225 protein-coding genes, 1 tRNA gene and 3 pseudogenes (2 of these 229 cut by a window edge) are annotated in these 222,043 nt (G+C 63.4%); 144 read left to right on the top strand and 85 right to left on the bottom strand.

The annotated features are described in order from the left end of the window. Positions 1–675, top strand: the final stretch of a protein-coding gene (locus tag ACP2YP_RS32615; protein ID WP_426420301.1) for a glucan biosynthesis protein G. 837 nt of this gene lie to the left of the window's left edge; only the last 675 of its 1,512 coding nucleotides appear in the window; the start codon falls outside the window, past its left edge; its stop codon occupies positions 673–675. After that, positions 663–2,789: a glucans biosynthesis glucosyltransferase MdoH gene (mdoH, locus tag ACP2YP_RS32610; RefSeq protein ID WP_426420300.1), complete on the top strand. Its 2,127-nt coding sequence runs from the start codon at positions 663–665 to the stop codon at positions 2,787–2,789. The genes ACP2YP_RS32615 and mdoH overlap by 13 nt, the downstream gene beginning before the upstream one ends. Positions 2,790–2,877: 88 nt before the next feature. Here the strand turns inward: mdoH and ACP2YP_RS32605 are convergent. After that, a pseudogene (locus ACP2YP_RS32605) lies at positions 2,878–3,039 on the bottom strand (TRAP transporter substrate-binding protein); the annotation flags it as partial. A 19-nt stretch (positions 3,040–3,058) separates the two neighbouring features. On the opposite strand from ACP2YP_RS32605, the gene ACP2YP_RS32600 reads away from it, so the two are divergent. After that, a complete protein-coding gene (locus ACP2YP_RS32600; protein WP_426420299.1) occupies positions 3,059–3,229 on the top strand; it encodes a hypothetical protein in 171 nt (56 codons plus the stop codon). 874 nt (positions 3,230–4,103) lie between these two features. Then, positions 4,104–4,337 carry a hypothetical protein gene (locus ACP2YP_RS32595; protein ID WP_234683491.1) on the top strand — a complete coding sequence of 78 codons (234 nt, stop codon included), beginning with the start codon at positions 4,104–4,106 and terminating at the stop codon, positions 4,335–4,337. 12 nt (positions 4,338–4,349) lie between these two features. On the opposite strand, the gene ACP2YP_RS32590 is transcribed toward ACP2YP_RS32595, so the two are convergent. After that, positions 4,350–4,595 (bottom strand): hypothetical protein, encoded by a 246-nt coding sequence (locus ACP2YP_RS32590; RefSeq protein WP_426420298.1) that lies wholly within the window; start codon positions 4,593–4,595, stop codon positions 4,350–4,352. Between the two features lie 153 nt (positions 4,596–4,748). Then, complete coding sequence (locus ACP2YP_RS32585; RefSeq protein ID WP_426420297.1) at positions 4,749–5,138, bottom strand: hypothetical protein; 390 nt, start codon at positions 5,136–5,138, stop codon at positions 4,749–4,751. Positions 5,139–5,345: 207 nt separating this feature from the next. Here ACP2YP_RS32585 and ACP2YP_RS32580 point away from each other — a divergent pair. Further along, positions 5,346–5,582 (top strand): annotated as a pseudogene (locus ACP2YP_RS32580) (IS66 family transposase); the annotation flags it as partial. A gap of 463 nt (positions 5,583–6,045) precedes the next feature. On the opposite strand, the gene ACP2YP_RS32575 reads toward ACP2YP_RS32580, so the two are convergent. Next, complete coding sequence (locus tag ACP2YP_RS32575) at positions 6,046–7,275, bottom strand: aspartate transaminase (RefSeq protein WP_426420296.1); 1,230 nt, start codon at positions 7,273–7,275, stop codon at positions 6,046–6,048. Positions 7,276–7,443: 168 nt separating this feature from the next. Here ACP2YP_RS32575 and nac point away from each other — a divergent pair, with 168 nt between their 5' ends. The 13 genes from nac (at position 7,444) to ACP2YP_RS32510 (ending at position 17,823) form a co-directional block, all read left to right on the top strand. Continuing rightward, on the top strand, positions 7,444–8,340 hold the full coding sequence (nac, locus tag ACP2YP_RS32570) for a nitrogen assimilation transcriptional regulator NAC (RefSeq protein WP_426420295.1): 897 nt from the start codon (positions 7,444–7,446) through the stop codon (positions 8,338–8,340). A gap of 147 nt (positions 8,341–8,487) precedes the next feature. Beyond that, a complete protein-coding gene (locus ACP2YP_RS32565; protein WP_426420294.1) occupies positions 8,488–8,913 on the top strand; it encodes an acetyl-CoA carboxylase biotin carboxyl carrier protein in 426 nt (141 codons plus the stop codon). Between the two features lie 6 nt (positions 8,914–8,919). Then, a complete protein-coding gene (gene accC / locus ACP2YP_RS32560; RefSeq protein WP_426420293.1) occupies positions 8,920–10,275 on the top strand; it encodes an acetyl-CoA carboxylase biotin carboxylase subunit in 1,356 nt (451 codons plus the stop codon). Next, positions 10,272–10,931, top strand: a complete 660-nt coding sequence (gene pxpB, locus ACP2YP_RS32555; protein ID WP_426420292.1) for a 5-oxoprolinase subunit PxpB — start codon at positions 10,272–10,274, stop codon at positions 10,929–10,931. Before accC ends, pxpB begins: the two co-directional genes overlap by 4 nt. After that, a complete protein-coding gene (locus tag ACP2YP_RS32550) occupies positions 10,928–11,911 on the top strand; it encodes a biotin-dependent carboxyltransferase family protein (protein ID WP_426420291.1) in 984 nt (327 codons plus the stop codon). Before pxpB ends, ACP2YP_RS32550 begins: the two co-directional genes overlap by 4 nt. Then, entirely contained in the window at positions 11,911–12,315 is a 405-nt protein-coding gene (locus ACP2YP_RS32545) for a biotin/lipoyl-containing protein (RefSeq protein WP_426420290.1), read from the top strand. Before ACP2YP_RS32550 ends, ACP2YP_RS32545 begins: the two co-directional genes overlap by 1 nt. A gap of 2 nt (positions 12,316–12,317) precedes the next feature. After that, positions 12,318–13,088: a LamB/YcsF family protein gene (locus ACP2YP_RS32540; RefSeq protein WP_426420289.1), complete on the top strand. Its 771-nt coding sequence runs from the start codon at positions 12,318–12,320 to the stop codon at positions 13,086–13,088. A gap of 107 nt (positions 13,089–13,195) precedes the next feature. Beyond that, a complete protein-coding gene (locus tag ACP2YP_RS32535; protein ID WP_426420288.1) occupies positions 13,196–13,960 on the top strand; it encodes an SDR family oxidoreductase in 765 nt (254 codons plus the stop codon). 9 nt (positions 13,961–13,969) lie between these two features. Then, the gene (locus ACP2YP_RS32530) at positions 13,970–14,671 is read left to right on the top strand and encodes an amino acid ABC transporter permease (RefSeq protein WP_426420287.1); all 702 of its coding nucleotides are present in this window, start codon (positions 13,970–13,972) and stop codon (positions 14,669–14,671) included. A 3-nt stretch (positions 14,672–14,674) separates the two neighbouring features. Next, complete coding sequence (locus tag ACP2YP_RS32525) at positions 14,675–15,448, top strand: amino acid ABC transporter permease (protein ID WP_426420286.1); 774 nt, start codon at positions 14,675–14,677, stop codon at positions 15,446–15,448. Next, positions 15,445–16,182 carry an amino acid ABC transporter ATP-binding protein gene (locus tag ACP2YP_RS32520; protein ID WP_426420285.1) on the top strand — a complete coding sequence of 246 codons (738 nt, stop codon included), beginning with the start codon at positions 15,445–15,447 and terminating at the stop codon, positions 16,180–16,182. Before ACP2YP_RS32525 ends, ACP2YP_RS32520 begins: the two co-directional genes overlap by 4 nt. A 31-nt stretch (positions 16,183–16,213) precedes the next feature. Next, entirely contained in the window at positions 16,214–17,059 is an 846-nt protein-coding gene (locus tag ACP2YP_RS32515) for an ABC transporter substrate-binding protein (protein ID WP_426420284.1), read from the top strand. A 92-nt stretch (positions 17,060–17,151) separates the two neighbouring features. After that, positions 17,152–17,823, top strand: coding sequence for a 4-carboxy-4-hydroxy-2-oxoadipate aldolase/oxaloacetate decarboxylase (locus ACP2YP_RS32510; RefSeq protein ID WP_426420283.1), 672 nt, complete (start codon positions 17,152–17,154; stop codon positions 17,821–17,823). Positions 17,824–18,018: 195 nt separating this feature from the next. Here ACP2YP_RS32510 and ACP2YP_RS32505 read toward each other — a convergent pair whose 3' ends face one another. Continuing rightward, entirely contained in the window at positions 18,019–19,302 is a 1,284-nt protein-coding gene (locus tag ACP2YP_RS32505) for a tyrosine-type recombinase/integrase (RefSeq protein WP_426420282.1), read from the bottom strand. 1,128 nt (positions 19,303–20,430) lie between these two features. Then, positions 20,431–21,408 (bottom strand): hypothetical protein, encoded by a 978-nt coding sequence (locus ACP2YP_RS32500; RefSeq protein ID WP_426420281.1) that lies wholly within the window; start codon positions 21,406–21,408, stop codon positions 20,431–20,433. Between the two features lie 282 nt (positions 21,409–21,690). Between ACP2YP_RS32500 and ACP2YP_RS32495 the strand changes: the two genes are divergently transcribed. Continuing rightward, on the top strand, positions 21,691–22,386 hold the full coding sequence (locus tag ACP2YP_RS32495; protein ID WP_426420280.1) for a response regulator: 696 nt from the start codon (positions 21,691–21,693) through the stop codon (positions 22,384–22,386). Here the strand turns inward: ACP2YP_RS32495 and ACP2YP_RS32490 are convergent, their stop codons facing one another. The 3 genes from ACP2YP_RS32490 to ACP2YP_RS32480 all read right to left on the bottom strand — a co-directional run bounded on the left by ACP2YP_RS32490 (position 22,387) and on the right by ACP2YP_RS32480 (position 26,284). Further along, a complete protein-coding gene (locus ACP2YP_RS32490; RefSeq protein WP_426420279.1) occupies positions 22,387–24,576 on the bottom strand; it encodes a hybrid sensor histidine kinase/response regulator in 2,190 nt (729 codons plus the stop codon). It abuts the gene before it with no gap. Positions 24,577–24,668: 92 nt separating this feature from the next. Continuing rightward, a complete protein-coding gene (locus ACP2YP_RS32485) occupies positions 24,669–25,649 on the bottom strand; it encodes an ABC transporter substrate-binding protein (RefSeq protein WP_426420278.1) in 981 nt (326 codons plus the stop codon). Positions 25,650–25,786: 137 nt separating this feature from the next. Continuing rightward, positions 25,787–26,284, bottom strand: coding sequence for a hypothetical protein (locus tag ACP2YP_RS32480; protein ID WP_426420277.1), 498 nt, complete (start codon positions 26,282–26,284; stop codon positions 25,787–25,789). 34 nt (positions 26,285–26,318) lie between these two features. Here ACP2YP_RS32480 and ACP2YP_RS32475 point away from each other — a divergent pair, with 34 nt between their 5' ends. From ACP2YP_RS32475 to ACP2YP_RS32465, 3 genes are all read left to right on the top strand, one after another. Continuing rightward, positions 26,319–27,377: an Ig-like domain-containing protein gene (locus tag ACP2YP_RS32475; protein ID WP_426420276.1), complete on the top strand. Its 1,059-nt coding sequence runs from the start codon at positions 26,319–26,321 to the stop codon at positions 27,375–27,377. Positions 27,378–27,548: 171 nt separating this feature from the next. After that, the gene (locus tag ACP2YP_RS32470) at positions 27,549–30,437 is read left to right on the top strand and encodes an autotransporter outer membrane beta-barrel domain-containing protein (protein ID WP_426420275.1); all 2,889 of its coding nucleotides are present in this window, start codon (positions 27,549–27,551) and stop codon (positions 30,435–30,437) included. Between the two features lie 4 nt (positions 30,438–30,441). Continuing rightward, positions 30,442–30,579 (top strand): hypothetical protein, encoded by a 138-nt coding sequence (locus ACP2YP_RS32465; protein ID WP_426420274.1) that lies wholly within the window; start codon positions 30,442–30,444, stop codon positions 30,577–30,579. Between the two features lie 23 nt (positions 30,580–30,602). Here the strand turns inward: ACP2YP_RS32465 and ACP2YP_RS32460 are convergent, their stop codons facing one another. Beyond that, a complete protein-coding gene (locus ACP2YP_RS32460) occupies positions 30,603–31,847 on the bottom strand; it encodes a cytochrome-c peroxidase (RefSeq protein ID WP_426420273.1) in 1,245 nt (414 codons plus the stop codon). Positions 31,848–32,119: 272 nt separating this feature from the next. On the opposite strand from ACP2YP_RS32460, the gene ACP2YP_RS32455 reads away from it, so the two are divergent. Next, positions 32,120–33,616, top strand: a complete 1,497-nt coding sequence (locus ACP2YP_RS32455; RefSeq protein ID WP_426426332.1) for an acid phosphatase — start codon at positions 32,120–32,122, stop codon at positions 33,614–33,616. 60 nt (positions 33,617–33,676) lie between these two features. Here ACP2YP_RS32455 and ACP2YP_RS32450 read toward each other — a convergent pair whose 3' ends face one another. The 6 genes from ACP2YP_RS32450 to ACP2YP_RS32425 form a co-directional block, all read right to left on the bottom strand. Next, positions 33,677–34,447 (bottom strand): hypothetical protein, encoded by a 771-nt coding sequence (locus tag ACP2YP_RS32450; protein WP_426420272.1) that lies wholly within the window; start codon positions 34,445–34,447, stop codon positions 33,677–33,679. Further along, a complete protein-coding gene (locus ACP2YP_RS32445; protein WP_426420271.1) occupies positions 34,444–35,307 on the bottom strand; it encodes a HupE/UreJ family protein in 864 nt (287 codons plus the stop codon). The genes ACP2YP_RS32450 and ACP2YP_RS32445 overlap by 4 nt, the downstream gene beginning before the upstream one ends. Positions 35,308–35,521: 214 nt before the next feature. Continuing rightward, a complete protein-coding gene (locus ACP2YP_RS32440) occupies positions 35,522–35,827 on the bottom strand; it encodes a hypothetical protein (protein ID WP_426420270.1) in 306 nt (101 codons plus the stop codon). Positions 35,828–36,000: 173 nt separating this feature from the next. Then, positions 36,001–36,276 (bottom strand): hypothetical protein, encoded by a 276-nt coding sequence (locus ACP2YP_RS32435; RefSeq protein WP_426420269.1) that lies wholly within the window; start codon positions 36,274–36,276, stop codon positions 36,001–36,003. An 830-nt stretch (positions 36,277–37,106) separates the two neighbouring features. Further along, positions 37,107–38,024: an SHOCT domain-containing protein gene (locus ACP2YP_RS32430; protein WP_426420268.1), complete on the bottom strand. Its 918-nt coding sequence runs from the start codon at positions 38,022–38,024 to the stop codon at positions 37,107–37,109. Positions 38,025–38,172: 148 nt separating this feature from the next. Next, entirely contained in the window at positions 38,173–39,117 is a 945-nt protein-coding gene (locus ACP2YP_RS32425; protein ID WP_426420267.1) for an AEC family transporter, read from the bottom strand. 457 nt (positions 39,118–39,574) lie between these two features. Here ACP2YP_RS32425 and ACP2YP_RS32420 point away from each other — a divergent pair, with 457 nt between their 5' ends. Then, the gene (locus tag ACP2YP_RS32420) at positions 39,575–39,916 is read left to right on the top strand and encodes a hypothetical protein (RefSeq protein ID WP_426420266.1); all 342 of its coding nucleotides are present in this window, start codon (positions 39,575–39,577) and stop codon (positions 39,914–39,916) included. A 409-nt stretch (positions 39,917–40,325) separates the two neighbouring features. Beyond that, positions 40,326–41,003 carry a ParA family protein gene (locus ACP2YP_RS32415; protein WP_094972989.1) on the top strand — a complete coding sequence of 226 codons (678 nt, stop codon included), beginning with the start codon at positions 40,326–40,328 and terminating at the stop codon, positions 41,001–41,003. Between the two features lie 75 nt (positions 41,004–41,078). On the opposite strand, the gene ACP2YP_RS32410 is transcribed toward ACP2YP_RS32415, so the two are convergent. The 5 genes from ACP2YP_RS32410 to trxB all read right to left on the bottom strand — a co-directional run bounded on the left by ACP2YP_RS32410 (position 41,079) and on the right by trxB (position 44,963). Beyond that, on the bottom strand, positions 41,079–41,225 hold the full coding sequence (locus tag ACP2YP_RS32410) for a hypothetical protein (RefSeq protein WP_426420265.1): 147 nt from the start codon (positions 41,223–41,225) through the stop codon (positions 41,079–41,081). 132 nt (positions 41,226–41,357) lie between these two features. Then, complete coding sequence (locus ACP2YP_RS32405) at positions 41,358–41,504, bottom strand: hypothetical protein (RefSeq protein WP_426420264.1); 147 nt, start codon at positions 41,502–41,504, stop codon at positions 41,358–41,360. Positions 41,505–41,712: 208 nt separating this feature from the next. Continuing rightward, positions 41,713–42,621 (bottom strand): 4-hydroxy-tetrahydrodipicolinate synthase family protein, encoded by a 909-nt coding sequence (locus ACP2YP_RS32400; protein WP_426420263.1) that lies wholly within the window; start codon positions 42,619–42,621, stop codon positions 41,713–41,715. 447 nt (positions 42,622–43,068) lie between these two features. Next, complete coding sequence (locus tag ACP2YP_RS32395) at positions 43,069–43,992, bottom strand: LysR family transcriptional regulator (protein WP_027534296.1); 924 nt, start codon at positions 43,990–43,992, stop codon at positions 43,069–43,071. Between the two features lie 5 nt (positions 43,993–43,997). Continuing rightward, the gene (gene trxB, locus ACP2YP_RS32390; RefSeq protein WP_426420262.1) at positions 43,998–44,963 is read right to left on the bottom strand and encodes a thioredoxin-disulfide reductase; all 966 of its coding nucleotides are present in this window, start codon (positions 44,961–44,963) and stop codon (positions 43,998–44,000) included. Between the two features lie 267 nt (positions 44,964–45,230). Between trxB and ACP2YP_RS32385 the strand changes: the two genes are divergently transcribed. Then, positions 45,231–45,710, top strand: a complete 480-nt coding sequence (locus tag ACP2YP_RS32385; RefSeq protein WP_027547667.1) for an Lrp/AsnC family transcriptional regulator — start codon at positions 45,231–45,233, stop codon at positions 45,708–45,710. A gap of 105 nt (positions 45,711–45,815) precedes the next feature. On the opposite strand, the gene greA is transcribed toward ACP2YP_RS32385, so the two are convergent. The 3 genes from greA to ACP2YP_RS32370 all read right to left on the bottom strand — a co-directional run bounded on the left by greA (position 45,816) and on the right by ACP2YP_RS32370 (position 51,277). Then, positions 45,816–46,289 (bottom strand): transcription elongation factor GreA, encoded by a 474-nt coding sequence (gene greA / locus ACP2YP_RS32380; RefSeq protein ID WP_027534300.1) that lies wholly within the window; start codon positions 46,287–46,289, stop codon positions 45,816–45,818. A 210-nt stretch (positions 46,290–46,499) separates the two neighbouring features. Further along, positions 46,500–49,964: a carbamoyl-phosphate synthase large subunit gene (carB, locus tag ACP2YP_RS32375; RefSeq protein ID WP_426420261.1), complete on the bottom strand. Its 3,465-nt coding sequence runs from the start codon at positions 49,962–49,964 to the stop codon at positions 46,500–46,502. 143 nt (positions 49,965–50,107) lie between these two features. Further along, positions 50,108–51,277, bottom strand: coding sequence for an MFS transporter (locus ACP2YP_RS32370; RefSeq protein ID WP_426420260.1), 1,170 nt, complete (start codon positions 51,275–51,277; stop codon positions 50,108–50,110). Between the two features lie 113 nt (positions 51,278–51,390). Between ACP2YP_RS32370 and ACP2YP_RS32365 the strand changes: the two genes are divergently transcribed. Next, entirely contained in the window at positions 51,391–51,762 is a 372-nt protein-coding gene (locus ACP2YP_RS32365) for an ArsR/SmtB family transcription factor (protein WP_426420259.1), read from the top strand. A 260-nt stretch (positions 51,763–52,022) separates the two neighbouring features. Here ACP2YP_RS32365 and ACP2YP_RS32360 read toward each other — a convergent pair whose 3' ends face one another. After that, a complete protein-coding gene (locus tag ACP2YP_RS32360) occupies positions 52,023–52,724 on the bottom strand; it encodes a class I SAM-dependent methyltransferase (protein WP_426420258.1) in 702 nt (233 codons plus the stop codon). A gap of 104 nt (positions 52,725–52,828) precedes the next feature. Between ACP2YP_RS32360 and ACP2YP_RS32355 the strand changes: the two genes are divergently transcribed. After that, entirely contained in the window at positions 52,829–53,353 is a 525-nt protein-coding gene (locus ACP2YP_RS32355; RefSeq protein WP_426420257.1) for a Dps family protein, read from the top strand. Between the two features lie 117 nt (positions 53,354–53,470). On the opposite strand, the gene ACP2YP_RS32350 is transcribed toward ACP2YP_RS32355, so the two are convergent. Beyond that, positions 53,471–53,992, bottom strand: coding sequence for a cupin domain-containing protein (locus tag ACP2YP_RS32350; protein WP_426420256.1), 522 nt, complete (start codon positions 53,990–53,992; stop codon positions 53,471–53,473). Positions 53,993–54,201: 209 nt separating this feature from the next. Continuing rightward, positions 54,202–55,392, bottom strand: a complete 1,191-nt coding sequence (carA, locus tag ACP2YP_RS32345; RefSeq protein ID WP_426420255.1) for a glutamine-hydrolyzing carbamoyl-phosphate synthase small subunit — start codon at positions 55,390–55,392, stop codon at positions 54,202–54,204. 229 nt (positions 55,393–55,621) lie between these two features. Between carA and ACP2YP_RS32340 the strand changes: the two genes are divergently transcribed. The 4 genes from ACP2YP_RS32340 (at position 55,622) to ACP2YP_RS32325 (ending at position 59,601) form a co-directional block, all read left to right on the top strand. Next, on the top strand, positions 55,622–56,077 hold the full coding sequence (locus ACP2YP_RS32340; RefSeq protein WP_426420254.1) for a GatB/YqeY domain-containing protein: 456 nt from the start codon (positions 55,622–55,624) through the stop codon (positions 56,075–56,077). 94 nt (positions 56,078–56,171) lie between these two features. Continuing rightward, entirely contained in the window at positions 56,172–57,311 is a 1,140-nt protein-coding gene (locus tag ACP2YP_RS32335; RefSeq protein ID WP_426420253.1) for an epoxide hydrolase family protein, read from the top strand. A gap of 3 nt (positions 57,312–57,314) precedes the next feature. Further along, a complete protein-coding gene (locus tag ACP2YP_RS32330; RefSeq protein ID WP_426420252.1) occupies positions 57,315–58,925 on the top strand; it encodes an acyl-CoA synthetase in 1,611 nt (536 codons plus the stop codon). A gap of 145 nt (positions 58,926–59,070) precedes the next feature. Further along, positions 59,071–59,601 carry a DUF2189 domain-containing protein gene (locus ACP2YP_RS32325; protein ID WP_426420251.1) on the top strand — a complete coding sequence of 177 codons (531 nt, stop codon included), beginning with the start codon at positions 59,071–59,073 and terminating at the stop codon, positions 59,599–59,601. 102 nt (positions 59,602–59,703) lie between these two features. Here the strand turns inward: ACP2YP_RS32325 and ACP2YP_RS32320 are convergent, their stop codons facing one another. Continuing rightward, positions 59,704–60,510, bottom strand: coding sequence for a transglutaminase-like domain-containing protein (locus ACP2YP_RS32320; RefSeq protein ID WP_426420250.1), 807 nt, complete (start codon positions 60,508–60,510; stop codon positions 59,704–59,706). Positions 60,511–60,911: 401 nt separating this feature from the next. On the opposite strand from ACP2YP_RS32320, the gene ACP2YP_RS32315 reads away from it, so the two are divergent. After that, positions 60,912–61,091 carry a hypothetical protein gene (locus ACP2YP_RS32315; RefSeq protein ID WP_426420249.1) on the top strand — a complete coding sequence of 60 codons (180 nt, stop codon included), beginning with the start codon at positions 60,912–60,914 and terminating at the stop codon, positions 61,089–61,091. 18 nt (positions 61,092–61,109) lie between these two features. Here ACP2YP_RS32315 and ACP2YP_RS32310 read toward each other — a convergent pair whose 3' ends face one another. Genes ACP2YP_RS32310 through ACP2YP_RS32300 form a run of 3 tightly spaced genes read right to left on the bottom strand, consistent with a single transcriptional unit; the run spans position 61,110 to position 62,396 of the window. Then, positions 61,110–61,622: an SRPBCC family protein gene (locus ACP2YP_RS32310; protein ID WP_426420248.1), complete on the bottom strand. Its 513-nt coding sequence runs from the start codon at positions 61,620–61,622 to the stop codon at positions 61,110–61,112. Then, complete coding sequence (locus ACP2YP_RS32305) at positions 61,619–62,089, bottom strand: SRPBCC family protein (protein WP_426420247.1); 471 nt, start codon at positions 62,087–62,089, stop codon at positions 61,619–61,621. Before ACP2YP_RS32305 ends, ACP2YP_RS32310 begins: the two co-directional genes overlap by 4 nt. Further along, a complete protein-coding gene (locus ACP2YP_RS32300; protein WP_426426331.1) occupies positions 62,082–62,396 on the bottom strand; it encodes an ArsR/SmtB family transcription factor in 315 nt (104 codons plus the stop codon). Before ACP2YP_RS32300 ends, ACP2YP_RS32305 begins: the two co-directional genes overlap by 8 nt. A 60-nt stretch (positions 62,397–62,456) precedes the next feature. Between ACP2YP_RS32300 and ACP2YP_RS32295 the strand changes: the two genes are divergently transcribed. Further along, entirely contained in the window at positions 62,457–62,861 is a 405-nt protein-coding gene (locus tag ACP2YP_RS32295) for a hypothetical protein (RefSeq protein WP_426420246.1), read from the top strand. A gap of 50 nt (positions 62,862–62,911) precedes the next feature. Continuing rightward, positions 62,912–63,529: a LysE family translocator gene (locus ACP2YP_RS32290; protein WP_200474315.1), complete on the top strand. Its 618-nt coding sequence runs from the start codon at positions 62,912–62,914 to the stop codon at positions 63,527–63,529. Between the two features lie 24 nt (positions 63,530–63,553). Here ACP2YP_RS32290 and ACP2YP_RS32285 read toward each other — a convergent pair whose 3' ends face one another. Next, the gene (locus tag ACP2YP_RS32285) at positions 63,554–64,375 is read right to left on the bottom strand and encodes an N-formylglutamate amidohydrolase (protein WP_426420245.1); all 822 of its coding nucleotides are present in this window, start codon (positions 64,373–64,375) and stop codon (positions 63,554–63,556) included. A 92-nt stretch (positions 64,376–64,467) separates the two neighbouring features. On the opposite strand from ACP2YP_RS32285, the gene ACP2YP_RS32280 reads away from it, so the two are divergent. Both ACP2YP_RS32280 and ACP2YP_RS32275 read left to right on the top strand, forming a co-directional pair. Beyond that, the gene (locus tag ACP2YP_RS32280) at positions 64,468–65,379 is read left to right on the top strand and encodes a transglutaminase family protein (protein ID WP_426420244.1); all 912 of its coding nucleotides are present in this window, start codon (positions 64,468–64,470) and stop codon (positions 65,377–65,379) included. A gap of 45 nt (positions 65,380–65,424) precedes the next feature. Next, entirely contained in the window at positions 65,425–65,823 is a 399-nt protein-coding gene (locus tag ACP2YP_RS32275; RefSeq protein WP_426420243.1) for a gamma-glutamylcyclotransferase family protein, read from the top strand. On the opposite strand, the gene ACP2YP_RS32270 is transcribed toward ACP2YP_RS32275, so the two are convergent. Continuing rightward, positions 65,820–66,383, bottom strand: coding sequence for a chlorite dismutase family protein (locus ACP2YP_RS32270; RefSeq protein WP_426420242.1), 564 nt, complete (start codon positions 66,381–66,383; stop codon positions 65,820–65,822). The genes ACP2YP_RS32275 and ACP2YP_RS32270 overlap by 4 nt on opposite strands. 280 nt (positions 66,384–66,663) lie before the next feature. Between ACP2YP_RS32270 and dnaG the strand changes: the two genes are divergently transcribed. Together dnaG and rpoD are read left to right on the top strand one after the other, a co-directional pair. Beyond that, a complete protein-coding gene (gene dnaG / locus ACP2YP_RS32265) occupies positions 66,664–68,691 on the top strand; it encodes a DNA primase (RefSeq protein ID WP_426420241.1) in 2,028 nt (675 codons plus the stop codon). Positions 68,692–69,064: 373 nt separating this feature from the next. Beyond that, positions 69,065–71,209 carry an RNA polymerase sigma factor RpoD gene (gene rpoD / locus ACP2YP_RS32260; protein ID WP_426420240.1) on the top strand — a complete coding sequence of 715 codons (2,145 nt, stop codon included), beginning with the start codon at positions 69,065–69,067 and terminating at the stop codon, positions 71,207–71,209. Between the two features lie 87 nt (positions 71,210–71,296). Here rpoD and ACP2YP_RS32255 read toward each other — a convergent pair whose 3' ends face one another. Then, positions 71,297–71,533, bottom strand: coding sequence for a hypothetical protein (locus ACP2YP_RS32255; RefSeq protein ID WP_027534326.1), 237 nt, complete (start codon positions 71,531–71,533; stop codon positions 71,297–71,299). 769 nt (positions 71,534–72,302) lie between these two features. Between ACP2YP_RS32255 and ACP2YP_RS32250 the strand changes: the two genes are divergently transcribed. Continuing rightward, entirely contained in the window at positions 72,303–73,109 is an 807-nt protein-coding gene (locus ACP2YP_RS32250) for a lytic murein transglycosylase (RefSeq protein ID WP_426420239.1), read from the top strand. A gap of 362 nt (positions 73,110–73,471) precedes the next feature. Here the strand turns inward: ACP2YP_RS32250 and ACP2YP_RS32245 are convergent, their stop codons facing one another. Continuing rightward, positions 73,472–74,338: an SDR family NAD(P)-dependent oxidoreductase gene (locus ACP2YP_RS32245; protein ID WP_426420238.1), complete on the bottom strand. Its 867-nt coding sequence runs from the start codon at positions 74,336–74,338 to the stop codon at positions 73,472–73,474. 127 nt (positions 74,339–74,465) lie between these two features. On the opposite strand from ACP2YP_RS32245, the gene ACP2YP_RS32240 reads away from it, so the two are divergent. The 5 genes from ACP2YP_RS32240 to ACP2YP_RS32220 all read left to right on the top strand — a co-directional run bounded on the left by ACP2YP_RS32240 (position 74,466) and on the right by ACP2YP_RS32220 (position 79,140). Beyond that, positions 74,466–74,840 carry a response regulator gene (locus ACP2YP_RS32240; protein ID WP_426420237.1) on the top strand — a complete coding sequence of 125 codons (375 nt, stop codon included), beginning with the start codon at positions 74,466–74,468 and terminating at the stop codon, positions 74,838–74,840. A 90-nt stretch (positions 74,841–74,930) separates the two neighbouring features. Next, complete coding sequence (locus tag ACP2YP_RS32235) at positions 74,931–75,542, top strand: LysE family translocator (protein ID WP_426420236.1); 612 nt, start codon at positions 74,931–74,933, stop codon at positions 75,540–75,542. Positions 75,543–76,119: 577 nt separating this feature from the next. Then, positions 76,120–77,322, top strand: coding sequence for a GGDEF domain-containing protein (locus ACP2YP_RS32230; RefSeq protein WP_426420235.1), 1,203 nt, complete (start codon positions 76,120–76,122; stop codon positions 77,320–77,322). A 34-nt stretch (positions 77,323–77,356) separates the two neighbouring features. Next, the gene (locus ACP2YP_RS32225; protein ID WP_426420234.1) at positions 77,357–77,980 is read left to right on the top strand and encodes a peptidoglycan recognition protein family protein; all 624 of its coding nucleotides are present in this window, start codon (positions 77,357–77,359) and stop codon (positions 77,978–77,980) included. 167 nt (positions 77,981–78,147) lie between these two features. Next, positions 78,148–79,140, top strand: a complete 993-nt coding sequence (locus tag ACP2YP_RS32220) for an SPOR domain-containing protein (RefSeq protein ID WP_426420233.1) — start codon at positions 78,148–78,150, stop codon at positions 79,138–79,140. An 848-nt stretch (positions 79,141–79,988) separates the two neighbouring features. On the opposite strand, the gene ACP2YP_RS32215 is transcribed toward ACP2YP_RS32220, so the two are convergent. The 3 genes from ACP2YP_RS32215 to ACP2YP_RS32205 all read right to left on the bottom strand — a co-directional run bounded on the left by ACP2YP_RS32215 (position 79,989) and on the right by ACP2YP_RS32205 (position 82,749). After that, complete coding sequence (locus tag ACP2YP_RS32215; RefSeq protein ID WP_426420232.1) at positions 79,989–80,330, bottom strand: hypothetical protein; 342 nt, start codon at positions 80,328–80,330, stop codon at positions 79,989–79,991. 291 nt (positions 80,331–80,621) lie between these two features. Continuing rightward, positions 80,622–81,521, bottom strand: coding sequence for an RNA polymerase sigma factor RpoH (gene rpoH / locus ACP2YP_RS32210; protein ID WP_018318222.1), 900 nt, complete (start codon positions 81,519–81,521; stop codon positions 80,622–80,624). Between the two features lie 220 nt (positions 81,522–81,741). Then, positions 81,742–82,749 (bottom strand): RluA family pseudouridine synthase, encoded by a 1,008-nt coding sequence (locus ACP2YP_RS32205; RefSeq protein WP_426420231.1) that lies wholly within the window; start codon positions 82,747–82,749, stop codon positions 81,742–81,744. On the opposite strand from ACP2YP_RS32205, the gene ACP2YP_RS32200 reads away from it, so the two are divergent. Both ACP2YP_RS32200 and ACP2YP_RS32195 read left to right on the top strand, forming a co-directional pair. Continuing rightward, positions 82,748–83,092, top strand: a complete 345-nt coding sequence (locus ACP2YP_RS32200; protein WP_426420230.1) for a hypothetical protein — start codon at positions 82,748–82,750, stop codon at positions 83,090–83,092. The two genes, ACP2YP_RS32205 and ACP2YP_RS32200, sit on opposite strands and share 2 nt — an antisense overlap. 56 nt (positions 83,093–83,148) lie before the next feature. After that, a tRNA-Glu gene (locus ACP2YP_RS32195) sits at positions 83,149–83,223 on the top strand. A 202-nt stretch (positions 83,224–83,425) separates the two neighbouring features. On the opposite strand, the gene ACP2YP_RS32190 is transcribed toward ACP2YP_RS32195, so the two are convergent. The 6 genes from ACP2YP_RS32190 to ACP2YP_RS32165 all read right to left on the bottom strand — a co-directional run bounded on the left by ACP2YP_RS32190 (position 83,426) and on the right by ACP2YP_RS32165 (position 89,194). After that, on the bottom strand, positions 83,426–84,022 hold the full coding sequence (locus ACP2YP_RS32190) for a hypothetical protein (protein ID WP_426420229.1): 597 nt from the start codon (positions 84,020–84,022) through the stop codon (positions 83,426–83,428). Positions 84,023–84,054: 32 nt separating this feature from the next. After that, positions 84,055–86,067, bottom strand: a complete 2,013-nt coding sequence (locus tag ACP2YP_RS32185) for a hypothetical protein (RefSeq protein WP_426420228.1) — start codon at positions 86,065–86,067, stop codon at positions 84,055–84,057. A gap of 306 nt (positions 86,068–86,373) precedes the next feature. Further along, a complete protein-coding gene (locus ACP2YP_RS32180) occupies positions 86,374–86,640 on the bottom strand; it encodes a hypothetical protein (RefSeq protein WP_426420227.1) in 267 nt (88 codons plus the stop codon). Between the two features lie 67 nt (positions 86,641–86,707). After that, entirely contained in the window at positions 86,708–87,460 is a 753-nt protein-coding gene (locus ACP2YP_RS32175) for a hypothetical protein (RefSeq protein WP_426420226.1), read from the bottom strand. A 23-nt stretch (positions 87,461–87,483) separates the two neighbouring features. Beyond that, the gene (locus tag ACP2YP_RS32170) at positions 87,484–88,257 is read right to left on the bottom strand and encodes a hypothetical protein (protein ID WP_426420225.1); all 774 of its coding nucleotides are present in this window, start codon (positions 88,255–88,257) and stop codon (positions 87,484–87,486) included. A 58-nt stretch (positions 88,258–88,315) separates the two neighbouring features. Beyond that, on the bottom strand, positions 88,316–89,194 hold the full coding sequence (locus ACP2YP_RS32165) for a MurR/RpiR family transcriptional regulator (protein WP_426420224.1): 879 nt from the start codon (positions 89,192–89,194) through the stop codon (positions 88,316–88,318). A gap of 97 nt (positions 89,195–89,291) precedes the next feature. Here ACP2YP_RS32165 and ACP2YP_RS32160 point away from each other — a divergent pair, with 97 nt between their 5' ends. The 10 genes from ACP2YP_RS32160 (at position 89,292) to ACP2YP_RS32115 (ending at position 102,835) form a co-directional block, all read left to right on the top strand. Then, positions 89,292–90,047, top strand: coding sequence for a transporter (locus ACP2YP_RS32160; RefSeq protein ID WP_426420223.1), 756 nt, complete (start codon positions 89,292–89,294; stop codon positions 90,045–90,047). Positions 90,048–90,989: 942 nt separating this feature from the next. Further along, positions 90,990–91,727 carry a COG4280 domain-containing protein gene (locus ACP2YP_RS32155; RefSeq protein ID WP_426420222.1) on the top strand — a complete coding sequence of 246 codons (738 nt, stop codon included), beginning with the start codon at positions 90,990–90,992 and terminating at the stop codon, positions 91,725–91,727. Between the two features lie 26 nt (positions 91,728–91,753). Next, positions 91,754–91,954 carry a hypothetical protein gene (locus tag ACP2YP_RS32150; protein WP_426420221.1) on the top strand — a complete coding sequence of 67 codons (201 nt, stop codon included), beginning with the start codon at positions 91,754–91,756 and terminating at the stop codon, positions 91,952–91,954. Beyond that, positions 91,951–92,322: a MarR family transcriptional regulator gene (locus ACP2YP_RS32145; protein ID WP_426420220.1), complete on the top strand. Its 372-nt coding sequence runs from the start codon at positions 91,951–91,953 to the stop codon at positions 92,320–92,322. Before ACP2YP_RS32150 ends, ACP2YP_RS32145 begins: the two co-directional genes overlap by 4 nt. Positions 92,323–92,962: 640 nt before the next feature. Beyond that, on the top strand, positions 92,963–97,792 hold the full coding sequence (locus ACP2YP_RS32140; protein WP_426420219.1) for an NAD-glutamate dehydrogenase: 4,830 nt from the start codon (positions 92,963–92,965) through the stop codon (positions 97,790–97,792). A 31-nt stretch (positions 97,793–97,823) separates the two neighbouring features. Next, a complete protein-coding gene (locus tag ACP2YP_RS32135; protein ID WP_426420218.1) occupies positions 97,824–98,147 on the top strand; it encodes a hypothetical protein in 324 nt (107 codons plus the stop codon). 173 nt (positions 98,148–98,320) lie between these two features. Continuing rightward, positions 98,321–99,343, top strand: coding sequence for an alpha/beta hydrolase (locus ACP2YP_RS32130; RefSeq protein ID WP_426420217.1), 1,023 nt, complete (start codon positions 98,321–98,323; stop codon positions 99,341–99,343). A 351-nt stretch (positions 99,344–99,694) separates the two neighbouring features. Beyond that, positions 99,695–99,946, top strand: coding sequence for a DUF3311 domain-containing protein (locus tag ACP2YP_RS32125; RefSeq protein ID WP_426420216.1), 252 nt, complete (start codon positions 99,695–99,697; stop codon positions 99,944–99,946). Positions 99,947–100,014: 68 nt separating this feature from the next. Further along, on the top strand, positions 100,015–101,574 hold the full coding sequence (gene mctP, locus ACP2YP_RS32120; RefSeq protein WP_426420215.1) for a monocarboxylate uptake permease MctP: 1,560 nt from the start codon (positions 100,015–100,017) through the stop codon (positions 101,572–101,574). A gap of 91 nt (positions 101,575–101,665) precedes the next feature. After that, positions 101,666–102,835, top strand: a complete 1,170-nt coding sequence (locus tag ACP2YP_RS32115) for a hypothetical protein (RefSeq protein WP_426420214.1) — start codon at positions 101,666–101,668, stop codon at positions 102,833–102,835. A gap of 83 nt (positions 102,836–102,918) precedes the next feature. Here the strand turns inward: ACP2YP_RS32115 and ACP2YP_RS32110 are convergent, their stop codons facing one another. The 3 genes from ACP2YP_RS32110 to ACP2YP_RS32100 form a co-directional block, all read right to left on the bottom strand. Beyond that, complete coding sequence (locus tag ACP2YP_RS32110) at positions 102,919–103,218, bottom strand: hypothetical protein (RefSeq protein WP_426420213.1); 300 nt, start codon at positions 103,216–103,218, stop codon at positions 102,919–102,921. 1 nt (position 103,219) lies between these two features. Further along, the gene (locus tag ACP2YP_RS32105) at positions 103,220–104,143 is read right to left on the bottom strand and encodes an aminotransferase class I/II-fold pyridoxal phosphate-dependent enzyme (RefSeq protein WP_426420212.1); all 924 of its coding nucleotides are present in this window, start codon (positions 104,141–104,143) and stop codon (positions 103,220–103,222) included. A 392-nt stretch (positions 104,144–104,535) separates the two neighbouring features. Continuing rightward, positions 104,536–104,952, bottom strand: coding sequence for a helix-turn-helix domain-containing protein (locus ACP2YP_RS32100; RefSeq protein WP_426420211.1), 417 nt, complete (start codon positions 104,950–104,952; stop codon positions 104,536–104,538). 8 nt (positions 104,953–104,960) lie between these two features. Here ACP2YP_RS32100 and ACP2YP_RS32095 point away from each other — a divergent pair, with 8 nt between their 5' ends. Genes ACP2YP_RS32095 through ACP2YP_RS32080 form a run of 4 tightly spaced genes read left to right on the top strand, consistent with a single transcriptional unit; the run spans position 104,961 to position 105,795 of the window. Further along, complete coding sequence (locus ACP2YP_RS32095) at positions 104,961–105,161, top strand: 4Fe-4S dicluster domain-containing protein (RefSeq protein WP_426420210.1); 201 nt, start codon at positions 104,961–104,963, stop codon at positions 105,159–105,161. A gap of 2 nt (positions 105,162–105,163) precedes the next feature. Beyond that, entirely contained in the window at positions 105,164–105,322 is a 159-nt protein-coding gene (locus ACP2YP_RS32090; protein ID WP_426426478.1) for a hypothetical protein, read from the top strand. A 25-nt stretch (positions 105,323–105,347) separates the two neighbouring features. Next, complete coding sequence (locus tag ACP2YP_RS32085; protein ID WP_426420209.1) at positions 105,348–105,629, top strand: tetratricopeptide repeat protein; 282 nt, start codon at positions 105,348–105,350, stop codon at positions 105,627–105,629. A gap of 16 nt (positions 105,630–105,645) precedes the next feature. After that, positions 105,646–105,795, top strand: a complete 150-nt coding sequence (locus ACP2YP_RS32080; protein WP_426420208.1) for a tetratricopeptide repeat protein — start codon at positions 105,646–105,648, stop codon at positions 105,793–105,795. Positions 105,796–105,825: 30 nt separating this feature from the next. Here ACP2YP_RS32080 and ACP2YP_RS32075 read toward each other — a convergent pair whose 3' ends face one another. The 3 genes from ACP2YP_RS32075 to ACP2YP_RS32065 form a co-directional block, all read right to left on the bottom strand. Next, positions 105,826–106,650, bottom strand: coding sequence for a hypothetical protein (locus ACP2YP_RS32075; RefSeq protein ID WP_426420207.1), 825 nt, complete (start codon positions 106,648–106,650; stop codon positions 105,826–105,828). Between the two features lie 311 nt (positions 106,651–106,961). Further along, a complete protein-coding gene (locus ACP2YP_RS32070) occupies positions 106,962–107,351 on the bottom strand; it encodes a hypothetical protein (RefSeq protein WP_426420206.1) in 390 nt (129 codons plus the stop codon). Between the two features lie 184 nt (positions 107,352–107,535). Next, a complete protein-coding gene (locus tag ACP2YP_RS32065) occupies positions 107,536–107,700 on the bottom strand; it encodes a hypothetical protein (RefSeq protein ID WP_426420205.1) in 165 nt (54 codons plus the stop codon). 297 nt (positions 107,701–107,997) lie between these two features. Between ACP2YP_RS32065 and ACP2YP_RS32060 the strand changes: the two genes are divergently transcribed. The 5 genes from ACP2YP_RS32060 (at position 107,998) to ACP2YP_RS32040 (ending at position 112,387) form a co-directional block, all read left to right on the top strand. After that, positions 107,998–108,399: a VOC family protein gene (locus ACP2YP_RS32060; RefSeq protein ID WP_426420204.1), complete on the top strand. Its 402-nt coding sequence runs from the start codon at positions 107,998–108,000 to the stop codon at positions 108,397–108,399. Between the two features lie 321 nt (positions 108,400–108,720). After that, the gene (locus ACP2YP_RS32055) at positions 108,721–109,479 is read left to right on the top strand and encodes a hypothetical protein (RefSeq protein WP_426420203.1); all 759 of its coding nucleotides are present in this window, start codon (positions 108,721–108,723) and stop codon (positions 109,477–109,479) included. Between the two features lie 367 nt (positions 109,480–109,846). Next, a complete protein-coding gene (locus tag ACP2YP_RS32050) occupies positions 109,847–110,548 on the top strand; it encodes a DUF1223 domain-containing protein (RefSeq protein ID WP_426420202.1) in 702 nt (233 codons plus the stop codon). 189 nt (positions 110,549–110,737) lie between these two features. Continuing rightward, positions 110,738–111,238, top strand: a complete 501-nt coding sequence (locus ACP2YP_RS32045) for a DUF302 domain-containing protein (RefSeq protein ID WP_426420201.1) — start codon at positions 110,738–110,740, stop codon at positions 111,236–111,238. A gap of 507 nt (positions 111,239–111,745) precedes the next feature. Next, positions 111,746–112,387, top strand: coding sequence for an NrsF family protein (locus tag ACP2YP_RS32040; protein WP_426420200.1), 642 nt, complete (start codon positions 111,746–111,748; stop codon positions 112,385–112,387). 110 nt (positions 112,388–112,497) lie between these two features. Here ACP2YP_RS32040 and ACP2YP_RS32035 read toward each other — a convergent pair whose 3' ends face one another. Beyond that, positions 112,498–112,710 (bottom strand): hypothetical protein, encoded by a 213-nt coding sequence (locus tag ACP2YP_RS32035; protein ID WP_426426330.1) that lies wholly within the window; start codon positions 112,708–112,710, stop codon positions 112,498–112,500. Between the two features lie 1,356 nt (positions 112,711–114,066). Here ACP2YP_RS32035 and ACP2YP_RS32030 point away from each other — a divergent pair. Together ACP2YP_RS32030 and ACP2YP_RS32025 are read left to right on the top strand one after the other, a co-directional pair. Then, entirely contained in the window at positions 114,067–114,234 is a 168-nt protein-coding gene (locus tag ACP2YP_RS32030) for a DUF2934 domain-containing protein (protein ID WP_426420199.1), read from the top strand. A gap of 139 nt (positions 114,235–114,373) precedes the next feature. Beyond that, positions 114,374–114,658 carry a DUF2934 domain-containing protein gene (locus ACP2YP_RS32025; protein ID WP_426420198.1) on the top strand — a complete coding sequence of 95 codons (285 nt, stop codon included), beginning with the start codon at positions 114,374–114,376 and terminating at the stop codon, positions 114,656–114,658. 155 nt (positions 114,659–114,813) lie between these two features. Here the strand turns inward: ACP2YP_RS32025 and ACP2YP_RS32020 are convergent, their stop codons facing one another. The 6 genes from ACP2YP_RS32020 to ACP2YP_RS31995 all read right to left on the bottom strand — a co-directional run bounded on the left by ACP2YP_RS32020 (position 114,814) and on the right by ACP2YP_RS31995 (position 118,756). Then, positions 114,814–115,311, bottom strand: coding sequence for an arsenate reductase ArsC (locus ACP2YP_RS32020; protein ID WP_426420197.1), 498 nt, complete (start codon positions 115,309–115,311; stop codon positions 114,814–114,816). A gap of 463 nt (positions 115,312–115,774) precedes the next feature. Further along, positions 115,775–115,960 carry a hypothetical protein gene (locus ACP2YP_RS32015; RefSeq protein WP_426420196.1) on the bottom strand — a complete coding sequence of 62 codons (186 nt, stop codon included), beginning with the start codon at positions 115,958–115,960 and terminating at the stop codon, positions 115,775–115,777. 34 nt (positions 115,961–115,994) lie between these two features. Beyond that, a complete protein-coding gene (locus ACP2YP_RS32010; protein WP_426420195.1) occupies positions 115,995–116,465 on the bottom strand; it encodes a DUF302 domain-containing protein in 471 nt (156 codons plus the stop codon). 10 nt (positions 116,466–116,475) lie between these two features. Continuing rightward, on the bottom strand, positions 116,476–117,021 hold the full coding sequence (locus ACP2YP_RS32005; RefSeq protein WP_426420194.1) for a c-type cytochrome: 546 nt from the start codon (positions 117,019–117,021) through the stop codon (positions 116,476–116,478). Continuing rightward, the gene (gene soxC, locus ACP2YP_RS32000; protein ID WP_426420193.1) at positions 117,008–118,279 is read right to left on the bottom strand and encodes a sulfite dehydrogenase; all 1,272 of its coding nucleotides are present in this window, start codon (positions 118,277–118,279) and stop codon (positions 117,008–117,010) included. The genes ACP2YP_RS32005 and soxC overlap by 14 nt, the downstream gene beginning before the upstream one ends. A gap of 138 nt (positions 118,280–118,417) precedes the next feature. Further along, positions 118,418–118,756 (bottom strand): carboxymuconolactone decarboxylase family protein, encoded by a 339-nt coding sequence (locus tag ACP2YP_RS31995; RefSeq protein ID WP_426420192.1) that lies wholly within the window; start codon positions 118,754–118,756, stop codon positions 118,418–118,420. 104 nt (positions 118,757–118,860) lie between these two features. Between ACP2YP_RS31995 and ACP2YP_RS31990 the strand changes: the two genes are divergently transcribed. Then, positions 118,861–119,844, top strand: a complete 984-nt coding sequence (locus ACP2YP_RS31990) for a cupin domain-containing protein (protein ID WP_426420191.1) — start codon at positions 118,861–118,863, stop codon at positions 119,842–119,844. Here ACP2YP_RS31990 and ACP2YP_RS31985 read toward each other — a convergent pair. After that, positions 119,807–121,594: a peptide ABC transporter substrate-binding protein gene (locus tag ACP2YP_RS31985; protein ID WP_426420190.1), complete on the bottom strand. Its 1,788-nt coding sequence runs from the start codon at positions 121,592–121,594 to the stop codon at positions 119,807–119,809. The two genes, ACP2YP_RS31990 and ACP2YP_RS31985, sit on opposite strands and share 38 nt — an antisense overlap. Positions 121,595–121,790: 196 nt before the next feature. Here ACP2YP_RS31985 and ACP2YP_RS31980 point away from each other — a divergent pair, with 196 nt between their 5' ends. Then, positions 121,791–124,112 carry a molybdopterin guanine dinucleotide-containing S/N-oxide reductase gene (locus ACP2YP_RS31980; RefSeq protein ID WP_426420189.1) on the top strand — a complete coding sequence of 774 codons (2,322 nt, stop codon included), beginning with the start codon at positions 121,791–121,793 and terminating at the stop codon, positions 124,110–124,112. Positions 124,113–124,114: 2 nt separating this feature from the next. Here the strand turns inward: ACP2YP_RS31980 and ACP2YP_RS31975 are convergent, their stop codons facing one another. After that, positions 124,115–124,693, bottom strand: coding sequence for a TetR/AcrR family transcriptional regulator (locus ACP2YP_RS31975; RefSeq protein WP_426420188.1), 579 nt, complete (start codon positions 124,691–124,693; stop codon positions 124,115–124,117). A gap of 147 nt (positions 124,694–124,840) precedes the next feature. Here ACP2YP_RS31975 and ACP2YP_RS31970 point away from each other — a divergent pair, with 147 nt between their 5' ends. The 10 genes from ACP2YP_RS31970 to ACP2YP_RS31925 all read left to right on the top strand — a co-directional run bounded on the left by ACP2YP_RS31970 (position 124,841) and on the right by ACP2YP_RS31925 (position 135,603). Further along, entirely contained in the window at positions 124,841–126,292 is a 1,452-nt protein-coding gene (locus ACP2YP_RS31970; RefSeq protein WP_426420187.1) for an MATE family efflux transporter, read from the top strand. Between the two features lie 176 nt (positions 126,293–126,468). Continuing rightward, positions 126,469–127,251: a MetQ/NlpA family ABC transporter substrate-binding protein gene (locus ACP2YP_RS31965; RefSeq protein WP_426420186.1), complete on the top strand. Its 783-nt coding sequence runs from the start codon at positions 126,469–126,471 to the stop codon at positions 127,249–127,251. Positions 127,252–127,381: 130 nt separating this feature from the next. Further along, a complete protein-coding gene (locus ACP2YP_RS31960; protein WP_426420185.1) occupies positions 127,382–128,416 on the top strand; it encodes a putative FMN-dependent luciferase-like monooxygenase in 1,035 nt (344 codons plus the stop codon). A 32-nt stretch (positions 128,417–128,448) separates the two neighbouring features. Next, a complete protein-coding gene (locus ACP2YP_RS31955) occupies positions 128,449–129,048 on the top strand; it encodes a CMD domain protein (RefSeq protein ID WP_426420184.1) in 600 nt (199 codons plus the stop codon). Between the two features lie 14 nt (positions 129,049–129,062). After that, on the top strand, positions 129,063–129,641 hold the full coding sequence (locus ACP2YP_RS31950) for an alkylhydroperoxidase domain protein (protein ID WP_426420183.1): 579 nt from the start codon (positions 129,063–129,065) through the stop codon (positions 129,639–129,641). A gap of 61 nt (positions 129,642–129,702) precedes the next feature. Then, complete coding sequence (locus ACP2YP_RS31945) at positions 129,703–130,860, top strand: ABC transporter substrate-binding protein (RefSeq protein WP_426420182.1); 1,158 nt, start codon at positions 129,703–129,705, stop codon at positions 130,858–130,860. Positions 130,861–130,913: 53 nt separating this feature from the next. Next, positions 130,914–132,737 (top strand): ABC transporter permease, encoded by a 1,824-nt coding sequence (locus tag ACP2YP_RS31940; protein ID WP_426420181.1) that lies wholly within the window; start codon positions 130,914–130,916, stop codon positions 132,735–132,737. Then, complete coding sequence (locus ACP2YP_RS31935) at positions 132,737–133,585, top strand: ABC transporter ATP-binding protein (RefSeq protein WP_426420180.1); 849 nt, start codon at positions 132,737–132,739, stop codon at positions 133,583–133,585. Before ACP2YP_RS31940 ends, ACP2YP_RS31935 begins: the two co-directional genes overlap by 1 nt. Further along, positions 133,582–134,316 carry an ABC transporter ATP-binding protein gene (locus tag ACP2YP_RS31930; protein WP_426420179.1) on the top strand — a complete coding sequence of 245 codons (735 nt, stop codon included), beginning with the start codon at positions 133,582–133,584 and terminating at the stop codon, positions 134,314–134,316. The genes ACP2YP_RS31935 and ACP2YP_RS31930 overlap by 4 nt, the downstream gene beginning before the upstream one ends. 228 nt (positions 134,317–134,544) lie before the next feature. Beyond that, a complete protein-coding gene (locus ACP2YP_RS31925; protein WP_426420178.1) occupies positions 134,545–135,603 on the top strand; it encodes a HoxN/HupN/NixA family nickel/cobalt transporter in 1,059 nt (352 codons plus the stop codon). 29 nt (positions 135,604–135,632) lie between these two features. Here ACP2YP_RS31925 and ACP2YP_RS31920 read toward each other — a convergent pair whose 3' ends face one another. From ACP2YP_RS31920 to ACP2YP_RS31900, 5 genes are all read right to left on the bottom strand, one after another. Continuing rightward, complete coding sequence (locus ACP2YP_RS31920) at positions 135,633–137,144, bottom strand: helicase HerA domain-containing protein (protein WP_426420177.1); 1,512 nt, start codon at positions 137,142–137,144, stop codon at positions 135,633–135,635. A gap of 579 nt (positions 137,145–137,723) precedes the next feature. Then, positions 137,724–138,359 carry a MarR family winged helix-turn-helix transcriptional regulator gene (locus ACP2YP_RS31915; protein WP_426420176.1) on the bottom strand — a complete coding sequence of 212 codons (636 nt, stop codon included), beginning with the start codon at positions 138,357–138,359 and terminating at the stop codon, positions 137,724–137,726. Positions 138,360–139,215: 856 nt separating this feature from the next. Next, positions 139,216–140,541, bottom strand: a complete 1,326-nt coding sequence (gene fliI / locus ACP2YP_RS31910; RefSeq protein ID WP_426420175.1) for a flagellar protein export ATPase FliI — start codon at positions 140,539–140,541, stop codon at positions 139,216–139,218. Positions 140,542–140,577: 36 nt separating this feature from the next. Beyond that, positions 140,578–141,306, bottom strand: a complete 729-nt coding sequence (gene flgF / locus ACP2YP_RS31905) for a flagellar basal-body rod protein FlgF (RefSeq protein ID WP_426420174.1) — start codon at positions 141,304–141,306, stop codon at positions 140,578–140,580. Positions 141,307–141,309: 3 nt separating this feature from the next. Then, on the bottom strand, positions 141,310–142,101 hold the full coding sequence (locus ACP2YP_RS31900) for a DUF1217 domain-containing protein (RefSeq protein WP_426420173.1): 792 nt from the start codon (positions 142,099–142,101) through the stop codon (positions 141,310–141,312). 142 nt (positions 142,102–142,243) lie between these two features. On the opposite strand from ACP2YP_RS31900, the gene motA reads away from it, so the two are divergent. From motA to ACP2YP_RS31710, 38 genes are all read left to right on the top strand, one after another. Beyond that, positions 142,244–143,140 (top strand): flagellar motor stator protein MotA, encoded by an 897-nt coding sequence (motA, locus tag ACP2YP_RS31895; protein ID WP_426420172.1) that lies wholly within the window; start codon positions 142,244–142,246, stop codon positions 143,138–143,140. Then, positions 143,137–144,078, top strand: coding sequence for a flagellar motor switch protein FliM (locus ACP2YP_RS31890; RefSeq protein ID WP_426420171.1), 942 nt, complete (start codon positions 143,137–143,139; stop codon positions 144,076–144,078). Before motA ends, ACP2YP_RS31890 begins: the two co-directional genes overlap by 4 nt. Beyond that, complete coding sequence (locus ACP2YP_RS31885) at positions 144,059–144,373, top strand: hypothetical protein (protein WP_426420170.1); 315 nt, start codon at positions 144,059–144,061, stop codon at positions 144,371–144,373. The genes ACP2YP_RS31890 and ACP2YP_RS31885 overlap by 20 nt, the downstream gene beginning before the upstream one ends. A 75-nt stretch (positions 144,374–144,448) precedes the next feature. Beyond that, positions 144,449–144,823 (top strand): flagellar motor switch protein FliN, encoded by a 375-nt coding sequence (fliN, locus tag ACP2YP_RS31880; protein ID WP_027535981.1) that lies wholly within the window; start codon positions 144,449–144,451, stop codon positions 144,821–144,823. Positions 144,824–144,825: 2 nt separating this feature from the next. After that, positions 144,826–145,866, top strand: coding sequence for a flagellar motor switch protein FliG (locus tag ACP2YP_RS31875; RefSeq protein WP_426420169.1), 1,041 nt, complete (start codon positions 144,826–144,828; stop codon positions 145,864–145,866). Positions 145,867–145,879: 13 nt separating this feature from the next. Continuing rightward, entirely contained in the window at positions 145,880–146,965 is a 1,086-nt protein-coding gene (gene flhB, locus ACP2YP_RS31870) for a flagellar biosynthesis protein FlhB (RefSeq protein WP_426420168.1), read from the top strand. A 64-nt stretch (positions 146,966–147,029) separates the two neighbouring features. Beyond that, positions 147,030–147,431 (top strand): flagellar basal body rod protein FlgB, encoded by a 402-nt coding sequence (gene flgB / locus ACP2YP_RS31865; RefSeq protein ID WP_035973106.1) that lies wholly within the window; start codon positions 147,030–147,032, stop codon positions 147,429–147,431. A gap of 11 nt (positions 147,432–147,442) precedes the next feature. Further along, positions 147,443–147,859: a flagellar basal body rod protein FlgC gene (gene flgC / locus ACP2YP_RS31860; RefSeq protein ID WP_200469622.1), complete on the top strand. Its 417-nt coding sequence runs from the start codon at positions 147,443–147,445 to the stop codon at positions 147,857–147,859. 2 nt (positions 147,860–147,861) lie between these two features. Further along, positions 147,862–148,191 (top strand): flagellar hook-basal body complex protein FliE, encoded by a 330-nt coding sequence (locus tag ACP2YP_RS31855; RefSeq protein WP_426420167.1) that lies wholly within the window; start codon positions 147,862–147,864, stop codon positions 148,189–148,191. 17 nt (positions 148,192–148,208) lie between these two features. Beyond that, positions 148,209–149,000, top strand: coding sequence for a flagellar basal-body rod protein FlgG (gene flgG / locus ACP2YP_RS31850; protein WP_426420166.1), 792 nt, complete (start codon positions 148,209–148,211; stop codon positions 148,998–149,000). Between the two features lie 13 nt (positions 149,001–149,013). After that, positions 149,014–149,490, top strand: a complete 477-nt coding sequence (gene flgA / locus ACP2YP_RS31845; protein WP_426420165.1) for a flagellar basal body P-ring formation chaperone FlgA — start codon at positions 149,014–149,016, stop codon at positions 149,488–149,490. After that, positions 149,487–150,617, top strand: coding sequence for a flagellar basal body P-ring protein FlgI (gene flgI / locus ACP2YP_RS31840; protein WP_426420164.1), 1,131 nt, complete (start codon positions 149,487–149,489; stop codon positions 150,615–150,617). The genes flgA and flgI overlap by 4 nt, the downstream gene beginning before the upstream one ends. Before the next feature lie 67 nt (positions 150,618–150,684). Further along, positions 150,685–151,452 (top strand): MotE family protein, encoded by a 768-nt coding sequence (locus tag ACP2YP_RS31835; protein ID WP_426420163.1) that lies wholly within the window; start codon positions 150,685–150,687, stop codon positions 151,450–151,452. After that, a complete protein-coding gene (gene flgH / locus ACP2YP_RS31830; protein ID WP_426420162.1) occupies positions 151,452–152,147 on the top strand; it encodes a flagellar basal body L-ring protein FlgH in 696 nt (231 codons plus the stop codon). Before ACP2YP_RS31835 ends, flgH begins: the two co-directional genes overlap by 1 nt. Before the next feature lie 30 nt (positions 152,148–152,177). Next, entirely contained in the window at positions 152,178–152,621 is a 444-nt protein-coding gene (locus ACP2YP_RS31825) for a flagellar basal body-associated FliL family protein (protein WP_426420161.1), read from the top strand. Beyond that, on the top strand, positions 152,618–153,358 hold the full coding sequence (gene fliP / locus ACP2YP_RS31820) for a flagellar type III secretion system pore protein FliP (protein WP_426420160.1): 741 nt from the start codon (positions 152,618–152,620) through the stop codon (positions 153,356–153,358). Before ACP2YP_RS31825 ends, fliP begins: the two co-directional genes overlap by 4 nt. Positions 153,359–153,598: 240 nt before the next feature. Beyond that, positions 153,599–154,504 carry a flagellin gene (locus ACP2YP_RS31815; RefSeq protein ID WP_426420159.1) on the top strand — a complete coding sequence of 302 codons (906 nt, stop codon included), beginning with the start codon at positions 153,599–153,601 and terminating at the stop codon, positions 154,502–154,504. 272 nt (positions 154,505–154,776) lie between these two features. Continuing rightward, the gene (locus tag ACP2YP_RS31810; RefSeq protein WP_426420158.1) at positions 154,777–155,685 is read left to right on the top strand and encodes a flagellin; all 909 of its coding nucleotides are present in this window, start codon (positions 154,777–154,779) and stop codon (positions 155,683–155,685) included. Between the two features lie 255 nt (positions 155,686–155,940). Continuing rightward, positions 155,941–156,849 (top strand): flagellin, encoded by a 909-nt coding sequence (locus ACP2YP_RS31805; protein ID WP_426420157.1) that lies wholly within the window; start codon positions 155,941–155,943, stop codon positions 156,847–156,849. A 303-nt stretch (positions 156,850–157,152) separates the two neighbouring features. Then, a complete protein-coding gene (fliF, locus tag ACP2YP_RS31800; RefSeq protein ID WP_426420156.1) occupies positions 157,153–158,778 on the top strand; it encodes a flagellar basal-body MS-ring/collar protein FliF in 1,626 nt (541 codons plus the stop codon). Then, entirely contained in the window at positions 158,775–159,461 is a 687-nt protein-coding gene (locus ACP2YP_RS31795) for a hypothetical protein (RefSeq protein WP_426420155.1), read from the top strand. The genes fliF and ACP2YP_RS31795 overlap by 4 nt, the downstream gene beginning before the upstream one ends. 7 nt (positions 159,462–159,468) lie before the next feature. Next, positions 159,469–160,788 carry a MotB family protein gene (locus ACP2YP_RS31790; RefSeq protein WP_426420154.1) on the top strand — a complete coding sequence of 440 codons (1,320 nt, stop codon included), beginning with the start codon at positions 159,469–159,471 and terminating at the stop codon, positions 160,786–160,788. Further along, positions 160,785–161,969: a chemotaxis protein gene (locus ACP2YP_RS31785; RefSeq protein WP_426420153.1), complete on the top strand. Its 1,185-nt coding sequence runs from the start codon at positions 160,785–160,787 to the stop codon at positions 161,967–161,969. Before ACP2YP_RS31790 ends, ACP2YP_RS31785 begins: the two co-directional genes overlap by 4 nt. Beyond that, positions 161,966–163,303 carry a flagellar hook-length control protein FliK gene (locus tag ACP2YP_RS31780; protein WP_426420152.1) on the top strand — a complete coding sequence of 446 codons (1,338 nt, stop codon included), beginning with the start codon at positions 161,966–161,968 and terminating at the stop codon, positions 163,301–163,303. The genes ACP2YP_RS31785 and ACP2YP_RS31780 overlap by 4 nt, the downstream gene beginning before the upstream one ends. Next, positions 163,254–163,838: a transglycosylase SLT domain-containing protein gene (locus ACP2YP_RS31775; RefSeq protein WP_426420151.1), complete on the top strand. Its 585-nt coding sequence runs from the start codon at positions 163,254–163,256 to the stop codon at positions 163,836–163,838. The genes ACP2YP_RS31780 and ACP2YP_RS31775 overlap by 50 nt, the downstream gene beginning before the upstream one ends. A gap of 115 nt (positions 163,839–163,953) precedes the next feature. Further along, on the top strand, positions 163,954–165,186 hold the full coding sequence (locus ACP2YP_RS31770) for a flagellar hook protein FlgE (RefSeq protein WP_426420150.1): 1,233 nt from the start codon (positions 163,954–163,956) through the stop codon (positions 165,184–165,186). Positions 165,187–165,232: 46 nt separating this feature from the next. Continuing rightward, the gene (gene flgK, locus ACP2YP_RS31765; protein ID WP_426420149.1) at positions 165,233–166,711 is read left to right on the top strand and encodes a flagellar hook-associated protein FlgK; all 1,479 of its coding nucleotides are present in this window, start codon (positions 165,233–165,235) and stop codon (positions 166,709–166,711) included. 2 nt (positions 166,712–166,713) lie between these two features. Next, positions 166,714–167,760 carry a flagellar hook-associated family protein gene (locus ACP2YP_RS31760; protein ID WP_426420148.1) on the top strand — a complete coding sequence of 349 codons (1,047 nt, stop codon included), beginning with the start codon at positions 166,714–166,716 and terminating at the stop codon, positions 167,758–167,760. A gap of 61 nt (positions 167,761–167,821) precedes the next feature. Next, a complete protein-coding gene (gene flaF, locus ACP2YP_RS31755; RefSeq protein ID WP_426420147.1) occupies positions 167,822–168,166 on the top strand; it encodes a flagellar biosynthesis regulator FlaF in 345 nt (114 codons plus the stop codon). Continuing rightward, positions 168,166–168,576 (top strand): flagellar biosynthesis repressor FlbT, encoded by a 411-nt coding sequence (flbT, locus tag ACP2YP_RS31750; RefSeq protein WP_426420146.1) that lies wholly within the window; start codon positions 168,166–168,168, stop codon positions 168,574–168,576. Before flaF ends, flbT begins: the two co-directional genes overlap by 1 nt. A gap of 14 nt (positions 168,577–168,590) precedes the next feature. After that, positions 168,591–169,010, top strand: coding sequence for a flagellar hook assembly protein FlgD (gene flgD / locus ACP2YP_RS31745; RefSeq protein ID WP_426420145.1), 420 nt, complete (start codon positions 168,591–168,593; stop codon positions 169,008–169,010). A 2-nt stretch (positions 169,011–169,012) separates the two neighbouring features. Next, complete coding sequence (fliQ, locus tag ACP2YP_RS31740; RefSeq protein ID WP_200469599.1) at positions 169,013–169,279, top strand: flagellar biosynthesis protein FliQ; 267 nt, start codon at positions 169,013–169,015, stop codon at positions 169,277–169,279. Between the two features lie 79 nt (positions 169,280–169,358). Further along, positions 169,359–171,440 (top strand): flagellar biosynthesis protein FlhA, encoded by a 2,082-nt coding sequence (gene flhA, locus ACP2YP_RS31735; RefSeq protein WP_426420144.1) that lies wholly within the window; start codon positions 169,359–169,361, stop codon positions 171,438–171,440. Beyond that, positions 171,437–172,189, top strand: a complete 753-nt coding sequence (fliR, locus tag ACP2YP_RS31730; protein ID WP_426420143.1) for a flagellar biosynthesis protein FliR — start codon at positions 171,437–171,439, stop codon at positions 172,187–172,189. The genes flhA and fliR overlap by 4 nt, the downstream gene beginning before the upstream one ends. A 6-nt stretch (positions 172,190–172,195) precedes the next feature. Then, the gene (locus tag ACP2YP_RS31725; protein ID WP_426420142.1) at positions 172,196–172,615 is read left to right on the top strand and encodes a hypothetical protein; all 420 of its coding nucleotides are present in this window, start codon (positions 172,196–172,198) and stop codon (positions 172,613–172,615) included. Further along, entirely contained in the window at positions 172,612–173,085 is a 474-nt protein-coding gene (locus ACP2YP_RS31720) for a rod-binding protein (protein WP_426420141.1), read from the top strand. Before ACP2YP_RS31725 ends, ACP2YP_RS31720 begins: the two co-directional genes overlap by 4 nt. A 44-nt stretch (positions 173,086–173,129) precedes the next feature. Next, entirely contained in the window at positions 173,130–173,669 is a 540-nt protein-coding gene (locus tag ACP2YP_RS31715; RefSeq protein ID WP_426420140.1) for a flagellar biosynthesis protein FlgN, read from the top strand. Further along, on the top strand, positions 173,666–174,124 hold the full coding sequence (locus ACP2YP_RS31710) for a hypothetical protein (RefSeq protein ID WP_426420139.1): 459 nt from the start codon (positions 173,666–173,668) through the stop codon (positions 174,122–174,124). The genes ACP2YP_RS31715 and ACP2YP_RS31710 overlap by 4 nt, the downstream gene beginning before the upstream one ends. A 220-nt stretch (positions 174,125–174,344) precedes the next feature. On the opposite strand, the gene ACP2YP_RS31705 is transcribed toward ACP2YP_RS31710, so the two are convergent. Beyond that, positions 174,345–175,115: a response regulator transcription factor gene (locus ACP2YP_RS31705; protein WP_426426329.1), complete on the bottom strand. Its 771-nt coding sequence runs from the start codon at positions 175,113–175,115 to the stop codon at positions 174,345–174,347. Between the two features lie 821 nt (positions 175,116–175,936). Between ACP2YP_RS31705 and ACP2YP_RS31700 the strand changes: the two genes are divergently transcribed. Further along, complete coding sequence (locus ACP2YP_RS31700; RefSeq protein WP_426420138.1) at positions 175,937–176,869, top strand: hypothetical protein; 933 nt, start codon at positions 175,937–175,939, stop codon at positions 176,867–176,869. A 13-nt stretch (positions 176,870–176,882) separates the two neighbouring features. Here ACP2YP_RS31700 and ACP2YP_RS31695 read toward each other — a convergent pair whose 3' ends face one another. Then, positions 176,883–177,461, bottom strand: coding sequence for a MarR family winged helix-turn-helix transcriptional regulator (locus ACP2YP_RS31695; RefSeq protein ID WP_426420137.1), 579 nt, complete (start codon positions 177,459–177,461; stop codon positions 176,883–176,885). Between the two features lie 748 nt (positions 177,462–178,209). Between ACP2YP_RS31695 and ACP2YP_RS31690 the strand changes: the two genes are divergently transcribed. Then, complete coding sequence (locus ACP2YP_RS31690) at positions 178,210–179,097, top strand: dienelactone hydrolase family protein (protein WP_426420136.1); 888 nt, start codon at positions 178,210–178,212, stop codon at positions 179,095–179,097. Positions 179,098–179,137: 40 nt separating this feature from the next. Here ACP2YP_RS31690 and ACP2YP_RS31685 read toward each other — a convergent pair whose 3' ends face one another. Both ACP2YP_RS31685 and ACP2YP_RS31680 read right to left on the bottom strand, forming a co-directional pair. Then, positions 179,138–179,986 carry an SDR family oxidoreductase gene (locus tag ACP2YP_RS31685; RefSeq protein ID WP_426420135.1) on the bottom strand — a complete coding sequence of 283 codons (849 nt, stop codon included), beginning with the start codon at positions 179,984–179,986 and terminating at the stop codon, positions 179,138–179,140. Positions 179,987–180,086: 100 nt separating this feature from the next. Next, positions 180,087–180,494 carry a nuclear transport factor 2 family protein gene (locus ACP2YP_RS31680; RefSeq protein ID WP_426408943.1) on the bottom strand — a complete coding sequence of 136 codons (408 nt, stop codon included), beginning with the start codon at positions 180,492–180,494 and terminating at the stop codon, positions 180,087–180,089. Between the two features lie 138 nt (positions 180,495–180,632). Here ACP2YP_RS31680 and ACP2YP_RS31675 point away from each other — a divergent pair. Next, positions 180,633–181,103 (top strand): annotated as a pseudogene (locus tag ACP2YP_RS31675) (zinc-binding dehydrogenase); the annotation flags it as partial. 14 nt (positions 181,104–181,117) lie between these two features. Continuing rightward, positions 181,118–182,308, top strand: coding sequence for a mannonate dehydratase (gene uxuA / locus ACP2YP_RS31670; protein WP_426420134.1), 1,191 nt, complete (start codon positions 181,118–181,120; stop codon positions 182,306–182,308). A gap of 116 nt (positions 182,309–182,424) precedes the next feature. Here the strand turns inward: uxuA and ACP2YP_RS31665 are convergent, their stop codons facing one another. Beyond that, on the bottom strand, positions 182,425–183,363 hold the full coding sequence (locus tag ACP2YP_RS31665) for a LysR family transcriptional regulator (protein ID WP_426420133.1): 939 nt from the start codon (positions 183,361–183,363) through the stop codon (positions 182,425–182,427). A 213-nt stretch (positions 183,364–183,576) separates the two neighbouring features. On the opposite strand from ACP2YP_RS31665, the gene ACP2YP_RS31660 reads away from it, so the two are divergent. From ACP2YP_RS31660 to ACP2YP_RS31635, 6 genes are all read left to right on the top strand, one after another. Continuing rightward, positions 183,577–184,659: an ABC transporter ATP-binding protein gene (locus tag ACP2YP_RS31660; protein WP_426420132.1), complete on the top strand. Its 1,083-nt coding sequence runs from the start codon at positions 183,577–183,579 to the stop codon at positions 184,657–184,659. Between the two features lie 34 nt (positions 184,660–184,693). Further along, positions 184,694–185,410, top strand: coding sequence for an HAD family hydrolase (locus ACP2YP_RS31655; protein WP_426420131.1), 717 nt, complete (start codon positions 184,694–184,696; stop codon positions 185,408–185,410). A 15-nt stretch (positions 185,411–185,425) separates the two neighbouring features. Beyond that, on the top strand, positions 185,426–186,733 hold the full coding sequence (locus ACP2YP_RS31650; protein ID WP_426426328.1) for an NAD(P)/FAD-dependent oxidoreductase: 1,308 nt from the start codon (positions 185,426–185,428) through the stop codon (positions 186,731–186,733). A gap of 28 nt (positions 186,734–186,761) precedes the next feature. After that, complete coding sequence (locus ACP2YP_RS31645; RefSeq protein ID WP_426420130.1) at positions 186,762–187,808, top strand: ABC transporter substrate-binding protein; 1,047 nt, start codon at positions 186,762–186,764, stop codon at positions 187,806–187,808. Positions 187,809–187,877: 69 nt separating this feature from the next. Continuing rightward, the gene (locus ACP2YP_RS31640; protein ID WP_426426327.1) at positions 187,878–188,690 is read left to right on the top strand and encodes an ABC transporter permease; all 813 of its coding nucleotides are present in this window, start codon (positions 187,878–187,880) and stop codon (positions 188,688–188,690) included. Then, on the top strand, positions 188,687–189,514 hold the full coding sequence (locus ACP2YP_RS31635) for an ABC transporter permease (protein ID WP_426420129.1): 828 nt from the start codon (positions 188,687–188,689) through the stop codon (positions 189,512–189,514). Before ACP2YP_RS31640 ends, ACP2YP_RS31635 begins: the two co-directional genes overlap by 4 nt. Before the next feature lie 140 nt (positions 189,515–189,654). Here ACP2YP_RS31635 and ACP2YP_RS31630 read toward each other — a convergent pair whose 3' ends face one another. Continuing rightward, the gene (locus tag ACP2YP_RS31630) at positions 189,655–190,302 is read right to left on the bottom strand and encodes a TetR/AcrR family transcriptional regulator (protein ID WP_426420128.1); all 648 of its coding nucleotides are present in this window, start codon (positions 190,300–190,302) and stop codon (positions 189,655–189,657) included. Between the two features lie 206 nt (positions 190,303–190,508). Here ACP2YP_RS31630 and ACP2YP_RS31625 point away from each other — a divergent pair, with 206 nt between their 5' ends. Then, positions 190,509–190,667, top strand: coding sequence for a hypothetical protein (locus ACP2YP_RS31625; RefSeq protein ID WP_200469582.1), 159 nt, complete (start codon positions 190,509–190,511; stop codon positions 190,665–190,667). Between the two features lie 15 nt (positions 190,668–190,682). Here ACP2YP_RS31625 and ACP2YP_RS31620 read toward each other — a convergent pair whose 3' ends face one another. From ACP2YP_RS31620 to ACP2YP_RS31605, 4 genes are all read right to left on the bottom strand, one after another. Then, a complete protein-coding gene (locus ACP2YP_RS31620) occupies positions 190,683–191,999 on the bottom strand; it encodes an MFS transporter (protein WP_426420127.1) in 1,317 nt (438 codons plus the stop codon). A gap of 132 nt (positions 192,000–192,131) precedes the next feature. Continuing rightward, positions 192,132–192,923: an amino acid ABC transporter ATP-binding protein gene (locus ACP2YP_RS31615; RefSeq protein ID WP_426420126.1), complete on the bottom strand. Its 792-nt coding sequence runs from the start codon at positions 192,921–192,923 to the stop codon at positions 192,132–192,134. Beyond that, the gene (locus ACP2YP_RS31610) at positions 192,920–193,582 is read right to left on the bottom strand and encodes an amino acid ABC transporter permease (RefSeq protein ID WP_426420125.1); all 663 of its coding nucleotides are present in this window, start codon (positions 193,580–193,582) and stop codon (positions 192,920–192,922) included. The genes ACP2YP_RS31615 and ACP2YP_RS31610 overlap by 4 nt, the downstream gene beginning before the upstream one ends. Before the next feature lie 6 nt (positions 193,583–193,588). Next, complete coding sequence (locus ACP2YP_RS31605) at positions 193,589–194,425, bottom strand: transporter substrate-binding domain-containing protein (RefSeq protein ID WP_426420124.1); 837 nt, start codon at positions 194,423–194,425, stop codon at positions 193,589–193,591. A gap of 237 nt (positions 194,426–194,662) precedes the next feature. Between ACP2YP_RS31605 and ACP2YP_RS31600 the strand changes: the two genes are divergently transcribed. The 10 genes from ACP2YP_RS31600 (at position 194,663) to ACP2YP_RS31555 (ending at position 204,167) form a co-directional block, all read left to right on the top strand. Then, positions 194,663–195,580 carry an NAD(P)-dependent oxidoreductase gene (locus ACP2YP_RS31600; protein ID WP_426420123.1) on the top strand — a complete coding sequence of 306 codons (918 nt, stop codon included), beginning with the start codon at positions 194,663–194,665 and terminating at the stop codon, positions 195,578–195,580. Positions 195,581–195,801: 221 nt separating this feature from the next. After that, positions 195,802–196,155, top strand: a complete 354-nt coding sequence (locus ACP2YP_RS31595; protein ID WP_426420122.1) for a RidA family protein — start codon at positions 195,802–195,804, stop codon at positions 196,153–196,155. Positions 196,156–196,164: 9 nt separating this feature from the next. Beyond that, complete coding sequence (locus ACP2YP_RS31590; RefSeq protein ID WP_426420121.1) at positions 196,165–197,391, top strand: pyridoxal phosphate-dependent aminotransferase; 1,227 nt, start codon at positions 196,165–196,167, stop codon at positions 197,389–197,391. Then, positions 197,388–199,049 (top strand): thiamine pyrophosphate-binding protein, encoded by a 1,662-nt coding sequence (locus ACP2YP_RS31585; protein ID WP_426420120.1) that lies wholly within the window; start codon positions 197,388–197,390, stop codon positions 199,047–199,049. The genes ACP2YP_RS31590 and ACP2YP_RS31585 overlap by 4 nt, the downstream gene beginning before the upstream one ends. 3 nt (positions 199,050–199,052) lie before the next feature. Next, positions 199,053–200,318 carry an NAD(P)/FAD-dependent oxidoreductase gene (locus ACP2YP_RS31580; protein WP_426420119.1) on the top strand — a complete coding sequence of 422 codons (1,266 nt, stop codon included), beginning with the start codon at positions 199,053–199,055 and terminating at the stop codon, positions 200,316–200,318. Between the two features lie 9 nt (positions 200,319–200,327). Further along, a complete protein-coding gene (locus ACP2YP_RS31575; RefSeq protein WP_426420118.1) occupies positions 200,328–201,071 on the top strand; it encodes an aspartate/glutamate racemase family protein in 744 nt (247 codons plus the stop codon). 94 nt (positions 201,072–201,165) lie between these two features. Further along, entirely contained in the window at positions 201,166–201,879 is a 714-nt protein-coding gene (locus ACP2YP_RS31570; protein WP_426420117.1) for a GntR family transcriptional regulator, read from the top strand. A 309-nt stretch (positions 201,880–202,188) separates the two neighbouring features. Then, complete coding sequence (locus ACP2YP_RS31565; RefSeq protein WP_426420116.1) at positions 202,189–202,731, top strand: phosphonopyruvate decarboxylase; 543 nt, start codon at positions 202,189–202,191, stop codon at positions 202,729–202,731. Between the two features lie 5 nt (positions 202,732–202,736). Continuing rightward, entirely contained in the window at positions 202,737–203,327 is a 591-nt protein-coding gene (locus ACP2YP_RS31560; protein ID WP_426420115.1) for a thiamine pyrophosphate-dependent enzyme, read from the top strand. Positions 203,328–203,384: 57 nt separating this feature from the next. Beyond that, entirely contained in the window at positions 203,385–204,167 is a 783-nt protein-coding gene (locus tag ACP2YP_RS31555) for an SDR family NAD(P)-dependent oxidoreductase (protein WP_426420114.1), read from the top strand. A gap of 3 nt (positions 204,168–204,170) precedes the next feature. Here ACP2YP_RS31555 and ACP2YP_RS31550 read toward each other — a convergent pair whose 3' ends face one another. The 3 genes from ACP2YP_RS31550 to ACP2YP_RS31540 are packed head-to-tail and all read right to left on the bottom strand — an operon-like array spanning position 204,171 to position 207,191. Then, complete coding sequence (locus ACP2YP_RS31550; RefSeq protein WP_426420113.1) at positions 204,171–204,998, bottom strand: carbohydrate ABC transporter permease; 828 nt, start codon at positions 204,996–204,998, stop codon at positions 204,171–204,173. Continuing rightward, positions 204,995–205,843, bottom strand: a complete 849-nt coding sequence (locus tag ACP2YP_RS31545) for a carbohydrate ABC transporter permease (protein ID WP_426420112.1) — start codon at positions 205,841–205,843, stop codon at positions 204,995–204,997. The genes ACP2YP_RS31550 and ACP2YP_RS31545 overlap by 4 nt, the downstream gene beginning before the upstream one ends. 7 nt (positions 205,844–205,850) lie before the next feature. Beyond that, positions 205,851–207,191, bottom strand: a complete 1,341-nt coding sequence (locus tag ACP2YP_RS31540) for an ABC transporter substrate-binding protein (protein ID WP_426420111.1) — start codon at positions 207,189–207,191, stop codon at positions 205,851–205,853. 188 nt (positions 207,192–207,379) lie between these two features. Here ACP2YP_RS31540 and ACP2YP_RS31535 point away from each other — a divergent pair, with 188 nt between their 5' ends. Further along, positions 207,380–208,324, top strand: a complete 945-nt coding sequence (locus tag ACP2YP_RS31535; protein ID WP_426420110.1) for a LacI family DNA-binding transcriptional regulator — start codon at positions 207,380–207,382, stop codon at positions 208,322–208,324. A 33-nt stretch (positions 208,325–208,357) separates the two neighbouring features. Further along, positions 208,358–210,508 carry an ADP-ribosylglycohydrolase family protein gene (locus tag ACP2YP_RS31530; RefSeq protein WP_426420109.1) on the top strand — a complete coding sequence of 717 codons (2,151 nt, stop codon included), beginning with the start codon at positions 208,358–208,360 and terminating at the stop codon, positions 210,506–210,508. 173 nt (positions 210,509–210,681) lie between these two features. Here ACP2YP_RS31530 and ACP2YP_RS31525 read toward each other — a convergent pair whose 3' ends face one another. The 3 genes from ACP2YP_RS31525 to ACP2YP_RS31515 are packed head-to-tail and all read right to left on the bottom strand — an operon-like array spanning position 210,682 to position 214,451. Next, positions 210,682–211,476, bottom strand: coding sequence for an IclR family transcriptional regulator (locus ACP2YP_RS31525; protein WP_426420108.1), 795 nt, complete (start codon positions 211,474–211,476; stop codon positions 210,682–210,684). Positions 211,477–211,494: 18 nt separating this feature from the next. Further along, the gene (locus ACP2YP_RS31520; protein ID WP_426420107.1) at positions 211,495–213,228 is read right to left on the bottom strand and encodes an FAD-dependent oxidoreductase; all 1,734 of its coding nucleotides are present in this window, start codon (positions 213,226–213,228) and stop codon (positions 211,495–211,497) included. 8 nt (positions 213,229–213,236) lie between these two features. Continuing rightward, positions 213,237–214,451, bottom strand: coding sequence for an ABC transporter substrate-binding protein (locus ACP2YP_RS31515; protein WP_426420106.1), 1,215 nt, complete (start codon positions 214,449–214,451; stop codon positions 213,237–213,239). 217 nt (positions 214,452–214,668) lie between these two features. On the opposite strand from ACP2YP_RS31515, the gene ACP2YP_RS31510 reads away from it, so the two are divergent. Beyond that, positions 214,669–215,970 (top strand): MFS transporter, encoded by a 1,302-nt coding sequence (locus ACP2YP_RS31510; protein ID WP_426420105.1) that lies wholly within the window; start codon positions 214,669–214,671, stop codon positions 215,968–215,970. 3 nt (positions 215,971–215,973) lie between these two features. On the opposite strand, the gene ACP2YP_RS31505 is transcribed toward ACP2YP_RS31510, so the two are convergent. After that, positions 215,974–217,461, bottom strand: coding sequence for a hypothetical protein (locus ACP2YP_RS31505; RefSeq protein WP_426420104.1), 1,488 nt, complete (start codon positions 217,459–217,461; stop codon positions 215,974–215,976). Between the two features lie 369 nt (positions 217,462–217,830). Between ACP2YP_RS31505 and ACP2YP_RS31500 the strand changes: the two genes are divergently transcribed. Beyond that, positions 217,831–218,238, top strand: a complete 408-nt coding sequence (locus ACP2YP_RS31500; RefSeq protein WP_426420103.1) for a hypothetical protein — start codon at positions 217,831–217,833, stop codon at positions 218,236–218,238. Positions 218,239–218,248: 10 nt separating this feature from the next. On the opposite strand, the gene ACP2YP_RS31495 is transcribed toward ACP2YP_RS31500, so the two are convergent. The 4 genes from ACP2YP_RS31495 to ACP2YP_RS31480 are packed head-to-tail and all read right to left on the bottom strand — an operon-like array spanning position 218,249 to position 221,565. Then, positions 218,249–218,992: an IclR family transcriptional regulator gene (locus tag ACP2YP_RS31495; RefSeq protein ID WP_426420102.1), complete on the bottom strand. Its 744-nt coding sequence runs from the start codon at positions 218,990–218,992 to the stop codon at positions 218,249–218,251. Between the two features lie 21 nt (positions 218,993–219,013). After that, entirely contained in the window at positions 219,014–219,865 is an 852-nt protein-coding gene (locus ACP2YP_RS31490; protein WP_426426326.1) for an HpcH/HpaI aldolase/citrate lyase family protein, read from the bottom strand. Next, positions 219,865–220,317, bottom strand: a complete 453-nt coding sequence (locus ACP2YP_RS31485) for a MaoC family dehydratase (RefSeq protein WP_426420101.1) — start codon at positions 220,315–220,317, stop codon at positions 219,865–219,867. The genes ACP2YP_RS31490 and ACP2YP_RS31485 overlap by 1 nt, the downstream gene beginning before the upstream one ends. A gap of 45 nt (positions 220,318–220,362) precedes the next feature. Further along, a complete protein-coding gene (locus ACP2YP_RS31480) occupies positions 220,363–221,565 on the bottom strand; it encodes a CaiB/BaiF CoA transferase family protein (RefSeq protein WP_426420100.1) in 1,203 nt (400 codons plus the stop codon). 228 nt (positions 221,566–221,793) lie between these two features. Here ACP2YP_RS31480 and dctP point away from each other — a divergent pair, with 228 nt between their 5' ends. Continuing rightward, positions 221,794–222,043: the beginning of a TRAP transporter substrate-binding protein DctP gene (gene dctP / locus ACP2YP_RS31475; protein ID WP_426420099.1), read on the top strand. It continues 776 nt past the right edge of the window; 250 of the gene's 1,026 nt are visible here — the first part of the coding sequence; it begins with the start codon at positions 221,794–221,796; the stop codon falls past the right edge of the window.

Genomic DNA, 222,043 nt, shown 5'->3' with positions numbered 1-222,043 from the left:
TCCGTCCACGATTCCGACGGACTTGCGATCTTCAACGGCAAGGGCGAAAGCCTGTGGCGGCCGCTCAGCAATCCCCGCGACCTCCAGATCAGCACCTTTCAGGATCTCAATCCGCGCGGCTTCGGCTTGATGCAGCGGGAGAGAAACTTCTTCGCCTATCAGGACATCGAATCGAGCTTCGAAAAGCGCCCCAGTCTCTGGATGGAGCCGATCGGGGACTGGGGCGAGGGCGCCGTGGTGCTGTTCGAGATTCCGACCAAGGAGGAGGTTCACGACAACATCGCCGCTTTTTGGCGACCCAAAAGCCCGCTGCAGGCCAAAGGCGAACACAACTTCACCTATCGCCTGCATTGGGGCTCGGATGCTCCCAAACCGTCCTCGCTCGCCAGGTTCACGCGAACCGGAATAGGGGCGAGGGGCGAAGACGCGCGTCTCTTCGTCCTCGATCTGTTCGGCGAGAACCTCAAAGGCGTCGACGCTGCGGGCGTCAAAGGCGTTGTGACGGCGGAGAAGTCCGAGGTGAAGAACATCGTCACACAGCCCAATCCCTATACCGGGGGGTGGCGTCTCAGCTTCCAATGCCAGCTGAAGGGTGAGCCGATCGAGCTGCGGGCGTTTCTCGCCGAAGGCGACAAGCCCTTGTCCGAAGTCTGGGTCTATCGATGGGCACCTTGAGCACGGCACCGCGGTCCGCGGCCGGTGATATCGTGACCCAACCCCTGCTGCCGCGCGAGTCGCCTCTTCCCATGGCTCCTGGCGATTTGGGGCAGAAGCGGGTGTCGGACCGTGTTCCTGCGCCCATCGCAACCACGATGGTATGGAGACGCGGTCTCATCCTCCTCGCGACGGCTCTGCTCACGGGAGCGGGCGGCTACGAGATGTATCGCGTGCTGGAGGTCGGCGGCGTTACCGTCCTCGAAGCCATGGTGCTGACCCTTTTCCTGGTCCTGCTCGCCTGGGTCGCCTTTTCGTTCGCGTCGGCGGCGGCAGGCTTCTTTGTCCTGCTGGCTCATCATCCGGACGGGGACGCGGCGGCGCCCGGCGTGGAACTACGGCCTATCGCAAGCCGCACGGCCATGCTGCTTCCGACATACAACGAAGACCCGCATCGGCTTACGGCACGGCTGCGCGCGATCATCGAATCCTTGGAGGCGACTTCGCACGGAAAGCTGTTCGACTGGTTCATTCTGAGCGACAGCACCGATCCGGATATCTGGGTGGCGGAGGAAAAGGCACTTCTCGCGTTGCGACAGGACGTCGGAACACCACGGCTGTACTATCGCCACCGTGCCGACAACACGGCGCGGAAATCCGGCAACATCTCCGAGTGGATCACGCGTTTCGGCGGCGTTTACGACTTCATGATCGTACTCGACGCCGACAGTCTCATGAGCGGACAGACCATCGTTCGATTGGTCCATGCCATCGAGACCAATCCGACCGCCGGACTCATTCAGACTCTTCCGATGATTGTCAACGCAAGAAGTCTCTTCAGCCGTGTTCAGCAATTCGCGGGGCGCCTATACGGACCGGTGATCGCCGCCGGTGTCGCCTGGTGGCACGGCTCTGAAGGCAACTATTGGGGCCACAACGCGATCATCCGTGTGAGGGCCTTTGCCGAAACGGCCGCGCTGCCGCAGCTGCGCGGGCGCAAGCCGTTCGGTGGGCACATCCTCAGCCACGATTTCGTTGAAGCTGCGCTGATGCGACGGGCCGGCTGGGGCATCTACATGCTGCCCACGCTCGGCGGAAGCTACGAGGAGGTGCCGCCTTCGCTGCTCGATTTCGCCGCGCGCGACCGACGCTGGTGCCAGGGCAATCTCCAGCATCTCGCGGTCGTTCCCGCGCGCGGACTGCATTGGGTGTCGCGTCTGCACTTCATGGTGGGCATCGGAGCATACCTCACGGCCCCGCTCTGGCTCGTGTTCCTGCTGCTGGGAATGTTGATCTCGCTGCAGGCCCGCTTCGTGCGTCCCGAATATTTCCCGAAAGGCTTCTCCTTGTTTCCGACGTGGCCGGCCCAGGATCCGGTACTCGCCATCTGGGTATTCGGCGCCACGATGGGTATGCTTCTGTTGCCGAAACTGCTCAGCCTGATCCTCGTCTGGACACGCAGGTCGGCGAGACAGCAATTCGGCGGTGCATTTCGTGTCTCGGCCGGGGTTTTCGCGGAGATCGTCCTCTCGGCGTTGTTGGCTCCCGTGATGATGATCTTTCAGTCGATCGCGGTCATCGAGATCCTGGTCGGCCGCGATGCAGGGTGGCAGACGCAGAGGCGCGATGACGGCACGGTAGAGCGCCGCGAGCTCTACCGGAAATACGGCATTCCAACCTTGTGCGGCGTCGCGATGGCAGCAAGCGCGTATGCCGTCTCGCTTCCGCTTCTGCTCTGGATGTCGCCCGTAATCATCGGCCTGCTGTTCGCTGTTCCCTTGGGCGCTCTGACCTCCTTGCCCGCGTTCGGCGGGCAATTCGCCACCCCCGAAGAAAGAGAGGCGCCGCCGGTCCTGCGTCGGGCGAACGAACTGAGCACGTCGGCGAATGCGGATATCAAGCCCGCCATGCTGGAGCTGCGCGAAGATCCCGCGCTGTTGGCCTTTCACATTGCCCAGTTGCCGCCTGCTCGGGCCGTTCGGCCCGACATGATCGACGCGCACCTGGCCGTCGGTCGCGCCAAGGTCGAAGCGAGCGATACCTTCGAGCAGGCCGCTGAGCATCTCTCGTCCAGGGAGGTTTTTTCGATTTTGGGCAACAGTGTCGCGCTGTCGGCGGTGTTGCAAAAGCGATGAACTCGCGGTTCGTAGTGCGACGTTCGAGAACAGCCTGACAGCAGCGGCCAACTCAGCAGGCCGATAAGGACCCATTTGCCGGACGCGCCTAGCGGCGAGAGGCAAGAGTTGGACCCTGAGGCTTTGCCTGATCGGCTCCGCCGTTCTGCAACGCCGCTCGTCTTTCAGCGACGGCATGATTGAAAAGTTCGACTACCAGGCCGAATGCGGCCAGGTCCTCTTGTTCGATTGCTCCGTCGTCGTAGCACTTTTATTCACTTGGTGATGAGATGTCTGCTGTTGCGAAGCTCCAGGGCCAGAAGGAGCAATTACTGGCGCGGCTCGAAGCCGATCCCTGCTCGAACGAACGTGCCGAGAGCCAGGCGCTCCTGGCCAAGATCGAGACCGCGTTGAAGCTGCTTGGCGCCCAGGATTCCACCGCTGCAGAAGAAGACGAATAGCTCTTGAAAGCAAGGATCGAGGGGTGTCCTGTCAACACCGTTGATCTGACATATATTTTTTAAAGCCGATCGACACAAACTACGGTCGTTGCAACTCTCATCTTCGCGACCTTACGACCGTAGCTTTTGACCACAATGCTGCTCGGAAGATGTAAATTCGATTTGCCGCATTGAAGTCAAGACAGGGGCATGACGTGGGGGCCCTTTCTCGCGCTACCATGACAAGGCGATAATCTATCGGCCACGCTGATGAAGCGATGAAGCATTCTAAATAGGCCAAGCTGCTGCCCAAGGTGAGCGAGGATACGCCGCTGAAGAAGAGGCCCAAGTATGGAGTCTATTCGTTTCGGCACAGCCTCAAAGATCGCCTAAAGGCCGTGAAGCGCCCAGAGGAGTTAACCGACGAGTTGATCGGCCACGCACAGGCAAGCCGAAGTATGGCGACGGCTACGGGCTGCAGCTTAAGGCGAACTAATCTCAAGGCAATCGCTCTCACGCCAGCCTAGGCCGAGACGCCGCCCGAACGCGGGAGGCCCTGAAAATAGAACGGCCGTTGGCCAGGAACCTTGCGCCTCCCCCCATGTTTTAATCTTCGTTTTGGGCAGGTATCTCATGAGGGAACGAGCAGTATGGGATTAAAAAGGCGCCGCATCAAACACACCCGATCCCTTGAAGAACGCCTGGCCGAAGAGGCAAAGATCTTGCGCGAGGAAGCGAAGAAGCTTCCGCCAGGCGAGAGGCAAGAGAGCCTGTTGGAGAAGGCCCGCCAAGCCGAAACTGGCTCCCATATTAGCGAGTGGCTCCGCTTTCCGGGCCTAAAGCCGCCAGACTGAGACCCAAGCTCCCTTTCGTGTTCGTTGCCGGAGTGGACAACATGGGCGAGTCTTTCGGGGGGGCATTTACCGTTGTTGAAGTGACGATCGACGACAACAAGACGCAGATTTGGGTTGCCGTTGCAAAGCCCAGCCAGGCTCTGACATTGGTCCTCGCTGCCGCACCGGAGGGTTCGACTGCGGAATTAATGAATGTCCCGCTGACGCCCGAACGGCAGCGCCTCTTCGAGGAACTTAGTCTGGAGCCTGGGGATGTCCACAGGTTGGACAAGTGAGTCCTCTCACGCCTAAGTCGATCTGCGCCGCTCGCGCTCAGCACTGTTCGCTGCCTTGAGCCGTTCTCCAATATAGTCAGAGATTTCGCCAATCTCAGCCTGCAAGTCGGCTTCCGAAATGCCCTGTCCCTTGGCAGCCTCGACAAGACGTCGGCGGAGGTCCGCCACATCCTGCGACGCACCCGCAGTCCGATACTGCTCGACGGCGTGAATGCTGTTCTCCGTCCAGAAGTCGATAAACTCGCGAACCTTGCTCACTGTAGTCCCCTGGGGCAGCCAAGAGTTCAGTGTTAAAGCTAGGGGGTAAGTAGAGCAAGCAAAACACCCCGCCATTTCTGACGGGGTGCCTTCAGCGGCGCGGGCTCGTTGGTTACGAAATCTAATGCGATCGGCGCTGAAGGACCCCAAACCCTAATTCCCCACCGCCTTTGTGAACTGTTCAAGGCTCGCGAACTTCACTAGCGCGCCGTGCATGATGGCGTGGATCGATCCACCGTCGATTACACGATAAGGTGCGCCCCCAAGCACGCCGTCAGGCTCGAACGGTTTTGGAGAGCGGTCCACGGTCACGCGCGAAGAGTGGCCGCCAATTCTCCTTAGAGGGCGCTCGGGCTCTCGGTTGGCCAGCTTGGATAGTAATTCTTCATGCCTTAGGTTTGGCAGCGCGAATACAAAAAGAACCGCGATCAACGGCGACGTAATGACTGCGATTACAAACCACCAAGCGCCGTTTCGACTGAGCGATGATGCCGCGACCGAGACGACGGCCGATAGTATCAGCCATCCCATTATGATTGGCATTTAACGGTCCCCACCGCGTCGTCAGTTGCGGCAGTCTTCGCAACGCAATTCTTTACGATTTTTGCCATTCAGCCTATTGGCGCAATACCTGATGGCCGAACAATTATCATTACTCGGCTTACGAACGTAAATTTCATCGATAGTGCCGACGCAATCTGTGCTCGCAAAATGGGAGGTGTAAACCTGCTCTGCCGTGTAGCTGTGCTCGTTCAACCGCCGGCCCCCTCGCACCCGATCGCGCGTGGACGTGCCGGTCCCAGGCTCCTTGCCCATGTCTTGTTCGCCAAGTACGGCCTGCACCTGCCGCTCAATCGTCAGAGCGACGTCTATCAGCGCGAAGGCATCGACGTCGATGTGTCGACGCTCGCAGACTGGGTGGGCGCAGCAGCGGCAACCCTGATGCCACTGGTCGACGCAATCCGGAGCCATGTCTTCGCTGCCGACCCATGCCAAAGGTGTTTGGCTCTGATCTTGATCGCGTCGGCTCGATTTAGAGCAACGCGCCTGTTCCACATTTAACCTTTCGCGGAGACATCAAGCTTAACCAGCGTCTTCGATTGCATCGGAACCGGCGCGCGATAGCTTCCTCGCCACCGGACATTGCCCTTAGTCCGGGTCCCCAGTGGCGAAGCCGCTGCGCCATCATATTCGACGCGGCGGCTTCGCTTAATTGTAGGCTTCTCGCGCGAGTTCAATTTGAAGAGCCCATCAGACCGCGAAACTGTCGATCTCATTGAGATGCGTCGGCAACTTGTAAATCGGCGTGGGGTCCGAGCGCCGATAGGCCATCCTAAGTGCTTGATCAACTTCGTATCGACGGGGTCAATGTTGCGCTCCGATTCACAGACCCTGGCGCAACATGGGCCTCTCGCTGCTTGGCCCGCGTTCCACGACGCACTATCGTCCATCAGATCAGTTTCGATGAGGTGCCTTGGAGTTTTGCGGTGGCGCGCGATATTCGTTCGACCCCTTCCGTCAGAGCTTCCAGCGAGGTCGCGATTGACAGCCTGAAGTAAGGTGAGAGTCCGTAAGCCGCGCCAGCTACCAGCGCCACGCCGGCGGTGTCGAGGAAGTAAAGCACCACATCGTTGTCGGTCTCGATCCGCTTGCCGTCCTCTGTGGTCTTGCCGATCAAGCCGGCGCAATTCACGAACAGATAGAACGCGCCGTCCGGCGCCTGGCAGCTCAGACCGGGAATTGCGTTCAGGAGCGGCAGGATGGCGTCGCGCCGCTGCTTGTAGATGGCGACGCTTTCCGCGATGAAGGATTGATCACCGTTGAGCGCGGCGGTCGCTGCTGCCTGACTCACCGCGCAGCAGGTTCCCGCGGACTGCGACAACAACGTATCAAGCGCGCCGATTAGATCCCGCGGGCCGGCAACCCAGCCGATGCGCCAGCCGGTCATGGCATAGGTCTTGGACACGCCGTTGATGGCGAGGGTACGGTCGCGCAGCTCGGGCGCGGCGTTCAGGAGATGCGGAGTCGGCTTGCCGTCGAATCGAATATGCTCGTAGATGTCGTCAGTCATTACCATGACGTGCGGATGCTTGATGAGCACGTCCGCGAGCGCGCGGTACTCGGCAGCGGTATAGCTGGCGCCGGTCGGATTGCTCGGCGAGTTGATCAGCAGCCAGCGCGTTTTCGGCGTGACAGCATCTTCCAACTGCCCCGGCGACAGCTTGAAGCCATGGTTCTCGCCGCAGGCGATCGTCACCGGCGTTCCGTCGCAAGCCAGCACCATGTCCGGATAGGATACCCAGTAAGGCGCCGGAATGATGACCTCGTCACCTTCGTCGACGGTCGCTAAGAGCGCGCTGTAGACCGCGCTCTTAGCGCCGTTGGTCACGATGATCTCGTCGACGCCGTAGCTCAGCCCGTTTTCGCGCTTGAGCTTGGCTGCGATCGCCTCCCGCAATTCCTGCGTTCCCCGCATCGAGGTGTAGCGGGTCGCGCCATGGTCCATCGCGTATGCGGCCGCCTTGCGGATGTGGGCCGGCGTGTCGAAATCCGGCTCGCCGACCACCAGGCTCACGATCTGCTTGCCCTGAAGCCGTAGCTCATTGGCCCGATCGGCGGCCACGGTGCTGGGTGACGGCTTGATGCGTCTGATACGCCCTGCGAGGTTGTAGGAGTTCACGGTAGGCATCCCTTGATGTCGAGGCTCTAGTCGAAACGTCTAGTCCTCCGCGGAAGCCATAGCCAAGATGACTTCGATCTCCCTCGATAAGAATCTCTTATGGCTGGCGCAGAAATCGACTAGACTTCAGTGTGCGATGGAAGCGGCCAGCGGGGCGGGAGAAACAACGTGAACTTGAGGCGCCTGCAATACTTCGTGAAGATTGTCGATATCGGCAGTCTGACGCAGGCCGCGGACATCCTTCACGTGGCGCAGCCCGCGCTCAGCCAGCAATTGGCGACGTTGGAGGGCGAGGTACGTCAGCAGCTGTTGTTGCGCACCAAGCGTGGCGTGGTGCCCACCGAGGCCGGAAAGGTTCTCTACCGGCATGCCCAGCTCATCCTGCGGCAATGGGACCAGGCTAACGCGGATATGAAGGCAGCGGGGCAAGGCTTGTCCGGCGCGGTGTCGGTCGGGCTCGCGCCGGGAACGGCCGCGGCGCGTTTGTCGGTGCCGCTACTGCGCACTGCGCGGGCGCGTCATCCCGGCATCCTGCTCTATTTGAACGAGACCTATGGCAGCTCGCTGTCAGAGCTCGTGATGAATGGGCGGATGGATATTGCAGTGCTCTATGGCGGCCAGACCACCGTGCATGGATTGACGTTCCTTCCGCTGTTCAAGGAGCAACTGTACTTGGTGGGCCCCGACAGTATGGTCGCGTCTCCCAGCGAGGTCCCGTTGCACACGATCGCCGATCTGGATCTCTACCTCCCGCGGCCCTACAACGTCGTGCGGAGGATGGTGAACGAGGCATTCGCAGGACTCGGGATGACGCCTCGCGTGGTCGCGGAAATCGAATCGGCCGGAACGTTGTCGGCCGTGATTGCCAGCGGTCTTGGCGCAACGATCCTGCCCGAATCCATGGCGCGTGAGGTCGCCCGATCCTCCAATGCCTGGCTGTCTCGCATCGTCGAGCCGACGATCGAGGCGCCCCTGGCGCTCTGCCAGTCGGATCATTTGCCGCTGTCGGAGCCGGCGTCGGCGATCAAGGAAATCCTCCTGGAACTCGTTGCGAACCTGTCGTGACACGAACCACCCATGTGACACGGATGCGGCGCGCCGGGACATAAGTACCCCTTATCGGGTCAAATACATTCCGTCTTGGTGTGGGTCCGCGTCGCACGCTAGCCTTTGCGCATGTTTGCCACTCAAAACTGCGATCGGTAGGCGTCGATGGACCTGGCGCAGATCAAGGCGTTCATTGACGCGATGGCGTCGTCCGATCTCGCCGAGCTCGAGGCGAGCAAGGATGGTTGGACGCTTCGGTTGGTGCGCAATGGTGCGCGAAGCGAATCCGCGTCCTCTGTTGCGGCTCCCGACCGATCGCCGTCTCGTCCAAACGCGCCGATCGAAGCGACCCCGGCAGCGCCGGAGATCTGTGCGCCGCTTTCCGGCATCGTCTATCTGCGCCCCGGACCGGATCAGCCGCCCTATGTCGAGGTCGGTCAGGCGATCAAGGCCGGCATGGCGGTCTGTGTTATCGAGGCGATGAAGACGTTCATCGAAATCCGCGCCGAACGGGACGGGATCGTCGAAGCGATCCTCGTTGCTCCCGGAACCCTTGTCGACGCAGGTCAGCCGCTGATGCGCACCGTCTGAGGCACCATGTTCGAGTCCGTTCTGATCGCAAACCGCGGGGAGATTGCGCTTCGTATCCAGCGAGCGTGCCGGAGTCTCGGCCTGCGCACCATCGTCGTCTATTCCGAGGCCGATCGCGATGCGCCCTATGTCGAACGCGCGGATGTCGCGGTCTGCATCGGTCCGGCTGCGGCGACGCACAGCTATCTCGATCAGGCCGCTATCTTGCTCGCGGCCAAGGCGACGGGTGCTGAAGCCATTCACCCCGGATACGGATTTCTGGCCGAGAACGCCCTGTTCGCCGAGCGCGTCAGCCAGGCTGGGTTGACCTTCATCGGTCCTTCCGCCGCGTGCATTCGGACCATGGGTGACAAGGTCGCCGCCAAGAAGGCGATGCGCGCGACGGGCGTGCCCTGCGTTCCCGGCCCCGATGCAACCTTGCCAGATGATCCCGAGGCCGTTCGTCGTCTCGCTCATGAGATCGGCTATCCCGTCATCGTCAAAGCCGCAGGCGGAGGTGGCGGGCGAGGGATGCGGATCGTCACCGAGGAGGCCGCGCTGCTCGATGCGCTCGCGGTCACGCGTGAGGAAGCGCGACGCGCCTTCGACAACGGCGAAGTCTATATCGAAAAATTCCTGACCCATCCCCGGCACGTCGAAATCCAGGTGCTCGCCGATGGGCATGGTCAGGCGCTTTGGCTCGGCAGCCGGGACTGCTCGCTGCAGCGCCGGCACCAGAAGGTCATCGAAGAGGCGCCCGCGCCGGGAATCGCGGATGCGCTCATTGCCGAGATCGGCGAGCGCTGCGCGCGGGCCTGCCAGCAGATCCAGTACCAGGGGCTCGGCACCTTCGAGTTCCTGTTCGAGGACGGTGCATTCTATTTCATCGAAATGAACACGCGGCTGCAGGTCGAGCATCCCGTCACCGAGATGACGGTCGGGATCGACATCGTCCAGCAGCAGATCCGCGTCGCGCGCGGGGAGCGGCTGGCGTTGACGCAAGCAGATATTCGCTGCCGCGGACATGCCTTCGAGTGCCGGATCAATGCCGAGAATCCGGATAGCTTCGCGCCGTCACCGGGTCGCATCACAGGCTGGGAGCTGCCGGGCGGCTACGGCGTGCGCGTCGACACCCATGCCGGTGCCGGCTACACCGTCTCACCGCACTACGATTCCATGATCGCAAAGCTGATCGTCCATGGCGACGACCGTGCCGATGCGCTGGCGCGCTTGCGGCTCGCGCTCGATGAAATGAACGTGTCGGGGATCTCCACCAATTTGCCGCTGCATCGCCGCATCGCCTCGGACCCGGCATTCAGCTCCGGGGCTGTTGACATCCACTATCTCGAACGCCGCCTGCGCGAGGGAGCACTTCGCGCATGAGCACCGATGAGCCCCGGATCAGCCTGCTTGGTACGAGCGCGTTGCTATTCGATGCTCCCGGTCCGACGGAGCTCGACACGCAGCGGCGGATCTGGGCGCTGGCCGAGGAAGCCGGGCAATGGCCTGAAATTCGCGAGGCTGTGCCGGGGATGAACAACGTCATGCTCAGCTTGGTGCGTCCGCCCAGCTCGCTCAAATCGATTGAAGCGAGGTTACGGTCGGCCTGGGCCAGCGCCCCGGCGCTCGAGCTGGAGGGCCGGCTGATCGAGCTGCCGGTGGTCTATGGCGGCGAGGGCGGGCCGCATGTCGCCGACGTCCTCGCACATACGGGATTGAGCCTCGACGACATCGCCGAAATCCATAGTGCGCCGATCTATCGCGTCTACGCGCTCGGCAGTCATCCCGGCTATTGCTATCTCGGCGGCATGGATCAGCGGATCGCGACGCCGCGCCGCAAGACCCCCACGCTGAGGATTCCGGGAGGCGCCGTCTCGATCGGTGGCGGTCAGACCGGCGTGTCCGCATCGCCCGGGCCGAGCGGCTGGAATACGATCGGCAGCACCGAGATGCGTTTCTTTGACCCGGCTAGCGACCCGCCGGCGCTGCTGCGTCCCGGTGACAGCATCCGCTTTCGCATCGCGGCGGTGATCCGATGATTGAGATCATCGCCACCGGCGGACTCGCGACGATTCAGGATCTTGGCCGCAGGGGCGCGCTCAAATGGGGCGTCGGTACCTCGGGCGCCATGGATGACCTTGCAGTCGCGGCCGGCAACATCCTGCTAGGCAATCCCGACGATGCGGCGGCGATCGAGGTCCAGATTTTTCCGTTTCGGATCCGCTTCCAGGAGGACATAACATTCTCCGTGACCGGAGCAGATTGCGACGCGAGGCTCGATGATCTGGCGATTCTGCCATGGTGCGTGCACCGTGCCGGCGCCGGACAGGTGCTTCAACTCGGACTTCCCAGACGCGACGGTTGGGCGGCGAGCCGCGCCTATCTTTGCGTTGCCGGCGGCATCGATGTGCCCTCGGTGTTGGGGTCGCGCAGCACGCAGTTGCGTGGTGAATTTGGTGGTCTGGAGGGCCGCGCCCTTCGCACAGGCGACAAGATTGCGACCGGACTATTTCGGGCAGCGGGTGCACGCGTGGGCCTCAATCCGCCAGCGTTGGCGATGCCGCTGATGGTGGACGGCCTGCCGGCCGTACGGGTGCTTCGCGCCGCCGAATATGAGGCCTATACGCCGCAGGCTCAGGCCAGCCTGTGGAATGAGCCATGGCGGATTTCGCCGCAAAGCGATCGCTACGGGTTCCGGCTCGAGGGCACCCCGTTGATGCCCAAAGTGCCGCTCGAATTGCGCTCGCACGGAATCGTGCCGGGGGTGATCCAGGTGCCGCATGGCGGTCAGCCTATCGTCCAGATGCGCGATGCCCAGCCATCCGGCGGCTATCCCAAGATTGGAACTGTCATCGAGGCCGACTTGTGGCGTCTCGGGCAGGCGCCGATCGGCAGCCGCATCCGCTTTGTCGAGGCAACCTGGGCTGAGGCCGTCGCGGCTCGGGATGCGAACGAGCGCTGGCTTGCCGAAGCGCGACGTCTGGTCGGTCTTTTCCATGCACGGCGGGGAGGGCGCTGATGCCGTTCCAGCATGTCGATCAGCTCTCGTCCTGGCTCGCCGAAGCAGGCATAGACTACCTCGAACTGAGCGGCCCAGACCGCGAACTGCGTCTCGGGCGCGCTGTCCAGCAGGGGCTTCAAGCAAAGACCACGGATACCGCGTGCGCGGTCACTCACGCCGTGAGGGCGCCGATGGTGGGGACCCTGCTGCATAGCCATCCGATGCGGCGCGTTCCGCTCGCGCCCTGTGGAAGTCTGGTTCGCACCGGCCAGGCAGTCGCGCTATTGCAAGTTGGCGCGCTGCTGGTTCCGATCGATGCGCCCTGTGACGGGGTCGTCGTGGAGGTGGTAGCGGAGGAGGGCGCGCTCGTCGGGTTTGGCGCCGAGATCACCCGACTTTCGGACATCGCGAGCGAGGCTTGACCATGAACATCGACCTCAATGCCGATCTTGCCGAGGGCTATGGGCCCTGGCGCATGGGCGACGACACCGCGCTCCTGGACGTGCTGTCGTCGGCCAACTTGGCTTGTGGATTTCATGCGGGCGATCCGCTGATCATGCAGCGCACCGTCGAGCTCGCCATGGCACGCGGCGTCGACATCGGCGCCCATGTCGGCTTTCCCGATCGCCAGGGCTTTGGCCGCCGCGTCATGCAGATCGATATCACCGAGCTCGCCGCGGTCGTGACCTACCAGCTTGGAGCGCTCGACGGCATCTGCCGCGCGCGCGGCGCGCGCATGACGCATATGAGCTTTCACGGTGCACTCGGCAACATGGTCGCGGCTGATCATGCTCTGGCGACCGCCCTGGTGCGCGCCGTTGCGACCTTTGATCCGAAACTGATCCTGCTCACCTCGGCAAGCCGCGCCATGGAAGCGGCCGCCAGGGATTGCGGCTTGCGGGCCGCGATAACCTTCCTGGCGGATCGCGCCTATGACGACGATGGCCTCTTGGTGTCGCGCAAGCTTGCCGGATCGGTGATCCACGACCGTGCCCAGTTGCTTGAACGGGTCAAGCGCATCCTCCGCCAGGGCGAGGTTGTGACCTACAGCGGCAACACGCTGGCGATGCGCCCTGCGAGCATTCTGTTGCACGGCGATACCGACGGCGCTGTCGATCTGGCGAGAGCCGTCCGCGAGGAGGTCGTGGCCAGCGGCGCCAGCATCGTGCCCATTTCGCGGCAAGGGTGCCGCTGAGTTGGGCATGCCCGGACATAAGGCAGCCTTATCGCGCCAGAGATATTCCGTCTTAGCCGGGGTGGCGGCGAGGGGATAACGTAAACCATCGAGCTTAAGGACAGCCCATGCCGTTCTCCGATTATCGCAAGGCCCTCGTCACCGGCGCCTCTTCCGGTATCGGCGCCGCTGTCGTCGAACGATTGCGCCGCGAGGGCCTGGAAGTGCACGCGCTGGCGCGCGGCGCAAACGCGCTCGAGGAGCTGGCACGACGGACCGGCTGCGTCGCACACGCGCTCGATGTGACGGATCTCGTTGCCGTAACGAAGCTTGCCAAGGAGGTCGAGTTCGACATTCTCGTCAACAATGCCGGCGTCGACCGGCCGAAGCCGTTTCTGAAGGCCGACGCAGAGGACATCGACCTCATCGTCGATGTGAACCTGCGCGCAGTCTTGCATCTTTGTCGCCTGATCGTGCCCGGCATGGCTGCACGCGACCGTGGCCACATCATCAACGTCAGCTCGATTGCCGGCGCCTATAATTTTGGGGGAAACTCCTCGTACCACGCGACCAAGGCCGGCATCAGCATGCTGTCGAGCCAGCTCCGCATCGACGTGTTCGGCCGCCGCGTTCGCGTCACGGAGATCTGCCCCGGCCGCGTCGCCACCGACATCTTTGCGCATGTTCACGGCGCCTCGAAGGAAACATACGAACGCTTCATTGAAGGCTACGAGCTGCCCGAAGCAAAGGACATCGCAGACGCCATCGCGTTTGCGATTGCCGCGCCCGCTGCGGTCAATGTCGGATACATCGAAATCACCCCGACGCTCCAGGTCCCCGGCGGATTGTCGACCGCGAAGGGCGCCGCGTCCGCCGCCGACCCGAGCCGCTGAGGCCCCGCAATGAGCAGCCTCGACCTCTCAGCGATCCTGCTCAAGCCCGAATACAGCCGGATGCTGCTCGACGGCTTCGAGATGACGCTTGTGGTGGCGATCGGCTCCTGGCTGCTCGCGATGAGCCTCGGCCTCCTGCTGCTCATCATTCGACTGGCGCCGAGCCGGATCGCAGACCGCGCGGTGGCCGTCTACGTCTCCTATCACCAGAACGTGCCCACTCTTGTGCAGTTGATGCTGTGGTACTTCGGTATCTCGAGCCTACTTCCGCTTGCGCTTCAGGACTGGATCAGCGTTCACAGCGGTGAAGCGATCTTCGCCGTGATCGGGCTTGGCCTGTGCCAGGCGGCCTATTTCAGCGAGGATTTTCGCTCCGGCCTGCGGTCGGTTGCAGCCGGACAGATGGAGGCGGCAAAGGCGCTCGGGCACGGCTATATCAGCGCGATGCGCTATGTGATGATGCCGCAAGCGGTGCGCAACGCGCTGCCCCCGCTCATCAACCATACGGTTTCGCTGTTCAAGAACAGCAGCCTTGCGGTCGCGATCGGCGTCACCGAACTGATGCATGCGGTGAAGGAGGTCGAAAACCAGAGTTTCCGCACCTTCGAAACCTATCTGATCGCGACGATCATCTACCTCGCGTGTTCGCTGCTGCTGATGGCGGCTGGCGCCTGGCTGAGCCGTCGGTCGCGTACGGTGGGAGCCACCTGACCCATGCTGATCAATATCTACCAGATCGTCACGGACAACTGGCTGCTCTTGCTGATCGGACAGTTTCCGAATGGTCCTCTCGGTGGCATTGCTGCGACGCTGATACTGTCGATCCTCGGCATCGGTCTGGCCTTTCCGCTGAGCATTCTGGTGGCGCTCGCCCGAATATCTCCCTGGCCCATCTTGAGCTGGCCTGCCACAGCGCTCGTCTATGTCATGCGCGGCGTGCCGCTCTTGATGATTATCTTCTGGGTCTACTTTCTGCTGCCGCTGCTGATCGGACGTATCGTGCCCGGATTTGTGGCGATGGTCTGCACACTAGTCGTTTACGAGTCGGCATTTCTGAGCGAGATCGTTCGTGCCGGCATCCAGGCTCTCCCCAGGGGACAGATGGATGCGGCGCGCGCGCTTGGCCATAGTCACATTTCGGCAATGCGCTACGTCATTCTGCCCCAGGCGCTCTACAACATGATCCCGAGCATTCTCAGCCAGTTCGTGGCCACCATCAAGGAAACGACGCTGGCCTACGTCATAAACGTTCCCGAGCTGACGTTCGCGGCCAGCCAGATCAACAACCAGCTTCTGACCAAGCCGTTCGAGGTCTTCTTCGTTCTTGCCGTCATCTATTTCGCGGTCTGTTGGACGTTGACGCAGCTCGCGAACTGGCTGGAGCGCCGCATCGCCGCAAAGCGTGCGGGACATGGCGCCGCTGATCAGGCAACCGCGGTTAGCGCTGCAGCGATTGGGCCCGAGAGCGTTCAGGAGATCATTCAATGATCAAATTCTGCAACGTCAACAAGTGGTACGGCAGCTACCAGGCGCTTGCCGATATCAACGCCGAGGTGAAGCGCGGCGAGGTGGTGGTCGTGTGCGGTCCGTCCGGCTCGGGCAAGTCGACCCTGATCCGGACGGTCAATCGGCTGGAGGAAATTCAATCCGGTGAGATCATGTTCGACGATCAGAACGTCCACGCCCGGATGAGCGGGACGCAGCTCAACCGCCTGCGTAGTCACATCGGCTTCGTGTTCCAGAGCTTCAACCTTTTTCCCCATTTGTCTGTGCTCGACAATATTGTGCTGTCGCCGATGAAGATCAAAGGAGTCGATCGCAGCAAGGCCCGCGACAAGGCGATGTTGCTGCTGGATCGCGTCGGGCTTGCATCGAAGGCGTCAGCGCACCCGGGACAACTGTCCGGCGGTCAGCAGCAGCGCGTCGCGATCGCACGCGCGCTGGCGATGGAGCCCCCGGCGATGCTGTTCGACGAGCCGACCAGTGCGCTCGATCCGGAAATGGTCGGCGAGGTTCTTGCGGTCATGCGCAGCCTTGCGAACGAAGGAATGACCATGATGTGCGTAACCCACGAGATGGGTTTCGCTCGCGAAGTAGCCGACCGCATCTGGTTCATGGATGCCGGCCGCATCGTCGAGACAGCGCAGCCGGAAAAGTTTTTCAGCAATCCAGAGCATCCCCGCGCCAAACGATTCCTGTCGGACTTGCGCACGCGCCATTAGTTTTATCGTCGATTTGTTGGAGGAGGACCACATGCATTCGACTGCCCCCTTACTGACAGCCGCTCTCGTTGCCGCGAGCCTTGCAGGGGCCTGCGCGGCGGCGCGAGCCGATCAGCTCCAGGACATCATGCAGCGCAAGGAGTTGCGTTGTGGGACGTTTGCCGATGTGCCGCCGTTTGCGGCGCCGGATCCCAAGACGCGCGAGATGGTCGGGTTTGACGTCGATCTGTGCGGCGCCATCGCCAAGCGGCTCGGCGTGACCGCCAAGATCACGCCACTATCGGTCGAGGCGCGGGTTCCCGAGGTCAAGCTCGGGCACGTCGACATTGCGGTCGCCAACCTGGCCTACACGCGAAGTCGTGCCGAGCAGATCCAGTTCAGTGATCCCTACTACATCGCCAAGGAAATGCTGGCGGTGAGGGCGACCGATCCCGGCAAGATCAAGGACGATTTCAAGGGCAAGCGGCTGGCCTCGACCAAGGGTTCGACGTCGGAATTGTCGATCAAGCTCAACGGCTCCGATCCCCTCGTGTTTCAGGACACCGGATCCGTCTTCATGGCGGTCCAACAGAACAAGGCGGCTGGGATGGTCGCCAACACGATGACCATCGTGAAGCTGGTTGCTGAATCTAAGAAGGGTGGTGTCGAACTGAAGATGATCGACGACCCCATGCTGCTTGAGCCGATCGGTGTCGGAATGAAGAAGGATGAACCGGCACTACTCGCCAAGATCAATGAGACGCTCGTCGCGATGGACGGCGCCGGCGAGATCAATCAGCTCTGGAACAAGTGGCTGGGACCAGACACCGAATACCGTCTGACGCGGACGGAGAAGGTCGTTCCGTTCAGCCAGCTGAAGTTCACGCCGATACCGTGATGTGCCGCTTACGCCGCGATAGCCAACCTGGGTGGCGGTCTCCGCCATCCGGGCTAACCAATATCCACCAACGAAGCAACGGAAACGACACAATGGTTCACGTCATTCGATCGTTCGAGCGGCCCGATCCGGCTGCAGTCAAGGACATCTCGCAATATGCGCCGTCGACGCTGCATGAAGCGCAGGGGCGCACGGGCGCTTTGACCTCGCGCATCAAGCCGATCTATTCGGGGATGCGCGCCTGCGGGCCGGCACTGACCGTCAGCTGCCATGCGAGCGACAATCTCATGCTCATTACGGCGATCAGCCTTGCCCAGCCCGGTGATGTGCTGGTGGTCAGTGCAGCGGATCATCCGGAGCAGGGAGGATTCGGCGAGGTGTTGACGACGGCCTGCATGGCGAAGGGCATCGCAGGTCTCGTAACGGATGCTGGCGTGCGCGACGGCCTGGCGATCCGCAAGCGTGGCTTCAACGTCTTCTGCTACGGCTTGTCCATGAAGGGCACGGTCAAAGAGACGCTCGGCACGATCAACCAACCGATCGTGATCGGCGGCATTGCCGTCAATCCGGGCGATCTCGTCAGCGCAGACGACGATGGCGTGGTCGTCGTGCCCAAGAACAACATTGCGGCGGTCTCGAAGGCCTCTGCCGAGCGAGAGGCCAAGGAAGCGCGGATGATGGCGGCGCTGGAAGCGAGGGGGAATATTCTCGAACTATCGGGAATGGACAAAGTCCTTGCCGCCAAGAATTGCACCTACGGCTGATTCGAAAAGCAGACATCGAAAAAGGGGCCGCCAGTGTTGCGCGGCTCCTGTTGCGGCTCCGTGCGAGCTGTCGTGGTGCCTCACATTCTGGCGAGAGCTGCTTCCTCATTTGGAAACGGCCGCCAACCCCCTCTCGGACGCCGATATCGCAGCAAGAGGGGCCCTTTGTCTGGCCGACCCGCATCGCCGGCCACTTCAGATCGCCGCTTGATGGCGATCTTTGCTTCCATCGGCAAAGCTAGGTCCTTCGGCTATTGTGCGAAGACTGACGGCCTTGGGCTCTGGGGCAGGCAGGGTCGCGACGTGTTCTGCCCAGCGTCCAAGCGCTTCGCGTACCTCGGCCGCATATCGAGCGCGGTTATATACGCCCGCAACGCCCGCCCGGTGGCCGCTGACGTGGTTTAGGATCGCTTCCACGATGTGTGGCAACACGCCGAGCCGGTCAGCCATCACCGTGGACGCCGATCTCCGAAGATCATGAACTGTCCAATGGGGCAGCGGGGCGCCCAGGGCTTCCGCGATGCGCGCGTCAAGCGCTGCCTTCGACTTTGACCAGCCGGAGAACCCACGATGCGGGTCACCGCCGCGTCGGGGTCCGTCACCAAAGAGGAAGTCTCGACCATTTCGACGGGGTGGGAGTAGGGCGAGGGCGGCGGGAACCAATGGTAGCAAGTGCTCGCGATGGTTCTTGGTCCGGGCGCCCGGCAGCGTCCAGAGCCCCGAAATAGTATCAAGTTCGGCCCATTGCATGCTGCCCACCTCATCGCGGCGTTGGGCCGTGAGCAGCAACAGACGCACAATGCGTCCGTAGTCGTCATCGCCGCTGGCCCGCCAGATGGCTGATAGCTCCGTCTCTGTGAGGACCCGTTCGCGGCTTCCCGGCTGTGCGGGTCGATTAGTGCCGAGAACCGGGTTCGCGGGAATGTCGAGGCCCTCCCGTATTGCCCAGTTGAACATTGAGGACAGGGCTGTACGGGCGCGGGCTGCCGAAACCGCTCCATGAGCTGATGCGATGTCAGCGATACGAGCCGATATATGACGGCGGGTGATCTGGAACACCGAGACCGGATGCAGGGGTTTCCAACTGACCAACAAGTAGCGTTCAATTTCCGAATAGGTGCTCGGCTTCAGCCTTTGTTTGGCGTTCCGGAGATATTGATCCGCAGTTGTCCGGAGTGTGTCGGCCGCCTGCAGGCGCGCCTTGGCTTTTTCGTCCGCCGGGTCTTTTCCATCGGCAACCAGGCCCAAAAGCCGCTTGGCCTCCCTGCGCGCAAGCTCGGGTGTCCAAGGGGCGCCGTGAGGACCGATCGTGACGAAGCGTTGTCGACCAAACACTCGGTACTTAAGGACATAGGTCGCCTGGTCGCGTTGACGCCGAACGCCAAAACCTCGCACTGCTTCGCGGTGGTCGGCGTCCCAAATAGTCTCGCCAGGCTTGAGTGCTTGCACTGCACGGATCGTAACACTCGAAACAGCCATCTGTCGCCTCTGTAGCTACCACGTAGCTACCACCATAACGCCAATTGCAGCGCAGGCAAGGTGGGGTGCGGCGGGCTTATTCATTGATAATACTGCAATTTTCGCACGAACGGCGGGAATGGCGTAGCCCCGGCGAAGCCCTCGCTATGTCTGTGGAACAGGAGGTCGGTGGTTCGAGCCCACCCAACTGTACCAAGAATATCAAAGCCCTGATTTGCAAGATGCGTCGGCGGGAAGGAGAGACGCGGTGCCTCACCTTCGGAAGGATGCCAAGCAGTGCTGGGCATGCCTTGGCGACCGCCTGAATTAGCAATTTGAGACGGTTGCATGTCCCCGTAACCACTTTGGTTATGACTTACTCGCCGTCCCGGTCTAACCGCCGGGACGGCTTCTCGGGAATTGGGCACTCAAATCTAGGGGCAGGAGTTTGAATTTCCTCGGGTGCCGCGCCCGTCTCGATGCGAATTGGGTCAGTCGTTTCTAAGCAAGACCGGCTCCCAGAAAAAACGCGCCGCTTCAGCTTGCGCGTCACACACCCTAATGCCGATGTCACGCAGGAGATGGGGGTCGTTCTTGAGATCCTCTCGCAGCGTTGCCCTGAAACGAGCGCGCTCCACCCAAATCAGCGGGATTCGGAAAATGATGGGAAGCCGTAAGCCACCCGCCGTGAACAGCGATCGCCTGGGATATCCCGCGAGGACAGAATCAAATTGGGTCACTGTGTATCCAATCTTTCCAGATTAATATCAAGCTCGTTCAAATTACGCGTGCGACGATCGGCGCGCGCGTCAGCGTGGATGTCGGTCGATCGGGTCAGCTCACTCGGACCCGAAGCAACGCAATCCGTTGTGTGTCCATCTAGGTAAGTGAGGAGTTCAACCGAACCAACGGAACATTTTGCGTGGATTCGTGAGGCGGAAAAGTTGGTGTAAAATTCCTAACGCGCAAATATGCGCGGTCGAAGAATGAGGCCCGTCAAAATTTGTCGGGCTTACCCAAGGCGCTTCAGCCTGCGCAAATCGGACGTGGCTCGTAATTTCACCGCCGCCGGCAGCCATTCGTCCGATTCATCTCGGCCGACGTCCGTTGTAAGCGCGAAATTAGGTCAGGCTTCACGCCTTCACTTCTTCATGTTGCCCGACAATCAACATTGCGCGATGGTTGGGCGGGATCGGACATTCGCGGCCCCGCTTTAGTGTCCATGTCAACAGGGCGGGCCAGCGTCAGGCTGTAGATGAGGTCATGGCCGGCCATGCTTTCGGCGACGAAACGGTCAAAGGCCTGCACAAGAGCCGGAGTCGGTTCGATGAATTGGCCGGCACCTCGGGTCAAGCGGACCAGCCCTTGCTCTTCCGCGTTCTTCAAGAGCTTGCGCGCATGAGTGCGCGATGCGCCGATACGGGCGCCGATATCGGAAAAAGAAAGCTCAAGCGGTGTTGCCTCGCCGATTGGGCCAACCATCTGCATCAGCTTGAGGAGGATCAACGCGCCGGCATCGCGGCCCAAGAAAGGCATCATGGCAGGATCTTGTGCCATGATGCGCGCGCCGCGCGCGAGCAGGTTTGCCGATACGCGGCGCTGCCTCAGTTGAAGCGCCAGATCGCGTTCCATGATCGGCCGATACCCCGGCTGCGGATAAAGGATCTGCAGCGGCAGATATTGCGAAGTCAGGAAGTCCTGGTCGTGCGCGATCATCTTCGGCGTTGGCGTCAGGATGCGGGTCCGTCGATCCTGGGGAGCGGCCCGTTGTGCAAGATATCCGGTCAAAATGAGCCGCCGCACAAGGTCGTAGACACGACGCGGGCTCGCTACGCCATGCGCTACCGTCTGCTCCGTGATGAGCCTTAGCGTCGGCCAGGTCGCGCGATCGGCCCGATCGTGACGCGCGTGAAGGCACATGATCCCGATGAACAGGACAGTGCGTCCGGTCTCAAGCAGCAACCGGCTCAGGAAGGGATTATGCTCGTAGGTTGCGAGGATGGCGTCGACATACGCCTCACGCGCGAACGGGAAGCGCGGATGGGCCAGGATTTCCTTCGCGCAATGATGAGCTGTGAACGGAATGTCCTCCAGATCGACTTCAGCCAAATGCACGCCGCTCAGCACGGCCTCTCCCAACAGTCATCCTGCCGCGGTGGCAGCTCGGCAGCTCAGGGGAGCCGCGGTTATTCACGGGCGACAATCTGGCCGCCGCACGGCCGCGGGTAAACGATCCTCTGGTATCAACAGACGGCGCTATGCCGCGCCGGCGCGGATCGGAAAAACTGTTTCTCGGCAATGACTTTGGTCTGCCAACGCGGTGCAACAAATGGTAATGCTTTGGTCTGATACTGAGGTATAAGTCTCCCGATCAATCGTCCGCACAGAGTGGGTTCGGATGCGCCTCGCATGAAGATTCTGGTTGTTGACGATCACGTCCTGATCCGCGAGGCACTGCGCGGTGTGTTTATGGAGCTGCAGGTCGATGCGGCCGTTCTGGAAGCCCCGGATTGCAATCTGGCCCTGCGGCTGATCGAGCGGCATGCCGACGTCGATCTCGTGGTGATCGATCTCGGTCTGCCGGATCGCGATGGCTTCAGCTTGCTCGCCGAGTTGCGCGAGCGTGATCCGCTGCTGCCGATCGTCGTGCTGTCGGCCCTCAATGACCGAGCGAGCGTCATGAAGGCCCTTGATCTCGGGGCGCTCGGCTTCATTCCAAAGAACGGCCGGCGCGAAATCATGCTCAATGCCCTTCGGATCGTGCTGGCCGGCGGCATGTATATTCCACCGGAGGCGCTGGCGCTCGGGGATGCTGCTCCGGTGGCTCCGGCACGATCCGCTGCGCAGCGGCCGTCGAGCTTGCCTGCGGAGCTCAACTTGAGCGAACGGCAGATCGAGGTGCTGGGCCTCATGATGCGCGGCAAGAGCAACAAGGCGATCTGCCGGGCGCTCGCGCTGGCCGAGCCAACGGTGAAATACCATGTCACCTCCATCCTCAAGGCGTTGAAGGTGACCAATCGCACAGAAGCCGTGATGACGGTGCTGGAGCGAGGTTGGGAGCCGCCGCAGACCGCAATCGATGGATCGCTGCCGCGTCGCCTATGATTACGCGTCGACGGACGCCGGGCTTCTCAGAAGTCGATTGAGCATCAGGCGAAGCTTCATCGGGGGTACCGGCTTGTGCAGCAGCTGAAAGCCGCTGGCTCTAGCCTCATGCAAAGCTTCCGGCGAGGTATCCCCGCTCATCAGGAACGCTGGCACGGACTGGCCGAAACGATCGCGCAATCGGGCGATCACCTCATAGCCGGTCGCTCCGTTCGCAAGATGATAATCGGAGATGATGATGTCGGGCACCCGTTCGTCGGCGGCAAAGCGAGCCAGTGCCTGTTCGCAGGTGGCTGCGGTCGCGACGCGACAGCCCCAGCTCGCGAGCAGTCCACCGAGGCTCTCCAGGTTCACGGTGTCATCATCGATGACGAGCGCTACTTTGCCACCCAGCAGGTCCGGACCGGCCTGCGGAACGCTGAGCGGCGGCGCGATCTCGGACCGGCGGGGCGCCAGCGGAACGAAGATCGAAAAGCGAGAGCCTTTGCCCGGCGTCGAGGCCAGCTCGACCCTGTGACCAAGCAAGCGGCATAGCCGGTCGACGATGGCAAGGCCGAGGCCGAGCCCTCGCTGCCGATCCTGCTGCGGCCCGTCGAGCTGGGTGAACTCGCCGAAGATATCGCGCTGCCGATCCTTCGGTATCCCGGGTCCGCTGTCGCAGACCTCGATACACAACTCGTCGCCGCGCCGCCGGCAGCCGATGACGACCCTCCCGTCGGCTGCGAAGCGCACCGCATTTGACACCAGGTTTTGCAGGATTCTCTCGAGCAAAATGATATCGCTCCGCACCCAAAGGCTGCTCTTGACCACGCGCAACCACAATCCTTTTGTGCGCGCGGCAGCCGCGAAGGTCGCATCCATTCGCTCGAGCAGATGGCTTGCCGGAAATTCCGTCACATTGGGGACAAGCACACCGGCGTCCAGCTTGGAAATATCGAGCAGTGCTGCAAACAGCTCATTCATATTCACGACCGCGCCATCGATCCGCTCGACGAGCTGGCGCCCCGCGTTCGACGGCACATGCCCGCGCAACTGCCCGACGAACAGGCCCAGGGCGTGCAGGGGTTGCCGCAGGTCGTGGCTCGCCACCGCAATGAAGCGGGATTTGGCCAGGTTGGCGAGCTCCAGCTCGCGCGTGCGCTCGTCGACCTTCCGTTCGAGCGTCGTATAGGACTCCTGGAGCTGCGTTGCCATGCTGTTGAACTGCGCGCCCAGAATTTCGAACTCGTCACCCGAGTTGAGCGCAAGCCGCTGGCTCAGGTCTCCGCTGCCGATCCGCGCTGCGCCTGCGACCAGCGCTCGGATGGGCACGACCATCCTGCGTGCCAGCAACAGGCCGGCGAGCGAGGCGAGAATCAGCGCCGCGACCAGCACAAGGCCCGTTCGCCAGAGCGCCGCATGCAGCGGCGCCAGGGCTTCCTCGACCGGCGTCTCGACGAACACGCGCCAACCCAGCGGCGCAATCAAGGCGTCGGCGGCCAATACGGGCCGGCCGTTGATGTCCACCGTTGTCGTCTGGTCTTGGGGCAGGGCGGTCGATTTCCCGGCGAACGCGGCGCGCACGTGAGGAAGCTGCGAGAAATCGACGCGGCTCAGGACCGGGATCAGGTCCGAGTGCGCAATCAGCCGGCCGCTGGCGTCGACCACATAGGCCCGGCCGCTCGCCCCGAGCTTGAGCCGTGAGATCACGTCTCGAATGAACTTGAGGTTGACTGTGACGACGCTGACCCCGGCATCGCGGCGCACGCCAGCCAGCGCGAGCGTCATGTAAGGTTCGGACCCGACGCGGAAATCGACGGGTCCGTAATAGACCTTGCTCGAAACGGCGCCAACGAAGGGCGTTCCGCCCGAGAGATCGGCGAGGCTGTTGACGACGTCGGGGGCTACCCGCGAAACGCGCAATCGCTCCCGACCCGACGCATCGATCTTGGTGAACTCCATGATCGGCGGTTCCTGGTGCAGCAGCCGCACCAGATCGAAGCGCCACTCGTCGAGCTTGCTGTCGTCCCACGCCAGGTTGGCGACCCACCCGAGCTGGCTTTCGATTTCCGTGACAAATTGGCCGATTTTCGCGGCGGCGGCGTCCGCCTGTTCCTGCTGAACGCGGATGCTCATCGCAGTGTAGTCGCGAATCGAAAACCGAAGCTGGAAGAGATCGTTGCAGACCAGGGCCAGACACACGACGGTCACGAAGAACGCGACATATTTGAGAAGCAGCCTGCCGCGAACCCTTCGCGGTCCGCCTTCCTGTATCGCGGCGGGGCCGCCGCGGTGGAGGAAAGTCACTCGATCACCTCGTCGGCCCGCGAGAGCGTGATCCGGGGCAGCGTCAGGCCGAGGGACTTCACGGTCTTCAGGTTGATGACGAACCGGAATCTCTCAGGCCGCAGCACTGGCAGCTCGGCCGGCTTCTCGCCCTTGAGAATGCGGCCGGTATAGACGCCGACCTGGCGATACTGGTCGAATTCGTCCGGCCCATAGCTCATCAACCCGCCGGCTTCAGCATTTTCGCGCTCGAAGTAGATGGCGGGTAGCGCAAGGCGCGCTGCGTAAGCGGCAAGCTCGACGCGGCGGTTGAGAAACAGGGTGGCGGGCGTGACCAGCAGCGCATCGACGTGCTTTTCGGGAAGGCTCGCAAAGGCCGCGTCGATATCGCCATCGGTCCTCGCATAGAGAACTTCGATCTGCCGCCCGGTCTCGCCGGCTAACCTTTGCGCCTGGCTTACAGTGGATTCGGCAGACGCGCTGTTCGGATTGACGAGCACGGCGATACGCCTGGCCGTTGGCAGGGCCTCGACCAGAAGCTCGAACCGCTTTGCCAGGAGCTCGTGGTTCATCGAGGCGACACCCGTGATGTTGCCGCCGGGCCGGCTGAAGCTAGCGACGATACCAAGTCGAACGGGATCGCCCGCGGTGCTGAACACGATCGGAATGGTCGTGGTTGCGGCCTTTGCGTCGACCGCCGCCGGCACGCTTCCCGGTGTCGCGATCACGGCCACGTGGCGGCTGACGAGGTTAGCCACAAGGTCCGGCAGGCGCGCGCGATCGTTTCGCGCCCAGCGGTATTCAATCGTGACATTTCGTCCCTCGACGAAGCCGATCTCGCCCAACCCTTCGAGGAATGCCTTCACGGCGTTGACGCTCACCTCGGGCGTGCCGGCAGTGAGATAACCAACCACGGGTACAGGCGACTGTTGCGAATGCACGGCAAGCGGCCATGCCAATATGCTGCCGAGCAGAGTGATAAGTTCGCGCCGCCTCATTCGATCATGGTATCCGGTCCGGCCAAAGCGCAGGATACCTCGGCGCAAAGTGTGAGAAAAGGACGATATCACGCTCCGACAATTGCGATCCACTCACGTTCGAGATGGATCAGACGCCAGCGTTCCCATTGCGGGGATTACAGTGACAGTGCACTAAACTCCCGAGCCTGCAGGCGCAGGCTGTCCGCGGGGCTGATGCCGGTTTTCCGAAAGATCATGCACACAAACAAAAGCCTAAAGCGATGGCGTTTCGACTTGATCCCATCGCGCTGTAGGTCGCAGCCGCAAGACGTCTCGCCAAAACTCTGGCTCCCGGCATTGCTATCCTGATCGGAGCGAGCGGCTGTCGCCGCCCTTTCCTTGCCGTCCCAATCGGTCGACATCTCGCCGGAAGATGCCACTTGCCAGCGACAATCGGGGCCGCCACAATCTAAATTGCCGCGACGCCAATTCATCATCCTGGTTGTCGCCGGCTTCTGGTCCTGGGGGCAGTCGAAGTCGATGGTGGGACAGGCAGTCATGAACCGCTGGCGGGCCGTGCGGTCGGTTGGCGCTCGCGCGGCATTGGCCGCGACCTTGATCGTTTCCGCGCAGCCGGTGCTGGCGCTCTCCTTCTCGTGCAACAGCCCGAACATTCAGCAGAGCTTCACGACCAGCGCGCCCCCTGGCATGACCAGCGGCGCGATCCAGTCCTTTGCCGTGCCGTCGAGCCAGGTGACGATCTACGCCGCGGGGGCGCAGGGTGGCGTCGGCGACAATGGCGGCGGCGCCGGCGCTGAGGTCGCGGCGACCTTCCCGATCACCGCGGGCCAGACGTTGTGCGTGGTGGTCGGCGTGCAGGGCGGCTCTTTCCAGAACGGCGCTGGCGGCGGTGGTGGCGGCTCTTTCGTCTATGCGATCACGAGCGGCACCTGCGCGTCCAACCTCGCACAGGTCAGGACCGACATCGCTCCCAACCTGCTGATCGCCGCGGCCGGCGGCGGGGGCAGCGGCACCGGCGACGCCGGGCTCGGCGGCAACGCGCCGACCGGCGCTGGTCCGGCGGGCGCTGCGGCCGGCGGCACGGGCGGTGACAGCGGTGCTGCCGGCGGCACCGGCGGCACCGGCGGCGGCGCCGTGGTCAACAGCGGTGGCGGCGGCGGGCTGTCGACCAACGGCGCCACGGCGAATGGCGTGCCTGGCGGCTTCGCGCTGATCAACGGCGCCGGTGGTGGCCCGAGCGGCAGTTTCGCGAATGGCGGCTTCGGCGGCGGCGGCGCGGCAGCGGCGACCGGCGGCGGCGGCGGCGGATACAATGGTGGGGGTGCCGGCGGCACCAGCGTGCTGATCGGCGGCGGCGCGGGCGGCGGCTCGTTCAGCGCTGCGGCACCGCTCAGCCCCTATACGCAGAGCGGCGTGCAGACGGGCAACGGCGCGGTCAATTTCTGCTTTGCCCCTGGTACACCGACCAAGACCTTCGTGAGCTCCTCGTTCAATCCGAGCACGTTCGGCCAGTCGGTCACCTTCACCGCGGTCGTCACCGGTCGCGGCGGCACGCCGGACGGCACCGTCACCTTCATGGACGGTGCGACGGCGCTCGGCACCGGCACGCTGGCATCGAGCATCGCGACCTTTACCACGGCGGCGCTGGCTGTTGGCAGCCATTCGATCACTGCGGTCTACGGCGGCCACGGCACGTTTGCCGGGAGCACCTCGGCGCTGACGCAGACGGTCCGCTCGGCGCGCTGAATCGATGAGCCGCTCCTTCATGTCCGCCCGGCCGTGTCATGCGCATGGCGCGCGTATCGATGTTGCTGACCCGCAACAGATTGGCTGATTCGGCGATCGCACTCCCAACTCTTCTCGTCAGGCGTGCAGTCAATGCGCTACACGACCAAGGTCCCGCCACGGAGACGCGATATGGCAAATATCGGCGAGCGCCGATCGAGGCCTCGGATCCATACCTCCGGCGCGCTAGCCTCGCGCATCGTGTGCGTGATCGGCCTCGCTGCGGCGGGCGGGCTTATGTCGAACGCGGCGGCTCTTGCCGCCTGCGCGCCGGCGACCGGTGTCGGCACCCCGTCGAACGCCACCGTCACGTGCAGCGGAAGCACGACCAACCAGGATTCCCCTGCAGGCTACGGTACCGGCGACCAGGACAACAACGCGGTCAACGTGCTGGCCAACGCCAGCGTGACCGGCGACATCTGGGGCTTCATGCTGGGCGCCGGCAACACCGTCAATCTGGCGGCCGGCGCGTCGGTCAGCGGCGACTTCATCGGGATGCAGTTCGGCCCCGGCACGACGACGCTGGTCAACAGCGGGACCGTCGCGGGCAATGGCAATATCATCCCGGTGGCCAATGGAATCGTCGTGTCGAGTGGGACGCTGGTCGTCAGCAACGCCGGCGTGATAACCGGCACTTCCGGATCGGTGCCGGGGGACGCGGTGGGGATCAACGCCAGCGGCGCCGATGTGATCGTGAGCGCCAACAGCGGGAGTATCACGGCCAACGCCACCGGATCGTCGGCCATCGCCCTCCAGGCCGATAACGTCACCATTGCCGCCAACAGCGGGAGTATCACGGCGAACGCCAACGGGCAGACGGCGATCGCGATCAACGTCAGCGGCAGTCTCGCGATCATCAGCAATTCGGGAACGATCGCCGCCACCGGCACCAATTCGTTTGAGACGACCGGCATCAATGTGTTGGGCAGCCTGACGATATCCTCCAACACCGGCCTGATTTCCGGCGCCAGCAACGCCATCGTGGCCAACACGGCCACGATCACCAACAATGCGGGCGGCACGATCGCCGGAGGCACCGGCATCTTTTTGTTCCCTGGCCACGGCCCCTCCGACATCTTCAACGCCGGCACCATCACGGGATCCGGCGGTACCGCCATTCAGTTCTCGACCGGCTCGGTGGGGAACTCGCTGACCTTGGCGCCCGGCTTCGCCATCAACGGCAAGGTGCTCGGGGCCGGCGCCGACGTCCTTCAGCTCGCCGGGACCGGCAGCGGCACGTTCGATGTCGGCAGCATCGGCGCCGGCCAGCAGTACCAGGGCTTCTCCACGTTCAACAAGGTCAGCGCCTCGACCTGGACGATAACCGGCACCGGCAATCAGGCATGGACCGTCGCCGGTGGCACCTTCCTGGTCGACGGCACGATCGGCGGCGCCGTGAACGTGACGGCAGGAACGCTCGCCGGCGTCGGCGCGGTCGGTGCGACCACCATCAATAGCGGCGGCGTGCTCGCGCCCGGATCAGGCATCGCCGGTACGTCGCTGACGATTGCTGGAAATCTCGCCTTCGCGTCCGGCGCGATGTATCTCGTGCAGCTCAACCAATCGGGCGCAAGCTTCGCCAATGTCACCGGCACGGCAACGCTCGGTGGAACCGTGCTGCCGGTGTTCACTTCGGCCACCCTCAAAAGGCAGTACGACATTCTGCATTCGGCTGGTTTGGGCGGCACCACCTTCTCGGGCGTGAATCCGACCGGCCTGCCGCCTGGCTTCGCCGCCAGTCTGAGCTACAGCAGTACCGATGCGTTCCTCAACTTGACGGTCAACCTCGGCGCGGGCGGAGGATTGAGCATCAATCAGCAGCATGTCGCAACGAGCATCAATAACTTCTTCAATTCCGGCGGCACGCTGCCGCAGAGCTATCTGCCGTTGTTCGCGCTTTCGGGATCCGCACTCGGTGGTGCGCTGGGCCAGCTCTCCGGCGAAAGTGCCGTTGGCTCACAGCAGACGACGTTCCAGGCCATGACGCAGTTCATGGGCCTCTTGACCGACCCCTTCATGGCCCGGGGGAACGCCATCAACGGCTCAAACTCGCCGACGGGTTATGCCGAAGAGGATGACGCCGCCAGCGCCTATGCGGAGAAGAAGCGGCTTGGGGCCGGGCGCGACGCCTACGCCATGTTCACCAAGGCGCCGCTTGCCAACGTCTACGAGCCGCGCTGGAGCGTGTGGGCATCGGCCTTCGGGGGAACGCAGACCACCGACGGAAATGCAGCCGTTGGCTCGAACAGCACAACTAGCCGCATCGCCGGCACCGCCGTGGGCGCCGACTACCTGTTCTCGCCGAACACGTTGGCCGGCTTCGCGCTCGCCGGCGGCGGGACGAGTTTCAGTGTCAACAATCTCGGCAGCGGCCGTTCCGACCTGTTCCAGGCCGGCGCTTACCTGCGCCATACCAACGGCGCAGCCTACATCACCGCCGCGCTCGCCTATGGATGGCAGGACATCACCACCAACCGCACCGTGACGATCGCGGGCTTTGACCAATTGCGCGCCGAGTTCAACGCGAATGCGTGGTCCGGGCGGCTTGAGGGCGGCTATCGCTTTGTGGCGCCGTTCACCGGCGGCATCGGCTTCACGCCTTACGCCGCCGCGCAGTTCACCACCTTCGATCTGCCGGCCTATGCCGAAAGCGTCGTGACCGGTACGCCGAACTTCGCGCTCAGTTATGGCGCGAGGAGTGTCACCGATGCGCGCAGCGAATTGGGCTTCCGCACCGACAAGTCCTTCGCCATGGCCAATGGTGTGCTGACACTGCGCAGCCGTTTCGCCTGGGCGCATGACTACGATCCCGACCGCTCGATCGCTGCGACCTTCCAGGCGCTGCCGGGGGCGTCCTTTGCCGTCAACGGCCCGGCGCAAGCCAGTGACTCCGCGCTCACCACCGCTTCTGCCGAAATGAAATGGATGAACGGGTGGTCGGCTGCGGCGACGTTCGAAGGCGAGTTTTCGAACGTAACGAGCAGCTACGCCGGAAAGGGTGTGGTCCGATATCAGTGGTGAGCGAATGCTTCCACTGTCGGCCCATGGCGGCGAATTTGCGAGAGGTCCAGACGTAGCAGCCCCGGCCGTCGCAGCCAAACGCGCCACATGGAATTACGGTGACGCTGACACCTATGTCCATCTCGCCAAGACCTTTGCCTAGCACCGTCACCGCAACCCCCAAATTCATCGACCGGTACCATCTGCGTCGCTCAGGGTTTTGAGAAACGCGACGACGTCATCGATCTCGCTCGCCGACAACGCCGGCTGGTCCGCAGGGCGCGCGCCGAAGGGCGGTTCGCTGTTGATGTTGCGGTGGTATTGCACGGGCACGTCGTCGTACTTGCGCACCTTGCCGTTCGCGTCGCGCGGATACCATTTGTCCGGATTGGTGTCGCGTTCGACGTAGAACGCGACAGCCTCGTGCAGGCTGTGCACCCTTCCGTTGTGGAAGAATGTCTTGCGTCGTGCGACGTTGCGCAGCGACGGCGTCCGGAACAGGCCGCAGAATTCGCCGCGACCGGCAAGATCGGAACGCAGCGGCCCGCAGGCGCCGAGATCATAATAGTTCGGGTCGGCATTGGCCGCGATGTTGCGGTTGCGCGGAACGCCGATGGCGATCAGCCCGTAATCGGTGAATTGCGGCGGTGTTCCGTCATTCCCGGGTGCACTGCGATGGCAGCTCGCGCAATTGCCTTTGGCCGGATCGTTGAACAGGGCAAGCCCGCGCATTTCCTGCGGCGATAGTTGCGCGCGGCCGGCAAGGTAGGCGTCGTACCGGCTGCTGTATGGATAGAATTCCGCGGCGTTCTGCTGGTAGACTTCGAGGGCCTCGACCACACCGGCGAAGGCCCGCTCGGAATCATCGAAAATCGCATCGCCGAAAATCCTGCGCATGTCGTCCGAGTAGCCGGCCTTGCGCACCTTCGCGACGACGAAGGCGGCTGCGTCATTTGCCATTTCGAACGGTGACAGCAGCGGCACGCGAGCCTGATCGCGGCGGCGGTCGACCCGGCCGTCCCAGGTCAGTCCGCCGGTCGGGCCATTGTCGACGCTTGCGTCGCCCTCATCGTCGGATTCATAGTAGTGCTCGGCGAATTGCGGCACGGCCTGCAGATATTTCAGCGACGGCACGGCGCGCAGACCAGCCTCGCGCATGGTCTTGCCGCCCAGTTGGACGTCGCGGTCGTCGGGCGGGCCATAGGCAAACTGCGGATCGTGACATGTGGCGCAGGCGAGATGCCCGGATGCGGACAGGGACGGGTCGGCAAACAGCTTGCGGCCGAGCGCGTCAAGCGCCGCTGCCCGGGCATAGGCCTCCGGGCGGCTCAGGCCGGCACTTCCGTTCTGCGCCGCAGTGCGGGCGACGGCGAGGCTGACGGCACCTAACAGGACGAGAAGCAGAGCTCGTCCAACGGCATACGCACTCATTCATCGTTCTCTGGCGCTGTCGCAAGTGCGCGTTGAAAGGACGGGATTGACGCTGGCGAGCTCGGCCTAAGCAGGCTCCAGCGGCGGTACTCCGATGGTTCGTTACCTCAACGCCTCGCGTTCATCCAGCCGCCACATAATCCCGATTTAATGTTGTGTTGCTGGTTGCTTGTGACCTGAGATAAAGATCGCACACCGCCGGTCAAATTGTCCATCGAGGGGATACCGTGAGGACCGCTATTCATTTGGCCTTGCTGGCAGGCGCTTTCATCCTGGCTGATGAGGTGCGCGCGCAGGCGCCAGGGCCGGACATCGCCAAGCCTGACATCGCCAAGATCGAAACCGTCGTGGTGATCTATGCGGAGAACCGCAGCTTCGACAATCTGTACGGATCATTCCCGGGCGCCAACGGGCTGGCGAACGCCACACCTGCCAATTCGACCCAGGTCGATCGCGACGGGTCCGTGTTGAAGGAATTGCCGCCAGTCTGGGATGGGTTGACAGCCAAGGGCGTCACGCCGGTCGTGACGCAGGCGCAGACCGAGCACTTGCCGAACAAGCCGTTTGCGATCGACGATCCAAATGGCTTCAACACGCCGCTTGGCGTCACCACCCACGACCTCTGGCATGTCTTCTACCAAAACCAGATGCAGATCCATGGCGGCAAGAACGACCGTTTCGTGGCCTACGCGGACTCCGGCGCCTTGGTGATGGGTCACTATGACGGCTCAAAGCTGCCGCTTTGGGACGTCGCGAAACGATACGTGCTCGCCGACAACTTCTTCCAGGGGGCGTTCGGCGGCTCGTTCCTCAATCATTTCCAATTGGTGTGCGCGTGCACGCCGGTCTATCCGAATGCCGACAAGAGCCCGGCCCAGAAGCTGATTGCCGCGGTCGATCCTGATGGCGTGTCGCTGACGCTCGCGCCCAATTCGCCGGGATCGGCGATCGACGGTATCCCAAAGTTCGTCAACAACGGCGCCATTTCGCCGGACTTCTACGCCGTGAATACGATGCAGCCGCCCTATCAGCCGAGCAACAACATGCCGGCAAAGAATGGCGACCCGCGCTTTGCCGATCCGGACGCGCCCAACACGCTGCCGCCCCAGCGTGACATCACCATCGGCGATCTATTGAGCCTCAAGGGCGTGAGCTGGGCCTGGTACGCCGGCGCCTGGCAGGATGCGGTTGACGGCGGCCGCGGCAAGCCGGTGCCGAATTTCCAATTCCATCATCAGACGTTCAACTACTTCGCCCAGTTTGCACCGGGCACGCCGGCGCGCGCCGATCACCTCAAGGACGGCGGCATGAACGGGGCCGAATTCATCAAGGCCATTGATGCCGGTACGCTGCCGCAGGTCGCCTTTTACAAGCCACAGGGCAATCTCAATGAGCACGCCGGCTATACCGATGTGATGTCGGGAGATCAGCATATCGCCGATGTGATCGCCCATCTGGAAAAAAGTCCGCAATGGCCGCACATGCTCGTGCTCGTCACCTATGACGAGAATGGCGGGTTCTGGGATCATGTCGCCCCGCCGAAGGCTGATCGCTGGGGCCCTGGATCGCGCGTCCCGGCGCTGATCGTCTCGCCTTTCGCCAAGAAAGCTTATGTCGATCACACCCAGTACGATTCGACGTCCGCTTTGCGCTTCATCACCCGGCGATTCGACCTGCCCGTCCTGCCAGGACTGGTGGCGCGCGATGCCGCGCTCAACGCGAACGGCCGTCCGGCCATGGGCGATCTGACCGCGGCGCTGACGTTCTGACCAGGCGCCCGCGCTCGCCGCGAATCACGGTCCGCTGCGCGGACATAGCCGGCTGTTGATCTAGGGCTGTTGAAGGTCGGCTGGGGGAATGACAGCGCCGGGCCTTTCGTGCGGTTGAAACTCGGGAGACAGACGATCCGGCCCTGGGAACGGAATGATGTTCGGCGTCGATTCAGCGGGCAGCGGAAATGCGGACTTTTGTTTCGGTATCAGCGACGCCCCGCCATAGAGCAGGCCGATGGCAACCAGCCAGCTGCCGAGGATACGCGCTGGAATTGGAAACCAGGTGCGCCAGAACGTCCGCACGGTCAGCGAGATGGCCACGACGATCCAAAACCCGACGACCACTCCCGCCAGAGGGATTGCAACATCGTGGAGGCTCGGGTCCGTCACCGCGATTGCGATCGCCAGCATGCATCCGGCGAGCGCAGCGGCGATGAGCAAAAACCATGAGCGGAGTCGCGCAGTGGGCAGCACAAGTGCGACGCCCACGGTGACACTGGAAATTGGCCCGGTTAGGAAGTGGTGGCTGGTTGCCCGCGGAATTGCCGCCAACACCGAAAGCAACCAATCCTTACCGAAGAAGCCGACAGCTACGCCGCCACCAAACAGCGCAAGTGCTCCGAGGCTGTAACGACGGTCCACCAGTGCGAGGGCAGCGCCGAGTCCGATCAGCGGGAGTACCCGCTCAGGTGCGAGCGCACTCGATAAGATCCACCATATGAGCGTGCTGCGTCCCGCAGCGGGGGTCAGTGCCATCGCCCCCGCCACAAGCAATCCGAGCACGGCCAGAGCCGGGCCACTCCATTTTCCCGCGGTGGAGACGTTCATGCGACGGAGAGTGCTGGGACAAGGAAGTAGACCCCGCCGAGGCCGATCAGCACCCCAAGCCCGCGACCCAGGCGCCCCCCGAGCGGCTTGCTGAGTCCTAATCCAACGACGATACCAAAGATGTGGATCAGGCCCGTCGCGAGGACGAAGCCAATGATGTAGTCGGCAGGATCGGCCGCAAACGGCAACTCGGCTCCGTGCGCGTATCCATGGCAGATTGCAAAAACCGCTATCAAACAAAGCGCCATCCATTCCGCTGGATGCCAGGCAAAAGTGATTGCCAAGCCGAGCGCGAGAATCGAGAGCGCGATGCCGATCTCCACGCCAGGAAGCGGCAGGCCGAACATTCCGGCAGCACCTCCGGCAACCATGATCAGCGGGAACGTCACCGGCAAGGTCCAAACCGGCCGACCGCCCATCTGGGCGCCCCACAGGCCGACGGCGAACATCGCAAGAAAATGATCTGGCCCCGTGAGCGGATGTGCAAACCCGCTTCCGAAGCCGCCTGAGCCTGTCGCGGTGATGTGGGCTGTTGCGGAATTCGGCAGCATGCAGCAACCAACAGCAATTGCTGCAACGGCTCTACATCGATTCAAGTGCACATATTTCAACGATGGTTCCGCTCGCGAAATACCTCGGAGAAAAATACTATCAGCGGGCCATGATTGTCGCAATTGTCGCCGTGCGGACGAGGCACGTGCGACGACGAGTTGATCTGCTTCAGGCCGCCATTTGAACTTTCGGGCGTCAGCCATAGTGCCGCGATCGGACATGACGCACCGGTCAATTCCCTTGAATAGGAACAAATCATCAAGCCGATTGCCGGCTGCGGGGAACGGAATGTTGGCGAACTCGTTCAAGCAGAACACCCCAGGATGGGCACGGTTTCGGCGCGCCTGAAGGTGCTGCTGCAGGTCACATCTGGTCAAACGTCGGCGCGAGGGCAAGAACGCGATTGCTCCGATCGCCGAGGCCCATGTGTTCAACTCGTCAAGAACGCCATCGCCCACGCTGGGGAACACCACTGACTTAAGCAAAGGAGTCGAAATGACCAGCTGCAATCTTCCGCATCACTCAAACCACGATCACGCCCATGGACCCCACTGCGGCCACGTTGCCATCCGACACGGCGACCATCTGGATTACCTCCATGATGGCCATCTTCATCATCCGCATGGCGATCACGTGGACGAACATGCAATCGAAGTGAGCGGCAAGAACCCGGATCGATGCACGCCCGACCATCGATGTGGCGGACATGATGCCGCCCACGTTCATGGACCCGGCTGCGGTCACGAGGCTGTTCCACATGGCGATCATGTCGATTATCTCGTCGCCGGCCATCTGCACCATCCGCACGGCGATCACTGCGATGACCACGGTCCGGTGGAGGTCGTTCGAAATTGAGATTTGACGCCACAACGGCGACCTGAGCATCGATTACGCGATTGCGGTGACACCCATTAGCCGAATCCGCTCGGCGACCGGCGCGCCAATCCTCGCTGCGATCCAGCGAGCACCTGGGGCCGAGCACCTGGGGCAACGCTGCGTTGTCAGGAATCGCTAAGGATGCGGACAAGCTCCACTTCGAGCTTCAGGCCGGGTGATTGTTTTGCGAAGCCCGTGCAGGATGTGGATGAGCCATCGACCGAGCGGCCTGACACGACGATGTCGATCTCATCCAATCCAAAGACACCGGGCGGCCCTGGCGCCACGCGTCGGGCAGAAAGACTGGCTTTGAAGTGCTCGCCCTGCTGCGTCCAGACCCCCGCATAGGCAAACGTGGAATCGCCGCCGCCGAGTTTTCCGTCAGGGCCGAACTCGACCACGCCAGCGCCTTCGCCGACGGGCGTCTTGAACCAAACGGAGTATTTGCCCGGGGTGATCACCAAAGCCCACCATATCGACGGGTATCCAGACAGAGTTGAGCCAGATCAAAATGGCTATCGCGTGGCGGACGCGTGCCCCGCGGCGTATAGAACCTCAGGCCAAACGGACATCCGCTGCGCGGTATCTCCCGAGCTACCCACCCTAAGTGCGGTGACGGTGCACCAAATCTCGATCCCGCAAAGCGCGCTATCGCAATGTCGGTCTAGGACAATTTCGTGCACTGTCACCGAAACGGGGAGCCCGCAGTCACTGCAACTCATGTTCCCCTGAATACGATGTGGAATTGATCCGCAGCGTTCCCGGAAACGCGATTGAAATCCTTTGTTGGCTCGCGCAATCGCGAACAGCGCAGGCGGAACGAATTACGGTGACAGTGCACGAAACTCCCGGGTCACCTTTCGCAGGCCGGAGGCGGGTTGGGCTCGGAAAAGCACGTGTCGTTATTGCCCCACGTTTGGCTCTCGCAGAGCGCCAACAACTGGAGACACATTTTCGGAATATCGGGGGCATTCCCATAGATGGCGATACAGCTCGTGCCGCAGGCGGAGTTTCCCCCGCACCGCCAACCACACTGCCACAGCTTGCTCGCGCTCGACGACCGCACGAACTTGATCGCTGGCAGGTCTGCGGCTCGCGCTGTCGAGCCTGCTTGAAAAACACACAAGATGATAGCAGCGACGATGGCAATGAACCTGAGTCTCAGCATTGTCGGCCTTCTGGCGCCGCATTACGAGACAGTGCACGAAACTCCACGGTCGTTGCAAAGGCCTTAGAGGCGGCTGAGCAACTCGGCCTTTTTTGACTCGTATTCGCTATCCGTAAGGATGGACTTTTTGTGCAATTCGGCGAGCTTTTCGATCAGCGAAACGATCTCGTCGTGCTGGGCGGGCGGCGGGCTCACATGGTTCGGTGGCGAACTCGCCATTGTCGGTGGCGGCGCTGGCATCGGCGCCGGCGCGCTCTGCGCGGCCTGCACCGAAGGATCGGGTTGGCTGGCATAGGGCTGCTGCGGGGCGGCGCCCGTGTTCATGCCCGTATTCACCGGGTTGATCCGCGGCAGGTCCGCGACGCGCACCAGCCCGAACTGACTGGTGAAGGTAATCGACTGATCGCCACTCTGCTGTTGCGAAAAACCGCCGATCTGGTGCTGGCCCGTATCATAAACCGACACCTGACCATTGATGTCGACGGCCAGCCGCCGCGCCGCGGGAAAGTAGGCATAGCGCAGGTTGTTTTGACCGCCGGTCGAACCAGCCATGCCCAGATCGGCCGGCCACCAATTGCTCGATGCATTGGGCACGAAAAGGCTCGAGCCGGTGCCGCCGTAGCCGCTGCCTTGCTGCTGGTGGCTGCCTCCGGTCTGGCCCTGCCAGCCGCCGCCCTGGGATTGGCTCTGGCTTTGGGCGGGCATATGGAACAGCGGCTGTCCCTGGATGTGGCTGGCCAACTCCTGGCACAGCGAATCGACGCGGCCCTTGAGGTAGTTATTGAACATGTCGCCGATCATGATCATCCCGCCCATCGACCATTGGCCCATGCCGCCGAATTCAGGATGATTGAATTGGGCCTGGTTGCCGTATCCGGCCGAAACCGCCAGAAGCATGCACAGCACGGCGTCACTCGAAAAACCGTGCCGACGCGCCACATCATCGACGATCCGCCGACCTTCATCCGTCAACTGTTGCATGAGCTACCCTTACCTGGACGCGCGTTCGTCGCCGAACTGGGAGACCAGCAGGACCTATCACACCCTCGACACCTCCGATAGGAGCATCGGGGCAAACTCGGAAGTCGCCTTCGGTCATGCCCTTCCGTGCAGCACGGTCGCTGCCGAACTATTTGAGCCCTGCCGCTAAAAGCACCACCACCGGCAACGTCACCGCCGCCAGCAGCGTCCCCAGCGCCACCGCGCCCGACACCGGATTCACCAGCCGCTGATACTGAACCGCGAAGATGTACGCGTTGGCGCCGGTCGGCATGGCCGCGAACAGCACGACGACGCCTGTCACCATCGGCGGCAGGTTCAGCAGTTTGGCCAGCACGAACGCCACCGCCGGCATCGCCAGCAGCTTTAACGTGCTCATTGCGACGACGCTCAGCATCTCGCCCTTCACCTCGAAACGGAACAGAGTGATGCCGAGCGCGATCAGGGCGGCCGGCGAGCCCGCCTGCGCGAGCAGCTCGACCGTCTTGTCGACGACGGGATTGAGGCCGAGGCCGGTGAAACGCCAGACCACGCCAAAGCCGATCGCGAGCATCAGCGGATTGCGCGCGAGATCTGCGAGCACAGGCCGCATCACCGCGAGCGGCGAGCCCGTCCGCTTGCGGCTGACCAGCTCCATCTGCAAAATGCCGCAGAGCCAGAGCAGCGGCGTGTTCACCGACAGGATCAGCGACATCGGGCCCGCGGCCTCGTTGCCGAGCGCCGAGAGCACGAGCGGAATGCCGAGCATCACGATGTTGCCGTAGACCGAGCCGATCGCGAACACGACGCCGTCCTCGCGGTCCTCGCGCCGTGCGCGCAACAACGCCGAGATCGCCAGCGCCGCGATCCACATGAGGGCGAGCGCGCCGTAATAGGCGCCCCACATCCGCCACGGGCTGACATCGGGGAATTCCGAGACGACGATAGTGCGGAATAAGAGCGCGGGGATCGCGATGCTGAAGGCGAATTCGGAGATGCCCTTGTGCGCGCCCTCGGAGACGAAGCGAAACAGCACCGACGCATAGCCGGCCGCGATCAGCGCAAACACCGGCGCGACGATCAACATTGTGGCCATGCGGTCCTCCCCTCACGGGGAGATTGGGCCGACCACCCCACGCGCGTCTCGATCCTGCCATCATGCCGGTGTTTTGCCCGACGCGTCAAAGGAAATTCGTAAAATCCGCAAAACGTGCGAAAATTCGCGAGGCGGCCCAAGGCCCTGGCTACTGTGCATGGGGTTGTTTTCGCGGGTTTGGCCAGGGACGCCTCAGATTCGGCCTGCATGGTTCGAGACGCACGCTTTGGCGGGCTCCTCACCATGAGGGTCTGACACCTCGCCGCAAAACGAGACCTCATCCTGAGGGCCCGCCGCAGGCGGGCGTCTCGAAGGATGGCCGCAGGCGTCCGGCCGTTCCGGGCCTGGACCCGCCTGTTGCCGAGAGCGCACAGCTCCCGGTTTTCACCCCTGGCCTCGTTGCCAACGAACGCCCGTTCACCCACTATCTCTCCGACTCGACATTTTGGGGGGATCGATGCCGGTATCTCGCGTCAGGACATCCTTGGCTGCTGCAAGCCTCTCGCTGGCGCTCGCCGTTCTGGTCCAGCCGGGCACAGGCTTCGCCTACACGCCGGAGGAGCAGCAGGCCTGCACGCCGGATGCGATGAATTTGTGCGGCGAGTTCATTCCGAACGTCGATGCCATCACCGCCTGCATGATCCGGAAGAAGGCGCAGCTGTCGCCGCAATGCGCGGTGTTCTTCCGCCGCGGCCCCGAGCCGGGCGAGGTCCGCGCCGGTGCGCCCACCAACATCAAGCCCGTGGTGGCCAAGAAGACCAAGCCGAAGGCCAAGAAGAAAAAGACCGCCGACGGCTAGGCGTTCCATCCCGCGTTCCTCTCGTGAAACTCCGTCACGCCCCCTCGCGACAAAATGACTTAGGGGCCGATCAGCCACGCGACAGCTACCGGACTCGTTTTGTTCGCGCATCTCGCGCGCAGGCATGCTGCAATTGCGGTTACGTTCGATAATTGAAGGCCGCGCGAAGATTTGCTCGGCAGGGTTGTAGTCCGAATTTTCCCGCATGATTGCCTGGAAAGCACGCGATTGCCCGCGTGAACAGCGATTCATGACGGTTTGTGTCTGTCGTCGCATGCAGCAGTGTGACTCAAAAGCCAACACGCTTTGTTATTTCGTGACTATGACACAACTCCAGACAAATTTTTCTTTCACGAATCAGCGCGGTGATTCATTTTCGCGGCCTGGGGTCAATCTGGAGGCCAGAGGTATGAACGTTATTGTTTTTGCATCGCGTAAAGGCGGCTCGGGCAAGAGTACCCTGGCGGCACATCTCGCTGCGCAGATCAAGGCGAGCAAGCAGGTGATGCTTGTGGATGCGGATCCGCAAGGCTCGCTCACGCTGTGGCACAAGCTGCGTGGCACCAACGAGCCGCCGATCAAGTCGGCCGTGAACTCGGTCAGCGGCATCGTCTCCGCTGCCAAGCGCGACGGTTATGAATGGGTGCTGATCGACACGCCGCCGAATCTCTCGGCCGTGGTCGACGACGCCATCAAGAACGCGACCATGGTGGTCATTCCGGCACGTCCCGGCGTGTTCGACGTCAACGCGGTGCAGGAAACCATCCAGATGTGCCGCGCGGCGCGCAAGCCCTATGCGGTCGTGCTCAACGGTGCCCCGGCGCGTCGCGACGAGTCCGAAAGCCCGATCGTCACCATCGCCCGCGAGGCGCTGGCCAAGTTCCGCGCTCCGGTGTGGGGCGGTCAGATCACCAATCGTTCGGACTTGTTGATGGCCCTCAGCCACGGCGAAGGCGCGCGTGAGTATCAGGCCGAGAGCCGTGCAGCTCAGGAAATTGCAAGGCTGTGGGCGGCTATCGAGCGATCAGTGAAAGCTATTCGCGGCACGGCGTCGGCTTCCGGCGCAATGCACAAGCAGGCGGCATAATTTCATCAATCATTTCCCCGGACGACAAACGCGCGGCGCCCCGCGCGTTTTGCGTTTCTCGGACTGATGGTGAAGCTACGCGATCATCAGCATGTAGAACACGATGACCGGCGACAGTGTCAGGATCACCGACCAGATGCCGATGGCCCAGATGATGTCCTCGGTGGAAAAGCCCTGCTGTCCGGCGCCGTAATGCGACGCCGCATCATTCTGATTGTTCAAGATCGCCCCCGCGATTTCTTCGCTTATGGGCTGAACGATACGCCGGATGTTTTAAGATTCCGGGCCGCTGCCACGCTCGCATTTTGAGCGCATTTGCGACCTCGGCTTAACCATGCAAGCGGTCTCTCGCCATCAGGCGAGCCAGACCCGAAACAGCAGCACCGGCATCAGCCCGAGCATCACGGCCCAGAAGCCGAACGACGACACCATCAGAATTCCCTGCAAAAGATCGGCAGGCGCGAAGTTTTCCGCCACGGTCGGGCGAACGTGTTGCCCCATGGTCATTCCCCCTGTTTGAAGATTTTACGGCGGAACGATAGGCGCCATTGCGTAAACGAGCCGTGGATGCGCCGTGCGGCAGGTGCGAACGTGTTCGTGCAGCGTTAACCACGGGCGCGCGCTCTCACTCCCTCTCCCCGTTCTTACGGGGAGAGGGTGGGGTGAGGGGCCGTCTCCGCAGACACACCGAGAGTTGGACTCGTGAGGGCTACGCCGCGACTTTCACCCGTCGCTCGATCTCGCGATCGAGTTGGGCTGCGAGCTCGCTGCTCACCTCCACCATCGGCAGGCGCACCTCGGGGCTGTCGATCAGGCCGCTTCGCCATAACCAATACTTCGCCGGCGCGGGGCTCGGTTCCGTGAAGAGCAGCCGCGTCAGCTCCGCGACCTCCTGCCAGCGCGCCAGCGCCGCATCCTGGTTGCCGCTCTTCAGCTCGGCATGCACGGCGGCGAAGGTTGCGGTCTCGAGATGGGCGGACAGCAAAATGCCGCCGTCGGCGCCGTCGCTGAGCGCCTCGAAATAGTTGGCGTCCTCGCCGGTCAGCACGTGAAAGCCCTTCGGCCTGTCGCGCAAGAGTGCGATCGACTGCTCATGGCTCGCGCCGCAATCCTTCAGCCCGATGATGTTGGGATGCTCGGCGAGCCGCAGCATGGTCTGGTTGGTGATGCCGACGGCGCAGCGATAGGGAATGTTGTAGAGCGCGAGCGGCCAGGCGGCGTGATCGGCCAGCGCCTCGAAATGCGCGAGGATGCCGCGCTGCGACGGCCGCACGTAATAAGGGCTCGCGATCAGATAGAAGTCGATCGGCCAGTCCGCGGTCTCGTCTAACCGATCCTTCATCCTTGAGGTGTCCGCACCCGATAGGCCAAGCCCGATCGGCAACGTACGGCGGCCGGCCGCCATCTCGTCGCGGACGATGGCGACGAGACGCTCGAGCTCGGCGTCGCGCAGCGTCATGCCTTCGCCCGAGGTCGCCCCCAGGATGAAACCGTCGACCGCCTGTGTGCAATAGTGACGCGTCAGCCGCCGCAGCGACACCTCGTCGAGACGGCCGCCGCGAAACGGCGTCACCAGCGGCAGCCAGAGCCCATGCATATGGGTTCGCAAATCAGTCATGTTTTATCTCCTTCTCAAAGATCAACCTGAGACGGAGGGCACATGAAAAAACCCCGTCCAGGCGGCGGGGTTTTCGGGATTTGCTTGCGATGACGAAGCGTTGTTAGCGCGCGCAAAAATCCGCGGTCCCCGGATGGGGGCCTTTTTTCGAGACGATTGCGCACGACTTCGTGATCATTTGGAAATGATGCGGGGTATGCCCGAAACTGTCAATACACGCGGAGGGCGAATGCCGAATTGGACAGAAAAAAAGCCGGACCCAGAGGGCCCGGCTTAGGCATTGGCCACGTGAGGCCGACACAATCACCTTCCAAGAGGGATTACTGAACTCCCGCGCCACTGGAGGAGGGGGACAAATGCGCAACGCGAAGGCTCAGCGTGCAAGCAGTATGGGCTTGACGAGCGGTATGCAGCAACAGCCGAGGCCGCATGTCAGTCATGCGGAAATCAGGACGGCCAGCGCTGCGCCTTGCTCACCACGAAGTCGCGGAACACCTGCACGCGTGCAACCGTCTTCAGCTCCTCCGGATAGACGAAATACGTATCGAGCTGGATCGAATCCGATTCGCCGAACAGTTGTACGAGGCGGCTCTGTTCTTCGATCAGATAATCCGGCAGCGCCGCGATACCGAGGCCCTGCTGACAGGCGCGCACGAGGCCGAGGATGTTGTTCACCCTGAAATAGGCCTCGCGCGGACCACTGCCGTTGCGGCCCGCTTCGACCAGCCAGTTGCGGTTCTGAAGATGCGGCGCGAAGTTGCCGTCGGAGAGCGTGATGATGCGATGCGAGTCGAGCTCCTCCAGCGTCCGCGGCGTGCCGAAGCGCTTGATGTAATCCGGCGAGCAATAGGCGTGGAAGCCCATCGCGAAGAGCTTGCGCTGGATGAGATCCGGCTGCGTCGGCTTGCGGGTGCGGATCGCAACGTCGGCCTCGCGCATCGACAGGTCCAGCTCCTCGTCGGTGACGATCAGCGAGATCCGGATCTCCGGATAGAGCGCGGTGAATTCGCCGAGCCGCGGGATCAGCCAGTTGATGCCGACACCGGGCGTGGTGGTGATCTTGAGATCGCCGCTTGGCCGCTCGCGGCTGTCGGTCAGTTTCGCGCGCGCCGCCTGCAGCTGCATGAACACGTCATGCGCGGTGCGGAACAGCAGGTCGCCCTGCTCGGTGAGGATCAGGCCACGGGCGTGGCGGTGGAACAGCGAGACCGAGAGCTCCTGCTCCAGTGCCGAGACCTGGCGTGACACCGCCGATTGCGACAGGCCGAGCTGCTCTCCCGCATGCGTGAAGCTACCCGCCTCCGCCGCCGCGTGAAACACCTTCAGCTTGTCCCAATCCATGTCCGTAAATCCGTCGCGTGTTCGAGGCATGATCGTTATTCCGCTGCCGCGCGCTCGCTGGCGCGCAGGGCCAAGAAACGTTCGGCCTCAAGGGCTGCCATGCAGCCAAGGCCGGCGGCCGTCACGGCCTGGCGGTAGGTTTCGTCAGCGACGTCGCCGGCGGCGAACAGGCCGGGCACGGAGGTCGCGGTCGAGTTCGGGGCGACCTCGACATAGCCCGACGGTTTCAGCCTGATCTGGCCTTTCACGAGCTCGGTTGCGGGTGCGTGGCCGATGGCGACGAACACGCCGTCGGTCTTCACGTCCGTTAGCGCGCCGGTCTTGACGTTCTTCAGGCGCACATGGGTGACCTTGTTCGGGTTCTCGGTGCCGCAGATCTCGTCAACGGCGGAGTCCCAGACCACCTTGATCTTCGGGTGCTTGAACAGCCGCTCCTGCAGGATACGCTCGGCGCGGAAGTGATCGCGGCGATGCACGATGGTGACCTCGGAGGCATGGTTGGTCAGGTAAAGGGCCTCCTCGACCGCGGTATTGCCGCCGCCGACCACCACGACGTCCTTGTTGCGGTAGAAGAAGCCGTCGCAGGTGGCGCAGGCCGACACGCCGCCGCCCTGGAATTTCGTCTCGGACGGCAGCCCGAGCCAGCGCGCTTGCGCGCCGGTCGCGAGGATCACGGTTTCGGCGAGGTAGACGTCGCCCGAGTCGCAGGTGAGGCGAAACGGCCGCCGCCCGGTCTCCAGCTTGGTGACCAGGTCGGTGACGATCCTGGTGCCGACATGGACTGCCTGCTTCTCCATCTGTTCCATGAGCCAGGGGCCCTGGATCACGTCGGCGAAGCCCGGATAGTTCTCGACATCGGTGGTGATGGTAAGCTGGCCGCCCGCCTGCATGCCCTGGATCAGGATCGGCTCGAGCATCGCGCGCGCGGCGTAGATCGCCGCGGAGTAGCCGGCGGGGCCGGAGCCAATGATGACGACCTTTGCATGAACAGGAGCGGACATATTTGCGGACGCCTTTCACGGGGGATCTGCAGCGCGGGCGCGGAACGTGCCGGGAGGCCTCGCGGTGGCGCTGAAATATCAGAGCTAATCTAAGCGTTCTGGTGAGCTATGCAAGAATTGCATTCCCAATAGGCGGATTTTTCCAACAAGGAACAAAAGTCGGCTGGGGCGAACGCGCAATAAAATTGCGCAAACCTGCGGGACTCGGCTATGAGGATTGCATCAGACCCACCCGATACCGCCATGAAGGCCAGGAGTTCCAATCACGTGTCGCGGAACCTTGACGAGATCGACCTGAAAATCCTCACCGAGATCCAGGCCGACGGTCGAATCACCAATGTCGAGCTTGCCAAACGGGTCGGTATTTCGCCCCCACCCTGCCTGCGCCGGGTCCGGGCGCTGGAGGAGGAGGGCTACATCCACGGCTACCGCGGACTGCTGGATGCGCGAAAGCTCGGCTTCGACGTCACGGTGTTTGCCGCGGTGCACCTCTCCAGCCAGGCGGAGGCTGATTTGCGCGCCTTCGAGGAATTCGTCCGCGCCGAGCCGCTGGTGCGGGAGTGTTGGATGCTGTCCGGCGAGGTCGATTTCATCCTGAAATGCGTCGCGCCCGACATGGCGACCTTCCAGGATTTCGTGACGCACCTGACCGCCGCGCCCCACGTCCGCAACGTGCGGACCTCGCTGGTGCTGCATAATTCGAAGTATGAGGCAGCCGTGCCGCTCGATGTGAAGGGGCGAAGGTAACGCCTCTTCCGTCATTGCGAGCGCGCGGGTTCACCTCAGGCTTAGCAATAAGGCCGCGCTGAGCGCGGCGCTTTCAGAACGTCATCAACTCGCAACGGCAGATGGCTACCGCCACTCCACCTTGGTGATCTCATACGCCTTGGCGCCGCCGGGGGCGTTGACCTCGACGGTCGAGCCCTTTTTCTTGCCGATCAGCGCGCGCGCCAGCGGCGAGGTGATGGAGATGCGGCCTTTCTTGGCGTCGGCCTCGACCTCGCCGACGATCTGCCATACCGCCTTCTTCTCAGTGTCCTCGTCGACCAGCGTCACGGTGGCGCCGAACTTGATGGTGTCGCCGGAGAGTTTTGAGATGTCGATGATGTCGGCGCGCGCGAGCTTGTCCTCGAGCTCGGCGATGCGGCCCTCATTGTGGGACTGCTCTTCCTTCGCGGCATGGTATTCCGCGTTCTCCGAGAGGTCGCCGTGCGAGCGTGCCTCAGCAATGTGCTCGATAATGCGCGGACGGTCCTCGGACTGGCGCTTCTTCAACTCTTCCCCGAGCGCAGCAAAGCCGCCCGCTGTCATCGGAACCTTTTCCATCTCTTCTCTCGTCCTTCGATCGCGCGCCCCACGAAAGTAGAGGGCGCGGCAACCTTGATTCGTCAGTATGTCCCGGGGCTGAACATGCCGCCGCCGGAGCGTTATGTGGGTCTGGCGCCGGAACAGAACAACCGCAATGGCCGGACAGTTCCTCCGGACAATGTGGCTTCATTGCCAATCACTTAGCGGCAGCGGAGCTGCCGCTCGCGATCAGGTTTCCGAAAAGTAGCTCTGCAGGGTCCGAACCTCAAGGTCCCCGCCAAGATAGGCGCGGATGCCCTGCGCGGCCGCCACGGCCCCGGAAAGAGTGGTGTAATACGGCACTTTATGCAAGAGGGCCGCGCGCCGCAGCGATCGGCTGTCGGCAAGCGCTTGCGGGCCTTCCGTGGTGTTGAAGACCAGCTGGACGTCGCCATTGGTGATGGCGTCGACGATATGCGGCCGCCCCTCCAGCACCTTGTTCACCCTCTCGGTCGGGATGCCCTCATCGGTCAGGAAGCGTGCCGTGCCCGAGGTCGCCAGCACCTTGAAGCCGAGCGAATGCAATTCGCGCACGGCCTCCGCGATACGCGTCTTGTCGCTCTCGCGCACCGAGACGAACACCGTGCCCTTGCGCGGCACCCGCGTGCCGCCGCCGAGCTGGCTCTTGGCGAATGCCACTGCGAAGGAGCGGTCGATGCCCATGACCTCGCCGGTCGAGCGCATCTCCGGACCGAGCACCGTGTCGACGCCGGGGAAGCGGGCGAACGGAAACACTGATTCCTTCACGCCGACATGCTTGAAGTCGGCCTTCTTCAGCCCGAAGTCGGCGAGCTTCTCGCCGGCCATAATGCGCGCGGCGATCTTCGCGACCGGCGTGCCGATCACTTTGGCGACGAACGGCACCGTGCGCGAGGCGCGTGGGTTGACTTCGAGCACGTAGATCTCGCCGTTCTTGATGGCGTATTGCACGTTCATCAGGCCGACGACGTCGAGGCCGAGCGCAAGCTCGCGCGTCTGCCGCTCCAGCTCCTCGATCATCCTGGCGTCGAGCGAGTGCGGCGGCAGCGAGCAGGCACTATCGCCGGAGTGGATGCCGGCTTCCTCGATGTGCTCCATGATGCCGACGATGAAGGTGTCCTTGCCGTCGCAGAGGCAATCGACGTCGATCTCGGTGGCGTCGGACAGATAGCGGTCGAACAGCAGCGGGTTCTTGCCGAGCACGGTGTTGATCTGGCCGGTCTTGTCGTTCGGGTAGCGCGCCTTGACGTCGGCCGGCACCAGCTCCGGCAACGTGCCAAGCAGGTAATCGCTAAGCTGGTTCTCCTCGCGGATGATCTGCATCGCGCGGCCGCCAAGCACATAGGACGGGCGTACCACCAGCGGCAGACCGAGGTCGCCCGCGACCAGGCGGGCCTGCTCGACCGAATAGGCGATGCCGTTCTTCGGCTGCTTCAGCCGCAGCTTGTCGAGCACGCGCTTGAAGCGGTCGCGGTCTTCGGCAAGGTCGATCGCGTCGGGCGATGTACCGAGGATCGGCACTTCGGCAGCTTCCAGCGCATGCGCGAGTTTCAGCGGGGTCTGGCCGCCGAACTGCACGATCACGCCATGCAGGGTGCCGTTGCTGCGCTCCTTCGCGATGATCTCGAGCACGTCCTCGGCGGTGAGCGGCTCGAAATAGAGCCGGTCGGCGGTGTCGTAGTCGGTTGACACCGTTTCCGGGTTGCAGTTGACCATGATGGATTCGTAGCCGGCGTCATGCAGCGCGAAGCAGGCGTGACAGCAGCAATAGTCGAACTCGATGCCCTGGCCGATGCGGTTCGGGCCGCCGCCGAGGATGATGACCTTCTTCTTGTCCGACGGCGTGCTCTCGTCAGCAGTGCTGCCTGCAAACGGCGACTCGTAGGTCGAGTACATGTAGGCGGTGGGCGAAGCGAATTCGGCCGCGCAGGTGTCGATGCGCTTGTAGACCGGCCGGACGCCGAGCGCGTGACGCTTCGCCGTGACCTCGGCCTCCGTCGTCATCGCGAGCACCGCAAGGCGTGCGTCCGAGAAACCCATGGCCTTCAGCGTGCGCATGCCGAAGGCATTGCCGGGCAGGCCGTGCTTCCTGACCTTCTCCTCCATCTCGACGATGCCGCGCATCTCGCCGAGGAACCAAGGGTCGATCTTGCAGGAGTTGAAGATGTCCTCGTTCGACCAGCCGAGCCGCATGGCTTGCGCGACCTGGAGAATGCGGTTCGGCGTCGGCGTGCCGAGCGCAGCGCGGATCGCGTTCTTGTCGTCGTCGCGACCGAGGCCTTCGATCTCGATCTCGTCGAGGCCGGTCAGCCCGGTCTCGAGCCCGCGCAGCGCCTTCTGCAGGCTCTCCTGGAAGGTGCGGCCGATCGCCATGACCTCGCCGACCGACTTCATCGACGTCGTCAGCGTGGAGGAGGCACCGGGGAATTTCTCGAAGGCGAAACGCGGGATCTTGGTCACCACGTAATCGATCGTCGGCTCGAACGAGGCCGGCGTCGCGCCGCCGGTGATATCGTTGGCGATTTCGTCGAGCGTGTAGCCAATTGCGAGCTTGGCCGCGACTTTGGCGATCGGGAAGCCGGTGGCCTTCGAGGCCAGCGCCGACGAACGCGACACGCGCGGATTCATCTCGATCACGACCATGCGGCCGTCCTCGGGATTGACGCCGAACTGCACGTTGGAGCCGCCGGTCTCGACGCCGATCTCGCGCAGCACCGCCAGCGAGGCGTCGCGCATGATCTGATATTCCTTGTCCGTCAGCGTCAGAGCCGGAGCGACCGTGATGGAGTCGCCGGTGTGCACGCCCATCGGATCGAAATTCTCGATCGAGCAGACGATGATGCAATTGTCCTTCTTGTCGCGCACCACCTCCATCTCGAACTCTTTCCAGCCGAGGACGGATTCCTCGATCAGGACTTCGTTGGTGGGGGACGCATCAAGGCCGCGCTCGATGATGTCGAGGAACTCTTCCTTGTTGTAGGCGATACCGCCGCCGGTGCCGCCCATGGTGAAGGAGGGACGGATGATCGCGGGAAGGCCGATCTCGGAGAGCGCCATCATGGCCTTGCCGAAAGCGTATTCCTGGTAGCGCTTGCGGCGGTCGCTCTCGCCGAGCGTCCATTGCCGGTCGAGCTCTTCGAGCGCTGCGCCCGACAGCTTCTCGCGTTCGGCGTGGTATTTTTCGCGGAAGGACTTCTTCAACTCGGAGGCGTTGGCGAGCCGCGATTTCGGCGTCTCGAGCCCGATCTTGGTCATGGCCTCGCGGAACAGTTGGCGATCCTCGGCCTTGTCGATGGCATCGGCCGTCGCGCCGATCATCTCGACGTCGAATTTTTCCAGCGTGCCTTGCCGGCGCAGCGACAGCGCGCAGTTCAGCGCGGTCTGTCCGCCCATGGTCGGCAGCAGCGCGAAGCCGCCGGGAACGACGTGACGTTCCTTCTCGATGATTTTTGCGACGATCTCGGGCGTGATCGGCTCGATATAGGTCGCATCGGCCAATTCCGGGTCGGTCATGATCGTGGCTGGATTGGAATTGACGAGGACGATGCGATAGCCCTCTTCCTTCAGCGTCTTCACTGCCTGCGTACCCGAATAGTCGAACTCGCAGGCCTGGCCGATCACGATGGGACCGGCGCCGATGATCAGGATGGTCGAGATGTCGGTTCGTTTAGGCATCACCGCTCGCGGGCTGGAATTCGGGCACAAAAAAAGGGCGCGCTTGCCGCGCGTCCCCTAAGCCGAGAGCGCGGGGGTCTCCCTCGCGCGCGGGTGGGTCTTAGACCAGTTTTCGGAGCGGCGAAACCCCGAAAAGTACCCCATCAACCAGCAATTTTGACGGGTTTCGGCCGCGCCTGCCAGCCGCGGGCGAGATGCACCAGAAGCGAGGCCGCAACGCTCGATCCGCCGATCCAGCCGAGGTCGTTTGGCGAGAGGGCGGCCAACACCGCTCCGCCCAGGGCTCCGCCGATGGCGAAGCCGAGATACATGGCGGAGGCGTTGAGCGAGAGCGCGATCATCGAGGCTTGCGGCTCGATCCGGATGATGCTGGCGATCTGGGCCGGATAGAATGCCCAGCCCGAGAGGCCCCAGAGGAAGATCGCGCCCAGCACCGCGTAATGGGCCTGTCCGGGCATCAGTTTCAGGACCAGCGAATGCAGGATCAGCGCGCTGGCCATGCCGGCGAGGCCGAGGGCTGCGGTCGCGAGCGCGCCGAGCCGGTCGGCCAGCATGCCGCCGAGGATGTTTCCGATCGCGGCCGCGCCGCCAAACACCAGCAGCGCAAGGCTGATTTGCGAAGCGTCGAAACCCAGGCCGCGCAGCGGGACCGCAAAATAGGTGAACACGGTGAAGCCGCCGAGCGCCCATAAAATCGTGATCACAAGCGCGATCAAGACATTGCTGTGACGCGCCACGGCCAGCCGTTCGCTGAGCGAGGCCGTGTTGCGCGGCAGGCCGCGGGGCAGGCCGAGCAGCAGGCCGGCGAGCGCCACTGCGCCGATCATGGCGACCATGGCAAAGGTCGCGCGCCAGCCGAGCAGGCTGCCGACCAGGTTGCCGAGAGGAACGCCGATGACGGTCGCAACCGTAAGACCCGAGGTGACCAGCGCCACCGCACGGCCGCGCCGTTCCGGCGAGGCGACCGCCACGGACACTGCCAGCGCCGTCGGCATGCATAGTCCTGAACCCAGTGCCATCAGCATGCGCGAGGCCAGCAGCAGGGCATAGCTGGACGCCACCATCGCCGCGAGGTTTCCGGCGATGAAGGTCGAGAGCGCGAGCGCCAGCACGGTGCGGCGGTCGATATTGTTCAGCGCCACCGCCAGGATCGGCGAACCGACGGCATAGGTGAGGGCGTAGGCGGTGACCAACTGGCCGGCGGCCGGGACCGAAATCGAGAGGTCGCTGGCGATCGCCGGCAAAAGCCCAGCAATGACAAAGCCTTCCGTGCCGATCGCGAAGGCCCCCAGGGCCAGCCAGAATACGCTCATGGGAAACAATCCTTATGTTCAATGTTTATTGAACTATCGAAGATGGCGGTCGGGGAGTCAATTGGTTCAAGAACTATTGAACATTACGGCCGCATCGCTATGATTCCCTGATCATGAGCCGCACACCTCCCCACCCCACCCGCGAACAGATCGAGCTGCCGCTGGTTCTGGATTGTCTGAGCGATCCGATCCGGTTGGCGATCGTGTATCAGCTCGCCCAGCAGGAACATGTCAGCAGCGAGCTGTGCTGCGGCGACTTCAACGGGCTCTCCGGCAAGTCGAATCTCACCTATCATTTCGCCAAGCTGCGCGATTGCGGGCTGATGCAGACCCGCGTGGCAGGCACGAACCGTTTCATGCGGCTGCGTCGCGAGGATCTCGAGGCACGCTTTCCCGGCCTGCTCGATGCCGTGCTCAAGTCAGCGGCAAAGGACGCGGACAGGCTTCAGCTTGTCGCTGAGTGTGATGCGGTTGAGACAGGGTGAGTAGCGGATACAGTCCGTCTACGCTTTCGCTGCGCTTCAGCTACGCCGGACACGCTGCGCCCCTACGGGGCTTGCGTGGCTGCGCCACGCGTAGCCCCGTAGGGGCGAAGCGTGGAGACCCGGCCTGGATTTGAACCAGGATGAAGAGCGATGCACTGCTCTCGCGTAGACGCTTCCGCCACCGGGCCGCGGCGATCATGTCCGATCGAGGTACGGCAAGCCACCTTAGGTGGTCGTTATGCTTAACGCACCCAAGGACCTTAACGGACCAGAGGCGGCCGGGCGATGAAGGTCATGCGCCAGCGGTTGTGGCCGATATTGGTGTTGGCGCGCTGGCTGGCGAAACCCGCCGCCGTCAGCTTGGCCGTGATCTCGTCCTCGCTGTAGCGCTTGAGCCCGATGCGCGCGCGCAGATGACGGTAATCTGACAGCGCGGTGCTGACCAACCCGACCAGGGCGTCCTTCAGGAAGCCGTGACGCAGGCCGAACGAGAGCAGCGCCGTTACGTCCCTGAACATGCCGACATGGGGCTGGAGGATATCGCCGAGCACGAGCTTGCCGGACGGCTTCAGGATGCGACGGACATTAATGAGCGCGGCATCGAGCTCCTCCGCCGTCATGTATTGCGCGACCGAATTCATTACGACGAGGTCGATCGATTGGTCCTGCATATTGCGGACGTCGTCGAGCGAGCGGACGCGGATCTTGGTGTTCGGCGCAAACCGCGCGATCAGCCGGCCGCGCACGCCGGGCGCGGGCTCGGCCAGGATCAACTGGCCGCAGGCGGATGCCACCTGGCTCGCCGACAGCGCCTCGCCGCAGGCATAATCCAGCACGGTCGCCTCAGGCGAGGTGATGTAGCCGATGATGTCTCGCGCGATGATCTGGAAGTGCAAGTCGCGATGCAGCTTGCTGACGTAGATCGTATGCGTCGAGTCGTAATAATCGATCCAATCGTCCATGGTATCCCGCCCAGCGGTTCCTATCGAGGAACCGCATTGCCCGCCTTGCGTTAGGGGTGCGACGGCGCGCCGTCAATGTCCGCGTCCTAACAGGAAGGTTTCCCGTGAGCAAAGCCCCCAGCAAGGTCTCACCCGATCTCGACACCCCCACCGATCTGGCGCCCCAGGCGACCAAGAAGGTCTCGGAGGCGCTCAATGTGCTTCTGGCCGACGCTTTCGCGCTGTATCTGAAGACCAAGAATTTCCACTGGCATATCAGCGGCCGGCATTTCAGGGATTATCATCTGCTGCTCGACGAGCAGTCGGACCAGATCTTTGCCACCACCGACCAGCTCGCCGAGCGCGTTCGCAAGATCGGCGGCACCACGCTGAGGTCGATCGGCCAGGTCGCAAAGCTGCAGACCATCAAGGACAATGACGAGGACTACGTCCCGCCGCGCGAAATGCTGCGCGAGCTGATGCAGGACAACAAGCATGTCGCCGCGGCAATGCGCAAGGCGCATGAGGTCTGCGACGACGCGGGCGACGTCGCCAGCGCCAGCATCCTCGAGAACTTCATCGACGAGACCGAGCGCCGCACCTGGTTCTTGTTCGAAGCCACCCGCCAGGAAGGCGGCAACGAGGCATAAGGGCACAATGCCGTAGGGTGGGCAAAGCGAAGCGTGCCCACCAGCTCTGTGCCGATAGATGGTGGGCACGGCGCGCGAGAGCGCGCCTTTGCCCACCCTACAGCACCGTGACTGTCGCTACCGCCACAGCCGCATCAATGCCCCGTGCTTGCCCGTCACCGGATCGGCCGGCGGCCGCGCCACGTTTGGAATCGTCTTCAGCGCCTTGGCGTGATTCTCCGGCGTTGCCCGCGTAATCTCCATCCGCGAGCCCGGCGGATAGGCGCCAATCACGCAGAAATCATCGCTGGCCGTGATGCACTGATGCCCCGTGCCGGCCGGCAGGACCACGACATCGCCGGCCTTGATGTCCAGCTCCTGGCCGTGATCGCCGCCGAAGCGAACACGGGCATGGCCACGCGCGACGCCGAGCACCTCGTGCACGGTCGCGTGGTAGTGCAGATAGTCGTAGACGCCGTTACGCCAGGTGCCGCCCCAATTGTTCGTTTCGAACAGGTTTTCGATGGTCTGCTCCGGCTGCTTCGGATCGAGCGTCACCGCGCCCTGGTAGACCAGAAAGGGGAGAATGTTGTTCGGCACGAGCCCGTCATCCTCGAACACGATGGCGAGCGGTTCGGCATAGTCGCGGACGACGGACATGGCTGGGCTCCGGAAGAAAACCGTACACCCTTAACCGGCGTTGCTCAGATTGCGTTCCTCTCGTGTCCCGGACGCGATGCAGCGCGAAGCGGTGCGTCGCAGAGCCGGGACCCAGAGTGCCGAGGCTATGGGCCCCGGTTCAGCAGTGCATCACGCCGCGAAAAGCGGCGCGCTGCACTGCGCCCGGGGCACGAGAGCCGCAGCGCGGCTTACGCGCTCTTGTTCTGCCGCATCAGATCGGCAAAGCGCTGGAAAAGATAGTGCGAGTCGCGCGGGCCGGGCGAGGCCTCGGGATGGTATTGCACCGAGAACACCGGCTTGCCGTCGAGCTGGATGCCGCAATTGGATCCGTCGAACAGCGAGATGTGGGTCTGCGTCGCGCCCTCCGGCAGCGTGGTCTCGTCCACCGCAAAACCGTGGTTCATCGAGGTGATCTCGACCTTGCCGGTGGTCTCGTCCTTCACAGGATGATTGGCGCCGTGATGGCCCTGATGCATCTTCTTCGTCTTCGCGCCGACGGCGAGGCCGAGCATCTGGTGACCCAGACAAATTCCGAACGTCGGCGTGCCCGACTTGATCACCTCCTTGATCACAGGCACTGCGTATTTCCCGGTCGCGGCCGGATCGCCCGGACCGTTCGACAGGAACACGCCGTCCGGCTTCATCGCCAGAATGTCTTCCGACGAGGTCGTCGCCGGCACCACCGTCACCTTGCAGCCGACGCCGGCGAGCAGGCGCAGAATGTTGCGCTTGATCCCGTAATCGATGGCGACGACGTTGAACTCGGCCTTGTCCTGGCGGCCGAAACCCTTGTCCCACAGCCAGGGCGTCTCGTCCCAGGTGAAGCGCTGGCCGGAGGTGACCATCGGCACGAGGTCCATGCCCTCGAGGCCCGGCCATTCGCGTGCTTCTTCCTTCAAGCCATGCAGATCGAACTCGCCGTCCTTGGCGTGCGCGATCACGGCGTTGGGCATGCCCTTGCCGCGGATCAGCGCGGTCAACGCGCGGGTGTCGATGCCGGAGAGGCCGATGATGCCGCGCGCCTTCAGCCAGGCGTCGAGATGCTTGGTGGCGCGGTAGTTCGAAGGGTCGGTGATCGCGGTGCGCAGGATCACGCCGCGCGCGCCGGGCGTCGCGGCCATGTTCACCGTCTCGATGTCTTCCTCGTTGGTACCGACATTGCCGATATGCGGGAAGGTGAAGGTGATGAGCTGGCCGGCATAGGAGGGATCGGTGAGGATCTCTTCATAGCCGGTCATCGCGGTGTTGAAGCAGACTTCACCGACGGCCTGGCCCTCGGCGCCGAGACCAAAGCCTTCGAGCACCGTGCCATCGGCGAGCACGAGGAGCGCGGTCGGTTTGTGGTCCGGCCAAGCGGTATCGTTGTCATGTTGTGTCATGAGCCCGCTTCATAAGGCTCCTGCGCGCGCCCGTCAAAGCGGGAAGCGGCGGATTCACATGCGTTTTTGCATATTTGACAGGTCCCCTCAGGCACTTAAGCTGGATCTGGCAATTTTGCGCCGTTTTGGCCGCCGGCGGGGAAACAATGAACCTCGCATGACAGTCCGGTATGGCCTCTTTTCCGGGAAGGGCTTAGATCAGGCGCAATAGATTGAGAGGATCACGATCATGCTGCGCGACGACATCAACAATGCGGTCAAGGAGGCCATGAAGGCCAAGGACGAGCGCAAGCTCTCCACGCTGCGCATGGTGAACTCGACTATCAAGAACGCCGATATCGAGGCGCGCGGCAACGGCAAGCCGCCGCTTTCGGACGCCGACCTGCTCGGCGTCTTTCAGAAGATGATCAAGCAGCGCCAGGAATCGGTCGAGCTCTACGACAAGGGCGGCCGCGCCGAACTCGCCGCGCAAGAGCGCGAAGAGATCGCGGTGATCTCGGCGTACTTGCCGAAGCAGATGTCGGACGACGAGGTGAAGAAGGTGATCGCGGACGCGATCACTGAGACCGGTGCCGCCGGCATGAAGGACATGGGCAAGGTGATCGCGGCGTTGCGGGCGAAGTACGCAGGCCAGATGGATTTCGGTAAAGCCAGCGGCCTGGTGAAGGCGGCGCTGACGGGCTAGTGCTGTCACCTTCTCCCGCAAGGGGAGAAGGAGCACCTTTGATGCCGCATCAGTTCGGTCTACTCTCTCCCGGCACACAAGTCGGGAGCAACCGATGACCGCCGCCATCAAACCGTTTCGCATCGCCATCAGCGACGACGTCCTCGCCGACCTCAAATCACGCCTCGTCCGCACGCGCTGGCCGGAGGCGGAGCTGGTCGATGACTGGAGCCAGGGCGCGCCGCTGAAATGGATTCAGGAGATCTGCGCCTATTGGGCTGATGGCTACGACTGGCGCGCGCGCGAAGCAAAGCTCAACCGCTTCGATCAGTTCACCACCGAGATCGACGAGCTCGACATCCACTTCCTGCATGTGCGTTCGAAAGAGCCCGCCGCGCTACCGCTGATCATCACCCATGGCTGGCCCGGCTCGATCGTCGAATTTCAGAAGGTGATCGCGCCGCTGGTCGATCCTGTCGCCCATGGCGGCAATCCCGCGGATGCGTTTCACGTGATTTGCCCCTCGCTGCCGGGTTTCGGCTTCTCGGCCAAGCCAAAGACCTCCGGCTGGGGCGTCGACCGTATCGCCGCGACCTGGGCGAAGTTGATGGACCGGCTCGGCTACGCGCGTTACGGCGCGCAAGGCGGCGACTGGGGCTCGGCGGTGACGACCTCGCTTGGCGCGCAGGACCCGGAGCATTGCGCCGGCATTCACATCACGCTTGCCTTCAACGCGGCGCCGAAGGTCGACGGCGAGCCGACGGCGGAAGAGAAGCGTGCGCTTGCGGGACTCAAGCATTATGTCGATCTCGACTCCGGCTACTCGAAGCAGCAATCGACGCGACCGCAGACGCTCGGCTATGGCCTGACGGATTCGCCGAGCGGGCAGGCCGCCTGGATCCTGGAAAAATTCTGGGCCTGGACCGATTGCGACGGCCATCCCGAAAACATTTTCGACAAGGACGAGCTGCTCGACAACGTCATGCTCTATTGGACGACCGAGACGGCGACGTCGTCCGCACGGCTCTATTGGGAAAGCTTTGGCAAGCGCCGGACGACGCCGGCCGTGAAGGTGCCAACGGGCGTGGCCGTATTCCCCAAGGAGATCATCACACCGGTGCGGCGCTGGATGGAGCCGAACTTCCCCAACATGACCCATTGGAGCGAGATGGAGAGGGGCGGGCATTTCGCCGCATTCGAGCAGCCGGAGCTGTTCGTGCGCGATGTCAGAAAATTCTTTGCGACGGTGCGCTGAGCCATGCTGACCGAAGCCGCCACCTACGACGAGCTCACTCGCAACTTCCGCTGGGACATCCCGGCGCGCTTCAACATCGCGGAGGCGTGCTGCGACCGCCACGCCGACGGCACCGGTCGTCTCGCGCTGGTCTATGTCGACGAGAACGGCGCGACCACGCGCACCTCCTTCGACGGGGTCGCCGAGGCGTCGCGCCGCTTCGCCAATGTCCTGAAGGCGGACGGGCTTACGCGCGGCGACCGCGTCGCGGTGTTCCTGTCGCAGTCGCTGGAATTGCCGATCGTGCATATGGCGGCGTTTCGCTCCGGCATGATCTCGATCCCGTTGTTCGCGCTGTTCGGCGGGGACGCGCTGGAATTCCGGCTGTCGAATTCGCAGGCCAAGGCGATCGTCACCGACGAGGGCGGCTGGGAGAAGCTCGCAAAGATCCACGATCGGCTGCCCGACCTGAAGAACGTCTATGTCGTCGGCAAGCGCGCGCCCGCAGGCACAAAATCGTTCTGGGATGCGGTGAAAGCCGCTTCGCCCGACTTCACCCGCGTCGACACCTCCGCCAATGATCCCGCGGTGATCATCTACACCTCAGGCACCACAGGCAATCCAAAGGGCGCGCTGCATGCGCACCGCGTCGTGCTAGGTCATTTGCCGAACGTCGAGATGTGCCACAACTTCCTGCCCAGGCCCGGCGATCTCATGTGGACGCCGGCGGACTGGGCCTGGATCGGCGGGCTCATCAACGGCCTGTTCGCGTTCTGGTACCACGGCATTCCCTTGGTCGGTCATCGCGCGCGAAAATTCGAGCCGCAGGCGGCGATGCAGATGATGGCCGATCTCGGCGTGCGCAACGTCTTTCTGCCGCCGACAGCGTTGAAACTGATGCGGCAGGCCGGCGTGAAACATCCGGATGTCAAGCTGCGCAGCATTTTTACCGGCGGTGAATCGCTCGGTGGCGAATTGCTCGGCTGGGTGCGCGAGACCTTTGGTGTCGACGCCCATGAGGTGTTCGGTCAGACCGAGTGCAATCTCGTGATCGGCAGCAACTCAAATCTGTTTCCGATCCGCCCGGGCTCGATGGGCAAGGCGACGCCGGGTTTTGTTGTGAGCATTGTCAACGACAAGGGCGAGGAGCTACCCACGGGGCAGCGCGGCATCATCGGTGTGCGCCAGCCATGCCCCGTGACCATGCTCGAATACTGGCGCAATCCCGAGGCGACGGCGAAGAAATATGCCGGCGAGTTTCTGCTCACAGGCGATCTCGGCGTGCAGGATGCGGACGGCTATTTCTGGTACGTCAGCCGCGAGGACGACGTCATCACCACCGCCGGCTATCGCGTCGGCCCGTCCGAGATCGAGCACACGCTGATGAAGCATCCGTCGGTGGCGATGGCCGCCGTGGTCGGCATTCCCGATCCGATCCGCACGGAATCGATCAAAGCCTGGATCGTCCTGCGCCCGGGTTTTGCTGCGGGCGATACGCTGGCACGCGAGATCCAGGAATTCGTTAAAGTGCAGCTCGCAGCCCACGAATATCCGCGCTTCGTCGAATTCGCCGAGACCCTGCCGATGACGGCGACAGGCAAGGTGCTGCGAAGGGAGTTGCGGGCGAGGGGGTAATGACCTCTCGTCATTGCCGGGCTTGATCCGGCAATCCATCGTGCTTTCGCAACACGGTGCAGCGACGCCTTGCGCGGCGCTTGACCAGATCAACATGGGGACGAAGTCGTCTGGGTCTAATACAGGAAATCTGGTGGGAGGATTTATGTCCATCTCGGGCAAGGTCGATCCGGTGGTGCGTCCTGTTGCGGCGGCCGACATCGCCGAGGCGCTGGTCGAAGGCCTGCGCGATTTCCAGGCGCTGCCGCTTTACGGGCTTTGCTTCGTGATCTGGATGTACCAGGTGCGGCTTCTGATCGCGCTGCTGCTCGGCCTGCACGCCTCGTTCTCGAGCCTGCAGGAGTTCATGACCGTCGTGCTGACGACAAACGAGGGGCTGCTGTTCCTCGCGATCGGCAACGCGGTGGGTGCCGCGCTATCGCTGATTCTGTTTTCGCTGACCGTGGTGTCGTTTCCGCTGCTGCTCGACCGCGAGGTCGATGTCGTCACGGCCATGGTGACGAGCGTGCGTGCGGTGGTGACGAGCCCGCTGCCGATGATCGGCTTGGCGGCGGTGATCGTGATGCTGCTGATTGTCTCAGCGCTGCCGTATTTCCTGGGACTGGTGGTGACGCTGCCCGTGCTCGGGCATACGACGTGGCATCTCTATCGGCGGCTGGTGGTGCCGGTGTCGTAACAGACAGGCGCTCGTCGTGCGCTTGCGGAGTTTCGCCTTGCCCTTGCCGACCTCGGTCAACGACGCAAATTCATCGGCGCCGAGCGCAGCGACGCTCTTTCATCAGGCAACCTCGTCGGTCCATACCTTGAAATTGAGCAGGGTATTCGGACCGAAGGTCTGGGTAATCGCGACGTCTGCGGCATCACGTCCGTGCGCGATCAGCACGCGGCCGATCCGCGGGGTGTTGTTGCGCGGATCGAACATGTGCCAGCTTCCACCGATAAAAGCCTCGAACCAGCCGGCGAAATCTCCTGCTGCCCACGGCCGCGGCGTGCCGATATCGCTGAGGTAGCCGGTGCAGTAACGCGCCGGGATGTTCATGCAGCGGCAGAATGTAATGGCGAGATGGGCATAGTCTCGGCACACACCCTTGCCTTCGTCGTAGGCTTCACGGGCCGTCTTGGTCGCGCGCGCGTGCTGATAGCCGAAGGTGATGTGGCTATGAACAAAATCGCAGATGGCCTGGACCCGCGCCCAGCCCGGCGGCGTCTTCTCGAATAATTTCCATGCGATATCCGACAGGCGATCGGTCTCGCAGTAGCGACTGCCGAGCAGATAGACCAGCGTGTCGGCGGGCAGCGCTTCGACGGCGTGCTGAATCGCGTTCGGAAACACCGGGTCAGGCAGGCCGTTGTCGCGAACGACGCCATCGCCGGCGAGGCGGAAGGCGCCGGCCGGCGCCACGATGCGGCTGCACCAATTGCCGAAAAGATCACGATAGGGATTGATCGCCACCGAGGGGCTGGTGGTCAGCAGGTCGGGCACGATGACATCGGAGGCGCGCGTAAAGTGCGTGCCCAACACCGTGATTATTGGCGTTGGCTGCGGGAATTCGTACAGCATCTCGAACCCGACGCGGAGCTTCATACGAAGTTTTTCCCTTGGCGGAGCTCCCAACATGGCTACGAAGCGGTCGAACACAAGGCTTTAACGCCCTTATTCGATCGAGAGCGGCATTTGGCGCTTCAAAAGCACCGCTCGCATGAGAAAACGATAGCTAAATGCAGCGATTGCGCGCACGGTGCGCGAATGTCGGAAAGATCGGTCGTCTCTGCGCACACGCGGCGCCACGATTATGCGCGCGTGACGTGAAACGGCTCATTTCTCGCACCGGCGGAGCCGGCTCATCACAACGTCGTCGCGGCGATCGTTGCGGATCTTGCCCGTTCCCGCGGGTGAGCCGGACGCGGCAGGCTCGTGCCGCGGATGATGCCTGACATATTTCACCGCAGCTCGATCTGAGATCGAACGCCAACCGAAAGCACCTGATGCAAACTCTTTCCCCACGGCACGTCAAGATGGACGAAGCGCTCCGGCTCGGCGTCGAGTCTGGCTGGTACGCGATCAAGGTCAGCGGAACCTTTGTCTCGGGCCCGCACGACTCGGAAGGCGATTGCCGTCGCAAGATCGACGAGATTCAACCGCCGCCGCCGAAGAAGAAGCGATGAGGGCGCAGATTCCGACCGCTACGGCGTCTTGATCCCCATCGCCTTCAGCGCTTCCAGCATCTTCACCGGCGGCGACATCTTGATCTGCGGCGCCTTGCCCGTCTCGAGCAGGCTCTTCAATCCCGACAGGATTGCGGGCCAGCCGGTGCGGCCGCCGGAAAGAATGTCGTCGCTGAGTTCGCGGTCGTGGCGTTCGCTCATGGTCAGACGAACGGCTTCACCGGCTTGCTCGATCTCGTAGGTGACGAGCGTGGTGCCGAGCTTTGCGACGAGGTCGGGCCAGTTGACGTTCCACGTCACCGTCAGCTTCCTCGGCGGATCGTATTCGAACACTTCGCCGGAGATGTGCTCCGAACCATCGGGCGCACGCACGATGAAGCTGCCGCCGAGCTTCGGCTGCATCTCCACCGCAAAGCCGGAAAAATACTTTCGGCTGAACTCGGCCGAGGTCAGCGCTTCCCACACCTTCTCCGGCGTCGAGCCGATGTAGATGGTGTAGACCGTCAGCGGCTTGAACTGGTCGAGGTTCATTTTTCATCAAATCCCTTGTTGAGGGCCGCGCGTGTGATGTTGAGCAGCTTGCCGGTCTCCAACAGGCTCTTGAGCTGGGACAGGATCGCGGGCCATCCGTTGGAGACGGCGCCGAGATATTTGCCGCCCTCGACGAAGCCGTCATGCAGCACGGTCAAACGCACGACCGGGCCGAAGGGTTCGAGCGTAAAGACAACGCGCGAGATCGGCTCATGGCGCAGCTCTTCATATTTGTGGTGCTTGAAGCTGTAGGACAGGCGCCGCGGCGGATCGGCCTCGAGGATTTCACCGGAATCCGTGACCTCGCCGTCCAGCGAAAGCGCAAAGGGCGCGCCGACTTTCCAGTCGGAACGAACCTCGGCGCCGAACCAGTATTGCCTGGTGAATTCGCTCGATGTGAGTGCCTGCCACAGCTTTTCCGGCGTGGTCTCGATGTAGGTGACGTAGACGAATTGCGGCTTACTCATCACGTTTCTCCAACTGGCGTTTCAACTCGCTGAGTGCGGCGAGCTTGCCGCGCTCGAATTTCCTGATCCAGCGCTCGCCGATCTGGTGGATCGGCACCGGGTTGAGATAGTGCAGCTTCTCGCGGCCATGCTTGATGGCCGTGACCAGATTGGCCTCTTCCAGAATGACCAGGTGTTTTGTCACCGCCTGGCGCGTCATCTCCAGGCCTTCGCAAAGCTCGTTCAACGTCTGGCCGTTCCTGGCGTGAAGCCTATCCAGCAGCGACCGTCGCGATGCATCGGCGAGCGCTTTGAAGACCTCATCCATGGTGGCGATAATAGGCAACCAAATGGTTGCATGTCAAGATGATATCTTTGGCGCGTGCAAATGGCTGTGCTAGCCTTGCCTCTCAGCCAACGCAGATTGGTTCCGGGAGGACTTTATATCCGCGCCAAGCGCGGCTTCTGCAATTGCGACAGCGGCGTCGCCGATGACGACGAGGTCGATCGTGTTGCCGATATCGATCTGATCACCCTGCGCTTTACGGCGACCGCGCCGGGTGAACTGGTACATGTCGGCGAGATGCACGGTCGTGCGCGCCGCTACGATCTCGCTATATATGACGGTGCCAGCCACGCCGCGGTCGGCGTTGCCGTCTCACGGCGCTGCGATCTCTTCGTTGCGGCGGCGCAGGGGCGGGGCGACGCCAACGCGATGCAGCATGCGGCGCTCGCATTCCTGGAGACGCAAGAGATGCAAACGTGGGTGACGGCGGCGCTGGACGGGAAGTAAGTGCCATGCATTAATACCAGCAAACGCCCCGAGCCTGAGTCCCCATCATGATGTCCATGCAAGCCTATCTCGCCTTCGTCGCCGCCTGCATTGCGCTCGCGCTGCTGCCGGGGCCGATCGTCACCCTCGTCATCGCCAACGGCCTGCGCCACGGCACGCGCGCGGCGCTGACCAACATTCTCGGCGTGCAGGTTGGGCTGTTGATCGTGATTGGCATCCTTGCGGTGGGCCTCACCTCGCTCATGGCGACGATGGGCTATTGGTTCAACTGGGTGCGCTTTGCGGGCGCGGCCTATCTGGTCTGGCTCGGCATCAAGCTGATCCGCTCTCCGGTTGAGGGCGTCGACACCGACGCGCCACCGCCGCCCCCTCGCGGTGGCTTCCTGTTGCAGGGCTTTGTCGTGGCATTGTCGAACCCGAAGCTGCTGGTGTTCTTCGGCGCGTTCATTCCGCAATTCATGGACATGAGCAAGGATCACCTGTCGCAGGTCCTGGTGCTCGGAATCACCTTCATGGTGCTCGCCGGCTTGACGGACGGGATCTACGCGCTGCTTGCCGGTCAGGCCCGCAGCTTTTTCTCGGCCCGCCGCACCCGCATGATGTCGCGCGTGTCCGGCGGCTTCATGATCGGCGGCGGCATTTGGCTGGCGCTGACCCGGGCCAAATGAGCTGACAGCCCGGTTGAACCTTCATCACGGGTGGTGCGTCCAAGGGACCAGCCGCTCGGCCCGCAGCTCCATCTCGATCTCCGCAAAAATCCGCGCCAGCCGCCCCGCCCATTGCTGCTGGCCGGATTGATCTGCGATCAGATCCTGGCGGATCTCGATGCCGGTGTTGACGAGGCCGCGGGCCTCGCCGTGCACGGGGATGGTGTAGTCGCTGAGATCGCTCACCGCATAGGGCTCGTTGTCGCCGACAACAAGATCGCCCTCGGCGCGCAGATGTTTCAGCAGCAGCTGCGGCAGCACGGTGTCGCGGTTGTAGAGCGCGCCGATGTGCCAGGGCCGCGCGACGCCGGCATAAACAGGCGTAAAGCTGTGCAGCGACACCAGCACCGTCGGCCGCTTCGCGTGGATCCGGCTGTCGATCGCTGCGTCGATGCGGTGATGATAAGGCTCAAAGATCTCGCGCCGCCTTGCTGCGCGCTCGCCTTCCGAAATACCCTCGTTGCGCGGGATCGTGGTCGCCTCTGAGATCACGGGGATCGAGCTCGCCACGCCTGGTGAGCGGTTGCAGTCGATCACGAGCCGCGAATATCGCTGTGCGATCAGATGGGCATCCAGCATCTCCGCCAGCCGCTCGGCAACACCGGCGATGCCGATGTCCCAGGCGATGTGCCTGACAAGCTCGCTCTCCGAGACGCCGAGATCGCCGAGCGAACGCGGCAGGATGCGGCCGTAATGGTCCGATGTGAGCAGGAAAGGTGATGTGCCCTCTGCATTCACCTCATGCACTGGCGGAATATCGCCTCGGCCCAGGAGTTGATCCGTCGCCTCAGCTGTGTCTAAAGCCATCCTGATTGCCTATGGAAAAAGCAGTCGCCCCCGAAATTAGGCAAAGAATCGTTAACAATGGGTCTGCCCAAAATCACCATGATCTCCCGACGATGCCGCTACTGACGATTCATCACAAGACCGAATATCGCTACAATCGTCCGGTGGCCTTCGGCGAACACAGGTTCATGCTGCGTCCAAGCGACGGTCATGATCTGCGCGTGCTCGACTCCAAGCTCAAGATCTCGCCCGAGCCGATGTCGCTGCGCTGGATCCACGACGTGTTCGGCAACTCGGTCGCAATCGCCGATTTCGATGCGCGCGCTGATAGCCTGATCTTCGACTGGCGCGTCACCGTCGAGCACAATCCGGTGGAAGACTTCGCGCTGACGCCGGACGATCCCGCTTACTTCTTTCCCTTCGCCTATGACGATGCGGAATTGCCCGATCTCGTGCAGTACATCACGCCACAATATCCCGATCCCGACGGAAAGATCGCGGAATGGGTGCGCAGCTTTCTCGACGGTGACGCACCGTCGCCGACCTTCAAGATCTTGAGTCGCATCACACACGCCATCCGCAAGCAGTTTAGATATCGCAGGCGTCATGAGGCGGGCACGCAGCGCCCGTTCGATACGTTGCAATGGGGCACAGGTACCTGCCGCGACTACGCGCTGTTCATGATCGAGGCGCTGCGCCGGCTCGGCATCGCCGCGCGCTTCGTTTCCGGCTACATCTTCGTGCCCGAAGACATCGCGCAACACCATGTCGGCGGCGGCTCGACGCATGCCTGGGTGCAGGTCTATTTGCCGAGCGCGGGCTGGATCGAGTTCGATCCGACCAACGGCATCGTCGGCACCCGCGATCTCATCCGCGTCGCGGTAGCCCGCGACCCGCGCCAGGCGATCCCACTGCACGGCATCTATATCGGCACCCAGGACGCCTTCGACGTCATGGAGGTGAGCATCAGGGTGGTCTCGGACGAGGAGCGCAGCGGCGGGGAGCTGGAAGCGGAGGTTTTGTGAATCTGCCGCGATTTGCACGCTGCTGATTGACCGCTATAGAAGGCCATGACCTCCGATCGTCTCTTCGTTTACGGCACCCTGATGCGCGGCTTCGACCATCCGATGGCGCGGCTGCTTGCGCAGCACGCGGAGTTTCTGGGCGAGGCGAGCTGCCGCGGCCGGCTCGTGCTGGTGAAGCACTATCCGGGATTGCTGCTGTCCGACGCGACATCAGATGTCGTGCACGGCGAGCTCTTCAGCTTGCGCGCGGGCGATGAGCTCTTGCGCGAGCTCGACATGTACGAAGCCTGCGGCGAAGGCTTTCCGGAGCCGACGGAATATCTGCGCCAGCTGATCGACGTGACCGGCGTGGATGGTTCGACCGCGCCAGCCTGGACTTATGTCTACAACTGGCCCGTCACCGATTTGCCGCACATCGAATCGGGCCGCTTTCTCGACCACTAGGCCGACAGCACTTCCTTCACCACGCGCACGTCGACCTCGCGCTCGACATAGGTCCATTCCTCGGTCCGCCTGAGCATGCCGACCAGCTCCTCGAACAGCGAGGCATGCGCGGGTGCGAACTCGAACCAGGTCAGAAAATCGAAGGGCTCGCCGAGGTCGCGGCAGTGATAGAGCTGGCGCGCGACCGCGGGCAGAAAACGAAGACTGCTCGCGATGTGGTGCGATCTGTCTTCAAAAATCTTGCGCCGCTCTTCCTGCGTCAGCTCCCACCACGCCTGCGATTTGCGGATCGGGATCAGCGCCGCGCTGGTTGCCTCCGGTCTGCCGAGGCCGGCCTGCGCGCTCGCGAGCTGTTGCTTCTCGGCGCGCTCGGTGTAGCGCAAGCTGCTGGGCACGCCGACCAGCCGCCAGGCGTTGCGCGAGGGCACCAGCGGCAGCGAGACGGCGTTGCCGTCGATCACCGACAGCGCCGGCATGAAGGGCAGGGGCTCGCCCGTGACTGGCAACATCGAGGTCACGCGCCAGCCCCCGCTCTGGCCACCCCGAAAGGTCCTGAACATGGCCTATGGAAGCGTGGAACCGGGCGGGGTTCAAGCTTTTCCCGTCATTCCGGGGCGCCCGAAGGGCGAGCCCGGAATCCATCGTGCCGCCGGGATGCTGGGAGAAATGGATTCCGGGTTCGATGCTGGCGCATCGCCCCGGAATGACGGAGAGACGGTGAAACACCTGTGCATAGGTCGAATAACCCGGATAACCCACCTAAACCTAACTTCTGGCCAGCCCGCACCTATATCCCTGATCCTTCGCCCGACTCACGCGGTTTCGCGCTAGACAGAGCTGATGCGCTTCACGCCCCAATTCCTCGACGAGCTACGTGCCCGGCTTTCGGTCTCCGAAGTCGTGGGCAAGCGCGTCAAGCTGAAGAAGGCGGGGCGGGAGTGGAAGGGGCTGTCGCCGTTCCAGCAGGAAAAGACGCCGTCCTTCTACGTCAACGACCAGAAGGGCTTTTACCACGACTTCTCCTCCGGCAAGCACGGCGACATCATCACCTTCGTGATGGAGACCGACGGCCTGCCGTTTGCCGAAGCGGTCGAGCGGCTCGCCAGCATGGCCGGCCTGCCGCTGCCGGCGGTGACGCCGGATGCGGCACGCCACGAGCAGCGCCGTCGCACGCTGCATGACGTGATGGAGCTCGCCGCGAAATTCTTCGCCGAGACGCTGGCCTCGCGCGTCGGCGCCAAGGCCCGCGGCTATCTCGCCGACCGCGCGATCTCGCCGGCGACGCAATTGCAGTTTCGCCTCGGCTATGCGCCACCACCGCCGGAGCGCTTCGCGCTGAAGGAGCATCTCGGCAAGCTCGGCGTCTCCGTCGAGGATATGATCGAGACCGGGCTGCTGGTTGCCGGCAACGACATCCCGGTGCCCTACGACCGCTTCCGCGATCGCGTGATGTTTCCGATCACGGATTTGCGCGGCCGCGTCATTGCCTTCGGCGGACGCGCGCTGGAGAAGGACGTTCCGGCAAAATACCTGAACTCGCCGGAAACGCCGCTCTTCCACAAGGGCGACAATCTCTACAATCACCAGACCGCGCGCAAAGCCACCCATGACGGGGCATCGCTGATCGTGGTCGAAGGCTATGTCGACGTCATTGCCATGGTCACCGCGGGCTTTGCCGGCGCCGTCGCGCCGCTCGGCACCGCGCTCACCGAAAGCCAGCTCGCCCTGCTCTGGAAGATGGCGGACGAGCCGATCCTCTGCTTCGACGGCGACCGGGCCGGACAGAAGGCCGCGTATCGCGCCGCCGATCTCGCGCTGCCATTTCTCGCGCCAGGCAAAAGCCTGCGATTTGCGCTGCTGCCTGAGGGACAGGACCCCGACGATCTCGCGCGCTCCGGCGGGCGCGGCGCGATCGAGGAAGTGATCGCGGCGGCGCGTCCGCTCGCCGACATGCTCTGGTCGCGCGAGCTCGAAGGCGGCAATTTTGCCACGCCCGAGCGACGTGCCGCGCTCGAAGCGCGCATCAAGGAATTGTCCAACGGCATCCGCGACGAGGTGGTGCGGCGCTATTACCGCGACGAGTTCGTCGAGCGGCTCCAACGTACGTTTGCGCCCGACGGCGGGCGCGGCGGCTTTGCCGGCCGGGGCAATTTCCGCCAGGGCGGCGGCCGCTCCTTCCAGCCCCGCGGCGGCGGGCAGGCGAATCGATTCGGTGGCCAGGGATTCGGGCAAGGATTTGGCGGAGGCCGCCGCAATGCGCCCGGTCTGATCCAGCTGCCCTCCGGCCCGTACCAGGCGGCAAGCCCCCAGCTTGCGGCCAGCCCGATCATGCGCGGACAGAGAAGTGCCATTTCCCGCCGGGAGGCTCTGATCCTGCAAAGCCTGATCAACCATCCCTGGCTACTGCATGATCACCTCGAGGAGGTGGCGGCCCTGGAGTTCGCCCACCCCGAGGCCCACAAGCTCAGGGCCGGCATCATCGCTGCTTTTGCCAACGATCATCACCACTCGCCGGACCCCGGCGAGCAGGCCGAGAAGATGCGTGGCGACATCGAGAAGAGCGAATTTTCTAAGATTCTTCAAAGAGTTGAGGGCGGCATCACCACCGCGGCAGTGTGGGGCGCCCGCGAGGGCGCGGCCAGGGATGACGTTCTTGCGACCTGGCACCAGCTCGTTGCCTTGCATCGGCAGTACCATTCACTACTTAGAGAGCTGAAGGACGCCGAGCTGGCCTTGGGGGAGGATCCCAGCGAGGCCAATTTGGCGTGGCTGCGTGACGTCAAGGCCCGGCTGGCCGAGGTCGACGGCACCGAGGCCCTGATCGAGGGTTTTGGCGAGCTGTCGGGCCGGTTCCAGAAGAGCGTGTGATGAAAGAATCATGCGGACGGCCCAGGCCGGAACCGCTAAAAGACTCGCCAAATCCAAGGTTTGGCGGCAAAAACAGGGTTAATCGAGGCTTAACGGTCTTGTAGCACTTTGGCCCCCAGGCGGCCGCAGGCAGAACAGACGCGTCAGGAATGAATCCGCGCAATAGCTGTTGGCACTTCACCTGCATCCGCTGCGACAAAGAGGCTCACGAAGCGTTAGGCAAATCCGGCGAGAGGAAGGTCGGGGTGGCGAGAGATGTGCGCGCCGCCCTTTCCGTGTCGCGATCTGGCGAAGCGAGAGCGTCGAGCAACAGGTTCAAGTGATTTCACGCGGGCGCGCGCACGTCTGCATGAAACGCGTTTAGGAGCAATGGATGGCCACCAAGGCAAAGACGCTGCAGGCGAAGGACAAGGAAAAAGACGACAAGGCAGCGGATGCTCCGGAGAAGGATTCCCAGGACGCGCCCTCGCCGTTGCTCGATCTGTCCGACGCAGCAGTGAAGAAGATGATCAAGCAGGCCAAGAAGCGTGGCTTCGTGACCTTCGATCAGCTCAATGAAGTTTTGCCGTCAGACCAGACCTCGCCGGAGCAGATCGAGGACATCATGTCCATGCTCTCGGACATGGGCATCAACGTCACCGAAGCCGACGATTCTGAAGGCGAGGAAGACAAGGACGAAGGCGGCGAGGACGAGACCGACAACGAACTCGTCGAGGTCACGCAGAAGGCCGTCACCGAGGTCAAGAAGAGCGAGCCGGGCGAACGCACCGACGACCCCGTGCGCATGTATCTGCGCGAGATGGGCACAGTCGAGCTGCTCTCCCGCGAAGGCGAAATCGCGATCGCCAAGCGCATCGAGGCCGGCCGCGAGGCGATGATCGCAGGGCTCTGCGAAAGCCCGCTGACCTTCCAGGCCATCATCATCTGGCGCGACGAGCTCAACGAAGGCAAGATCTTCCTTCGCGACATCATCGATCTCGAAGCGACCTATGCCGGCCCCGACGCGAAGGCCGGCATGAACACTGCGATGATCGCCGGTCCCAATGGCGAGAACGGCGAAGCTCCGGCCGAGGGCGGCCAGGCTGCAGCGGCCGTGGGTGCGCCCGCGCATGTCGCGCCGCCCGCCGCTCCCCCGGCCCCGACCCCGTTCCGCGCCGCGCCTGTCGGCGGCAATGTCGGCGAGGCCGAGAAGGATCCCGCGGAGTCCGCCGCCGAAGCCGACATGGACGAGGACGACGAGTTCGAGAACCAGATGTCGCTCGCGGCGATCGAGGCCGAGCTCAAGCCGAAGGTCGTCGAGATCTTCGACAAGATCGCCGACAGCTACAAGAAGCTGCGCAAGCTTCAGGAGCAGGACATCCAGAACCAGCTCCAGAACGAGTCGCTCTCGCCGCACCAGGAGCGCAAGTACAAGAAGCTGAAGGATGAGATCATCGTCGAGGTGAAGTCGCTACGCCTCAACCAGGCCCGTATCGATTCACTGGTCGAGCAGCTCTACGACATCAACAAGCGCCTCGTCTCGCATGAGGGCCGCCTGATGCGGCTGGCCGACAGCCACGGCGTCGCGCGCGAAGACTTTCTGCGCAACTACACCGGCTCGGAGCTCGATCCGCGCTGGCTCAACCGGGTCTCGAAGCTTTCGGCAAAAGGCTGGAAGAATTTCGTTCACCACGAGAAGGACCGCATCAAGGACCTCCGCCACGAGGTGCATCAGCTTGCGGCGCTGACCGGCCTCGAGATCGTCGAGTTCCGCAAGATCGTGCACTCCGTGCAGAAGGGCGAGCGCGAGGCACGCCAGGCCAAGAAGGAGATGGTGGAAGCCAACCTCCGTCTCGTGATCTCGATCGCGAAAAAGTACACCAACCGCGGCCTGCAATTCCTCGACCTGATCCAGGAAGGCAACATCGGCCTGATGAAGGCCGTCGACAAGTTCGAATATCGCCGCGGTTACAAGTTCTCGACCTACGCCACTTGGTGGATCCGGCAGGCGATCACCCGCTCGATCGCCGACCAGGCCCGCACCATCCGCATCCCCGTGCACATGATCGAGACGATCAACAAGATCGTGCGCACGAGCCGCCAGATGCTCAACGAGATCGGCCGCGAGCCGACCCCGGAAGAGCTCGCCGAAAAGCTCGGCATGCCCTTGGAGAAGGTCCGCAAGGTCCTCAAAATTGCCAAGGAGCCGCTCTCGCTCGAAACGCCCGTCGGTGACGAAGAGGATTCACATCTCGGCGATTTCATCGAGGACAAGAACGCGATCCTGCCGATCGACGCCGCGATCCAGTCGAACCTGCGCGAGACCACCACGCGCGTGCTCGCCTCGCTCACCCCGCGCGAAGAGCGCGTGCTCCGCATGCGCTTCGGCATCGGCATGAACACCGATCACACGCTGGAAGAAGTCGGCCAGCAGTTCTCGGTGACGCGCGAACGTATTCGTCAGATCGAAGCGAAGGCGCTGCGCAAGCTGAAGCACCCGTCGAGAAGCCGGAAGCTGCGGAGCTTCTTGGATAATTGATCCTGGTATCCATCAGACGAAAACGGCGGGCCGAAAGCCCGCCGTTTTTCTTTGCGCTGTCGCTGCGCACCTCTCGCGAGCCAAGCCCTACTTCTTCTTCGCCCCAACCCGGTCGAGGCTCTTGATCTCGAGCGGCGGGCGGCCGGATTTTTCCGCGATCTCGCGGTCCTGCTCCATGATGAAGGCGCGGGCGGGCTCATCGCCATCGAGGCCTCCGAGCAACTCCGAAGGCACGCGCCGGTTGGAGCGTTGGGAGCCGTCTTCGTAGAAGACGTTGAAAAAGGCGAATTCGCCCTTGGGATTGGTTCCAGGTTTTTTGGCCATGGCGGCTTGTCGTCGATAAGGGCGCCGCAGTCAAATGACTTCGGCTGATATCGACATCCTTCGCGACCGGAAATACCGGCGGAGCTGCTGGATTGTGCTTGTTTCCGGGAAGCCGCAGCCTAGTGCCTGCGAGCGGCCTATCACCTCAATAAACGGTGGGCCGATAAGCCCGCCGTTTATTGTTGGTCGTCAGCGTCGCCCGGGGCTGGCAGAGCAACAACCTGAGATTGAAGTTTATCGCTTGCGCTCTGTGATGGCAAGGTAAATCGTCGTGGCGACGATGTCGCAGCAAGCGCATCAGATATGCAGTCGATGGCATCGCGGGTTCCCGCAGTTTCGAAAAGCAGATGCTTGGATCATCGAAATAGTTTGTTCATATTGCCGCGCTCTCGCAACGCAGCGAGACCGCGCGCGCGGTGGACGGGATTGAGTTGCACGAGCCTGCGACCATGCGCAGTGCGATGTCCGTGTCGTCGGGCATGACGGTGGATCGCACGACGCTCGCAGGATGCGGCGCGGGCAGGCGCCAACGTCCGAAGTCTGCGATGCTGGCACCATACCCCTGTTTTGCCCGACGGGTCAACTAAGATTCGGAAAAATCGTAGCGCCCGTCGCTGCGCTTCTACTGTGCATGGGGTTGTTTTTCGGTTTTTGTTTCGGTGCAGTTGATCGCCGGCACCTGATCGGTCTGTGCCGCTTTGACGCGAATCCTGTTCCCGGGCATGATCGCCCGCTGCCTTCCGCGCCAGGTTCCCAAGGATTTTCCCGCATGTTCAGATACGCTCTCGCCGTCGCTTCCATCGTTTGTCTGGCCGGCGGGTCGGCCGAGGCCGCGCGGTGCGGCGGCGACTTCAACAGCTTTGTGGCCAGCATGACGGCGGAAGCGCAAGGCGCGGGCGTCTCGGCGGGCGTGACCAGCGCGGCGTTCAGCGGCATCACCCAGGACGGCGCCGTGCTCGCCTTCGACCGGCGCCAGCGTTACACGTTCAACAAGAGTTTTGAGCAGTATGTCTCGACCCGCGTCGGCCCCGGTCGCATCAATGGCGGTCGCGCGCTGCTGCAGCGTCACGCCGCGCTGCTCTCGCGCATCGAGCAGCAGTTCGGTGTGCCCCGCCAGATACTGGTCGCGATCTGGGGCCTGGAAAGCGATTTCGGCAAGGGCGACATGGGTAAGCTGCCGGTGATCCGCACGCTTGCGACGCTCGCGCATGATTGCCGCCGCACCGAGCTATTCCAGGGCGAGCTGCTTGCCGCGCTCAAGATCGTGCAGCGTGGCGACCTGCCGCTGCGCGATCTCATCGGCGCCTATGCCGGCGAGATCGGTCAGACCCAGTTCCTGCCGTCGTCCTACATCAAATACGGCGTCGATTTCGACGGCGACGGCCATGTCGACCTCCGCCACAGCGTCGCCGACGTGCTCGCCTCGACCGCGAATCTGCTGCACTCGAACGGCTTCAAGATGGGCCAGCCCTATGACGAAGGCTCAGCCAATTTCGATGCGATGCGCGAGTGGAACAGGGCGGTGATCTACCGCAAGACGATCGGGTACTTTGCGGACCGGCTGGTGGGGCAGTGAGAGGCGGGCGTATCTTGTAGGGTGGGCAAAGGCGCGAAGCGCCGTGCCCACCATTCCTCGCTTTGACAGAAGTGGTGGGCACGCTTCGCTTTGCCCACCCTACAAACCGCAGGGCCATCGCATATGACTCTTGGCGGTCGCCTGAGCGCGCGTCTCGTCCTTCGAGACGACCGCTCCGCGGTCTCCTCAGGATGAGGCTAATCGGCATTGGTCTCCGTTGAAACTGGCGCCGCATACTCCGCCCTCATCCTGAGGAGCCCGCCCAAAGCGGGCGTCTCGAAGGATGGCCGCAGCAAAAGCGCTCAAATGCGATAGCCCTGCTACAAACCGGGAGGGTGAGATGACGCCATTCGCGCCCCACCTCACTTCCCCTTCGCCATCGTCTCCAGCCGCCGCTGCAACGGTGCCCAATACGTCCCCGGGCGGAAGCGCTGCAGGATGTCCATGAACCTTGCATCGTTGCCGATCAGGATGCGCGGCTCGTTTCTCTCGATGCCCCTGATGATGCGCAACGCTGCGTCCTTCGGCGTCGTCCGCGCCGCGGTTTCGAAGCGATCGATCATCTGCGTGCGGCGCGCATTGTCGGTGACGCCGACCCCGGTGCGTGAAGAGCGCGCGATGCTGGTGGCGACGCCGCCGGGATGCACCACTGACAGTTTGACGGGGCTGCCCGCCACCGCGAGTTCGTGCCGCACGCTCTCGGAAAAGCCGCGCACGGCGAATTTGGCCGCCGCATAGGCCGATTGTCCTGGTGGCGCGATGATGCCGAAGATCGAGGAGACGTTGACGATATGCGCCTCTGGCTGCGTCTTCAGGTGCGGCAGGAAGGCGCGGGTGCCATGCACCACGCCCCAGAAATTGATGTCGAACAGCCAGTCCATCTGCGCCTGGTCGATCTCCTCGAACGTCCCCATCAGCGCCACGCCGGCATTGTTGACGACGATGTTGAGCGCGGGATGCGCCGCGATTGCCTCGCGCGCGAATTGCGCGATGTCGCCGGCCTCGCCGACATCGACGCGATGCACGCTGATCTTGCGCGCTTTGCCGTTTGCTTGGCCGTTTGCTTGGCCGTCTTCTTGGCCGATCTCGGCGGCGAGGCTCTTCAAGCCCGCGTCGTCGCGGTCGGCGAGCGCGAGGTCACAGCCGCGGCTTGCGAGTTCGATGGCCAGCGCACGGCCGATGCCGCTCGCCGCTCCCGTAATGGCGGCGGCGCCGCGAATCGTCGTCATGATGCCTCCCGTCAAGCCTGGAAAAGGAACTATGATTTACATTTTTTCAGAATGGAACCGAACCGTATGCGAATTCACCCCTTAACACAGGTTACTTGGATGGAGGCGGCAGCATTGGGAGCCACCGATGGGACGATCAGAACCATTTACGGCGACAGCACTCGTGGTTGAAGACGACCCCATGCAGCGGGAGATGTTGAGTCTCCTGCTTGAAGAGAGCGGCTACCAGGTCATCCAGTGCGAAAGCGCGGAAGCCGCCGAGCGCGTGCTGGACGAGAATGCCGGCGCGTTCTGCCTGATGCTGACCGATGTGCAACTCGCCGGCCGCATGAACGGCGTCGAGCTCGCACACGTCGCCAAGGACCGCAATCCGAAGCTCGACGTCGTGGTGACCTCGGGCCGTCCCTTGATGCAGCCCTTGCCCGACGGCGCAAAATTCTGGGCCAAGCCGTGGGCGCCGCTCGATGTGCTGCGGGAGGCCGAGATCGCCCAGCTGAACTAAGGCGCGTTCGCGCTTCAGGTCTTGCTCGATCTGGCGGCGCTGACCGGGTCGTGACTTCTCCGCCATGGCCGGAAATGGTAGGGATCAGGCATGTCCTGGTCCTTCCTGCTCACCTCGCTCATCGTCGTCGCCTCGCCCGGCACCGGCGTGCTCTACACCCTGGCTGCGGCGCTCACGCGCGGCTCGCGCGCCAGCGTGGCGGCCGCCTTCGGCTGCACCTTGGGGATCGTGCCGCACATGATCGCGGCAATGCTCGGACTTGCCGCCGTGCTGCACACCAGCGCGCTCGCCTTTGCCGCGCTGAAATGGTGCGGCGTGGCCTATCTGCTCTACATGTCCTGGCAGGCGCTGCGCGAAACCGGGGGGCTTGCGGTCGAGGCTGATATCAAGGAGCGCTCGAGCGGCCGGGTCATCGTCACCGGCTTCCTGATCAACATCCTCAACCCAAAGCTCTCGATCTTCTTTCTCGCTTTCCTGCCGCAGTTCATCGCGGCAGACGAGGCTTCCGTGCTGGGGCCGATGCTGGAATTGAGCGGCGCCTTCATGGCGATGACGTTTGCAGTCTTCGTCGTCTACGGCCTCTGCGCCGCCTCCGTGCGCGAGCGCGTCATCTCCCGTCCCGGCGCGATGGCCTGGCTGCGCCGCTCCTTTGCGGCAGGCTTTGCCCTGTTAGGTGCCAAGCTCGCGTTCGCCGAGCGCTAGCCAATAAAAAAGCGGGCCTCGCGCCCGCTACCTTCAGCTTACCCGGAGCCCGGGCGGAGCGAGGCTCCACCCGGGTGAATCAAAAGAAGCTGCGTTACTTCTTCTTCGCCTTCTTGGCCTTTTTCGCCTTCTTCTTCGTCGCCTTCTTCGCTTTCTTAGCCATAGGATCCTCTTAAGGGTTAATGGTGAAACGCGACACGAGGAACGCTCGGCGGAGGGCCAGCCTCGCAACATCCTCGGTGATAAACTCAGCAGATTCGCGAGCACCTGCCCCGCGCCGTCACATCTGTGTCATCCCGTTATCCACAGCTCAGATGCGTTTTCGGGTGAATTTGGTCCGCGAATCCGCCTCACGATGCGTGATCGACTGATCGCGCGTCGCCGGCGATGTGCCTAACGATCTGATAATCGAGACGCGGCGTTCATGAATCCAAAACCACGGGCGCGCTTTCGTCGATCGCAGTGAGGTTCCGTTAAGTGCAACCCGCGCATGATCCTCCGCAAGAACACGGGGACGGGTCATGGACGAATTTCTGCCAGAGACAGGGGGCGGGACGCTGCGCGTGCTGCAGGCGCCATGCTGAACGTACCGACGCTTTGGATGGTCTTCGTCGTCAACTTCTCGGCGCTCGGCCTGATCTGGGCCTATGTCACGCGCTCCTATCCGAAATTCGAGGCTGCGCGGTACTGGATGGCATCGGCCTTCGTCGGTGCAGCCGGCGCGATGACGGCACTGGCCCGCATGTTCGTCGATTCTCCTGCACCGCTTGTGATCGGAGCCGCCGGCATTATCGCCGCGAGTTGCCTGGCTGCCATGGGCATTCAGCGCTTCTATGACCGGCCGGTGCATCTGCGCCTCATGGTCGCGACTGGGATGGCGAGCCTCGCCGGTGTCGTGCTCTTCAAAGTCGGCTTCGACCAGATGCAGCTGGGCATGCTCAGCTACACGGTCGGGCAGGGCCTGCCGCTGGTGCTGTCGCTGCGTCTTCTGCTGTCGCCGCCGGAAGGCCGCGTCAGCCCGGGCGCGCGGCTGTCCGGCATCGTCATCCTCATGATCATCGCGATCTTCGTGACGCGCGCGATCGGCAATTCGCTCGGCGGCGATTTCTCGGCGGTGGCCGCCGGCCAGGGCCATGCCGTCATGGTGCTGGCGCTGCTCTTCCTGTCGATGACGCTCAATTTCGGCTTCCTGCTGATGGCGATGGACCGGTTGCGCAACGAGGTCGCCGACCTCGCGCTGCTCGACGATCTCACGGGCGTCGCCAACCGCCGCCATCTGTTACAGCGGCTGTCGGAGGAATGCGCCCGTTCGGAGCGCAGCGGCGAGCCGTTCTCGCTGCTGGTGATCGACCTCGACGGCTTCAAGACCATCAACGACACTCATGGCCATGCCGCGGGTGATGCCTGCCTCCAGCACTTCACGCTGATGGCACAGACGCGCTTAAGGCCCGGCGACATGCTCGCCCGCACCGGCGGCGACGAGTTCTGCGTGGTGCTGCCGTCCTCCTCCTTGCGCGAAGGCGCGCTGATCGCCCGCCGCGTGCTCGAGGTCTGCCGCCGGGATGCCGCCGGCTGCTCCGGCAACGACATTCCGATCGCGATCTCGATCGGGGTTGCGGAATGGAATCGCGACATCGGCCAATTCCCTGATAGGCTGATCGCCCACGCCGACCACGCCCTTTATGCTGCCAAGAAGAACGGCAAGAACGACTTTGCGGTCTATGATACGGCCCCGCCGCTCTCGCCCGAGCTGGTCGAAGCCGCGCGCAAATTTGCGTAGACCCTGCTACGCTGGGGTTCGTTGTTGGATCCCCGTGATGCTGTCCCGCCTTGTCGCGGCTGTTCTCGCCGCTCTTCTGATCGCTCCCGCCGCCGCAATGGACGCCGAGCTCACAAAGCTCGCACGCAGCACCGGCACGCCCGACATTCCCGGCCTAAAGATCGTCTGGCTGGCGCCATGGGGCGATGTCCGCGACGCCCATGCCTGGCGCAACATCATCGTGCACCAGACCGAGGGGCCAACGGGCTCAGCGCGCGGTGGCGCGCAAGAGCAGTCGAAGAATCCCACGCGGCGCGGCGTGATGGTCTGGGTCGAGACCGATGGCACGGTCTACTGGTCGGTCGCGGACAATCTGGTGCCGACCCATACCGACGGCGCCAACCGCAACGACAACAAGTACATCGACAACAGCGCGACCTATCATCAGGTCGTGCGCGACAATTCGATCGGCGTCGAGTTCGCCGGCAACTATCCCGATGTCGCGATCGGCCCGACGGCGGCGCAGGTCGCGGCCTGGAAGATCCTGGTCCAGGTGCTGCGTGCGCGCTACGGCATCCCGCTCGACCACGTCTATGCCCACAACTGGATCGACTTCAAGGACGCCCGCTATTGCGAAGGCTGCTGGCTCGCGACGCTGGCAAGGATTTGGGGGGAGTAGCGTTTCTTCGCTTGCGGATTGCTGTCGCGTCCAATATTGCGATCGTCCGGAGATTGTAGTGACGGGATGTCACCCGTCGGCATCGTCGTCTCCGAAAGAAGAAGCAATCCGTGGCAAAGTCGGACAGGTTTCTGCGAGATTCTCCCAACCGAAACGGAGCTCGCTTGATGGCAGCTGTGGTCCTCGCGGCTGCTGCGGTATTTTGGCAGTGTCCATTGCTTGCGGGTCCGAACACTGTTTTGGCTCAGGCGGGTGATGGCGATCCCCCCTCATTTACGCCTCAGCCCGCGACTGAACCGGCGCGGGCCATCCTTTACGAGGAGGATCCCAATAACCCGACGGGCGCGAAGTTCCCGGGCACGGTGACGTGGCGAGCCCAGCGGATCGACATCGGCCAGGATCAGCGAGACGTTGCCGTCAGGGCCGATATCGATATTCCCGGACGCGGGCTAAAGCTCATGATGTGGTTCCGGCGCAGCTTCGTAAACCATTCATCGCCGACATATGTGATCGACGTCAGATTCGCGGTGCCCGAGAATTTTGAAGGAAAGAGCATCAATAGCGTCCCAGGTATATTGGCCAGAGTGAGTGAATTAGCCCGAGGCTCGCCCTTGTCCGCTCTGGCAGTCAGGACGCCCGAAGGTCTCTTCAGCCTTGAGCTAAGCAACCTTGAGCCCATGCGCACGAAGAACCTTCAGTTTCTTCAGCTGCGCTCCTGGTTTGACCTGCCATGGGTGTATGCCACCGATCGCCGCTGCATTTTACAAATCGAAAAGGGCGCAGCTGGCGAACGCGCATTCCGCGAGGCATTCGGGGAGTGGAAACCCTCGCTGGGATCGGATCTAGAGTTCGGCTCAGCGTCCGAGCCGGCGGAGGTTCCGATATCGGCAGAAGGCATCGTTGACGGTAGCTTTCTTGTCGCGGTCACGAGCCAAAACAGCGAGTCTGAGGCCCGGCTTGCTTATTCGATGTTACGAGGAAGATTCCCATACGTGATCGGAAAGCGTCGGCCGATCATCATGAAGTTTGACCGTGCCGACAAAAGAACGCTGTGGCGCGCCTATGTTGGCCCCTTTGGCACAGCCGATGCAGCGTCGCAGTTTTGCGGTAGCCTGAAAGCCGCCGGAGGGGTCTGCATGATCGTTAGAAAACAAAAATAGAGCATTTCGAAATCCCGCAGCTAGCTCAACACGGACAAGCACTATCGCGAAGGCTGCTGGCTCGCGACGCTGGCGCGGACGTGGGGCAGCAAGGCGTCTCGCGTAGGCGAGCCGGCAGTCGGAAGCCGAAACTTCCGGTGCCTGGCTTTGTCGTTGTCCCCGACTGTGCCTTCTCTCTTTCAAGGGAACGCCTTGGGGAGATCTACGGACGGCTTCGTGACGATCTGGTGCGCGTCCCGCCAGATCACCTCGCGCTGACGTGCGGTCGTGATCATGCGCACTGGCAGGCCGCCCTCTTCGAGCAGCCAGGCGCAATAGCGCGCGCGGCTGACAGCCCTCGCGTGCCCCGGGGTCGAACCAGCAGATGCCCCAGATCGTATCCCGCCGCTTGAGGTGCCGCGCGATCCGTTCCGGGAATCGGCAGATGCTTCCCGAACCAGTCGAACTGGTCCGCGAACTCGTGCCGGATCCAGTCCGGACAATTGTTGCGCTGGATGTACCAGGCCGCGCGAAAGAAGCCGCTCTCCACGCGGCTGTGCGGGTGGATGAGCGGTGTAACGAACCGCAAATACATGACGACACGGCGCGACGCTGTGTTGCGTCACGCCCCTCGTAGCCAGATGGAATCGATGGTGAGCAGCCGCGAAGCGGCGTTCAGCCTATGACCGGTTGCCGATCGGAGATGGGCGGCGGTCAGAACGTATCGATCTGCTAATCATGCCGCCTCCCTGGAAAGCGCTGAATCAAAAAGGCGCGACCTCGCGCCGGGGCGGCAGCACATACACCAGCAGGCGTTCTGCGACAAGCGTGATCGATGGGAATGATCGCTACGCGCCGGAACGACAGCCTCACACCGGCTGCGTCATCCAGCCGTACAAGCGCCGGATCAATCCCGGCTGCTCCGGCAATTCCGGCGGCCCGTCTGCGGCCAGTACGCGTTTGAAGAAGTAATCCAGAAACACCATGTCGTTCGGCTCGGTGACGGTGAATGCCTCATCGCCGAAATACACGCTGTAGTTAAAGAAGAACGGCCCCATGATCGGGATCGTCGCGGTCGAGGCATAGTCTTTGGAGATCACGAACTCGCTGGGATCGAGCCCGTGGTCGCGCATGGCCTGCTCGACCAGCGGCAGCTTGCGCATGAACTGGGCGGAGAAGCCGCCGACGGTGGATTGCAGGATGATCGACACGGGTGTCCGTCCGCTTTCAGTTCGATGTTTTTTGGTCGGTTGACGGCCCACGGCGGTTCATTAGCCGCTACCAGCGCTGTCATCGCCCGGTCGAGCCAGTATCCCAGAGGCGCGCGTTGGAGAGTTCGCTCTCGCTATTGGCGCCGCGGCGTACTGGATGCCCCGGTCAAGCCGGGGCATGACACCGAGGGTGATGCTTCGCTTCTACCATCCGCCAAACAAAAAGCCGGCGTTGCCGCCGGCTTTTCGTCTCTTTTCGATCCGCCAATTCCTGGCGCGAGAGCCGCGCGCTTAGTGCGCGGCTTCCAGCGCGGCCTGTTCGGCCCTTGCAATCGTGCCCTTGACCGCAGATTGCACCTTCTCGAAGGCGCGGACCTCGATCTGGCGGACGCGCTCGCGCGACACGCCGAACTCGGCAGCAAGGTCTTCCAGCGTCATCGGCTCATCGGCGAGGCGACGGGCCTCGAAGATGCGCCGTTCGCGCGGGTTGAGCACGCCCATGGCGCCATTCAGCGCGTCACGGCGTTCATCATATTCCTCGTGCTCGGCCAGCATGGCTTCCTGGTTGGGCGTATTGTCGACCAGCCAGTCCTGCCATTCGCCGGCTTCGCCATCGTCGCGGATCGGAGCGTTGAGCGACGCGTCGCCACCGAGGCGGCGGTTCATGTCGATCACGTCCTGATCGGTGACGCCGAGGCGCTTGGCAATGATCTTCACCTGGTCGGGGCGGAGATCGCCCTCGTCCAGCGCGTTGATCTTGCTCTTCGCCTTGCGCAGGTTGAAGAACAGCTTCTTCTGGTTCGCGGTGGTGCCCATTTTCACGAGCGACCAGGAACGCAGGATGTACTCTTGAATCGACGCCTTGATCCACCACATCGCGTAGGTGGCGAGACGGAAGCCCTTTTCGGGCTCGAAACGCTTCACCGCCTGCATCAGGCCGACGTTGCCTTCCGAGACGACCTCGGAGATCGGCAGGCCGTAGCCGCGATAGCCCATGGCGATCTTGGCCACGAGACGGAGATGGCTGGTGACGAGTTGGTGCGCCGCGTCGCGATCGTCATGCTCGCGCCAACGCTTGGCGAGCATGTATTCCTGCTGGGGTTCCAGCATCGGGAACTTGCGGATCTCGGCGAGGTAGCGAGAGAGGCCGGATTCTCCGTTGAGGACCGGCAGAGCAGCGGTACGGGCCATGGTAAAGCCCCTCCAAAGGTTCAGGCCCCCGATAGCGGCGGGCCAGGCAGACGACCGCTTGGTTAAAGCCGGCCGTAGCTGCGATGTTCCACGTTGGTCATTTCCAACGCAGGCGCAATATACCCCATAGGGGGGCAAAAAGGGAAGGATTGCTGACGTCACGTCCCCGTGTGGCAGCTATAACTTTTTGTAAGGTAAGGGTTTTCTCAAAGCCCCTGCGTCATAGCGCCGCTTTCAAAGCGCTTTCAAGGAGAAGCAAATCCTCCGGCAGACCCGCCTCCCAGTGAAGAAGTTCTCCGGTGCGGGGGTGCTCCAGTACCAGCAAATAAGCATGCAGCGCCTGCCGCCCAAGCGCCGTTAAAGCGGCCTGCGACTCAGGCCCCAGCTGGTTCGCCTTGGTCTTGAAATGCGGGCCATAGACCGCGTCGCCCATCAAGGGGTGGCCGATATGGGCGAGGTGGACGCGGATCTGGTGGGTGCGCCCGGTCTCGAGCTCGCAGGCCAGCAGGGCCGCGATCGGCTTGCCGTCGCGGCCCGCGAAACTCTCGAGCAGCTCCCAATGCGTTACCGCCTCGCGTCCGCCCTGGCGCACCGCCATCTTCTCCCGCGCATGCGGATGGCGGTCGATCGGCGCATCGACCGTGCCGCGATGCCGGCCCGGCAGCCCCCAGGCGAAGGCCATATAGCCGCGTCGCATCGCACCCGTCCGGCCATGGTCGGCGAATTGCGCGGTCAGCGAGGCGTGCGCCAGGTCGTTCTTGGCGACGACCATCAGCCCGGTCGTGTCCTTGTCCAGCCGGTGCACGATGCCGGGCCGGCGCACCCCGCCGATGCCCGACAGCGAGGTGCCGCAATGGGCGATCAGCGCATTGACCAAGGTCCCGGTCTCGTGGCCCGCTGCGGGGTGCACCACTAGCCCCTTCGGCTTGTTGATGACGATGATGTCGTCGTCCTCGAACACGATATCGAGCGCGATGTCCTCGCCTTTCGGCTCCGGCGGGGCCGCCTCCGGCACGTCGATTATGATCGTATCGCCGGATGCGACGTGATAAGCGGGGTCGCGGACCGCGGCGGCCTTCAGGCTCACCGCGCCCGCCAGAATCAGGGTTTTGAGCCTTGATCGCGACAGGTCGGGAAGGTGCGCCGCCAGCACGCGGTCGAGCCGGGCCGAGCCCTCGTCGCCTTCGACCGTGACCTCCAACCGTTGCGCTGAACCTGAGCTATCCATGACGACGTCTGATACCGCTGTTCCCGAACCGACCCCCGAGCAGGCCGCGCTGTTTGCGCGGGTGCGACGGATGATGCTGATCGCGGGGCTGACCTCGGCGCTGGCCATCTGCGCCGTCCTGATCGCGGTGGGCTACCGCCTTTTCAAGTCGGAGGGAAGGGCGGCCGAGCCCGTGGGCGACGTCACCGCCACCCTGCCGAAGGGCGCCAAAATCGTGTCGACCGGCGTGGCCGGCGATCACCTGGTCGTTACGCTGGATATCGGCGGCGTCATCGAGATCCGCACTTTCGATGCCCACACGCTCAAGCCGGCCGGAAAGCTGAAATTTGCCAATGAGCCATAAAAGGCCGGTTCAGTCCTTGCGGCGGACAAATTTCGAGGTTATTGGCTAGCGCTCACGCTCCCTTCGTCTAGCGGTTAGGACGCGGCCCTCTCAAGGCTGAAACAGGGGTTCGATTCCCCTAGGGAGCGCCAGCCATCTCAATGACTTAGATCCGTTTTGGAGATGTCGTCGAATATCCATTGAATAAGCGATGGCGAACGTTGGCGAACTCCGCCACGCTGATTAGTATCGATCTCGGGCCCGCATTTGAGCTTCAAAGTCTTCGCTACCTGCTTGGGTATCCGATCCGCAATGACAGGGCTGTTGCCGGCCCGTGCCCTGCCACTCGTTTGGCTATCGATGATGCGTCTGCCGGTAGATGCCGATAAGGCTCGATAGGCTGTTGGGGTCGGTCTCCGGCAATGTGTGGCTGGGATAGCGATCCCATGTCTCGATCAGGGCGTGATCGAAATGGACGCCTGATCCCTCAAGCACGCGGATGTGCGCGCGCGCTTGCTGGACCCAATCGGAGTCCGAATGCGCGCCCGGTGGGCCGCCGCCATTCATGATCATGCCGAGCTTCAGCTCATTCTGCCGCGCAACGTCGGAAACCTGTCGGGCGAGGTTAGCGATCGCCTGATCATTTGGCTGTCTGAATTGCGCCTGGCCGACGATCAGATCCGGGTTCCACCAGTCGAAATCGAGCTGCAGAAAATCGAGCCCCACGCCGGTCGCCGCGCGGAAGGCCGCGACCCACGCCGCATATTCCGCCTGCCAGCGCGGCTGCCGGCTGATCGCCGGAAAGGGCTCGATGTCGCCGACGACCACGTTTGGAAAAGCGGCCGTGAAGATTCTGACATTGATGGCGACGCGGCTCGCCAGATCCTGCACCGAACTGCGGCAGGCGTTCTTGCCGCTGTAGCTGTGGCCGAACCAGAACGGCTCGTCCATCGCGATGAAATCGAGCCGCGCGCCTGCTCTGATCAGCTTGGCGACGATCTGGTTGGTCGATCCCGGGTCGCTATAGCCCTCGAGGGGCCCCCGCCACAGGGCGGCTCATGAAACCAGTTGGTGGCGAGCACCTCGAGGCCGAGGGCGATGTGGCGAGCCTTGAGGTCCTGCGCCAGGCGCGCCAGAACGTCGTCGGGCATAGCTGTAATCGCGCCGCCCGGCAGGCGGATACCTTGGATCTGGCCGGCGACCTGCGCCCATTGGCTCACCGCGCCCGGCGGCTGCGCGAAGATCGCCTGGAGCTCCTTGGCATGTGGACCCAGCATCAGAAGCGGTGAGGCGTCCGGGCTAAGCGTTCGTTCAAGCGCGGGCAGGGAGGCGTTTGCTGTCGTCGGAGGAGGTGCCGCGATGGCGAGCGCCGCCTTGAGCGTTGCGGATCCGGCGAAGCTCGCGCGGATCTCCGGCTCGGCGGCGGCAATGGCCGGCGGCAGATCGAGGTGAAAATCGCCCCGCGCATCGGTGGTCGCCACGCCCAGCGGCTGCACCGATGGTTTGAGCCAGAGAAAGCGCCGGCCGAGCCCTTTGCCGTTCGCATCGAGGAAGACGATCGTAACGTAACCTGCGTTTTCGGCCGCGGCGGTGGCCGAAATCCAGGTCTCGAGCGTGAAGCTCGCGCCCGGCGTTACCGGCAACTGCTTGAGGTTCGGGGCATAGGTCTGGCCCGGCTTCAGCGCTAGCGTGCGCAGGCTCATCGGCGCGCCCTGGATCGGCAGACTAACCGGCGAGACGTCCTGAACTGGTTTACCCTGCTCGCGGTAGTGGATTCCGCCAATGATGGCTCCGGTCGGTCCCGCGCAGATGCAAGCGCCTTCCAGTCCGGCGCGCACGCCGATGACAGCGGTTGCCGCAGCTTCGGGAATCACGTCGGACAGCACCCGCTGCGTCGGCCAGAGACGACCGCCGACGTCGACCGCGCTCAACGCGACGGCCGCACCGGGAAGCGGCGCGCCGCCGGGACCGACAAGATTGCCCGAGACCGTGCCGCCAGAACGCAAAACGTGCAGCCTCGGGGACGGCTGCAGATATTGCAGGGCGACGTTCATCAAGGTGCCGCTTTGGCTCTCCGGCAGCACATGGGTGGGATTTCGCGTCCAGGTCTGAAAAATGGCGTCGTCGGGATGGATACCACGCACCTGTTCGATTTCGAGGAAATGGCTGACGGCGCTTTGCGTCCACGCGGCATCGCTCGCGGCACTCCCGTCGGCGTTGTAGATGATGCCGAACGGGATGTTTCGACGCTTCAGGTTCGCGGCCAGCGGCGCCAGATTGCCAATCGCGAGGTCCGACCAGGCGAGGTCGGTGTGCAGGAAGGCGAGCGGCTCGCCGGTGGCCTGGCGATAGGCGTCGGCCCACTCGGCCAGTTGCGCCGTCGCCTCGCGATCGCCGTCCACCACCTCGATGTCGCCGACTTTCAGCGCCGGAAAAATTTTGCGCATCGATGCGACGCTGGTTGCGACCTCCTGAGCGATCTGTGCCGTCGATGCCTCGCAGCCGCCGGGGTCGCGATGGCCATAAAACCACGGTTCATCCATCGCGACATAGTCGAGTTCGCCGCCATCGTTGCGGATCTTCTGTAGGATCGCCTCGGTCTCACCTTGGCGGCCGTAGGATTCCGTGGGCGGCGCGCAGGCGGGCGTGCGGACCAGGGGACCAATTTCCAGCGCCAGCTTGAGGCCACGGCGCTTCACCTCGGCCAACGTCGCCTTGAGGTCGGCGTCGCGCGTATTTTCGATATTTTGTGCGCCGATCTTCGCGACCTGGGTGTGATTTGCGACCACGGACCAATGGGCGTCCGGCTTCCACTGATCGGCGGCATCCTCGCGGATGCCGAGCCAATGGTCGTTCCGCTTGGCTGGTGGCGACGTGACCGTGACCCAGATCTGCGGCAAGTTGGTCTGCTGCGAATGGGCGGGCTCGACGGCAACGACGCCGAAGACCGAAGCGAAAACCGACACCAGGGCGAGCACAAGCGACCGGTTGCGCATCATCCGCCATCCTCACTTTGCCGCAGGCCGCGGCGAGCTTGCGCAGCGGGGGCGGGTTACGCCCGAGAAAGACGATAGATGCGCTGAACGCTCGCTGAACGACGATCGCTTTCCGCTCGACCGCTAGCTAGACCAGACGATTCGAACGCTTGAGCGTTCGCCTTCGGAGACGACGCTCATCCTTCAAGCAACCGTCCGAAATAATTACGAAATGACAGTGCACTTAATTCACGCGACGATTTAGCTCAGAACCTTGGTCTTGGCCTTTTGAGGCCTTCTCGAGGGAGGTGTCAATTAAGTGCACTGTCACCGTAATAGCGTTTTTTGACCGATAACGCCATGTTGTGGCTGCGTGACTATGGGGTCGATGGGCTGCGGTTCGATGCCGTCCATGCCCTGAAGGACGATTCCGACAAGCACTTCCTCATCGAACTTGCCGAGACCGTGCGCAGCCAATTGATTGGCCGCCAGGTTCATCTGATGCTGGAAAATGAAGCCAATCAGGCGCATCTGCTCGAGCGGACCAATGGGCGGATCAAACTCTACAATGTCCAATGGGGTGATGACTTCCACAACGCCTTGCATGTGCTGCTGACTGGAAGGGGGCGCACCCCGTTAGACGGGAACTCCAAGGCCATGGTTAGGCTCGCTCGCTCACCGTTTCGCCAACGTTGTCCGACCTCGATGCCTCCTTCCAGACCATTAGCAGAGCAATGAACGCAATCCCGGTGAGAGTTGTGCTCAGCGGCAGCCCGAGCATGTGACGACTGCTCAGATAGTCTCCTACCGCCGTCCCTGCAGCTCTAATCATGACCACCATCGTCCAATATACCGGCAACAGCAGGAGTCGTCCGCCTCTACCGACTACGAACAGCAGAACCACTACCGGGGACAGCAATATTGCTGCGCCGCCGTCGCCGAATTTCAGATTGTGCGAGCAATAGTCACCGATCTCCGTGCCGAGCGTCCCGGCGAGGAACATGCATACCCAGTAGCCAAGGTCGGCGCGGAGCACCTCGTCTGTCTTGTTGGCCAAGTGCCGCCAGGCGAATCGCCAACTCGACCAGACCACCGTGGCCAGAAGGATCGCCAGTACCACCATGACCCACACACGCGGCAATTTGAGATCGCCCGCGGTGAAGTCAGCGAAATTAGTCGCGGCTGTCCGGACGATGATGATGGCCATCCAATAATAGGCTTGGTGCCGGATCTCGTCGAACCGTTCGGCCAAAATGATGACGGCGAGCGCGATGGCAAGGAACGGCAGCCCGCCGACGTGGCCGAGACCGAGGTTATGAGCGAAGAAATCGCCCATGTTGGCCCCGAACACGCTGGCGATGCAGAGCGCAGTCCAATAGCGGGGCCCCAATGTGGGGAGGTGGATCGGTTTCATCAATTTGTCCTGTCAGTGGTCGGTCAGATCCGGCTCCGTTCGGGCTGAGCCGGATGGGTGCCGGCGCGCTGTGGGAGCAAGGCCACGCAGGCAATGATGAGCGCCGCGAGGATCGCTGAGGCATAGTACCGGCTGAACGCAAGTCCGCCGTTGGCCAATGGCTTGTCGAGCAGATCGCCGAGGGTCGCGCCCAGCGGTCGGGTCAGAATGAAGGCGGCCCAGAACAACGCGGTTCGCGAGGCGGAGGTGAAATAGTAGGCCGCGGCGATCAGGGCGAGCCCGACGCCGAACACAAGGGCACCACCTTCGTAACCGAGACCATTGGTGTCCGCCATCCAGTCGCCGAGTGCCGTGCCGAGCGTCTGCGAGAACAGGATCGAAACCCAGTAGAACGACTCGACACGTGGATTCGAAACGGTGTTGACCGAGATCGATCCTTCCGAGCGGTACCAGACGAAAAGGGAGGCCATTAGCAGCGCGAAGAGCAGCGACGATCCCCCCGGATAGCCGATGCCGAGCGAACGGTCCGCGAGATCGGCCATGGTCGTGCCGGCCGTCGTCGTGGCAACAACTACGAACCAGTAGAGGAAGGGATGGAATTTCCGCGCCAGGATCTCTACGGCGACCGCTATTAAAAAGAGCCCGATGAAGATCGCGCTACTCACCGCGTATCCGAGGTTCATGGACATCGACACAGCGTCACCCCCCGTTTCGCCTAGCGTCGTGGCCAAAATCTTGATGATCCAGAAGATCAGGGTTACTTCCGGAACCTTGCTCGTTTCGATGCCGCCATCCATCCGGGACTCCTTCTTTCTTTTGCTCTTTTTGTTTTTGTCCCAGAACGGGCTTTTCGACTCAGCCCCGTGCTTCGGTCGCGCGCCTCAGTCGATTGAGGTTGTCGAGGGAAGCCAGTGCCGCGCCCGGATTTGCAGCGGCAAGCGAGAACACCAGCGCTTCGAGCCCGACGAGAGTTGCGCCGTGCAGTGCGATCCGGCCAGGCCGGCCGCGCGGGATCGCCACGCAGGCGGCCGCCATTTTCGAAAGCGGCGCGTCGGCCGCTTCCGTGATCAATACGGTCCGAAGGCCGAGCGCTTTTGCTTCGGCGAATACTGCTTTCACCTCGCGATAGAGGCGGCCATAAGCGAGGATCATGAGAACGTCGCCCGAGCGAAGATCCAGCAACTGATCGGCGAGCATGGAACCGGTCGCGTTGATCGTGCGAGCACGACGGCCACTGCGGGCAAGCAAAATCGAGACATATGCAGCAAGTGCGGACGATGGACCGATGCCGAACACGCAGATGCGCGCGGCGGTATCGAGTATTGAAACCGCGGCGGCTATTTGGGCTCGGCATTTCACGGAGCGCAGGACGGCGAGGCCATCGGTGTGAGCATCGAGGATGTCATCCAGCGCCTCTCCCGTTGTCTGCTTGAGGTCGATCAAGCTGCGCCGCATGTCGTCCGCCGGCGTCGAATTTGCTTCCGACTTTAGGATCTCAGATTTGAGATCGGCTAGACTCGGAAAGCCCAGCCTCTGAATCGTGCGGAGCACCGTCGCGTCCGAGGTGCCGATTCTTACGCCCAGCGCCGCTGCCGAACTCGCTAGAACGATGTGCCTATTCTCGTCGATGAAGTTGGCGACGCGCAATCCTGTAGCGGCAAGCTGCGGCTTTACCTCAGCAAGCCTGCGGTCGAGTTCACGGGGTTGTGCGCCGGTTCCGGCCCTGACGATCATGTTTCCGGCTGTAGTAAATTGTACTTCGCGTGGACTGATGTAGCATACACTACGGGGCCGAAAGGCGGGGACGCAAGCCAAAAGGTCGTGCAGCAAAATGGTGAAACAGCGCGCGCATTGGCCAGCTTGGTTGATTTCAGCCGGTGCGCTGCTGGCGCTGCTCGCTCGACCGGCTGCGGCGGGACCGCCTTTCGTATCGGACGACCCCGAACCTACCGAGACCGGCCATTTCGAGATTTACACGTTCAATAACGGCACCAATACGCGCGCGGGTACGGCGGGCGAGACCGGAGTGGACTTCAACTACGGCGCGGCTCCAAACCTCCAGCTCACGGCGACATTGCCGGCGGGTTACAACGATACTGTCGGCGGCGGAACTCGGGTCGGGCTCGGCAACGTCGAGCTTGCCGCCAAGTATCGCTTCTTACACCAGGATACGTTCGGTCTCGACGTCAGCGTGTTTCCGCGCGTATTCCTGCCCAGCGGGTCGGGGGCCATAGGAGACAATCACGCATCATTGCTGCTGCCGGTATGGGTGCAGAAGGACTTCGGCAAGCAGTGGTCCGCTTTCGGCGGAGGCGGCTGCACCTTCAACGAAATCCGCGCTGCGAATTTCTGTCAGGCCGGCGCCGTGCTGACCTATCAGGTGCTCCCTAAGCTTCAGATCGGGGGTGAGCTCTTCCATCAAACCGCGGATTCCCAGGGAACGCCTGCCTCGACCAGCCTTGGCGTCGGTTGGCGATATGATGTAACCGACAACTATCATCTGCTTGGCTACGTCAGGCGGGGCACCCAGAACACGGACGATACCAACCGATATTCCTGGTACGCGTCTGTGCTGTTCACCTTTTGAGCAGGCCGTCCGCCGGATGGCGCGAGCCTACGTACGGCACTGTCAGCAGCTTGCGAGCGCCGTTCCGCAGCCCGCTCTGGGCCGTCTGCGGATGGCACAGAGCATTGTCTCGGAAATGACGCAGCCAGCCACTGCGGAGGCGGCGCCGCCGTCCAAGGGGATGCCGCGCGAGCGGAATAGCGCCATGGCTGTTGTCCGGCGAATTCTGAATGAACCGCGATGAACCGCTTTATTCAACATGACGCGTGGTCTCTTGGTCGGCGTCAACAAAGAGCAGGCGCGGGCGGGTTGAGCCACCAGCATCGTCGTCATGGGCGCAAGGGGGCGCAGGTAAAGATGGTTGCCGGTCCGGGATTTGAACCTATCGAGCACCATTTTGGGCGACGAGTAATCGCGCGAGAATGGCGGATTTTGACGGGCTGACAACCTCGCGAGTTAGGCTGCCCTCCGGTAAGAAAACAACGCTCCCGTAATAGTGGGTTTCGGACTGTAGCGGTCTCCCGCTACCACCTTCCTCACACTCCCGTTATCCGGTTGGGGTAGGCGGCTTCGCCAAGCAGGGCATTTGGACGGCCTGCTATCTCCACCGCTACTCCACCCGGTCTGGCTGAATCCCGGAACACAGTGACCGTATCGACAAGGTCTCTGATGGCTTCTGCGGCCTCTGCATCGCCGGCTGCGACGCTTTTCCCCAATGCTTCTTCAAGCCGATTGAGTTGCCCTTCATACCGCTTCAGGACGGCCGGATGCTTCCTTCGCTGTAATTCAAAAGAGACATGTCAGCATAAGGAGAATGCATTATTTGAATGGCGAACTCGACGCTATCGTCGCCCTCGTTGAGTGGACGACCTCGGCTCGGGACTGGATCTACCCGGTCCGTTCCGGCGAACTCGGTTGGCAAGCCAACGCCGGAATGGTGCCGGCGCGCGCGCAAGGATTGGCATGAACTTGGCGTGGCCCATCGTGACGGCCGCCTTCCTCGCTTCGCTCGTGGAGGCTGTGGAGGCTCTGACCGTTGTCCTGGCGGTGGCGACCGTAAGGGGCTGGCGCCCCGCTATGGTCGGCCTTTTCGCGGGGTTGGCCGCGCTGACGGCGATTGTCTTTGTGCTTGGACCTGCGCTGGATCGGGTCCCGCTTCATCTGCTTCAATTCGTCGTCGGGGTTCTTCTCCTCCTGTTTGGCCTCCGGTGGATGCGAAAGGCCATCTTGCGCGCGGCCGGGTTGATCGCGCTGCACGACGAGGAAGCGGCGTTCGCAGCCGAGACTTCCGAGCTTCAGGCCTTGGCGGACCGGAAGGAGATGAGGCTGGACAGAATTGCTACGCTCACTGCGTTCAAGGCGGTTCTTCTGGAGGGACTGGAGGTCGTCTTCGTGGTAATCGCCCTGGGCGCCGAGCGGGGAATGTTGTCCGCCGTCGCCGGCGCCGGTGTGGCCTGCATCACGGTCCTGTTGCTTGGCCTGGCCATCCATCGTCCACTGGCGAAGGTTCCCGAAAACGCTCTCAAGTTCGTCGTTGGGGTCCTGCTGTCGGCTTTCGGCGTGTTCTGGACGGGGGAGGGGCTTGGCATTGCCTGGCCCGGAGCGGATCTGGCGATCATCGCTTTCGCGGTGGTCTTTCTGGGCACTGGATCCGCCGCGATCGGGCTCGCGCGCGGCCTCGGTTCGAGGGTCGCTGCATGAGGGGCGCTCTACGGGAAGTGATCGGATTGTTCGTAGACGATGGCGCCCTCGCGCTGGCGATCATTGGCATCGTCGCGGGATCGGCCATCCTGGCAACGTTGCTGCCGGACTCACCGCTCGTCGCCGGTTTGGCGTTGGCGTTGGGCTGCCCGAGCTTGCTCGTCATGAATACGATGAGAGCAGCCAAAGAGAGTCGGAAGGCGCGCATCGACGGAGATCAGGTGTGACCTGGCATCGACGCCATTGGCACCCTGAGCCGCAGTGCGGCACCGGGCAGCCGCATCGACGGTCCATATTGCCAGACGAGCGAAATACGAAATCGGAAGTATCGCCAACGGAGCCAATGCCGACAGGGCAGCTCGCGTGGGAGATTGATTCAATCAGTGTTTATCTCGAGGAGATCCATCAGATCCGGGCGAGCGCGCGAGGGATAAGCCATCCGCAGTTTAAGATCCTGATGGCATTATTCAAAGACGACGGCGTCGCTGTAAATGTCGTCGCGAAGCTGCCTCACGTCGAGCCGTCGTTCGTGACGACCCAGTCGAAGGCGCTGAAAAAGAAGGGACTGCTGTATCGAAGGCCCAGTTCGATTTGACGGGCGCGTAGCTCGGTGCAAGCAAGTAAGACAAGGTCGGCATGTCTGTTGAGGGTCAAAAGCGCCGTTTGTGGCCGCAGGTCGGATATTCCGGTCTACCCTCGATCGACATGCGGAGGCATTCTTCTTGGAAATGACCAAGGCAAACGCGATGGCGCCGACGGACACAGCATTTTGGCTACCATTCGAAATCGCATTGGTGGGGCCACCCCTAAAAGTGGGATGACGGGATTACGGCGACACCCATTAGCCGGCCGGCCGTCAAGATGCACTCAACTCGACAGCTTGACTGGATCAATCGAAGAACCGGCCGATTTTGGCGCCAATAGTGGATTCCGAAATGGCGCGCCATTGGAACAAAACAACGAACTCATATACGATTGAAATTGCTTGCGATTTTTCTCGCCCGTCAAATGGTTCCACGGCCGTCGGCGCCGACTTCGGCCGCTCCCGTTGTCGTCCGGGATTTCAGCAGGTCGCACGACAGCGCGCGCCTTTCGCTCCGGGATCGTAGTATTGTGGTCGGAAGCCGTCGACGCTTCGAGACCGAGGATTTCGCGTAGCATTCGATCGCGGCGCTCGAAGAGATGCACTCCAGAATCAAGCTGATGATCGCGGCACCGGTCGGACGGCGCGGCAAATGGAGGACATTATGGCGTGGCGTGATGACAGGGCGGCACGGGCAACTCTGATCCGCGATGCGGCGGGCAACGTACAGCCGGGCAAGAGCCCACGGGCCTTTGCCGAGCCTTTGTTCGGCTACACCAATATCGAGGACCTCGCCAATCACGATGCCGCTTCGCTAGCCCTCCTGGCCGAGCAAGCCTGGGAACACGTGCAGCGGCGCACGGCAGGCAGCGCCGATATCCGCGTCGTCAACCCGATGATGCCGGACGGGCGCGAGATTTCCGTGCTCGAAATTCTCAATGACGACATGCCCTTCCTGTTCGATTCCACCATGGCGGAGCTCGCCGAGCAGGGCATCGAAGTCACCCTCGTCGCTCACCCGATCATCGCCGTGGAACGCGATGATGAGGGCAAGCTGCTGCGCTTCTACGGCGAAGCACTCCCGGAGGGAGCAAAGGGCACGCGCGAAAGCCTGATTCACCTCCACATCACCCGCCTGGATGCCGATGCCGATCGCCAGAAGCTGATCGACGGCCTCACCCGGACGTTGAACGACGTCCGCGCCTGCGTCACCGACTGGCGCGCCATGCGTGACCGCGTCGAGGAAGCGATCAAGACTTTCTCTTCCGATCCGCCGCCGCTGCCGATCGACGAGGTCGCCGAAGCCAACCAGTTCCTGCAATGGCTCTGCGCCGACAATTTCACCTTTCTCGGCGTACGCGAATATCGCTTCTCGTCCGACAGCGATGCGTCTGACGACATCACGACCCGCGAAGGCCTCGGCATCCTGCGCGATCCCGACGTGAAGGTCCTGCGTCGCGGCAGCGAGATGGTGGTGATGACGTCGGAAATTCGCGAGTTCATGCGCGAGCCGACCCTGCTGATCGTCATCAAGGCCAATGTCAGTAGCCGCGTCCATCGCCGCATCCGGATGGATTATGTGGGCATCAAGCTATACACGCCCGACGGCCGGCTGGAGGGCGAGTTGCGCGTCGTCGGCCTGTTCACCTCGGGCGCCTACACCCGCTCGGTACGGCAGATCCCTTATGTCCGCCACAAGGTGACACGGGCGCTGCAGCGCGCCGGCTTCGACCCGAACAGCCATTCGGGCAAGGCGCTGATGCACATTCTCGAAGATTATCCGCGTGACGAGCTTTTCCAGGTCGACGTTGACACCCTCTACAATTTCATCATGGAGGTCCTGATCCTCTACGAGCGCCCCCGCGTCCGGGCGCTGGCGCGGGTCGACAAGTTCGATCGCTTCGTCTCGATCCTCACCTTCATTCCGCGCGACAAATACGACACCGACGTGCGCACGCGCGTCGGGGCATTCCTGTCGCAGGTCTTCAAGGGGACCCTGTCGGCCTCTTACGTGTCCTTCCCCGAAGGATCACTTGCGCGCGTCCACTACATCATCGGGCGCTATGAAGGCAAAACTCCCGTCGTCGAGCGCGCCACGCTCGAAGCCGGCATCAGCGCCATTGCCGCAACCTGGGCCGACAAGCTGAAGGCCGCGCTCGCCGCATCGACCGATGGCATGCGGGCGCGCATGCTCACCAACCGATATGGCCGGGCCTTTAGCGGCGGCTATACCGAGGTGTTCGGCGCGGAACAGGCGATCACCGATATCACGACGATCGAAAAGCTCACGCCAGCCCGCCCGGTGACGATTTCGGTCCACCGCTTCGAGGACGAGGACGATCCCAGGCGCTTCGGCCTGAAGGTATTTTCGGACGCCGCACCGCTGTCGCTGTCCTACCGCGTGCCGGTGATCGAAAATCACGGCCTGCGTGTGGTCAACGAACGCACCTATCAGATCGTGCCCGGTAACAGGCCTGAGCCGGTCTGGCTGCACGACATGACGATCGAGACCAGCGACGGCCAGCCGATCGAGATCGGCCCGGAGTTCAGCCAGCGCCTGGAAGCCTCGATCATGGCAGTCGTCACCGATCGCGCCGAATCCGACGGGTACAATGCCTTGATCCTGCGCACGGCCCTGGGCTGGCGGGAGGTCTCGACCATCCGGGCGCTGTCGCGCTATTTGCACCAGATCCGTGCTCCGTTCACCCAGGACTATATGTGGGAGACCTTGCGCAAGAACGCCGCGATCACGGCCAACCTCGTCGCGCTATTCCAGGCCCGCCGCGATCCGCGCCTCGTCCTTACCGATCGCGAGCGTTCGGCGCGCGAGACAACTCTCCTCGCCGAGATCGAGGAGCAGCTCAAGTCCGTCGCATCGCTCGACGAAGACCGCATCCTGCGCCGTTTCACCAATCTGGTGCAGGCAACCATCCGCACCAATCTGTGGCAGGTCGGCCGGGATGGACATCCGCGTCCGGTGATCTCCTTCAAGTTCGACGCGCGCCGGATCGACGACCTGCCGGCGCCACGACCTCTCTACGAGATCTTCGTCTACTCACCTCGTGTCGAAGGCATTCACCTGCGCTTCGGCAAGGTTGCGCGCGGGGGCTTGCGCTGGTCCGATCGGCCGCAGGATTTCCGCACCGAAATCCTCGGCCTGGTCAAGGCGCAGCAGGTCAAGAACGCCGTGATCGTGCCGGTCGGCGCCAAGGGCGGCTTCGTGCCCAAGCGGCTGCCGCCGCCCTCCGATCGCGAGGCGTGGCTCGCGGAGGGCACCGAAGCCTATCGCATCTTCGTTCGCTCGCTGCTCGAACTCACCGACAATCTCGACGGCGACATCGTCGTGCCGCCCGACTTGACCGTGCGGCATGACGGCGACGACCCCTACCTCGTCGTCGCCGCCGACAAGGGCACCGCCACCTTCTCCGACATCGCCAACGCGATCTCGGCCGAGAAGAACCATTGGCTCGGCGACGCCTTCGCCTCCGGCGGCAGCCAGGGCTACGACCACAAGAAGATGGGGATCACGGCGCGCGGCGCCTGGGAGGCGGTCAAGCGCCACTTCCGCGAGCTCGGCACCAACATTCAGACCATGCCGTTCACCGTGGTCGGCGTGGGCGACATGTCCGGCGACGTTTTCGGCAATGGCATGCTGCTCTCGCCGGCGACAAGGCTTGTGGCGGCTTTCGATCATCGCGACATCTTCATCGATCCCTCGCCTGATCCTTCGATCAGCTTCGCCGAGCGCAAGCGCCTGTTCGACCTGCCGCGTTCGAGCTGGCAGGACTACAACAAGTCGCTGATCTCGGAAGGCGGCGGCGTGTTCTCGCGCCAGCTCAAGGCGATCCCGCTCGCGCCGGAAGTGCGCACCCTGCTCGATCTCGACAAGCCGCAAGCCACGCCTTTCGAGGTGATGACGGCGATCCTGAAGGCGCGCGCGGACCTCTTGTGGTTTGGCGGTATCGGCACCTATGTCCGCTCCTCCGGGGAAAGCGACGATCAGGCCGGCGACCGCGCCAACGATGCGATCCGCATCACGGGCGGCGACGTGCGCGCCCGGGTGATCGGCGAAGGTGCCAATCTCGGTGTCACCCAGCGCGGCCGCATTGAAGCGGCGCAGAAGGGCGTCAGGCTCAACACCGACGCGATCGACAATTCGGCCGGCGTGAACACCTCCGACATCGAGGTCAACATCAAGATCGCGCTGGCGCGCCCCGAGCGCGAGGGACGCCTCAGCCCGGCTGACCGCAACACACTGCTTGCCGCGATGACCGACGAGGTCGGCGCGCTGGTGCTGCGCAACAACTATCTGCAGACGCTGGCGCTCTCGCTCGCCGAACGCAAGGGCATGGCCGAGACCGGCTTCCTCACCCGCCTGATGCAGTCGCTCGAGCAGCGCGGCCTGCTCAGCCGCGCGGTGGAGTTCTTGCCCGACGACGCAGCGCTCGCCGAGCGCACAAGGCGCGGGCAGTCCCTGACGCGGCCTGAACTGGCCGTGTTGCTCGCTTATGCCAAGCTGACGCTCTACGACGACCTGCTCGCCACCGGCGTACCTGATGATCCTTATCTCGCCCGCAGACTGTCCCTGTATTTTCCGCACCAGGTTCCCGACAAATTCCCGACCGCGGTCGAGCTCCATCGCCTCCGACGCGAGATCGTCGCGACCAGTCTCGCCAATGCCGTGATCAACCGCGGGGGCCCGGCCTGCATCGTACGCCTGACTGACGAGACCGACGCCGATATCTCGACCATCGTCATGGCGCAGGTGGCGGTGGACGCGATCTACGAGCTCAGGCGGCTCAATGACGCGATCGACGCGCTCGACACACGAATCGACGGGCAGCTGCAGCTCAGCCTCTACGCGGCGATCCAGGACCTCCTGCTCTCCCGCATGGTCTGGTATGTGCGCAATGTCGATTTCAAGGACGGGCTGGAGGCGGTCGTCGCGCGCTTCGGCCCGGCTATCCGCCAGATCGTCGCCGGGCTCGACACCACTCTGCCGCCGGACTTGCAGACCGCACGTGCCAAGCGCCGGCAGGAACTCGCCGACGCCGGTGTCCCGATCGGCCTCGCCGGCGAACTCGCCGATCTCGACACCCTGGTCTCGGCACCCGATATCGTGACGATTGCCGAGCGCACCACCCGCGCCATCGGCGATGCGGCGGCGACCTTCTTCGCTGCGGAAGCGAATTTCCGTCTCGACCGTATCATCGCCGCCGCGCGCAGCGTGCCGGCAAGCGATTATTTCGAACGCATGGCCATCGATCGCGCCGTTGAGCAGATCGCGGGCGCCGAGAGAAGACTGACCGCGGATATGCTGGCAACCGGCCAGTCTGGCCAGCAGGCCGTCGAGACCTGGCTCGCGGCTCACCCCGAAGCGACGCGCATCCGCCGCTCGGTCGAGGAGATTGCTGCCAGCGGCCTGACGCTCGCCAAGCTGACCGTGGCGGCGAACCTGCTGGGGGATCTGGTCAAGGGCTGATAGGCGCCCGCGCCCGCAAACGGAGGATCCAATGATCCACGCGACTTGCCACACCGCCGACAACGTCGTCTGTCTCGAGTTCGATGCCACACCCTGGTTCAGCGAGGCCGACGCTCTGCGCATCATCGATCTGGCCCGGCGAGATTGGACGAGCGCAGCGATTGCAGAGTCGCTCGAGCGCCGACGAGGATATGAACGCTTGCACGACCTCGTCGAATATGCGGCGAAGCGACTTCAAGCGGAGTCTTTGGAGGACCCGACCTGGGAAACCTTCGAGTGTGTCGTCGACGGGCCGGAAGCTCTGGCCTGGCTCGAGACAAACCGGCCTGAAGTTGTGGCAAGGATGAAGCCTTGATCCGCGACCTGCATCACGGTCATGGCAAGCATCCCGAGCCGGAGCCGGCATCGGCGCCACCACTGATCGGTTCTGATTGAAGCGGAACCGGACCGCCCTTTTCTCGCCGCCATCGTCATTCACGGAGCTATCAGGGCGAGGCAAATGATGGGCAGTGTTCCCGAAGGTTCCGTGTGATCGTCCGACATCTTCTGCAACGTAAGACTCTCGTGTCGCGCCGCGCGCTCGTGGGCGGGCTTGTGTCGGCAGGCAGCTGCCTCGCGCTTGGCGGATGCGCAGGCTTGGGCGCGAGCGGCGCGCGCTTCGATGCGTCGTCCCTCTCCGTTGACCCCACATTGCTCGTCACCACCACGCGCAAGCCCGTGAACGGCGGTCGCACCAAACCCTGGTTCGGGCCGGAGCGCGCGACCGCAATGACGGTCGCGCGGGCGAAGCTGGTGGCGCCGGACGAGAGCCGTCTTTCTCTCGCCTCGGTCGGACTTGGCGATTGGCGCCTTGATCGGGTCGAACCGATGTCGGCCGATGTTGGCGATCTCCTCGCGCAGGCCGGCGGGGGAGGAGACGTGCTGATCTATGTCCACGGCTTCAAGCAGACATTCGAGACGGCGGCGCTCGATGCCGCCCATCTCTCCGATGGGATCAAGTTCCGCGGCCGGACCATGGTGTTCTCCTGGCCCTCCAGGGCAGGACTGTTCGACTATGCCTATGACCGCGACAGCGCGATGTGGTCCCGCGACGATTTCGAACGCGTGCTCTCTTCCATCGTGTCGGCTCCAGGCGGCGGCCGCGTGCATATCGTTGCGCACAGCATGGGAACCATGCTGACGCTTGAAAGCCTGCGTCAGGTCTACGCGCGATACGGCGACACCGTTACAGCCAAGATCGGCGCGGTGGTGTTTGCCGCGCCCGATATCGACATGGACGTGTTCTCGTCGGCGATTCACCGCATCGGTCCGCTTGCTGGCAAGATCACCGTGATCGCCGCGACAAACGATCGCGCACTGGCGCTGTCGGGGCAGATCGCAGGCGGAATGACGAGGGTCGGCGCCGCCGAGAAGGCCACTATCGAGCGGCTCGGCGTGCACGTGGTCGATGCTTCCCAGGAAGGCTGGGGCATCATCAACCACGATCTGTTTTTATCGAATGCGGAAGTGCAGCGGGTGATCCGCCGCTCGATCGACGGTACGACCGCGTAAGAAGGCGCCTGCGCTGGGCCGTGCGACGCTGGGCGAAAAGCGTGCTGCTGCGCATGCTCGTTGCGGCTTCAAGCGCAAAAACGGCAGGTTTCGGAGGGCCCGGTTCTGTACCGAAATGGCGCGCCGTTCAGAACAGAACCGCGAACTCGTACACCATTGAAATACCTACCAAAAGGAATGAATAGCCGAAAGGCGGATGGAACTCGGGAACAGGTGTTGCGTTAGATGCGAATGAGAAGGCTGCGTGGGAAGGTGACGAGCCCCAGCTTTCGCCGCCGGGATCATCGAGGGTAGCTCCGCTCCGTCCGCATCATTGACCGGCATTGGGGCACCTCGGTGAAGGAGGTCTCCATGTCAAATGGCGTCGGTTCGAGATCCAGCATCGAGGAAGCAGCCACCGGCCGGCAGGACGAAAAACGCGCCGGATGGAGCTGGTGGTACCTGCTCTTCCTCATTCAATTTATCGCCGTTCTCTGGCCGCCGTTCTACAACATGGCCAAACCAGATCTCATCGGCATCCCATTCTTCTACTGGTACCAGCTTCTCTGGGTCATCCTTGGAGCCATCCTGACCGCAATCGTTTATTTCGCGACGGAGGAGTAACCTGACCGCGGGCACGATCGAGCAAGAGGGGAGACGATAACGAAGGAGGGCAAATCGGGAGAAGTGCCGTGCAGGACGTCAACTGGACTGCCTTGATCATCTTCCTGGTGCTATTTGCCCTGATCACGTGGCTCGGCTTCGCCGCAGCGCGGTGGCGCAGGGGTGATCTTGACCAGTTGCACGAATGGGGGCTTGGCGGACGTCGCTTCGGCACCGTCGTCACCTGGTTCTTGATCGGCGGCGACCTCTACACGGCCTACACCTTCATTGCCGTTCCGGCGCTGGCTTTCGGGGCCGGCGCGGTCGCCTTCTTCGCTGTCCCGTATACGATCGTCGTTTATCCGATTCTCTTCCTGGTTTTTCCGCGGCTTTGGTACGTCTGCCACCGGCACAATTACATCACGGCCGCCGATTTCGTCCGCGGGCGCTTCGGCAATCGCTGGCTCGCGCTGGCGATGGCGGTTACCGGCATCGTCGCAACGTTGCCCTATATTGCGCTCCAGCTCGTCGGGCTGCAGGTCGTGATTGGCGCGATGGGCGTTTCGGGCGAAGGCTACACTGGCGACCTGCCGCTGCTCTTCGCGTTCATCATTCTCGCCGCCTTCACCTATTCGAGCGGACTGCGGGCTCCCGCCTCAATCGCCATCGTCAAGGACGTCCTGATTTACATCACGGCGTTCGCCGCCGTCATCGTCGTTCCCATACAGCTTGGCGGCTTTGAAAACATCTTCGCGGCCGTGCCGGCCCAGAAACTCCTGCTGGCGGCTCCCGGTGCCAACACGACCGGGGCGTACGGAGCCTACGCGACGTTGGCGCTCGGATCGGCGCTTGCGCTCTTCCTTTACCCCCATTCGATCACAGGTATCCTGAGCGCCAGCAGCGGACACGCCGTTCGACGCAACGCGGCTCTGCTGCCGGCGTATTCATTGATGCTCGGCCTGCTTGCGCTCGTCGGCTTCTTCGCCATTGCCGCAGGTGTCAGCACGCTTCCCGAATATGCAGCCGGCTTCCAACAGTTCGGCAACAACTTTGCGGTGCCCGCCCTGTTCCTCCACAGCTTCCCGTCATGGTTTGTCGGCATCGCCTTTGCCGCCATCGGCATCGGAGCGCTCGTGCCGGCTGCGATCATGTCGATCGCCGCCGCCAGTCTCTACACGCGCAACATTCACCGCGAGTTCATCAACCGCGCGCCCACCGACAAGCAGGAAGCGCAGATGGCAAAGTGGGTGTCGCTCATCGTCAAGTTCGGCGCACTGGCCTTCATCGTCTTCGTGCCGTCGAAATATGCGATCTACCTGCAGCTCCTCGGCGGAATCTGGATCATCCAGACATTGCCTGCCGTGATGCTTGGCGTCTACACGCGCTGGTTCAACGAGTGGGCACTCCTGATCGGATGGGCCGCGGGAATTGTCGCCGGCAGCGCAATGTTCGTCGCCGCGAACCTTACCCCGACCTACGCCCTTGCGGTCGGCGCGTTCACTTTCCCCGGCTATTCCGCGCTGTATGCCGTGATCATCAACCTCGTTCTGACGCTCGTCCTCACGCCGCTGTTCAATCTCATGAGCAGCGCTTCGGGCGACGAGACCCTTGCAGCCGAATATCGGGCGCCGTTGCGTCACGCGCAATGAATGCTCGGTGAATGTGTGCGCCACAATGTCGCGTCATTCGCTCAGCATCGTTCCGATTCGTGGGGAACTAGCTCCTATGGAAGGAACACACATGCGACGCTTTCGATTCATCATCGGGATTCTTGCCGCGCTGGTCGTTCCATCTGTCTCCCAAGCCCAAATCCTCAGCATTACGTTCGCCCCACCGGAGCTTCCGGTCTACGAGCAACCGCCGCTTCCCGCGCCTGGATACATTTGGACGCCCGGGTACTGGGCGTACGGCCCGGACGGATATTACTGGGTTCCGGGCACTTGGGTGGAGCCGCCGGCCGTGGGCCTGTTGTGGACGCCCGGTTATTGGGGGTGGCGTAACGGCGTCTACGCATGGAACGACGGCTATTGGGGACCGCATGTCGGCTTCTACGGTGGCGTCAACTATGGGTTCGGCTACGGCGGCCTCGGCTATGAAGGTGGCCACTGGAACAACGGCGTGCTCGCCTACAACAGCACCGTCAATAATTTCGGCAGCGTCACCGTCACCAACGTCTACAACAAGACGGTGATCAACAACAGCATCACGCGAGTCAGCTTCAACGGCGGCAGCGGTGGAGTCACGGCTCAGCCGACGCCGCAAGAGCAGGCTGCTGCGCAAGATCACCACGTTGCTCCTGCGCCCGCGCAGACCCAGCAACAACATCTTGCGAGCACGAACAGAGCGCTGCTCGCCTCCGAGAACCACGGTCGGCCGGCGATCGCTGCGACAGCCAAGCCCGGCGAGTTCACCGGCAAGGGCATTGTAGCTGCACGGGAAGCCAAGCCGGGACCGAAGCCGCTGCCGCAGCCGTCCGCGGCGGTCGCTCCCACGGTGCCGGCGCAGAATGCGATCGCCAACAAGCCGCTGGAGAGCAAGCCGCTTGCGACCACCCCGCCCGCGAATAAGCCTCTCGCGAACAATCCTCCAGCTGCAAACAAGCCACTTGACAACAAGGGACCCACTGGCCCGGAGCATGCCGCGACAACGAATGGAGCGTTGCCCAAGCCGTCGAATGCGTTGGTCAGACCGGAAGCAAAGCCACTGAATGCTGCAGCGAAGCCGGCAAATGTCGAGCCGAAACCGGCCACCGCAGCGCCGCCGCCACCGAAACCGGCCGTCGCCGCCGTCTCGAAGCCGCCCCAGCATCCACCCGCCTCGCCAGCACCACGGCAAGTTGTCGCTGCGCCGCATCCGCCCCACCCGCAAGCAGCAAAGCCAAAAGGCTCGCCGCAAATTGAAGCGCATTAGGGTCCGTGCTCAACAAAGGGCCCCGCGAATGCGGGGCGCTTTTTCGACTTGGTCAGGCCTTTGGGAGTGGTATTGGTAGAAAATCAAAAGCGCTCTTCGCCGAGCTTTGCTTTTGTCGCAACTAAGGTTGATGCAAAGAGTGTGGACGCACGATGCTGGTGCGCCCGTAATGTGTCGATGAGCTGATCAATATCGTGGCTGGTATGCCCAGCATTGAGTTGAATGCGAAGGCGCGCTTTGCCCAAGGGGACCGCAGGGAAACGAACGGCATCGACGTGGATGCCCGACTCACCAAGCGAAAGCGCGAGAGCGTCAGCGGCATCCTCATCTCCGATCAGAATTGGGACGATCGGCGAGTCCATCGAAACGAGCGGATAGGGCAATTCAGACATCCTTGCGACGAAGTAACGCTGATTTTTCCACAAGCGAACACGACGTTCGGGTTCGTCTACGACCATGTCCACCGACCGCTTGATCCGGTGGCAATGTCGACGTGAATCCATAGGCTGAGCAGGCTAGACGAATGATCTCGGCAATATGAGCCTCCGTGGCAATGAAGCCACCAATCCCGCCATAGGCTTTACTGAGCGTGCCCATGTAAATGATGCGTGCGCTTGTGACACCGAAATGTTCGCAAATTCCATCACCGTTTTCACCAAGTATTCCAGTCCCGTGAGCATCGTCTACATAAAGTGTCGCGTCGTAGAGTTCGGCAAGCTGCAATAAGTCGGGTAGAGGGGCAATATCGCCGTCTTGGCTGAAGACCCCATCCGTGGCGATGATTTTGGTTGTGGCGGTTGATTTCTTGAGAAGTGCTTCAAGGTGGTTGAGATCAAGGTGACGATAAGTTGCCCGCGCGGCTCCGGACATGCGGATGCCATCACGGATACTGACATGATTCAATTGGTCCCCAAAATAAGCGTACGTATATTCCCGCGCGCTGGTGAATCCGTATATGCGAGCATATTTGGACGTTTGCGGAAGAGACGACAAAACTCCTAAGTTCGCCATGTATCCCGTGGCGAATAGAACCGCGGCATCCTTCTTCTTACAGACTGCAAGTTTGCGCTCAAGGTCGCTGTACACTGCCAGGTTTCCGGTCAGCAGCCGTGACTCGCAGTTTCCTAGGCCGTAGGTTTCTAGCCCCCGTGTTGCTGCACTGATCAGCCGAGCGCTAGTCGCAATTGATAGATAGTTGTTGGTGCTGAAAGAAATATATTTTCTTCCATTGGCCAGAAAGGCCGGAGTGGGCAAAGATTCAACTGGATCTCCATCGTGCAAATTTTGATCAACAAGCCACTTGGCCATTTCAGTAAATTCTTGCAAGCAAATCCCTTAAATTACGGTCCCAGATCGGTGTCGTACCCATATGAAGGTGCATGCCACTCGATTGGCAAAGGGCAAGGTGACTGCGGTCGAACTGCGCCCCACGCTGCCCTAGGCCGTTCGTAACAGCCCGTGTGCATACTTTACCTAAAGCAGCGCGCCGTCCATATCGAAGTGCTCGCTATAGGCGATGATCTGCGTTCCGGCAATCAGCGCCTTCAGAACGGCCTTGCGCTCGAGCAGCGGCGCCTGGACGCTCAACGGCACCGCGGACTCGACGCGTACCGCGGCGAGGTCACGACCATATCGCGCCTGCCGATCTATGCCGCGGCGCGGCTACGGTTTATGTCTACCGCTGTGTCCTGACCGTTTGGCTAGCTTGTGATATTCGCTGGGCAGGATTCCATATGCTTCTTGAAGCGGCGTCCAAAGTGAGTCATATCGGAAAATCCCCAGCCATACGCGATCTCGCTCACAGTTCGATGTGCGTGACTTGGATCTTCAAGCGCATACCGACAACGGGCAAGCCTTTTCGCTAAAATTAGTCGTGCGATCGAGGTGTCTTGCTCGGCAAGCAGGTTGTTGGCGTATCGAACGCTGATGCCGACCAGATCGGCTACGGTTTGCGCGTCTAGATCAGGATCGGCTAGCCTTGATTCAACGGCAGTACGAATGCTGATAAGGATAGTCGCTTTGGAGGACGAAACACGAGCTCGAGCGTTCCTCGTGGTGTTGGCACTCGACACAGCCACTAAGTCGAGGATGTGAGTTCCCACGATCTCGTCAGACATCGGTTCCGGTGGTCGTCGACGACGCCAAATGCATCGCTGACAAGGGCTGCACCGTGTGTGTCGACGTCTGCCCGCTCGAAGTGCTGCGCATCAGCGACATGACCGGCAAGGCCTACATGGCCCATGACGAGTGCTGGTACTGCATGCCCTGCGAGGCCGATTGTCCGACCGGAGCCGTCACCGTCAACATTCCCTATCTGCTGAGGTGATCATGTCGAGCCCGTTCGAATCCTACGACGATCTCGAAGACGCCGACGAGCGGCTTCGGGCCGCCGACCCCGCCGAACGCCGCGTCGCCATCATGGGTTATGCGGCGCATCATCTTAATGCTGACCTGTTGCTGGTTAGGAACGGGCCTTGCGGCGTGTGACTACACAACGAGGGAGGCCGCAATCGTGGCCCCCGTCGATCCCCCGGGCGGCGACCCCGTGCAGGAGCCGACCGACGTCAAGTACTACCCGTCCGACGAGCCGGTGAGAGTTGGGCTTGAGCACTTCAACCGTGGAAGCTACGGGCTCGCTCAGCGCTATTTCAAGGACGCCGTCGAGAAATCGCCGAAGGACCTGACGGCCTGGATTGGGCTCGCTGCGAGCTATGATCGAATCCGTCGGTTCGATCTTGCGGACCAAGCTTACGCCCAAGCGATCCGGCTCGGAGGCGAAACCGTTCCTCAATGATCAGGGATATTCGTACATGCTGCGCGGCAATCTGAGTGCGGCGCGGCGGAAGTTTGAGAAGGCCTATTCGCTCGATCCCGGCAATCCGGTGATCGCCAACAACCTTGAGCTTCTCAATGGCAGCCGGCGGTTCATTGAAAGGCCGCCGAATAATCACCATAGTTAGGATATTGCGAGCGGGCATTGCCGCCTCTCGTCAATTGGGCCCGATTACAACATCAGCGTAATGGCTGCCGTTTCGGGTAATGACGATGACGCCGTTACGAATGGTAAATCTCGCGCCAAGCAGTTTACGCACCTTCTCCGTGATCGGAGAAGGGAAGGGGATGGTTTCTCCCGTGACGGGATCGCCGACCTTGATCGGCTCAGGCTGGCCCGCAACTGGAGCAGGCTTGATATAGTCGCGGATCAGCTGAAGCTCTTCGCGCGATAGGGTGAGAACAGCCTGGTCAGGACGATTCTCGGCCGGCGGCTTGGGTGCTTCACTGCCTGGCTTGTCGCGTGCCTCATTGGTGCTTGCGATCTGATCGAGCCTGGCTACGCGTAGCTTGAGCGCGATGATCTCGCGTTGCAGCGTAGCGATCTCCGCTTTGAGCGAGGTGACCTGCGTGAAGGCAATAGTCGCGCAAACGCAGCTCACGATGACGAGAACGCTCAGCAATGCGAGTAACCAGCGCTCGATGTTTCCCATCGACCCTCCGGTCGTCTCGGGGAGTTGATCGCGCTGGAGGTGCTCGCGCCAGATGCGGCGTCCCCGCAGCATCCAATTCGCAATTGCGCTCACCCGTCTGGGCTGCTCCAGCCCGGAGCCGAAGTGCGCAGATGACAAGGCGGGGGCCTCGTGGGGCGGGTGAATTATGGGCGCATAGTTGTTGCTCTGGTCGGCGCGTGGCTGCGGCTCTCGGTCCTCATCGACGTGATCGTCCGCCGGTGGATGAGCGGCGGCGTCCGGATCAGTGCGGAACGGATCATCCCGCATCTCGCGATTAAATCGGCCGGTATCCGTTCTCGATGGAGCCATCTCTTAACTTCAGCGGTTGTGCCGCCCGGGGCATCAATAAGACGGTCGTTATGCACGCTGCGCGCTTGGGTCTACGCCGACAGATCCGTAAATCGTTCCAGCATGGACGCGGATGTAAACCGTGCCGACAAGCGAGCCTTATGTCAATTGAGGACAAGGGCAGCAGCATTGGATCGGGATATCCGAGGCGAAACCACCGCTAAACCCGTATCCAATGGCATGGACTAGGGGGAGGCTCTTTGATGATCGGCCATCCGTGAATGTCGATATTTGTGCCAACGCTGCGCTGGCGGGCGGACGCGCCCGCCTCATCAGTGGCCGGCCGCTCTGTCCAGAAACTCCAGCAGAGATGGCGCCACGTCATCGAGTTCGACGAAACCGCGGCGAATCTCATCAGCGATGTCCGTAGTCACATCGCGCGACCATCCCTCTATCGGATTGAAGGCAACGATGCGGATGGGATGTTCGTATCGGCCCTCGACCAGGTGCCGCAGCAGCGTGGCGCGATTTGCGTCCTCCTCGGCAGTCTCGCACCAGGCACACCCGAGGCGGGCGCCGAAGTCTTCGAGCACAAGATAGATGTCATGGTTGACTGACGCATGCGGCACGATAGAGGGTGAGCGACCCATGGCGGCCTCCGCCAGAAAGAGTTGGCTTCGCTTGATCCCGAGAACTTCGAGCGTTTGCGGTGAGAAAGCCATGGATATAAAGAGTTAGCCGCGGCCGATGCCGCGCATTGCGCTGCAACGGATCGGGGGCTCCTCCGGTGTCGAAAAGGCCTGGACGCCCGCGCCTCTCTGGCTGAAATCCCGCACGCGAGCACCACTTGATGAGTGCGCAGCGCAACCAACGTTGTGGCGTCCCTCTCGCGCGTGCCCGCGGCGGCTACTTCTTCAACAGTATTCCCACCGTCCGCGCCATTCGCCTGACCGAGCCGGCGTGACGGCCCAGTTCGGCGGCTATCTTCGATGCGCCAACTCCCTGCCGGGCGAGCTTGACCAATCGCCGGACTTCCTGCTGGGCCCATTGCTTGGGCTTCGGTGTTTTCATGGTGCGGCGCTCGACGGGCACCTAGTTAACCAGTTAGTCCAGTGGCCAGCACTTGGGAAATCTACGGGTGGCCCCCGCGCGTGGACATCATCCTTCTGATGATCGAGTGTCTGAGTTCAGCCGGGTGGTGTGGGGAGAGGCGGTAGCGGTCTCCCGCTACCACATTCCCCAAGCTCCCGTTTGATAGCTCGGCAGAAATCAGCTGATCCTGATGCATGGTATCGCGTATATTCGAACGGCGCACCGCTCGTGTTGGCTCACGAGAGCACGCGCCGTAACGGTGGGGAGTGGGACGACATGGTCAATGGTCTGCCAAGCGAAGTTGAAGTCATCACGCTGTTCGTCGACAACATTGCGTCTTCGAAGGCGTTTTACGCCAAGGTTTTCACATCCGAGACAGTCTGGGAGGATGCCGTCTCGTCTGTATTGAGATTCGGCGGGCTCCTGATCAATCTTCTCGAAATGTCTCAGGCGCCTCCGCTCGTCGAGCCGTTGCCGGTTGGGCCGTCTTCCGCCGGGGCCCGCGCACTGTTGACGATCAGGGTCGCTGACGTTGATGAGGTGTGCTCCGCCCTTCGGGGGATTGGTGTCGATCTGCTCAATGGCCCGATCGACCGTCCATGGGGACGGCGAACCGCATCCTTCGCCGACCCCTCAGGTCATGTCTGGGAGATCGCTCAGCTGATTGGGCGGACGTAGTACGTAGGATGGGTAGAGCACTTGCGAAACCCACCATGTCCGTTTTTTAGTGACGGCCTTGATGGGTTTCGCTTCGCTCTACCCATCCTACGTACTTCATCAAGGTCAAAAAAAGATCGTCCAGATCGCGGGCAGACCGATGGTCAGAATCACGAATTACGACGACAGTACTGCACTTAATTCATTCGCCATCGCGGTCGTCCGAGTTCTGAGGCTTCGGTGCTCCCTCGCTTGATCAGGGGCCGCCCGAAATAAAGGGCGGCCTAATTTAATGCACCGTAATTCCGGGGTTTAACCTGGAAAACGCAGAACGAGGGCGTGTTGGCCAGTCTATTCAACGAAGAGACGCTCGCTGATATTGACCGCAAGTTTCGGACCGTTGGTACTCGAACCGACGGAATTGTCCTGCGCTATGTTTATCACCCGTATAAGAGTGCCCTCGCACAGGAATTTGCGCATCATGGGTTCGTTCGACGCGTTCGAATTCTAGAAAGGTGCATTCGGAACGTGTTCGAAATGATTCCGCCGAGCACGTCTAACAAGGTTTCACCTGCAATAATCGCCGACGCTCAGATCAACATCCAGGCCTTTGTCGCGAATATCTATGGATGCGTGGACAACCTTGCCTGGGTGTGGGCTCACGAGACCGGCCTAGCGGATCGAATTGATCGAAGAAGGATTGGCCTTCGCAGCCACAATACGGAGGTGCGAAAGTCATTAAGTCAGGAGACGCAGGCATATCTGACCGGTTTAGATCAATGGTTCGCTTACGTCGTCGAGTATCGGGATGCTCTTGCCCATCGAATACCGCTATACATTCCGGAGAGAGTGCGCCCGGAAAACATCGACGCATATAACGCTCTCACGGCTCAAATCGCGGAAGCGTTAAACACATTGAACGCTATCGAGTACGAGACCTTGGCGGCGCTACAAAATGAGCTTCTCGAGTTTCAACCTTTCATTACTCATTCGATAAGGGAGACAACCGGGCAAGTCGCCTTCCATGTGCAAATGATCGCTGACTTTCTAACCGTTGAAGAGCTGGGTCAAAAAATGCATTCGATCTGCGAGGGGGCTTAATGTTGGCGGCCGATTGGAGCAGTATCAAATTCCTTGAAAGCACAACCAATTTAAGAGTGTTATTGAAGCGGGTGACGGGTCGAACGCCCTCTACACAAGTCGCTCGTGAAATAGCGACTTGCCTCCAGCAAGGGCGCTTGTTTTTCGAAATCGATGCCTCTGCTCCGCTTCAGATCCAAAAATACGGTGACACCGTAATGCACCGTAATGCGTGACATTCGGGTTCGCCGCTTCTGTTGCGCATCGCACGCTGTCCTGGTCGCAGACCAGGATGCCGCGGAGCTCACCATTTCGTGTTGGCAAGATCCGTAACGAAGCGATCCGCTGGACGAAGGACAGTTGAACACCATTCCTTTGGAGGATCGCTATGGCGCTGCGCATTCCGATTGTGGCTGGTCTTGCCCTTGGCCTTTTGCCGGTGATGGCATCGGCGGGGGAACGTCCGGTCGTCGTGGAACTGTTCACATCACAGGGTTGCTCGTCTTGTCCGCCGGCGAACGCTTTCCTTAATGAGATGTCCAAGGGAAGATCTGATGTCTTGCCCCTTGCGTTCCATGTCACTTACTGGAACCGTCTTGGTTGGAGAGATCCGTTCTCTCTCGAAGCTGCGACGGAGCGACAAGACCGGTACGGTCATCGGTTTGGTGACGGGTCTTATACCCCCGAAATGGTGATCGACGGCTCGGTGGGCCTGGTTGGTTCGCGTCGGGACGAGGTCAATGTGGCTATCGCACGGGCCAAACGGAGCCAGCTCGCAGGACCTGACGTGGGCGTCGGGAAAGACGGGGATAACGTTGCGATCAGGATCGGATCTGGCAAAGGAAATGGAAAGGTGCTCCTGATCGGTTTCGACCATGAGCACACCACCAAAATTGGTCGCGGCGAGAACGGAGGTCGGACGCTCGCGGAATCCAATGTTGTTCGATCGATCCGTCAAGTCGGTGAATGGTCCGGAAAGCCGCTTGAGATCAGTGAGCGTTACCCGGATGGCCAGGACGCGGCGGTCGTAATTGAATCCTCGGACGGAAAGATCTTGGCAGCTGGCCGTCTCTCTTCCGGTTCAACCTGAGGAACGCTTCTCAACCTTCCATTCGCGATCGAGTTCTGCGCCCAGGGCAGCACTTGGCTGTCAAATGCCTTAATTCCCGGAGCCTCCTCTCCTACGGGTCGCTCGAGATCCCGCGCGAAAACGACCTTAACAAGTGCGGCTCCGCGGGGCGAGACCGCGCCAATAAATATCAGTTGTTGGAGATCGTTGATGGCAGTAGCAGCCGGCACGCAGACGCTTAGAAATCGATCGCTACTTGCGATAGCGTTTGCCTTGATATGGCTGCCGATTTTTGAAGCCAAAGCTATTGCTGCGGAAGGACTGATTACAATCCAGAGCCACTACGGTCCAAGGGAGACAATGCAAAGGCTCGAAGCCGCGGTGAAAGCCAAAGGTTTTAGTGTGTTCGCTCACATCGATCATTCTGCGCAAGCCGCACAGGTGAATTTGAGTCTTCTACCAACTGATCTTCTGATTTTTGGCAATCCAAAAGGCGGCACGCCATTAATGCGGTCCGATCAGACCGTCGGGATTGACCTGCCGCTCAAGGCTTTGGTTTGGCAAGACGAGAAAGGTACGATCTGGTTGTCGTACAATGATCCGGAATGGCTCGTGCGACGCCACGGCGGCGCTCCCGGAACGGAGGATACGGTTCGCGCCATTTCCGATGCACTCAAGGCGCTTGCCGCAAATGCAACATCGGCAGAATAGAGGTTTGTGGCTAGGGCCCACCCCATAGGAGCCACCGATCGGCGTTGACCGGCATGGCCGCGCAGATGATCCTCACGAAGTTCGTCGAGGGTAAAGATCGACGCGGCCGTCTCAGCAAGCGTCGGCCTCTTTAAATTCAATCCGAAGCGGTACCGCCGCGTGTAACGAAACGCTCCGCCCTAACGAATAACCTCAAGAAGTCGAAGGGTGTAGGTTGGCGCGCGAGGCTCGCTGCAGATCGTTCCATCGCTCAAAGGCGGGGTCGGCGGATATTCCGAGTGATGATATTTAACTTCTCGAACGTGGAGAAGATGTTATGGCCGGTCCGGTATTCAAACAATGTCGAACGGATTGAGGCCCGCAGAAGAGGCTCAGATCGGGTTAGCGCGCCGTTGGGCTCACAACGTCGAAACGCCTAGGGAGCAACCAGGCAGTCAGAGCCGCTGCCTAAGGTCAATATTCGCTACGGCGTGAAGCGAATTGCGGCCTTGGCCTGAAGGAACGGCGATGCGCACTGAAGCACTCATTGAGGCGCTGTTTCGCGATTTTGAGCCGGTGCGTCCGCGAAGCATACTCCGCGATGCGATCATCCTTTGCGTCGTGGGCCTTGTTGAGCTTCTCGTTTTTTTTGCGACGGGGCTGACGCGGCCTGACATGCATCACGCAATGTATATGCCCTCGTTCTGGTGGAAGATGGCCAGCATGGGCGTAATTGCGGTTTCCGGTGTGACGGTCGCCCTGTTGTCGGCCGATCCCACCCGATCTCCACGCGCAGGCCTGCGATGGTTGGCGATATGCGTCGCAGTAATCTTCGCTGCCGGTTGGCTTGTCGATTCGATGCAGGACGGATTTAGCGAGTTGTTGAAACGACTCGATTGGACGATGGGCATCCAGTGCACGTGGAAGATGGTGGCGCTGGCCGTGCCCTCCGTTGTTGCCATGGGGATTCTTATTCGACGCGGTGCCCCGACGGATCGGCTTGGAACGTCGCTCGCAGCCGCGCTTGGATCTGCTGCGTGGGGAGCCTTCGTGTTTGTCTTCGCGTGTCCATCCGACGATGCACTCTACATCGCCGTTTGGTACACGGTGGGCTGTGGTATTGTGACGCTTGTCGGCCGGTCAATATTAGCCAGGCTCTTTCGCTGGTGATTCGGCTGGCGTCTATGATCTTGGGCTGCTGCCGTGCACGCCGGATTTCCGGCCATCATCTCTATCGTACGTGCACTTCTACAACATCGATACGGTCGCGGGCACCAAAGCTACTTTTCAGGGAATTTTCTCATGAAAGTGGCTGTGCCTAGCTCAGCGTTCCCCGCACCGAACGCCGTGACGTTGATTTGATACGAGTGGCTGCCGCTTGGTGGGCTCGGCGGCGTATAGTTCGTCAGGGCACCGCAAGGGACTGTCGATTGGCCGTTGTAGGCGACCGTCCCGCCACCATGGTTGAAACTTGGGACATTGAGGTCGACCATGTGGAATTGCAGTGTTGTGGTCCCTTTTGGCACGCGGCTCAACGAGAACACGGGAGACCCTGACCCACACCAGCGAAAGCTCATCGATAGCGCTGATGCGTCTGCGGTGCTCACGGCTAGAAAAGCAGCTGCACAAACAGCCAATCGGATGCGCATGCTCATTTCCCCTGAGAACTTCAACGAGGCAACATTAGCAGAAGACTCGCCAAGGTTCGACCATGCATTGGCCGCCTTGGCGGATTGGCAGGGCGGTGAGAGGATCGAACTCCCACCCGATCCGCCTTCGGCCTACAAATGAAAGAGGCCCCCGTGCGGCCGAGCACGATGTCGGCCTGATCGGCGATGAAGATCAGGCGGCATTCGATGGTAGCAATAATCTCGCAGCAAAGCCAATGTGTGCTTGTTTTTCAGCGACTTCCTAGGTTGCCCTTCGTCTCCCCTAGGCAACGCCACTCGGAGCAGTCGGCCGTCTTAGCATCCGATCTCTTGATCGACCCGTCGGGCAAAACACCACGCCACCCCGTCAACCCCTCCCTGCAAAAATATTCCACTTTACCGAAATTCGGAAATGGCGTATGTGTTGCGACATCCCGGCTCATCCTTGAGGGGCGATCTCGTGTCGTCAATTTCGCGAGCCGGGCTTGCGGTGGACGCGGGCAGCGTTGGGTGCGATGGTAGCGGGCAGGGCGGGTAGTCCCTGTGAGCCCGAAACCGCGTGTCGACGAGCGGCGCTGTCAGGTTCGTCTCGCCGGCGGGTTCTTGGCCTTGTCGACAGGGCCTAAGAAAACTGCGGCGAACAAGCGAGCCGTGCGTACGGCAAAACCGTGTGGTCCTGGCCGTCGTTGCTACGGTCAAGCTGTCGCGGAGGTGTGGAGCGCCCAACCGGGTCAACCGCATTGTCAATTCGCGAAGCGAGGGAGGCCAGAACGAACTCGGCTCCCGGGAGAGCGCGGCATAAGCCGTCAACCCATCGCGCAGGGAAGGCCGAGTGATTGGCACCACCTGTATGCTGCTGTGCGGTCTCCTTGCGCTACACTTTCGCGCAGCGGACCGCGGGTGCGAGGTCAGCACCCGGCCTTCCCTGCGCCCTCTTGGCTAAGCGGGCAGCGAGACGAAGCAAAGCTCGGGCGCAATCCGCCGCGAGGGCGCCAAGGCGCGTCTGCTGTTTGAAAACCGAGCGCGCCGCAAAGTCGCCGGTCAAGATGAAATCCTTCGGCGACCGCGCTGCCCCAGGAACTCTCGACATCATCGGAGCTTGAATCAGTGGGTCAGCCTCGCCGCCAATGGCTGGCCTGCGTGGCCCCACCCCCCAGCCCCCATAGCCCCCCAAGGTGGGGCTGCGCTTCATGACAGGAGATGCAAGTGTCGGAGCCGAGTGAGCAAGAGATCAGGGAGCGCGCACACCAATTGTGGGAGCGCGCCGGCAAGCCCGAGGGCCGTGAGGACGAGTTCTGGCACGCGGCCGAGCAGGAGCTGCGCAACGAGGACAGGTCGAACCCCCTGCGGACGCCGGATACGCTGTGACGATACGCTGTGACCTGGCATGAGACGGAATTTCGGCGTATCCGCGCGTGTGGAAGGAACGGAGCTTTCCAAAAAGGAGTTATGCATTTTTGAGCGGCACGGGCCGGGGTGCAGGCCCGTTCGAAAGGGCAATGTTGCCGTGGACGAACAGCAGAAGATCGAGCACCAGATCGAACTCGCGACCCGAACGGCCGCGCTCGTCAAAGACGAAACCACCGTCCATCGCTTGAGAAGCTTCGCCGAGGAGATGAGCCGGAAGCTGCTGCGCATGATGCGGCGCGGCAAGGTGCGCGCACGCGCCTACGAGCTGTGGGAGCAGGCCGGTCGTCCGGCCGATCGCGACCTGGATTTCTGGCTCGAAGCGGAACGGCAGATCGAAGACGAACACGACGAGCGGAGGCGCCCGGACGGCTCCCAGCGATAGCGGCGGCTTCTCGCGACAAAATAGGAAGCCGCCGGGTTCTTCACCCTAGCGGCTTCGATAAGTCGATAGCTGTCGATCGCCTCCGCAGCATGGTCCTGGTCGCCAGGGGCTCGGTGTACTGTTCGAGAAGCCCGCGGGCTGGATGCGCCGCGCCGTCATGCCGACATGCGGCCGATCTCCCTCAGCCGGCCGGACAGCGCGACGTGGTCGAGCGAACGCAGCGGGAGCGCGGTGAACGCTTCTATGCGCTGGTCCAGCAGCCAATAGGCCTGCTCGAACGCCGCTGCGATCTCGGCAGGCGAGCCCGTCGTTGCGGCCGGATCCGCGATGCCCCAATGCGCCGTGATCGGCTGGCCCGGCCAGATCGGGCAGGCCTCGCCGGCGGCGTTGTCGCAGACGGTGATCACGAAATCGAGCTGCCGCGCCCCCGGGCCGAGGAATTCCACCCAAGACTTCGAGCGGAATCCCAGAACGCGGTGGCCGCGCTCTTTCAGCTGCCGCAACGTCTCCGGAAGGACCCGCCCCTTGGGGTTGCTTCCGGCGCTATAGGCACGGAATCCCGCATCCATCCTGTTCAGGATCGCTTCCGCCATGATCGAGCGCGCCGAGTTGCCGGTACAGAGAAACAGCACGTTGTAAGGTCGGTCGGTCATGGTCAAGCACCGTCATCCAGAACGTCGCCCGCGAACGACGCTGCTCCACTATCCCCGGGCGGGGTTGACCAAACGTTGCGACTCGGTAGCCGACAAGGTCGTCCGAGAGGCCTCGCGGGTCTGACGTGGGCGGCACAGTTAAAGATCAGCAAAGGGAAATGCTCGGTCGGGCGGTAGCCGGAACCAGATGAGCTTTGACCAACTCGCACGATCACCTGCCCATGGGCGCGAACCGCGTCCCGGGCCCATGCCTTCAGTTTCAAATAGAAACGTTCCCCTTTCAAGGGATGCGGCCGACCTGGATCGACAAGCACAAAAATGGCGTGCAGCCCAGGTTCCGAGCCTGTAATATCACACCGTCGGTGTCGGGGTTTGTTCAATTCCTCGATATCGAGAAGCTTGCAACACAGCGTACAGGTCCCGCAATGCTTCGGCGCTGAAGCGCAGCGACCCGGGCTTGCTATCACGTCCGGATGACAAACCCCTTTGCGAGATGATTCCGCACGAAATAGATCATCGCGATTCCCGGCACGAGCGCGAGCACGGTCATCGCCATGACGAGGCCGACATCGGTTCGGAAGCCGAATAGCGCGTTGATGGCCATGGTGATCGGCTTGCCGCCAGTCGACTGATTGTCGGTGCTGGTCATGGGCCTCTCCTCGGAATAAGGCGCGGTCCTCGCGCTATGGTGTGGTGGCCTTGGTTGCGATCGCATGCAGCGCCGCCGTCATCGCGTTGACGGCGGCCTTGGCCGGCTCGCCGACGCCGTGACGGTCGGCGAGATAGGCCGGATCGTTGTAGGACAGCCAGGTCGCGCCTTGCTCGTCCTGCCAGACCAGCGCCTTCAGCGGCAGGTCGATGCCGACAGTCTGCGCCTGTTGCATCAACGGCGTGCCGCCCTTGGGGTTGCCGAAGATGAGGAGATCAGTCGGCCGCAGCTTCAGGTCGACGGCGGCCGCACCCGCGGCGTGATCGACACGGGCAAACACGGTAAGGCCCTTGGCCTTCACCTCGGCCTCGAGCCGCTGCATCGTGTCCGCAGGTCCGAAGGCGCTCTTGATGGTGATGAGTCCGTCCGTGGCCATGGCTTGCGCCTCCCATAAACATGTCGCTGCAATCAAAACGATGATCCTGACCAGTGGCGAGAGTCTCATGATTGCGATCTCATTTTTTGTGGAACAACCGCGCCGGATCGAATTCCGGCTCCGGAATGAAGCCGTCGCGATTGGGCATTTTGATGTTCGGCAAGGATTCCCTGTCGACCTTGCCGTCAGCGGCAACGATGCCGTTGAGGCTCAAGATGTAGGCGGTGACGGCGTAGGTCTCGTCGGTGCTGAGCGAGCCCGGCGTCGGATACGGCATGGCGCGATGAATGTAGTCGAACAAGGTCGTCGCATAGGGCCAGAAGCTGCCGACGGTCTTGACCGGCATGTTCGAGGCGAGCGTGCCCTGTCCGCCGGCAAGACGATCCTTGATGCCGCCCTGGCCGTTCTCGCCATGACAGGCCGCACAATTGTCCGCAAAAATCTGCTTGCCTTGCGCGACCGTGCCGCTGCCGTCAGGCAGGCCCTTGCCATCAGGTCCGACGTCGATGTCCCACAGCTTGATCTCGGCCGGCGTCGCCGGACGCCCGAAATCGAAGGCAGAAGCGGGTGAGGCGAGCAGGGCGATCGCGAGCACGCCTGCAAGTCTCTTGCTATGCGAGGACATTGCGAACCCTCCCGGCCTCGTCGATGCTCCAGGTTTGCTGGGCGTTGTAGTGAAACAGCGCGTTGCTCCCCATCGCGGCAATGAAGGTCTGCCGGTCCGGCTGCACGTTGCCTTGCTCATCAGTCGAGCGGCTCACGATCCTGGTCGGCTTGCCGTCCCAGGCCCAATCCATCTGGAAACGGACCTGCGCCTTGGACAGTACCGGCTGGCTCAATTGCGCCTGAGTCCAGGTCTTCGCGCCGTCGGTCGAGATCTCGACCTTGGCGATCTTGCCGTGGCCGCTCCAGGCGAGACTGGAGATGCGGTTGTAGCCCGGCTGGATCTGCATCATGCCCGAGGGCTGGGTGATGACGGAGTTGGTGTCCATTCGCAGCTGAAACTGCCGTGCCCTGCCGTCTGCCAGCAGCTGCGTGTAGCGCGCCGTCTCCCAGCGCGTCATCCAGGGCGCGTTGCCGAACTTGAGGCGGCGCAGCCATTTGATGTTGAGGTTGCCCTCGAACCCCGGCATCACCAGCCGCATCGGAAAGCCGTGCGCGGGCCGCAACGGCTCGCCGTTCTGCCCATAGGCGACGAAAGCCTCGTTCACGATCTCGTCGATGAGGGGAATGCTGCGGTCGACGCCCGCGCCATCACCGCCTTCCGCCAGCATCCAGGTCGAGGCCTTGTCCTTGGCGACGAGGTCGATCAGGAATTTGAGCGGCACGCCGGTCCATTCATTGGTGCTGACCAGGCCGTGCGTGTTCTGGACCGTCAGATCAGGGTCCGCCTTTTTCCAGTTCTCCCAGCCATTGCCGGTGCACTCGATGAAGACCACGCGCGAGACCGACGGCATTCGCTTGAGATCGTCGACGCTGAAAACCAGCGGCTTCGAGACCATGCCATGGATCAGCAACCGGTGCTGCGCGGGATCGATATCGGGCACGCCAGAATGGCTGCGCTCGTAATGCAGATCGGTCGGCGTGATGTTGCCCACCAGCTTCTGATGCGGCGTCTTGGAATTGATGGCATCGCTGGGGTCGATGTTGCGCTTGCCCGGTGTTGACTCCGGGATGCGATCGATCTTGGCGAAACGGGATCGCTCACTGTGAGCGCTGAGATCGGCGCCAGGCCCGCGATCCGGGACGTCGGCGAGCGTCTCGGCACCGGCCGCCTCGGTCGCGACCGCGCCCAAAATGCCCGCAGACAGACCTCCGACAAAACCTCGCCGCGACACGCTCGCGGGTCGCGGCAATACATCAACTGGTGTCTTGGACGTCATACGATCTCCCGTTGGCAATCGTGTCTTTTGAAAAATCCCGAGCCCTTTGATGTCGAGATATTGAATGAACGCTGCGACGATTGCTCGTTAGGTTGTGTTAGAACGAGTGAGCATTGGCGTACTCACTCGCAGCTTCGTTCACGCGTCCCGGAAGGCCTCGTGCGCACGGGTGGAATAAACCAGCGCGGCGCCGGCGTTGACCGAGATCGCGGTGCTGAGCGCCTCGGCAAGCTCGCCTTCGCTCGCGCCGTGCTTCTTCGCTTCGGCTGCATGGACGGTGATACATCCGTCGCAACGCAGGCTGATGGCGACGGCAAGCGCGATCAGCTCGCGCGTCTTGGCATCGAGGTGAGCGGTCTTGGCGCCTGCGCCGCTCATGGTCGCGTAGCCCTTGACCGTATCCGGCGACAGCTTTCCGATTTCGCCGACGCCGGCGACGACTTGGCGCCGGTAGTTGTTCCAGTCGAGCATAGCCATGTTAACCTCCATCGGGTGTCCTAGCTTCCAATGTGTTTGTGCTTGCCGCGCCGGGACATGGCCGAGCGGCTCGAACACATGTCCGGGCGGATCAAGGAGTGCGAATGTCGGAAGCTGAAGCAGCCGAACTGTTGAATGCGATGGTGCCGCTGTTCAGAATCCGTCCCGTGATCGATGATTCCTGCAGGTTCGGTGGCAGCTGGGAGTCGCTGCACGCACCGAACGGCAAGGGATGGGCGCAATTCCACATGGTGACGCGCGGCGCCTGCGTGGTCGAGAGGCCGGGCCTGGGCCCGCAAAGGCTGGAGGCCGGCGACATTCTCCTGCTGCCGCACGGAGACAGTCATCTGGTGCGGAGCGAGGTGGGGGGTGTCGCCGGGCGGGTCTCGACCGACGTCCGAAACGGTGTCCGCCAGCGCGCCACGGTCGATGCTGCGGTCGATACCGAGCTCCTCTGCGGCCGCTTCCTGTTCGAAACCTCGGACGAGAATCCCCTGATTGCGGCCCTTCCCGACGAGATCATCCTGCGCACGGCAGGGGAGCCGTTGCTGGAAAGGTTTCGGCGCCTGTTGCTCGATATCCGCGAAGAGCTGGATGTCGGGCGGGCCGGATCAGAGATGGTCGCGGCCGATCTCGCCCGGGCCCTGTTCGTCATGATGCTCCGCGACCATCTGACGGCGCAGGCGTCCGGGAACGGGACGCTTTCGCTATTGCAGGACCGCACGACGGCGCGCGTCGTGCTGGCGATCCTTGGCGATCTGGCCCGCGACTGGACCCTCGACGAGATGGCGGAAGTCGCCATCGCCTCGCGCGCAACGCTGGTGCGTGCCTTTCAGAAGCGCGCAGGCTTCGCGCCGATGACGTTCTTGTCCGATCTGAGATTGGCGGTCGCGCGCAAGCGGCTGGCCGGCACCTCCGATCCGATCGCGAAGATCGCGGACGAGGTCGGGTACGCCTCCGAAAGTGCCTTGAGCAAAGCCATCATGCGCAGATACGGCATGCGACCCGGCGCGCTGAGAATGGCGGAGCCGGGTGCTCGCGCGGCGGCCGTCAACTCCGATACCAGCTCGCCAGATTCCACGTCGTGACGTCCCATCCCGAGATGTCGGTCATGAGGCTGTTGACGGCGCCGCCGACGATGTAGCGCGACAGCAGCGGCAGGAAGATGTTGGCCTCGCAGAAGATCTCGTTGACCTTGATCAGCAGCGCGGCGCGCTTGACCGGGTCGAGCTCCTGCTGCGCGGCCTTGTAGGCCTTGTCGGCTTCGGGATTGGACCAGCGCGAGACGTTGCGGCCGAGCCATTTGTTGTCCTTGTTGGCGATCTCCCAGGAGACGCACTGGTTCAGGAAGCGTTCCGGATCAGGCTGCGGCATCGTCGTGTTGTACATCTCCATGTCGCAATAGAATTTGGAGTAGGTGTCGGGGTTGCCGACGTCCGACGAGAAGAACACCGATGCGGTGACCGATTTGAGCTCGATCTCGATGCCGGCCTTCTGGCAGGCCTGCTTGATGATCGCCTGCGTCTTCTGGCGTGGGGCGTTGATCGAGGTCTGGAACACGTATTTGAGCTTCTTGCCGTCCTTCTCGCGGATGCCGTCCGTGCCCATCTTCCAGCCGGCCTCGTCGAGGAGCTTGTTGGCCTTGTCGATGTTGAATTCGTAGGTCAGCTTGCGCGACTTGAACTGCGGGGGCTGGTTGACGAAGCTCGCGGTTGCGACGGCGCCGCGGCCGTAGATGAATTTCTGGATCCCGTCGCGATCGATCAGCAGGTTGAGCGCCCGTCGCACCGCCGGATCGGACAGCGTCGGGTGTCTGGTCCTGGCGCCGGAACGTTCGCCGTCGACCTCGCTCCACGGGTCCGTCGTGTTGAGGATGATGAACTCAACGCCGCCGGAGGTCGTGAACTCGACCTTGCCTTTGCCGCCGGCTTCCATGCGCTTGAGGATCTCGTCCTCCACCAGCAGGTTCCAGGCATAGTCGTATTCGCCGGTCTGCAGCACGGCGCGCGCCGCGGAGACCGCGTCGCCGCCGCCCTTGATCTCGAACGTGTCGAAATAGGGCTGGTTCTTGACGTGATAGTCGGGATTGCGCTCGGCCCGGACCAGATCGCCCGGCTTGAACTCGACGAACTTGTAGGGGCCGGTGCCGACCGGCTTCAGATTGCCCGGTGCGTCGCGCGATTTTGCGCCGGCATAGTCGCCGAAGTGGTGCTTCGGCAGGATCTGGCCGGTCGCGCCGACGAAGGGGTCGGCCCAGAACGGGGTCGGGGCCCTAAAGGTCACCTTGACGGCGTGGTCGTCGATCTTCTCGACGATGATGTTCTGATAGGACCCCGTCGTGTAGGCCGCAGTGGCGAGATCTGCGGCGTAGGTCCAGGTGAAGACGACGTCGTCGGCGGTGAAGGGCTTGCCGTCGTGCCACCGCACACCCTGCTTCAGCTTCCAGATCACGGTGGCGCCGTCGGCGGAGAGGCCGCCATTCGCCTTGGTCGGGACTTCGGCGGCGAGGCAGGGGATGAGGTTGCCCTCCTTGTCCCAGCCGGCGAGCGGCTCGAAAAAGACGCGCGAGGCGACCTGGTCCTTGGTGCCGAGCGCGAAATGCGGGTTGAGCAAGGTCGGGGCCTGCCAGACCAGCATCTTGAGCGGACCACCGCCGCCGGCCTTGGTCGGCTTGTAGGCCAGCGTGGCGTCCGCCATCGCCACGTCGTTCCAGAGCAGGATCTGGCTCGCGACCGGAGCTGCGATCCCGACCGCAGCCATGGTCTGGATGAACGAGCGCCGCGACAGCGTGCCTTGCTTCACCTCCGCGATGAAGTTGCGGATGTCGTTTTCGTCCATCAGATGACCTCCAAGTGCCACAAGCACAGTCGTCACCGGCGCCCCATCATGTTGCATCCGGGGCGAGGCGGCAATGACGACGAGGCGGTTCGGACATCGGTAATCCGTTGCCCTCCGCGCACGCGTCTCATTATATTGGCTCTGCAATTGCGACCGGAGCCGCCTGCTCGGCGCTTCCAGCGATGAGGGCCACGCGATGGACGATACGATCGGCTTCCCCGACCCCGGTCTGGATTTGTCGGATGGCTTCAAGCCGCACACCTCGCATTGGGGCGTGTTTTCCGCGCGCAACAGCGCAGCCGGGCTCGAGGTCAGAGCCTATGGCGGCGATCCCGATCCGAACGGCATCATCGACAATTTCCCCGGTGCCTTGCGTCACCAGGCGCGCATCGCCCAGCCTGCGATCCGCCGCGGCTGGCTCGAGCGCGGGCCCGGTCCCGATAACAGGCGCGGCCGCGACGAATTCGTCTCCGTCAGCTGGGAGAAGGCGCTCGACCTGCTCGGCGACGAGCTTATGCGCATCCGCGACACGCGCGGCCCCGGCGCCGTGTTCGGCGGCTCCTATGGCTGGTCGAGCGCGGGCCGCCTGCATCACGCGCAGAGCCAGTTGCATCGCTTCCTCAACATGGCGATGGGCGGCTATGTCCGCTCGGTGAACTCCTATTCCTCGGGCGCGTCCTCGGTGCTGCTGCCGCAGATCATGGCGGGCTACGAGGACATCACCAAGCGCAACGTCACCTGGGAGCAGATCGCGGCCGAGACCGAGATCGTGCTCGCGTTCGGCGGCATGGCGCTGAAGAACTCGATGGTGGCCGGCGGCTCGATCAGCAAGCACGTCGAGCGCGGCGCGATGGAAGCGGCCCGCAAGCGCGGCTGCGAGTTCATCCTGATGAGCCCGTTGCGCGACGACCTGCCAGTGGAAGCCGGCGCGGAATGGATGACCTGCATCCCCGGTACCGACACCGCGCTGATGCTCGGCATCGTCCACACCCTGGTCAGCGAAGATCTGCACGACCAGGCCTTCCTCGATCGCTACACCGAAGGCTGGCCGGTGTTCTTGCGCTATCTCACCGGGGCGAGCGACGGGCAGGCCAAGGATGCCGCCTGGGCCGCGGCGATCTGCGGCGTCGACGCGAACATCATACGGACGCTGGCGCGGCGCCTTGCCGGCAAGCGCGCGCTGATCACCGTCTCGCATTCGCTGCAGCGCGCCGAACATGGCGAGCAGCCGGTGTGGATGGGCATGGTGCTCGCGGCAGCGCTCGGACAGATCGGTCTTCCCGGCGGCGGCTACGCCTATTCGCTGGGCGCGATCGGTTATTACGGCCGCCGCGTCAACGACGTGCCGGGGCCGACGCTGGGGCAGGGGCGCAACGGCGTTCGTGATTTCATTCCGGTGGCGCGCATCGCCGACATGCTGCTCAATCCCGGCAGCACCTATCGCTACAATGGCGAGACGCGCACCTATCCGGATATCCGCCTAGTCTATTGGGCCGGGGGCAATCCGTTCCACCATCACCAGGACATCAACCGCCTGCGCAAGGCGTTTGCGAAGGTCGATACGCTCGTGGTGCACGAGCTCGCCTGGACCGCAACCGCGCGCCACGCCGACATCGTGCTGCCCTCGACCATGACGCTCGAGCGCGAGGATATCGGCTATTCCACCAACGATCCCTTGATGGTCGCGATGCACCGCATCGCCGAGCCGTTTGGGCTTGCGCGTGACGACTACGAGATCTTTGCCGACCTCGCCGACCGCCTCGGCGCCCGCGAGCCGTTCACGGAGGGCCGCACTTCGCGGCAATGGCTGGAGCATCTCTACGAGCCGACCCGCGCCTCGCTCGCCAAGCGCGGGCTCGAAGCCCCGAGCTTCGAGGAATTCTGGCAACGCGGCAGCCTGGTCGTGCCGCAACAGCCCGACGATGGCGGGCGGCTGCGCAGTTTTCGCGAGGACCCGATCGCGCATCCCCTGCCGACGCCGAGCGGACGCATCGAGATTTACTCCGCGAAGATCGCCGGACATGGCGATGCGGATTGTCCGGGCCATCCGGTCTGGCTCGAGAAGAGCGACATGCCGAAGCCGGGGGCGCCGTGCTTCCTCGTCGCCAACCAGCCGGTGACGCGGCTGCACAGCCAGCTCGATTTCGGCGGCCATTCGCTTGGCGCCAAACATCGCGGCCGCGAGGTCGCGCGCATGAACCCGCGCGATGCGAATGCGCGCGGCATCAAGGATGGCGACATTATCCGCCTGTTCAACGAACGCGGTGCCTGCCTCGCCGCGGTGCACATCACCGACGGTATCGCGCCCGGCGTCGTGCAGCTGCCGACCGGCGCATGGTACGATCCGATGGATCCCGAGGACGACGCGCCGCTCTGTGTCCACGGCAATCCCAACGTGCTCACCCGCGACATCGGCACCTCATCCTTCGCGCAGGGCTGCACCGGCCAGCTCACGACTGTGGAGGTGGAGAAGTTCACCGGCAACCTGCCGCCGATCCGGGCGTTCGATCCGGTGTAGCGTCAGCGTTCGTCCGCAATGGCAACCGCAGTCTTCACCGCGTTCTCCAGGATCTCATCGGACAATCGCCGGTCGTTGACCGCCCGCGACAATTGCAGCGCGCCGACCATGATGGCGTACATCGCGATCGCCTTGCGCCGACGGTCCTTCGCGGTGCCCAGTCTGATCTGCTCCGCCATCAGCGCGATGATATCGGTGACCTTGCCGGTGAAGGCGTCGCGTGTCGCCTTCGGATGCCGTGCGATCTCGGCGACTAGCGCGGCGGTCGGGCAGCCAGAGCCGGCGTGGTCGCGATGCCGAGTCGAAAGATAGTCGCGGATCGTGGTCTCGAGCGCGACGCCGTTTTCCAGATTGGCCTTGTGCCGCTCTTCGCGCCGGGTGAGCGCATCGGTCAGCACCTCCCGCACCAGATCCTCCTTGGAGGCGAAGTGCGTGTAGAAGGCGCCATTGGTGAGGCCCGCCTCCGACATGATGCCGGAGAGGCCGACCCCGGCTATTCCGCTTTCGCGGAACTGCGCTGAGGCGACATCGAGAATGTGCCGGCGGGTCTCGTCCTTGTGTCCCTTGTCGTAGCGCGGCATGGCGTCCTCCTGCAAACCGGACAGCCCTGGGCCGCAAAATCGCGACGGCCGGCCCATTGCATTATGATCATAATAGTACATTATGGTCATAATGCAAATGGGGGCTCTCGAAAGAGAGTGCCTTCAGGGAAAGACAGGGTCGTACGCATGTCAGTCGAGGATGCCGACGCGCCGGCTCTGTCCGCCACGCAAATCGTGGCCCGCACCGCAGCACCCCTTCGCCAGGCGGCGATATCCGCGCCGACCCCCGCCGATCAACGGCGCGCCGCGCTTCTGACGGCGCCGATCCTGCCGACGCTGCTCAAGCTCGCGCTGCCGACCGTCACCGTCCTGGTGGCGCAGACCGCGGTCAATATCGCGGAGGCCTATTATGTCGGCTATCTCGGCACCGATGCGCTGGCCGGTGCTGCGCTGGTGTTTCCGATCTTCATGCTGATGACCATGATGTCGAACGGCGGATTCGGCTCCGGCGTCGCTTCGTCGGTGGCGCGTGCGGTCGGCGCCGGCCGCCGCGACGATGCGGATGCGGCACTGTTCCACGCCATCGTGCTTGCGATCATCGCGGGCGCGCTGTTCACGCTGGGGGTGCGCCTCGGCGGCGCGGCGCTGTTCCGCGCGCTTGGCGGCCGCGACGGCGCGCTCGACGCGGCCATCACCTATTCGAGTTATCTGTTTGCAGGCGCGATTCCCGTCTGGATCGTCAACCTCCAGGCCGCCGCGTTGCGCGGCTCCGGCAACGTCAAGGTCCCCGCGCTGGTGACGTTGATCGGCGCGATCGTGACGATCCCGGTCTCGCCGCTGCTGATCTTCGGTTTCGGACCCGTCCCAAGTCTCGGCATCGGCGGCGCCGGCATTGCCTTCGGCCTCTATTACGGCGCGGCGATGCTGTTCCTGCTGCGCTACATGTCCTCGGGCGCATCCGGCCTGCGGCTGCACATCGTGCCGCTGCGCGCAAAGATTTTCGGCGACATGCTGAAGGTCGGCATCCCCACTGCGTTCAACGCCGTGCTGACCAACCTCACCGTCATTCTCGTCACCGGCGCGGTCGGCCTGTTCGGCACCTCCGCGCTCGCCGGCTACGGCATCGCCTCACGGCTCGACTACATCATGATCCCGCTGCTGTTCGGCATCAGCACGGCGACGCTGACCATGGTCGGCGTCAACATGGGCGCAGGGCAGACCGCGCGAGCGCAAAGGATCGGCTGGGTCAGTGGCGCCGTCGGCCTGATCATGACCGGCTCGATCGGCCTCCTGGTCGCGATCTTTCCGACGGCCTGGCTGCATCTTTTCAGCCACGACGCGGAAGTGGTGAGCGAAGGCGTGATTTACTTGCGCATCGTCGCGCCGGCCTATGCGGCGCTGGGCTTCGGCTTCGTGACGTCCTTCGCCGCGCAAGGCACGGGCCGGGCGATGGGCCCGCTGGCGTCCGCGGTTGCGCGCATCCTGATCGCGGCCGGCGGCGGCTGGATTGCGGTTGCGTATTTCGGCGCGGGAATGACCGGGCTGGCCGCCATGGTCACGGTGTCGCTTGCCGCCTACGCCGTGATCTGCGTTCTGATCATGGTCTCGCCGTCGACCTGGCGCGCGGGTAGCGCGTAATGAGGTTGGGCTAGACCTCACGCTAGTCGCGGCAGGCGTTCGTTTCCCGTTTGAAGTCCGTTGGAGAAGCGTTACCCGCCGCCGGCGGCAAATATGGATTCCCATTTCATTGATTTCGCCTGGCGGAGAAGCGAATACGGTTCCAGTCATTGCCGCCGAGTTATGGAGACCCATCGATGTCGTTTCGCCCCGCCCTGATCCTCGCGACCGCGCTCGCCGCATGGTCGGCCGCAGCTGGAGCCGAGACCATCAAGATCGGCGTGACGCCGGGCCCGCATGCGCAGATCTTCGAGGCCGTGAAGCCGGTTGCCGCCAAGCAGGGGCTCGACATCCAGCTCATCGAATTCTCCGACTATGTGGTGCCGAACGCCGCGCTCGATGCCGGCGACATCCAGGCCAATTCGTTCCAGAACCAGCCTTATCTCGACAATCAGAGAGCCGATCGCGGCTACAAGATCGAGTCGGTCGGCTTGACCGTGAATTTCCCGATCGGCGTCTATTCGAAGAAGCATAAGTCCTTCGCCGACATTCCAGATGGCGGCAAGATCTCGATCCCCAACGATCCGACCAATGGCGGCCGCGTGCTGCTTCTGCTGCGCGACAAGGGGGTGATCAAGCTGAAGGACGGCACGGGCTTCAAGCCGAGCGTGCTCGACGTCACCGAGAATCCCAAGAAGCTGAAGTTTATCGAGGTCGATGCGGCGCAGGCGCCGCGCGCGCTCGACGACGTCGACGCAGCCGCGATCAACACCAATTATGCAACCCAGGCGGGCCTCGATCCCGTCAAGGATCCGATCCTGCGCGAGGACCCGAAGGGCCCCTATGTCAACCTGATCGCGGTGCGCAGCGCCGACAAGGACAAGCCCTGGGTCAAGATCCTGGTCGACAGCTATCAAACGGCGGAGGTGAAGGAGTTCATCCTCGCCAAGTTCAAGGGCGCGGTGCTGCCGAGCTGGTAGGCAATCTGCCTAGCCAAGGTCCAGCGCAGGAGGCCGATCCCGGCGGGCAGCCTTGCGCATTGCCCGCTTGTCTCGGGCTCCGGCAACCGACATCATCGGGGCGTGGCCATCCTCGCCCGACAGGGGTCGTATGAAACGCTTTGCAAACTTGAAACGATTGGGGTTCTTCACACGGCTGCTCGATGAAGCCCCGCCGGCGGAACGATATCGCTTCGCCGCCGAGCAGATCGTGCGGGCCGAGAAGGCCGGTCTCGATTCCGCGTGGATCGCGCAGCACCATTTTCACGAGCGCGAGGGCGGCCTGCCGTCGCCCTTCACCTTCCTTGGCTATGTCGCAGCCCAAACCTCGCGCATTCGCCTCGGCACTGGCATCGTCACCTTGCCGCTGGAGAGCGCGGTGCGGGTGGCGGAGGACGCCGCTGTGCTTGATCTGCTCTGCAATGGCCGCTTCGAGCTCGGCGTCGGCACCGGCGGCAATCCGTCCGCCTTCGCCGCTTTCGGCCTCGACGGCACCCAGCGCAACGAGATCTTTGCGCGCAATCTCGAGGTGGTCCGCAAGGCGCTGACCGGCAAGCAGCTCGACGGCGGCGACACGCTCTATCCACAGCGGCCGCAATTGGACAAGCGCATCTGGCAGGCAACGTTCTCGGTGGCGGGCGGCGCGCGCGCCGGCAAGGCCGGCGACGGCCTGCTGCTCTCGCGCACCCAGCCGCGGGCCAAGGACGCGCCAAACGCCACGCTCGCCGAGATCCAGAACCCGATCGTCGATGCCTATCTCGAAGCGCTGCCACTGGGCTGCGAGCCGCGCATCATGGCATCGCGCAGCGTGTTTGTCGCCGACGATCATCGCGAGGCGATGCGGCTGGCCGATATTGGGCTGCGTCGCGCTCTGCCGCAGTTCATGAAGGGCGGTCACCTTCCCCCCGGCGAGACGCTGGAGGAGATGATCACGGCGTTCGACACCCATGTCGGCGGCGCCGACGAGGTCATTGCCTCGCTGCGCACGGATGCGACGCTGGAGCGCGTGACAGATCTGGTGTTCCAGGTTCACTCGGTCGATGCGCCGCACCCCTACGTCCTGCGCTCGATCGAGCTCGTGGCCGACAAGGTCGCGCCGGCGCTGGGCTGGATCAGCACAGCGCCCGAAGTGGCGCTGGCGGGCTAGTCGGAATTTTATGGATTGCACGAGGCCTTATGATGAGCACGCCTGACATCATCGACACGCTCGCCGGGATCAAGCCAGGATCGGCCCTGGACGCCATCCGCGCACGGCGCCTGCAGGCGCGTGACAACGCGCAAAAGAGCTATCTCTCTTTGTTCGAGCCGATCGACGCCGGCGACTTTTCGCTGCTCGAACGCGCCGCGGTCGCGGCCTTCGTGACCGGGCTCCATGGCGAGTCTCCCGTTGCGACCTTCTATCGCGAGAAGCTTGCGGCGACCACGGGTGGCGCGGCCCTGCTTGAAGCGATCGAGGCCGAGATCACGCGGGGCAAGACCTCGGGGCCGTATGGCTCGTTTCCGGCTGGTCCGCTGTCAGTCGAGAACACGGCTGGCCTTATTTATCGCGTGAGTGCGGCGAGCAAGTCGGCACTCGGCACCAGGCTCGTCGCGGCCCTCGAGCATGCGCATCTCCTGGTGTTCCGGCCGCGCGATGCGGCGTCCACCGACATGAAGGCGCTGCTTGCCGCGGGGTGGTCGAACACCGGCATCGTCACCTTCTCACAACTCGTCGCGTTCCTGTCGTTTCAGGTGCGGGTCGTCAGCGGCTTGCGCACGCTCGCCGCAGCGAACGCATAAGAGGAGGCTGCATCATGAGCGCCACCGTCAACCCGCCCGTCGTCTTCACTCAGGTCGAGCTCGGCTGGGTCTCCTGGATCGAGCCGCTGCACGAGGCCGAGCTCACCGAGCGGCATTTCGCCGGTCTGGTCGATCGCGCTCGCGCCAAATCGGAATATTTCCGCCTGCTCGTGCGCGATCCCGAGGTGCTGGAAGCCCGCACCAAGACCGACAAGGACATCTTCTACAACGTCGCCGACGGCCTGCCGCGCGCCGAGCGCGAGCTCGCCGCGGCTGCGACTTCGCGCTACAACGGCTGCATCTATTGCGCCTCGGTGCATGCGCGCTTTGCCAGTACCTATTCCAAGCGGCGTGAGGACGTGCAGAAGCTGCTCGACGAAGGCGTCAACGCCGATCTCGGCGAGCGCTGGAACGCGGTGGTCAAGGCCTCGGTGGCGCTGGCGTCGACGCCGATCGCGTTCGGCCCTGACAATATCGCCGAGCTGCGCGGTGCAGGCCTCGACGACGCGGAGATCGTCGACGTCATCAACGGCGCGTCGTTCTTCAACTGGGCGAACCGGCTGATGCTGTCGCTCGGTGAGCCCTCGAAATAGGCAATCTCACCGGCATAAGAATTGCTGCTTGTTTGTAACACCTGACTGGATGGAGCCGTGCATGAGCAACATCAATCGCCGAACCCTGGTCAAGGGCTCGCTGGCCGCCGCAATTGCGGGAACAACATTTTCGCGCGCGACCCTCGCGGACAACGCCGAGCCGATCCTGCTCGGCGTCAGCGGTCCCCTCACGGGGCCGAACGCGCAATATGGCACGCAGTGGAAGCAGGGCTTTGATCTCGCGCTCGACGAGATCACGGCCGGCGGCGGCATCAACGGCCGCAAGCTCGCCTACAGCTTCGAGGACAGCCAGAGCGACCCGCGCCAGTCGGTCGCGATCGCGCAGAAATTCGTCTCCGATCCCCGCATCGTCCTGGAGCTCGGCGATTTCTCGAGCCCGGCGTCGATGGCGGCATCGCCGATCTATCAGCGCGGCGGTCTCGTGCAGTTCGGTTTCACCAATTCGCATCCTGATTTTACCAAGGGCGGCGACTTCATGTGGAGCACCTCGGTGAGCCAGGCCGACGAGCAGCCGCTGCTGGCGGCCTATGCCGTGAAGAAGCTTGGCTTGAAGAAGCTTGCTGTGCTGCATCTCAACACCGATTGGGGCCGCACCAGCCGCGATTACTTCAACAATGCCGCCAAGGAATATGGCGCGGAGATCGTCGTCACCGAAGGCTATATCGCCGAGGAGCGCGACTTCCGCTCCACGCTGGTGCGCGTGCGTGACGCCAATCCGGACGGGCTGGTCCTGATCTCCTACTATTCCGATGGTGCGCTGATCGCGCGGCAGGCGAGGCAGGTCGGGCTGAAGCAGGTGATCTGCGCCGCGAGCTCGGTCTACTCGCCGAAATTCCTCGAACTCGGCGGCGACGCCGTCGAGGACGTCCATGTCGGCACGCGCTACTTCCCGGAGGATCCGCGGCCCGAGGTGCAGAAATTCATCGGCGGCTTCAAGAAGAAGTACAATGGGCTCGAGCCCGATGCCTTCAACGCCTACGCCTACGACGCCATGAACATGGCGGCCGCCGTGGTGAAGATCGGCGGCACCGACCGCAAGGCGATCCGCGACGCCTTTACCAAAGTGAAGGACGTTCCAAGCGTCATCTTCGGCACCGCGACGTTCGACGTTGCCAGCCGCCGCGTCAAGGGTGCGATGAATGCCGAGCTTGTCGTGCGCAAGGGCCAGTTCGCGCTTTGGGACGGCAAGCCGACCTGACATGATGGCCGGAGCGCTCACTCCGGCCTTTCTCCCTTGATTAGGAACCCTGCGTGTCTTCCTGGCTCGACTACACCATCAACGGGCTGATTGTCGGTAACGTCTACGCCCTCGTTGCGGTCGGGCTCGCGCTGATCTTCGGCGTCAGCCGGCTGATCAACTTTGCGCAAGGCTCGATCTACCTGGTCGGCGCCTATATCGGCTGGGTCGCGGTGGTGCAGCTGCACACGCCGCTGCCGCTCACCATCATCTTCGTTGCCGTGGTGGCGGCGCTGGTCGGGCTGATCATCGAGCGGTTCGGCCTTCGGCCGCTGCAGAACTCGGTGCGCATCGCGCCGCTGCTGGCGACGATCGGCATCAGCTTCGTGCTCGACCAACTGGTGATGCTGACCTTCTCGCCCAATCCGCGTGCGCTGCCGAGCCAGTTGCCGGATGTGCGCTTCCAGGTCGGCGGCGGCACGATCGGACCGCTTGATCTCCTCATCGCCGGTGTCGGCATCAGCAGCGCGCTGCTGCTGTTCGTGTTCCTGCGCTACAGCAAGCTCGGCTGGGCGGTGCGCGCGGCCTCGCAGGATCGCGATGCCGCGATGCAGATGGGCGTCGACGTCAACCGCGTCAATCAGGCGGTGTTCGGCATTGCGGCCGCGCTTGGCGGCGTCTCCGGCCTGCTGGTCGGCATGTACTACAACCAGATTGACACCGCGATGAGCCTGCAGGCGACGCTCAAGGGCGTCGTCGCGGAGGTCGTCGGCGGCGCCGGCAACGTGCCGGGTGCCGTGGTCGGCAGCCTGCTGCTCGGATTGGTCGAAAGCTACGGCGTCGCCGTGTTCGGCACCAGCTATCGCAACCTGTTCGCCTTCCTGCTTCTGGTCGTCGTGCTGGTGCTGCGGCCGAATGGCCTGTTCGCAAGCGCGCGACAGGCGCCGCCCGAGCCGCTCACCGGCACCTTCATCGCGCCGAGCCGGCCGGTGCGCATTCCGCGCTGGGCCTTGCTGGTCGCGGTCGCGGTGTTTGCGATCCTGCCGCTGCTTCCGGTGTCCTTCTACGTGCTCCAAACCCTGATCAACGCCTGGCTGCTCGGCATGCTCGCGCTCAGCCTCACGCTGGTGGCCGGCACAATCGGGCAGGTCTCGCTCGGGCACGCCGCGCTGCTTGCGATCGGAGCTTACACCTCCGCGCTGCTGTCATTAACACTCGCCGTTCCCGTCGGTCTCGCCATCATCGCCGGCGGCCTGATGAGCGCCGCGCTCGGCACGATCCTGATCTCGCCGTCGTTCCGCCTGCGCGGGCACTACGTCTCGATCGCGACGCTTGCCATCGGCGAGATCGTGTCGCTGGTGATCTTGAATTGGGAGAGCGTGACGCGTGGGCCGATCGGCATCTCCGGCATCCCGCCGCTGTCGCTGTTCGGCTACGATCTGATCAGCCCCACGTCTGTGTACTGGTTCAGCTTTGCCGTGATGGTCGCGCTGGCGCTGCTGCAAGCGCGCTTGCTCTCATCGCATCTCGGCCGCAGCTTCCGTGCCATCCGCGACGACGACATCGCCGCGCGCGCCTATGGAATCAGCCTGAACCGCTACAAATCGCTCGCCTTCATCTTCGGCGGCTTCGCAGCCGGCGTCAGCGGCGCCATCGCCGCGCACCTCTATTCCTACATCAACCACGAAACCTTCAACACGCAGCAATCGATCCTCGCGCTGACGGTCGTGATCCTCGGCGGCCTCGGCAATGTCGTCGGCGCCGTCGTTGGAGCGGTCGCGCTGGTCGGCCTGCCGGAAATGTTCCGGATCGCCGCTGAATATCGCATCCTGATCTACGGCATCGTGCTGCTGCTGCTCGTGCGATTCAGGCCTCAGGGCCTGTTGGGGACGATCTGATGGCGGAGGCGAATTCATCGCTGTTGTCCCTGCGCGGGCTGACGCGCCGCTTCGGCGGCCTCACGGCCGTCGACGGTATCGATCTCGATCTCGCCAAGGGCGGGCTCGTCAGCATCATCGGCCCGAACGGCGCCGGAAAGACCACGCTGTTCAATCTCGTGACCGGGCTCGACCGGCCGGATGCAGGCGAGGTCCGGTTCGAGGGGCAGGACATCACCGGGCTTTCGCCGGAGCGACTAGCGGCGCAAGGCATCGCGCGCACCTTCCAGCTCGGCCGCGTCTTCGGCAATCTCAGCGTCATGGACAACGTCCTGATCGGCGCCCATACGCGCTTACGCGCCGTGAAGCCGGCCGTGCCGGTGATCGGCCCGCTCTTGGAATTGGGGCTGGCGCTGCTGCGGCCTGCCAGCGTCAAAGCCGAGGAAGAGCGGCTGCGCGAAGAGGTCAAAGCCATTCTCGCCCGCTTCGGCGAGCGGCTGCTGCCGCGAATCGACCAGCCCGCCTATAGCCTCTCTTACGCCAACCGCCGCCGTGTCGAGATTGCCCGTGCGCTGGCGCTGAAGCCGCGCCTCTTGCTGCTGGACGAGCCGACCGCCGGCATGAACCCAAGCGAGACCGCGGAGATGCAGGGCCTCGTCGCCAAGCTGAAGGCGGAGGGGCTGACCATCCTTCTGATCGAGCACAAGCTGGAGATGGTGATGCGGGTCTCCGACCGCGTCATCGTCATGGACGAAGGCAAGAAGATCGCGGAAGGGCCGGGCGATGAGGTGCGCAACGATCCCAAGGTGATCGAGGCCTATCTCGGCCACGGCCTGTCGGGGACCGCAGAGCAGGAGAGCGCGGCATGACGACACCAGATGCTCTTCTCGTGCTGTCGAACGTCAACACGTTCTACGGCCAGGCCCAGGTGCATTTCGACCTGTCCATCAATGTCGGTCGCGGCCACATCGTCTGCCTGCTCGGCGGCAATGCCAGCGGCAAGTCGACGACGATGAAGATCATCCTTGGTCTCGTAAAACCGCGCTCGGGCGAGGTAAAGTTCGATGGCGCCTCGCTGATCGGGCTCACCACCCCGCAGATCGTTCGCCGCGGCATTGCCTCGGTGCCGGAGGCACGGCGGTTGTTCGCCGACATGAGCGTCCGCGAGAACATTTTGATGGGCGCTTTCGTCCGCAACGACCGCGAGGCGATCGCGCAGGACTTCGACAAGATGCTCTCGCTGTTCCCAAAGCTGGGCCAGCGGCTGTCGCAGCGCGCCGGCTCCTTGTCCGGCGGCGAGCAGCAGATGGTCGCGATGGCACGCGCGCTGATGAGCCGTCCCAGGATGATCGTGATGGACGAGCCGACCATGGGCCTGTCGCCGCTCTACGTCGATCGCGTGCTGGACCTGATCCGCACCATCAACCAGGAGGGCGTCTCGGTCTTCATGGTCGAGCAGAACGCCAGCCTCGCGCTCGAGATCGCGCACGAGGCCTATGTGCTCCAGACCGGCAGGATCGTGCTGTCGGGGTCGGCGCGGACGCTGAAAGACGATCCCCGCGTCCGTGACGCCTATCTCGGCGGCTCCGAGGCGGCGTAACGGCCTTATGGTTCGAGACGCCCGCGCGCGCGGGCTCCTCACCATGAGGGTTTGGTGTCTTGCCGCGAAACAAAACCTCATCCTGAGGAGCCCGCAAAGCGGGCGTCTCGAAGGATGGCCGCAAGCACTGCTGCAAAACCGTGCCGCCCTTCAGGGATTGCACTGGTCAGTGTGATGATTCCGTGAAAAGGTCATACCGTTGTGTTGACGCAATGGGTGTGCGGCGGAATGCGTGTCGTGACGAGATGGTCTGGACGGGCGGGCGAGCCCAAAATGGTGCTGCTGTTCGGCGGGCTCGTCGCCGCCAACATCGCCGCATGGGCCTGGGCGTTCGCGCTGTTTTCCGGCCGCCCGACTGTCATGGCGACGGCGCTGCTCGCCTGGGTGTTCGGCCTGCGTCACGCTGTCGATGCCGACCACATCGCTGCCATCGACAACGTGGTGCGCAAGCTGATGCAGGCGGGCGACACGCCGCGCAGCGTCGGCCTGTATTTCGCGCTCGGCCATTCCAGCGTGGTCGTGGTCGCGACCATGCTGCTTGCGCTCGGCGTGGTCAGCCTCGGCGGCGACAGCCTGCTCAAGGATATTGGCAGCCTGATCGGCACCTCGGTGTCGGCGCTGTTCCTGCTGGTGATCGCCGCCATCAACCTTGCTATCTTCGCCGGCCTGTGGCGAACGTTTCGCGCGGCGCGCGAGCAGGGCGTTCATGACGCGCCCGGGCTCGACGCGCTGCTTGCCCATCGCGGCTTTTTCGCGCGCCTGCTCGGCCCGATGTTCCGCCTGGTGACAAAACCCTGGCACATGTTTCCGCTCGGCTTGCTGTTCGGGCTCGGCTTCGACACCGCGACCGAAATCGGCCTGCTCAGCATCTCCGCCACCGAAGCGGCGCGCGGTGCCTCGCTCGCCGATATCCTGGTCTTCCCCGCGCTGTTCGCTTCAGGCATGGCGTTGGTCGACACTGCCGACTCCGCGCTGATGGTGAGCGCCTATCGCTGGGCCTTCGTCGATCCCATGCGCAAGCTCTGGTACAACCTCACCATCACCGGCGCCTCCGTCGCGGTTGCGCTGTTCATCGGCGGCATCGAGGCGCTTGGCCTGATCGCAGATCGGCTGGGTCTGTCCGGCGGCGTGTGGGCGCTGGTCGATGCGCTCAACGAGTCGCTTGCGAATGTCGGCTTCGCGGTGATCGCGCTGTTTGTGATTGCCTGGCTTGTCTCGGTCGTGCTCTACCGCCGCATGTTTGCGGATGAGGCGCGCCGTTTGCCGGACGCGACCGAGGCGGCGTAAGTGACGAGGCGCCCCTGAATCCACCGGGTCTAGAGCGAAGCCGCACTCGCTATCTGCTTCGCCGCCAAATCGTCGCCATTGGGATCGCCCGGCGCGGTCGCCCAGGCCAATTCCACCAGCGTCACGAACCTGCGTCCGCCGCCGTCGAGCTGGACCACGATCAGGCCCTGCTCCTCCATATAGCCGAGCAGGCGCTGCGCCCGGCGCAGCGAATGCGAGCCATAGGCGCGCGCGATCGCGGCGTCGCCGGGACAGGGCCAGCCCTCCTTGGCGGCGCGCGCGATCATCATGAACACGCCCTGCATGTCGTCGGGCAGGATCGAGGCGCGCAGCGTCACTTCCTGCCAGGCATCGTCATCGGCGATCTCGGTGCCGAGGCCTGCGCGCGCGTGCGTCAGCATGCGGCGGAATTCGCCGAGGTCGGGGACGGAAGCGCCGAGCCCTTCGATGCGGCAGCGGACCACGAATTCCTGATAGAGCACGCCGATGGCGCGGAAGCCGGCATCGGGCGCGGCCAGCACCGCGCGCAACGTACGATCCACGCGCTCGCGCCGCTCCGCGAGCTCCTCGGCACTGACCGGGACCTCGACCACCTCGAAGCTGACCTCGGGAGCTGCCGCCTTTGCCGCACGGAGCTGCTCGAGCAGGTCCGGCGCCGGCCGGCGCTGCGGCCTGCTGGCATCGGGCGGCGGTGCGGCCAGGATCACGGCGCGCGCATCCTCCAGTGTCGCTTCGGGCATCGGCATCAGCCGTGGCGGCGAATTGCGCGGGGAGGTCGTGGTCGGCCCGATGTTCAGACGCAGCGGACGGCGCGACAGCGCAGGTCCGAGCGCCATGAACTGCCCGCGTTCGAGATCGCGAAAGGCTTCAGCCTGCCGCCGCTCCATGCCGAGCAGATCGGCGGCGCGCGCCATGTCGATGTCGAGGAAGGTCCGGCCCATCAAAAAATTCGAGGCTTCGGCCGCGACATTCTTGGCGAGCTTCGCCAGCCGCTGGGTCGCGATGATGCCGGCGAGCCCGCGCTTGCGGCCGCGGCACATCAGATTGGTCATGGCGCCGAGCGAGAGTTTTCGCGCCTCGTCCGACACTTCGCCGGCGACCGCCGGTGCAAACAGCTGCGCCTCGTCGACCACCACCAGCATCGGGTACCAGTGGTCGCGCTCCACGTCGAACAGGCCGCCGAGGAAGGCGGCCGCGCGCCGCATCTGGTTCTCGGCATCGAGCCCTTCGAGATTGAGCACGGTGGAGACCCGATGCAGCCGGGCGCGTTCGCCCGCCACCTGAAGGCCGCGCTCGGTGTGATCCTCGGCCTCGATCACCAGATGGCCGAAGCGCTCGGCCAGCGTGACGAAATCGCCTTCGGGGTCGATGATGGCCTGCTGCACCCAGGGTGCGCTCTGCTCGAGCAGGCGCCGCAACAGATGCGACTTGCCGGAGCCGGAATTGCCCTGCACCAGGAGACGGGTCGCCAGGAGTTCCTCGAGGTCCATGGCCGCCCCGGCGCCCGCCGTGGTCAGCCCCATCTCGATCGCAACCGTCATGTCCCGACTCAAGTCCCCGTCATTCGCGGACGGGGCTTATCAATCGAAGCGGGATGCGTCGAGCGAAACAGGACGAATCATGCCGCGTTGCCCACGGCGGATTTCGGCTCCCGGGAGAGCACGGCATAAGCCGTCAACCCATCGCGCAGGGAAGGCCGAGTGATTGGCATCACCTGTATGCTGCTGTGCGGTCTCCTTGCGCTACATTTTCGCGCAGCGGACCGCGGGTGCGAGGTCAGCACCCGGCCTTCCCTGCGCCCCTCTTGGACAAGAGGGTGGCGAGATCAAGCAAAGCTCGGGCGAGATGAGCCGCGAGGCTGCGAAGGTGTGTCTGCGATCCCAATGCGAACGGAAGGGCGAAGCTGTTGCCTCACGCTCAGACATCGTAGGGTGGGCAAAGCGAAGCGTGCCCACCACAATGCGCACCGTGACCGGAATGGTGGGCACGGCGCCTTGCGCCTTTGCCCACCCTACGGCACCGCGTCCCATCGCTCGCTCGTGCCCCGGACGCAGCGCAGCGCCCTTGCGGTGCGCTGCAGAGCCGGGACACGAGAGCGGGCGACGCCGCGCGCGGCTGCTTCAACTCTGGCTGGCTACGCGCGCACGATCGAGATGCTCCTCGATCTTGGGGCGGTCACGGGTGCGCTCGAAGCTGGTGCAGAGCAGCTCCGTTTCCTCGAGCGAGACGGGCGCGCGATACAGCCGGCACATGAACTCGGCGGTGGCGCGTCCCTTGCCGGTGCCGGGGCTGCGCTCGGCCAGGAACATGCAATCGCGGCAGATGCTGGCATCGAGCCGCTGATGGGCTGCATCGAGGTGATTGAGAACCTCGCGCAGCGAATCGCGCAGCCTGATGCATTCCTCGCTGCCGAGCGAATTGACCGCATTGACAACGTGATTGATCGGATCGTGCTGGCTCAGGCATTTCTCGCCTTGCGCGGTGACGTGCAGAACGACAGAACGCTTGTCTTCCTGCGACGGTTTTCGCACCAGGAAGGACTTGCTCTCCAGCGTCTTCACGATCTGCGACGCGGTCGCCCTGGTCGCGCCGATGAAGCCGGCGAGCGCCGATGGTGTGCGCGAGAAACGATTGGCGCGGCCGAGAAAGCGCAGCGCCATCCATTCCCGATCGCGCAACCCGTGTTGATTGCCTTCGAAATACCAGGCTCTGGCCGCCTGAACCAGCAGCTCGACTGCTTCGCGTGCCAACGGCATAAAATTCCTACCTCGCCCCGGGAATCGCGTGTGCGGCGCCCCGAAGCCGCTTTCCACCATGGCGCACGAATGCCTCACGAGAGTCCTGATGCCCGCCAATGTCCGATACGTGCGTCGTGGCCGGCTTCAGCGCGAAGCCCTGGACTGCACGGCACACGACTTGGACTGACGAGCGTCGCAGGATTCCGCGCGAGAAACGCTGCCGCCGATGGCATGCCAACCGCAGAGTCGTCGAACGCAAGCCCGAGCTGCCGTCACTGCCGGACGATGGATCGGAGTTGTACAACCGAAGCCCCTGAGTTCAAGTCACACGCAGACGTTTCTTATGTGCCGCCGAAACGATGAATGAGCTTCTCAACAAAATCAAGTCAAGACACTCGTGGAGAACGGATGTCGTTGCAGACGAATGTATCGTTCGAGACAATCTCGCTCTTCAGGACACGTGATGGTGAACGCAATACGCAGTCTAGCCCGCTAGGTGCACGTAGTTCTACGCCCGTTTGATTGCACGGATATTGCTGTCCGTCGTTGATGCAAGTGATCGAAGCTTGTGCACGACAGGCGCCGCGCAACACGAAAATCATCCACAACTTCCGCGATCTGCTTCCGGAATCGCCAGCACGCCGTCAGTGGAACTCGTGAGGATTACACGTGGCGGTTGTTGTGGTGTTGTAGCTGGAGTATCATCGGCGTGTCGTATTCCACGACCATGCTGATCGTCTCGTCCAAATGGTTGAGATTCGCGCGGCGAACACTGTTGGCGAACAAACGCCTATGCAGTTTGTGCCACGACATGCGCGCATCGAGGGCAAGATGCGTGGACGCGGGTCGCGCGCCAGGCTGGCAGCCTGCGCCGCTAGTCGCCCTTGAGCATGTCCCTGAGCTCGCGGAACGGGTCGGCGCTCGGCGGAGCGGAAGCGTCTTGCCGCATGGCGTTGTAGATTCGCGGGACCATGTCGACCGCCTGGTCGAGCCCCGAATCACGTCCCGCCTGGTATCCGCCCATCAGGCGAAGGTCGCGGGTGTCCTCGTATTTGGCGATCAGGGTGCGCAATTTGCTCACCAATTCGCGCTCCTCGGGGTCCCAGACGTTGTGGGCGAGGCGGGACACCGAGGCCAGCACGTCGACGGCGGGATAGCGCGCCTGGTCCGCAATGTGCCTGGAGAGCACGATGTGCCCGTCCAACGTGCTGCGGATGGTGTCGGCGATCGGCTCGTTATGGTCGTCGCCGTCGACCAGCACGGAGAAGATGCCGGTGATGGTCCCGGATCCTTCCTCGCCGGGGCCGGCGCGCTCCAGCAGGCGCGGCAGGTCGGTGAAGACCGTCGGTGCATAACCGCGCGCCACCGCAGGCTCGCCGGCTGCAAGGGCGACCTCGCGGGCGGCGTGGGCGAAACGGGTGATCGAATCGACCACGAGCAGGACCGATTCGCCGCGGTCGCGGAAGTATTCGGCCACGGCCATTGCCGTCTTCGGCGCCAGCCGCCGCATCATCGGGCTTTCATCACCGGTCGATACGATGGTGACGGAGCGGTTGCGATCGTTGCCGAGCACGTCCTCGATGAATTCGCGCACCTCGCGGCCGCGCTCGCCGACCAGCGCCAGCACGACGGTATCAAAACCCTGGCTGCGGGCGAGCATCGCGAGCAGCGTCGACTTGCCGACGCCGGAGCCGGCAAAGATGCCGACGCGCTGGCCGGCGCAGATCGGCGCAAACAGATCGATGACGCGGACGCCGGTGCGCAGCGGCTTGTGGACGCGCGCCCGCTTCATCGCCGGCGGCGCGTCCGTCTCCGCCGAGACCGCACGCGATCCCGGGGTGAGCGGGCCCATTCCGTCCAGGGGCGCGCCGAGCGCATTGATGACGCGGCCCTTCCAGCTCGGATCCGGCGCGAACGACAAGGGCGGCATGCGGTAGGCGACCGAGCCGAGCCCGCCGGCGAAATGCCGGTCGAACGGCTTTGCGACGATGCCGTCGCTGTCGATCCGCACCACCTCGCCGATCTGGGGCTTGCCGCCGGAATTGACACCGATCAGCTCGCCGAGCCTGACGAAGCGCGACAGGCCGGAGACGCGGAAATGCGTCGGCGCGATCTCGGAGATCGCGCCGCTGATGCTTGCCAGCGGCGTACTCTGCTGAAGCTCGAGCAGCGCCCATTCAAGTTGACGAAGAGCGTTCAAGGAAACCGTCCACCCATATTACGCGCGACGCGCAGCCTACTTGCTCGGATCGCCCAGCGTCCGGATTGCATTGTTGAGCTCGCTCTCGGTGCCCTCGATCATCGAATTGGTGCTGTCGAAGGCGCGCGAGGCCGACATCAGCTTTGTCAATTCCATCATCGGGTTGGCGCTGGAGCCCTCGACATAACCCTGCTTGAAGCCGTCCCGGCTGAAATCGGCGATCGCGGTCACGGGACGGTCGGGCGTGACGCCGGAATTGCCGTACCGGTCGAGATTAGCATCGGCCGGAATGTTGAACAGGCCGATGGTGCCGATCTCATTGTTGTCCTGGGTGATCGCACCGCTGCGCGAGATCGAGACCGGCCCGCCGTTCGGGTCGAGCGAGATCTGCGCGCCGCCGGAATCGATGACGGGGAAGCCCGACACCGTCTGGAGGTCGCCGTTGGCGGCGATCTGGAGCCGGCCGTCGCGGGTATAGACCGTGCCGTTGGGGCCGGCGAAGGCGATCCAGCCCTGTCCGACCACGGCGACGTCGAGCGGGTTGCCGGTCTCGGTGATGTTGCCGGCCTCGCGCGAGATGATGTTCTCGCCGGGCGAGGAGAACGCGACCGGGTTCGCGGCAGCCTTGGACAACACCGTCTCGAATTTCACCACGTCGGTGCGAAAGCCGGACGTGTTGACGTTGGCGACGTTGTTGGCGATCGTCTGGAGGCGCTTTTCGAGCGCGACCTGAGCCGACAATCCCACATAAAGAGCCGATTGCATGGGTTACCTGTTGAACTTGATGTTCTGAAGTGTCGTGAGCAAGCCGGTGTCCATGCTGGCCGACGACGTCGACGCACCGGTGATCAGGACCAGTGCGGGGTTGGTCGAGGGATCGCTCTGGGCCTGGGTCGCGTCCCACATCGCGGCGAAGCGCTGCACGAACTTGGTGACCTTGGTCGGGTCCTGGAAATCGGTGAGATTGATCTTGTCCGTGATCATCTTGGCCTGCATGTCGATGTCGGACGAGCTGATCGTCGACGACCAGCCCATCGCGGTCTGGACCACCTGGGTCAGGGCCTTGTCGGCGAGGATCTGGTAGGGGCTCTTGATCGAGGAGGCCTTGCGCGTGAAGTAAAGTGCAAGCCGCAGGCCCTCGTTCTGGTCGCCGGCGTTCTGCTCCATCGTCTGGGTGACGTATTGGGTGGCCGTGCCGGTCGTGGCCGCGGTGGTCTGGGTCGCGTTGGTGCCATTGGCGGCGAAATTGAATGCGGTGGCGAAGTCCCGGTAGCGGGTGTCGCTCAGCTTATTGGCGAAGGCGTCCTTGTTCGAGACGCCCTCGGTCAGCACCTTCCGCATGAAGGCCTTGGCATAAGTCATGTCGCTGAGGCCATAGGCCTTCATCGCATAGGAGTAGAGCCGATAGTCACCCAGGAAGTCGTCGATCGTCTTCACATTGCCGATATGGCTCAGGAAGTAGTCGGTGTCGCGGCTGACGTCCGGCTCCTCGGCCACCTGCGTGAGCGACTTGCCCATGTCCTTGGTCAGTCTGGTGTAATCCGCGATGGTGGATAGCATAGAACGCGCCCCTTTGGCCGCCTTTGCGACATTGTCTCAAGCTGCCGCGAATTGCTTGCGCGGGGCTGGCCATGCCGAAGCCAGCTTCGCGCAAGCGTCGCCGACTAGATATTCCCGATGGGATCGGCGATGGAGTGGCGCGTTGCTCAGTTTCGTGGGGATTTTCATCACGGTGGCAGCACTGCTCGGCGGATTTGCCGCCATGGGCGGCCATCTGGCCGTGCTGATGCAGCCATGGGAGTTCGTCATCATCATTGGCACCGCGGTCGGCACCTTCATCGTGGCCAATCCGTGGAAGACGGTCGTGGACACGGGGGTGGCCTGCGTGCAGGCCATCACCGGCGCGGTGCCGGGTGAGCGCTATTATCTCGATCTGCTCGGGGCGCTCCATGCCCTGATGCGCGAGCTGCGCGGCAAGGGCCGCAACGAGGTCGAGGCGCATATCGACGATCCCTCGTCCTCGGAGATTTTCAAGGCATTCCCGAGCGTGCTCGGCGACCCGTCCTTGCTCCAGTTCATCTGTGACTACGTCCGCCTCATCATCATGGGCAATGCGCGCACGCATGAGATCGAGGCGCTGATGGACGAGGAGATCCACACCATCGTGAAGAGCAAGCTGACGCCCTACCACGCGCTGGTGGTGGTGTCCGAGGCGCTGCCGGCGCTCGGCATCGTCGCCGCCGTGCTCGGCGTCATTAAGGCCATGGGCGCGCTCGACCAGTCGCCGAAGCTGCTCGGCGGCTTCATCGGTGCGGCGCTGGTCGGCACCTTCGCCGGCATCTTCCTGTCCTACGGCATCATTTCGCCCTTCGCGCTGAAGATCAAGATGACGCGCGAGAAGAAGTGCCGACCTTACATCATCGTCAAGCAGACGCTGTTGGCGTTCATGAACGGCGCCATGCCGCAGATCGCCGTCGAGCACGGCCGCAAGATGATCGCGAGCAGCGAGCGGCCGTCGATCGACGTTGTCGAGAACGAGACGATCGCAGGTCCCAAGGCCGTCGTGACCGACGCTGAACCCAAGGCTGCACGCGCATGACGATGGAAGACGTCGAGATCGATCAGCGGAAGCAGCTGCCGAACTACCTGCTGGACGCGGCCGGCATCTCGATCGAACGCATGCCGATGCTCAATGTGATCTTCGATCGCATGGCAGCATCGTGCACGGACAGCCTCCAGCCGATGGCAGGAACGCCCTGCTACTTCTCGGTCAATGGCATCAGCAACGACCGCGTCGGCGATATCATCAAGGACTACGAGGGCAACGCGGTCGCCGCCGTGCTCTACGCCGAGCAGTGGGACTCCCGCGTCATCATCGTGCTCGACCGCGATTTCGTGTTCACCATGGTCGAGGCGATGTTCGGCTCCGACGGCGCCGAACCTCCGCTCGACGTCGAGCGTTCGTTCTCGAACATCGAGATTCGCCTGGTCCAGGCGCTGTTCGAGCGGTTCGCCAAGGCGCTGCAAACCGCTTTCGCCGGCACGTCCAACGTCACCTTCCGCGTCGAGCGGGTCGAGACCGCCATGGCGTCGCTGGCGATCGGGCGGAGCGGCAACATGTCGATCTGCGCGAACATCATGGTGCAGGCGCTCTACCGCGGCGGTCAGATGTTCCTGATCATCCCGCACTCCGCGCTCAACCCGCTGCGGCAGAAGCTCGCCCACGTCGTCGTCAGCGACGGCCGCGCGGCCGACCCGCGCTGGCGCGAGCAGATGGAGAGCGAGGTTCATCGCACCGAGGTGACGCTGAGCGCGGTGCTCGACGAGAAGATGATATCCCTCGAAGACGTCGTGAAGTTCAAGGTCGGACAGGTGCTCGAACTCGAGGCCACGCCGCGCACGCTGGCGCGGCTCGAGAGCAACAACCAGGTGCTGTTCTGGTGTCAGATCGGCCAGCTTGATGGCTACTACGCCATGCAGGTGGCAGATCCCGTTGATCAGAAGCGGGAGTTCGTCGATGATATCCTATCTCGTTGATGCCGTGTTGCTGATTGCGCTGGCCTTCACCAGCATGCGGGTGACCCGGATGCACCGCGAGCTGGCGCGGCTGCGCAATTATCAGGGCGAGTTCTCGACCATCGTCCACGAGACCGCGGGCGCCTTCGATACGGTGATCACCGCGGCGCATGATTCCACGGCAAATCTCAGCCGGCTCGCCAACGTGCTGAGCACGAAGATCGACCAGGCTCACGAGGTGATCGCGGCGCTCGATGCGCGGACCGGGTTCCAGCCGGCTGCGACCGCGAACGGCACTGAGGTCAACAAGCATTAGGGCCGGGACCGGCTGAACGGATAGATCGGAACGTCGCGGCGCTCCGGGAGCGGAAATACCAAGAGGCGATACCAAATGGCGCAATCCTTCGACTACGAATCAGCAACCGCATCCGATGATGCCGAGACGTCTCCGCTGGAGCGGCTGGCGGAGATCGCCGCGCGCACCGCGGAGGAGACCGGCAAGTTCGCCAATGTCGATGCCATCCTGCGCATCCCCGTCACCATGCAGGTGGTGCTGGGATCGGCGACCATCCCGGTGGCGAACCTGATGAAGCTCGGCCGCGGCGCCGTGGTTCCGCTGGATCACCGCGTCGGCGAGCCCGTCGACGTCGTGGTCAACGGTCGCGTCGTTGCCCGCGGCGAGGTGGTCGTTGTTGAGGAGGACAATTCCCGCTTCGGTGTGTCGCTGACCGAGATCGTCGGCCCGCTGGGGCAGGGTGATTCCTGACCATGGCGGCACAGGTCGGCGTCGCTCCCATCAAGCAGCGAGGCGTTGCCACGCTCGGCGGAACGGAAAAGGTCGCGGCGCTCCTGCTGGCCATGGGCCGGCAGGCGGCCGCGAGCGTGCTCGCGCAGTTCGAGCCGCAGGACATCCGCATCGTCACCAAGGCCGCGGCTGAGCTGCGGCCGATCACGGCGCAGGAACTCGAGTCGATCGTCGAGGAGTTTGCCCAGCAGTTCTCGATGGGCGCGAACATTCTCGGCACCCTCGGCGGCCTCGAAGCCGTGCTCGGCGACGTGCTTCCGGCCGACCAGGTCACCGCGATCATGTCGGACCTGCTCGGCAATTCGAGCCGGTCGGTGTGGGACCGCGTCTCGTCGGTGTCGGAAAACTCGCTGGCAACCTACCTCTCCAAGGAGCATCCGCAGACCGCGGCGCTGATCCTGTCCAAGGTCAAGCCGTCCTGCGCCGCCAAGGTGATGAGCCAGCTGCCGTCAAGTTTGCGCAACGAGCTGATGCGGCGCGTGCTCAGCCTCAAGCCGATCGTTGACGACGCGCTGAAGGTCCTCGAGAAAACGTTGCACGAAGACCTGACGCTCAATTTCGCCCGCAATCTCGGCGCCGACACCTACGCCCGCGTCGCCGACATCATCAACAAGATGGAGCGCGGCCATATCGAGGACATGCTGAAGAGCCTGTCGGAGAAGCGGCCGAAGTCCGCCGAAGTGCTGAAGGAGCTGCTGTTCACCTTCGACGACGTCATCAACCTGGCACCGAAGGCGCGCACCATGATCTTCGATCAGGTGCCGACCGATCGTATCGTCGTGGCGCTGAAGGGCACCGACAAGCACTTCCGCGAACTGATCCTGTCCGCGGTCGCCTCGCGTGTCCGCCGCGTCGTCGAGCACGAGCTCGCGATCGGCGAGCCGTCGAACCAGCGCGACGTGCTGGAGGCGCGCCGCGTCATCACCGACCTCGCCCTCGACCTCGCCGAGAAGGGTGAAATCGAGCTCAATCCCGACCAGGAGGATGAGCTGGTCTTCCGCTGACCGCTGAACGGGCATGGCAGAGACATCCGACCAGGAGAGCAAAACAGAAGAGCCGACCGAGAAGAAAGTCCGCGATGCGCTCGAACAGGGCAATATTCCGGTCTCTCGGGAGGCGTCCATTTTCGCGACCATGGCGGCGCTGATGGTGATTCAGGCGTTCCTGATCGGCCAGGGCGTGCAGCAGCTGATGCCGACCTTGAGGAGCTTTATCGACGAACCCGAGGGCTTCCCGCTCAGCAACGCGGCGGACGCACTGAATCTTCTCACCGTGGTGGGCCTCGAGGCGCTGCGATTCCTGGTGCCGCTGGTCGTGATCATCGCGGTGTTCGGGCTCGCCGCCTCGCTGCTGCAAAACGCGCCGCGGCCGGTGCTGCAGCGCATCCTGCCCGACTTCTCCCGAATCTCCCCGGTCAGCGGCTGGAGCCGCATTTTCGGAACGCAGGGCCTCGTCGAGTTCGCCAAGTCGATGTTCAAGCTCGCCTCTGTGACCGCCGTCGTCTGCTTCGTGCTGCGATCGTCGGAGGCGAGAGCGTTCGCGGCGATGTACACCGATCCTGTCGCGTTGCCGGAGATGATCCTCACCATCGCGATGCGGATCGTGTCGGCGATATGTATTGCGACGATCGTTCTGGTCGCAATCGATCTCGCCTGGGCGCGCTTCCGCTGGCGGCGTGAGCTGCGCATGACCAGGCAGGAGATCAAGGACGAGCACAAGCAGGCCGAGGGCGATCCGCTGATCAAGGCGCGCCTGCGTTCGCTCGCGCGCGACCGCTCGCGCCAACGCATGATCGCCTCCGTGCCGCGCGCGACGCTGGTGATCGCGAACCCGACGCACTTCGCGATCGCATTGCGCTACAACCGCGACGAAAACCCGGCGCCGCTGGTGGTGGCCAAGGGCATGGACGTGATCGCGCTGAAGATCCGCGAGGCCGCCGAGCAGAACAAGATCCCGGTGATCGAGAACAAGGCTCTCGCGCGCGCGCTCTACGAGGCGGTGCAGGTTGATCAGGTCATCCCCGCCGAATTCTTCCGCCCGGTTGCCGAGATCATCTACTTCCTGCAGTCGAAGCAGACGCCGCGGCCCGAGAAGGTTCAGTAGATTTACGAGGATGGTGCTTCGCGCAACAGCTTGACGAAAGCTTAACGCCCTAGGGTTCTTTCCAATGAATCATAATGGGGCTGTCGTGGGACCGCTTTATCTCTTCGAACTCGCATCGTCGCAGGCACGCTGGCTCGAGCTTCGTCAGTCGACCATCGCCACCAACGTCGCCAACGCCAATACGCCGGGTTTCAAGGCGCGCGACGTCGAGCCGTTCAACAAGGTGCTCGACGGAATGCCGGTCAGGCTTGCGACGACATCGCCCACGCATATGCAGCTTTCCCCGGCCGAAACCGATACGCGGGCAACCGCGAAGAAGGATAGCTGGGATGTCGTCCACTCCGGCAATTCGGTCAGCCTCGAGCAGGAAATGATCAAGGGTAGCGACGTCAATCGCGACTATTCGATGAACTCGGCGATCGTGCGCTCGTTCAATCGCATGATCCTGACCAGCGCGAAGACCTGAGGTGAACTGACATGCTGGACGCTCTACAGGCTTCATTGACGGTCGCAAGCTCCGGGCTCGAAGCGCAGTCGACGCGCATGCGGGTCGTCTCGGAAAATCTCGCGAACGCGAGCTCGACCGGGCGCACCGCCGGTGCCGATCCGTATCAGCGCAAGACGATCACTTTCGATGCCGCGATGGATCGTGCCTCGGGCACGCAGCTGGCGAAGGTCAAGGAGATCGGGGTCGACACCACGCCCTATCGCGTCGAGTACGATCCGGGACACCCCGCGGCCGACAAGGCCGGCTACGTCAAAATGCCCAACGTCAACATGATGATCGAGATGGCGGACATGCGGGAAGTCAACCGGTCCTATGAAGCCAATCTCCAGGTCGTGAAGCAGGTGAGATCGATGCTCGGCATGACCATCGATCTTCTGAGGAGCTGACAATGCTAGAGGCGATTTCATCCACTGCGATCACCGCAGGGCAGGCGGCGTCCCGGATCACCGAGACGCAGACCATTGCGCCCAGCGCGACGTCCCCGGTTCAGGCCGGCGACGAATTTGGCTTCGATTCCGTGATGAAGCAGGTGACCACGGACGCGATCGGCACGCTGAAGGCCGGCGAGAGCGCGTCGATCTCGGCGATGCAGGGCAAGGAATCGACGCGGAAAGTCGTCGAGGCGCTGATGTCGGCCGAGCAGGCGTTGCAGACTGCGGTCGCGGTCCGCGACAAGGTCGTGCAGGCCTACCAAGAAGTCGCCCGTATGTCGATTTGATCTGAAGGAATGACGCTGTGAAATCGCTCGCCATCGCGGCCACGGGCATGAATGCCCAGCAGACCAATATCGAAGTCATCGCGAACAACATCGCCAACATCAACACCACGTCGTTCAAGCGTGCACGTGCCGAATTCACCGATCTGTTCTACCAGATGGACCGCATGCAGGGTGTCGCGAACGTCAACGGCGCGTCGCCGATCCCGGAAGGCGCCAATCTCGGCCTCGGCGTCAAGTCGGCCGCGATCCGCAAGCTGCACATCCAGGGCGCGCTGACGCAGACCGGCAACCCCTACGACATGGCCATCAACGGTCGCGGCTGGTTTCAGGTGCTCGGCCCGAACAACGAGGTGCAGTACACCCGCGCCGGCTCGTTCAACACCAATGCCACCGGCCAGCTGGTGACGATGGACGGCTACCTGCTGGATCCCAATATTACGGTGCCGCAGGGAACGGTGCAGGTCACCGTCAACCAGACTGGCCAAGTGTTCGCCAAGCTGGATACGGCCGTTAACCCGCAGCAGATCGGCCAGCTCAACCTTGCCAATTTCGCCAACGAAGCGGGCCTCGAGCCGCTGGGCAGCAATCTCTATCGCGAGACCACGGCATCAGGCGCGCCGGTCGTTGGTCTCCCCGGCGATGCCGGTTACGGCAAGATCAACCAGCAATATCTCGAGGCCTCGAACGTCGATCCCGTCAAGGAAATCACCGAGTTGATCTCGGCGCAGCGCGCCTACGAGATGAATGCCAAGGTCATCCAGGCGTCGGATGAGATGGCGCAGACGGTGTCGAAGAATCTCAGTCGCTAGTTCCGGTGTGTCCATGTTGAACAGGGTGGCCCTGATCGCGCGCGGGTTGGCCGCCGCGCTGCTGGTTCTCGTCTCCGCGCGGCTCGCCGTGGCAGATGAGCGGCGGCTTCCCGTGCCGGCCGTGTCGATCCGCGCCGGCGAGCTGATCAGGGACGATATGATCACCGAGCGCACCTTTGCGCCGAACGTGCTCGGCGTCGCCATGTTCATCGAAGGGCGTCAGGTCCTCGTCGGCCGTATGGCGCGGCGGGCGCTGCTGCCGGGCCAACCGATTCCCACCAATTCGGTGGAGGATCCCTGGACCATCGCCCGTGGTGCCATGGTCAAGGTCGTGGTTGAAGACTCCGGTCTGTCGATCGTGACCTACGGCGCGGCCATGCAATCCGGTGCGCCGGGCTCGCTCATTACCGTGCGAAACACCGACACGGGCGTGATAATCAGGGCCATCGTCCAGCCGGACGGCACCGTCAAGGTCGCGGACGGGTCATGACCAGAGTCCTGATTGCGCTTCTCCTCATCGTTTCCGCCGCCAGCGCCCAGGCCGCCGTCCGCATCAAGGACATCGCGGACATCAAGGGGCTGCGCGAAAACCAGATCGTGGGCTATGGCCTCGTCATCGGCCTCAACGGCACCGGTGACACCCTGCGCAACGCGCCGTTCACGGAACAGTCGCTGCAGTCGATGCTCGAAAACATGGGCATCAATGTCAGGAACGAGACGACCAGCACGACCAACCCGGCGCGGCCGACCACACTGCGCACGCGTAACGTCGCCGCGGTGATGGTGACCGCGGACCTGATGCCGTCGATCGGACCGGGCGAGCGGATGGACGTGACGGTGTCGTCGCTTGGTGATGCGACGTCGCTGCTCGGCGGCACGCTGGTGATGACGTCGCTGCGCGCGGCCGATGGTGCGGTCTACGCAGTGGCACAAGGTGCGGTCACGGTCGCCGGTTACAGCGTCGGAGGCCAGGCCCAGAACGTCAGCCAGGGCACCCCGACGGCGGGCCGCATTCCGAACGGCGCGCTGGTCGAGCGGGAGGTGCAGGGCAGCCTCCACGAGATGGAATATCTGGTGCTGGAGCTGAAAAACCCCGACTTCGTCACCGCGACGCGAATCCTCGACGCCGTCAATCGCTATGCCGGCGGCCGCTATCGCGCCCAGATCGCCTTCGAGCGCGACTACCGGACGATCGTGCTGTCCAAGCCGCGCTACGTCGGCCCGGTCCGCTTTCTCGCCGAGATCGGTGAGCTCACCGTCGAACCCGACACGCCGGCGCGGGTGGTGATCAACGAACGCACCGGCACGGTGGTGATCGGACGCGACGTGCGAATCTCCACCGTCGCCGTCACCCACGGCAATTTGACGGTCCGTGTCACCGAGCTGCCCGTGGTGTCGCAGCCGGCGCCGTTCTCGCAAGGCCAGACGGTCGTGGTGCCCCAGACCATCGTCGAGGCTAACGAGGCCGGATCGCAGGTGGCGATCCTGAGTGGCGTCGACCTCCAGCGCCTCGTTCGCGGGCTGAACCAGATCGGACTGAAGCCGTCCGGCATCATCGCGATCCTCCAGGCGATCAAGACGGCCGGCGCGCTGCAGGCTGAAGTCATCGTGCAATGATGCATAAGCGTCGTGCAAGCTTGGTCGCTCAATGCTCTGGTCTCGACCGAGAATCGCACGCGACCCGATGCTGAAGCTGGATCACATAGCGCAACTCCTTCTCCTGGCCGCGATGTTCGTGTTCGCGAGTGCCTCGCCCGTGTTCGCGCTGGACGAGCCGACGCCGTCGAAGCCGCTCAATCTGCTTTCCTTCGCGCGCGCTCGCGCGCCCGGGCCGCAGAAGCCGCACGCGACGGCGACGCCAGTCCCGAGCGATAATTCACGGATAACCGCCTGGGCGGCTGAAGATTCGGGTCCCGCAATCACGGGAGCGGTTCCGACGGCGGCTCCTCCGCCGGCGCCGGCCCCCGCACCAATGCCGACGCGTCCGGCGAAGTCCGGCAGCGTTACGGCGCCGCCGAAGCCGGCGCCGGCTCAAGCTGCCGCGCCTGGGGACAACGAAGTTGCGCTGTTCTGCAGCAACGTGGCCGATCCCGCCGTCGACGCCAGGCTCGCCTGGCAACTGAAAGAGCTGGAGAAGGCCGAGAGCCTGCTGCGGGAGCGGATCGCCGAAGTCGAAGCCAAGCGCGCCGAATACGAGAAGTGGATGGCGCTGCGCGACGACTTCCTGAAGAAAGCGGAAGCGAGCGTCGTCGAGATCTATTCGCGCATGAAGCCGGACGCCGCCGCCACCCAGATCGCCGGCATGGCGGACGAGACGGCCGCCGCGGTGCTCGCAAAGCTCAGCCCAAGGAGTTCGAGCGCAATTTTCAACGAGATGGAGACCGGGCGCGCAGCACATCTCGCCGATCTGCTCGGTGGAATGCGCCGCGTGGATGACGGGAAGACCAAGTAATGAAGAAGCCGATCCTCCTCCTGTCGCTCGTGCTTCTTGGCGGATGCTCCCATGATCCGGCTGAAATCCTGACCGGTCCTAAACTGTCGCCCGTAGGTAGCGGCCTGAGGACGCCGGCCGACCCGATCCCGGTGACGCCCCGCATGCACACGCCCGTCAGCTATCGCTCGACCTGGGATGACGGCACCGACCTCTACCGCGATCCCCGCGCCCGGCGCGTCGGCGACGTCGTGACGGTGATCATCTCGATGCAGGACAAGGCTAAGCTCGACAACAAGACCGGCCGCTCGCGCGATTCGCAGATCCAGTTCGGGCTGAACTGGCTGATGGACGTCGCAGGATGGCAGGACAAGGGCCAGGCCAACGCCAATCTCAACACCAATACCCAGATCAAGGGCAACGGCCAGATCGACCGCTCCGAGGACATCAAGCTTTCCATTGCGGCCGTCGTCACCGACGTATTGCCGAACGGAAATATGATGATCAGCGGTTCGCAGGAGTTCGGTATCAACACGGAGATGCGCGTGCTCAACGTCGGCGGTATCGTGCGTCCACGCGATATTTCGCGAACCAACACCATCTCCTACGAGAAGATCGCCGAGGCGCGCGTGTCCTATGGCGGTCGTGGAAATCTGTCTGACGTGCAGCAACCTGGATGGGGGCACCGGATTTATGACGCCGTGGCACCGTTCTAAGGCTGGCGCGTCGTGGGAGCAGGGGGCGTCATGCGCCTGATTGCCGCGATCGTTGTGCTGACCCTGGTCGCGATTGGCGCGGGCGCGCTCGCGGGCTTGCACCTGTTCGCCGCCGCCGAACGCGTCGCCGACGCAAAGAAGGGGGCCACCCCGCCGCCGATCGCGTCGAGCTACGCTGGCAGCGCGCGGCTCAGGAAGCTGTCACCGATCGTGACCAACCTCGCGGCGCCGGCCAACAATTGGGCCCGGGTCGAAGCCTCCATGGTGACCGACAGCATGAGCGACGAGGATGCCGGCATCCTGGCCGCTCATATCAGCGAGGACATCGTCACTTACTTGCGGTCCGCCTCGGTCACGCAGTTCGAAGGCACGCGCGGGCTCCAGCATCTGCGCGACGACCTGTCCGAACGCGCCAGCATCCGCTCCTCCGGCAAGGTCCGCGAATTGATTATTGAGACGTTGGTGATCCAGTGAAACTGAGAGTCCTGCTGCTTGCGTTGCTGCTGGTCATGCTGCCCGAGGTAGCGTTCGCCCAGATCCCGGACCTCAATTCACTGCTGCCGCCGGGCAACGGCTCGACGAGCGGCCGCATCATCCAGCTCATGGCCCTACTGACGGTGCTGTCCGTCGCACCGGGGCTGCTCATCATGGTGACGAGCTTCACGCGCTTCGCCGTCGCGCTCTCGTTCCTGCGCGCCGGCCTCGGCCTTCAGACGACGCCTCCGAATCTCGTGCTGATCAGCCTCGCCATGTTCATGACGTTCTACGTCATGGCGCCGACCTTCGATCGCGCCTGGGAAACCGGCGTGCAGCCGCTGATGAAGAACGAGATCTCGGAGGAGGAGGCTTATCTGAAGATCAGCGATCCGTTCCGCGAGTTCATGCTGGCGCATGTGCGGGACAAGGACCTGCAGACATTCGAGTCGCTCGCTGCGGAGAGCTTTCGCAGGAAGTTCGACGACAAGCGCATCGACATGCGCGTCATCATTCCGGCCTTCATGATCTCCGAGCTCCGGCGTTCGTTCGAGATTGGCTTTCTCATCATCCTGCCATTCCTCGTCATCGACATGATCGTCGCGACGCTGACCATGTCGATGGGCATGATGATGATGCCGCCATCGATCCTCGCGCTACCGTTCAAGGTACTGTTCTTCGTGCTGATCGACGGCTGGAACCTGCTCGCCTCCGGACTGGTGCGGTCGTTCTCATAGCAGCGGCGATCGCCAGCAGGCCGCTTATGGTTAGCGAAGAGTAATATTAACCATATGATTTTGCTGCGGAATTCAAGCTCGTCTTAATCCGGAAGCAAGATTCGGCGTGCTAGCAATGCGGCACGGCGGGTTGGACCCCACCCATATCAGTCCAAAGGCATGATGCCGCCCCTCCGTACCGGTGAAAGCCCGGTATGTCCCCTCGTGAAAATGTAACGCGTACATAAAGGGACATTCGCAATGTCAAGCCTGCTTACGAACTCGACCGCTATGACCGCCCTCCAGACCCTGCGGTCTGTGAGCTCCCAGCTCGCCACCACGCAGACCCGCATCTCCACCGGTCAGCGCGTCTCGACCGCTTCGGACAACGCCGCCTACTGGTCGATCGCGACCTCGATGCGCGCCGACAACGCCGCGCTCTCCGCCGTCTCCGACTCGCTCGGTCTGTCGGCCGCAACCGTCGACACCGAATACACCGCTCTGACCTCGGTTGTCGGCGACAGCACCGGCGGCCTGACCAAGCTCCAGTCGCTGCTGGTCGAAGCCAAGACCGCCGGCATCGACCGTACCAAGATCCAGGCCGACGTTACCCAGATTCAGCAGCAGATGAAGGGCACCGCCGATGCGGCAACCTTCAACGGCGTGAACTGGCTGAGCACGACGACGGCCACGCCGACGACGGTCAACCTGGTGTCGTCGTACTCCCGCGTCGGCGGCACGCCGACCACCGGCTCCATCGGCCTGACCGTTGCCAACTATTCGCTCTATACCTCGTCCACCAGCGGTATCCTGGACACGGTGAGCGGCGGTGCGTCGGTCAACACGATCGACATCTCCACGCTGACCGACTCGGCGGCTGACCAGACCACGCTCGATGGCTACATCGCGAAGGTGACCTCCGCGATCAACTCGGTGGCTTCGGCCGCCGCCAACCTCGGCGCCGTCAAGAACCGTATCTCGACCAACACGGACTTCGTGAAGTCGCTGATGGACTCGGTGACCCGTGGTATCGGCCAGCTCGTCGACGCCGACATGAACCAGGAGTCCACCCGCTTGTCGGCTCTCCAGGTCCAGCAGCAGCTCGGCGTTCAGGCGCTCTCGATCGCCAACAGCAGCAGCCAGAGCATCCTCTCGCTGTTCCGCTAAGCCTGAAAACCATTTGAGGGAGGGCCGCGCTTCTCGCGAAGCGCGGCCTTTTCGTTTGACGTGACGTCCCGCGGACGCCGTAATTTCGGCTGCCCTGTTGCGGCCAAGACACAGAGCCACAAGCCCCGCACAAGCTTCGAGCGCTACGGTCGCCGTACGAAAGGTTGGGCCCTAACCGCTTTTGCGCAGCCCAAAGGCATGACGCCGCCCTGTCGTACCGGTGCAAGTCCGGTATGTCCCCAAATCAACTCAATCTTCAAAGGGACATCAAAATGGGTTCGAGTCTTCTCACCAACTCCGCCGCAATGACCGCGCTGCAGACGCTGCGCAACGTCAGCTCCAACCTCCAGATGACGGAAAACCGGATCTCGACCGGCCAGCGCGTGGCCACAGCGTCGGATAACGCCGCCTACTGGTCGATCGCAACCTCGATGCGGGCCGACAACGCCGCGCTCTCCGCCGTCTCCGACTCGCTCGGTTTGTCGGCTGCGACCGTCGACACCGAATACACCGCTCTGACCGCGGTTGTCGGCGATAGCACCGGCGGCCTGACCAAGCTCCAGGCGCTGCTGGTCGAAGCCAAGACCGCCGGCATCGACCGCACCAAGATCCAGGCCGACATCACCCAGATCCAGCAGCAGATGAAGGGCACCGCCGACGCGGCAACCTTCAACGGCGTGAACTGGCTCAGCACGACCACGGCCACGCCGGCGACCTTCGACCTGGTGTCGTCGTTCTCTCGCGTCGGTGGCACGCCCACCATCGGCTCGATCAACCTGACGATCTCGAACTATTCGCTCTATACCTCGTCCACCAGCGGCATCCTGGACACGGTGAGCGGCGGTGCGTCGGTCAACACGATCGACATCACCACGCTGACCGACTCGGCGGCTGACCAGACCACGCTCAGCGGCTATATCACGCAGGTGACTGCCGCGATCAACTCGGTGGCTTCGGCCGCCGCAGGCCTCGGCGCCGTCAAGAACCGCATCTCGACCAACACGGACTTCGTCAAGACCTTGATGGATTCGGTGAATCGCGGTGTCGGTCAGCTCGTCGACGCCGACATGAACGCGGAATCCACCCGCCTCCAGGCACTCCAGACCCAGCAGCAGCTCGGCGTCCAGGCGCTCTCGATCGCCAACCAGAACAGCCAGAGCATCCTCTCGCTGTTCCGCTAAACCTGAAGACCATCTGAGGGGGCCGCGCTTCGCGAGAAGCGCGGCCCTTTTCATTGGTGTGCCCGAATTGGCTCATTCTGTTGCGGTCCGGTCACGAAAGCCACAAGCCTCGCGCAAACTTCGCGTGCTATCGCCGCCGTTACGACAGGTTGAGCGCGCTGTTCCGCAGCCCAAAGGCATGATGCCGTCCTGTCGTACCGGTGCAAGCCCGGTATGTCCCAAAAATTTCAATTCGTTTTCAAGGGGACGTCAAACATGAGTTCTAGCCTGCTCACCAACTCCGCAGCAATGACCGCGCTGCAGACGCTGCGCAACGTCAGCTCCAACCTCCAGATGACGGAAAACCGCATCTCGACCGGCCAGCGCGTGGCCACGGCTTCGGACAACGCCGCCTACTGGTCGATCGCAACCTCGATGCGCGCTGACAACGCCGCGCTCTCCGCCGTCTCCGACTCGCTCGGTCTGTCGGCTGCGACCGTCGATACCGAATATACCGCTCTGACCGCGGTTGTCGGCGACAGCACCGGCGGCCTGACCAAGCTCCAGGCGCTGCTGGTCGAAGCCAAGACCGCCGGCATCGACCGCACCAAGATCCAGGCCGACATCACCCAGATCCAGCAGCAGATGAAGGGTACCGCCGATGCGGCAACCTTCAACGGCGTCAACTGGCTGAGCACGACGACGGCCACGCCGGCGACTTTCGACCTGGTGTCGTCGTTCTCTCGCGTCGGTGGCACGCCCACCATCGGCTCGATCAACCTGACGATCTCGAACTACTCGCTCTATACCTCGTCCACCAGCGGCATCCTGGACACGGTGAGCGGCGGTGCGTCGGTCAACACGATCGACATCACCACGCTGACCGACTCGGCGGCTGACCAGACCACGCTCAGCGGCTATATCACGCAGGTGACTGCCGCGATCAACTCGGTGGCTTCGGCCGCCGCAGGCCTCGGCGCCGTCAAGAACCGCATCGCGACCAACACGGACTTCGTCAAGACCTTGATGGACTCGGTGACGCGCGGTGTCGGTCAGCTCGTCGACGCCGACATGAACGCGGAATCCACCCGCCTCCAGGCGCTCCAGACCCAGCAGCAGCTCGGCGTCCAGGCGCTCTCGATCGCCAACCAGAACAGCCAGAGCATCCTCTCGCTGTTCAAGTAAGCTCCCGCTTCGAAAACGACCGTGCTCCCGAGGGAGCACGGTCCCCGCCGTGACCGGCGGAAGTGACGGCACATGATGTGCCCGTAATCGACCTCCTGACGCCAGACCTGTGCAACACGCTGCAGCCGATCGCGCGGTAACACGTTCGATCGTCCGCTCGTTGCCATCGACCTGCCTGCGTTACCCAAAGTCTGGTAGAATTGCAGCGCCTCGCCTGCGAAGCGACACATTCGCGTGTTCGCGCAACCTTCAGACAAGGTTCGCAGCGGAATGTCATCACCGTTCGCATTGGTACGAGGTCATATGCTCAGTCGCGCGCAGCTACAGCAGCTGCTCAACAATCTGCTGGAACTTGGGCCGCGACGTCTGATGGCCTTGGGACTGATCGGCTTCGCCGTCCTCGTCACCGTGGTCGGGGGCGCTTATTACCTGAGCCGGCCGGAATTCGAGACGCTCTATACCGGCCTCAACCGCGAAGACGTGACGCGTATCGGCGCCGCGCTGCGCGAGCAGAACATTGCCTTCGATATCAGCGCAGCCGGCGATGCCGTCTCGGTGCGGCCGAGCCAAACCGCGCAGGCGCGGATGCTGCTGGCCGAGAAGGGGCTGCCGACCAGCGCCAATTCCGGCTACGAGCTGTTTGACAAGATCGGCTCGCTCGGACTGACCTCCTTCATGCAGGAGGTCACGAAGCTTCGCGCGCTCGAAGGTGAGATCGCGCGCACCGTTCAGCTGATGAAGGGCGTCAAGGCGGCGCGGGTGCACATCGTGATGCCGGTGCGCGGTTCGTTCCGCGCCACGCAGCAGCCGCCCTCCGCATCGGTCGTGCTGCGCACCGACGGCGCGCTCGAGGCGCGCACGGCGCAATCGATCCGCCATCTCGTCGCGGCCGCCATTCCCGGCATGACGCGCGACAAGGTCACCGTGCTCGACGCCGACGGCTCGATGCTGCTGGCCGAGGAGGACGAGGCCAGCGCCGCGCCGACCAAGATGGCGAGCCTCCAGAAGACGGTCGGCGGAATGGTGCAGGAAAACATCCGCAAGGCGCTGACGCCCTATCTCGGCCTGGACAATTTCGAGGTCAGCGTCGCGCCGCAGCTCTCCACCGACAAGCGCCAGATCAACGAGACGGTCTACGATCCTGAGACCCGCGCCGAGCGTTCGGTCCGCAATGTCCGCGAAAACGAAAAATCGTCGAACGCGGATCGCTCGACGCCAACCACCGTCCAGCAGAACCTTCCGGACCAGCAGGTCAACGCCGGCGGCACCAAGAACTCCAGCGAGGACAAGACACGCCGCGAGGACGTTACCAATTTCGAAGTGTCGTCCAAGACCACGACGACGGTCAGTGACGGTTACTCGGTCAAGAAACTCTTCATCGCGGTCCTGGTCAATCGCACGCGGCTTGTCGCCGACCTCGGCGACAAGACCAACCAGGCCATCGTCGACAGCAAGCTCGCCGAGATCAGCCAGCTCGCAGCGACTGCCGGCGGACTGGACAAGGCGCGCGGCGACCAAATCCAGGTGACTGCGGTCGACTTCGTGGAGGGCTCGCGCGAGCTCGCGCCGGTGCCGCCAATCAGCTTCGTCGAGATGATGAACAAGCAGCTCGGCAGCGTCATCAACGCGGTGACGATCCTGGCCGTCGCTTCGATGCTGGTCTGGTTCGGGCTTCGACCCGCGGTCAACGGCATTCTGACCCATCGCGCCGCGCAAGAGCAGACCGAGGCGGCCGAGGCCGCCGAGCTCGAGGCTGCTTCGGCCCTCGCATTGGCCGACAGTCAGGATGCCGAGCTCAACCTCGTCGAGGACCTCGAAGGCAAGATGCAGCGCACGCCGCAGAAGCGGCTGGAGCAGATCGTCCGCCTCGATCAGATGCAGGCGGCAGCAATCCTTAAAGACTGGATGCGACGCGAGGAGGCGGCATGAACGCGGCAATCGGGAAACTCCTGACGCAATTCGACGCGAACGGCCGGGCCAAGTCGCCGCCGCCTCCGCCGCCGAAGATCCAGGACGCACTGACGAGAAAGGAAGTCCGTCGCGAGCCTCAACCGCAGCGTCAGGCGCAGGCGCAGCCCCAACTTCAGCCGCCTCCGGCGCACGCGCCGGAAGCCGCGCCGGCCAATCTGCTCGAAGACGCCTATCGGCGCGGCCATACCGCAGGCCTTGCGGAAGGCGAAGCCAAGCTCGCCGAAGAGCGCGTCCGCAGCGCGATCCGGCTCGGTGAGGAGCGGGCCAAATGGTCAGACCAGCAGGCGGTCGCGATCGTCAACGGTTTTGACGCGGCCTGCCGCGAGATCGAGAGCAACATTGCAAGCTCGGTCGCGCGGATTTTGCTGCCGTTCCTCGCCGATGCGGTCCGCGACAAGGCGATCGGATCCCTGGTCGAGCAGATCTCGGCGCTGACCTCGAATTCCCCGGTGCCGGCGTTCCGTGTCACCGGACCCAGCGAACTCATCGACCTCGTCAGGACGCAACTCAATCTGGCCGGCCGCTCTGGCGTCGAATACCAGTCCGCCGACACCGTCGAGGTTCGCGTCCTCGCCGATCAGACCACGATCGAGACGCAGATCTCGACCTGGATGGATCGGCTGAAAGAGGCACGCCGGTAGTTTCACCATGGAGGAGGTCAAGCACGAGCTCGTCATTATCCGCCGGCGGAGCGCTTTCGAAGACGAGAAGGCGCACGGTGGCGTTTGGAAGATCGCCTATGCGGACTTCATGACTGCGATGATGGCGTTCTTCCTGGTGATGTGGCTGCTCAATGCGCTCAACCAGGACCAGAAGCAGGTGGTTGCGAGCTACTTCAACCCGATCAAGCTCGCGGAGAACGCACCTGCGCCGAAAGGCTTGAAGGATCTCACCAAGAAGGAGCCGACGACGTTCGAGGGGCAGGATGGCAAGCGCCAGCCGTCCGGGCCGAACGAGGAGCGCCGCGGCGACTCTCCGACGGCCGAGAAGCCGCCCTTCTACGAAGAGAAGGTTCTGTTCCGCGATCCCTACGCAACGCTCGCCGAAATCGCAGCGAGCTCGAACCAGGCCTCGGGCCAGCGGCGCGCCGGTGCGCTGACGTCGGCCGAAGAGGATGGCCTCAAGGGCGGTGACGCCTATCGCGACCCGTTCGATCCCGGCTACTGGAAGCTCGCGCCCGAGGCTTCGAAGGAAGCCGATAGGATCATGGATGGCGAGCCGAAGCCGAATGCTTCGGCACGCGACAATCCGGCCGACACAAATCAAGGCGAGCCGCGCCGCGGCAGGACAGATGATGCCGGCGGCAGCGTGGCCCCCGACGCGCAGGCGTCGTCCGCGAGCCAGTCCCCATTGTTGCCGCCGGGATCGGCGCCATCATCGTCTGCCCGCGACGGCAGCGTTCAGCCGAACACGCAGGCCAATCTTCAGGCCAATGCCGCGCCGCAGGCTCGTCCGACCGACGCTCCGAAGGAAGCCGAGCAGCGTGACGCGGCCCAGACCCAGCAGCCGACCGTCAAGCAGCTTCAGTCTGCGATCGCCGATGCCCTGTCGGATATCAAGGCCGGCGCCGGGCCGGTGGCCGAGGTCCGTCAGGTCGAGGAGGGCTTGCTGGTCAGCCTGACCGACGATGCGAGCTTCGGCATGTTCGCGGTCGGCTCGGCCGAGCCACGGCCCGAGCTCGTTCGCGTCATCGACAAGATCGGCCCACTGATCGCGAAGCGCCGCGGCATGATCATCGTTCGCGGTCATACCGACAATCGGCCCTACAAGTCGGACAACTACGACAATTGGCGGCTATCCTCGGCGCGCGCGCAGATGGCTTACTACATGCTGGTTCGCTCCGGCGTCGACGCGCAGCGGATCGAGCATGTCGAAGGTTATGCCGACCGCCGGCCGAAAATCCAGAACGATCCGGCAGCCGCGCAAAACCGGCGGATCGAGATCCTGATCCGGGAGAAGCGCCCTTGACCAGGCCGCTGCTCCGCGTCGTGATGCTGATGGTGCTGTCGCTCGTGGCGACACGCGCAGCTGCCGAACCGACAGCGCCGTCCGGGGAGCCGTTCGAGCTGGTCCGCGCGCTGCAGGCGGTGCAGGACGGCATCGCCAATGGCGACACCGCGGCGCACGCCAGCCACATCGCGCTGATCCGGCAGATCGGCGAAAAATTCCTCGCCGCCGACGCGAGCGTGTGGAGCAATCCGCAGAACGGCCAGGCGGTCGTGATCTATCTGCTCAGCGGCGGCGCCCCGCAGATCGTCCGCAAGCTGCCGCGCGACAAGATCAATGTGGATTCGCGGCTGTTCGACGGTGCGCTCGCTTATGTCGAAGGCCGGCAGGACGAGGCAAAGGATCTGCTCAAGGACGTCAAGCCGCGCACGATCTCGTCCGGCATGGGCGGGCAGGTCGCACTGGTCCAGGGCGCGTTGTTCGCTCGTTCCGAGGCATCGCTCGCGATCGAGCGTCTCGACGACGCGCGCCTGCTGCTGCCCGGCACGCTGGTGGAAGAGGCGGCACTGCGGCGCGAGATCCTGCTGGTCGGGCAGGCGGAGGATTTCGACAAGTTCGAGTTCCTGACGCTGGCCTATATCCGCCACTACCGCAACTCGGTCTATGCCGGCGATTTCTGGCAGCGCTTCTCCACCGGCTTGACGCAATCGAGTCTTGCGCTGGATGATCGCCGCTTTGCGCGGATCGCGGCGCTGCTGGAACAGGTCGACCGTGCCAGCCGCCTCAAGCTCTATCTGGTGATCGCGCGCGGCGCGCTGGTTCGCGGCAAACTCACCGTTACCCGGCTCGCAGGCGAGCGGGCGCTGACGCTCAGTGCCGATGCCACGCCAGATCGCGAGCGCGCCCATTTCTACCGCGGCGCATCCCGCGTGCTCACCGACGAATATGACGGCGGCTTTGCCGAGCTGAAGGCGCTCGACCGGGCGAAGTTGGCGGAGCGCGACGTCCTTCTTCTCAATGCAACCCTCCAGCTCGCGCTCGACGTCCGTAAGCCGATTGCAGGTCCGACCGCTGCCGTGTCGGCCGACAAGCCGCCGGTCACGCCGGCGCGGATCGATCTGGCGTCGTCGAACGCAATGCTCGCGCGCGCCCAGACGCAGCTCGGCGAACTGGAGCTTCTCACCAAGGATCGCCGTCCATGACCAAGCTTAGCGGAACTTCCGGACAGCTTTTCGCAGGCCTCGCCGAAACCCTTACGCGCGGGGTGTCCCGCTCAGCAAAGGGCACGGCGACGGCGGGTGTGAAAACGGCGGACGATTCATCGTTTCACGATCTGCTCCACACCGTCTCGAACATGGCCAAGCGGGCGCTGGACGATCAGGGTAGCGACACCACCGCAAAGGCTGCTTCGGTACGTCCGCGCCTGGCTCAGCTGACCGAGCCCGACACGCCGAAGGACGAGCTGGTGCACGAGCGTACCGAGGAGCCTAAGTCGTCGACCAAGAAAGACCCGGTCGATCAAACGGCGAAGGCGGACGTCCCGAGCAGATTGAGCGTTCCGACGATCGTGGGGCAGGAACTCGCCGCCGCGCAGGCCGTGACGATGCAGACGCCGCAACCGTCGAACGACAAGAAGGACACTTCGGCGCGCGACGAACGACCCTCCACAGCGAAGCGCGAAGTTCAGAGCATCGCCGACGCAAAGGCGACGGCAGATGTCGCGCGATCCGCCGCAGCATCATCGACCGTCGCGCGTTCCACGGCCGATGCCTCCGGGCCGCGCCCGCTGCCGGCCGCGGCGACCCTGCAGGCGATGCCGGATGAAAGCGACGTTCAATCGAAAGCCATGCCCGCCGCCACATCCGGGTTCGAAGCCGTCACGGCGAATGTCGAGCGCGCCGCAAAGTCCGCAGGCCGCGATGCCTTGCCGGAAACGACCAAGGTCACGGTGGTTCAGCAGGAGACGCATCTGCCTCCCGTGCCGCAGTTCAGCGCGACCCAGCAGGTCGCAAATGCAGTGGTGTCGGAGCTGAAGGGTTCGACTACGCCGGCCGCATCCGCCGCGGCCGATCTCGTGGGCGCCCAGAGCAATGCACCGGATCAGCCGCTCAAGATCCTTACCGTCAATCTCGAGCCGCCGGCGCTCGGCAATGTCACCGTGCGCCTTCGTCTCGTCGGCACCGAGGTGTCGGTTCAGCTCGCCGCCCAACGCAAGGACACCAGCACGATGCTGGATCAGCAGCGCGACCAGATCCGCGACCTGATGCAGTCGGCGGGCTACGTGGCCGACGTCGCGCCCGTACAGCACGGCTCACTCGACGGATTCCAGGCCGGATCCGGCCAGTCGCAGCCGCAGCTCCCGGGCCAGCAACAGCAATCATCCCAGTCGCAAGGCGCGTTCAGCGGCGCGGGCACGTCGTCCGGTCAGTCGGACGGCGGAGCCGGGCAAGCCCGGCAGGATCAGCAGCCCAACCAGGAGGCACGTCATGACCAGGACGTGGCGCCGCATACTCGTCGCGGCCCTGTTTATCTTTAGCGCAAGCGCGGCCGAGGCGGCGGCGACCGACACTACGCGCCCCTGCGAGCGCGAGATGGCGCGCGCCTCGCAGCGGCACGGGATTCCGCTCGGTATTCTCTATGCCGTCGGTCTCACCGAGACCGGCCGGCGCGGCGCGCTCTATCCCTACGCGCTCGGTGCGGAGGGGCAGACCGTGTTCGCCAAGGACATGGATGATGCGATGGCGAATTTCGAAGCGATGCGAGCCAAGGGCATCAAGCTGATCGATCTCGGCTGCATGCAGATCAACCACTATTTTCACGGCGACAAGTTCACGTCGGTGCGCGCGATGTTCGATCCGGCCAAGAACGTCGACTACGCCGCGCGCTTCCTCAAGGAGCTGAAGCAACGCGAGGGAAGCTGGACCATGGCGGTCGCCCGCTACAATGCCGGCCCCAACAATCAACCGGCGCAGAAGCGTTACGTCTGCCACATCGTCGCGCATCTCGTCTCCAGCGGTTTCGGCGCGTGGACCGACAAGGCGCGCTCGTTCTGCCAACCCAGAACAACATGAATCAACGACGTGAAACGACGATACGCCGCATGAAGTTGTGCATCGCCACTGACCATCAGCCCCGCGCAAGCAAGACCCCCCATTGTAACCACAATCTGCCAAAGGAGCCCAATTCATGAGCCTGTATGGTGTTATGCGCACCGGCGTTTCCGGTATGAACGCGCAGTCCAACAAGCTGTCGACGGTCTCGGACAACATCGCGAACGTCAACACGGTCGGCTACAAGCGGGCTTCGACGGAATTCTCCTCGCTGATCCTGAAGAGCGGCTCCGGCAATTACGATTCCGGCGCGGTCGAGACCACGGTCCGCTACGCCATCACCGATCCCGGCAACCTTCAGTTCACGACCTCGACGACTGACCTTGCAGTCCAGGGCAAGGGCTTCTTCGTCGTGCAGGATACCAACGGCAACAACTTCCTCACCCGTGCGGGCTCGTTCGTGCCCGACAGCACGGGTAACCTCGTCAACACGGCCGGCTTCCAGCTGATGGGCTACAACATCCAGAATGGCGCAGCGCCCAACGTTTCTGCCAACGGCTTCGGCGGCCTCCAGGTCGTCAACGTCAATCAGATGGCACTGCAGGCATCGGCTTCGACCAAGGCCACCGTCGCGGCCAATCTGGATCCGAGTGCAACGAGCAGTGCGGGACCGGCAAGCCCTACCAACTACACCTCGAAGACGTCGATGGTGACCTATGACAACATCGGCAACGCCGTGACGCTCGACGTCTATATGAAGAATACCGGCGCGAACACCTGGGATATCCAGACCTACAATGGAGCGTCACTGCTTACGCCAACTGGCTCCACCACGTTCACCTTCGACACGACATCGGCCGGCAAGGGAGCTCTGGCTGCGGCGAGCCCGAAGACGCTTTCCTATACCGTTACCAGCGGCGGGACGACCTACCCGTTCACGATGGACATGTCGGCCATGACCCAGGTCGCATCGAGCTTCGACTTCAAGGCGACCGTCGACGGTAACGCGCCGTCCGCCGTCGAGAAGGTCAACATCGACAGCAAGGGCGTCGTCACTGCGGTGCTCAAGAACGGCACCCAGCTGCCGAGCTTCCAGATCGCGCTCGCCACCGTGCCGAGCCCGGACCATCTGACGCCCGAGGTCGGCAACGTCTATTCGCCGAACCTGGATTCCGGAAACGTGCAGGTTGGCCTGGCCGGCCAGGGCGGTCTCGGAACCATCCAGTCTGGCGCGCTGGAAGACTCCAACGTCGATCTCGCGAACGAATTGACCTCGATGATCGAGGCGCAGCGTGGCTTCACCGCGAACTCGAAATCGTTCCAGACCGGCGCCGATCTGCTCGACGTCGTCGTCAACCTGAAGCGCTGAGTCCCTCAGCGCCGATCCCGGGCAAGAGAACGTTCAAGAGCACGCCATGTCCCTTACCTCAGCCCTCGACTCCGCCCGCAATTCGCTCATGGCGTCGGGTGTCCAGTCGTCGACCGTCTCGCGCAACATCGCCGGCGCCAGTTCGACCGGCTATTCGCGCAAGATCACGGTGCTGGACAATCTTCCCGGCGCCGGCGTCTATGTGGCGGCGATCCAGCGCGCCGCCAGTTCAGGCCTGTACAGCAACGTGCTGACCGCGACCTCCGCGGCCGCCACGCAGAGCGCGATCTATGACGGTCTCCAGAAGATCGCGTCTGCCACGGTGGACGATCCGCAGCTCGACCAGTCGCCGACGGCGCAGCTCAATGCGCTGAAGCAGGCGCTGCAGCAATATGCCAACGCCCCAGATAACACCACGCTGGCGCAGGCCGCCGTCACCTCCGCCAAGGACATGGCGACCGCACTCAACCAGGCAACCCAGACCGTGCAGTCGGTCCGCGAGGGCGCGGATGCCGACATGAACATTTCGGTCCAGAACATCAACCAGCTGCTCTCCCAGTTCCAGACCGTCAATACGGCGATCGTGAAGGGGACGATCGCCGGCGACGATGTGACCGATTATCTCGACCAGCGCGACAGCATCGTCTCGAAGCTGTCCCAGGAGGTCGGCGTCACGATGTCGATCCGCACCAACGGCGATGCCGCGCTCTACACCGACAGCGGCGTGGTGCTGTTCGACAAGACGGCGCGGGCGGTGAGCTTCGCCCCGACCACCTCCTATTCGGCGAATATCACGGGGAATGCGGTCTTTATCGACGGCGTGCCCGTGACCGGCGCCAATTCGGTGATGCCGATCAAGTCCGGCAAGCTCGCCGGTCTCGCCCAATTGCGCGACAACGATACGGTCACCTATCAGAGCCAGCTCGACGAAGTCGCCCGCGGCCTGATCAATACCTTCAAGGAAAGCGACCAGTCGGGCGCGGGGCTGCCCGACGTTACCGGTCTCTTCACCTATAGTCCCGGCGCGCCGGCGATTCCGGCGAGCGCCACCGTCTCGACGGGCCTCGCCGGCACGATCTCGGTTGCCGCATCGGTCGATCCGGCCCAGGGCGGCAACCCAAATCTGCTGCGCGACGGCGCGATCAGCGGCAACGTCGCCTACCGATACAACTCCGCCGGCAGCGGCGGCTATTCGACCCGGCTTCAGCAACTCATCGGCAACATGGATGCGTCGCAGCCATTCGATGCGACCACGCAGGGCAAGCCGAACGGCAGCCTGATCGACTTCGCGGCGTCGTCGACGAGCTGGATCGAAAACCAACGCAAGACCGCCAACAACAACTCCCAGTATCAGAGCACGTTGCTCGACCGCAGCACGACGGCGTTGTCGAACGTCAACGGCGTTAACATGGACGACGAGATGTCGTTGATGCTTCAGGTCGAGCGTACCTATTCGGCCTCGTCGAAGATCATTTCGACCGTTGACCAAATGATGCAAGCCTTGCTAGCCGCCGTGGGGAATTAGTCATGATGAGCGCCAACTACATTTCCACCCTGATGTTGTCCTCGTCGTTGAGGTATTCGATCACGAACAACCAGGCTGCGCTGAGCAAGGCGTCGACGGAGGCTACCACCGGCCGCTTCGCCGATGTCGGCCTCGAGCTCGGTGCCACGACGGGAGGCGACGTCACCCTGCGGGCGGACATGAGCTTCGCCGACCAGCTGGTCGATACCAACGGGCTCGTCTCGGGACGCCTGGACGTGACCCAGAACCGCATCACGCAGCTCAGCTCGACCGCAACGGACTTCCTCAAGGACTTGATCGCGGCCCGCAGCACCGACGGCGGCGGGCGGATCATCCTGCCGCCCGCGTCCTCCAACCTCCAGGATCTGATCGGCGCGTTGAACATCTCCTATAACGGCTCGTATCTGTTCTCGGGCATCAACACGCAGAACCAGCCGATCACGGCTTACGCCGCCGGCTCGGCCAGCAAGAACCAGGTCGATAGCGATTTTCTTTCGACCTTCGGCTTCTCGCAATCCTCGGCCAGCGTGAGCAGCATTACGCCTGCTCAAATGCAGAGCTTCCTCAACACCAGCTTCGACGCCGAGTTCGCGAGCCCGGCCTGGAACACCAACTGGTCATCGGCCACCGACCAGGTCATGCAAAGCCGCATCTCCACGACCGAGATCGCAGACACCTCCGTCAGCGCCAACCAGACCGGCTTCCGCAAGCTTGCCGAGGCCTATACGATGATGGCCGATCTCGGGAATGCGAACCTGAATCAGTCGACGTTCCAGGTCGTCGTAGACAAGGCCATCGGCCTCGTCGGTAGCGCCATTACCGACCTCGCTACGCTCGGCGGCAGCGTCGGCACGGTCCAGCAGCGGCTCACCACCGCGACCGACAAGCTCAAGACCCAGAAGGACATTCTGAACAATCAGATCGTCGGCATGGAGAAGGTCGATCCGACGGAAGCGTCGGTGCGCGTCAATGCGCTGCAGACCCAGATCCAGACGGCGCTCGCGCTCACCTCGCGGCTCCAGAAGATCAGCCTCATCAACTATCTCTGAGCCTGAGCGGCGGTCGCGTTCGCCTTTAGTTTCTTGCAATTTTCTGCGCAGAGTTGTCCGGATGACTTTTGAAGCCTACGAAACGGTCGTTGAAGACAGCGGCTACGAGGCGCGGGGGCGCGAGCGCCAGGCGCTCAGCCTCGGCATCGACCGGCTGGAGCGGCTCCAGAACGAGCACCACAGCAGGGAGGATCAGGTCCAGAGCCTGCTCTACGTCCGGCGGCTGTGGACCATCTTCATCGAGGATCTCGCGCATCCGGAGAACGGACTGCCCGAACAGCTGCGCGCGGACATCATCTCGATCGGCCTGTGGGTCGTCAAGGAAGCCGATCGCCTTCGCGAAGAACAATCGAACGACGTGATGCAGCTCGTCGAAATCAACCGCATGATCCGAGACGCGCTTTAATGAAGATTTCCTTGCGGGCGGGCGAACGGGTCTACATCAACGGCGCGGTGCTGCGCGTGGACCGCAAGGTCTCGCTCGAGCTCGTCAACGACGTGATGTTCCTGCTCGAGGGGCAGGTCATGCAGGCCTCCGACGCCACAACGGCGATGCGCCAGCTCTATTTCATCGTCCAGCTCATGCTGATGAACCCGACGGATATCGCCGCCGCCGCTTCGCTCTATGGGCAGCACCACGCGGCCCTGCTCGCTTTGTGCGAGAACCGCGAGATGCTGAACGGGCTCGCCGCGATCGACGAGATGGTCGGCGGGACCCGCTACTTCGAGGCACTCAAGCGGATCCGGGCGCTGTTTCCCCTGGAGCAGGCGATCCTCGCCGGCGCCACCACCGAATCCCCAATCAAGGCTGCCTGACAGCGGAGAGGCACATGAACGTCCCCAGCGCGACCGATACCACCGGCACCAATTCGACCAACTCGCCCTCGTCCACCAATTCGACGTCGAAAAACACCGTCGACTACAACACGTTTCTCCAGCTCCTCATCGCCGAGATGAAGAACCAGGATCCGACCAATCCGATGGATACGTCGCAATACATGAGCCAGTTTGCCCAGCTGTCGTCGGTCGAGCAGGCGATGCAGACCAATACGAAGCTGGATTCGCTACTGTCCTCACAGGCGCTGTCGCAGGCGGACGGGCTGATCGGGAAGAACGTCAGCTTCACCGACTCGACCGGAGCGACGTTCACCGGCAAGGTCGCCTCGATCTCCATCAACAGCAATGGCTCCGTCGCGACCCTCGATGACGGCACCAAGGTCGCGGTCGGCCCCGGCCTCACGATCAGCTAGCCATGAACGAGCGGGACGCCCTCGACATCGTCCAGGCGGCGATCTGGACCATCCTCGTGGCCTGCGGACCCGCGGTCGGCGCGGGGATGCTGGTCGGCATCGGTATCGCGCTGATCCAGGCGCTGACCCAGATCCAGGAGGCGACGCTGACCTTCGTTCCGAAGATCGTCGTCATCCTCGTGGTCGTGGCCGTCTCCGGCTCCTTCATCGGCGCGCATATCTCCACCTTCACCGAGATGGTCTATTCGCGGATCGAGCACGGCTTCTGATCCGCGGAACGTTCCGGCCACCACCCCCGCGTAAGCTTTGCGGGGCAAATTGCAGGGCGGACCCCGCTGCCGGTGACCTATGGCCGATACTTTAGCTGCTAGCCTGCCCAACCCGCGACGCTTCGGCGCGGACGCCTTCTTCGCGGGCGGTATCGTGGCCATGCTCACGATCCTGTTCCTGCCGATACCCCCGATCCTGATCGACCTTGGCCTTGCCTTCTCGATTGCGCTGTCGGCCCTGATCCTGATGGTCGCGCTGTGGATTCAGCGGCCGCTCGACTTCTCCGCCTTCCCGACCGTGCTGCTGATCGCGACGATCCTGCGCCTGGCGCTGAACGTTGCGACGACCCGCCTGATCCTGTCACGCGGCGGGGAGGGCGAACAGGCTGCGGGCCATGTCGTCGCCGGCTTCTCGAAGTTCGTCATGGGTGGCGACTTCGTCATCGGCCTGATCATCTTCGCGATCCTGGTCACCGTGAATTTCGTCGTGATCACCAAGGGCGCGACCCGTATCGCCGAAGTCGGCGCCCGCTTCACCCTGGACGCCATCCCGGGCAAGCAGATGGCGATCGACGCGGACCTGTCGGCGGGCCTGATCGACGACAAGGAAGCTCAGCGTCGGCGCCGCGAGCTCGAAGAGGAAAGCTCCTTCTTCGGCGCGATGGACGGTGCCTCGAAATTCGTCCGCGGCGATGCCATCGCCGGCCTGATCATCACTGCGATCAACATCTTCGGCGGTATCATCATCGGCGTCACCCATCACGGTCTGACGCTGTCGCGCGCTGCCGACGTCTACACCAAGCTCTCCGTCGGCGACGGTCTGGTTACGCAGATGCCGGCACTGATCGTGTCGCTTTCGGCGGGCCTCCTGGTCTCCAAGGGCGGCACCAGGGGGTCGGCGGAGCAGGCAGTGTTGCGGCAGCTCGGCGGCTACCCGCGCGCGGTGTCGGCGGCCTCGTTGATGATGTTCGTGCTCGCCTTGATGCCGGGGCTGCCGATGGGGCCGTTCGTGCTCCTGGGCGGAGTCATGGCCTTTGTCGGCTACTCGCTGCCGAGGCGGCAAGCGGCTGCGCAGCAGAAGGAGGCGGCGCGCAAGGCGGAAGAGCGTGCGCAGAGCGATGCCAAGGAATCCGTCAAGGAGTCGCTCAAGACGGCCGAGATCGAGCTGTCGCTCGGCAGCCATCTGTCGGTCCACCTGCTCGGCTCGCGCAACGAGCTTGCCCACCGCGTCAGCAAGATCCGCAAGAAGTTTGCCAAGCAGTACGGTTTCGTCGTTCCCGAGATCAAGCTGTCGGACAATTTGTCGATCGACCCCAAGGGCTACCAGATCCGGATCCACGATACCCGCGTCGCCCATGGCGAGCTCAGGATCGGCGAGGTGATGGTGCTGGTGGACAAGGACGGCAAGCCTGACGTGCCCGGCGACGAGGTGATCGAGCCCGCGTTCGGCATGAAGGCGCTGTGGGTGACCGAAGCCTTCACCGACGAGGTCAAGCGGCAGGGCTGCAAGCCGGTCGATAATCTGTCGGTGCTGCTCACGCATCTGAGCGAGGTGCTCAGGGCGAACCTCTCCCAGCTGCTGTCCTACAAGGACATGCGCGGACTGCTTGACCGGCTCGAGCCGGAGTACAAGCGCCTGGTCGACGATCTCTGTCCGTCCCAGATCTCCTATTCGGGCCTGCTGGCGATCCTGAAGATCCTGCTGGGTGAGCGGGTGTCGATCCGGAATCTTCATCTGATCCTCGAGGCGATCGCCGAGATCGCGCCTCATGTGCGGCGGTCCGAGCAGGTCGCCGAGCACGTGCGCATGCGCCTGGCCCAGCAGATCTGCGGCGACCTCTCCGACAATGGCGTGCTCAACGTCCTTCGCCTCGGCAACCGCTGGGATCTCGCCTTCCACCAGAGCCTGAAGCGCGATGGCAAGGGCGACGTCGTCGAGTTCGACGCCGACCCGCGGCTGATCGAACAGTTCGCGACCGAAGCCAGCGCCGCGATCCGGAAATTCACCGAGGACGGCACCAGCGTGGTGCTGGCGGTGACCCCGGAAGCCCGCCCTTATGTCCGCATGATCCTGGAACGGGTGTTCCCGACATTGCCGATCCTGTCGCATGTCGAGGTCGCTCGCAGCGCCGAGATCCGGGCGCTCGGAGCCATCTCGTGATCAGCGGCCTCGCCGACAACGTGCTCGCTACGTTCATCGTGTTCTGCCGTATCGGCTCTTGCCTGATGCTGGTGCCCGGCTATTCCAGCACGAACGTTCCGCCGCAGATCCGCCTGTTCGTCGCGCTTGTCACGACGTTCGCACTGTCGCCGATTCTGGTCGGGGTCCTGAAGCCGCTCGTGGACGATGCACCACCGCTGACGCTCGCGCTGCTGATCGGCACCGAATTGCTGGTCGGCAGCGTCATCGGTCTCGGCGGGCGCGTGTTCTTCCTCGCGCTTCAGACCATGTCCACCGTCATGGCGAGCGCGATCGGGCTCAGCAACATCCCAGGCGTGCCGATCGGCGACAACGATCCGACGCCGGCCTCGGTGCCGCTGATCATGGCCGCGGTCACCACCCTGTTCTTCCTGACCGACCAGCATTGGCAGGTCCTGCGCGGGTTGATGAACTCCTACGACGTCTGGCATCCCGGTGAGAAGCTGAGCGGCGAGATGGCGCTGAATCAGCTCACGAGCCGCCTCACCGACGCGTTCGTGCTGACGCTGCGGATCACCAGCCCCTTCATCGTCTATTCTGTCATCGTCAATTTTTCGGTCGGCCTCATCAACAAGCTGACGCCGTCGATCGCGGTCTATTTCGTCTCGGTGCCGTTCGTCCTGCTTGGCGGTTTGCTGCTGCTCTACCTCACCAGCGACGAGTTGTTGACGCAGTTCATGCTCGGCATGTCGTCCTGGCTGGCGGGATGACGGGCCATGACCTCGCGCGCGGACAAGCTCGGTCGGATCGTCTCGCTGGTGAAGCTTCAGCTCCGGCTGTCCGAATGGCAGCTCGCGCAATTGCGGCAGCAGGAGCAGACCATGCAGGATGAGCAGGCGTGGCTGGTCGGGACTCTGAACGAGGGAAAACCGCCGGCCGGGTCCTCGAGCGAGTCGCTTGCGAGGCGCCTCAACAGGACGACCGTCGGCGCGCGCGCCGTGCAGGAGCGTGCTGCGATGCAGCTCGACAAGATCCGTTCGGAGAACCGGCGCGTGAAACAGCTCGAGGAGGTCGCCAAGGTGGCGCTGGCCGAAAAGCTGCGCGACGCCGAGAAGCGCTCGCTTGAGGAAATGACGGGGACACATGCGGCCGTGCGCGATTTGACGCCACGGCCAGCCAGCCGGAACAAGACATGATCGTGACAGCGACACCCGACCTCGTCCTCGACGTCCTCGACGCCGCCGATCCGGTGGCGCAGCGCGCCGCGACCGCGAAGCTCGACGCGCTGAAATCGTCGGGCGCCGATTTCGCCGCGACGATGGATGCCGAGGCCAGCAAGGCGGCGGCGGCCGATCAATCCGCCGCAAAGGTGGCGGAAGCGCAGTCCGGGGTGGTGAACGGGCCGCCGGTGCAGGTGATCAAGAAGCTCGGCCCGGACGAGGTCTATCGCAAGTTCGAGGCGTTCATCCTCCAGACCTTCGTCGAGACGATGCTGCCGAAGGAGTCGGAGGATGTGTTCGGCAAGGGCACCGCCGGCGGCGTCTGGAAATCGATGCTGGCCGAGCAGCTCGGCGCCCAGCTCGCGAAGGGCAAGGGGATCGGAATTGCCAAGCAGCTCGCGTCCGCGCACCCGGCTGGTCCGGACGTGACGGGCAAATCGGGCTGATGGATCTGGGACATGGGTGACGAAAGTTGAGGGGTGAATTTGCTATGCAGCTAGAACAAGGCGCGACACTTCCGGTGATGGAGCAACCCGGCATTGAACAGCAGGTCTTGGATTCCGACGTGCTGACGGGGGCCGCGCCGGGCGATGCTCTGTTGCCCGTGCTCCTGTCGAATGTCGGTGGCGACACGCCGTTCGACGACGCTGAAGCGGCAAGATTGGAGGCGACGCGGTCCGAGGAGGTCAGTAGCCTGCTATCCGCGATTCGCCGGCTCGAGAACATCGTCGAGGAGGAAACCGTCGCGCTCGCGACCGGACAGAAGGTCGATTTCGACGATTTCAGCATGCGCAAGAGTCGGAGCATGCTGGAATTCGTACGCCTGATGCGGGCTCGGATGCATCTCGGCGGTGAAACCGAGATCACCGAGGAGATCCGGCGGCTGCGCGAGAAGCTCGAGCGAAACCGTTCGCTCCTCGAAATGCATTACGACGCCGTGCGTGAGGTCGCGACCATCATCGTCAGGGCGATCAAGGACGCCGAATCGGACGGCACCTACACCGGTCGCGTAGCGCGGGACGGAAAATGATCAAGCTGGTGCTGGCCGGGCTCTGGGTATGCATCCTCACCGCGGGCACGAGCTATGGCGTGGCCTATTGGAAGGAAAACGGCACCCTGCTGCCCGCAAAAGACGAATATCTCGACGGGCTGCAATACCAGAAGACCCGGGCGCTGAGCATACCCATGGTCGAGAGCGGCGCCGTGCAGGGCTACATCGTCGCGCGCTTCGTCTACACGGTCGAGGCGCGAACCATGCACCAGCTCACCGTTCCGCCTGAGCCGTTCGTCGTGGACGAGGCTTTCCGCAGGATCTACGCTGACGACAAGCTCGATTTCAGGAAGCTCGCCCGCTACGACCTCTCCGTCCTCACCGCCGCGATCAAGCAGCGCGTCAACGAGCGGATGCAGGCCGACATCGTCCAGGACGTGCTGGTCGAGGACTTCAACTACGTCTCCAAGGAAGAATTCCAGCAGAAGCCGTAACGCGCCGTGCCGCGAGGCTGCACCGGCGCAACGACGTTTCTGCCGCTGAAAACAAACCGGCCCCTTGCGGGTGTCTCCGCAGAGGCCGGTGATCGTTTGCGAGTTGTGGCTTAAGGCATGATCCGGAAAAGTGTGCAGCGGCTTTCCGAATGGATCATGCTCAAACAACAGCCTAAAGCGCGATGGCGATTTACCCAAATCGCCATCGCGCTGTAGCGTATCAGTTGCCGGCCGGGTACGCCGCCGGGGCGGCATGTGCCCGGTTCAGGAGGATGCCGACCTCGTCGAGCTCCTGCATCGGCTCGTCGATGGCCTCGTTGGCGGGGATGTTGAGCCGGTATCCGACATAGCGCCGTGCCACGATTGCGTCGAAACCGAGCCGGTCGCGCAGCTTCTTGCGCAGCTTGCTGACGTGGCTTTCGATCACGCTCTCATCGAACGTGGATTCGAAGATGCCGTAGACTGCGTTGAAGATCTGCGTCTTGGTGATCCACTTGCCGTGATTGCTGACCATATACTCGAGAATGCGCAGCTCGCGGCGGGGCAGGGTGAGGGCGTGGCCCGCGATCTCGGGGTCACGTCCGTTGAAGAAGACCTGGATCCTGGTCTCGCAGGGCCTCGGCAGCTCGCCCACCCGGCGTCGCGTGATCGCGGCCGTTCGGGCGAGGATCTCACGCAGGTGAATCGGCACGTGAACCACGTCGTCCACGCCGGATTCAAACAGCTCCAGCGTGTTCTTGAGCATCTTCTGTCCGCTCATGGCGATGATCGGAGCCGTGGACCGCTTACGCATCGCCCGTGGCAGGCTTCCGCGGGCATCGCAGTCCCCCAGAAGGAAGGCATCGACCGCTGCCAGGTCCGATTCGTTCGCGGATTGCAGCCAGTCCCAGAATTCTCCGGAGGAGAAGCCGATCGACGATACGCCCTCGCGAACGAGCCCTCCTACGTAGCTGTTCGTGACGGTCTCGCGATCATCAACGATAATATACATCAGTCTGTCGCCCCTGTTTCGCACTTGCGGCGGCCGGGAGGTTCTTGTGATGCCCCGGCTCGACGCCATGCTGTTTGACGATATTTCCCTCCCGCGAACCGTTGTTATGGTTTCGATGTTCGCGGGCAGCCCTACGCATTCAGTGCCTGCGTGAGCAGGCCTGCTACTTCGACTCGATACTGAACGCTTACTGCGTGAAGCCCGGCGGGTGTCTTACGGATCACCTTGCGGGGCGGATTGAGAAAGCGACCTCGTACAGTTGCGTCACGTTGCTCATCGCGTCCGAACACTACTGAACTCAGTCGTTCTCCTCACCAACGGGTGAGAATCACTTGAGTAGGACCGTAACAATTGCCCATTTCCGATCAAGCGTGCGGAACAAAGCGTTTGCTACGTGTGCTTGATGCTATTGGTTTGTTTCTGGTTGTTTCTTTGTATGTCTTAGCTCATTAGTTGATTTGGTATTCAAACTACTTTTGCACTGTGACGGTTATAAAGTTCCATATGCCCGTAGAAACACAGCTATTTTGGGTAGTGCTGCCGGGCGGCCGCAGGGAGGGGTTTTCAACCCCGGATTGACTCTCCTGGTCCCGCACCCGCCTGCGACAATTCGACTCATGTATGGCGGCGAGACTCCAGCTTGGCGAAATCTTGGCGAGTGTGTGTCTTTCGAGTCGCACTTTCGCCTCGTGCATGACGCGTTGGACTCATTCGATGTCGCATTGTTTGTGACGAACAGATTTTTTTTGATGCGCACGTTTCAGGCAAGCTTCGCGAACTAGCTTCGTTCAACAGATCGAGAACGAACGGAGCATTTTCAAATGTTGTCCGATGGAAAAACGCGTCCCGCCGAAACTGCGGATTTGACCGCAGCGGCGAAGCCGGCTCCGGAAGCGCGCGATACGAAGACCAAGGATGCGCCGCGCGCGGCCAAGCCCGCGTCAGGCGTGAAGCCCGTATCGGCGGCGAGCGACGAAGTTGCAGCCAAAGCGGCGCTCGAGGGATTGAAGCGCATTCGCGCCAAAGCGCGCCTTGATAAGATGGCAATACCAAAGCCTGCGCCGGTGGTAATCAAGCCGGCGGTGATCGTGGCCAAACCGCCGCCGCCGCGTCCGACATGGGTCGCACCGCTCGCGACATTGGCGGTTGCCGCCATCCTGGTGGTCTGCGCCTGCACAGGCGTCATTGCCTATCTCACCACGCAGCCGAGCCAGACCAATGCCGCAGCCAATGCGGAGATCAGGAATCTGCGTGATACCGTCGCACAGCTGCGCAAGCAATTGTCCGGTGTGTCCGAGAATCTCGACGGCCTGCGAGCCGCGGTCGATCAGTCGAGCAAGGCGACCAGCGATCGTTTCGGCCGGTTCGCCGAGAATCTGGATCGCATCGAGCGTGTGAGCTCGTCCTCGACCGCGAAGCTTGACAGGCTCGCCCAGGCCCAGGTCCAGCCGCCGGCTCCCGTTGCTGCGCAGCCGTCGCCGGCGATGCCGATGATGGCTTCGGTCGCAGCACCCGAGATCACGGGGTCGGTGTCTCCGGCTGAACGCAGCTCGGTACCGCGAAAGGCGGTCAAGGGCTGGTCGGTCCGCCAGGCTTATGAAGGCATCGCGATCCTGCAGGGTCCGAGCGGTGTTGTCGAGGCCGTGCTCGGCCAGCAGGTCCCGAATCTCGGTCGCATCGAGGAGATCAGGAACGAGAACGGCCGTCTGGTGGTGGAAACCAGTGGCGGCGTCGTCTACTCAACGCGCAAATGAGCGGCGGACAGCTCTATTGGCGGTGATGCTCGAAGCTGGTGCATAGCAGGTCGATCTCGGCTTCCGCGATCGGCGCACGAAACAGCCGGCAGGTGAATTCGACCGCCGTCTTGTTCTCGGAAGCAGTGCGATCCTCCCGGAGGAAGATGCATCGCTTGCAGACGTCGGTGTGGTGCCGCTGTTCGGCGGCATCCGCCTGATCGAGCACGGTTCGCAAGGTGTCGCGAAAGCGGATCTTGCTGTCGTCATCGAGGACGGCGATGGCCTCGACGAGACCATTGACGGGATCGCGCGCCAGGAACTTCTTGCCCTGCTGCGTCACGCTCAGCGTCACCGAGCGCTTGTCCTTGGCGGAGCGCTTCCGCTCCAGATAGCCGAGGCGCTCGAGCTCGCCGATGATGAACGAGGCGGTGCCGCGCGTGGTGCCGACATAGCTTGCCAGTGCCGAAGGCGTCCTCGAGAACCGGTTGGCACGGGAGAGAAAGCGCAGCGCCATCCACTCGCGATCGCGCATGCCGTGCTTGGTGCCTTCGAACCACAGGATTCGCGCCACCTGTCCCAATAATTCAATTGCTTCGCGAGCCAAATTCATATCGATGCCAGATCGGATAAAGCTTTATTCAATTGAGCGGTTCAGTGCGCAATCGCTGCGGGTCAGAATGAAGCTGTCGAGCTTCGCTCGAAGCGGAAACAATTTGCCGCACTTGGAAGACGCTTCTCCGTTCTGGAGATGGAACATTCGGGAGTGGAACTAGAGCGTCGCGAAGAAAGTTCGAGTAAATATGACGGCTCAACTGATCTGAAAATTTCAGTCAAATGGCGCGGGCTCGCGCTCATATGTCGGGCGGTGTGCTGGGCCTGGGCAACATGATGTGTCGTTACGGCCACGATCGCACCGATTGTTGCGGCGAAACGTTTCGAATTGCGCGAAACCGCGCGCAACCTGAAACCGTGATGGCGCCGCGGGCAACGGGAGAACCCCTTTTTTCGGTTAATGGATGTTGCGACGCAATGCGGTCACGCGGTTAAATCGGGCACACAATCACCGGGAAATTCGAGAGTGTCGTTGGGAAACGGGCAAGCCAAGCCTTTCCAATCCGAGCCTTTCCAATCCAAGCCTTTCCAATCCAAGCCTCTCCAAGCAAAGCCGTTCAGCGTCAAGCGCACGGCAATGGCCGCCACCGTCGGCAACATGCTCGAGAGACTGCGCCGGTGAAGCGGCGCGATCGCCGGATCTGAAGGGTCCGGCGCTCGCAGGCTGGTGATTTGCGTTTCGCCGGCAATTATTGGCGAATGCGTCGCCTGAAGGATCAGGGCTAGGCATCAGGAAGGACCAACGGATGAGGATTGAAACCACCATGACAGCTGACGTCGTCGGGCTGACGAAAGTCGCCCCGGTTTCGCGTCGCGGATTCATGAGCGCCACCGCGGCCGTTGCTGCGGGCTACACGCTTGCGGCGGGTCCCGTCCGCGCCGAGGTGATCACGACCGACACCAGCGGCCTCCAGGCCGGAGATGCCAAGATCAAGGTCGGTTCCGAGGAGATGCCGGCCTATTTCGCCCGTCCCGCCGGCAACACCAAGGCGCCGGTGATCATCGTCGCGATGGAGATTTTTGGCCTGCACGAATACATCAAGGACGTGACGCGGCGCCTCGCCAAGCTCGGCGCCTTCGCCGTCGCGCCCGACTATTACTTCCGCAAAGGCACCGATCTCACCAAGATCACCGACATCAAGGACCTCTTGCCGGTCGTCAACGCCAAGCCGGACGCCGAGCTGCTGTCCGATCTCGACGCGACGGTGGCCTGGGCGGGATCGCAGGGCGGCGACACCGCGAAGCTCGGCATCATCGGGTTCTGCCGCGGCGGCCGCACGGTCTGGGAATATGCCGCCCATAACGGCACGCTCAAGGCCGGCGTTGCCTTCTACGGTCCGCCGGTTGACGCGCCCAATCCGCTCTGGCCGAAGAGCCCGTTGCAGCTCGCCCCCGAGATGAAGGCGCCGGTGCTCGGCCTCTATGGCGGCGCCGACACCGGCATCCCCGTGGCCCAGGTCGAGCAGCTCAAGGCGGCGCTTGAGCAGAACAAGAAGACGGCCGAATTCAAGATCTATCCGGAAGCGCCGCACGGCTTCCATGCAGACTATCGCGGCAGCTATCGCAAGGACGCCGCGGAAGACGCCTGGAAGCAGGCGCAGGCCTGGTTCAAGAAATACGGCGTGCTGAGCTGACGCTGAATATCAAAGGGCGGCGGGGGCATCGGCGTGCCCTTTATCGTCCGTCGCCCGCACGCCACAGCGCATCGAGGCCATGCCGATAGGTCGGATAGGCCAGCGTGATGCCGAGTTCGCGCTTCAGCTTTGCGTTGGAGACGCGGGCGCTGCTGGAATAGAAGCTGCGCGCCATCGCCGACATCTCGGCGGTCGCGAAGGCTTCTTCGGCCGGCGGGGCGATGCCCATCAGCTGCGCGGCGTAGGCGATCACGTCCTGCGGCGGTGCGGGCTCGTCGTCGCAGACATTCCAGATGCCGCTGCTGTTGTGGTTGATCGCGGCGACGATGGCGCTGGCGATATCGTCGACATGGATGCGGTTGAAGACCTGGCCGGGCTTGATGATGCGGCGTGCCGTGCCGCTGCGAAGCGTCACCAGCGCGTTGCGGCCGGGACCGTAGATGCCGGCAAGCCGCAGGATCGCGACATTGCCGTGCGCCGTCTCCGTCCAGGCCTGCTCGGCCGCGACCCGCATCCGCGCTCGCTCGAGGGAGGGCTGTGGCGGCGTACTCTCGTCAACCCATCCGCCGGCGTGGTCGCCATAGACGCCGATAGTTGAGAGGTAGACGACCTTGCGATGGCCCGCCGCCAGCACGTCGCCGAGCGCCGTGAGTGCGGGATCGCCGCCGTTGCCGGGCGGGATCGATATCAGAAGGACATCGGCATCGCGGATACGTTTGACCGTGACGTCAGCCGGACGGCTGCCGGAAAAGCCATGCACCTCGATCCCCGCGAGGTCGTCCCGCTTCGCGGGATCGCGCACCGTACCGGTGACATGCGAGTAGCTGCCGCCGAATTTGCGGACGAAATGCCGGGCGCTATAGCCGAGGCCGAGGATGAAGAGCCGCATGCGTCTCCCGTGCAGGTCGGAGTTTCCCGTTCGCGCCAGCCGCGCATCCCCAAACAGAAAACCGAAAAACAACCCCATGCACAGTAGAACGCGGTCGCGGTCAGTGCACCCTGTGACTTGCTCTATCGTCCTCAGCCTGCTCGACAATCTGCGCGATCGGGCTCGATTGGTGATGGACCAGCCGCCAGCCGTCGCCGACGCGCCGAAAATGGTTGGCGGCGGCCAAGGCGGTGCCGTCGACGATCTCGATGCAGAGTACGCGCGCACTGTCGCCGTCGACGATCGCCTGCGGCTCGGCGCAGACGATCTGCGGCCGCTCGGGGTTCTGCAGGATATCGCGCCAGCTTCCGATCACGGTGGCATGGCCGACGATCGCGGGCCAGCCGGGATGAATGCAGGAAATGGCGTCGTCATCCGCCCACATCCGCTTCATCTCGTCAAAATCGCCCGTCGAAAAGGCGGCGTAAAAAGCCGCGTTCGCAGCGATGACCTTGTTGTCCTTTGCCATGCCTCTCGGGTGGGCCAACGGCCGGCAAAAATCAAGCGCGACTTCAGTCCGACTTTGGACGCAGTGCAGCATTGCTGCCCACTTTATGATCACGCCAAAACGAGCGTCTCCACCGCGCGCCGCGCACCTTGTGTATAAAGACGGGCGAGCGCCGATATCACGGTGGCTGACATCGCGCCGACCCCGCTCGCCTTCGCGACCCGGCTCGGTGCGTCGCTTGTCGAGAACGTCGCAAACGGTGAAGAGGGCCTGAAGGCGCAAGCCGCCTCGCGTCCCTACGACGTCGCGTTCGAAGTCTCGGGCACGGCCGCTGGTCTTGCCAGCGCCATCGGCATTGTCAGGCGCGGCGGTGTTGTCGTGCAGATCGGCAATCTGCCGGGTGGCCAGATTCCGACGCCGTCGAATGCGGTGATGGCGAAGGAGATCGACCTGCGCGGCTCGTTCCGCTTTGGGCTCGAGTTCATGACCGCGGTGGAACTGATCGGCGCGGGCCGCGTCGACGTGCTGCCGCTGGTGACTGCCGAGCGGCCGCTGTCGACCGCGCCGGCCGCGTTGCGGCTGGCACTCGACCGGTCGCAGAGCGTCAAGGTCGTGCTGACCGCGAACTGATTGGGAGAACGCGCATGATGTTAGAGGGATGGCGCTGGTACGGGCCCGATGATCCCGTGTCCTTGGACGATGTCAGGCAGGCCGGGGCGACCGATATCGTCTCGGCGCTGCATCAGGTCCCGATTGGCGAGGCCTGGACGCGCAAGGCGGTCGAGGAGCGCAAGAATTTCATCGAGCACGGCCAGTCCGGCCGCTCGCAGCTGACCTGGTCGGTGGTGGAATCGATTCCGATCCCCGACGACGTCAAGCGCCTCGGGGCCGAGGCAACGCAGTCGATCGATGCGTGGATCGCGAGCCTGGAGGCGGTGGCCGCCTCCGGCATCAAGACCATTTGCTACAATTTCATGCCTGTGGTCGACTGGTGCCGGACCGATCTGGAATGGGAACTGCCGAACGGCGCCCGCGCCATGCGCTTCGACCAGGACCGCTTTGCGGCCTTCGAGCTGCATATCCTCAGGCGCCCCGCCGCCGTGCAGGACTATTCGCCGGAGCAGCAGGCGCGGGCGACAGCGCTGTTCGACAAGATGAGCCAGGCGGACATCGACTATCTCATCATGGCGATCGCCAGCGCGCTGCCGGGCTCGACCACCGAGCCGATGACCATCCCGCAATTCCGTGATCGTCTGGAGACCTATCGCGACATCACGCCAAAAATCCTGCGGCAGCATCTCGCCGAGTTCCTGGCACGTGTCGCGCCCGTCGCCGAGCAGCTCGGCGTCTCGCTGGCGCTGCATCCGGACGATCCGCCGCGTCCGCTGTTCGGGCTGCCGCGCGTTGCCTCGACCGCGGACGATTACCAGGCGCTGTTCGATGCGGTGCCGTCCAAGGCCAACGGCATCTGCCTGTGCACCGGCTCGCTCGGCGTGCGCGCAGAGAACAATCTGCCTGCGATGGCCGAACGCTTTGGCCCGCGCATCGCCTTTGCGCATCTGCGTGCGACCAAGCGCGAGGCCGACGGTCTGACGTTCTACGAGTCCGATCATCTCGATGGCGATGTCGACATGGTCGCGGTGCTGAAGGCGCTGCTGAAAGAGAACGCGCGGCGCTCGCCGGACAAGCAAATCGTCTTCCGCCCCGACCACGGTCACCGCATGCTCGATGATCTCGCCGCCACCAAGCGCACCAATCCCGGCTATACTGCAATCGGCCGCCTCCGCGGCCTCGCCGAGCTCCGCGGCGCGATCCGCGCGATCGAGCATCAATAGAGGCCAAAGCCCTCTCCACACCGTCATTGCGAGCGCAGCGAAGCAATCCAGAATCCCTCCGCGGAAAGACTCTGGATTGCTTCGCTACGCTCGCAATGACGAGGAGGGAGGGGGCTTCAATAGCAGGCCGCCTTCGCGCCGAGCTTCGGATAGAGCTTGTCGATCGCCGCGATCTCGCCTTGCATCTGCGTGATGATCCAGTCGCGGATCTCGGCGGCGATGGGGCGCATCGGCCGGTTGCGCGGCGGCAGGAATTCGCAGATGCGGCGCGTGGTGGTGAGCCTGTCGGACGCCGGCACCAGCGCGCCGGTCAATAACCAGTGCGAGGCGACCGTCAGCCAGCCGAGCGCGATACCCTGGCCGAGTAGCGCGGCCTGCACCACGACGGCATAATCGGTGAAGCTCAGCGCCTTGGCGGCGCCGCGGCGGCCGGTGAGCAGCGACGAATAATCCGCGGCCCAGTCGCCCGGCGTCTCGGCGAGGCGGATGATGGTGTTGCCCTCGGAGGGATCGGTCTCGCCGAGATAGCCGGGGCTGCACATCGGCAGCATGACCTCTTTCATCACCAGCGTGCCGCCGGACGACGGCTCGTCGCGATCGCGGAAGCGCATGCCGAGGTCGACATTCTCGACCGCCCCGCGCAGCGCGCCGGAGATCAGCTGGAAGCGCAGATCGATCTGCGGAAACTGCCGCTGCAGCTTGTCGATGCGCGGCATCAGCCAATGCGTGGTGAAGGCGGAGGAGACCGACAGCGTCACCGTCTCGGTGCCCTTGCGGCGCCGCTCGATTTCGGTGAGACCCGTCTCGATGCTGCGAAAGCCTTCGAGCACGCGGCGATACAAGAGTTCGCCTTCCTCGGTGAGCACTGCACGCCCGGCTTTGCGGTCGAACAGGCGGACGCCGAGATGCTCCTCGAACTGGCCGAGCATGCGGCTCACCGCGGGCTGCGTGACGTTCAATTCGGCGGCGGCCGCCGTGAAGCTACCATTGCGCGCTGCTGCGTCGAAGACGAACAGGGCGTTACTGGAGGGCAGCATCCGGCGCAGCTCTGGCATAACGTCATGTTATGATCGCGGTGAGAATTTGGCAATTGCCGAGTTTTGCCAAGTCTGGTGTCATTGGCATCACAGCCTAAAGACAGGGTGTTCCGGAGAAGGATTTGGTACGGCGCACGCTGTGCCGGCGAATGCTCCAAAACGCTGTCTATAATGCAGGCTTATGGCGCGCAGTGAGGCACGCCATTGCAGGGAACGAGGCGAGGTCGATCGTTGGACAAACGAGCGGAAAGCGTCGAGATCAGGTCCGCGAGCAAGGCGTACGGCGCCGTTCGCGCCCTCGATGACGTTTCCCTCAATGTCGGCGCCGGCGAATTCGTCTCGCTGCTCGGCCCCTCCGGCTCCGGCAAGACCACGTTGCTCGGCATTCTGGGCGGCTTCATCCTGCCGACCTCAGGCACAATTCTCTTCGGCGGCCGCGACGTCACCTACATGCCGCCGCACAAGCGCGACATCGGCGTTGTCTTCCAGAACTACGCGCTGTTCCCGCATATGAGCGTCGGCGAGAACGTTGCCTTTCCCTTGCGCGCGCGGCGCCTGCCGAAAGCGGTCTGGCCCGATAAGGTGCGCGCGGCGCTGTCGATGGTCGGCCTTGCCGGCTATGAGGAACGCGGCATCGCGCAGCTCTCCGGCGGCCAGCGCCAGCGCGTTGCGCTCGCGCGCGCCATGATCTTCGAGCCGCGGCTGATCCTGATGGATGAACCGCTCTCCGCGCTGGACAAGCAGCTCCGCGAATCCATGCAGATCGAGCTGCGCGCGCTGCACCGCCGCATCGGCGCCACCATCATCTATGTCACCCACGACCAGCGCGAGGCGCTGACCATGAGCGACCGCGTCGCGGTGATGAAGGATGGCCGCCTGATCCAGATCGACCAGCCTGAGCGGCTGCACAATCATCCCGCGGATTCCTTTGTCGCCAGTTTCATTGGCGAAGCGACGATGTTGCCGGTCCGCCGTGTCGATACCTCCTGTGTCGCGCTCGGCAATGCGCTGCTGCGCAGCGCCCGCGCCATTCCGGACGGCGACGCGCTGATGCTCGCCGTGCACAGCGAAAAACTCCTGATCGACGACGGCGCCCAGGACGCCGCCTGTAACCGTCTCACCGGCACGGTCACCGACATCGTCTATCAGGGCGAGAGCCTGCGCATCTTCCTGGCGCTCGCTGATGGCATCGCGATCAGCCTGCGTCAGCCGAGCTATCACCAGGCCTACAGCCGCATCCCGCCGCTCGGCGGCAGCCTCACCGTCACCCTTCACCCCGAGGACACCATCGTCGTGCCCAGGGTGGGGGACTGAATCCAGCCTTGTCCAACCGAGAGAAGAAACTGATATGTCGACCCAAGCCGCGTTCAGCAATTTCAAGGTTCTCACCTTCGATGTCGTCGGCACCTTGATCGATTTCGAAACCGGCGTGCTCTCCGCGGTGCGCAAGATCTCGGGCAAGACGCCGGCCGAGCTCAGCGACGAGCAGATCTTCGAGCCCTACAAGCGCGGCCGCGACAAGCACTACGAGCGCTCCAGCGAGGTGATGTTCCACGTCTATCGCCATCTTGCCACGGAGCTCGGGTTGCCGGCGGACGATGCGTCCTGCGATGTGTTCCAGCTCTCGGTGCTGCGCTGGGGGCCGTTCTCGGATTCGATCGAGGCGCTGAAGCGCCTGCGCACGAAATTCCGGCTGGTGGCGATGACCAATGCCGACCGCGTTGCGCTGTCCTGCTACGCACATGCGCTCGGCAATCCCTTCGACGACACGGTGTGTGCCGATGACACCGGCGTGGCCAAACCGAACCCGGAATTCTTCGCCTACAACAAGGGCCGTCAGTCCGCCTTTGGCTACAAGCAGTCCGACATCTTGCACGTCGCGCAGAGTCAGTACCACGACATCGGGATCGCGCGGAAACTCGGCTACAAGGTGTGCTGGATCGAGCGCCGCCAGGGCGTCGCCGGTTTCGGCGGCACACCCGCTGTCGAGGCGCTGACCAAGCCGGACTTCCATTTTCCGACGTTGAAGGCGCTGGCCGACGCGGCCATCGGGCCTGCGGCGTAATCCGTGACCGCGGGCATGACACGGGACTGGAGCGCGCAGCCATCGGTCAACTCGCTGTGGGAAGCCACGGCGGAGCCGGCGCGCGAGTTTCCGGTCCTGTCCGGCGAGCAACAGGCGGATGTGGTGATCATCGGTGCGGGCTACACGGGGCTCTCCGCTGCGCACCACATCGCCAAGAGCGGGCTCGCTCCGATCGTGCTCGAAGCCAACCGGCCCGGCTGGGGCGCGAGCGGGCGCAATGGCGGCGTGTTCACGGCGAAGTTTCGGCTCTCATTCCGCGAGATCGACGCCACCCATGGCCGCGCCATGGCAAAGCGCATGTACGAGATCGCGCATGAATCGACCGACATGGTCGAGGAACTGGTCTCCGAGTTCGGCATCATCAGCGCAAACCTGGCCCGCACCGGCCAGGTCAAGGCTGCGCATAACGAAACCACCCTGAAGGCCGCGATCGACGAAGCCAATTGGATGACGCGCGAGATGGGCTCGGCCGAGGTCCGCATCCTCGATAAGCGCGGCGTGCGCGACGAGACCGGCTCGGATATCTTTGTCGGTGGCGTGCTCAATCCCGGCTCGGGCGGCATTCATCCGCTGAACTATCTGCGCGGCCTCGCCGATGGCGTGGCGCGCCGCGGCGCGCCCATCTTCCAGGAATCGCCGATGATCAAACTCCGGCACGAGAACGACGGCATCGTCGCCGAGACGCCGCAAGGCGCGGTGCGCGCCAGGCAGGCGATCATCGCCACCAACAGTTATTCCGATCTCACCGGCGCGACGGCGCACATGCAGCGCACGCTGATCCCGTTCCGTAGCGCCATGGTCGCGACCGAACAGTTGCCGCGCAATCTCGCGGGCAAGCTGATGCCGACGGGGCGCACCTATACCGAGACCAAGCGGATGATGCGCTGGTTCCGCATGGTCGATCATCGCGTGATCTTTGGCGGCCGCGGCGCCTTCGGCAAGCAGGACTCGGAGACCGCGTTCGATGCCTTGCGCAAGGCGATGGTCGGCATCTTCCCTGATCTCGCCGATGTCCGGCTCGCCTACAAATGGTCGGGCCTGGTCGGCATGACCTTGGACTCGGTGCCGCATATCGGCCGGATCGACGATCGCACGCTGGTCTCGATGGGCTACAACGGTGCGGGCGTCGCGATGTCGAGCCTGATGGGCCGCTATCTCGCCGCCTTCGTGCGCGGCGAGACGCCCGATGTCGGGTTGCTCGACGTCAGCCGCATGAAAGCCATTCCGTTCTATCCGCTACGCGAGCCCGCCGTGCGCATGGTCGCCGGCTGGTACCAGTTTCTCGATGCGATCGGTCAGTGAGATTTCTTTGGCGATGGAGGAGGCGAGGATGACGACGAAACGAAATTTTGGGCTTGGCTGCGCCCTGCTGGGCGCAATGGGATTGACCACCGTGGCGAACGCCGCCGAGCAGATCACCTTCGTGTCGCAAGGTGGCGCCTATCAGCAGGCGCAGACGGTGGCGATCCTCGATCCCTCCGCCAAGAAGCTCGGCATCACCATCAACCAGGATTCAATCCCCGATGCCTGGCCTGCGATCAAGACCCAGGTCGGCAGCGGCAAGCCGATCTGGGACGTCGTCGACACGCCCACCGGGTATTGCCTGCGCGGTGGCGAGCAGGGGCTGATCGAGAAGCTCGACTTCTCCAAGATTCCGAACGCAGCGGCGATGCCCGAGGCCTATCGCAATCCTTATTCGGTCTCTTATGAGTTCTATTCCAGCGTGCTGGCCTACAGCCAAAAAACGTTCCCGAAGGACGCGCCGAACAGCTGGGCCGATTTCTGGGACGTGAAGAAATTCCCCGGCCGGCGCGCGCTGCGCAACCACCCGATCGCCACGCTGGAGGCGGCGCTAATGGCCGACGGCGTCGCGCCGGACAAGCTCTACCCGCTCGATGTCGATCGGGCCTTCAAGAAGCTGGAAGAGATCAAGCCTGATATCACGGTGTGGTGGACATCGGGCGCGCAGTCCGCGCAGCTTCTCAATGACGGCGAGGTCGACATGGAGATGGCCTGGAACGGACGCGTCAGCGCAGTCGCGAAGGAAGGCGCCAAGGTCGCCTTCACCTATCACCAGGGCATCTTGCAGAGCACCTCGCTGTGCATCCTCAAGGGCGCGCCGAACCTCGACACCGCCGTGAAATTCCTCAACGAAGCCGTCGATCCCGTGCACCAGGCCAATCTGCCGCTCAACATCGACTACGGTCCGGGCAATCCCAAGGCGTTCGAGACCGGCGTGATCAAGCCGGAGCGCGCCGCGCAATTGCCGAGCGAGCCGGCCAACGCGGCCAAGCAAGCGCTGATGTCCTACGCCTGGTGGTCCTCGCCCGCGGGCGAGGCCGCCGAGAAGCGCTGGGCGTCTTTCATGCAGAAGTAAGCGAGGCCAGCGTTGATGACATCCGTGCCAGATCCATCGCAAAAACATCAGCGCCGCGAGCACGGGCTGATGCTGGCATTGGTGTCGCCGGCGCTGCTCGTGATTCTGCTGCTGATCGTGCTGCCGGTCGGCTGGCTGGCCTGGCAGTCGATCTACCATGACGGCTTTACGCTGGAGAACTATCGCCGCGTCTTCACCGAAGACATTTACTGGCGGAGCTTTGCGCTGACCTTCGAGATCAGTCTCGCGGTCACGGGAATCGCGCTGCTGCTCGGCTATCCCGTCGCCTATCTCGCCAAGTCCGTGCCGAAGGGCTGGAGCATCCTGATCCTGTCGCTGGTCGTGCTGCCGTTCTGGACCAGCGTGCTGGTCCGCGCCTATGCGTGGCTGGCGCTGCTCCAGCGCACCGGCGTGATCAACCAGCTTTTGCGTTATCTCGATGTGATTTCCGAGCCGCTCGCGCTGGTCCACAACACCTTCGGCACGGTGGTCGCCACCGTGCACATCCTGCTGCCGTTCATGGTGCTGCCGCTCTACGCCACCATGCAAAAAATCCCCGGCGATCTCATGCAGGCCGGCGCCAGCCTGGGTGCGAGCCCGTCGCTGACGTTCCGCCGCGTCTTCCTGCCGCTGTCGCTGCCGGGCGTGCTCGCGGGCTGCACCATGGTGTTCGTGCTCTGCCTCGGCTTCTACATCACGCCGGAGCTGCTCGGCGGCGGCCGCACCGTGATGGTGTCGATGCTGGTGAGCCGCAATGTCGAGCTCTACAACCAGTTCGGCGCAGCGAGTGCGGTTGCCGTGGTGCTGCTCCTCAGCGTGCTCCTGATCTTCTTCGTCGTGAGTCGCTTCATTTCGCTCGATCGCGTGCTGGGGCAGAAATGACGCGCATCTCGCCCGCACGGATCGCCCTCTATGTCATCAGCGCGCTGGTGCTGGTCTATCTGATCCTGCCGGTGCTGATCATCGCGCCAATCTCGTTCTCCAGCGCGCGCTTCCTGACCTTCCCGCCGCCGTCGTTCTCGCTGCGCTGGTACCAGCAGTATTTTTCCAATCCGGCCTGGATGCAGGCGACCCGTGTGACGCTGACGGTCGCGCTCCTCACCGTGGTGATCGCGACGCCGTGTGGCGTTGCCGCCGCCTACGCCATCAGCCAGTCGAAGCTCCGCGTCATGCGGGTCATCCACATGGCGCTGCTGCTGCCGCTGGTGGTGCCGATCATCATCACCGCGGTCGGCATCTTCTTCGTCTATGCCAAGGTCGGCCTGGTCGCGACCCTGCCGGGCCTCGTGCTGGCGAACGTGATGCTGGGCTTGCCTTACGTCGTCATCTCCGTGCTCGCAGGCTTGCAAAGCTTCGACCCCGCGCAGGAGATGGTGGCCCGCAGCCTCGGCATGAACCGCCTGCGCAGCTTCTTCGCGGTGACGTTGCCGCAGATCAAGTCCAGCGTGGTTGCCGGCGGTATCTTTGCCTTCATCTCGGCGATGGACGAGACCATCGTCGCATTGTTCATCTCCGGCGGCCAGTATCAGCCGCTGACCAAGCGCATGTTCACCGCGCTCCGCGACGAGATCGACCCGACGATCGCCGCAATCTCGACGCTGATGACGGCGGCGTCGTTCATGCTGGTGCTCGCGGCAAGCGCTCGGCAGAAAAAGGGCGGGGTAGGTGATGCTCAACGTCGTCCCGGCGAAGGCCGGGACCCATAACCACAGGGAGCAGTTTGCCGAGGACTGGTAGTGAAGAGTCTTCCTACGGTACTAACACCTGCGCTCATCGATAGATCACGCGGTATGGGTCCCGGCCTTCGCCGGGACGACGCCGAATGTTTGGCGTGCTTCGCCGCGCCTCACGCCTTCGCCAGCCACGCCAAGATCATCTCCACGATCTGCGTCCTGCTCTTCGCCAGCACTTTTGGCTCGCTGAGGTCGCGATCGAACAGCGCGCCAAAGGTGTGGCGGTTGGCGACGCGGAAGAAGCAGTAGGAGGAAATGGCCAGATGCAGGTCGATGGCGTCGACGTCATCGCGGAAAGCGCCCTCGGCGCGGCCGCGCTCCAAAATGCCGTCAAGGGTTGCGATCACGCTGGCGTTGAGCTGGCGCAGTTGCTGATTCTGCTTCAGGTGCTTGCCGTGGTGGATGTTCTCGATCGAGACGAGGCGAATGAAGTTCGGGTTGCGCTCGTCGTGGTCGAAGGTCGCCTCGATCAGCCGGCGCAGGCCCTCGCGCGCGTCGCAGCTGGCGATGTCGAGCTGGTCCTCCAGCGCGCGGATGCTGCGATAGGCTTCTTCCAGCACCGCGAGGTAGAGCTGCTCCTTGCCGCCGAAATAATAATAGATCATCCGCTTCGACGTGCGGGTCCGCGCCGCGATCGCGTCGACGCGGGCGCCGGAATAGCCCTCGGAGGCGAATTCGGCCATCGCCACTTCGAGGATGTCGCGCTTGGTGCGCTCGGGGTCGTTGGTGCGCTTCGATGGGGGTGGCATGCGCTCGAGCATGACAGTTTCTCCTGCCCGTTTCTATGGATCGCGCGGCTTGATTTCACACGCCCGCCAACGTCACGCCGTCGACGCAGCGGGTCTCGCGCGACCAGCGCCGGACCAATGGCCCGGACGCACCTGTAATCTGTTTCACAGGCGGACGCGCCGATCTGCGCTAGACGAAGTCAGGCCCCGCGTCCGCGCGGCCGGCTTCGGAGCTGGCGATGATTGCTGCACTGGCAAGAGCAATATCCCGCGCGACGGGAACCAATGTCGACGTCGAAACTCTGAAGATCCTGGTGATCTTCTCGGGTGCGGGCCTGCTGGTCTCACTTGTGGCCGCGATGATCTACGGACAGGCTCTCAACGCCGCTCTGTTCTGAGCCCGTTGCAGTCGGTCAGGCCACCGGATCCTTGGAACGGCTCCGGTCAACGGGCGCCAGCGGTGGTGCACGCCTCAGCGGGGCGTTTTCTTGTGGTGCGGTGTCACTGCCTGAGACGTGTTCGACCGGCGTCGAGCCGCTGTCGCGATAGGCGACGATCCAGATCAGAAAGCCCAGAAGCGCCAGCGCGGCGCCGACGGGGCCGGTGGAGGTCCAGCCCAGCCCCTGGCGAATGGCGAGGCCGCCGAGGAACGGGCCGAGCGCATTGGCGGTGTTGAACGCCGAATGGTTGAGCGCGGCCGCAAGCGCCTGCGCATCTCCCGCGACGTCCATCAGCCGCGTCTGCAGCACGGCCCCGAGCGCGACGCTGGCGCCGATCGCGAAAATGTCGATCGCCAGCAGCCAGGGATTGCCGGCCGCGAGCGGAAACGCCAGCAGTGCCACGGCTGCAAACAGCAGGATGACGCCCGCCGTCGGCATCAGCGCGCGGTCGGCGAAGCGCGGCACGAACAGATTGCCGAGCGTGGCGCCGATGCCGAAGATCGCCAGAAAGAACGGAATGACCTCGGTGCTGACCTTGGTGACCTCGATCAAGGTCGTCGCCAGATAGGTGTAGACGGCAAACATGCCGCCGAAGCCGATGGCGCCGATCGCCAGCGTGATCCAGACGCGGCCGCTTCTGAGCGCGCCGAGCTCGCGCAGCGGATCCGACCGGCCGGCCTGGTCGCGCGGGGCGAACAGCGCGCACAGCAGCATCGTGAGCAGCGCCAGGACCGAGACGAGGCCAAAACTCGCGCGCCAGCCGACCGCCTGGCCGATCAGATTGGCCAGGGGCACGCCGATGATGGTGGCTCCGGTCAGGCCGAGCATCACCTGGCCGATCGCCTGCGAGCGACGGTGTTGGGGAACGAGCGAGGCTGCAACCAGCGCGGCGATGCCGAAATAGGCGCCGTGCGGGAGCCCTGAGAGGAAGCGGGCCGCGATCATCGCGCCGAAGCCAGGGGCAAGCGCGGTGAGGGCGTTGCCGAGTGCGAACACGGCCATCAGCACCAGCAACTGCGTGCGCCGGGCGAACCGCGCGCCGAGCACGGCAATCAGCGGCGCGCCCAGCACCACGCCGAGGGCGTAGGCGCTGATCGCGTGTCCGGCGGTCGGCTCGTCAATATGAAGATCGGCCGCGAAGAACGGCAGCAGGCTCATCGATGCGAATTCGGTGGTTCCGATCGCAAAGCCGCCCATCGCGAGCGAGAACAGGACGATGGCGAGATGAGGAGGCGCGGAAGCCGAATTCGATGTCGTGCTTGGCGAGGTCGCGTGAGGCGATGTCGTCATGTGTCCTGCATTGGTGGCGGCGAGGGGAACCAGCCCAGCAAACGTCGCCACCCCTGCAGTGTTTGTCTGCTCTACTTAAACCCGCACGGGTCCGCGTCAACACCGGAAGCTCCACGTAAGGCCAAGCGCATATCAGCATCCCGGTTTGCTCAGGGCGCAGGCGCCCTCACGCGTCTCGTGAAACCGGCTCAAAAACGCCTTCAGTCGTTCGCTGCGCGGCTGGCGGATGGTCTCGTCCGGCGTGCCGATCTCGGCCATGATGCCGTCGTTCATGAAGCCGACGCGGGTGGAGACGTCGGCGGCGAAGGCCATCTCGTGCGTGACCAGCACCATGGTCATGCCCTCGGCGGCGAGGCTGCGGATGACGGAAAGCACTTCGCCGACAAGCTCGGGATCGAGCGCCGAGGTCGGCTCGTCGAACAGCATCACGTCGGGTTTCATCGCGAGCGCACGCGCGATGGCGACGCGCTGCTTCTGGCCGCCGGACAGCCGGCTCGGAAACGCGTCGGCCTTGTCGGCGAGGCCGACTTTTGTCAGTAGATCGCGGCCGAGCGCGTTGGCCTCGTTTTGCGCCATGCCCTTCACCTGCACTGGACCCTCGGTGACATTGCCGAGCACCGACATATGCGGGAACAGATTAAAATGCTGGAATACCATGCCGACGCTGCGGCGGAGCAGCGCAAGCTGAGCATCGCCAGCGGCGCGCACGCCCTTGCCGAATGAGAATTTGTGCGAGCCGATCGCAAGCTCGCCCTGCTGTGGCATTTCCAGCAGGTTCAGGCACCGCAAAAAGGTCGACTTGCCGGAGCCGGAGGCGCCGATCAGGGTGACCACCTCGCCGCGCGCGACCGAGAGCGAGACGCCCTTGAGCACCTCATGGTCGCCGAACGCCTTGTGGATGTTGTTTGCGACCAGGGCATTCATCGATGCGCTCCCATCTTCAGCTCGACCCGGTCCGCGACCAGCGTCAGCGGGAACAACACGACGAAATAGAGCCCGGCGATCGTGGTGTAGACCTCGAGCGGCTTGTAGCTCGACGCGGTGATCACTGTGCCTTGGTAGAGCAGGTCGCCGACCGCGACCACCGACACCAGCGAGGTGTTCTTCAGCTGCATGATGGTCTGGTTGATGAAGGAGGGGATCATCACTTGCGTGGCCTGCGGCAGCACGATGCGGCGAAAGATCTTGCCGCGGCGCATGCCGATGGCGCGGCCGGCTTCCCACTGGCCGGTGTCAACGGCCTCGATGCCGCCGCGGAAGATTTCCGCGTAGAACGAGCCGGCATAGAGCGACAGCGCGATGAAGCAGGCCATCGCCGGCGACATGTCGACGCCGATCAGGACGGGCAGGGCGTAGTAGACCCAGATCAGCTGCACCAGCAGCGGCGTGCAGCGGAACAACTCGATATAGAGACGCAGCGGCACCGTGACCCAGCGCGGCGCCGTCGTGCGCAGGATGCCGACGAACAGTCCGATGGCGAGACCCGCGACCACCGTGGTCACTGTATAGAACAGCGTGACCAGGAGCCCTTGCCAGATCAGGCCCCAATACGGCTTGAGCGCCGCGAAGTCCCAGACATACATGATCGATCAGAACTGCACTTCGGGCGGGAGATCGTCGGCGGTGAGACCGACCGCTTCGAAGCCTTTGAGCATCCATTCGCGGGTCTGGCCCATCGAGCGGTTGTAGTCGGCCCAGGCGCTGAGGAAGTCCTTGTAGCGGCGGTCGCTCTCGGCGCGGATGCCCATGTTGGTCGGCAGCGTCAGCAGCGGGCGCGGGATTGCGAGATCGCCGAGATTCGGGTTCTTCTTCAGGGTCGAGACCGACAGCACGGCGAGGGAGACGTTGCAGTCGGCACGTCCGGTCGCAACCGCAAGGATCGCCTCGTCGCGGTTCTTGAAGCCGAGGATGTTGGCCTTCGGGCAATAGCGGCGCGCGATGGTCTCGTGGGTCGATCCGATATCGACCGCGATCTTGACCTCGGGCTTGTTGAGATCAGCCCAAATCTGCGGCTTGGCAAAGCCCTTCTTGGTGATGACGGTGAAGGAGTGCACCAGGATCGGCGTCGAGAAGTCGATGACGAGCGCGCGCTCCGGCGTCGGGTTCACGGCGAAGGCGAGGTCGACCTTGTCGGCCTGGAGGTCGAGGATCTGGTTGCCCCAGGTCGATTCCAGCGTCTCGAGCTTGGCGCCGAGCTTGCCGGCGATGTCCTTGGCCATCTCGATGCAGGCGCCCGACCATTCATTGGTGGCGAGATCCTTATGGAAGTAGGGCTCCTGCCCGACGATGACGGCGACCCGGAGCACGCCATTCTTCTTGATGCGATCGAGCGTGGAGGTCGGTGTGTCGGCCTTGGCCGAGCCGCTTGCGGCGGCCATCGCGGCGCCCGCGAGCGCGACAGTGGTGAGAGCGTCCCTGCGATTCATGGTCTCTGTCTCCCTGGAATTTGGGTCGGATCGTCTCCGGCCACTGGACTATTTCTATATTCAGGATAAAATGCAATACGGTATTTCAAGTTGCTGACCATTTGGGCGGCAAGGCAGAAATGAGCCCAATATCTTGGCAGGATTGCGCAAAATTCCTGAAAGCCATGGATTGCAAATCGCATTCAAATCTGCATACAAGTCTGAACGCAATATTGAGGTATGCTGAAGGAGAGGCCTGTGCGCGCCCTATTCGTCGATGCGAACGAGACCCTGGCGGCGGTGACCGACAAGCTGCTGCGCTCCCAGGGGCTGCCTGTCGACATCAACCGCAACCCCTCGATCAAGCCCGATGATTTGCCCGGCCTGCTCGGCGATGCCGAGATCATGATCGTCGATCACACCGCCGTGCCGAGTGCGATTGCCGAGAGCTGCAAGGCGCTGAAGCATGTCGTCTTCCTCGGCACCGGCGCGCGCAGCTACATGAATCCGGAAGAGCTCGCTGAACGCGGCATCTCGGTCCACACCATCAAGGGTTATGGCGACACGGCCGTGGCCGAATGCGTGATCGCGTTGATGTGGGCCTCCGCCAAGAGTTTTGGCGAGATGGATCGTGGCATGCGCGAAGGCAACTGGCTGCGTCGCGACGCCGTGCAGCTCACCGGAAAGACCCTCGGCCTGATCGGTTTCGGCGGGATCGCTGCGGAAGCCGCGCGCATGGCGGCGGGCTGCGGCATGAAGGTGATTGCCTGGAACAGGACGCCGAAGACGCATCCAGGTGTCGAGTTCGTGTCGCTGGAGAAGCTGCTCGCCGAGAGCCATGTCATCTCGCTGCATCTGTTGCTCAACGACGAGACCAAGGGCTTCCTGTCGCGCGAGCGCATTGCGCAGATGCGTCCCGGCAGCATTTTGATCAACACCGCGCGCGGTGCCGTCGTTGATGAAGACGCCATGCTCGATGCGCTACGCTCGGGCCACATTGCGCACGCCGGCCTCGACGTCTTCACCGTCGAGCCGCTGCCATCAGGTCATGCCCTGACAAAGCTGCCGAACGTGACGCTGTCGGCGCATTCGGCATTCCGCACGCCGGAGGCGAGCGACAACCTCATCGGCGCGGCGCTCGATCACTGCCGCCGCATCATCGCCACCGGGCGCTAAAGCATGAAGAAGATTGGTCGTGGCAGGTTCACCTCTCCCCAGCGGGGAGAGGTCGAATTGGGCCTGGCGATGCGAAGCATCGTCCGGTGCAATTCGGGTGAGGGGCCGCAGCGATCAGTGAACTGTAACCCCTCACCCGGATCGCATCTTCCGATGCGATCCGACCTCTCCCTAAGGGAGAGGTGAACAAAGCCATTCCCCTAAGACTTGAAGGACATCCCATGTCGGATATCACCCGCATCGACCAGAACGCCCGCCGCAGCCGCGCCTCCGTGTTCGGCGATCTCGTTTTCCTTGCCGGCCAGGTCGCGGACACCAAGACCGCCGACATCACCCAGCAGACAAAAGAGGCGCTGGCGAAGGTTGACGACATGCTGGCGCGCGCCGGCACCGACAAGTCGCGCCTGCTCAGCGTGCAGGTCTGGCTCAAGACCATGGACGATTTCGACGCCATGAACGCGGTCTATGATGCCTGGGTCGTGCCTGATAACACGCCGACCCGCGCTTGCGGCAAGGTCGAGCTTGCGGACCCCGCCTACCGTATCGAAGTGATCGCGATCGCCGCGCGCAAGTAGGGTTCGGCCGTGACCGTCCAGGCTTCCGCATCGACCTTCCGCCCCGCCCAGCGCATCAGCGCGATCGGCGTCTCCGAGATTTTGAAGATCGGCGCGGTCGCGCAGCGGCTGAAGCGCGAGGGGCGGCCGGTGATCGTGCTGGGCGCCGGCGAGCCGGATTTCGATACGCCTGACCATGCCAAGGACGCGGCCGAGCGCGCCATCCGCGTCGGCCAGACCAAATACACCATTCTGGACGGCACGCCGGAATTGAAGGCCGCCATCGCCGAGAAGTTCCGCCGCGAGAACGATCTCGTCTATGCCGCCGACGAGATCACCGCCGGCGCCGGCGCCAAGCAGGTGATCCACAACGCCTTCATGGCGACGCTCAGTCCCGGCGACGAGGTCATCCTCGCAGCACCTTATTGGACCAGTTATGCTGACATGGTCCGCATCGCCGACGGCACGCCGGTAGATGTGCTCTGCCGCGAGGACAACGGGTTTCGTCTTGAGGCGGCCGATCTCGAGCGCGCGATCACGCCGAAGACGCGCTGGCTGCTGCTGAACTCGCCGTCCAATCCGACTGGCGCCGCCTATTCCGCGGCGCAGCTGCGTCCGATCCTGGACGTGCTCAAGCGTCATGCGCAGGTCTGGCTAATGGCGGACGACATCTACGAGCACCTGATCTATGACGGCATGCCGTTCGTCACGGCGGCGGCGCTCGAGCCGAGCCTGAAATCGCGCACGCTGACCGTCAACGGCGTCTCCAAGGCCTATGCCATGACCGGCTGGCGCGTCGGTTATGGCGGCGGCCCGCGCGAATTGATCGCGGCGATGGCGGTGGTGCAGAGCCAGAGCACGACCAATCCGTCCTCGGTGAGCCAGGCCGCCGCGATCGCCGCGCTGACCGGGCCACAGGATGTTTTGATCGAGCGCCGCGCCGCGTTCCAGCGCCGCCGCGACATCGTGGTCGATGCGCTCAACGCCATCGACGGCGTCACGTGCCGCCGGCCGGAGGGCGCGTTCTACACCTATGCGAGCTGCGCCGGCCTGATCGGCCGGCGCGCGCCCGATGGTAGCATCATCGACAGCGACGTTACGTTTTGCCGCTTCCTGCTGGAGAGGCATGACGTGGCCGTGGTGCCGGGCAGCTGTTTCGGCCTTGCACCTTATTTCCGCCTGTCCTACGCCACCTCGGAACAAAACTTGCGCGAGGCCATGATGCGCATCGCCAAAGCCTGCAGGGAGCTGTCATGACCATTCGCAACACCCGCACCGGGGGCCAGATCCTGATCGATCAGCTCGTAGCCCAAGGCGTCGATCGCGTCACCTGCGTGCCGGGCGAGAGCTACCTCGCGGCGCTGGACGCGCTGCATGACAGCCCGATCGACGTCGTGATCTGCCGCGCCGAAGGCGGCGCTGCGATGATGGCGGAAGCCTATGGCAAGCTCACCGGCCGGCCCGGTGTCTGCTTCGTCACCCGCGGCCCCGGCGCCACCAACGCCAGCCACGGCGTTCACATCGCGATGCAGGATTCGACGCCGATGATCCTGTTCGTGGGCCAGGTCGATACCGGCATGCGCGAGCGCGAGGCGTTCCAGGAGCTCGACTACAAGGCGGTGTTCGGCACCATGGCGAAATGGGCGGTCGAGATCGATCGCCCCGATCGCATTCCGGAGCTGGTCGCGCGCGCCTTCCGCGTCGCCATGCAGGGCCGTCCGGGCCCTGTGGTGATCGCGCTGCCGGAGAACATGCTGACCGAGACGGCGGCTGTCGCCGACGCCATGCGCATCGAGCCGGCGGTGAGCTGGCCCGCTCCCGCTGATATCGAGCAGGTCAGTGCGATGCTGGCCAGCGCCAAGGCGCCGCTGGTCATTCTCGGCGGCTCGCGCTGGACCGATGAGGCCACCAAGAGCATTGCGCGCTTTGCCGAGCGCTTCGACCTGCCGGTCGCGACCTCGTTCCGCCGCGCGTCACTGATCGACGCCGATCATTCGCATTATGCCGGTGATCTCGGCATCGGACCGAGCCCGGGCCTGAAGGCGCGCATCGACAACGCCGATGTCATTCTGCTCATCGGCGGCCGCATGTCGGAGATGCCGTCGTCGTCCTACACGCTGCTCGACATCCCGACGCCGAAGCAGAAGCTGATCCACGTGCATCCGGGTTCGGAAGAGCTCGGCCGCATCTATCAGCCCGCGCTCGCGATCCAGGCGACGCCCGCCGCATTCGCCGCCGCCGTCGAGACGCTGAAGCCTGCCGGCTCAGTCGCCTGGAAGGGCGAGGCCGCCAAGGCGCATGCCGATTACCTCGCCTGGACCGACAAGGCGCGCGAGCTGCCGGGCACGTTCCAGTACGGTCAGGTCATGACGTGGCTGCGCGACCGCCTGCCGAAGGACGCGATCGTCTGCAACGGCGCCGGCAATTATGCCGGCTGGATCCATCGCCATCACCGCTTCCACAGTTTTGCGGCCCAGCTCGCGCCGACGTCGGGCTCGATGGGCTACGGCGTGCCGGCGGGCGTGCTGGCGAAGCGGCAATATCCGGATCGCGTCGTCGTCGCCTTTGCCGGTGACGGCTGCTTCCTGATGAACGGTCAGGAGTTCGCAACCGCCGTGCAATACGACGCGCCGCTGATCGTCATCGTCGTCGACAATTCGCAATACGGCACCATCCGCATGCACCAGGAGCGCGACTATCCCGGTCGCGTCGTCGGCACCCAGCTCAAGAACCCCGACTTCGCGATGTACGCCGAGGCGTTCGGCGGTCACGGCGAGCGCGTCGAGCGCACCGAAGAGTTCGCGCCTGCATTCGAGCGCGCGCTCGCCTCGGGCAAGCCGTCGATCCTCCACTGCATCCTTGATTCCAGGGCGATTTCGGTCGGCAAGGATTTCATGCCGGCGGCGAAGGCGTAGCCGATGTCGGAGGGCCGCCACGTCGCCATCATCGGAGCCGGCGCGGTCGGCGTGATCAGCGCCATCGAAGCGCTGCGCGAGGGTCATCGCGTCACGCTGATCGACGCGGGCGAGCCCGGTGGCGAGCAGGCGGCGAGTTACGGCAATGCCGGCTGGCTCTCCTCGCATTCGGTGATTCCGCCGGCGGAGCCGGGTGTCTGGAAGAAGGTGCCTGGCTATCTCTTGGATCCGCTCGGCCCGCTCGCGATCCGCTGGTCGTATTTGCCGAAGGCGCTGCCCTGGCTGATCAAGTATCTGCTGTCAGGCTGGACCGAGGCGCGGGTCGAGAAGACGGCGTTTGCGCTCCGTGATCTCCTGAAGGACGCGCCGCTCTTGCACCGGAAGCTCGCGGAAGAGGCGGGCGTCCCTGATCTGGTCGAGCGTAACGGCGTGATGCACGTCTTCCCGTCGCGCGGCAACTTTGACAACGATCTCGGCTGGCGCCTGCGCAAGAAGGTCGGCGTCGAATGGATGGAGCTGAACGCCGACGAGATGCGTCAGCGCGAGCCGGATCTACATCTGCGCTACACCTTTGGTGTGGTGGTGGAAGAGGCCGGCCGCTGCCGTGATCCCGGTGCTTACGTTGCGGCGCTGGCAAATCATGCGCTGGCGAGCGGTGCGAAGCTTGTGCGCGCCAAAGCCACCGGGCTGAAGCTGAACGGCAACAAGCTCGTCGCCGTCCTCACCGAGACGGGCGAGATTCCTTGCGATGCCGCCGTGGTCGCGGCTGGCGCGCATTCAAAACGGCTCACGGCATCGGTCGGCGATCCGCTGCCGCTTGAGACCGAGCGGGGCTATCACGTCATGATCGAGCATCCGGAATCAGGCCCGCGCAGCTCGATGATGGCGTCCGACGCAAAAATGGTGGTGAACTGGACCGACAAGGGCCTGCGCGCTGCCGGCACCGTCGAGATCGCTGGCCTCGAGGCCGCGCCGAACTGGAAGCGCGCCGAGATTTTGCGCAACAACCTCCTCGGCATGTTCCCAAAACTGCCGAAGGACATCCCGGCCTCGCGCATCAAAACCTGGTTCGGTCATCGGCCGAGCATGCCGGATGGACGTCCCTGCATCGGCTATTCGCGCGCGTCGCGCGACGTCGTCTATGCCTTCGGCCACGGCCATATCGGCTTGGTCAGCTCGGCCCGCACCGGCCGCCTCGTCGCGCAGCTCCTGAGCGGCAAGCAGCCGGAAATTCCGCTCGCACCGTTCGCGCCCACTCGCTTCTTCTGAGATCGCATCATGACGTATCCAGCCAACTCGCCTTCTCGTATTGCCCGTGGCGGCAAGGCCATCTACGGCGCACCGCTCGGCATTTTGATGCTGGAAGCGCGCTTCCCACGCATTCCCGGCGACATGGGCAATGGCACGACCTGGCCATTCCCCGTGCTCTATCGCGTGGTGAGCGGCGCTTCACCGGAGAAGGTGGTGCTGAAGGGCGCGGCCGGCCTGCTGCCTGACTTCATCGATGCGGCCAAGGATCTGGTGCGGCTCGGGGCCGAGGCCATCACCACCAATTGCGGCTTTCTCTCGCTATTCCAGAAGGAGATCGCGGCGGCCGTCGGCGTTCCCGTTGCGACGTCGTCGCTGATGCAGGTGCCCTGGGTGCAGGCCACCTTGCCGCCGGGCAAGCGTGTCGGCCTCGTCACGGTGTCGGGCTCGACCCTGACGCCGGCCCATCTCGAAGGCGCCGGCGTCCCGCTCGATACGCCGCTGGTCGGCACCGAGCACGGCAAGGAGTTTTTTCGCGTCCTGATCAAGGCCGAGAAAGACGATATGGACGTAGCGCAAGCCGAGCGTGACGTGGTCGAGGCCGGCAAGCAGCTCGTCGCCAAAAATCCTGATGTCGGCGCCATCGTGCTCGAATGCACCAACATGCCGCCCTATGCGGCGGCGTTGCAAGCCGAGGTCGGGTTGCCGGTCTACGACATCTATTCCATGATCACCTGGTTTCATGCTGGACTGCGCCCGCGCGTGTTTGCCTGATTCCGGCTGTCCCAAAGCTCTTCACAACCTCGGCTCTCGTTTGCATTGCAATCGCTCCCGCAGCCCCGGTATATTGGGCTGTGTTCGAGCATTAATGCAGCTGATGAAGAGCAACGTGGAACTGGCTTCCGATAGTATCGTCGATCGCGTCTATGAACAGCTCAAGGCGATGGCCGTGAGCTATGAGTTCAAGCCGGGCGAGCGGCTCAACGAAGGCGAGCTGGCCAAACGCCTTGGCGTCAGCCGCACGCCGCTGCGCGAAGCGCTCAACCGTCTCAACACCGAGGGCTTCCTGCGTTTCACGCCGGGCAAGGGCTTCTTCTGCCGCGAGCTCGACGCGCACGAGATTTTTGATCTCTACGAGTTGCGCAAGTCGATCGAGGTCGCCTCGGTCCGCCTCGCCATCAAGCGCGCCAAGGACGAAGACATCGACGCGCTGCTGAAATTCCTCGAAGCCACCGGCCCCGATCCCGGCGAGCGTTCTTCTGTGGAGCTGGTCGAGCTCGACGAGACCTTTCACGAGCGGCTGATGGGCATGTCGAACAACGCCGAGATGCTGCGCGTGCTCCGCAACGTCAACGCCCGCATCCGCTTCGTGCGCTGGATCGACATGGACAGTATCAACCGCTCCAACACCCAGGCCGAGCACCGCGCTGTCGTCGAAGGGTTGAAGGCGCGTAACGAAGAGGCTTGCGTTTCGGTGCTGGAGAAGCACATCGACCGCCGCCTCGATCGCATCACCTCTGCGATCAAGGAAGGCTACGCGCAGATCTACATGCCGGCCGCGGCAAGGTCTGCAGCGAATTGAGGTTCTTCTCCTTCCTTCTCCCCTTGTGGGAGAAGGTGGCGCGAAGCGCCGGATGAGGGGTATCTCTCCGCGCGTACAGAAGCGAGTGGAATGCGCGGAGGCAACCCCTCACCCTAGTGTGCTTGTGTCGACCCGCGGTGATGCCCTCTCCCACAAGGGGAGAGGGCGCAGTTATGCGCATCGCGCTTCGGTCCCACGAGGGACAAGGAAGCAGCTATACAATCCTTCAATACCTGCTCATGCCAGACGGTCAGAGCTTTCGTTTCCAAACGTCGCTAGCGTGCCGCTCGAAATTCACGGAGACACGCGGTGCATAGCCCAAAGCCCAATCCCGAAGCGCGCAGCAGTGACGACTGGCCGTCCGAGCTCTATCGCATCCTGAGAGCCGCCGACGTCAGGCAGATGTCTTATGTGCCGGATGCCGGCCACAGCCAGCTGATCCGCATGTTCACGGCCGACCGCGACGTCACCACCAACGTGCTGACCACCGAAGAAGAGGGCATTGCCATTGCCGCTGGCGCCTGGCTCGGTGGCCAGCGCAGCGTGCTGCTGATGCAGTCGAGCGGCGTCGGCAATTGCATCAACATGCTGTCGCTGTCGGCGATCGGCCGCTTTCCGCTCTTGATGCTGGTGACGATGCGCGGCGAATGGGCCGAGTTCAATCCCTGGCAGGTGCCGATGAGCCGGGCGACGCAGCCTTCGCTGGAGGCGATCGGGCTGAAGGTGATGCGCGCGGAGACCGCGGATGACCTGGTCGAGACCGTGGAATCGGCAGCATGGCTCGCCTACGAATCCGACCAGCAGATCGCGGTCCTGATCGGGCAGCGCCTGATCGGCAAGAAGAAATGGTGATGTCGATGTCCGCTCCCTCCCAACTCGATCGCCGCGCGGCTGTCGCGGCTCTCCTGAAGAATCGCCAGGACACGCTGGTCGTCTCCGGCCTGGGCTCACCGACCTATGACCTGCACGCGACCGACGATCGCGACGACAATTTTTACCTCTGGGGCGCCATGGGTGGCGCCGCGCTGATCGGGCTCGGCCTCGCCCAGGCCCAGCCGGGCAAGCGCGTCATCGCCTTGACCGGCGACGGCGAGCAGCTGATGGGCCTCGGCGGCATCGCCACCATCGGTGTTGCGCGCCCGTGCAATCTCGACATCGTCGTGATCGACAATCAGCATTTTGGCGAGACCGGGATGCAGGCGAGCCACACCGGCCGCGGCGTCGATCTCACCGCGATCGCCACGGCCTGCGGCTTTGCGGCAACCGCGACCGTGCGGACGCTCGAGGAGGTGCAGCGCCTTGCGGCGGAGATCGCCGAGCCGGCCGATGGCCCGCGGCTTTTTGTCATCAAGGTTTTGGCGGAAAATCCGCCGCGTTCGCTGCCCTCGCGCGATGCCGTCTTTATCAAGAACCGGTTCCGTGCTCATCTCGGGTTTGCAGCGGCTTGAACTGGAGTCCTCTCCGGGATAGCTCGCTGCCCAAGCAGCTATTCTGGAGTGAGACCCATGAAACTAACCGGCAAGGTCGCCGCTATCACCGGCGCGGCACGCGGCATCGGCAAGGCCTGCGCAAAGCGGTTCCTTGACGACGGCGTCAAGGTGGTCATCTCGGATGTCGATGCCGATGGTCTGGCTGCAACGGCTGCCGAACTCGGGCGGCCGGACGCCTTGCGCACCCTCATTGGCAATGTCGCAAAGCGCGCCGACGTCGATCAGCTCGTCGCGACCGCCGTGAAAGAATTCGGCCGACTCGACATCATGGTCAACAATGCCGGCGTCGCCCGCAACCGGGACATCCTGGAGATCTCCGAAGAGGAGTTCGACGAAATCATCGGCATCAATTTGAAGGGCGCGTTCTTCGGCGTACAGGCCGCGGCGAAGCAGATGATCGCGCAGGGCACCGGCGGCGGGGTCATCATCAACATGTCCTCGGTCAATGCGCTGCTGGCGATCCCGGCGCTTGCGACCTACGCGATGTCCAAGGGCGGCATGAAGCAGCTGACCTCGGTCGCCGCTGTCGCGCTCGCCCCGCACAACATCCGCGTCGTGGCAGTGGGGCCGGGCACGATTTTGACCGACATGGTGGCGTCGTCCATCTACACCTCGGAGGATGCCCGCAAAACCGTGATGTCACGCACGCCGGCCGGCCGCGGCGGCGAGCCGAGCGAGGTCGCCTCCGTCGTCGCGTTCCTCGCCAGCGACGATGCGTCCTACATCACCGGGCAGACAATCTATCCGGATGGCGGCCGGCTGATCCTGAATTACACGGTGCCGGTGAAGGACGAGTAGGGCCTACGACTTCACCGCGCCCGAGGTCATGCCGTCAATGAACTGGCGCTGCAGCAGCACGAAAATCGCGACGATCGGCAGCACGATCGTCACGGCAGCGGCGAGCATCTCGCCCCAGTCGGTCGAATATTGGCCAGTGAGGTTATAGAAGCGCACGATCGCGGTGACGTTGCTGTCGTTCTGGAGGAACGTCACGGCGATGACGAACTCGTTCCAGGCATTCAGGCCGACGATGATGGCGACTGTGAGCAGTCCCGGTCGCATCATCGGCAGGATCACGTACCAGAATGTCTGCCACGGCCTTGCGCCGTCAACCTGGGCTGCTTCCTCCAGCGCGATGGGGATCGCGAGCGCATAGGTGCGCAGGAGGAAGATCGCGAAGGGCGAGAACATCGCGGTGTAGATCAGCGCCACCGCGGGAATCGAATTCACCAGCCCAAGCTTCGCGAAGATGAAATAGAGCGGATAGAGATAGAGCTGCACGGGCACGGTGATCGTGGCCATGAAGTAGAAGGTGATGAAGCGCCAGAATTTGCCCTTCTGTCGCGCCAGCACATAGGCGCAGGGCGTCGCGGTAACGCAGACCATCAGGATGGTGAGGGTCGCGACCTCGGCGCTGTGCAGCAGGCTCGGCCCGAGCTGTGCGTTGCGCCAGGCCGACGAAAAATTCTCCCAATGCAGCTGGGTCGGCAGCGCGAGCGGATTGCTGCCGATCTCGGCTGTCGTCTTCAGCGCGTTGATGACGGCAAGCACGATCGGCAGCAGTGAGCTGAACGATGCGACGCCGATCAGCCCAAGGCTGAATGTCCTGCTCCAGCGGTCCCCGATCATGTCGATTGCGCGTCGTCGGCGATCTGGAGCCAGAGATACACGGCGGTCGCGCACAGGCCGAACAGGCTCATGACGCAGGCCGCAGCCGCAGCTTGACCGACATCGCCTTCGAAGAAGGCGTGGCGATAGGCGAAGGTTGCCAGCACCTCGCTGCCATAGGCGGGACCGCCGCGGGTGACGATGAAGATGAATTCGAACACCTGGAACGACCAGATCACGGTGAGGATGAGCATGAGCGTCAACGTCGGGCGGATGCCCGGCAATAGCACATAACGAAACAGCGCGAAGAAGCCCGCGCCGTCGAGCCGCGCCGCCTCGATCTGGTCGACGCTGATCTGCCGCATCGCCGACAGAAACACCACGGCAAGGAAGCCCCACCAATGCCAGATGTCGACAGCTGCGACCGCATAGAGCGAACGGTCGGGGTCGGCGAGGGGATCGGAGATCGAAAAGCCGCGCTCGTTCAGCCAGGCGACGACGCCGGTCGCCGGGCTGAAAATCATGCCCTGGAAGATGCGGCCGGTGACCGCGACCGCGATGATGCGCGGCAGGAAGATGATGGACTGCACCACGATGCGCGCCTTCGGCGCCATCAGCAGCGCCGCGGCCATCACCAGCGCGAGGCAGACCGGCACGGTCAGGAAGATCGCGGTCCAGATGAAATTGTTGGTCAGTGCCGACCAGAACACGGGGTCGGCGACCATGTTCTGGAAATTGGCCAGTCCCGCCCACATCGGTGTGCCGACACCATCCCAGATGAAGAACGCCGCCGTGAATGTCAGCACGGCGGGCACCAGGATGATGCAGATGTTGATCAGCAGCGCCGGAAGCGCGAACAGCCACATCTCAAGATCAGGCCGTCCGCGGCGGCAGCGGCGGCACCTTGCCTTCCCTGGCTTCCTGGCTGAACAGCGTCTGCATCCGGGTCAGGTAAGCGTCCGGCGTGATCTTGTTGAGCCAGACCTGCTCGATGCCCTCGATCAGGTAGGAGTTGGTGGCGCCGGGCCAGAACGTCCAGGTGGTGAAGCCGTACTGACCCTTGCTGAAGGCCTCGTGCAAATTAGCGATGGTCTTCTCGAACAGGGGATAGCCGATGCCGCTGAGCATCTCCGGCGGCAGGTCCTTGACCGGCAGCGCCCATTTGCCGGGCCAGTCGCGGTTCATCGCCTCGTAGAACTTGCGCGACAGCATGAATTCGAACACGGCGGCGGCGCCTTCCGCGTTCCGCGAGGTCTTTGCAATCGACAGCGTCGCGCCGCAGGCGAGATGCACCAGTGGCCCCGTGAAGGCCGAGCCGAGGCTCGGCGTCGGCATCACGTCCATCATGGTGTCGGGCTTGGACATGCCGTAGGATTTGGTGCCGAACGACCAGGTGCCGCTCAGCGCCATCGCTGCCTTGCCGTTCACGACCTGGAGAAAACTCTGCTCGATCGTCAGCGAGAAGTAGTTCTTGCCGAAATAGCCCTTGTTGTACCAGGCCTTTGATAGCTCAACGGCCTCGACGAAGGGCGGTGCGGTCCAGGGCAGTTCGCCCGCAAGCGCCTTGCGGACGTTGTCGGGGCCGGCGACGTTGTTGAAGAACACCGTCATCAGCCATTCGTTGACGCCCTTCCAGTCGGCATTGCCTGCGCCGAAGGGGATGATGCCCTTGGCGAGCGCGGCGTCGGCGACCTCTTCCATCTCCTGCCGGTTGGTCGGCAGCTTCCAGCCATTCTGCTTGAACAGCTCCTTGTTGTAGAACAGATGCATCGACTCGTAGTCGCGCGGCAGTGCGTAGAGCTTGCCGCCGTAGACGCTGGTGTTGAGCAGCGGCGCGAGGAAGCGATCCTTCCACTTGTACCTCTCGGCGAAGTCGTCGAGCGGCAGAACCTGGCCGGCATTGGCGATCGCGGTGAGATAGGCTGGACCTGCGGTCTGGACAATGTCAGGACCGTTGCCGGCGACGAGGGCGACCTTCAGCAAATTGTTCACCGCTGCGCCCTTCACTTCCATCTGCAGCAGATATTTGTCCTGTGACGCGTTGAACGCTTCGACCAGATCGTTGCGTAGCGCGGCCTGGCCGTCCGAATTTGCCTGGCCGAACCAGAAGGTCACCACCTTGCGCCCGTCTTCGGCGCGTGCGCCGCGCGGCAGATTGGCTGCAAGCGCTGCGGCAGGAATGGCGGCGACAAGCTGGCGTCGGGTCATGGTCATGGCGATGAACCTCGGTTTCCTCGGTGCGTTGGTAACGATTGTTGATTTTACTTTAGTAATACGTATAACTAAGCGAAATGACGACGTCAACAACGAGGACGAAGCGGAGGAAGGGGCCCGCCAAAGCGGCGCCGGCCCGCCCCACGCAGAAGGATATTGCGCTCGCGGCCGGCGTTTCGCAGGCCGCCGTGTCGCTCGTCCTGAACAAGGCCGAGACACCGTCCGTCCCGCCGGCAACGCGGACGCGCATCCTCGAGGTCGCCGAAGGGCTCGGCTATCGGCCGAACCATCCGGCGCGGATGCTGCGCAGTGCGCGGACCATGACGTTTGCCTGCGTCATTCCTGATATCACCAACCCGTTCTATCCGGGTCTCGTCCGGGGATTGCAGACGGTTGCGGCGCCTGCGGGCTACGACGTACTGATCTTCGACACGGACGGGCGGCCGGAGCGCGAGGCACGCGCGATCGACTGGCTGCTGCAGGGTCGCGCCGACGGCGTCGTCGCGACGTTCTTTCATCTGCGCGTGCCGCAACTCGCGGTGCTCGCGCGAAAAGGCATTCCGCTGGTGCGGCTGGAAAGCCAGCACAAGCCGGATGGGCCGCTCGCGATCGACAGCGTCTATATCGACAACGCGGAAGCCGCCGCCGAGATGACGCGGCTGCTGATCGCGCGCGGGCATCGCCGCATCGCCATGATCCAGGCCGAGTTCGGCCCGAGCCAGCGCCGCGCGCAGGGCTATAGTGCAGTGATGCGGGAAGCCGGGCTATCGCCCGATTTCGTCACCGACAGCGCCTATTCGGAAGAGTCCGGCGCGCGCGCGATGAGGCGGCTGCTCGAACGCAAGGGCGAGCGACCGACCGCCGTGTTCGGCGCCAGCGACGTGCTGGCGCTCGGTGCGATGGAAGCGGCGCGCAACGCCGGGCTCTCGATCCCCAATGACATCGCAATCGCCGGCTTCGACGATATTCCGGTCGCAAAGCTGCTTGGCCTCACCACGGTGCGACAGCCGGAGTTCGATCTCGGCGCGCTCGCGGCGGAGACGCTGGTCAGGCGGTTGCAGCCGGACGGCCTTACAGCGCCCGGCAAGAGTCATGAGCTGAAATTCGAGATCATGAAACGCTCGTCGGTCTGATCGGGCGAGACAATCGAACGTGGGAGTGAACAAGTGACGGCAATTCCTCATGACTACGCGGAGCGCGTCTATGCCGGCGTGCTCGGCAAGCTCATTGGCGTCTATCTCGGCCGGCCCTTCGAGGGCTGGACCTATGAGCGCATCATGAAGGAGCTCGGGCCGATCAACTATTACGTCAATGAGCGCCGCGACGTCGCGTTGCGGTCGCATCATCTCGTCGTCACCGACGACGATGTCTCCGGCACCTTTGCTTTTCCGCGCGCGCTCGCCGACAACGGCTACCCAAAACGCCTGACCGCGAAGCAGGTCGGGCAGGCCTGGCTGAACTACATCGTCGAAGAGCGCGCCGTGCTGTGGTGGGGCGGCATCGGCAATTCCACCGAGCACACCGCCTATCTCCGCCTCAAGTCCGGCGTCCCGGCGCCGCAGAGCGGCTCGATCGAGCTGAACGGCGCGACTGTGGCCGAGCAGATCGGCGCGCAGATTTTCATCGACGGCTGGGCTATGGTAAGCCCCGGCAATCCCGAACAGGCCGCCTATCTCGCCGACCAGGCCGGACGCGTCAGCCATGACGGCGAATCCGTGCAGGCTGCAAAGTTGCTCGCGGCGATGGAGGCGCAGGCCTTTGTCGAGCGCGACGTGCAGAAGCTGATCGACACCGGCCTTTCCTTCGTGCCGAAGGACGCGCTGATCCGGCGCGTGGTCAACGACGTCCGCGATTGGCACGCCGGCGACAACAGCAACGACTGGGAGCGCACCCGCGCGCTGATCGCCGAGCGTTACGGCTACGACAAATTCCTCGGCAATTGCCATGTGGTGCCCAACCACGCGCTGATCATCCTGGCGACGCTTTACGGCGAGAACAGTTTTCAGGACGCGATGCGCATCGCCAACACGGCCGGCTGGGACACGGACTGCAACGCCGGCAATGTCGGCTGCCTGTTCGGCATCCGCACCGGCCTTGCCGGCCTCGACGCCGGGCCGGACTTCCGCACCCCCATCGCCGACCGCATGTATATCTCGACGGCCGACGGCGGCGCCGCGATCACCGACGCCGTGATCGAGACGCAGTCGCTGGTCGCGGCGGGGCTTGCGCTGGCGGGCGCGCCGGCACTCGCGGTTGCCAAGGACGGCGCGCGCTTCAACTTCAATTTCCCGGGAAGTCTCCAGGGCTTCCATGTGAAGGGTAGTTCGCCGGCGCGGTTGCACGAGGTCGAGCTCAGCAACGTTGCCGGCCATAGCCGCAATGGCGAGCGCAGCCTCGCGATCGACTTCCGCCGCCTGGCGCCCGGGCGTGTGGCGCGAATTGCCAGTCCCACCTTCTTCGACAAGGAGGTGTTTTCGATGCCGACCTATCAACTGGTGTCGTGTCCGACGCTGTATTCGGGCCAGCGCGTCGAGTGCCGGCTGGAATCCGAGACCGACAGTGGTCCGGTCGCGGTGCGCCTGTTCGCCAGCGTCTATGACGAGCGCGACGAACTGGTGCAGATCTATGGCGATGTGCGGGAGCTCTCCGGCGGCTGCGAGGTCGTGCTGAGCTGGCGGGTGCCGGAGACGAACGCCTATCCGATCCTCGAGATCGGCGTCGAGATCGAGACGCGCGATCCGCTCGGCGTCGATGGCACGCTGTATCTGGACTACCTGACCTGGGGCGGCGCGGCCGAAACTGTGTTTAAGCGTCCCGACAACAATGTCAGCACGATGTGGAAACACGCCTGGGTCAACAATGTCAGTCAATTCCAGACCCGCTGGGAGGGCTTGCGCGTCACCAATGGCGACGGGCTCGGCTTCATCGCGCAGGGCTCGCGCGACTGGAAGGATTATCGAGTGACCTCGGAGATCATGCCGCTTTTGGCAAATGCCTGGGGGCTCGCGGCACGCGTGCAGGGACGAGAGCGCTATTATGCCCTGATGTTCGATCGCGCCGAGGGCGGACGCGTGCGCCTGGTCAAGCGCGTGCACGACGAGGTCGTGCTTGCCAGCGAACGCTTCGCCTGGGAGCTCGATCGCAAATACAAGGTCGAGCTGCGTGTGGTCGGCGGCGAGATCGAAGCCCATGTCGACGGCAGGAAGCTGTTCAGCGTCCAGGACACCGGCGACCTGCCGTTGACCGGCGGCGCGGTTGCACTGGTCGTCGACAGCGGATCGATCTCGGCAGAAGAGGTGAGGGTGGCGCCGCTCTAGCGGTGGTCACTGACTTCCTTTTCACCTCTCCCGCGTGCGGGAGAGGTCGGCGCGTAGCGCCGGGTGAGGGATATCTCCTCTAGGGGATTGTCCCGTTGCGGAGACACCCTCTCCCCAACCCTCTCCCGCAAGCGGGAGAGGGAGCACACTACCTAATCGGCTTTAGGCGCGCCTCACTCCGCCGCGATCGTCATGCCGTAGCCGAGCCGTTTCGAGATGTGGCCTGCGCAGTCGCGCAGGGCGTGGGCGATGGGGCTGTCCCAGCGGGCATCGAAGGTGCCTTCCGGCCCCATCGCGGTGATCACCAGCGCGACATGGCCGGCATGATCGAACACCGGCGCCGAGAACGCATTCACGCCGGGCAGGGGATCGCCGAGCGCGCGGGCGAGGCCGTGCTTGCGGACCTCAGCCAGCATCTCGGCGACCTTGGCGCCCTTCACCGGCCGCTTCGGATTGTAGCCCACGCCCTGGCGATCGAGCCCGCTTTCGAGTGCGGCGTTGATGGTCTTCTCCGGGAGGAAGGCTGCGAAGGCGCGGCCGGTCGCGGTTTCCAGCAGGGCCATCACCGAGCCGGCGCGCATCACGATGTGCACCGGTTGGCCGGGCTCCTCTAACTGCACCACGGTCGGTCCATGCGTGCCCCAGACCGCGAGCGAGACCGCGTGCCCGATCTGGCTCGCGAGTGCGGCGATCTTCGGCTGGGCGATGCGGACGCCTGAGAGGCGGCGCAGGCTGATCAGGCCGAGTTCGAGCGCGAGCGCGCCGATCTCGTAGCGGCCGGTGGTCTCGTCCTGCTCGATCAGCCCGATACGCGAGAAGCTGGCCAGATAGGGATGCGCCTTGGCCGGCGTCATGCCGGCCTCGCGCGCGAGATCGCGCAGCATCATCGGCTCGCCGCTCCTGGCGAGCGCACGGAGCAATTCTCCGCCGACCTCGATCGATTGGATGCCGCGGCTTTCTCTCTTCATGCGCCTCCTGGCGTGTGGTTACGCCGCGTCGGGCTTGGCGGCGCTGTCGGCGAGATGACGGCCGGCAATGTAGCCGAAGGTCAGCGCCGGCCCAAGCGTGATGCCGGCGCCGGGATAATTGCCGCCCATGATACTCGCCATGTCGTTGCCGGCGGCATAGAGCCCGGGAATCACCCGGCCCTCGGCATCGAGCGCGCGTGCGTTCTCGTCGGTGACGATACCGGCATAGGTGCCGAGATCCCCGACCACCATCTTGATGGCGTAGAACGGGCCGTTCTCGATCGGCGCGATACAGGGATTCGGGCCGTGCATGGCGTCGCCCTGGTAGCGGTTATAGGCCTTCGAGCCCTTGCCGAAGGCGGCGTCATGGCCCAGCGGCGCGCTTGCATTGAACTGATTGACCGTCTCGCTGAACGCCTTCGCATCGATGCCGGCCTTCGCCGCGAGCGCCTCCAGCGTATCGCCACGCATGAGATAGCCGGTGTTGAGATGATGGCCGAGCGGCATCGGGAACGGCGGCACGCAGCCGAGGCCGTATTTGCGCAGCGTTGGGTGATCGCAGACGAGATACGCCGCGATCTCTTCGCCCGGCTTTGCCGCCTTGATCATGGCCTGGACGAAGTCGTGGTAGGAATTGCCTTCATTGGCAAACCGCTTGCCGTCGCGCATCACCGCGATCACACCGGGCTTGGCGCGGTCGATGAAATGCGGCATCACACCTTTCGATCCGTCCTTGCGCGTGGTCAGCGACACCGGCACCCAGGCCGCGGCGTTCGGCAGCCGGTCCTCGACATGTCCCCCGGCGCTCTCCGCCAGCCGCAGGCCGTCGCCGGTATTGCCGGTGGGACCGGGCGAGAAATGCTCATTGCCGGTCGGCGCATGCGGAAACATCTTCTTGCGCCGCTCGAAATCGTGCGGGAAGCCGCCGCAGGCGAGCACGACGCCCTGCCTCGCGTGGACCCGCACGTCGCGGCCCTCGCGCGAAACGATCGCGCCGGTGACGGTGCCGTTCTCGACCGTCAGTTCGCGCACCGGCGAGGACAGCCACATCGGAATCTTCAGATCCTGCGCGGACTTTGCCAGGCGCCCGGCGAGCGCGTTGCCGTTGGTCAAGGTCATGCCGCGGCCGTAGCGCAGCACGTCCATCAGATGCCGCGACAAGCGTTTTGCGACATAGGCTGCCGAGGTCAGCGATTTCGTCACGCGCATGAAGTGGATGATCTCCTTGCCGGAGCCGAGCATCATGCCGAACACGGTGAGCTCGGGCAGCGGCATGCCGAGCGTCTTGATCTGCTCGCCAAGCTCGCGGCCATCGAATGGGCGCGTCACCATGGAGCGACCGCCCTGCGTGCCACCGGGCGCTTCGGCATGGTAGTCGGGAAACACCAGCGGCATGTCGAAGCGCAGCGCGGTCTTGGTGGTGAAGAAGTCGACGGCCTCGGGGCCCGCGCGCAGGAATGCATCGACGCGTGCGGCGTCAAAATTGTTGCCGGCTTCGTGCCGCAAGTATGTGCGCGCCTGCTCCGGTGTCTCCGCGATGCCGTAGGCCTTCGCCAGCGAGGTGCCCGGGATCCAGAGCCAGCCGCCGGAGCGGGCGGTGGTGCCGCCGAAGCGCGGCTCCTTCTCGACGATCAGCACGTCGAGGCCGCGATAGCGCGCGGTGATCGCGGCCGACATGCCCGAGCAACCCGATCCGGCCACGAGCACATCGCACTCGTAAGTTTCGCTTGCGCTGCGCTCGTTGCCGGTCATGTCTCACCTCACTTTTTCAAGAGCTGACATTTGGATTCGGAGACCGGGCGGAAGGCGTCATCGCCCTTCACGGTCTTGATGATCTCCAGATAATCCCAGGGCTCTTTGGACTGCTCGGGCGACTTCACCCTGGCGAGATACATGTCGCGGATGACGCGGCCGTCCTCGCGCAACTTGCCGCCATGGACGAACGTGTCCTCGATCGGCAGCTCGCGCATCTTGGCCATCACCTTGGCCGGATCGTCCGTGCCGGCAGCCTTGATGCCTTTGAGATAATGCAGCACCGAGCCATAGACGCCGGTCTGGATCATGGTCGGCATCACATTGGTGCGGGCAAAGAACTTTTTCGACCAGGCGCGCGTCGCCTCGTCCATGTTCCAGTACGACGCCGTCGTCATGTAGGTGCCCTGCGCCGACTTGAGCCCGATCGCGTGCACGTCGGTGTCGAACATCAACAGGCCGACCAGCTTCTGGCCGCCCTGGACCAGGCCGAACTCGCCGGATTGCTTGATGGCGTTATCGGTGTCCTGGCCGGCATTGGCGAAGGCGACGACGTCTGCCTTGGAGCTCTGCGCCTGCAGCGCAAAGGACGAGAAGTCGGCGGTGTTGGTCGGATGCTTGACGCCGCCGAGCACCTTGCCGCCCATCTCGTTGATGAAGCGCGTGGCGTCCTTCTCGAGCTGCTGGCCGAAGGCGTAGTCCGCGGTGATGAAGTACCAGGACTTTCCGCCTTCCTTGATCACGGCGGAGGCCGTCACCTTCGACAGCGCATAGGTATCATAGGTGAAGTGCACCGTGTTGGGACTGCACAGCTCATCGGTCAGCGAACTCGCGCCGGGCCCGGACAGCAGCGCGATCTTGTTGCGCTCGCGCACCATGTTGTGCACGGCGATCGCGATGCCGGAATTGGGAATGTCGACGACGGCGTCGACCTTGCCGTTGTCGAACCAGCCGCGCACGATATTGACGCCGACGTCGGTCTTCATCTGGTGGTCGGCGCTGATGATCTCGATCGGCTTGCCGAGCACGGTCGGCCCGAACTCCTCCACCGCCATTTTTGCGGCCTCGACCGAACCCGGTCCGCTGTTGTCGCGGCCCCAGCTTGACAGATCGGTCAGCACGCCGATCCGGACCACGTCGTCGGAGACTTGCGCGCGCGCGACTGTGGTCATGGCAGCCGATGTCATTGCCGCGAGCATGGCGCAGGCCAAAAGCCCTCTCATCGTCGTTCCCTCTCCCTTATGGGCCACTTGCCGCGGCCGGTTGTTCTGAGGGTAAATTAGATAATAGCGAATGAATTTGTCAATGGCGAATAATTGAATTATGGCAGCCGCGCGAAAATATCGCGTCGCGATCCTGCGCAGAGCGAACACCCCCGCAAGTTGCAACCCTCTGCGCGATTGGCCATGATGCCCTCTGGAATTTTTGGGGCGCATGGCAATGACGGCAGCAACGGGGGTCTCCGCTGCGGCGGAGAGATCGACGACGGCGCATGTGGTGTGGGCGAGTGCACTCGGCACTGCGATCGAGTGGTACGACTTCCTGATCTACGGCACGGCCGCCGCCCTCGTGCTCAACAAGCTGTTCTTCCCGAGCTTCGATCCCTTTGTCGGCACGCTCGCGGCATTCTCCACCTATGCGGTCGGCTTCGTGGCGCGGCCGATCGGCGGCGCGATCATCGGGCATTATGGCGACCGGCTCGGACGCAAGAAGATGCTGGTCGCGACCATGATCGCGATGGGTCTCGGCACCTTTCTGATCGGCTGCCTGCCGACTTACAGCCAGATCGGTGTCTGGGCGCCGATCTTCCTGGTCATCCTGCGCTTCATCCAGGGCATCGGTCTCGGCGGCGAATGGAGCGGCGCGGTCGTCATGGTGGTCGAGCATGCCGGCAACCGTCGCGGCTTCTATGGCAGCCTGGTGCAGATCGGCTTTCCCGTCGGCGTTGCCGCCTCCACCGGCATCTTCGGGTTGATGACGCAGCTGCCCGAGGCCGACTTTCTGAGCTGGGGTTGGCGCGTGCCGTTTCTGATCAGCATTCTGCTTGTCGGCGTTGGCTTCATCGTGCGGCTCAAGCTCGCGGAAACGCCGCACTTCAAGGACGTGGTCGAGCGCAAGGAGGTGCTGGCGCAGCCGGTGTGGGAAGTGCTTCGCCGCGACTGGCGCAGCTTTCTGCTTGCGATCGGCATCACGGTGTCGGAAGTCGGGCTGGCTTATCTCCTCACCGTCTTCACCGTGGTCTATGCCACGACGAAGCTCGGCCTGCCGCGCCAGGTGATCCTGAATGCGGTGGTCTATGCCGCGATCGTCGAGTTCGCGACGCTGCCGCTCGCTGGCTGGATGTCCGATATCTTTGGCCGCAAGGAGCTGTATCTCGCCGGCGGCGTGTTCTCGGTGGCGCTGGCGTTTCCGCTGTTCTGGTTCCTCGACACCAAGGAGCCGGTGCTGATCACGCTCGCGCTCGTCGTCACGATGACACTGACGCATGCGCTGCTGTTCGGGCCCAAGGCCGCGTTCATGCCGGAACTGTTTCGCACCCAGGTGCGCTACAGCGGCGCCTCGCTCGGCGCAAACGTCGCAGCCGCGCTGAGCGGCGGCTTCTCGCCGCTGATCGCGACCGCACTGCTCGCCTGGGCCGGATCTTACTGGCCGGTGTCGGTCTACATCATCGCGCTGTCGGTCATCACGATCATCGCGACGTTGATGGCGCCCGAGACAGCGCGCGACGTGCTGAGGTCGTGAGCGTCAGAGGCATGCGGGGTTTGCCGCGCCGGGAATCACGAAGAAGGTGATGGTTGCCGGCGTGAGACGGTTTGTCCCGGCTGCGGTCGGAATTCCGATGATGTCTGGCAGGCGGTAGCCAGCTGCGAGCGCGAGCGTGTCGCCGTTCAATTGCACCATCGTGCCTTGCAGCCGCGCCGAGCCGAGCGTGTAGCGCTTCGAGGGAAGCGGCACGGCGAACGAGCGCGGTGTGTCGCGCGAGAGGTTGATCGCAAGTAGCGTAACCGCGCCGCGTAAGCCGGGATAGCAATGCGAGTAGACGTGGAGACCGGGCGCGACGGCTGAGCCCGCGTCGAGTACGGTCGTTCCCATCAGCCGGTGCCAGAGCAGTGCGGCCCAGTAGTTTGGGCGCGGACGAAAGGTCTTGTCGTCGAGTAGTGCATAGTCGCTTGCGGCCAGCGTGTTGTGCATCACCACCTGGATGCCGGCTCTGGCCAGACGTCCGAGTTGGTCGAGATAGCGGAACGTGTCGAAAAATGTCTTGTCCCAGCGGTTGCCGCCGCAGGCCGCCTCCGCCGTCTCCGTGACCCAGATCGGCTTGCCCGGCTCGTACACGTCGCGCAAGGTCTGGTAGATCGCCAGCGTCGCGTCCGTGCGGGCGAGCCGTTGCTCCGTGAGTGCCTGCTTCGGATCGTCGCGGCCGCCGCAGCGCTGCGAGAGCGTGTTGTAGTGATGATAGGAGAAGCGATCGACACCGGGGCCGGCTGCGGCGAGCAAATCGCGCGTGGTGATGCCCGATGCGGATGGCGAGGCGGTATCGCCGACCGAGCCCGGCCCGACGATCAGCGTCTCAGGCGCAGTGCGCCGCATCCACGCGCGAAATATCCCGAAGTCGCGGCCATAGGCTTTCGCGTCATATCCCGGTGGTGCGCCGTTTTCGGCCGCAAGCGTAGGCTCGTTCATGAATTCGGCGGCCGCGATATGCCCGCCGAGCGAACGCGTGAAATCGATCAGGCGTTGCGCCTGATCGACCCCCCACGCGCCGCTGCTGTCTCGGCTGCCGGGACTGATCGCGAAGGAGGTGACAATCTCCGCGTCGACTGCGCGCGCAAGATCGACGACGTCGCGCCATCGCTGGCGGCTCAGCACGGAGTTGAATCCGGCGGGCGGCTTCGCGGGAGGAATATCCATGTCGGCGAAGAAGGTCGCATTGGCCCAGGTGCCGCTGACGCGCACATAGGCCGGCGACAGGGCGGCTGCGAGCATGCGCAGGCGCCCGTTGGCGAGATCGGTTGGCGGTCTAAAGCTGTAGCGATCGCGGGCATCGAAGGCGCGTGCGCCACGCGGATACGGTTTCCAGAACCGTCCGCCAGTGACCTCCACCATCTCAATGTTGTACGATTGGAAGCGAGCGTCGATTGTGCCGATCGCTTTCAGCTCCGCGGGCGCGATCGATACGTCGGCAGCGTGCGCAGCGCACCATCTTGTGCCAATCAGCAGCGCGATTGTCACCGCGCTGGCCTGAGCGGGCCCGCGCCTTCTGTGCACGTCGTGGCGCTGTCTTGATCGCGCCGCCAAAAGGAGATGCATCGACTCGAACCATCAACCCGGTTGCATGGCAGAGCTTCTGCTTCCAATCTCAACTTCGCAACATCGCGGCGGCCCCCGCAAGCGGGGAGAGGGCGGGGGAGCGCGCCGCTGGCTTGTCGATCGAGATCGTCTATTCATAGTTGCGCTGATGGCATCCGCTGGAACCATGATTGACGGCGGAGGCCTTTGAATTGCTGGAGTTCCATCGGCCATTGCCCTGTGTTGGGCAACGAACAAACTTCGTGCGGCCACATTTGAATAAGAGTGATCTCCGGTGAGGGAGGTGCTCTTATGAAGAAAGTGCTGATCACTGCCATCGTGGTGTTGGCTAGCCTGCCTGCAAGCGCCGTCGCGCAGTCGCGCGCGGGCTCTGCCGCGCTCGGAGCCGTGTCCGGCGCGGTCGTACTGGGGCCGGTCGGTGCCGTTGCGGGCGCAGTGATCGGCTATACCGCCGGTCCTTCAATCGCCCGGTCATGGGGCGTGAGAGGTTCGCGCTCGGCAAGACACCGGCAGCCGCCACGTCGCGAGGCGTACGGGGCCACCGCCACCAGTGCTCCGCCGCGCGCGCGCGAGGCGATGGAGGCCAACGGTCAGATGAGAGCGGCCAGCAATCCGCCGGTGCAAGCCGCGCCTGCGGCGCCGCCTGTCCAAGCTACGCCTGCGGAGACCGCGACGCCGCCCGTTCAGGGGTTCGATTGAGGCTACGGTTTTAGGCCGCGGTGGTCTTCGGTCGCAGCCGATCGACTGTCCGCGCGATCAGCGACGCCACCTCGGCCACCTTCGGCCCAATGCGAAACTCCGGCCCGGCGACCACGACGGAGAGGCGGCGGTCGCCGATCGGCAGCGGGATTGCGGCGCCGGCGAGGTCGCGGCTGTAGTCGGCAAAACTCTGGCAGTAACCGCGCGCGATCGAATTGCGCAGCTCGGCCTCCACCGCCTCGATGCTGATCGGTGTCGACGGGCCGTATTGCTTGAACTCGATCTTGCGATAGACGGAGTCGCGCTCCTCCGGCGAATATTGCAGCAGCAGCGCGCGGCCGCTGGCGGTGGCGTGGATCGGCACGCGGTGGCCGATGGTGGCGAAATAGCGGATCGCCGCCTGGGACTCGACGACGTCGATGAACACGGCCATCACGCCCGCCGGCGCCACGATAGACGCCGTCTCGCCGGTCTCGGCGGAGAGGTCGGCGATCAGCTGATGCGTCCACCGCGGCAGCGGCTCGACCTCGGAGATCATCCGCGCCATCGCGAGCCATCGCGGCGTCGGATAGAAGCCGGCGCGAGGCCGCGGTTCGTAGAGATAGCCCTTCTCCGACAGTGTCGCGAGCAGGTTGAAGGTCGACGAACGCGGCCAGCCGAAATGATCGGCGATTTCGGCAAGCGTCGCCGGCTTCCTCGTTTGCGCGAAGAATTCCATGATCTCCAGGACGTTTGCGGCTTGGCGAACGATCATGGTGGGGCTTTTCGTCCTGATCTAGGGCTGGCCGAGGATCTTCTTCGCGGCGCGAAGATGCGGCTTGTCGATCATCTGGCCGTCGAGCCGTAGCGTGCCAGAATTTGGATTGCTTGCGAACGCCGCGATCACCTTCTCTGCCCATGTGCGCTCAGCGTCTGTCGGCGCGAACGCCGCGTTGACGATTTCGACATGTTTCGGATGGATCAGCGCCTTCGCCGAAAACCCGTCCCGCCGCGCCGCGCGTGTTTCCTGCTCGAGGCCTGCCAGATTGTCGATGTCGGTGTAGACCGTGTCGATCGGCGCCACTTCCGCTGCGGCCGCCGCCATCAGGCAGAGATCGCGCGCGAGGCGATAGGGGCTGTGGAACACGCCGCCCGACGCCTTCTCGGTGGCGCCGAGCGAGGCCGAGAGGTCTTCCGCGCCCCACATCAGGCCGGCGAGGCGAGGGGAGCAGCCCTTGTAGCTGCCGAGCCCGAAGATCGAGCTTGCAGTCTCAGTCGCGACGCAGACGATGCGCGTCGCGCCAACCGTGGTGCCGGCGGCCGCTTCCAGGGCTTCGAGCCAGGTCGCGACCTGCCGCACGTCGTCGCTGCCCTGCGATTTCGGCAGCACGATGCCGTCGGGCTTACCCGGCATTACCGCGGCGAGATCCGTCAGCGTCATGCCGGTGTCGAGCGCGTTGACGCGGACATAGAGCTGGTGCGGGCCGCGAGGGCCCTTCAGCATCTCAAGCGTCAACCCGCGCGCCTCCTCCTTCTTCTCGGTGACGACGGAATCCTCGAGATCGATGATCAGCGCGTCGGCCTTGCCTTCGCTCGCCTTCTCGAATTTGCGCGGGGAATCGCCCGGCACGAACAGCATCGAGCGCATCAGGCCGGCCTCTTGTGCATCATCGCCATGCGCCGGCATTTGCCGACAATCTCATCGTTCTGGTTCAAGGCGTGGTGCTCGAACTCGACGATGCCAGCCTTAGGGCGCGATTTGGAGTCCCTCAACGAAAGCACCTTCGTCGTCGCCCGCAGGGTATCGCCATGGAAGACCGGTTTTGGAAAAGTCACGTCGGTCATGCCGAGATTGGCGACGGTGGTGCCCATGGTCGTATCATAGACCGTCATGCCGATCATGATGCCGAGGGTGTAAAGGCTGTTGAAAATGCGCTGACCGAACTGGGTCTTTTCGGAGAAATGCGCGTCGATATGCAGCGGCTGCGGATTGAGCGTCAGCAGGCTGAACATGGTGTTGTCCATTTCCGTGACGGTCCGGGTCAGCGGATGCCTGAACTCCTGGCCTACGGAAAAGTCTTCGAAATAAAGTCCGGCCATCGCTGTTTCCTCCCTATTGTCCTGCGATTTGGCCAGCGCCTGCCGCTAGGGCGGCGCCGCCAGGTGAACTGCCTTCTGCTCCGCGAGCCGTTCGATCTCGTCGGTCGAGAAACCGGCCTCGCGCAAAATCTCGCGGCCATGCTGGCCGAGCGTCGGCGCAGGGCCTGCGGGCTCCGGCTGGGTCACGCTCCAGGTCGAGGGCACGCGCATCTGGCGGATGCGGCCTTCGACGGGGTGATCCACCGTCCTGAAGAAGTCGATCGCCTTGAGATGCGGATCCTCGAGGATCGTCTCCAGCGTATGCATCGGCATCACCGGAATATCGGCGCGCTCGAGCAACTCGCGCCATTCCGCGGTCGTGCGCGTCAGGAAGATGTGGCCGATTTCTTCGTAGATATCGTCGATATGCTTGGTGCGTGCGGCGTGGTTGGCAAAGCGCGGCTGCTCGAGGAAATGCGGCTGCCCGATCGCCTCGAAGAAGCTGCGCCAGTGCTTGTCGTTGTAGATGAGCACGCAGAGATGGCCGTCGCTGGTCTTGTAGGGACGGCGATAGCGCGACAGCAGGCGGGCGTAGCCGCCATGGTCGAGCGGCGGATCGTAGGTGAGACCGCCCAGATGATCGACCAGCACAAACTCCGTCATCGATTCGAACATCGGCACGTCAATGCGCTGGCCCACACCTGTGCGGCTCTGATGCATCAGCCCGCCCATGATCGCGTTGACCATCATCAGCCCGACGATGCGGTCGGCGATGGTGACGGGAACGTAGCGCGGCGTGCCGTCGCCGGCCGCCGCAAGCAGCGTCGGAATCGTGGCTGCGCCCTGGATCAGATCGTCATAGGCGGGCTTGGCCGCATAGGGGCCGGACTGGCCGTAGCCGAATGCGCCGACATAGACGAGGGCAGGATTGATGGCGGCAAGCGTCTCGTAGTCGAGGCCAAGCCGCGCCATCGCCTGCGGGCGCACATTGTAGACCAGCGCATTGGCGCGCTTGGCGAGCCGCAGCAGCGTATCGCGCCCCTCCTGTTTCTTCAGGTCGAGCACGATGCTGCGCTTGCCGCGATTGGCGTTGAGAAACATTCCGCCCATGCCGGGCGTGCGGCCGGGTCCGATCTGGCGAACGATGTCGCCCTCTGGGCTTTCGACCTTGATGATTTCAGCGCCCATGTCCGCCAGCACCTGGGTGCCGTAGGGGCCCATCAGCACCGAAGTCAGGTCGAGAATGGTGAAGCCGGCGAGCGGTCCCATGGGGCCTCGTGGGATGAGTTCATATAGGTGAAGTTAGAATTCATAAATTGGCCATGTCAATTCCGCCTCCCCTTCAGACGGCGAATAGCTCCATACTTAGTTCATATACTTGACAGATAAATTCACATATATGTACATTTTCCTCAAGCAAGAAGTGGAGCGAGGGGTCGAACGGCTTGGCAGCCAGCGGCTGTCGCCTTCGGCGCGGGACGCGTCAGGGAGAACGAAATGAAGAAGAATCTGGTCCGGGCTGCAGCCGCGCTCGCGATTTCAGTGCCGGTCTCGACGATGTCGGCGCAGGCACTGGAGCTGAAGGTCGCCGATAGCTTCCCCGCCGGTCACTATCTCGTCCGCCTGATGCTCAAGCCCTGGATGGACGACGTCACCAAGCGCACCAATGGCGCGGTGACCTTCACCTATTATCCGAACCAGCAGATCGGCAAGGCCGCCGACATGCTGCGGCTGACACAGTCCGGCG

The organism is Bradyrhizobium genosp. A, from assembly GCF_049949275.1.
In the GTDB taxonomy this organism is placed as follows: domain Bacteria; phylum Pseudomonadota; class Alphaproteobacteria; order Rhizobiales; family Xanthobacteraceae; genus Bradyrhizobium.
Note: the sequence above shows the minus strand (reverse complement) of the source record. Positions and strands in the feature narration are given on the sequence as shown.

What these genes read in the sequence shown, in the direction of transcription:
- ACP2YP_RS32505 (WP_426420282.1), bottom strand. Translation starts at nt 19,302, where the DNA reads ATGGCTGTTTCGAGTGTTACGATCCGTGCAGTGCAAGCACTCAAGCCT.
- ACP2YP_RS31480 (WP_426420100.1), bottom strand. Translation starts at nt 221,565, where the DNA reads ATGGGACCGCTCGCCGGCTTCACCATTCTCGACCTGACTTCGGTGCTG.
- ACP2YP_RS32140 (WP_426420219.1), top strand. Translation starts at nt 92,963, where the DNA reads ATGGAGGACATTATGGCGTGGCGTGATGACAGGGCGGCACGGGCAACT.
- mdoH (WP_426420300.1), top strand. Translation starts at nt 663, where the DNA reads ATGGGCACCTTGAGCACGGCACCGCGGTCCGCGGCCGGTGATATCGTG.
- ACP2YP_RS32105 (WP_426420212.1), bottom strand. Translation starts at nt 104,143, where the DNA reads ATGGCCAAGTGGCTTGTTGATCAAAATTTGCACGATGGAGATCCAGTT.
- ACP2YP_RS32100 (WP_426420211.1), bottom strand. Translation starts at nt 104,952, where the DNA reads ATGTCTGACGAGATCGTGGGAACTCACATCCTCGACTTAGTGGCTGTG.
- dnaG (WP_426420241.1), top strand. Translation starts at nt 66,664, where the DNA reads ATGCGCTTCACGCCCCAATTCCTCGACGAGCTACGTGCCCGGCTTTCG.
- ACP2YP_RS32310 (WP_426420248.1), bottom strand. Translation starts at nt 61,622, where the DNA reads ATGAACCTCGACCAGTTCAAGCCGCTGACGGTCTACACCATCTACATC.
- ACP2YP_RS31620 (WP_426420127.1), bottom strand. Translation starts at nt 191,999, where the DNA reads ATGACGACATCGCCTCACGCGACCTCGCCAAGCACGACATCGAATTCG.
- ACP2YP_RS31705 (WP_426426329.1), bottom strand. Translation starts at nt 175,115, where the DNA reads ATGTATATTATCGTTGATGATCGCGAGACCGTCACGAACAGCTACGTA.
- ACP2YP_RS32295 (WP_426420246.1), top strand. Translation starts at nt 62,457, where the DNA reads ATGGCTGTGCTAGCCTTGCCTCTCAGCCAACGCAGATTGGTTCCGGGA.
- ACP2YP_RS31770 (WP_426420150.1), top strand. Translation starts at nt 163,954, where the DNA reads ATGAGCCTGTATGGTGTTATGCGCACCGGCGTTTCCGGTATGAACGCG.
- ACP2YP_RS32585 (WP_426420297.1), bottom strand. Translation starts at nt 5,138, where the DNA reads ATGCCAATCATAATGGGATGGCTGATACTATCGGCCGTCGTCTCGGTC.
- ACP2YP_RS31545 (WP_426420112.1), bottom strand. Translation starts at nt 205,843, where the DNA reads ATGTGGCTGTTCGCGCTTCCGGCGCTGCTGATCAACATCTGCATCATC.
- ACP2YP_RS31515 (WP_426420106.1), bottom strand. Translation starts at nt 214,451, where the DNA reads ATGAGAGGGCTTTTGGCCTGCGCCATGCTCGCGGCAATGACATCGGCT.
- ACP2YP_RS31835 (WP_426420163.1), top strand. Translation starts at nt 150,685, where the DNA reads ATGCTGAAGCTGGATCACATAGCGCAACTCCTTCTCCTGGCCGCGATG.
- ACP2YP_RS32165 (WP_426420224.1), bottom strand. Translation starts at nt 89,194, where the DNA reads ATGATCGTCAGGGCCGGAACCGGCGCACAACCCCGTGAACTCGACCGC.
- flgA (WP_426420165.1), top strand. Translation starts at nt 149,014, where the DNA reads ATGTTGAACAGGGTGGCCCTGATCGCGCGCGGGTTGGCCGCCGCGCTG.
- ACP2YP_RS32515 (WP_426420284.1), top strand. Translation starts at nt 16,214, where the DNA reads ATGCATTCGACTGCCCCCTTACTGACAGCCGCTCTCGTTGCCGCGAGC.
- ACP2YP_RS32420 (WP_426420266.1), top strand. Translation starts at nt 39,575, where the DNA reads ATGCCGGTATCTCGCGTCAGGACATCCTTGGCTGCTGCAAGCCTCTCG.
- ACP2YP_RS31960 (WP_426420185.1), top strand. Translation starts at nt 127,382, where the DNA reads ATGAAACGCTTTGCAAACTTGAAACGATTGGGGTTCTTCACACGGCTG.
- ACP2YP_RS32340 (WP_426420254.1), top strand. Translation starts at nt 55,622, where the DNA reads ATGCTGCGCGACGACATCAACAATGCGGTCAAGGAGGCCATGAAGGCC.
- ACP2YP_RS31605 (WP_426420124.1), bottom strand. Translation starts at nt 194,425, where the DNA reads ATGAATCGCAGGGACGCTCTCACCACTGTCGCGCTCGCGGGCGCCGCG.
- ACP2YP_RS32495 (WP_426420280.1), top strand. Translation starts at nt 21,691, where the DNA reads ATGAAGATTCTGGTTGTTGACGATCACGTCCTGATCCGCGAGGCACTG.
- ACP2YP_RS32275 (WP_426420243.1), top strand. Translation starts at nt 65,425, where the DNA reads ATGACCTCCGATCGTCTCTTCGTTTACGGCACCCTGATGCGCGGCTTC.
- ACP2YP_RS32170 (WP_426420225.1), bottom strand. Translation starts at nt 88,257, where the DNA reads ATGGATGGCGGCATCGAAACGAGCAAGGTTCCGGAAGTAACCCTGATC.
- ACP2YP_RS31975 (WP_426420188.1), bottom strand. Translation starts at nt 124,693, where the DNA reads ATGCCGCGCTACGACAAGGGACACAAGGACGAGACCCGCCGGCACATT.
- ACP2YP_RS32015 (WP_426420196.1), bottom strand. Translation starts at nt 115,960, where the DNA reads ATGACCAGCACCGACAATCAGTCGACTGGCGGCAAGCCGATCACCATG.
- ACP2YP_RS32330 (WP_426420252.1), top strand. Translation starts at nt 57,315, where the DNA reads ATGCTGACCGAAGCCGCCACCTACGACGAGCTCACTCGCAACTTCCGC.
- ACP2YP_RS32550 (WP_426420291.1), top strand. Translation starts at nt 10,928, where the DNA reads ATGATTGAGATCATCGCCACCGGCGGACTCGCGACGATTCAGGATCTT.
- ACP2YP_RS32190 (WP_426420229.1), bottom strand. Translation starts at nt 84,022, where the DNA reads ATGGACGAGCCGTTCTGGTTCGGCCACAGCTACAGCGGCAAGAACGCC.
- carB (WP_426420261.1), bottom strand. Translation starts at nt 49,964, where the DNA reads ATGCCTAAACGAACCGACATCTCGACCATCCTGATCATCGGCGCCGGT.
- ACP2YP_RS31630 (WP_426420128.1), bottom strand. Translation starts at nt 190,302, where the DNA reads ATGCTCGAGCGCATGCCACCCCCATCGAAGCGCACCAACGACCCCGAG.
- ACP2YP_RS31650 (WP_426426328.1), top strand. Translation starts at nt 185,426, where the DNA reads ATGACACGGGACTGGAGCGCGCAGCCATCGGTCAACTCGCTGTGGGAA.
- ACP2YP_RS31720 (WP_426420141.1), top strand. Translation starts at nt 172,612, where the DNA reads ATGATCGTGACAGCGACACCCGACCTCGTCCTCGACGTCCTCGACGCC.
- rpoD (WP_426420240.1), top strand. Translation starts at nt 69,065, where the DNA reads ATGGCCACCAAGGCAAAGACGCTGCAGGCGAAGGACAAGGAAAAAGAC.
- ACP2YP_RS32185 (WP_426420228.1), bottom strand. Translation starts at nt 86,067, where the DNA reads ATGCGCAACCGGTCGCTTGTGCTCGCCCTGGTGTCGGTTTTCGCTTCG.
- ACP2YP_RS32205 (WP_426420231.1), bottom strand. Translation starts at nt 82,749, where the DNA reads ATGGATAGCTCAGGTTCAGCGCAACGGTTGGAGGTCACGGTCGAAGGC.
- ACP2YP_RS32300 (WP_426426331.1), bottom strand. Translation starts at nt 62,396, where the DNA reads ATGGATGAGGTCTTCAAAGCGCTCGCCGATGCATCGCGACGGTCGCTG.
- ACP2YP_RS31500 (WP_426420103.1), top strand. Translation starts at nt 217,831, where the DNA reads ATGAAGAAAGTGCTGATCACTGCCATCGTGGTGTTGGCTAGCCTGCCT.
- ACP2YP_RS32230 (WP_426420235.1), top strand. Translation starts at nt 76,120, where the DNA reads ATGCTGAACGTACCGACGCTTTGGATGGTCTTCGTCGTCAACTTCTCG.
- flhB (WP_426420168.1), top strand. Translation starts at nt 145,880, where the DNA reads ATGGCAGAGACATCCGACCAGGAGAGCAAAACAGAAGAGCCGACCGAG.
- ACP2YP_RS31805 (WP_426420157.1), top strand. Translation starts at nt 155,941, where the DNA reads ATGAGTTCTAGCCTGCTCACCAACTCCGCAGCAATGACCGCGCTGCAG.
- ACP2YP_RS32450 (WP_426420272.1), bottom strand. Translation starts at nt 34,447, where the DNA reads ATGAACGTCTCCACCGCGGGAAAATGGAGTGGCCCGGCTCTGGCCGTG.
- ACP2YP_RS32465 (WP_426420274.1), top strand. Translation starts at nt 30,442, where the DNA reads ATGCTTCCACTGTCGGCCCATGGCGGCGAATTTGCGAGAGGTCCAGAC.
- ACP2YP_RS31685 (WP_426420135.1), bottom strand. Translation starts at nt 179,986, where the DNA reads ATGCGGCTCTTCATCCTCGGCCTCGGCTATAGCGCCCGGCATTTCGTC.
- fliF (WP_426420156.1), top strand. Translation starts at nt 157,153, where the DNA reads ATGCTCAGTCGCGCGCAGCTACAGCAGCTGCTCAACAATCTGCTGGAA.
- ACP2YP_RS31775 (WP_426420151.1), top strand. Translation starts at nt 163,254, where the DNA reads ATGACCAGGACGTGGCGCCGCATACTCGTCGCGGCCCTGTTTATCTTT.
- pxpB (WP_426420292.1), top strand. Translation starts at nt 10,272, where the DNA reads ATGAGCACCGATGAGCCCCGGATCAGCCTGCTTGGTACGAGCGCGTTG.
- ACP2YP_RS31695 (WP_426420137.1), bottom strand. Translation starts at nt 177,461, where the DNA reads ATGAATTTGGCTCGCGAAGCAATTGAATTATTGGGACAGGTGGCGCGA.
- ACP2YP_RS32365 (WP_426420259.1), top strand. Translation starts at nt 51,391, where the DNA reads ATGAGCCGCACACCTCCCCACCCCACCCGCGAACAGATCGAGCTGCCG.
- ACP2YP_RS31825 (WP_426420161.1), top strand. Translation starts at nt 152,178, where the DNA reads ATGCGCCTGATTGCCGCGATCGTTGTGCTGACCCTGGTCGCGATTGGC.
- ACP2YP_RS32030 (WP_426420199.1), top strand. Translation starts at nt 114,067, where the DNA reads ATGCAAGTGTCGGAGCCGAGTGAGCAAGAGATCAGGGAGCGCGCACAC.
- flbT (WP_426420146.1), top strand. Translation starts at nt 168,166, where the DNA reads ATGAAGATTTCCTTGCGGGCGGGCGAACGGGTCTACATCAACGGCGCG.
- flgF (WP_426420174.1), bottom strand. Translation starts at nt 141,306, where the DNA reads ATGCAATCGGCTCTTTATGTGGGATTGTCGGCTCAGGTCGCGCTCGAA.
- flgI (WP_426420164.1), top strand. Translation starts at nt 149,487, where the DNA reads ATGACCAGAGTCCTGATTGCGCTTCTCCTCATCGTTTCCGCCGCCAGC.
- ACP2YP_RS32285 (WP_426420245.1), bottom strand. Translation starts at nt 64,375, where the DNA reads ATGGCTTTAGACACAGCTGAGGCGACGGATCAACTCCTGGGCCGAGGC.
- ACP2YP_RS31485 (WP_426420101.1), bottom strand. Translation starts at nt 220,317, where the DNA reads ATGGCCGGACTTTATTTCGAAGACTTTTCCGTAGGCCAGGAGTTCAGG.
- ACP2YP_RS32535 (WP_426420288.1), top strand. Translation starts at nt 13,196, where the DNA reads ATGCCGTTCTCCGATTATCGCAAGGCCCTCGTCACCGGCGCCTCTTCC.
- ACP2YP_RS31555 (WP_426420114.1), top strand. Translation starts at nt 203,385, where the DNA reads ATGAAACTAACCGGCAAGGTCGCCGCTATCACCGGCGCGGCACGCGGC.
- ACP2YP_RS31725 (WP_426420142.1), top strand. Translation starts at nt 172,196, where the DNA reads ATGACCTCGCGCGCGGACAAGCTCGGTCGGATCGTCTCGCTGGTGAAG.
- ACP2YP_RS32115 (WP_426420214.1), top strand. Translation starts at nt 101,666, where the DNA reads ATGCGACGCTTTCGATTCATCATCGGGATTCTTGCCGCGCTGGTCGTT.
- ACP2YP_RS31920 (WP_426420177.1), bottom strand. Translation starts at nt 137,144, where the DNA reads ATGACGGTTGCGATCGAGATGGGGCTGACCACGGCGGGCGCCGGGGCG.
- ACP2YP_RS32475 (WP_426420276.1), top strand. Translation starts at nt 26,319, where the DNA reads ATGACCAGCGGCGCGATCCAGTCCTTTGCCGTGCCGTCGAGCCAGGTG.
- ACP2YP_RS32065 (WP_426420205.1), bottom strand. Translation starts at nt 107,700, where the DNA reads ATGAAAACACCGAAGCCCAAGCAATGGGCCCAGCAGGAAGTCCGGCGA.
- ACP2YP_RS32405 (WP_426420264.1), bottom strand. Translation starts at nt 41,504, where the DNA reads ATGGGGCAACACGTTCGCCCGACCGTGGCGGAAAACTTCGCGCCTGCC.
- ACP2YP_RS31510 (WP_426420105.1), top strand. Translation starts at nt 214,669, where the DNA reads ATGACGGCAGCAACGGGGGTCTCCGCTGCGGCGGAGAGATCGACGACG.
- ACP2YP_RS31595 (WP_426420122.1), top strand. Translation starts at nt 195,802, where the DNA reads ATGTCGGATATCACCCGCATCGACCAGAACGCCCGCCGCAGCCGCGCC.
- ACP2YP_RS31790 (WP_426420154.1), top strand. Translation starts at nt 159,469, where the DNA reads ATGGAGGAGGTCAAGCACGAGCTCGTCATTATCCGCCGGCGGAGCGCT.
- ACP2YP_RS31520 (WP_426420107.1), bottom strand. Translation starts at nt 213,228, where the DNA reads ATGACCGGCAACGAGCGCAGCGCAAGCGAAACTTACGAGTGCGATGTG.
- ACP2YP_RS31635 (WP_426420129.1), top strand. Translation starts at nt 188,687, where the DNA reads ATGACGCGCATCTCGCCCGCACGGATCGCCCTCTATGTCATCAGCGCG.
- ACP2YP_RS32415 (WP_094972989.1), top strand. Translation starts at nt 40,326, where the DNA reads ATGAACGTTATTGTTTTTGCATCGCGTAAAGGCGGCTCGGGCAAGAGT.
- ACP2YP_RS31490 (WP_426426326.1), bottom strand. Translation starts at nt 219,865, where the DNA reads ATGCGCTCGATGCTGTTCGTGCCGGGCGATTCCCCGCGCAAATTCGAG.
- ACP2YP_RS31965 (WP_426420186.1), top strand. Translation starts at nt 126,469, where the DNA reads ATGTCGTTTCGCCCCGCCCTGATCCTCGCGACCGCGCTCGCCGCATGG.
- flgB (WP_035973106.1), top strand. Translation starts at nt 147,030, where the DNA reads ATGAATCATAATGGGGCTGTCGTGGGACCGCTTTATCTCTTCGAACTC.
- ACP2YP_RS31610 (WP_426420125.1), bottom strand. Translation starts at nt 193,582, where the DNA reads ATGTATGTCTGGGACTTCGCGGCGCTCAAGCCGTATTGGGGCCTGATC.
- ACP2YP_RS32480 (WP_426420277.1), bottom strand. Translation starts at nt 26,284, where the DNA reads ATGTTCGGGCTGTTGCACGAGAAGGAGAGCGCCAGCACCGGCTGCGCG.
- ACP2YP_RS31810 (WP_426420158.1), top strand. Translation starts at nt 154,777, where the DNA reads ATGGGTTCGAGTCTTCTCACCAACTCCGCCGCAATGACCGCGCTGCAG.
- ACP2YP_RS32200 (WP_426420230.1), top strand. Translation starts at nt 82,748, where the DNA reads ATGACGACGTCTGATACCGCTGTTCCCGAACCGACCCCCGAGCAGGCC.
- ACP2YP_RS32290 (WP_200474315.1), top strand. Translation starts at nt 62,912, where the DNA reads ATGTCCATGCAAGCCTATCTCGCCTTCGTCGCCGCCTGCATTGCGCTC.
- ACP2YP_RS32090 (WP_426426478.1), top strand. Translation starts at nt 105,164, where the DNA reads ATGTCGAGCCCGTTCGAATCCTACGACGATCTCGAAGACGCCGACGAG.
- ACP2YP_RS32075 (WP_426420207.1), bottom strand. Translation starts at nt 106,650, where the DNA reads ATGGCTCCATCGAGAACGGATACCGGCCGATTTAATCGCGAGATGCGG.
- fliN (WP_027535981.1), top strand. Translation starts at nt 144,449, where the DNA reads ATGGCGCAATCCTTCGACTACGAATCAGCAACCGCATCCGATGATGCC.
- trxB (WP_426420262.1), bottom strand. Translation starts at nt 44,963, where the DNA reads ATGTCCGCTCCTGTTCATGCAAAGGTCGTCATCATTGGCTCCGGCCCC.
- ACP2YP_RS32485 (WP_426420278.1), bottom strand. Translation starts at nt 25,649, where the DNA reads ATGAGGCGGCGCGAACTTATCACTCTGCTCGGCAGCATATTGGCATGG.
- ACP2YP_RS32175 (WP_426420226.1), bottom strand. Translation starts at nt 87,460, where the DNA reads ATGAAACCGATCCACCTCCCCACATTGGGGCCCCGCTATTGGACTGCG.
- ACP2YP_RS32040 (WP_426420200.1), top strand. Translation starts at nt 111,746, where the DNA reads ATGCGCACTGAAGCACTCATTGAGGCGCTGTTTCGCGATTTTGAGCCG.
- ACP2YP_RS31700 (WP_426420138.1), top strand. Translation starts at nt 175,937, where the DNA reads ATGTTGTCCGATGGAAAAACGCGTCCCGCCGAAACTGCGGATTTGACC.
- ACP2YP_RS31680 (WP_426408943.1), bottom strand. Translation starts at nt 180,494, where the DNA reads ATGGCAAAGGACAACAAGGTCATCGCTGCGAACGCGGCTTTTTACGCC.
- ACP2YP_RS32400 (WP_426420263.1), bottom strand. Translation starts at nt 42,621, where the DNA reads ATGACTGATTTGCGAACCCATATGCATGGGCTCTGGCTGCCGCTGGTG.
- ACP2YP_RS32600 (WP_426420299.1), top strand. Translation starts at nt 3,059, where the DNA reads ATGTCTGCTGTTGCGAAGCTCCAGGGCCAGAAGGAGCAATTACTGGCG.
- ACP2YP_RS31885 (WP_426420170.1), top strand. Translation starts at nt 144,059, where the DNA reads ATGATATCCTATCTCGTTGATGCCGTGTTGCTGATTGCGCTGGCCTTC.
- ACP2YP_RS31990 (WP_426420191.1), top strand. Translation starts at nt 118,861, where the DNA reads ATGTCGGAAGCTGAAGCAGCCGAACTGTTGAATGCGATGGTGCCGCTG.
- ACP2YP_RS32510 (WP_426420283.1), top strand. Translation starts at nt 17,152, where the DNA reads ATGGTTCACGTCATTCGATCGTTCGAGCGGCCCGATCCGGCTGCAGTC.
- ACP2YP_RS32460 (WP_426420273.1), bottom strand. Translation starts at nt 31,847, where the DNA reads ATGAGTGCGTATGCCGTTGGACGAGCTCTGCTTCTCGTCCTGTTAGGT.
- ACP2YP_RS32080 (WP_426420208.1), top strand. Translation starts at nt 105,646, where the DNA reads ATGCTGCGCGGCAATCTGAGTGCGGCGCGGCGGAAGTTTGAGAAGGCC.
- ACP2YP_RS31980 (WP_426420189.1), top strand. Translation starts at nt 121,791, where the DNA reads ATGGACGATACGATCGGCTTCCCCGACCCCGGTCTGGATTTGTCGGAT.
- ACP2YP_RS32280 (WP_426420244.1), top strand. Translation starts at nt 64,468, where the DNA reads ATGCCGCTACTGACGATTCATCACAAGACCGAATATCGCTACAATCGT.
- ACP2YP_RS32525 (WP_426420286.1), top strand. Translation starts at nt 14,675, where the DNA reads ATGCTGATCAATATCTACCAGATCGTCACGGACAACTGGCTGCTCTTG.
- ACP2YP_RS31795 (WP_426420155.1), top strand. Translation starts at nt 158,775, where the DNA reads ATGAACGCGGCAATCGGGAAACTCCTGACGCAATTCGACGCGAACGGC.
- accC (WP_426420293.1), top strand. Translation starts at nt 8,920, where the DNA reads ATGTTCGAGTCCGTTCTGATCGCAAACCGCGGGGAGATTGCGCTTCGT.
- ACP2YP_RS31945 (WP_426420182.1), top strand. Translation starts at nt 129,703, where the DNA reads ATGAGCAACATCAATCGCCGAACCCTGGTCAAGGGCTCGCTGGCCGCC.
- ACP2YP_RS31955 (WP_426420184.1), top strand. Translation starts at nt 128,449, where the DNA reads ATGAGCACGCCTGACATCATCGACACGCTCGCCGGGATCAAGCCAGGA.
- ACP2YP_RS32050 (WP_426420202.1), top strand. Translation starts at nt 109,847, where the DNA reads ATGGCGCTGCGCATTCCGATTGTGGCTGGTCTTGCCCTTGGCCTTTTG.
- ACP2YP_RS32430 (WP_426420268.1), bottom strand. Translation starts at nt 38,024, where the DNA reads ATGCAACAGTTGACGGATGAAGGTCGGCGGATCGTCGATGATGTGGCG.
- ACP2YP_RS31715 (WP_426420140.1), top strand. Translation starts at nt 173,130, where the DNA reads ATGCAGCTAGAACAAGGCGCGACACTTCCGGTGATGGAGCAACCCGGC.
- rpoH (WP_018318222.1), bottom strand. Translation starts at nt 81,521, where the DNA reads ATGGCCCGTACCGCTGCTCTGCCGGTCCTCAACGGAGAATCCGGCCTC.
- ACP2YP_RS32250 (WP_426420239.1), top strand. Translation starts at nt 72,303, where the DNA reads ATGTTCAGATACGCTCTCGCCGTCGCTTCCATCGTTTGTCTGGCCGGC.
- ACP2YP_RS31550 (WP_426420113.1), bottom strand. Translation starts at nt 204,998, where the DNA reads ATGATCGGGGACCGCTGGAGCAGGACATTCAGCCTTGGGCTGATCGGC.
- ACP2YP_RS31915 (WP_426420176.1), bottom strand. Translation starts at nt 138,359, where the DNA reads ATGCCGTTGGCACGCGAAGCAGTCGAGCTGCTGGTTCAGGCGGCCAGA.
- flgH (WP_426420162.1), top strand. Translation starts at nt 151,452, where the DNA reads ATGAAGAAGCCGATCCTCCTCCTGTCGCTCGTGCTTCTTGGCGGATGC.
- ACP2YP_RS32565 (WP_426420294.1), top strand. Translation starts at nt 8,488, where the DNA reads ATGGACCTGGCGCAGATCAAGGCGTTCATTGACGCGATGGCGTCGTCC.
- ACP2YP_RS31995 (WP_426420192.1), bottom strand. Translation starts at nt 118,756, where the DNA reads ATGGCTATGCTCGACTGGAACAACTACCGGCGCCAAGTCGTCGCCGGC.
- ACP2YP_RS32005 (WP_426420194.1), bottom strand. Translation starts at nt 117,021, where the DNA reads ATGTCCTCGCATAGCAAGAGACTTGCAGGCGTGCTCGCGATCGCCCTG.
- ACP2YP_RS32245 (WP_426420238.1), bottom strand. Translation starts at nt 74,338, where the DNA reads ATGACGACGATTCGCGGCGCCGCCGCCATTACGGGAGCGGCGAGCGGC.
- soxC (WP_426420193.1), bottom strand. Translation starts at nt 118,279, where the DNA reads ATGACGTCCAAGACACCAGTTGATGTATTGCCGCGACCCGCGAGCGTG.
- ACP2YP_RS32125 (WP_426420216.1), top strand. Translation starts at nt 99,695, where the DNA reads ATGTCAAATGGCGTCGGTTCGAGATCCAGCATCGAGGAAGCAGCCACC.
- ACP2YP_RS31970 (WP_426420187.1), top strand. Translation starts at nt 124,841, where the DNA reads ATGTCAGTCGAGGATGCCGACGCGCCGGCTCTGTCCGCCACGCAAATC.
- ACP2YP_RS32220 (WP_426420233.1), top strand. Translation starts at nt 78,148, where the DNA reads ATGGCAGCTGTGGTCCTCGCGGCTGCTGCGGTATTTTGGCAGTGTCCA.
- flaF (WP_426420147.1), top strand. Translation starts at nt 167,822, where the DNA reads ATGACTTTTGAAGCCTACGAAACGGTCGTTGAAGACAGCGGCTACGAG.
- ACP2YP_RS31890 (WP_426420171.1), top strand. Translation starts at nt 143,137, where the DNA reads ATGACGATGGAAGACGTCGAGATCGATCAGCGGAAGCAGCTGCCGAAC.
- ACP2YP_RS31640 (WP_426426327.1), top strand. Translation starts at nt 187,878, where the DNA reads ATGCTGGCATTGGTGTCGCCGGCGCTGCTCGTGATTCTGCTGCTGATC.
- ACP2YP_RS31570 (WP_426420117.1), top strand. Translation starts at nt 201,166, where the DNA reads ATGCAGCTGATGAAGAGCAACGTGGAACTGGCTTCCGATAGTATCGTC.
- greA (WP_027534300.1), bottom strand. Translation starts at nt 46,289, where the DNA reads ATGGAAAAGGTTCCGATGACAGCGGGCGGCTTTGCTGCGCTCGGGGAA.
- ACP2YP_RS32060 (WP_426420204.1), top strand. Translation starts at nt 107,998, where the DNA reads ATGGTCAATGGTCTGCCAAGCGAAGTTGAAGTCATCACGCTGTTCGTC.
- ACP2YP_RS31560 (WP_426420115.1), top strand. Translation starts at nt 202,737, where the DNA reads ATGTCCGCTCCCTCCCAACTCGATCGCCGCGCGGCTGTCGCGGCTCTC.
- ACP2YP_RS32540 (WP_426420289.1), top strand. Translation starts at nt 12,318, where the DNA reads ATGAACATCGACCTCAATGCCGATCTTGCCGAGGGCTATGGGCCCTGG.
- ACP2YP_RS31985 (WP_426420190.1), bottom strand. Translation starts at nt 121,594, where the DNA reads ATGGACGAAAACGACATCCGCAACTTCATCGCGGAGGTGAAGCAAGGC.
- ACP2YP_RS31855 (WP_426420167.1), top strand. Translation starts at nt 147,862, where the DNA reads ATGCTAGAGGCGATTTCATCCACTGCGATCACCGCAGGGCAGGCGGCG.
- fliQ (WP_200469599.1), top strand. Translation starts at nt 169,013, where the DNA reads ATGAACGAGCGGGACGCCCTCGACATCGTCCAGGCGGCGATCTGGACC.
- ACP2YP_RS32520 (WP_426420285.1), top strand. Translation starts at nt 15,445, where the DNA reads ATGATCAAATTCTGCAACGTCAACAAGTGGTACGGCAGCTACCAGGCG.
- ACP2YP_RS32395 (WP_027534296.1), bottom strand. Translation starts at nt 43,992, where the DNA reads ATGCCTCGAACACGCGACGGATTTACGGACATGGATTGGGACAAGCTG.
- ACP2YP_RS31625 (WP_200469582.1), top strand. Translation starts at nt 190,509, where the DNA reads ATGATTGCTGCACTGGCAAGAGCAATATCCCGCGCGACGGGAACCAAT.
- ACP2YP_RS31575 (WP_426420118.1), top strand. Translation starts at nt 200,328, where the DNA reads ATGACGTATCCAGCCAACTCGCCTTCTCGTATTGCCCGTGGCGGCAAG.
- ACP2YP_RS32070 (WP_426420206.1), bottom strand. Translation starts at nt 107,351, where the DNA reads ATGGCTTTCTCACCGCAAACGCTCGAAGTTCTCGGGATCAAGCGAAGC.
- ACP2YP_RS32470 (WP_426420275.1), top strand. Translation starts at nt 27,549, where the DNA reads ATGGCAAATATCGGCGAGCGCCGATCGAGGCCTCGGATCCATACCTCC.
- ACP2YP_RS32425 (WP_426420267.1), bottom strand. Translation starts at nt 39,117, where the DNA reads ATGGCCACAATGTTGATCGTCGCGCCGGTGTTTGCGCTGATCGCGGCC.
- flhA (WP_426420144.1), top strand. Translation starts at nt 169,359, where the DNA reads ATGGCCGATACTTTAGCTGCTAGCCTGCCCAACCCGCGACGCTTCGGC.
- ACP2YP_RS31585 (WP_426420120.1), top strand. Translation starts at nt 197,388, where the DNA reads ATGACCATTCGCAACACCCGCACCGGGGGCCAGATCCTGATCGATCAG.
- ACP2YP_RS31655 (WP_426420131.1), top strand. Translation starts at nt 184,694, where the DNA reads ATGTCGACCCAAGCCGCGTTCAGCAATTTCAAGGTTCTCACCTTCGAT.
- ACP2YP_RS31710 (WP_426420139.1), top strand. Translation starts at nt 173,666, where the DNA reads ATGATCAAGCTGGTGCTGGCCGGGCTCTGGGTATGCATCCTCACCGCG.
- ACP2YP_RS31815 (WP_426420159.1), top strand. Translation starts at nt 153,599, where the DNA reads ATGTCAAGCCTGCTTACGAACTCGACCGCTATGACCGCCCTCCAGACC.
- ACP2YP_RS31615 (WP_426420126.1), bottom strand. Translation starts at nt 192,923, where the DNA reads ATGAATGCCCTGGTCGCAAACAACATCCACAAGGCGTTCGGCGACCAT.
- flgK (WP_426420149.1), top strand. Translation starts at nt 165,233, where the DNA reads ATGTCCCTTACCTCAGCCCTCGACTCCGCCCGCAATTCGCTCATGGCG.
- ACP2YP_RS31930 (WP_426420179.1), top strand. Translation starts at nt 133,582, where the DNA reads ATGACGACACCAGATGCTCTTCTCGTGCTGTCGAACGTCAACACGTTC.
- ACP2YP_RS32240 (WP_426420237.1), top strand. Translation starts at nt 74,466, where the DNA reads ATGGGACGATCAGAACCATTTACGGCGACAGCACTCGTGGTTGAAGAC.
- ACP2YP_RS31580 (WP_426420119.1), top strand. Translation starts at nt 199,053, where the DNA reads ATGTCGGAGGGCCGCCACGTCGCCATCATCGGAGCCGGCGCGGTCGGC.
- ACP2YP_RS32370 (WP_426420260.1), bottom strand. Translation starts at nt 51,277, where the DNA reads ATGAGCGTATTCTGGCTGGCCCTGGGGGCCTTCGCGATCGGCACGGAA.
- ACP2YP_RS31935 (WP_426420180.1), top strand. Translation starts at nt 132,737, where the DNA reads ATGGCGGAGGCGAATTCATCGCTGTTGTCCCTGCGCGGGCTGACGCGC.
- ACP2YP_RS32010 (WP_426420195.1), bottom strand. Translation starts at nt 116,465, where the DNA reads ATGAGACTCTCGCCACTGGTCAGGATCATCGTTTTGATTGCAGCGACA.
- ACP2YP_RS32350 (WP_426420256.1), bottom strand. Translation starts at nt 53,992, where the DNA reads ATGTCCGTCGTCCGCGACTATGCCGAACCGCTCGCCATCGTGTTCGAG.
- ACP2YP_RS32270 (WP_426420242.1), bottom strand. Translation starts at nt 66,383, where the DNA reads ATGTTCAGGACCTTTCGGGGTGGCCAGAGCGGGGGCTGGCGCGTGACC.
- ACP2YP_RS31925 (WP_426420178.1), top strand. Translation starts at nt 134,545, where the DNA reads ATGCGTGTCGTGACGAGATGGTCTGGACGGGCGGGCGAGCCCAAAATG.
- ACP2YP_RS31645 (WP_426420130.1), top strand. Translation starts at nt 186,762, where the DNA reads ATGACGACGAAACGAAATTTTGGGCTTGGCTGCGCCCTGCTGGGCGCA.
- carA (WP_426420255.1), bottom strand. Translation starts at nt 55,392, where the DNA reads ATGACACAACATGACAACGATACCGCTTGGCCGGACCACAAACCGACC.
- ACP2YP_RS32360 (WP_426420258.1), bottom strand. Translation starts at nt 52,724, where the DNA reads ATGGACGATTGGATCGATTATTACGACTCGACGCATACGATCTACGTC.
- ACP2YP_RS31665 (WP_426420133.1), bottom strand. Translation starts at nt 183,363, where the DNA reads ATGCCAGAGCTGCGCCGGATGCTGCCCTCCAGTAACGCCCTGTTCGTC.
- ACP2YP_RS32545 (WP_426420290.1), top strand. Translation starts at nt 11,911, where the DNA reads ATGCCGTTCCAGCATGTCGATCAGCTCTCGTCCTGGCTCGCCGAAGCA.
- ACP2YP_RS32020 (WP_426420197.1), bottom strand. Translation starts at nt 115,311, where the DNA reads ATGACCGACCGACCTTACAACGTGCTGTTTCTCTGTACCGGCAACTCG.
- ACP2YP_RS31875 (WP_426420169.1), top strand. Translation starts at nt 144,826, where the DNA reads ATGGCGGCACAGGTCGGCGTCGCTCCCATCAAGCAGCGAGGCGTTGCC.
- ACP2YP_RS32255 (WP_027534326.1), bottom strand. Translation starts at nt 71,533, where the DNA reads ATGGCCAAAAAACCTGGAACCAATCCCAAGGGCGAATTCGCCTTTTTC.
- ACP2YP_RS32305 (WP_426420247.1), bottom strand. Translation starts at nt 62,089, where the DNA reads ATGAGTAAGCCGCAATTCGTCTACGTCACCTACATCGAGACCACGCCG.
- ACP2YP_RS32135 (WP_426420218.1), top strand. Translation starts at nt 97,824, where the DNA reads ATGATCCACGCGACTTGCCACACCGCCGACAACGTCGTCTGTCTCGAG.
- ACP2YP_RS31950 (WP_426420183.1), top strand. Translation starts at nt 129,063, where the DNA reads ATGAGCGCCACCGTCAACCCGCCCGTCGTCTTCACTCAGGTCGAGCTC.
- flgD (WP_426420145.1), top strand. Translation starts at nt 168,591, where the DNA reads ATGAACGTCCCCAGCGCGACCGATACCACCGGCACCAATTCGACCAAC.
- ACP2YP_RS32530 (WP_426420287.1), top strand. Translation starts at nt 13,970, where the DNA reads ATGAGCAGCCTCGACCTCTCAGCGATCCTGCTCAAGCCCGAATACAGC.
- ACP2YP_RS31525 (WP_426420108.1), bottom strand. Translation starts at nt 211,476, where the DNA reads ATGAAGAGAGAAAGCCGCGGCATCCAATCGATCGAGGTCGGCGGAGAA.
- ACP2YP_RS31540 (WP_426420111.1), bottom strand. Translation starts at nt 207,191, where the DNA reads ATGACCATGACCCGACGCCAGCTTGTCGCCGCCATTCCTGCCGCAGCG.
- uxuA (WP_426420134.1), top strand. Translation starts at nt 181,118, where the DNA reads ATGATGTTAGAGGGATGGCGCTGGTACGGGCCCGATGATCCCGTGTCC.
- ACP2YP_RS31495 (WP_426420102.1), bottom strand. Translation starts at nt 218,992, where the DNA reads ATGATCGTTCGCCAAGCCGCAAACGTCCTGGAGATCATGGAATTCTTC.
- ACP2YP_RS32235 (WP_426420236.1), top strand. Translation starts at nt 74,931, where the DNA reads ATGTCCTGGTCCTTCCTGCTCACCTCGCTCATCGTCGTCGCCTCGCCC.
- ACP2YP_RS32320 (WP_426420250.1), bottom strand. Translation starts at nt 60,510, where the DNA reads ATGAAGCTCCGCGTCGGGTTCGAGATGCTGTACGAATTCCCGCAGCCA.
- ACP2YP_RS32335 (WP_426420253.1), top strand. Translation starts at nt 56,172, where the DNA reads ATGACCGCCGCCATCAAACCGTTTCGCATCGCCATCAGCGACGACGTC.
- flgC (WP_200469622.1), top strand. Translation starts at nt 147,443, where the DNA reads ATGCTGGACGCTCTACAGGCTTCATTGACGGTCGCAAGCTCCGGGCTC.
- ACP2YP_RS31760 (WP_426420148.1), top strand. Translation starts at nt 166,714, where the DNA reads ATGATGAGCGCCAACTACATTTCCACCCTGATGTTGTCCTCGTCGTTG.
- ACP2YP_RS31690 (WP_426420136.1), top strand. Translation starts at nt 178,210, where the DNA reads ATGAGGATTGAAACCACCATGACAGCTGACGTCGTCGGGCTGACGAAA.
- ACP2YP_RS32035 (WP_426426330.1), bottom strand. Translation starts at nt 112,710, where the DNA reads ATGGTCGACCTCAATGTCCCAAGTTTCAACCATGGTGGCGGGACGGTC.
- ACP2YP_RS32160 (WP_426420223.1), top strand. Translation starts at nt 89,292, where the DNA reads ATGGTGAAACAGCGCGCGCATTGGCCAGCTTGGTTGATTTCAGCCGGT.
- ACP2YP_RS32595 (WP_234683491.1), top strand. Translation starts at nt 4,104, where the DNA reads ATGGGCGAGTCTTTCGGGGGGGCATTTACCGTTGTTGAAGTGACGATC.
- ACP2YP_RS32155 (WP_426420222.1), top strand. Translation starts at nt 90,990, where the DNA reads ATGAACTTGGCGTGGCCCATCGTGACGGCCGCCTTCCTCGCTTCGCTC.
- ACP2YP_RS32045 (WP_426420201.1), top strand. Translation starts at nt 110,738, where the DNA reads ATGGCAGTAGCAGCCGGCACGCAGACGCTTAGAAATCGATCGCTACTT.
- ACP2YP_RS31780 (WP_426420152.1), top strand. Translation starts at nt 161,966, where the DNA reads ATGACCAAGCTTAGCGGAACTTCCGGACAGCTTTTCGCAGGCCTCGCC.
- ACP2YP_RS32315 (WP_426420249.1), top strand. Translation starts at nt 60,912, where the DNA reads ATGCAAACTCTTTCCCCACGGCACGTCAAGATGGACGAAGCGCTCCGG.
- ACP2YP_RS32325 (WP_426420251.1), top strand. Translation starts at nt 59,071, where the DNA reads ATGTCCATCTCGGGCAAGGTCGATCCGGTGGTGCGTCCTGTTGCGGCG.
- ACP2YP_RS31900 (WP_426420173.1), bottom strand. Translation starts at nt 142,101, where the DNA reads ATGCTATCCACCATCGCGGATTACACCAGACTGACCAAGGACATGGGC.